Source organism: Sphingorhabdus rigui, from assembly GCF_014196595.1.
GTDB lineage: Bacteria > Pseudomonadota > Alphaproteobacteria > Sphingomonadales > Sphingomonadaceae > Sphingorhabdus_B > Sphingorhabdus_B rigui.
The window spans coordinates 374,845-605,530 of record NZ_JACIEA010000001.1; the positions used below are offsets into that span (position 1 = coordinate 374,845).

A 230,686-nucleotide genomic window follows, 5' to 3' on the forward strand; every position below is an offset into this window, starting at 1 on the left:
CGCACCACAGCAACAGCCATCTGCGCCGACGATCACCAGCATAGCGCCATCGTCTGGCACGACCGCTGGCGGTACGAGCGTTGTGATCACGGGAACAGACCTGACGGGTGCTACCGTGAACTTTGGTTCAACAGCAGCAACGTCGGTTGTCGTAAACAGCGCAACGCAAGTTACCGCGGTATCGCCAGCCGGTTCGGCGGGAGCCGCTGACGTTTCGGTGACCACGTCGGCGGGTACTGCAACATTGAGCAGTGCATTTACCTATGTCGCACCACAGCAACAGCCATCTGCGCCGACGATCACCAGCATAGCGCCATCGTCTGGCACGACCGCTGGCGGTACGAGCGTTGTGATCACGGGAACGGACCTGACGGGTGCTACCGTGAACTTTGGTTCAACAGCAGCAACGTCGGTTGTCGTAAACAGCGCAACACAAGTTACCGCGGTATCGCCAGCCGGTTCGGCGGGAGCGGTTGACGTTTCGGTGACCACTTCGGCAGGTACTGCAACATTGAGCAGTGCGTTTACCTATGTCGCACCACAACAACAGCAGGCGGCGCCGACAACGGCAAACCTCTCGGGCGTTGCTGTGGCATATAACACCGCGACCGCCATTGACTTGACCAGCTCGATCACGGGTTCGGCGACGGGCATTGCAGTGGCAACGGCCCCAGCACATGGCACGACCAGTGTTGCTGGCAACGTCGTCACCTACACGCCAACAGCGGGCTATTATGGTGCAGACAGCTTTACGTTTACCGCAACAGGTCCAGGCGGCACATCTGCACCTGCGACCGTGTCGTTGACCGTTGCAACGCCTGTAGCACCAGCAACCGCAGATCGTTCCGGCATTGCTGTTGCCTATGGCAGCACTGGCACTGCGGTTGACCTCTCAAGCTCCGTCTCCGGCATTGCATCGAGCATTGCAGTGGCAACGGCCCCTGCACATGGCACGACCAGCGTTACAGGTCTCGTCATCACCTACACACCAACAGCGGGCTATTATGGTGCAGACAGCTTTACGTTTACCGCAACAGGTCCAGGCGGCACATCTGCACCTGCGACCGTGTCGTTGACCGTTGCGACCCCGGCGGCACCTGTCGTTGCGGCCCGCTCGGGCGTGGCGGTAGCGTTCAACAGCAATGGCACTGCGGTTGACCTTTCAAGCTCAGTATCCGGCATTGCATCGAGCATTGCAGTGGCAACGGCCCCTGCACATGGCACGACCAGCGTTACAGGTCTCGTCATCACCTACACGCCAACAGCGGGCTATTATGGCGCAGACAGCTTTACGTTTACCGCAACAGGTCCGGGTGGCACATCTGCTCCTGCGACCGTGTCGTTGACCGTTGCGACCCCGGCGGCACCTGCCGTTGCGGCCCGCTCGGGCGTGGCGGTAGCGTTCAACAGCAATGGCACTGCGGTTGACCTTTCAAGCTCAGTATCCGGCATTGCATCGAGCATTGCAGTGGCAACGGCCCCTGCACATGGCACGACCAGTGTTGCTGGCAACGTCGTCACCTACACGCCAGCAGCGGGCTATTATGGTGCAGACAGCTTTACGTTTACCGCAACAGGTCCAGGCGGCACATCTGCCCCTGCAAGCGTTGCACTGACCGTTGCGACCCCAGCGGCACCTGTCGTTGCGGCCCGCTCGGGCGTGGCGGTAGCGTTCAACAGCCAAGGCACCCCGATTGATCTTTCGAGTTCAGTGTCGGGTGTTGCATCGAGCATCTCGATTGTTACCCCACCTGCACGCGGAACCACGCGGATCGCTGGCAACGTTGTGACCTACACACCTAATGCAGATACATTTGGTGCAGACAGCTTCGCCTATACTGCAACAGGTCCCGGCGGCACATCTGCACCTGCAACCGTGTCGTTGACCGTGGCGGGCTCTGCCCCGCGCGTACAACCACAAAGCGGCAGCACCAGCGATGGCCAGATGGTCAGCATTGAGTTGACCCGTGGCGCAGCCATTGGTCCGTTCACAGCAGCACAGGTCGTCAGCGTCAGCCCTGCGAATGCAGCGACGACCAGCATCACGTCAACGGGCGATGGTGCGGCCCGTCGTTACTTTGTCGAAGCCACACCTGCCGCCCGCTTTGGCGGAACGATCACCATCAACTACACACTGACCAACGCCTTTGGTGTTTCACCGGTGGGTGTGGTGACCTTGACTGTTGCAGCACGACCTGATCCGTCCAACGATCCCAAGGTCCGTGCTTTGACCGATGCGCAGGTGCAAGCCACACGCCAGTTCGGTCGCAGCCAGATCGCGAACTTCATGCGCCGCAACGAACAACTGCACAGCGGCCGTGCGCGGTTATCGCAGAACATCAGCGTCAACATTATCGATCCGACCCGCGAACGTCGTCCCGAAGACAGCATGGCCGCTGCGGCCATGCCAAAGCGTGACAGCGATAAGCCGGACGTAACCGAATCCCACTACGCAGCACCCGCCGCACCGGACGAGAAGCCAGCTGGCGTACTTGGTGCAATGTCGATGTGGGTCAGCGGTGCGATCGATATCGCAACGCGCGATGCCAGCAGCTTTGCACCAAAGCTGTCGGCTACCACGCAAGGCATTAGCGGCGGCGTAGACTTCCAGATCAGCAAGCGCACCGCGATTGGCTTTGGCGCAGGCTATGGCAATGTCAGCTCTCATATCAATGCCAAGACAGCCGAGCTTGATGCCACCAGCAACCTGGTTGCGGTCTATGGCAGCACCAAGCTGTTCGAGAACGGTTTTGTCGATGCGGTTGTTGGACGCGGGTTCCTGGACTACAAGACGCGCCGGCGCATCGATGACACGGAACTGACCGCGCTTGGCAGCCGGACTGGCACCATGAACCTGGCCGCCATCTCGTTCGGCTTCAACAAGCAGGTCGAAGACCTCGACTGGTCGTTCTACAGCAAGCTTGAATACATGGATGCAAAGCTTGCCGCCTATACCGAGACGAGCGGTGGATCACGCAATAACCTGCACCTGTCTGCACTGGACGACACATCGTACAGCGCAGGACTAGGGTTCCGTCTACAAAAGGCTTTTGCCACCGGCATCGGCATAGTCACGCCGCGCTTGCGCAGTGAGTTTGGTCGTGAATTTGGCAAGGCTAACGTGCAGTATGTCGACTATGCCGACATCGCTGGCACCACATCACGCGGCATTCAGGGACGCCTCAATGAACAAAATTTCTATCAGACCTCGATCGGCACGATGATCGACCTGAAGAGCGACTGGTCATTCGATCTGGAATATGCGCTGACGTACAACAGTGCGACATTGACCTCAGGCATCAAGGTGCAGTTGTCACGGCCTTTCTAAAACGCCGCACTCCACATAACATTATCCCGGCCCTGTATTGCAAAGACCCTCGGCTCACGAGCTGAGGTCGATGCGGTGCAGGGCCGGGTTGATTTTAGGGTATGTGTAAGTGTGAAGCAGACTCTGCCTCCGCCACAGATTGATTCATGTGCATCAGATGCGGTGAACCAAGGGTATAGCGCGCCTGCTGGATGCTATTTGTACGACCCGTTGCCTGAATAGTAATCAACTATAAAATAACATTTAACATCAATTCTAATGTGAATGTGACACAGATTTCACAATTGTGAGTTTGCATTACTCTATTTTGTTCTGCCATGCCGGTGCACAGCGGGGATTGGGGTATAATAGCCAAGCGGCATCATGCCCTCCCTGCATGACAAAGTTACAATGCATTCAGCGGGGAAAATATGCCATTGCGTTTCGTACAGGGGCCTTTCAGCCTTGTGATTTTAATTGCACTGGCCAGTTCAGGCTGTGCGCCTGTCCACATGCAGGGCGCGATGAAGAATGTTGGCCGAACCGCCGAAGCTGACAGCTTCGCTTCTGTCCGCAACAGCCCGCTGTCAGCCGCCGCCCATTATGCCACGGCTATGGGATTCCTAAGTGGGCCATCCGTCACGCGCGGCGACCTTGAAATGGCGTTAAGCGGTTTTCAAACCGCTGCCCGATTGGCGCCGGATCTTTGGGAGCCGCTCGCGGGGGCCGCATTAACATCATACCAGCTGGGCAATGTCCGCGAGGCGATGAACCAGATGGCGCAAGCGATTGAACGTCGCGGCGAAGCTGGGCCAATGGCTGTGCCCATGGCATTGCTGGCATATCGTGCGGGGGAACCGGAATTCGCCCGGGCTGCTTTGGAACGCGCAGACCGAACCGGTGACTTGGACATGGTTGGGTTAAACTTTCTGGATGCTGCGTTTGCAGGTACCGGCTGGCGTCCTGCGTCAACGTCTCCCTCGTCGTCCAGCGTTCCCATTATTCAGCAGGCTGACGCCGGTACGGGCAACGCAGCAGCCAGCGCTGCCGGTGACGACGGACCAGGCGTAGTCATCGAAGCTTATCTGATCCGAGAAACCCGCGGCTCATCGGGAAATCGTGGACTGAATCTGCTCGATGGGCTCTCTGTGCAGTTCGGCGGAACGTTACTCAATTACAGTTACGATTTGGCAGCGGACAGCGCTGATACGAAGACAGGCAACCTCAGTATCACCGCACCAGCCATCAATTATTCGCTTAATCTGGCGTCGAACAGCCAATCGCACGTCACGCTTGAAGCAAGCCCGGTTGTCCTTGCCCGCGAAGGCAAGAAGTCCAAATTTGCCGAAGGCGGATCCGTGCTAATCGTTCCCCTTTCGGACCGTAGCCAGCCAATCGAACGCGATGTCGGCGTAACATTGGAAGTCACACCACAGCGCATTGGTGCAACCGACGTCGATCTCGACGTCGTTTTGGAAATGTCGAACATTACAGGACAATCATCGGTGAATGTCGGGCGTGGGGCAAGCATCCTCGAGACGGACAAAACCCATGTCGAGGTGTCGGTCAAACTGCCTTATGGCAAGGCGATCGTGGTCGGATCGGGAGACTCGCTGAATCGGCGGAGCACGAACAGCCGTTCCATAACGCCGGTTGCGATACCGGGACTTTCGCGGCGGGGCCTGTCGGTTGACCGCCGTGAGGTGCTCGTCGTGCTTACAGCGCGTGCACCCAATAGCGATAACCGGGCGTCGCGTAGCCCTTCGGAATGGAGTCAAATATTGTTTGGCGCGACTTTGTCTTCGTCCAAGCAATACGGACGACGTCCCTCCGAAACGCCAGCGCCGTCGTTCCAAATGTTATTACCGTCCAAGTTAAATTGATACGTGATTGTAATGTCACCCGTTCGGTGCGCAAACAGACAATATCTGGACAAAAAAAGTGAATTAATGACGATTTGTCAGGGGAAATATTATGAAAAATAGAAAATTATTTAAAGTTCTTATGGGTTCTTTACTTATCGGATCTCCAGTAACCGCGTTTGCGCAGGACATTGGAGCGAACGCCAGTGCGTATGCCGATTATGAGGCCAGTGTCGACGACATGAATGCGTCTTATCAAAGCTATTTCGGGGTTACCAGTGCGACAGGCAGCGACGATGTGGTTTACAATATGTCGTTCAACAATGGTGGCAATCTCTACCAAGACAATGTGAACGTAGTTCCTAATCCAGTGAACTTCACCGGCAAGACTGCGGCGCAGAAAATCGGCTACGCAAGCGATTTATGTGCCTCACAAGTCGCGTATAATACGCTTAAGGCAAAAGGCGTTGCTTTGTCTGACGAACAGGAAGCCCGATATGAGCGCGTTCGGGACAAATTCTGTCTTTTGGTCAGCCGGGCGGCGAAGCTCCAGCAGCGGATTGAAAAGTTCAATGAAATTAAAGACAATGGAATAACCTTATTTCAACGCTACGCCCGGGCGACGCCGAGCTATGACGGGCATGACCGTACCATTCAAATGGGACTGCAGTTGCAATTTTACCCGTTCATCTCGGGTGTTTGCGGTTCACCAGACGGTGACCAGACAACGACGATCACGACAGAGCTAGATTATTGTAAAAAGAACATGAAGTCCGTTGCCTCCGGACTTGGCTCAAAGGGGCTCGACAAAAACAAGCTTGAAGAGCGCTTTGTCTATGCGTCATGGTTGCAATGGTCAGATGATGGTCGCCAACCACTCAACGTCGTCAAGCGGCTGCGTGAGATGAAGGGTTCAGATACCGGATCGTGCGGAAAAATTATCCCCATCAAAATCATTTATGGCGGGCATGTGACCGCGACGCTGTATCTTGGTGTTGACAGCATTGATGGCGATACGATCAAGCTCAAAGCCTGTGCAGTTTTCCATTATAGCGGCGACGACAAGACGGTTGGCTTGGGGACAATTTCGTTCACCGCGCCGTTCGGTTATCTTGGCCAGTTGGAAGCCATGCGCGACAAGGCCAAGGATAATGTCTCCGCCAAGGTTGAAAGCAAGATCGATGCACGGGTCAGCAACCTTTTGGGCGACAAGAGCAAAATGCAGAGCATGCTCTACACGATCGATAAAATGAAGACATTGATGGAAACGATTAAGCAGCAAGCTGCATAATCGGATTGCTGCTTCACGCGTTTGACGCCGCCATTGCACACATGGTGCCTCGGCGGCGTCAACGGGGCCAAATGTCCCCCCAATCCTTAAAGTGCGGGCTTATTTCGCCCGCGCGGCGATCCATTCATCGACCCGGCGTTCCAGAATGGACAAGGGTTGCGAACCCGACGCGATCAAAAGGTCGTGGAAACCCTTGATGTCGAATTTTGCGCCAAGCGCAGCCTCGGCCTTTTTGCGCTCCGCCATGATCTTGAGCATGCCGATTTTGTAGCCAGTGGCTTGCCCGGGCAATGTGATATAGCGGCGTACTTCGGAACGTGACCGTTCAATCGGCTGCCGTCCCGTCGTGTTCATATAGGTTACGGCTTGGTCCTCGGTCCAACCCAGCGCGTGGATGCCCGTGTCGGTGACGAGACGCGCTGCACGGAACAGCTCTGCATCGAGCCGCATGAAATCAGCCGCAATGTCCGGAAACGCATTCATTTCCTTGCACAATGCTTCGGCATATAGGCCCCAGCCTTCGCCGAACGCGACATAGCCAGTGACCGAACGAAATTTGGGCCCGCCTTGCTGCCGCACCTGAATGTCACCCTGGGTGTTGTGGCCGGGAACCGCTTCATGACACATGAGCGTGTACAGCGCCGCTGGATCGGGGGTCGTACCCACAAGATGCACATAGGTGCGGGCGGGGCGCTTGCCATCGGGGCTTGGTGCCGACGCGTGCGCGGCACCGCCGGCGACTTCGCTGAACGCAGGTTCGCGCACCACCTCAATGCCGAAAGCTGGCGTCATGCCGAAATAGGCGGGCAGCAGCGTGCGCGTTTTGGCGACAAAGGCATTTGCGGTGGCGAGATATTCGGCACGCGCGGCATCGTCAAAAGGCTTGGGCGGATATAGCTTGGCGCGTTCGGCATAAAAAGCGCTGCGGTCCTTGAACCCTGCCTTTTGTGCGAGGGCGTCTTGTTCTGCTTCAATGCGCGCCACTTCCTGAAGACCAATTTTGTGAATTTGGTCTGCGGTATAGTCCGTTGTCGTATTGAGCTTCAGTTCGTTGGCGTAATAGTCCGCACCGCCGGGAAGCGAAATGGCGCCAACGCGGCCGCTTGGCGCAGCTGGCAAGCTTGCCTTGCCCCATGCAATCACCCGGCCATAAGCAGGCTTCAGGTCAAGAATGGCCGCCCGCGCTTCGGCGAGCATGGCATCTGCATCGCCGCGCGAGATTTTGCCCGCGGTTACCAATGCTTCGGTCTTGGCCTGAACGTCTGCCCAAAGCGCCGAGTCGGGTCCGGCCGTGAATGGCGCGCCGCTGGTGAGCTTCTCGCTGCCGGAAATGACGGACTCGACCTGAAATTTCGGTGCGCGAATGCCAGCGCGTTCGCTCGCTTGCGTGCGCTCAATCGCCATGTCCAGCACCGCAGGCATGCCGCGCAAACGGGCGATGTAATTCTTGAGGTCCGTGACATCTGCGACCCCATGGGTGTTGACCAAAAAGTCTGCCAGCTGGCTGTGCACCGAATATAGACGCGAGTAGAAAGGCGGGCGGTAAATCCGGTTTGCTTCGCTCATGACAGCGCGGTCGGCTTCTAATGCCCAGATGTCGAAATTCACCTGTGCTTCGGGCGAAAGGTCGGCGCGGTTGAATGCCGCTTTCATGCGGGCGACGCTTGCCTGACGCCATTTAACCTGTTCTGCTGCCGCTTTGTCGCTGATATCATTCCAGCGGTCACCGCCGTCCTTGAGGCCAAGGCGCGTTGCCACTTGCGGCTGTTGCTTGAGATATTCGCTGAATTCCGCATCCAGAAATGCGGTTAGCCGCGCATCTTCGCTCGCCATACCGACCGACGTGGCGGGGGTTTGGGCATATACAGCAGTGGCTGGCAAAATCAGGTTGGCACAGACGGCTGCGACACCCATTTTCAAAATGCTTTTCATAAACTCTCCATCTATTTGCGGTGGACCGTATGCCTGTGCGCCAGTCATGTGAAGCGATTTTAATGGCACGAAACTATACCAGCGGTTAGTCGGCGCAGATGGATTCACATAACTGGCAGTTCTGGGTTGATCGCGGCGGGACATTTACCGATGTGATTGGCCGTTCGCCCGATGGCGCAATCGAAACCGTCAAGCTTTTGTCGGAAAACCCCGAACAGTATCGTGATGCCGCTATCGCTGCAGTTCGGATGATTACCGGCATATCCGATGGCCCGCTGCCGCCCGTTGAAATGCGGATTGGCACGACGGTCGCAACCAACGCGTTGCTTGAGCATAAGGGCGAGCCCACCTGCCTTGCCATTACGCGGGGTTTTGGCGACGCGCTGCGCATTGGGTATCAAGAGCGGCCCAAATTATTCGTGCGGCATATTGCGCTGCCCGAACCGTTGCATGGCAAAGTCATTGAGATTGACGAGCGGATCAATGCCAAGGGCGACGTGCTAACGCCGCTGGACGAAGATGCTGCGCGCACGGGCCTGCAAGCGGCGTATGATGCGGGATATCGCGCGCTCGCCATCGTCTTGATGCATGGATATTTGTATAGCCAGCATGAACAACGACTTGCGCAGATCGCGGCCGAAATCGGCTTTCCCCAAATTTCGGTTAGTCATGTCATTGCGCCCCTGATCAAACTGGTCGGGCGCGGCGATACGACGTTGGTCGATGCCTATTTGTCGCCTGTGTTGCGACAATATGTTGAGCAGTTGAAGGCTGATGCTGGCGGCAACATATCCGCATTGTTCATGCAATCCAATGGCGGCCTGACCAGCAGCGAAAGCTTCCGCGGCAAAGATGCTATCTTGTCTGGCCCCGCAGGCGGCATTGTCGGCATGGCGAAAACGGCGGCGCAGGCGGGCATTACCGATATCATCGGTTTTGACATGGGTGGCACGTCCACCGATGTGTCGCATTATGCCGGACATTATGAACGCGAAAGCGAAACAATGGTGGCAGGTGTGCGCATAAGAGCGCCGATGATGCGGATCCATACCGTTGCCGCGGGTGGTGGTTCAATCTGCATGTTTGACGGCGCGCGCTTTCAGGTTGGGCCACATTCGGCAGGCGCTGTCCCGGGTCCTGCCTGTTACCGGCGTGGTGGGCCGCTGACGGTGACGGATTGCAATGTCATGCTGGGCAAGATTGTCCCTGCGCATTTCCCGAACATATTTGGACCCGACGGCAACCAGCCGCTCGACGCCGACGTGGTGCGCGATAAATTTGAAGCGCTTGTTGTGGACGTTGCCGCCGCGACCGGAAAACAGATGTCCGCGGAGGAAATTGCCGAAGGTTTCGTGGCGATTGCGGTGGCGAACATGGCCAATGCGATCAAGAAAATCTCGATCGAACGCGGGCATGATGTCACGCGCTATACCTTGGCCTGCTTTGGCGGGGCAGGCGGGCAGCATGCCTGTCTGGTTGCGGATGCGCTTGGCATGGACCGGGTGATGATCCATCCGCTGGCGGGGGTACTGTCAGCTTATGGCATGGGCCTGGCGGATCGGCGGGCGATACGCGAGCGCACATTTGGCGGCGCGCTGGAACAGGCAACGCTTGGCCCGATTGTGCAAAGCCTTTCTGCCGAAGCGGAAGCGGAATTGCGCGCGCAGGGCGTTGATGGCGACATCCGCAGCGAAGCCACTGTGCACATTCGCTATGTGGGGACCGATAGCAGTATCGAGATAGCTTTTGGTGATGTGGCCGCGATGCAGGCGGCGTTTGAGGCACGGCACAGCAGCCAATTTGGTTTCGTCAGCGACAAAGCTTTGGTGGTCGAAATGGTTCGGGTGGAGGCCATTCATGCGAGTGCATTTGATGCCGATATCCACTTTGCGCGATCCGCCGGTTCCAATCTGCCAATCAGGAACGTCTCGTGCTTTATGGCCGGCGCGCATCATGATGCGCCATTATATGACCGCAGCGCTTTGTCCGCGGGATTTTCAGCAATGGGCCCAGCCATCATCATTGATCCGGTTTCGACGACGATTGTCGAGCCGGGCTGGAAGGTCGCGGTTGATGCCATCGGCAATTTGATGTTGTCGCGATCAACGGCGCGCACGGCGGGCGGCGTGGTCGGAACAGAAGTCGACCCCGTCCGCTTGGAAATCATGGGTGGCCTGTTCATGGCCATTGCCGAGGAAATGGGCGCGGCACTTCAACACAGCGCCTCATCAGTGAACATCCGCGAGCGGCTGGATTTTTCCTGTGCGCTGTTTGATGCCCGTGGGAATCTGGTTGCCAATGCGCCGCATATGCCCGTGCATTTGGGTTCAATGGGTGAAAGCGTGCGGACCATATTGTCACGGCGTGGCGATAAAGCCGATGGCCGTGGTATCTGCGCCGGAGATGTTTACGCATTGAACGCGCCCTATGACGGCGGCACCCATTTGCCCGACATAACCGTGATCATGCCCGTCTTTGTGGCAGACGATGATGGATCGCCCACCTATTTCGTTGCCGCACGTGGGCACCATGCGGATATTGGCGGGATTACCCCGGGCTCTATGCCACCCAACAGTCGGTCGGTGAACGAAGAAGGCGTTTTGATCGACAATATGCTGATCGTCGAAAGCGGTCAGTTCCGGGATATGGAGGTCCGCAATCTGCTGGCATCCGGCACATGGCCATCGCGCAATATTGAACAAAATATTGCGGATTTGAAAGCGCAAATTGCCGCCTGTACAAAGGGCGCATCAGAACTTGTGCGCATCAGTAATGATTATGGTGCCGATGTGGTGTGTGCCTATATGCATCATGTGCAGGACCATGCCGAAGAAGCGGTGCGGCGTTTGATCTTGCGCCTTTCCGATGGCCATTTCCGTTATGCGATGGACAATGATGCCGTGGTTGAAGTGCGGGTGTCGGTGGACCATCAGGCCCGCACGGCGACAATTGATTTCACCGGAACGTCGGCGCAATTGCCCGACAATTTCAACGCCCCTGTTTCCGTGGTGCGCGCCGCGGTGCTGTATGTTGTGCGCACGTTGATTGATGACAATATTCCGATGAACGAAGGATGCCTGAAGCCGATCACCATAATCGCACCCGAAGGCACATTGGTGCACCCGCATTATCCGGCTGCGGTGGTTGCAGGGAATGTTGAGACCAGCCAAGTTATTACCGACGCGGTGTTCGGCGCGCTTGGCGTGATGGCGGGCGCGCAGGGGACGATGAACAATTTCACGTTCGGCAATGCGACATATCAATATTATGAAACGATAGCTGGCGGCTCTGGTGCTGGGCCCGACTTTGACGGTGCCTCAGTCGTGCAGACGCATATGACCAACAGCCGTCTGACCGATCCCGAAATATTGGAAACGCGCTTTCCGGTTCTGCTTGAGGAATTCTCCGTACGCGCAGGTTCCGGTGGTCGCGGATCGCATCATGGGGGCGATGGCGCAGTGCGCCGCGTCCGTTTCCTTGAGCCAATGACGGCTGGCATATTGTCGAACCGACGCAAAGTGCCGCCTTTTGGTTTGGCGGGCGGTGAACATGGCATGCGCGGCATCAATCGCGTCCAGCGCGCCGATGGCAGTGTGGAAATTTTCGGGGCAACCGCGACCGTTGAAATGGATGTCGGCGATGTTTTTGAAATCGAAACGCCGGGCGGCGGTGGATATGGCAAGGCGCAGGCAAAGGGGGACATAGACTGATGTGGGTGTTGCTGGGGATCGCCGTCATTGTGATTGGCTTTATGCTGCGGTTCAACCCGTTGCTGGTCATTATCGCATCCGCAGCCGTAACGGGCATTGCGGCGGGCTTGGACGTGCACGCGATAATCTCGGCATTTGGCAAAGCCTTTAATGACGCGCGATATGTGTCCATTGTTTGGATTGTGTTGCCCGTCATTGGAATGCTTGAGGCATTCGGCCTTCAGGCGCGCGCGCGCGGGCTGATTTCTGGTCTGAAAGGCGCAACGACGGGGCGGCTATTGGCGGGCTATCTTTTGATGCGTCAGGCGACGGCGGCGGTGGGATTAACATCAGTCGCGGGTCATCCGCAAACCGTGCGCCCGCTGGTCGCGCCAATGGCAGAGGCGGCAGCTGAAAAGCAGGCAGGCACTTTGCACGACAAGCAACGGGAGGAAGTCAAAGCCTTCTCCGCCGCCACGGACAATATCGGCCTGTTTTTCGGCGAGGATATTTTCCTCGCCATCGGTTCGATATTGCTCATGAAGGGATTGCTCGAACAATATGGCATTATCTTGGAACCGTTCGAGCTTTCGGTCTGGGCGATCCCGACCGCGATTGCGGCGTTTGTGATACATGGCTTCAGGCTCTGGCTGCTTGACCGCCGTTTAAATGCCCAAGCCGCATCTGTGACCGCAAAGGACAAAGCGGCATGATTACGCTGACATGGGTCTATGTAATAGCCGGCGTCGCGTTTGCGGCGTTCGCGATGTTCAACCTCATCGACAAAGCCAATCCGCGGCGCTTTGGCAATGCCGCCTTTTGGGGGCTGATGGCCGTGAGCATGTGGGCAGGCGATCTGCTGGGTGATTTCGGCAATGGGCTGCTTGTGCTCGCTTTGGTGGCGATTGCTGGCTTCGGCGGGCTGGGCAAGACAAAGGCGGACGAAGTTCCGGAGGCGACCAAAAATCAGCGCGCGGCAAAATATGGTAACGGCCTGTTTGCAATCGCGCTGGTCATTCCCGCGACCGCGCTTGCGGGCACATTTCTATTCAAGCAGTTCCCCGCATATTTCGATGTAAAGCAAGTGACGCTGATCTCATTGGCTCTGGGCGTATTGCTTGCGCTTGCGGTGGGGCATGCGTGGTTACGGGCGGCGCCTGCATTGCCGCTGTCGCAGGGGCGGCGCTTGATGGATTCGGTCGGTTGGGCGGCGATATTGCCGCAAATGCTTGCAAGCCTTGGCGCCGTGTTCGCGTTGGCGGGCGTAGGCGATGTGGTGGGCGGAGTGATCCAGCAAGCCATTCCCGCAGGCAGTCTTGTCGGTGCGGTCATTGCGTTCGGTGTGGGGATGGCGTTGTTCACCATGATCATGGGCAATGCCTTTGCCGCATTTCCGGTGATGGTCGCGGCGATTGGTATGCCATTGCTTATCAAGCAATATCATGGCGACCCAGCGATCATCTGCGCCATTGGTATGCTGGCCGGATTTTGCGGGACGCTGATGACGCCGATGGCTGCAAACTTCAACTTGGTGCCGGCGGCTTTGCTGGAACTAAAAGACGAAAATGCGGTCGTCAAAATGCAAATCGCAACGGCTGTGCCGCTGCTGATTGTCAACATTGCACTCATTTATTTTCTGGCGTTCCGATGACCCATTTAACACCCGCAATCGCGTCACAATTTGCGCGCACCACGCTCAGCCATTTGGGGAAACCATATCCCTATAAAATGGATCTCGTACTGAACGGGCCTGAGGATGCGCGCGTCCCGTCTGCGTTCCACCCTATCTTCCACGGTAGCTTTGACTGGCACAGTTGCGTTCATGGCTGGTGGCAAATCATGCGCCTTGCGCGCTTGTTTCCGGATATGCCCGAAACGGCTGCCATTTACGCACGCGCCAACGAAATGCTGGTGCCTGAAAAAGTTGCGGGTGAGCGTGCCTTTCTTGACCGGCCAATGTCTGCAGGTTTTGAACGTCCTTATGGTTGGGCGTGGCTGCTGGCATTGCATGCGGAGCTCGAACGCCATGATGGCCCTTGGGCGAGGGCGCTGGAACCGCTTGCGTTTGCCTTTGCGGAGCGATTCCACGCGTTTCTGCCAAAGCTGACTTATCCCTTACGCGTTGGTACGCATTTCAACATTTCGTTTGCGCTGGTGCTCGCTGGTGAATGGGCCGAAGATCGCGATCCCGTCTTGTCAGACCTTATCGCGGCGAAAGCGAAAGGCTGGTTTTCGGGCGACCGAAATTGTCAGGCATGGGAACCGGGCGGTGACGAGTTTTTGTCATCCGCATTGACCGAAGCGCTGTTGATGAGCCGGGTCTTATCAAAGGCGGAGTTTCAGACATGGTTTGACGCGTTCCTCCCCGAAGCCGTTGTGGGCCGTCCAGAGAGCCTGTTTACCCCTGCCATTGTTTCGGACCGCAGCGACGGGAAGATCGCGCATCTCGACGGATTGAATTTAAGCCGCGCGTGGTGCTGGCGCGCGATTGTCGCGCGGCTGGGTCCGCAGCACCCCGTTTCGTCCGTGGCCGAACGAACCGCGCTTGAACATCTTGGTGCCAGCCTGCCGCATGTCACCGGTGACTATATGGGCGAACACTGGCTCGCGACATTTGCGCTGCTCGCTATTCAGCCGCGCGAGACATGATGAAGGCTACGCTGCTATCGGGCTGAAAATTTCAGTCCGATCCAGAATATCCGGGGCGTTCCAAGGTCTATCGACGTTCCCACTTTGCGGGTCACAACCTGTTCATTGAGGATATTTTCCACCCGGCCGGTCAATGCGATTTGCCGGGTGAGGGGGATTTGTGCAAAGCCGTCAAAGGTTAGTGCCGACGGCAAAATATTCGCCTCAAGATCATCTTCGAATTGTGCGCCGACATAACGGGCTGTTGCCGACAATATGGCGTCGGCGCTTGGTGTCCACCGCACGGTCGCATTTGCGGCATGTCGGGGGCTTTGTGCGGGGGTGAGCCCGTTGAGCCCGCTGGCGATGCCGGACGCGCGCACTTTGCTGTGGCTGAACGCGTAAGACCCGGCAACGCTGACGGCACCAAATTGCGCTTCGCTGCTAAGTTCGATGCCCTTGGCAATCACAGCATCGACATTGCCGCGCTGGCGCAGATTATTGCCAATGGTGACGTTGGCGATGGCGTCGTTGAGCCTGTTGTAGAATAATGTGGCACCAAGGGTCACGCCATTCGCGGGCCGGACATCAAACCCCGCCTCGACACCGCGCAGCTTTTCCACGTTCAGCGCTTCATTGGCGCGCGTTGCTACGGGGAAGACGGTGAACGGGCGGTAGAGTTCATTCAGCGTTGGCAAACGAAAGCCGGTATAAGCCGCGGCACGGAACGCGAGGCCATCGGTCGCCGTATATAATGCGCCAACGCGTGCGCTGGACTGCCAACTTGCGCGATCGGCAAAGACATCATCGCGCACGACGGTTCCGTTGGTGGCGCGCTCTGCAAAAAAGCCGTTGGTGATCGTCCAACGGTCTGCACGGATGCCGCCGGTCAGCGTCAGATCGCCAAGCGTCCAATCATTCTCGGCGAAAACACTAAATGTCGCACTATTGCCACCGGCGTTGCGCCGTGCGGTGATGAGGCCGGTGACGCCGCTGTAGACATCTTCAAACAGCTCGCCTTCTGATAGCCGCGCATCGACGCCCATGCGCAATTGATGATCGCCGCCAACGGGTGGCCTGACCTCAATTTTGCCGCCGACGCCCGTGGATGGCGTGTTTCTTTGGTCGAGCGTTTTGCGGAACGACGTTGCGCTGATCACGATGTTGGTAAAGTTGCGCGCCTGAATATAGGCGAGCGCGTCGACTTGCCAGCGGCCCTGCGACACGATGCGAATGCTCGCGTCCTGTCCTTCGGAGCTGCTGTCTGCGCCTGCAAAGCGCAAGGTGCGGTTGTCCTGAAACAGCAGTCCGCGGAACTGCAGCTCAACCCCGTCCGTCAAAGGCGCAACAGCGCGTAATCCGGTTGACCAGCTGTCGTAGGCGGCGCGGACGTCGGTGGGCTGGCGGGTGGCGCTTGGCGCGGTGTAAAACCCGTCGCCGCGATCCCGCCGACCCGATATGCTGACAAATCCGGCGCCGAGGTCAGCCGCAAGGCCAGCGGACAATTCGCTGGCGTTGCCGCTGCCGTAAAAGGCGGACAATGCGGCATCGGGCAGGTCGGTCCGGCCTGCGCTGTTCAGTTCGATGGTCCCTGCGACGGCCCCTGCACCAAAGGCACCATTACCGCCGCCGCGCGTGACGCGAATGGATGATAACCGTTCGGGGGTGATTGCGCTAAAGGGGATGTAGCCAAAAAACGGGTCGGCCTGAGGCACGCCATCAAGCAGCACCAGCGTGCGGCTTGACGCATTGCCGCCCAGCGCGCGCAAGGTGGCACCTTGCGCCGATGGATTGGCAGACCGGCTATCGGAACGCCGGAACTGTTGAAATCCGGCAACATCGGCGAGGATATTTTCAATCCGGCCAGACGCTTCGCTGGTTAAGCGCGCGCGGTCGATTTCCACTGAGCCATACGCGGGGTCACCCTTCGTCTGGTCGAGCCCTTTTCCGGTGACGATGATAAGGGGGTCCGCACTCTCCTGCGCATAAGCCGCAGGCGTGCCGATGACGAACGCCAGTAGCGAGGTTCGAGCCAATAGCGTGATCATGCAGGTTCCCAAAAAAATGAAGGATACGGATATTGCGGCGTTCTGACGCCCATATATGCACCGTCAGCAATTTTTGAACCATAATATACCAAGGTTGCATTAATGGTCCGACACGGGCATTGGCGGCGCACGTAATTAGGAGAAGAGCTATGCGTCAAATCGATCATTTCATTAGCGGCGGCGCGGGCGCCAGTGCATCGCGTTTTGGCGACATAATGGATCCAAACAATGGCGGCGTTCAGGCCCGCGTTGCATTGGGCGATGCCGCTGTGTTGGAACGCGCGGTGCAGGCAGCATTGGCCGCGCAACCTGCGTGGGCGATGACCAACCCGCAGCGCCGCGCACGCGTAATGTTCGAATTCAAACGCTTGGTTGAAGCCAATATGGATGATCTGGCGCATATGCTTTCGTCCGAACATGGCAAGGTCATTGCCGACAGCAAGGGCGATATTCAACGCGGGTTGGAAGTCATCGAATTTTGCTGCGGCATCCCGCATGTTATGAAGGGCGAATATAGCCAAGGCGCTGGCCCCGGCATTGACGTATATTCGATGCGTCAGCCTATCGGCGTTGGTGCAGGCATAACGCCGTTCAACTTCCCCGGCATGATCCCCTTGTGGATGTGTGGCCCCGCTATTGCGACGGGCAACGCGTTCATCATCAAACCAAGCGAGCGTGACCCAAGTGTTCCTGTGCGGTTGGCGGAACTGTTTATCGAGGCCGGCTTGCCCGAAGGCATTTGCCAGGTCGTGCATGGCGACAAGGAAATGGTCGACGCCATTCTTGACCACCCCGCCATCGGCGCGGTCAGCTTTGTCGGTTCGTCCGACATCGCGCATTATGTCTACAACCGCGGCGTTGCCAACGGCAAGCGTGTGCAGGCCATGGGCGGTGCGAAGAACCATGGCATCGTCATGCCCGACGCAGACCTTGACCAAGTCGTCAATGATTTGGCCGGCGCGGCCTTTGGTTCAGCCGGTGAACGCTGCATGGCGCTTCCTGTCGTGGTGCCTGTTGGTGACGACACGGCCGAGCGTTTGAAGGCGAAGCTCATTCCAGCGATACAAGCCCTACGTGTCGGCATCTCAACCGATGCCGAAGCGCATTATGGGCCTGTTGTAACCGAACAGCACAAGGCAAAGGTTGAGGGCTGGATCCAGACCTGCGTTGATGAAGGCGGCGAGCTGATTGTTGATGGACGCGGGTTCAAGCTTCAGGGACATGAAGAAGGTTACTTCATTGGACCAACCTTGTTCGACCATGTCACTACCGACATGGAAAGCTATAAGGAAGAAATCTTCGGCCCAGTGTTGCAGATTGTCCGCGCGGCCAACTTTGAAGAGGCCTTGGCGCTTCCGTCGAAGCACCAATATGGCAATGGCGTCGCGATCTTCACGCGCAATGGCCACGCCGCCCGTGAATTTGCGGCACGCGTCAATGTCGGCATGGTCGGCATCAACGTGCCGATCCCTGTTCCCGTTGCCTATCACAGCTTTGGCGGCTGGAAACGCTCTGCCTTTGGCGACACCAACCAGCACGGCATGGAAGGCGTGAAGTTCTGGACCAAGGTCAAGACCATCACCCAGCGTTGGCCCGATGGCTCGCCCGACGGTGGCAACGCGTTCGTCATTCCCACCATGGGGTAAATCACATGAAAATCGCATTTATCGGTCTGGGGAACATGGGTGGCGGCATGGCCGCAAACCTCGTTAAGGCGGGGCACGCGGTAAATGCGTTTGATCTGTCGGCCGACGCTTTGGCGCGCGCGCAGGAAAATGGCTGCGCCACATTTACGTCCGTGCGTGAGGCTGTCGATGGTGTTGACGCTGTCGTCTCGATGCTGCCCAATGGCAAAATCGTCGATAGCGTATTTGAAAATGATGTATTGGGCCATGCCCCTAAGGGCGCGATATTGCTCGATTGTTCGACGATTGATGTTGATACCGCGCGCAAGGTGACGGCGGATGCTGTCGCAGCCGGCTATGACATGGTCGATGCGCCGGTCTCCGGTGGCATTGCGGCGGCCAATGGGGGCACATTGACCTTCATGGTGGGTGGCACGGATACCGCCTTTGCGCGGGCAGAGCCGATCCTGTCGGCGATGGGCAAGGCGGTCATTCATGCTGGCGGATCAGGGGCTGGTCAGGCGGCAAAGATATGCAACAACATGCTGCTGGGCGCATCGATGATTGCGACGTGCGAAACTTTTGCCATGGCGGAAAAGCTCGGGCTCGACCTTCAAACCTTTTACGACATTTCGTCGAAAGCCTCTGGCCAAAACTGGTCGATGACAAGCTATTGTCCCGTTCCAGGCGTCGGGCCGACATCGCCTGCGGATAATGATTATCAGGGCGGATTTGCGACCGCACTGATGCTGAAGGACCTTAAGCTAGCCATGGAAGCTGCGCAGTCCGTCAACGCCGATGTGCCCATGGGCGCGCGGGCGGCCGAACTATACGCGCAATTTGATGCAGATGGAAAAGGTGGCCTCGACTTTTCAGCAATAATCAAAACACTAAGCTAAGGCCGACAATGATCTAAAAGATCTACTGCGACGCCAAGGCGGCCTTCTAGGGCAGAGTTCATGGTGAAGCGATCCCAAAGAGGGGCGGGGCGCTTTAGCGTGCGCGGAAGGCGGCCGTTTACTTCTAAATCAGACGCTGCCTGATTACTTTTCTCCCAAAACACCAAAATTATGCTCTATGCGCCGCTACCGCAATCGTGTCATGGGTTGCCCTACGGCAACGTTTCCGGTCCACAAATGGTCAATACATTTGCAGCCACCTATAAGCGCTTCATATCCATAGAAAGGGGAGGGTATGTTTTCTGAAATGCTAGAAAGCGCAATAGAAACGCTCTCCAAAGTGCTGGATCCCAACGGTCCTGCACAGGCCGCGACTGCGAGTAGCTTCACGCCAACGGATTTTAGCGTCCACTTCTTTTTGCAGTTAGCTATCATCATCCTAACCTGCCGGATCGTTGGCAAACTGGGCCAAAAATATCTTGGTCAACCCCAGGTTGTTGGCGAAATGATCGCGGGCGTGATCCTCGGGCCATCATTATTTGGCTATTTTTTCGCGGATGCACAGGCCGCGGTTTTCCCCGGACCGACTAAAAACGTGCTGTATTCGGGGGCACAACTTGGTGTCGGTTTGTACATGTTCTTGGTCGGCACAACGTTGCAACTGGACCATTTCAAATCCAAAGCAAAGAGCGCGATGAGTGTATCTTTCGCGGGTATTGCGGCCCCGTTTTTGATTGCAATATGGCTAACCCCATGGCTGCTTACTGTTCCGGGTCTATTTACACCGGGAATTTCGCAATCAAGCGCGACTTTGTTCATGGGCGCTTGCATCGCGCTGACCGCGTTCCCGATGTTAGCGCGCATCATTAACGAACGAGGGCTAGCGAAAACGTCGCTCGGCACATTGTCGCTTGCCGCCGGTGCCTTTGACGACGCTGTATCTTGGTGCGTGCTCGCAGTGGTTCTGGCAACCTTTGGCGCAGGCCCCGGCGTTGCCGTTCTCGCAATAGGTGGCGGGCTGCTTTACGCCACGTTTATCATCCTGTTTGGCCGCAAAATTTTCGCGCCGCTTGGGCGAATCGTCGAGCGCGAGGGCGAAATGAGCATGACTGTGCTTGGCATAACTATCGCTGCATTCTGTCTGTCCGCGTTCATCATGGACGGAGTTGGAATCCATGCAATTTTCGGCGGCTTCATTCTGGGGGTTGTTATGCCCCGCGGCCTTTTCGTTGAAGAGTTAAAGAAGAAGGTTGAGCCGCTTGCAGTCGTTCTATTGCTGCCGATGTTCTTTACCTATTCTGGGCTCAACACGCGCATGGATATGGTCAACACGGTTCCATTGCTGTTGATCGCACTGGTCATTCTGGCGGGATCAATCGTCGCCAAATTTGGTGCGTGCTATGTCGCTGCGCGGGTTGCGGGCGAAGACAATCGCACCGCATTGGGTATCGGCGCGTTGATGAACTCACGTGGTTTGATGGAGCTCATCATCATTAACATCGGTCTGCAAAAAGGCATAATCGGACCGACATTGTTTTCAATGCTGGTGCTTATGGCGATTGTCACCACGATGATGGCAAGCCCGTTGTTTGAATTGGTGTACGGCCGAAAAGCGCGTGAATCAGGCGAGCTCGGGGCACTCGAAAAAAAGGATGTGGCTCTGGCCGATTGAACCCCGGTTTGATTAGGGAAATTGCCTTTTTCAAGCAGGAGCGGGGCAATATCGGTTCAGATATTCGCCATGTGACGGCATGTGCTGGACCACAAACTGGATCGATTTTTCCATTTCGTCAATTTCGCGCCGCGTATTTGGTTCGCTCACCGCGTCTGCCATGGCGTTGTGCCCGCCCATCTTGATACCCTGTCCCATCATGACAGCGGCCCAGCTGGTTTCGGTAAATAGCTCGTCATCTTCGCGGAATATTTGGCCGTTTTGGCGGAACAGCTCGACCTTCTCGGTGAGGCTGTCGGGCACGGGCATGTTGCGGCAATAGTTCCAGAAGGGACTGTCGTCACGCGTTGTGCTGTTATAATGGAGGATAAGGAAATCGCGGATGCGGGCATATTCCTTGCCGGTCAGGCGATTGAACGCGTCTTCTTGCGCTTGCGTCACCCCATCGAGAGACAGCAACGCAATCAGCTTGTTAATCCCCGTATTCACAAGGTGAAGCGAGGTGGACTCTAGAGGCTCCATAAAGCCCGATGCCAGACCAAGCGCGACAACATTCTTGTTCCAAAACTTTTTACGCCGACCCGTTACAAAACGCAGGAAATTTGGTTCCGCACCGGGTTTTCCAGCGATGTTGTTGACCAGGATGCTATGTGCTTCGTCATCAGACATATATTCATTGCAATAGACATGGCCGTTGCCGTTGCGGTGCTGCAAGGGAACCTGCCATTGCCATCCTGCCGAATGGGCGGTTGCGCGGGTGTAGGGCAATGGGCCACTGCCATCTTCACGCAAGCATGGCAGCGCTACCGCGCGGTTGCAGGGCAGATAATTGGACCAATCGTCATATCCGGTTTTCAGCGCCTGTTCGATCAACAGGCCTCGGAAGCCGGAGCAATCGATGAACAGATCGCCCTTCAACACGTCGCCATTTTCCATGGTCACAGACGATACAAAACCGCTTTCATTGTCTAATGTGACATCAGAAATCTTGCCTTCACGACGGACAACGCCGCGCGTTTCTGCATAATTGCGCAAATATCGGGCGTAGCGTCCAGCGTCGATATGATAGGCGTAGTTAACGGGCGGCAAATCGTCGCGTTGATAATCTTCCGTTCGCGCAAAGCGCCCGAAATGCGCGGCCATTGTTTCGACGTTGAAAACCTGAATGGGGCGCTTGTCGCCTGCTTGCTGATATTTGTGCCACACATGGTGAAATGAAATGCCATCGACCTGATAGCCATAATTGCCAAAGGGGTGGATATAGCTGTCGCCAATCTTGCCCCAGTTGACGAACTGAATGCCCAGCTTGAAACTGCCTTGGACCATGGAGAGCAGGTCGCGCTCGTCGATTTCGAGCAAACGGTTAAAGTCCAGAAACGGAGGTATCGTCGCCTCGCCAACACCGACGGTTCCGATCTCTTCCGATTCGATCAGCGTAATCGCCACGGGACGACCCGCGCGAATACGGGACAGCGCAGCTGCGGCCATCCAGCCCGCGGTTCCGCCGCCCACGATGATGATATGATCGATTGCCATCCGACTTCTCCCTTAAACATCCTGCGTAGCTATATAGACGAGAACTGCAAATTGTGAACGTTCATTTTATCTCTTGTGAACGCTCTCAATTGTGGATATGTGTTATGATAAAGGGGGAGTTCATATCCTCCGAATCGACATCAGGGAGGATCATTTGGCACGCAAATCTTTATTCGGAGCATCGCGATCGCAGCGCCTTGCTGTATTGACGACGGCATCCAGTATTGCACTATGTGCAGCGCAGCCAGTTTTTGCACAAACGGCTGACCAGCCCGCTGAAGCTGCGGAAAGCGCTGAGGCTGAAGACGCGATCATCGTGAGCGGCTATAAAAAGTCTCTCGCAGACTCGCAGAGCATAAAGCGTGAAGCCGACACATTTGTTGATGTAATCACCTCCGAAGATATTGGCGCGCTTCCCGATCGTTCTGTTGCAGAAGCATTGCAGCGCGTCCCTGGCGTCAACATTTCGCGTTTTGAACAGCGCAATGACCCCGACCGCTTTTCGGTGGAAGGTTCAGGCGTTGTTATTCGCGGATTGCCCTATGTCCTGTCGAACCTGAATGGCCGCGAAATTTTTTCGGCCAATGGTGGCCGGGAATTGTCGTTCAATGACGTTTCGCCTGAATTGTTGGGCCGTGTCGAGGTTTTCAAAAACTCGACCTCCGACATGTTGGAAGGCAATATCTCTGGCTCCGTCAACCTTGTGACGCGCAAGCCGCTCGACAAACCGGGCTTTCATGTCGCTGGCTCGATTGAAGGCAATTATGGAGACATGGCGAAGAAATGGTCGCCGGGCTTTTCCATTCTGGGTTCAAATACATTTGAGACAGGCGCTGGTACCTTTGGCCTGCAGCTGGCGTATAGCCAATCTGAGCTGGCAACCCGCACCGACGCATCGCAAATTACCGATCCTTGCTATCGCGACCGTTCACTGACTGGCCCATGTATTCGTGTACGTCCAGTCGGATCTGGCGGTTTCGGCAGCGGCACGCCTTTGAACGCGTCCAACTTTCCGCCTGCAAATTCCGTTTTTGTACCAAAAGGTGCCGGCGTCCGCACAACCGACCTGAATCGTGACCGCAATTCATTTTCGGCGGTTGGTCAGTGGGAAAGCAATGATGGGCGTGCTGAGGTCACCGTGGAATATCTGCGCGCGTCGACCAATGCGACGTTAAATGAATATGCCGCTTTGGCTTTGGTGAATGACGACGCGCTGTTTCCTATACTCGCGCCGGGCACAACCGCAATCTATGACGATAATCAATTCGTCGCAGGTACGCTGACCCAATCCTCTGGCGGTGTTAGCGGGATCCCAACCGAATTGCTGCGTTTCCAACGTGAAGACACGGCAAAGACCGAAGATTTCTCGGCCCATATCAAGCTGAGCCCCACCGATCGTTTGCGCTTCAACTTTGAAGTACAGCACATTAAATCGGATCGTACCGAAGATGGCTTTATCTCGGCGATGCAGACCTATGCCGATTTGCGTATCGACAACCGTGGCAGCACGCCACTCGTCGAGTTTCTGCAACCCGGACTCGCTACATCGCCGTCGAGCTATTTCAATGACCCGAGCAAGACCTTTTACTGGTTCCTCATCGACAATCAGGTGAAGAATGAAGGTCAATTGACCAGCATGCGCGCCGATGCCGAATATGACGTTAGCGATGACGGCTTTTTCAAAAAAGCGCGCTTTGGCGCACGTTGGGGTGACCGTAACCGCGTAACCCGCAGCGCGAATTTCTCCAACTGGGGCAATTTGGGCGCGCCATGGACAGGACGTGGCGGTAACTGGAACTGCGGAGATTACCAGGCATTCGGCTGTGGCGGTGCATATGTTCGCGACTTCCCGAACTCGGCCAATTTGCGTAACCCATTTGGCGACAGCTTCCAGCGCGGTAATGCGCCGGTTCCGCTTGGGGATGGCTCTGCCTTCTTCTTCGGCGGCGACAATATGGTCGCTGATTATCTGAGCGGTGCCATCCGGACGCAGGCGAATGCGATTACCGCTTCCACCCTGACACCGAACGCATGGTTCCCGATTTCAGCGCGTTCAGGTAACTTGGCTGGTGGTCCATGGACAGCTGGTGAAATTTCGGACGTCGAAGAAAGCACGTCCGCTGCATATGCACGCGTTGATTTTGGCGCGGATCTTGGTGGCACAAAACTCAGCGGCAATATCGGCTTGCGCTATGTCAGTACCAAGGTGAGAAGTGGCGGTTCTTTCAGCCTGCCAACACCTGAGTTCTTCGACAATAACGGCAACCGTGATGGCATCGTCCAACTGGCAGAAGTGCAGGGCTCATGTGCCTTTATTCTCGCCAATAATATCACACCGGTACCTGGCTATTGCGGCTTGTCAGCCGCGCGCCAAGCGACCTATGCGTCGTTGTTTACAGGAGAGGTCATTTCCGACCCGCTGAACATCCGCTACACAAACTGGCTGCCCAACTTCAACGCAAAGCTTGATTTTGGCAACGGTGTCTTGGTGCGTGGTGCAATCTCCAAGGGTATTTCCCGGCCAGATCTGTCAGCGTTCACGTCAGGTGGCGGTGCATATGACAACACCAACAATCTGCGCGCCGGTGGGCTTTTGGCCACGGGTCCGTTGCTTGCCATCAACACGGGAAATCGATTCCTGCGCCCCGTTGAATCGGTGAACTATGACCTCTCTCTCGAGTGGTATTGGGCAGAAATCGGTTCGTTGACGGTATCCGGCTTTGTAAAGGATGTCAGCAATATCGTGAATAGCGGCGCCATAGTGCGTCCATTTGTCACGCCGAAGGGCGTCAACACCGATATTCTGTTCAACACACCGGTGAATAGCGATGGTGGAACATTGAAGGGCGTTGAAGTTGCTTATCAGCAAACTTACGATTTCCTGCCTGGCCTATTAAGCGGTTTGGGCGCCGGTCTGACATATACTTATGTTGATGCAGGCGATTTCAACAACGCTTCGCTTGGTTCTGAACAGAGCCCGCTTTCGGGCGGACTGCCATTGGCTGGGGTCTCGAAACATACGATCAATGCCGTCGGATTCTACGAAAAAGGTCCGTTGTCATTCCGCTTGGCGTATAACTGGCGGTCTGAATTTGTGCAGACACCGCGCGACGTCATCTTCCCGTTCTCGCCCATTTACGGCGAAGCAACAGGCCAGCTTGACGGATCAATCTTTGTTTCTGTGACCAAGCAATTGAAACTCGGCATTCAGGGCGTGAACTTGCTTGATGAAGTCACACAGACATCACAAGTCATCGATTTTGACGGCACCCGCGCAACGCGCTCGGCGTTCCGGAACGATCGACGCTTCACGTTCCTTGCTCGATTTGAGTTCTAATACGTAGCATCAGTGTTGCGGAAAAGCGGGCCTTGGTCATATGACTTGGGTCCGTTTTTCTTTCAGCCCGCGTTTCAGGAGAAAACTATGCCGCCCAAAATTGCCTTGCTCGGTGCTATGATCGGTTTGACGGCGTGCTGGACAACGGCGGCCACAGCACAGGCTTCAGAAAATAACTGGACGCTTGTGTGGGCCGACGAGTTTGATGGCAGCAAATTGGACCGCAAAAAATGGAAGCCCGAAAAATCGTGCTGGGGCGGCGGCAATCAGGAACGGCAATGCTACACCGATAGGCCCAAAAATATTAAGGTCGCCGATGGCAATCTGCATTTAATTGCGCATAAAGAGCCGTTTACGGGTCCCGATCTGCCGCCTGAATTTTCAAACAAGCCTTATCCACAAAAGACGCAGGAATATACCTCCGGCAAAATTCGAACGCTTGGCATTTCCAGCTGGAAATACGGAAAAGTCGAATTTCGCGCAAAGCCGCCCAAGGGCCAAGGCACCTGGCCTGCCGTATGGATGATGCCCGCCAACAGCGTCTACGGCGGCTGGCCACTTTCGGGCGAGATTGATATTTTGGAGGGTGTTAACCTCGGCGCCACTTGCGAAACATGCACGGGCGGTGTTGGTGAGAACCGGATGATCAGCGCGATCCATTTTGGCGATTACGCACCGAAAAACAAATTTCATGATACGCGCGTGGCGCTGCCGTCAAACGCTTTGCCTTCCGATGAATTTCACATCTGGACGCTCGAATGGGGCGAGGGCGTGATGCGTTTCTATCTCGATGGCCGGAAATATTGGGAACGGACCAGTGCGGATTGGGAAACAGCGTCGCCATTGGCGAAATCAAATCCCGTTGCGCCTTTTGACCAGCCCTTCTACATCATGGCTAACCTCGCCATTGGGGGTGGCCTGTCAGAGAAGAATAACGATAAAGGCGTTGCATCGGATGTAACACCTGCAGCGTTTTTGATCGACTGGATCCGCATCTACCAATGCAGCAGCGACAAGGAAAAAGGTCTGGCCTGCATGCAGGGCGGCAAAGAGAGTAAGTAAGTTATGGCGAGACGCCGCCAGGCCGTCACAATTAAACATGTCGCAGCCGATGCGGGGGTTTCCCTGCAAACGGTAAGCCGCGTCATCAATAATGAGCCTAACGTTCGGCCTGCCATGCAGGAACGGGTGCAGGCGTCCATTGATAAGCTTGGCTATGTCCCGTCCATCGCTGCGCAACGGATGAGCGGATCACGTTCGTACCTGATCCTTGCGATCAACGACCGGGAACGCACAATTGCCGATTGGCGGAACCGCCAAGGATCAGACTGGGTAGACCAAATGCTTTTCGGCGGCATGCTGAAATGTGCCGAACATGGATACCGGATGATCTTTGAACTGGTCGATACCCACAATGATCATGTCGAGCGTGAATTGGGCGCAGCCATTGCCGCGCTGCAGCCAGACGGCGTCATCCTGACCCCGCCGCACTCTGAAAATCCGCTCATCACCGGATTTCTTGCCAAACGCAAAATCCCTTTTGCCCGCATCGGATCGATCACATCGGGTCCGGGAATCGCGATGACGATGGATGACGAGGGCTCGGCCCGACGCGCAACCGAACATCTCATCGCGCTTGGCCATAGCAGGATCGGTTTCATTGCTGGCCCTCAGGAATATGATTTGTCCAACTGGCGTATCGACGGGTGGCGCGAGGCGATGGCCAGTGCCGGCCTTTCCTGCGATGCGTTATGCGTCCGAGGCGATTTTGGATATGATAGCGGTGTGCTGGCTGCAAACGCGCTGCTCGATTTGGAAAACCCGCCCACGGCGATCATCGGCAGCAACGACCAAATGACGCTTGCCGCGTTGGACGCGGCCAAGACGCGTGGCTTACACATTCCCGGCGATTTATCCCTTATCAGTTTCGACAATACGCCCGTTGTGCGTTTTACCGTGCCCGAACTCACTGCCGTTGATCAACCCATCGCCGCAACCTTTTCCAAGGCGGTGGAGCTATTGATTACCAATGGTGACGCGCTTGTGCCGCATCAACCGGTTGTTATTGAAGGCAGCCTTATTGCGCGCAGCAGCACCGCACCACCGTCTGCACATGGTCGCGCCTAAATCTACGGACAGCAGCCGGCAGTCGGCAACGTTCATGTATTTGTACGCGCTCGCCGTATCTGGCGGTGCCGTCGCCTATATGCCGTTTCTGACGATATTGCTGCCGCTGCGCGCGACCGACATCTCCGGCAATGACGCCCTTGGCATGTTGGCGATCGCGGCCTTTGTGGGCGCTGTAGCCGCAAGCGTGGCCAATATCGTCTTTGGATGGGCCAGCGACAAAAGCGGCGCACGACGCCCGTGGATATGCGCCGGATTAGCCTTATCAACGGCTTTGCTGCTCATCACTGCTTATGCCAAGAGCCCGGCGGCGATGATCGCCATCATCATATTCTGGCAAATCGGCCTGAACATGATGCTCGCGCCCTTAACCGCGTGGGCCGGTGACACCATTCCCGATTCCCAAAAGGGCTTCCTTGGCGGTCTATTGGCGTTAGCGCCCGGTATGGGCGCGCTTTCAGGTGCGTTTGTAACGATGAACGATGCTGTTCCATCGGAGCACCGTGAAATCATTATCGCGATGTTGGTGATAGCCATGGTCAGTCCGGTGCTGATTTTTGGCAGACCGATATCGATGCCGGGGCTGAACACCGCGCTGACGGATCAAACAACCGATGGGGAACAGAGCGCCGGAACACGGCACGCCGCCGTTAAAATGTGGATTGCGCGGTTATTGATCCAAATTGCGGAAGCGTCATTATTTGCGTTTCTGCTTTTATGGTTCCGCAGCGTCGATCCGGATTTCGGCGAAAATAATGCCGCGAATATCTTTGCGCTTGTTCTGGGTACGGCTGTGTTTTTAGCATTAGCTGTCGGCCGCTGGTCCGACCGTGCAAACCGCCCCATTTTGCCGCTCATATGTGGGGCAGCGGCAGCAGCGGCCGGACTGATCATCATGTCGGTTTCGTCATCTTTACCCGTCGCTATCGCCGGCTATGTGGTCTTTGGCTTGGCGAGCAGCCTTTTTCTGGCGTTGCACTCAAGCCAGACGTTGAGGGTGCTCCCCCGTCCACAAACGCGTGGACGGGATTTGGGCATTTTCAACCTGACGAACACCGTGCCATCGCTCATCATGCCATGGCTAACACTCGCGTTGGTACCCACTTATGGCTTTGGCAGCCTGTTTCTGTTGCTAGCGGGGCTGGCGGTCATTGCGTGCCTGTTATTGGCAACAATGCCGCGCCAGCACGCGCGCGATTAGGCAGGCTTGCGCGCGTAGATACCGAATGCCGCGATGATCGCATAGCAAAGCATCGGTAACGTGAACGCTATGGCGAGACTTCCCGTCACGTCAGCGATAATGCCCGTGAGCAGCGGAACAACAGCGCCGCCGACGATGGCGACGTTGATGATGCCCGAACCATCGGCAGCGCGTGACCCCAGCTTTTCACAGGCCAGCGTGAAGATCGTCGGGAACATGATCGCATTGGTCAGGCCCACGGCTAACAAAGAATAGCCAGCAACTTCGCCCGTGCTTTGTGTGGAAAAGATCAGCAGTGCAATTGCGGCAACCGATACAGATGCCAGCACCTTACCCGGGCTAAGCACACGCAGCACCGCAGAGCCGATGAACCTGCCGACCATGGCGCCGCCCCAATATAGGCCAATAAGCTTGCCAGCGTCCTGTTCGGGCAAAGCCATCACATGATCTTGCATCAAATAATTGACGATGAGCGAACCAATCGCGACTTCGGCGCCGACATATAGGAAAATGCACAAAGCACCGAAACCGAAACGAGGCCGCTTCAATAAGTCGAGGCCAGCCAAGCCCTCGCTCGCCTCATGCTTTTCGCCCTTCAGCGCATCGCGAAACAGCCATACCACTGCGGCAACAATCGCTAGCGCAATCGCAACACCCAAATAGCCGTTCACAATGGCTTGGCTCTCTGCAGTGCGATAGGCGTCAAGCTCCACTCCGGATAGTTGGTTAGCGGTTACCGTCGCAAGACTTCCGAGAATAAGGATAGAACCAACGATCGGGAAAACCGTGGTGCCAAGCGAATTGAATGCTTGCGCAAAGGTCAGGCGGCTATGCGCCGTGGCAGGTTTGCCAAGCATGGAGATCAAGGGGTTGGAAACCACTTGGACAATGACCACACCGCTTGCCAGCACAAACAATGCCAACAGGAATACGCCATAGGTCGCGGTCTGGCTCGCGGGAATGAACAACAGACAGCCAGCCATCATCGTCAAAAGGCCGGCAACCGCGCCGCGCATATATCCAATTTTCTTCACGAGCCGCGCGCCGGGAATGCCGATGACGGCATAAGCGGCAAAGAAACAGAACTGCACAAGCATCGCTTGCGTGTAATTGAGCGTAAACAGCTCTTTTAACTTCGGGATGATAACATCGTTGAGGCTGGTGATGCCGCCGAAGATGAAGAACAGCCCCATCACGAACAATTGCAATTGCGGTGCGTCGATATGAGTATCGCCATTATCTGCTGACGCAGATGCGCCGGGTGCCAATGCCATCTTCTCTCTCCCTTGTTTTTAGCGCGCTTTGCCGGGGCAGGACGCGCCTTTTTTTGTCGTTTCGATATGAACGTTGCGAATGGTCGCAACAAGGCCTTTCGCCGCCTGCATACGTATGGGGGAACCAACCGCGTCCAACTTCGCACCAGCTGCGGCAAAGCAACGCAGCGGAATGCGGGTTTGTGCGGGCGTTCCCGTTGGCAATGCGCGCATCGTGGTTTTTATATCAAGCGCAGCGCCACCAAAGGAAAGCATGACTGGCCCGGTCGCGGGCTGATCAATTCGCCAGTCGATAAGCAGCGACCAGTCTTCCTTCAACGGCTTGCTTAAGTCGACAGCAGGCCCGTTGACGACAAAGGCGCCATCGGCGTTCCAAGTGAACTGCCGCGCGTCTTCCTGCGCGGACATATCGACGGCCCGCGCGCTAATCGAGCCGTCCATCTGCAAATTCCAAGGTGCGGGCACTTTGCCACGGACGAAATATTGCGTGGCGATGGTCAGCGATGACAAATCGACGCGCGGGTCTTCGTTAACCGGAGCAAGCTTGTTCGATTGCGAGTAATCGAGGCCATAGCCCAGCGGGAAAAGCGGCACATCGATCGGTGACCGCGCATCTGCTGGCCAACTGAAAGGCAGGCGGCCCGTGAAGTCACGCAATGTCTTTCCGTTTGCGCCTGCGACCAACACATCGGCGACACCCCGCCCTTGCGTGCCCGGCAACCATGCAGCAACAAAAGCGTCGGCTTGGTTGATAAGCTTGCCCGTAAACATGGGCCGTCCAGATAGGAACAGGACCACAACAGGAATATTCTGCGCCTTCAATCGCGCGATCATGTCCTCTTCGGCAGGCTGGGGCCGGAATGCGAGGTTTGGCACATCGCCTTCAAACTCGGCATATGGTTTTTCACCCAGGACAATGATCGCCACATCGGGCTTCTTTTCAAACATGCCCGATGCCGAAATATTGGCCGTGCCGCCGCCTGCTTTAACCGCGTCCGAAATCGCACGGCCAATCGTCTGGCCATTGGTAAAATCGGCGGCAGTGGTATCCGTGCCTTGCCAGCTAATCGTCCAACCGCCGGCCTGCATCGCCATATTGTCCGCGCCGGAACCGGCGATCAGGACATTGCTACCATTACGAATGGGCAGAACGCCGCTATCATTCTTGAGCAGCACCAGTGATTTTGACACCGCCTCACGCGCAACATCAAGATGCTCTTGCGTGCCAACCAAAGATGTTTGCCCCCGCACAGTCGGCGCATCGCCCATGAGGCCAAGTTTGTATTTCACGCGCACGATTCGCCGCACCGCATCGTCCAACCGTGCGGTGGAGATCCTGCCATCCCGCGCCGCTGCCAGCGTCGATGCAAATAGCCCCTTCCAACTGTCAGGCGCCATGAACAGGTCCAGCCCGGCATTAACGGCCGCAGCGCAGTCGGTCGCAGAACAGCCCGCGACTTGGCCATGACCATTCCAATCGCCAACAACCAGCCCGGCAAAGCCCATCCGGTTTTTCAACACATCGGTCAGCAGAGAGGCATTGCCATGATGCTTCACTCCGTTCCAGCTTGAGAAGCTGGCCATAACGGTCAGTGCGCCTGCGTTGATAGATGCTGGATAGCCCTGCGCATGTTTTGCGACCAGTTCGGCTTCGCTGATCTGGGCATCGCCTTGGTCGCGGCCGTCCATGGTGCCGCCGTCCGCAAGGAAATGTTTGGCAGTTGCGGCAACATGCGTGGCGTCCAGCGGCGCACCGGCAACAAGATTGCCTTGCAAGCCTATGGTCATCGCACCGGCATAGGCCGCAATCAATGCAGGGTCGGAGGAATAGCCTTCATAGGTTCTGCCCCAGCGCAAATCTTGTGGTGCGGCGAGCGTTGGCGCAAAGGTCCATTCAATCCCGCTGCCTGAAATCTCTGCCGCCGTGGCTTTGCCAATGCGTTGGATAAGGTCGACGTCGCGAGCCGCGCCAAGTCCGATATTATGCGGAAAGATGGTTGCCTGCGGCAGGTTTGAATGCCCATGCACCGCATCGACGCCAAATAATATGGGTACACCAGCGCCTGATGTACGTGACGCATCGCGAAATGCACTAACCAGCTGCGCCCATTTTGCAGCGTTAGCGCGCTCGTCGCCATAAGGTCCGGAATTACCGCCCGCAAGGATCGAGCCAAGCGGATATGTCTTGAGATCCTCAGGCGTGATGGCGCTGATGTCAGCCTGAATTATTTGACCGACCTTCTGCTCCAACGTCATTTTTGAAAGCAACGCCGTTATCGCGTCTTCGGTTTTCGTATCGGTAATCGCCGCGGGACTTTGGGCCGTTGGCCAGTTGGCAACATTTGCAGTCGTCGCAGCAGAAGGCGCCGCCGGCTTCATAGTCTGTGGGTGCGTCACCGCTGAAACACATCCCGCCGACACGAAGGCCATCAGTGCCATCGATCCCCTTAACCGCATCAAACCAACTCCAAAACTTCGTTGTGAACGTTATCATAATTTGATGACAGCAACGGGGGGAGAAATCAAGCTTCATCACGATGCTGCGTAACCAAAAGCGGACAGTCCGCTTCAGGTCCAACTGACGACGTTCAAAGCGTACCAAGAAAATCCTGAAAGCCGTGATGTGTAACGGTCATCGCAAATCGCTGGAAGTGGACCGAAAGCGGCACGGTCGCTTTTGGACGCGCAGCAGAAGTTCTGTTTTGCGGCGGTCGATGAGCAAAGGCGTCCTCTTCCAGAAGACTAGCGCACCGCATTTGCCATCGCTCAATGGAAATATTCTCCCTTGTGCTCACGCCAAGTGTTCGGCAGAACTCCGATGAACGGGTGATCAAGAAGGATATGGGATGAGCGCTGTCGTCAAATGGTTTACGGCAGGGATAGTCGTTGTCGCTATGGTCGTTGTCGTAGCGTGGTTCACTTCACCCGATCTGCAGTTTAATCCGGCAAGCTTCGAGAAAGATCCGCTGGTTCAGCGTTTGGCTCCTCCCGAGGAAGCCACCACACTTGCCCAGTTTCGCAACGCTGAAGGCGAAATACGCACTGTGCTGGTGACGGGCTACAACAAAGAAACTGTCGTTGGCATCGACCTTAAAGAATTGGGAGCGCCCCAAACAGACGATCCATTCGAAGCGCTTTCAGGCGCAGATATTACTCCCGTGCTGTCCGATAACGCCGACAATGTCCCCACAATCTCGCTTCCAATCGCAAATCTACTTGCAGCGGGACCAACGGGCACACAACATATCGGAACAGGAACGAATTTTCCTGAGCACGCTGACGAAGCTAATAGCAGCTCTGTCTTTCAGTTTCCAAAGTTTGGCCCTGCAACAGCAGCAAGGACCCAGGTAATAGCCGTTGCCGGGGTTTTGCTTGACTATGAAGTAGAGATTTGTGTCCGCTTTGATCGAACATTACGCGCACCGAATGATTTTGACGTTGCTGTAAAAGGGCTCTTCCTTTGCGGTGATTTCACCAACCGAAATGCACTCATCAACCTAGCCGACCCAGACAACTTGAATTCCGGACGCGGCTTCAGTGACGCGAAAAGCGGACCCGATTTCTTTCCGACCGGGCCATTCCTTGTTATTCCAAAGGATTGGAAGGCGTTTGTAGCCAGCATACGCATGACGACAAATGTGAACGGTTCGCCTCGCCAAGACGCACGAGGCAATGAAATGACGCTTGATTTCAAACAGCTGGTCGACAAGGCCTTTAGAGACATGGCGAGACCGCGTTTTCTATATCGGGAAAATTATTGGAAGTTGGCACCGGAAGGCAGCATTCCGCCGACCATGACGCTGATGTCGGGAACCGCTGAGGGTACTATCTTCACACCGCCGTCCCGCGGCGATACGATAGATGGAGCGGTAGCCTATGCATTGCAAGGCGGACCATTTGGCAAGCAAACGTTTTTTGATGTGGTCCGCCAGACTTTTATTGCCAATGAGCTTGCCGATGGCCACTATCTCCAGCCGGGCGATGCGGTGCATCACGGATCTAACTATCTGGGCGACATCGTTGTTAAGATTTCCAAATGATTTCTGAGATAATTTTTGCGACTGCTATGTTCTCGGTGGCATAAAGACTATCTGCTCACGAGTGAAGAAAAACGCCACATTTAAGTCTGCTATCGGGCGCAGAACAGAACCGCTGGAAGTGGACCGGGAACGGACTGTCTGTTTTTGGGTAGAAATGCCAAAAATCGGCTAATTAGGATAGTCAGCAAACTCGCCTGTTGTCGCTAACGCGGATCTCGTTCGCTTCGCATAATGGCGCTTCCGAACCTCTCTGGTTGATCAACACACTCTGCAACTAGAAAGGCGATATCTCGCCGCATTAAACTTGATGCGCAAATACAATCGATTGCAATTATATGTTGCAATGCACCACCTCATTTCCTAGGAAAATGGCAATTGACCTTCAGAATCGGGAAATACGCACCTTGACCTCAGCATGGACGCATAAGCACGTGTCGCGTATCGCAGAGCAAAGCTTTGATACTGTCAATGTGGTAAATGGGCACGATGCTACCCCGCTTTTGCCGGGGATTGTGCTTTGGGATATGTGGCCCATCCAATGCCCAGACGGCAGCATTGCCGATATTGCTGGCGGGGCGGTGTGGATGGCCCTTGCTGCGCCAGACCGTTCAGACCCAGCGTTACGCCATTTTGAAGCGCGCATCAGGCTGCTGCACCTAAAAGAAGGGCAATGGCGTGATTTGGGGTGGGCGCTGCCTGACACAGATTATGCATTCGAACGGGAATGGGCCGGTACGGCCCTGCTCAAAAATGGAATTGTCTCATTATTCTTCACCGCAGCGGGTGTTGCCGGCAATCCGGGCGGCTATCAGCAGCGCCTGTTTGAAACCCACGGAACTTTGCAGGCCGATGGCCAGATTAGCAATTGGTCCCCCCTTCAGGAATCGGTGGCCAACAACGGGCTGCATTATCATATCGCCGATCAGCAAGAGGGCGAGCCTGGCAAGATTAAGGCTTTTCGCGACCCGGCCTATTTCTGCGACCCTGCAGATGGGCAGGAATATTTGCTGTTTACAGGATCCTTGGCAGGCCCCGCGTCCGAATATAACGGCGCGATCGGCATCGCCCGCCGATCGGATAATGGCGGCTGGGAACTTTTACCGCCCTTATTGCATGCAGATGGCGTCAATAATGAGTTGGAACGCGCCCATATGGTCTCGAAAGATGGCCTATATTATATTTTCTGGGTTACCCAGGCGGGCACATTCAATCCCGAAGGGCCAATTGGGCCAACCGGGCTTTACGGGATGGTGTCCGACAGTCTTTTTGGCGATTATGAACCGCTGAATGGCAGCGGCCTGGTCTTGGCCAATCCGCCCGAAGAACCCATGCAAAGCTATAGCTGGCATGTCACGGCAGAGCTTCTGGTTAGTAGCTTTGTCGATCATTGGGGACTGAAAGGTCGTAGCCTCGCAAACAACCCGCAGCTGGCGGCCGAGAGTTTCGGTGGAACGCCTGCCCCGTTCGTCACACTCATGCTCGATGGCAATCGCGCCGGTCTGCGCCGCGAATTGGCCCATGTTGGTTGATGGGCGGCGGATGTTAGGGGCGATCGAAGCCGGCGGAACCAAATTCGTTGCCGCGATTGGCCGTGGTCATGATGATATTGTGGCACAGGTGCAAATACCGACCACGACCCCTGACGAAACGCTTCAGCGCACAATTGACTGGTTTCGTGCCAATGGTGACATCGCAGGTCTTGGCCTTGCGTCCTTTGGACCGGTCGATCTCGATCCCGCGTCGCCGGAATGGGGATATATCACCAATACCCCTAAAGCAGGTTGGGGACAGACAAGTGTTGCCGCGCGTCTCGGTGATGCCTTGGGCTGCCCTGTGGGCCTTGATACCGATGTGAATGCCGCGGCTATCGGAGAGCATCTTTACGGCGCAGCACAAGGCTGCGACGTTGCCATTTACGTCACAATAGGAACAGGCATTGGCGGCGGCGCGGTGATTAACGGCAATACGGTAAAGGGCAGCCGCCATCCGGAAATGGGGCATATCCTGCCGCGTCGCCACCCGCAGGACATCGATTTTGCCGGCATCTGCCCAGCGCATGGGGATTGCTTAGAGGGGCTGGCGTCCGGCCCTGCGATTAAGGCCCGCTGGGGCGCGTCGCTCTCCGAATTGGCCCCTGACCATGTCGCCCATGACATCATTGCCGATTATCTCGCGCAACTTTGTCAGACCCAAATTGCGCTCTATTCTCCGCAGCGCATTATTTTGGGTGGCGGGGTGATGCAAACCGCAGGGCTTCTCGATAAGATAAGAGAACAGGCCACAAAGCGTGTGGGCAGCTATTTTGGCGTGGATGCTGGCGCGATCATCACGCCGCCGGGCCTTGGCACACGCTCCGGCATTGCGGGTGCCTTTGAACTTGCGAAAAGGGCTGTGAATGGCAAAAAATGATGCAGGCAGTGCCGTAGCAATCGTCATTGTCGGTGGCGGCACGGCCGGTTGGTTGACGGCGGCATTTTTGCAGAACCAGCTGCCGCACACATTGAACCGGCCCGTTGAGATCACGGTCATAGAGGCCGAAGATATTCCAACCGTCGGCGTCGGCGAAGCCACCATCCCGTCGATCCGCCAAACGCTGGCCGCATGCGGCATTGAAGAACATATCTTCCTCAAAACCTGCGGCGCGACATTCAAACATGGCATTGAGTTCATCAATTGGCGCGACGACCCCCAATTGTGCGGCGCCAATAACTATTTCCACCCCTTTGGCGACCAAATCATGGTCGCGGGCAAGGATGCGACGTGGCAATGGCTGCAACTACCCTTGGAACAACGCGCGCCTTATGCCGAACAATTTTCCGTGCAGGCCGAAATCGCGCGGCGCGGTCAGGCGCCGAAGAATTTCAGCGACAAGCCTTATGACGGCGCGCTGGCTTACGCTTATCATCTCGATGCCGGCAAGTTGGCGACATATCTAAAGACACACAGCAAGGCGCGCGGCGTTTGCCACAAAGTTCAAAAAGTCATCCAAATTGATCGGGATTTTGAAGACATCAGCGCATTACATCTCGACAATAAGGAGCGGATCGAAGCCGACCTGTTTGTTGATTGCACCGGCTTTGCGGCACGGTTGATCAATTCAGACCAACAGAACATTTTCAACAGCCTTTCCGACACCTTGTTCGTGGACCGCGCCATTGTGACGCGGGTGCCGAATGATAGCCTTGCCGACGTCATCGGTTACACAAAGTCTACGGCGCAAAGTGCGGGTTGGATCTGGGACATCGCGCTTCAGGATCGCCGCGGTGTGGGCCATGTCTACAGCTCGCGTTATATAGATGATGATGCTGCAAAGGCCGAGCTCGCCGCCTATGTGCAGCAACCGGTTGATATGTTGGAATCACGGCGGCTGGACATGCGGATCGGCTATCATGACCAACAATGGCGCGGCAATAGCGTTGCCATCGGGCTGTCGAGTGGCTTTCTGGAACCGCTGGAGTCGACCGGAATTTACCTTATTGAAATGGCTAATTGGGCCATGCTCGAATTTGTGCCGCGTTACCTGGGCGGATCACAGCCCCAATCCAGCTACAACCGGATTCTGCACAATCATTACAACAACATCGCTGACTTCCTGAAGATGCATTACTGTCTGTCCAACCGCCGGGACACGGCCTTTTGGCGCGACAATTGTGATCCTAAGACCATCCCACCGTCGCTTCAGGCCAATCTGGCGACTTGGAAAACAGCGGTCCCCAGCATCTATGATTTTCACAGCACGACCCAGTGCTTTTCCGCCACGAATTACAAATTCGTTCTCTATGGTATGGGATGGGGCAAAGCAGCGATACCGCCGTCTGAACCCAGCGCGCCAATACAGGCCATGATGGGTGAACTTGCCCAACGGCGGAGCAAGCTGCGTGATTTTGTGCTGCGCGATACAGTGGCCAACAGCAGCTATTTTGAAGCGCTACAAAAGCTTTAGTCCCTTACCCACTGCGGGGCCGGCGACATAACGCACGCGCACAAACAAAAACGGCGCCCGCACAAAGCAGGCGCCGTTTCCCATGTCTTCTTAATTAGAATTTGAAGCGGACATTCGCGGCCATGGTGCGCCCCTGAATGGAACGACCGATGGTTACCGTGTTCGGCGCGCCCGCGAAGAGCGATTCACGTCCGTCATTCGCAGATTCCGTGATACCCGCTTTGTCGAACAGGTTGTTCACGTTGAGCGAGAATTCCAGATTATCGGTCAGGTTCACCGCACCTGTCAGATGCACAACCGAATATCCCTTTTGGGTTAGCGTGTTCGCATCATTGGCAAAGCTGTCGCCTGTACCAATCCAGCTTGCCGAAAGGCGGACCTGATCCAAATTCACGCTGGGCGTTACGGCCCAGATCAAGCGGGCCTGACGCTGTGGCTGGTTCCCGATGAGTGCGCTGTTCGCTACACCTGCAGAATTGCGGGCGTCGGTGATTTCAGCATCGGTATAGGTCGCTGTCGCGTACAGATCGAATATGCCGTTCTTATAGAAAGCCTCGAGCTCAAGGCCCTTGGCGTCATATTTGCGGATCTGGCCGGTTGGTGGTGTGATCGTGATATTCGATTCCTCTGTCGTCGACAGGAACAATGTCCCGTAAACATCCAGCTTGCCGTTACCCAATTCGAGATCTTGCGCTTTAAAGCCGATTTCATACTGGTCGACCTTGTCGACATACGCGCCTTCTGCGCCAGCCAATAAGGCACCGCTTGTGTCGCGCACACCGAAATCCAAGGCGCGATCAAAGTTGAAGGATGCACCGCTGGATGCCCGGCCAAAGATCGAGAAGTTGTCGCCAAGCAGATAATTGGCACCCAACGACCATGCGAGGTTGTTCGCAGTGAGATCCGCCCGCGCATCGGCGACACCGGTGTTCAGCGAAACCGTTGCTTCAGACCCTGTGATCCGTCCATCGCCATTGACGTCAAACGGTGCACCTGCGCCGGATGTTCTGATGCCATTCTGGCGCATATTGTCATAACGAACGCTGGCATCGACGCTCAGATCGCCCGTTTTCACAGCCAACGCCGCAAAAGGCGAGCTGACTTGCGCCTCAAGATCATAATTACGGTTCGAACCGTCCCAACCAAAGGCTTGGTTAACGCCGGCAATGCCATTGATCGATCCAGGAACATTGATCAACGCAGCATCATTTTCGGTCGTCGTAACAAGGCGCGTCCAATGCCAGTCCTGCTTGAAATTTTGGTGCATGAAGAAATGCCCAACTGCGACATCAACGGTCGAACCGCCCATTTCAAAGGTCTTCGACAGACGGGCGTCATTTGCAAAGTTGCTCAGATCGTCGAGGTTGACGTCAAACACAGCTACTTCGGTTGCAAAGCCGTTGGGCAGATTTGACGATGTCACAGCCGTGCCTGCGCGTGGTCCGTTGAAATAGGTCGAACCCGCAAGCGAAGCCGCGTTCAAAGCGCCATAGCTAAAAAAGCCCAGAAACTGACCCGAGATATCCTGATAGCGCGACTTGGTCGACAATTCGATACCGCCACCAAGATCAAAATTGGTCTCAAGACCAATGGACTTCACTTTATGATGCAGACCGTCAGCGGTATCATAAGGCTCCAACTGGTTGCGTCCGTTTACGGCCAGACCATTGCGGGTCAGATTGCTGTAAAGGCTATGGTTGGCCGCGCTGAAATTGCCAAGGCTGGTGCCAACGACGCCGCTGGTCGCATCCCCCGTGCGCGAAACGAGCTGCGGGAAATAGGCCTGCTCTTTCTTGTCGATGACTTTACCCGTCAACCGGACATAGCCAGCGTCAAATTCTTTGGTCACGCTCAAGCGAATTTGGCCACCCGAAACAGGATCATATCCGGAGTTGCGATAGTCACCACCCTGTTGGAAGTGACCGCCGACGTGGAAATACAGGTCGTCTGCGATGTTCGCCCCATATTCGGCGTCAACACGATAATCGCTATGATCGAGGCCAATGCCGAAGCCAAGCGAGCCGCCGCCACTTTTGCCGGTCTTGCCGATCAGGTTGATGATACCGCCTGGGCCGTTGGTGGTGAGCGTCGAGGCCGTGCCGCCACGAACCGATTCCACGCGCGCCAAGGTCGTGTCTGACTTATAGAAACCATCGGCTGGCGCAAAAAGATGATCGCCAAACAGCAGGATGGGCAGGCCGTCTTCTTGAAGCGACAGGAATTTCGCGCCGCCGGTTGAGATCGGAATACCGCGCACGTTGATGTTGGAGTTACCACCACCCGACGAGCTCTCTGAACGGATACCCGGCAGCTGACGGAAAACTTCTGCAAGGTTGGTTGGATTGCTGTCTGCGATGGTATCAGCGCTCAAGGATGAAACGGAAATCGAGGTGTCGATTTTGTTTTGGCCCGCGGACGAAATCACGCCGGTGACAACAATGGCATCATTTTCTGCCGCGACTTCCTCGGGTTGCGCGGTTTGTGCATAGGCACTCGCGCTAAAAAAGGCTGTGGTAGCCACTGATGTCATCAAGACGCGATGGATCAACTTCATCTAAGATATCCTCCCTAATTTGCCATTCGTTCTGGCACAATTATTCACATTGTTCCTTATCGATATGCTTAAAAACAAACGATTGCAATAGCAAAATACAACCGATTGCAAAAATCACCAATGGATGAATTAATGTGAAAATATTCTTTATATTACAGAGTTTTATGTGATGTTGTGGAGAGAAGGAAAATCGCATCCTACGGGCGTCGCTGGATGCCCGTGGTTTTGAAATTAACCGCCGACCGTGCTGCCGCGAATCACAAGCTTTGTGGGCGTCAAGGTGGCGCGGACAGGATTGCCCGCAATCTTGTCGACAAGCGTATTGACCAAAATTTCGCCGCCCAATTTGATGTTCTGATCAATGGTGGTCAAGCCGGGAGAAATCATGGCCGCCTGTCCGATATTGTCATACCCCACAACAGCTACATCTTCGGGTACGCGAAGGCCTTTGGACTGCAAAGCATGGATTGCGGCAATGGCCAACACGTCGGATGCCGCAAAAACAGCATCAAAGCTTTCCGCACCTTCACATAAAGCCAGCATTTGACGATAGGCTTCATGCCCGTCAAAGGACGATCGTACATGCATCACGGAAGCGTCAGCGCCGTCACCCTTCCAAACGGACATCAAGCCATTGTACCGCAACTCGACCTCGGGAAGGTCTATGTCCCCCAGGAACACGACCCTGTGACGGCCGATATTCTTGAGATGCTCTCCGACAAGTCGTCCGCCCTCGAAATTATCGCTGCCGACCAGCGTATAATCGGCCGCCTCGATCATGCCGCCCCACACCACAACACGGTCGGCGGCATCACCCAAAGAACGCAATCTTTCAATGCGTCCGGCTTGGCCGATAACAATCAAGCCATCGGCTTTTCCGGACAATAATAAGCGCCGCTCGGCAATTTCCGACGGGCTGTTGGGCAGGTTGATGATGAGGTCATAATCAAATTTTGCCGCGGCCTGTGACACAGCAGCGATCATTTCCAGAAAGAATGGATCGGAGAGATTTTGTTGAGAACCCGGATAAACGGGGATCACGATACCCAATGTCTGGCTGGATTGCTTGCGCAGATTGCGCGCCCGGGCGTTGATCGCATAGCCGGTTTCATGCGCAAGCTTCAGGATATGGTCTTTGGTTTTACCATTGACCAACGGGCTGTCATTCAGCGCGCGGGAAACCGTGGAAATGTCAACGCCAGACAATTTCGCAAGGCCACTCATTGTCATCCGGCCCTGATTAGCCATCCGCTTCATTCACCCTTTTATCGTGCGAAAACTCGCTGAACCGCTCTTTTGCATCATGGCAAAGAACCCCTTCCTGCATCCTTACCCGCCAAAGGACTTTCTTTCAACCGGTGCCCGATTGCCTGCCTTGATGAACAATGTGGCCGCCGCCCCCATTATCATCAGTACGCCACCCAATAATAACACATTGCGCGGATCTCCACCGAGTAACGGGCGATAGATCAATGGCATTGTGAGCGACTGGATCAACATTGGTATCACGATGAACATGTTGAAAATGCCCATATAAATTCCGGTTCGATCCGCCGGAATGCAATCGGCCAGCATGACATAGGTATTGCCCATCATTCCGGCCCAGCCGATCCCGATACCGATCATCAGCACAAAAAGCGCCGCATGCGTATCAGCTCCCGGCAACAGCAACATGGCGATGCCCGATGCTGCCAAACACATGGCATGCGTCAGGCGCGCGCCCAATCGCGCAACAATGGGTATCAACAGCAATGCGCCCAAAAAGGCGATGAAATTATACAAAGCCCCGGCCTGCTGCGCGGTGAGCGTCGCGTCGCGAAAGGCGGCGCTGGTTGGATCGCTCGTGTCATAAATCGAACGGCCCACGGCAAAGCTGATATATTGCCAATACGCGAACATCGCATACCATTGGCACAACATAGCGACAGCCAATTGCCGCATCGGCTTTGGCATATCGCGGATAGCGTCCACGATTTCCATCATCGTTGCCTTCACCGTCATCGGCTTGGCATGGATGGCCGCTTTTTCCGCGTCGGTCAAAGGCAGCTCGGGCACACGCCAGAATGACCAAATAATCGTCGAAATAGACAGGATCGCGCCGATAATGAAAGCGATGCGGACAATGACCGGAATGCCGTTATCGTCGAGCACATCTTTGGCGACGAACGATGTCAGTAACGTGGGCGCAAGATAGGATAGCGTTTGCGCCAATCCGGTAAAGGCGCTTTGGGTCAGGAAACCCACGGCGCGTTGTTCCGGCGCTAATCGGTCGGCGACATAGGCCCGATAGGGTTCCATCGTAATATTATTGCCGGCATCCAATATCCAGAGCAGCGACGCCGCCATCCAGAGGGCCGCACTGTACGGCATCAGAAACAGGCAGATGCTGCACAGGATCGCACCAATGAGGAAATAGGGCGTCCGGCGGCCATAACGCGAGTTGGTCCGGTCACTCATCGCCCCAACAATGGGTTGAATGATAAGGCCCGTCATCGGCCCCGCGAGCCAAAGCAATGGCATCGTCGCCTCATCCGCCCCGAGGAAACCATATATTGGGCCCATATTGGCCTGTTGCAGACCGAAACTGAACTGCAGACCAAAAAAGCCAACGTTCATCTCGATGATTCTCAGGAGCGATAATCGCGGTTTGCCAGCGATTTGCATGTGATATCCTCCCCTAAATTCTGATCTATGGACAAGATATTTGCATAGTTTGCGAAGCCATGCAATCGTTTGCAGCATGTTTAAGTGGCTGCGAATTTTCCAATTTTCAGTTGGGAACAAACATAATGCTTCTGTGCGTGAATAAATGGATAGCTGTCGATTGGCAGTCTGGCCGCGTGGCCTTTGGCTACAAAATTTCAGGCCCCGGAGAACTCAGGGGCTTTTTCGTGAGATAGATGCCATATCAAGCGCCTCTCGCGTGAAGCCGCCCAAACCATCCGTCATAAGTTACGGAAATAAAGCGAGAAATATTACCCTAAGACGATAGTCTGTGATTACTGAAGATGTTGAGGACTTTCTGGTGCTGCTGGGGAGAATTGAACTCCCGACCTCGTCATTACCAAAGCAAGGGAAGACCGGCTGGAACATATAGAATTCTGACACTCAACCATCGTTGTCACAATATGATCGGCGAGCACAATACTCGTTGGCAACTCTTAACTGTTCCAGCGTAGACGGTGAAACTCTCTGCTTCGCAGCGCAGAGCTTCGCTTGAAACTTGTGTAAATTTGCATGGGCCTGTGCCCATTAACTGCTTTGCTGCAATGATGTGTGAGCCGAAGTGTTATACCCTTTTTATATCTTTCTGCGCGCCACGCAGCCATTTGATTTTAGCAGCAGCTTGGGAAATTGCGCTTGCACAACGGAGATGAGCGATTGGTCACAAGTAGCCACGATAGTGTTGGGCGATACTGACGCCAACTGGCGGACGTCGCTAGTCTGTTTAACATTACGCCCATTTTCCTGGGCGACCATAACATGGAACCGCAACTCAGGCGAATAATGGGGATCAATGGAGATACTTGTGCCTTTGTCTAAAACCAATATTGGCGCGTTCTGCGCTTTTAGGGAGTTGAGAAGGCGTCCATAACTTGCGCGCGGATAATCTAAATAAGGGTCGAGTATATTTATACGAAGGTGCACGGACTGCCCCATAGCTATTAAGAGCATTATTATCGGAGCGATGCGAATTATTAAGGCGCGGCGAGGAGAAACCGTGCCTGTTGCCACGTGAGTCTGCAAGTGGATGAGGCAAGCATGCACAGCGAGCGCTGCGGATATTGCAAGAAATGGATAGGCCGGAAGGTAATAGTGTTGGAGCTTCGTTGCAGTGATCGATACGATGAGAAGCATCCCGAGGGCGATGCACAGAGCATAGATCAACGCAAACCGTGTTCTGCGGTTTGCGATAGGAAGTGCAAATGGTGCAAGTAAAACTGACGTACCAAGGCTGAACCTGCCGTTGACGAATGTAGACACGAGATAATACCACGGTGGCCCTGAATGATTGTCTAACGCTTCACTGAAGCGGCCAGTAACGTCGTTAAAAATTGTCGCGTTCAGATACCCCGGTGCCACCTGTTCGCGCAGAAATAAGAAAGCGACCAGCGGCGCAAGTGCCAGTAGTCCGGCAACCAAATAACAAGGATGGGTAAACAAACGACGCCAACGTCTTGTTATCACGATGTATAAAAAAACACCCACAATTGGCGCGCCGCCGGCGACGCCCTTGGTCATCAAGGCAGCCGCTCCCAAAAATGCAGCAAGCAACACCCAGCTTATTGGCGCTCGTTGCCGGTGCAGGGCAAAGAATAATAGCATCAGGTAGCCAGTGGTAAAGAAGACGAGCAGTGCGTCATAATCGCCCGTCCGTGCGCCGTGTTCTCCAAAAAACCCACCGCTCATCGCAAGCACTAGCCCGCCAAATGTCGCTATCGCTACCGAGCCGGTAATTCTGCGGAGGAAGAGCATGACAAGAAGGATTGTTCCGAGCGAGCTTATGAGCGACGGTAACCGAGGCGCAAACTCCGTTGGACCCAGCAGCGCCATGGCACCCGTCATTAGCCAGACGAGTAGCGGCGGTTTGGTATTCCAGAGATCGGGTTCAAAATTATATGTTGTGACGAGACTAAGCCCACTTTGCCGCATCTCCATTGCATTGATGATTATTCGGCCTTCATCCCAAATAACAATTGGATGCGCCAGGCCGGCAAATAAAAGTAGAATCGTAAAATTTGCGATTACGGCCAATGCGAAGAATAGGTTCCCATTCACCGGCATGGAAGCGTTGCCCCGCAACGGCATTACGTTGGCTCTTTGTCGGTGCTGGAATAAAGGCTGATCTGACATAGTGTCATATCCGCCGTTGCCGAAAACGACGCTACGGGACAGCAGATAAAATAATACGGAGTAAACTGCCAATCCTAAAAGATGGGCAACAGGTTGATCTACGAAGCCGATGACACGGAGGGATGTCAGGACAAGGAGATTAGCCAAATAGGCGACACTAAAGACGCACAAATAAGCGATGATTTCGCGAAATGAGCGCTGGTTTTTGCAGGAGAAGGTCCAATAACGATTCAAGCTATAGGACATTACCATTCCAAAGCCGTAGCCAAGGGCGTTTGCAGCGTAATCATTGAAGCCCATGGCTAGGGCTGCAACGATGATAGTATAACCGATCGCCGTGTTTAAGAATCCAACCAAGCCAAATTTTAAAGCAGTCATTGTAGTGACAGTTAATTTGCAGTTAATGAATATTGAGCGCCAAAAGGAATTCGAACAAGCGCAGGCTCCAAGACCCTCAGCGCTCTAAGATATCCAGGGAAAAACATGCGGTAATTTTTGCTTATGTTGGTAAAACCTGCCGCAAGCAGTCGCCGCCGCATCTCCGTCGCGCTGATTAGCACGGCATTTTTGTCAAAGGGACAATTATTGACCGCGTGCACGGTGAGCGGATTCCAGGGATTATGCTCAAATAGTATAAAAATACCGTCTACGTTCAAGCGTTTGCGAATTTGAGAAAGCAGCGCAACTTGCTGTTCTGCAGGGATATGGTGAAACACACAGGAGGTGAATATCAAATCATAATTGCCAAGCTCATCTGGAATATGTTCGCCATCATAATTGCAAAAGTCTACTCGCGTGGATAATTCATTCCTACATAGATCTAGCGAACGCGGCGAAACATCCAGACAAGTGATATGGGCTTCTGGAAAATTCGTGCGTAGTGGTTTTAGCGAATTGCCGATGCCAGCGCCAAAATCCATGATGCGACGCACCTTCAATTGCCGCCTATCTGCTATCTTGCGTACATCTTCAATTTTGTATTTTGCAAAATATCCTACATCGTCACCGCTCAGGCGAACGGAGCGAGCATGTTGCGCTTTATATTCAGAAGCTACCGCATCGAATTCCACCTCACCCATTTACCATTCTCCTAATGCGTTGTTGGATTAGGTGAACGGGATTCTCTCGCTCAACCCCAATCTGGCAGGAGCGGACTTCTTGTATAATGAACAGAGGCCGATGCTTTGCTTCCATGTACATGCGACCAAGATATTCGCCAAAAATACCCAGCATTAGCAGCTGCAAACTTCCTAGAATTAACACTAGAGCTGCGATACTGGCCCAGCCGCCGACTGTCTGTCCGGTGAAATATGAAATAACCACCCACCCCAGCGTCAACAGACCAAACAATCCTGCTATCAAACCAAGATGTGCAGTTAGGCGTAAAGGAATGGTAGAAAAACTCGTCACCGCATCCACGGCAAAAGAAATCATTTTTTTGAGCGGGTAGTTGCTTTTTCCAGCATGGCGGGCGTCCCGTTCATAAGGAAAGGCGGCTTGCGCGAAGCCCACCCAGCTCACCATGCCCCTGATGAAACGATAGCGTTCCGGCATGGCATTAAGTTCTTCGACCACACGCCTGCTCATAAGTCTGAAATCGCCAGTGTCGCACGGTATTTGAATGTCAACTAGCTTCCCGAGTATGCGGTAAAAGATGTTCGCAGATGCGCGCTTGAGTACTGTTTCCCCGGCTCGGCTAAGTCGCTGACCGTATACGACATCATACCCTTCTTGCATTTTGCTGAGCATCGGACCCAATAATTCTGGCGGATCTTGCAAATCAGCATCCATTACCATGACTATATCTCCACGGCATATTTGCAATCCGGCGCTAAGCGCGAGTTGATGACCATAATTGCGTGCTAGATTAACCCCCACTACATGCTGAGAATTGCCTGCAATTCCTGCAATCATGGACCAAGTATGATCTTTCGATCCATCATTGACCAAAACAATTTCAAAACTGTTTGAAGCGAACTGCATACAAGCTGCTTCCACGCGCTCAACAAGGGTGGTTATATTTTCTTGTTCGTTAAAGCATGGAATAACAACCGAGACAGCGGGCGTATGTTTAATCTGATGTCGACCCAATGCACACACTCCTTTGCAGGAATACCTAACCGTGCCCGTTTAAAAATTTGTTAACGCTGTTTGATAATCGCATACCTTCCGTTAACTCTGCTAATTTTATACGTAATGTGTATCCGTCGCCCGATGGAAGGCCGTGATCAAGTAAGCAAGCCTGCTTGTATTCGTCTATCATCTGAAGCGGCTGTAACTAAACGGCAATCCGCTGAAGAAACTTGGACGGATTGTTGACTTTGACGTGTTACGTTCAGCCATGGAAAATGCGCTTCGCTTTTCGGATAGTATAAGGTCGCTCGTTCGTCCTATGTGCGGGTGGCGATTTTCAAGGCACTTAGCCGCGATCCCAGTTGAGCAAGCCCGATCAAATTCCTTTGAAGCCCCACAGCTGGCTACGTGTTGCACTCCCGTAAGAGGCGGATTAACTTTAGGGGATAAGCCATGGTGCTGCTGGGGAGGATTGAACTCCCGACCTCGTCATTACCAATGACGCGCTCTACCACTGAGCTACAGCAGCATACACCGAAGGTGCGGCCCTATGCGAAGGGACGGGGCAGTTGTCAAGCGGCTTGCGCCTTTGCGGGCGATTTGGCATCGGGTGCGTGAACAGGCAGGATGGATCGGAGAAGGCACTTGGCAAAAGACGCGCAAGACAAAGAGCGGATTAAGGCCGAACGGTTGCGCGAAGCCCTGCGTGCGAATCTGCGCCGTCGTAAAGCAAAGCCGCAAAACCAAGAACCGGACGCTCCGAAGGCATAACCGCCGAACGGCAGATCCGGGGCGATGGCTGCCGTGAAATAACTGCGATTGATAGCGACAAAAAAAGACCCGCTGTGAAGCGGGTCTAAAAGGAAAAGACCTCCTGTTTTTCAACGACGGAGCTCTCGGGTCGCGCTGGCATAATGCAGAAGTTTGGCAAAATCGGATTGGACGGAATCATCATCACCCCATAAAATTCCAACATTTGCGGCCAAAATGTTCTTGGTCAGCTTTATGAACGTAATCCTGCCGTTGCACCTTGCGCGCGACTCGTGAATAGCACCGCAATGTTTTACCGACTTGCACGCCCCTTTTTGTTTCAGGCAGATGCCGAAACCGCACACAATATGTCGCTTACGGCGCTGAAAATGCTGCCGATCCCGTCTATGGGAACGCAGGAGGCGGCTTTGCAGCAAAGCTTTGCCGGGCTGCGCTTTGCAAATCCCGTTGGCCTGGCGCCGGGCTATGACAAAAATGCCGAAGTACCCGTTGAGATCATGCGCCTTGGCTTTGGGTTTACCGAGGTCGGCACGTTAACGCCGTTGCCGCAGGCGGGTAACCCAAAACCGCGCTTGTTTCGGCTGGTCGAGGACGCAGCGGTCATCAACCGCATGGGTTTCAACAATGAAGGCCAAGCGGCGGCTATCGCGCGACTGCAGAATATTCCGGACACGGCATTGGCGGGGCCGCTGGGCATCAATATCGGCGCCAATAAAGACAGCGCTGACCGCATTGCCGATTATGTCATCGGTGTGCGCAATATGGAGCCTCTGGCCGATTATTTGACCGTCAACATCAGCTCACCCAATACGCCCGGGCTACGTGCGCTGCAGGACAAGGCTGCGCTGGATGATCTGTTGGCGCAGGTTATGGCGGCGCGGTCGCGGGCAACGCCGGTCTTCCTGAAAGTCGCGCCGGATCTGCAACCCGCCGACATTGACGATATTGTTCACGTCGCGATGGCGCGCGGTGTTGCGGCCTTGATCGTATCGAACACCACCATTTCGCGGCCAGACCTGCAATCGAAACATGCAGGCGAAACCGGTGGCCTGTCGGGCGCACCGTTGCGAGATCTTGCGCAACAACGCCTCATCGATTTTCGCACGGCGAGCGGTGGCAAGCTGGGCTTGATTGGTGTCGGCGGCATTGCCTCTGCCGAAGATGCCTATGCGCGCATCCGTGCGGGCGCATCTTTGGTGCAAATTTACAGTGCGCTTGTGTATCACGGCCCCGGACTGGCGCTTAATATCAACCGGCAATTGCTGAAACTTTTGCAGCGCGACGGGTTTGCCAATATCTCCGACGCCGTGGGGGCTGACGCGTAAATCCGGACTTGGCATTGCCGTGTAAACGGGGCTAGGTATCGAGCATGAAAAAATTGTCCTTCGCGATCAGCGCACTCGTCCTTGCCGCTCAACCGGTTTTTGCCGAAAATGTCGGCGTCACATCATCGGCCGACCCCCGTGTTACCGAAGCGGGGATGGAAATGTTGCGTCAGGGTGGTTCCGCTGCCGATGCGGCGATGGCCATGATGTTGGCGCTGACCGTCGTTGAACCGCAATCAAGCGGCATTGGTGGCGGCGGCTTCCTTTTGTATCAGGACAGCGCAAAGGGCGTATTGTCGACAATCAACGGGCGCGAGACGGCGCCAGCCGCGGCGACACCCGATCGTTTTGTCGGACCAGACGGTAAAGCGCTCGGCTTCCTTGAGGCCTTTCAGGGCGGACGTTCCGTGGGCGTTCCCGGCAATGTTCAGCTTATGGCGGAAACCCACCGCAAATGGGGCAAGCTGTCTTGGGCGAAGATTTTCAAGCCCGCCATCCGCCTTGCCGACAAAGGGTTCATCGTCAACAAGACGCTTGAATCACGGCTGAAGGGCATTCAGCCGCTTTGGTCTAACTTTGATGCTGCGCGTGCGATTTATTGGCGCAACGGCGCGCCCGTGACCGCAGGTATGACGCTTAAGAATCCTGAACTTGCCGCGACCATGAAGTTGCTGGCGAAAAAGGGACCCAATGCATTTTACACCGGCCCCATCGCCAACCAGATTGTAAGTGCGGTTACGACGAGCAAGCTTAGCCCCGGCGACATGACCATGACGGACCTTGCGCAATATCGCGCAAAGGAACAGCAAGCTGTTTGCGCGCCGTACCGCGTCTATGTGGTGTGCGGCATGGCCCCGCCTTCATCAGGCGCGACAACAGTGTTGCAAATATTGGGCACGTTGCAGCGGTTTGACTTGGCAGCATCCGGCAAAAACAGCCCCCAAAGCTGGCACCTGATTGGTCAGGCGATGCAGCTGGCCTATGCCGACCGCGAAAAATATCTGGCGGATGATGCGTTTGTAAATGTGCCGGTCGCAGGGCTTTTGAACCCCGAATATATAAAAGAGCGTTCCGCGCTCATTGACCCTGAAAAGGCGCGCACGGACTATCCGGCAGGGAACCCGCCCGGCGCGATGCCGCGCACGGCGGCCATTTCAAGCGAAGTTGCCGGTACAACGCATTTCACCGCAGTCGATCGCAGCGGCAATATCGCCAATATGACATCGACGATTGAGGGGCCGTTTGGCAGCCAGCTGGTCGCGGGCGGCTTTTTCTTGAACAACGAATTGACCGACTTCACCTTTTCACCCGAAAAGAATGGCGCGCCAGTGGCCAACCGCGTGATGGGCGGAAAACGGCCATTGTCGTCCATGTCCCCCACGATTGTGTTTGATCGTGATGGCCGGGCGGTTCTTGCATTGGGTTCAGCAGGCGGAAAACGCATCATCATGCATGTGACCAAGACGCTGATTGGCGTCATCGACTTTGGCCTTCCGCTTGATCAAGCGATTGCGCTGCCAAATATCTTTTTTGGCAGTGGCGGTCTTGAGGTTGAACAAAATACCATGCTTTCGGCGATGTCTGATGGGCTCAGCAAATTTGGACAACCGGTTCGCCCTGTCGATCTGGGTTCAAAAGTTAACGGCGCGCAGCTTGTCGGCAATAGCTGGACAGGGGCTTCCGATCCACGCAGCGAGGGGACATCGTCCACCATCGACGCCAAGGGTAAGGTGAAAGTAACCGTGCCGCGATTGGTTGATGAGGCACCGACCGAGGATGTCGGTTAACGCTAACGGCACGTTGCGCCTAACGCATTGGCGCGCTAGCGTAATTTTTTAGAGTCCCATAATGGACCGCAAGATGTTCCTTAGGAGAGAATAAGTGGCCGCCGAGCAGTTCGACGATTTTGACAGCTTTCCCAACCTCGTCACCATGTTTTTTGCGCGCGCGCGGTATCGCGGTGACGCACCATTTTTATGGGCAAAACATGATGGTACGTGGCAATCCTTAAGCTGGGCTGAGGTCGCGCGCCAGGTTGCTGGCTTTGCCAAATCGCTGCGCCAGCTTGGGTTGGAAAAGGGCGACCGGGTCATGCTCGTGTCGGAAAATCGGCCCGAATGGTGTATCGCCGATCTGGGCATCATGGCGGCTGGATGCGTGACCGTGCCGACCTACGTCACCAATACCGAACGCGACCATCAGCATATTCTCGATGACAGCGCCGCGCGCGCGGTGATTGTCTCGACCGCAAAGCTTGCCAAGACCCTGATGCCGGCGGCGCTGCGGTCGTCGCAAGCGGAATTCATTATCGCTATGGAGCCGCAGCCAGCGGTGCAGCATGGCCAGTTGTCGATGCACCAATGGTCCGACATGGTTCAGGGCAATGATGCCGATGTACGGGCTGCTGAGGCCGCTATGGCCGCAGTAACGCGCGACGATTTGGCGTGCATCATTTACACCAGCGGTACCGGCGGTGCGCCGCGTGGCGTGATGCAGCATCATGGCGCGATATTGCATAATGCCGACGGCGCCGCCGAAGTGCTGCGCGAAGATTTTGGGCTGGACGAAGAAGAAGTCTTCCTGTCATTTTTGCCGCTCTCGCATGCTTATGAGCATAGCGGTGGTCAGTTCCTGCCCATCGGCGTTGGCGCGCAAATCTATTATGCGGAAGGGCTGGAAAAGCTTGCATCCAATATTGAGGAAACACGGCCGACCGTGATGGTGGTCGTTCCCAGATTGTTTGAAGTCCTGCGCCAAAGAATGATCAAGGCCGTCGAGAAGCAGGGTAAGGTTCCAAGCTACTTGCTCGATAAAGCCCTGACCATCGGCGAACGGGACTATTCGGGGCGTAAGCGGCTTTCCGATGCGCCGATGCGGTTGATTTTATCGCGGACGATTAAGCCCAAAATCCAGGGGCGCTTTGGTGGCCGGATGAAGGCCATGGTATCGGGCGGTGCGCCGCTCAATCCCGACATTGGCGTGTTTTTCCAATCCTTGGGCATTACCTTGCTGCAAGGTTACGGGCAGACCGAGTCTGGCCCCGTCATCAGCTGCAACCGGCCCAAAGCGGGCATCAAGATGGATACCGTCGGTCCGCCGCTGAAGAACACAGAGGTCAAGATTGCCGAAGATGGCGAGATCCTTGTCCGTGGTCCCTTGGTGATGAAGGGCTATTGGCGGAACAAGGCGGAGACCGACCGGGTTATCAAGGATGGTTGGCTACACACCGGCGACATCGGGCACATCGATGATCGCGGACGCATCGCCATCACTGACCGGAAAAAGGACCTGATCGTCAACGACAAGGGCGACAACATCGCGCCGCAAAAGATTGAGGGCATGCTCACGCTTCAGCCTGAAATTTTGCAGGCGATGGTTTCAGGGGACAAGCGGCCTTACATCGTTGGCCTTATCGTTCCAGATCCCGAATGGGCGCTCGAATGGGCGCGTGCGCAAGATATGAAATATGATTTCAATGCCTTGCAGGCAAATCCTCAGTTTCGAACTGCGGTTCGCGCTGCGGTTGACCGCGTCAACGCCGATGTGTCGGTAACCGAAAAGGTCCGCCAGTTTGAATTTGCTGACGAGCCTTTCTCAATAGAAAATGGCGAAATGACACCGAGCATGAAAATTCGGCGCCATGTCATCCGCGAACGTTACGCCGCGCGCGTTAATGGCCTTTACAAGGACTGAAGCGTCGCGACATTGTGTCGGTTTGCTTATTTTGCGTCCAACCATGCACTCACCTCGGAACGGATCCGGGATTGGGTTTTGATGCGCGTTTCTATGGAACGGATTTTCATATGACTGCTCCCCGGTGGGGCGCTACATATTTTGCGCCCAAATAAGAAATTCGACATTGCCTTGCGGTCCTGTAATCGGGCTGGTGGTCAAACCGCGTATCGTCCAGTTTTTTTCGACCAACCACTGCTGTACCTCGTTGCAAACGCGTTCATGGACTTCAGGGTCCCGCACGACGCCGCCTTTGCCAACTTCTTCACGGCCAGCCTCAAATTGTGGTTTGATAAGGGCGATCAATTGCGCACCGCTTTTGGCAAAGGTCAAAGGCCGATCTAGCACTTTGGCGAGACCGATGAAGCTTGCGTCACAAACGATAAGGTCAACGGGTTCGGTGATATGCACGTCGGTCAATATGCGCGCGCTTGTCTGTTCATGAACCACGACGCGGGGGTCTTGCCGCAGTTTCCACGCGAGCTGGTTCGTGCCGCTATCGACGGCGAAAACGCGCGTTGCCCCTTGCGTCAGCATCACGTCGGTAAAGCCGCCCGTTGATGAACCCACATCAATGGCAACCATGCCGGTTACATCGATGGCAAATTCATGAAGGGCATGGGCAAGTTTAATGCCGCCGCGCGAGACCCACGGATGATCGCTGCCCTTCACACTGATTTCGGTATCTTCGGCGATTTGCTGCCCTGGCTTTAGTGCCTTGGCATCACCGATATAGACATGGCCCGCCATGACCAATGCCTGCGCGCGCGTCTTGCTTTCGGCAAGGCCGCGATCAACGATCAATTGGTCTAGTCGTGTTTTTTTGGTCGCCATGTCGCAACGCGCTAGCGGAGCAGATGCGATTTGGCCATAAGACAAAGTCATGCAGATCCGTAACCTGACCCTCATTGCAATGCTGCTGCTCGCATCCTGCGTTGCGCCGCCGCCGCCAGCGCCGCCGGCGGCACCCGTGCCGCCACCGGTCGCCACCACGCCTGCGCCAACGCCGCGTCTGTCGGCGGATTGGAATGACTGGCCTTTTTCTGCAGGCGATTGGGTGTATCGGCGCGATGATCGCGGATCAATTGCTGTATTTGGACCGACTGGCCAAAATGCAGTCGTCACCCTGCGCTGCGACCTGCAAAATCGGCGCATATATGTGTCACGTGTGGCGACGGCACCCGGGCAACGCATCGTCATTCGGACATCTTCGTCCATGAAGGAATTTGCGGCCAAGCCGACCGGCGGAATGCCCGTCTATCTGGCAAGTGAAATCATGCCGATGGACGGGATATTGGACGCGATGGCGTTTAGCCGCGGGCGGATATTATTGGAAACGGACGGACATCCGCCGATCATTTTGCCCGCATGGGCAGAGATTGCACGCATTGTCGAAGATTGCCGCAAATAGCCATTAGACGACGTCACATATCGCGGCGCGGAACCCCAATATTTGCCCGAAAAATAATTTATTACAAGACTTGTTTAAGCGACCCGTTTGATTCAACTTCGGTCCTGCGGAGGGCAAATATATGTTTGAAGCAAGCAATTTCCATTCAACGAAAGGAGGTGATCCGATGTCTCATGGTTCAGTTAAGAGGTCGGGGAATTCCGTTCGGGAGATCGGCCGCCGATGATATCGGCGATGCCGGTCACGGCATGAAAGCAACTTCCGGCAGCGGCACATCCGACCGCTGACCCATGTTTAAGGGCCGTTGGATCATTCCAGCGGCCCTTTTCTGTTTCGCAGTCTTGTCAGCGTGCAATATCTTTTTGTCGAACAGCAGTGGCAAACGGCGTTCGAATGCTTACATTCGAAAAAAGGTAAAAAGGGACAAGACATTATGCAGTTTCTGCGCGTCAGCTGGAAGATATTGGTCGGGTTGAAAGACCTGCTCGTGCTCGTTTTCCTGTTGTTCTTCTTCCTCGCGATATTCGCGCTTCTGAACGCCAGCCCCAATCCGGCGGTCGTGCGCGATGGTGCGTTGTTGCTGAAACTTGATGGTGTTATTTCCGAACAGCCTGCAGAAGTTGACCCGCTGACAGCGCTCACATCCTCGTCCATGCCAACCGGTGAAATTCGCCAACGCGATGTCGTTCGCGCGCTCAAGCTCGCGGAAAAAGATACGCGGGTGAAACTGGTCGTTGTCGACATGGAACGGTTCATGGGCGGCGGACAGGCGAGCCTTGCAGCAATCGGCAACAGCCTTGAGGCGGTGAAAAAGGCGGGCAAGCCTGTCTATGCCTTTGCCACGGCCTATACGGACGACAGCTATCAACTGGCGGCCCATGCCACGCAAATCTGGATGGACCCGCTGGGCGGCGCAATGATTACGGGACCCGGCGGATCACAGCCTTATTATAAAGGCTTGCTCGATCAGCTTGGGGTGAAGGCCAACATCTACCGCGTCGGAACGTTCAAGAGCGCCGTTGAACCCTATATGCGCACCGAGCAGTCCCCTGAATCCAAAATGGCGATCAAGGGGGTTTATGATGAAGTCTGGGGCCAGTGGAAAGCGGGCGTAGCAAAGGCGCGCCCTCAGGCGCAGCTGGACCGTATGTTGACCGACCCGGCCGGTGCGGTGGAGTCCGCCAAAGGTGATCTGGGGCAATTGGCGCTGTCTTCTCGTCTGGTCGACAAGCTTGGTGACCGTATCGCATTCGGGAAATTCATCGCCGGAAAGGTTGGCGCGGACGATAAGAAAACGACCGGTGGCTTTGCCCACACACCAATGGGCGCGTTACTTGCGAGCTACGGCCCCGCAACTGCGGGTGCACAGATTGGCGTTGTGACCATTGCGGGAACCATCGTTGATGGAGAGGGTGGTCCCGGAACCGCAGCGGGCGACACCGTCAGCGGTCTCATTTACGATGCGCTCGACAACAAGGATTTGAAAGCGTTGGTGGTCCGCGTGGATTCGCCGGGCGGTTCCGTCACCGCATCGGAAAAAATCCGTCTCGCCATTGAAGCGGCGAAGGCGAAAAAGATTCCGGTCATCGTTTCTATGGCGAATTTGGCCGCAAGCGGGGGTTATTGGATATCGCTTCCTGCCGATGTTATTTTTGCCGATCCTGCCACAATTACCGGATCCATTGGTATTTTCGGCGTCATTCCAAGCGCTGAGGCTGGCCTTGCGAAAATCGGCGTGAATGCGGACGGCGTGAAGACGACGCCATTGTCGGGCGAACCTGATATCTTGAATGGCTTTAGCCCCGAATTTGACCGCGTGGCCCAAAGCGCCATTGAGAACGGCTATCGCCAGTTCCTGACGCGCGTCGCAACGGCGCGCAAGAAAACGCCTGAACAAGTCGATGCTGTTGCGCAGGGGCGTGTATGGGCAGGTGGTACGGCCCGCCAGCTCGGCCTCGTCGACAGGACCGGTGGTATGCATGAGGCGCTTGCGGAAGCCGTAAAGCGTGCCGGATTGAAACCCGATGGATGGCATGCCGAATATATTGAACCACCAGCGAGCTTCGCAGGCACGTTGATCAGTGGCCTGATGCCAAAGCGGGCGCAGGCTGCAGCGCCGATGGACATTTTTGCGCAAGCATCGTGGCAGCAGCAGTTGCTGTTCCAACGGATTTCGGCAGATTTGAATATGCTGACGGGTGTGCGTGGCGCGCAGGCCAAGTGCCTTGAATGTGTGGATTTTGGCGCACCCGCGACGGCAAAGGCCGATACCGGCTGGTTCGCGATGTTGATGAAGGCCTTAAGCTAAAAATGTGTCATCCCGAACCCATGTTCGGGATGACAATTATCACTTGGGCTGTTTACGCCTTAACCGCACAAATAAGGCCGGACGAGCTTACGACGCCGAGTATTTCGGGGTCTTGCAGCGAACGTGTGCGCTTCAGAAAGTCCTCGACGGTAATCTTGCGCATGTCCTGACCGCGCAGCTTTTTAAGGCCGCTCAGCTTATTCAATTGCACCAGTGAAAGCCGGTCGACCATCCGGTCAGCCATGCATGCTGCAATCGGTTGGGAGAGACCGGCATCCATCAGCGCGGTTTTTACGCGTGTTTCAGGGGTGGCACATGCCGAGAGCGCTAGTGCAACCAATGTGACTAGCGCTGCCGGTTTCATATACCATGTTCCTTCGCCCGTTCGACGCATTCCATAATGATACGCTTGGCGTCATTTTCATCACCCCAGCCATTCAACTTGGCCCATTTGCCGGGCTCCAGATCTTTATAATGGGTGAAGAAATGTTCGATCTGTTGCAGCACGATTGGTGGCATATCCTTGTACGTCACAACGTCCGAATAATAAGGGAATGTCTTATTGACCGGCACGCAGAGCAATTTTTCGTCACCGCCAGCATCGTCTTCCATCATCAACACGCCAATCGGGCGGCATTTGACTACCGCACCGGCGACGATAGGCGAGCGCGCGACGACAAGTGCGTCCAACGGGTCGCCATCTTCACCCAGCGTATGTGGAACAAAGCCATAATTGGCGGGGTAACGCATGGGTGTGTGCAGGAAACGGTCTACGAAAAGAGCACCAGAAGCCTTGTCGAATTCATACTTTACAGGTTCACCGCCAATGGGAACCTCGATCAGCACGTTCAGGCTTTCAGGCACATTGTCGCCTGCTGGAATCAAATCAATACGCATGGGAGAATGCTTTCAAATTGTTATTAGTTGGTCCGCCGCGGACTGAGCAAACGATCGATCGCCGTTTCGCCCTTGCCCGTGGCTTCGAGGTGCGGATAGCGCAAGCCGCCTGAATAGGCGATGTCTATTTGCTCAAAACGTTTGTTGCGTTCCAATATAAGGCGGACGGGCTTTTCCCCACCCTTTGCAGCCTTGATTGCGGCACTCAGGCCGTCTTTGGAGTAAGCATAGCCGTTGACCGCAATGATTTTGGTGCCGTTGACAATATTGGCCTTAAAAGCAGGACCGTTCCATAATACCGACGTGACGCGGCCTTCTTTATCCAACGTCAGCCCCAGCGAGTGCGTGAGGTTGAAGTTGTTGCCTTCCTTCATCAATTCTTTGTCGAAGATGTTGGGCTCTTCTTTCCAGACAAGTTTGTACCCGCCCAATTCAAAACCGTTCAGCGGTGCGGGCTGACCCGGTTGGCGCAATTTGGTATCCAGAAACGTCGCCCAATCATAAGGCTGCACAGCATTCAGCGTGCGGACAATCTCATCAAAATTATAAGTGAGCACGCCCCAATCGGCGTTGCGCACGCCAAAGAAAGCCTTGGCGAAATCATCAAGTGATTTCTTACCCTTTGACAGCGTGCGGATGGTCATGTCCGCGTCGAGCCAGACCAAAGTGCCTTCATTATAATAATCTTCGCCGCGTGCCTGGCTCGCGAATGGCTTGGCTTTGCGTGCGCCAAAAATCGGATCATGCGTGGTATCTTCCACCGAACGCCATGTGCGGCCGGGCTGCTCTGCATAAAAGCCGGCATGTTTCGCCAATTCGCCAAGTACCATCTCTTTCGACTGCAGACCCGAGCGCGCGCCAAGCACCAGATCCCAAAAGCTGGTCTGCCCTTCATACACCCACAACAAATTGTCGCGCATTGGGGTGGAATAATCCGGCGTCCACATCGTATCAGGACGACGGAACTTGCCGTTCCAGCTGTGCGTGAATTCGTGCGGCAACAGGCCGCGTTCGGACATATTGTCATCCCATTCGATGAAATAGTCAGTCTCGCGCGTATTTTCAGAGCTGCGATGATGTTCAAGCCCAATTCCGCCGAGCTCTTCCGTCAGCCCGAGCAGAAATTCATAGCGATCAAAATGCTTTGAACCAAAAAGCAGGAGCGATTCATCCACCAATGCGCGATGTGCAGCGATGTGCTCTGGCTTCGCAGCCAAATATTTGGCGTCGTCGGCCCACACATTCAGCGTGACGTTATTGCCCAGATCCCATTTTTTGTAATTCGGCCCCGCGAACATCGGGCTGTCGACCAAGGTTTCAAAACTCGTCACGCCGTAATCAATGCGGTTGCCGGTAATCTTTGCGCCATCAAGCGCCGCCACGCCCGTCCAGCCTTCAGGCAGCGTAATCGACGGCTTTACCTGAATAGCGCGGGTAAAATGTCCCGCGGGGTACAGGGCCACCTGTTCCCATTGGATGTTCATCATATTGGGCGTGACGTTGATGCGGCCTTCGCTTTCGCGGACAGGCGCTGTGAATTGGAATTCTACATCGACGGACGATGTTTCGGCAGGCACATCGACATGAAAGGCGTAAACCTGAACCGGGTCGCGGGTCCAACGCAGCGTTTGCCCGCCTGCACGGATCATCAGCCCTGTCATTTCGGCCAGTGCACCCCGTGGGCCATGCTTGCCGGGCAGCCACTGCGGGTAAAGCAGGATGAGCGGCTTGCCTTTTTCTACAGGAATGACCTGACGCACTTGGAAAATAGCACGATCAATATCGGTTGCGTCCACAGACAAGATCATTGGCGCCGACAAGGGGCGGTCTTGCGGCTCGGGGATGTTCGAGACGATAGGCACTGGCTGCGGCGCACTGTTTTGCGCAGAGGCTGCAGAAACGAGACTGGCAGAAAGGGCGAATGCGGCGATAGCGCGCGACAACATGCGTGGATTCATGGGCCAGACTTTTGGCGAAAGCCGATTGGCGCGTCCAGCCCTATTCCACTAACAACAATTAGCCGCTAGGGCGCTTTAATATGGCAAAGATACAGACACCCCAAGCCGTTCGCGGTACTCAGGACATGTTCGGCGAGACAGAAGAACGTTTTGCGCATGTCGTCGCAACATTTGAACGCGTGCGCAGGCTTTATGGATTTAAGGGCCTGCAACTGCCCGTCATTGAGCCAACGGCGGTATTTTCGCGCAGCCTGGGTGAGGCGACGGATGTCGTATCCAAGGAAATGTACAGCTTCGAAGATCGCGGCGGGGATTCGATCACGCTGCGGCCCGAATTTACGGCGGGCATTGCGCGCGCATACCTTACCAATGGCTGGCAGCAATTTGCGCCGATGAAGCTGTCGGTGCACGGCCCATTGTTCCGTTACGAACGCCCGCAAAAGGGCCGCTATCGTCAATTTCACCAGATTGATGCCGAAATTATCGGTGCAGCAGAGCCTTCTGCCGATGTTGAACTGCTGGTGATGGCGGACCAATTGCTGAAGGAATTGGGCATAAACGACGGCGTGACGTTGCAGCTCAATACATTGGGCGACACGCCAAGCCGCGATGCGTGGCGCGCGGCATTGGTCGGATATTTCAACGATCATAAGGGTGCACTGTCCGAAGATAGCCTCGCGCGGCTGGAGAAAAATCCGTTGCGTATTCTGGATAGCAAAGACCCCAAAGATCGCCCGATTGCCGACGCAGCGCCGGTGATCGACGATTATCTATCGGGCGAGGCACAGGATTTCTTCGGCGCGGTCACCGCTGGCCTTGATGCCGCTGGCGTTGCATGGACACGCAATGCCGCGCTGGTGCGCGGGCTGGATTATTATCGCCACACCGCGTTTGAATTTGTGACCGACCGGCTGGGTGCGCAGGGCACCGTACTGGGCGGCGGACGCTATGATGGCTTGATCGAAAATCTCGGCGGACCAGCGACGCCAGCGGTTGGCTGGGCGGCGGGCATTGAGCGGTTGGGCATGTTGATTGATGCCGTGCCAACACAGCAGATCGAAGCCATGATTGTTTTGGAGAATGACGCGGGTCTTGGGCATGCCTTCGCGCTTTTGCGTCAGCTGCGCCAAGCCGGAATTTCGGCCGACATGATTGCAACTGGCTCACCGAAAAAGCGGTATGACAAGGCGGTCAAGCAAAGCCCCGCTGCGATCCTGCGCGTCAATGAGGATGGCTATTACGGGATGTCCGGTGAAGGCAACGATGACCGGCTTAAGAGCATTCTTCAGTCGCTCGCATGACCAAAATCTCCCCGCAACGTATCGCGCTTATTGAATCGCGCTTTTCCGAGCTTGAGGCGCGGATGGCTTCGGGGCAGTTGGAGGGCGATGCCTTTGTCACGGCGTCCAAGGAATATTCGGAGCTGGAACCGGTCGCCAAGGCGGCGGCCAATGTCCGGCGACTGCGCAAGGAAATCGAAACCTTGCAGCATATGTCGAAGGATTCCTCCGACCCCGACCTGCACGAGATGGCGATTGAGGAACTGGAGGATGTCAGCCACCAGTTGAGCGAAGCCGAAACCGCTTTGGCTATCTCGCTCTTGCCGAAAGATGCCGCCGATGACCGGCCGGCCATGCTCGAAATCCGGGCCGGCACGGGCGGTGATGAAGCTGCGTTGTTCGCCGGTGACCTGTACCGCATGTACGAACGCTATGCCGCGGGGCAGGGGTGGAAGATCGAACCTATCTCGATCAGCCCGTCCGATGTGGGCGGCTTCAAGGAAGTTGTTGCCGCGATCAAGGGCAATGGTGTTTTCGCCAAGCTAAAATATGAAAGCGGCGTCCACCGTGTGCAGCGCGTGCCTGTCACCGAAAGCGGCGGCCGCATTCACACCAGCGCAGCGACCGTCGCGGTACTGCCGGAGCCGACCGAGGTCGATATCCAGATCGAGGCGCGCGACCTGAAAATCGACGTGTACCGTGCGTCGGGTGCGGGCGGACAGCACGTCAACACCACGGACTCGGCCGTGCGCATTACCCATTTGCCAACCGGCATTGTGGTGACCTGCCAAGACGGGCGCAGCCAGCACAAGAACAAAGAACAAGCCATGCAAGTACTGCGCGCGCGGATGTATGAAAAAGAGCGCGAGGAAGCCCAAGGCGCCGAAGCCGAGGCCCGCAAGGCGATGGTTGGCTCAGGCGACCGTTCGGAACGCATCCGCACCTATAATTTCCCGCAAGGCCGCGTCACCGACCACCGGATCAACCTGACGCTGCATAAGCTTCCGGAGATATTGGAAGGCGGCGGCCTTGGTGAATTGGTTGCGGCGCTGATTGCCGAAGATCAGGCCGAGCGCATGGCGGGTCTTTCGGATTAAGTCGGTAACCTCTCTCCCGTCATCCTGAAACAAGTTCAGGATAACGGAATGGCGTTAAGTTGGTTCAGATTACCAACCGCCCATGGTCCAATTTCGGCAACACATAACGTGCAAACATGTCGCATTCGTTGATGTGCGGGTAACCCGACAAAATGAACGCTTCGATGCCGACGGCGCGATAGGCTTCGATTTTGGCGAGCACTTGGTCCGGGTCGCCAACGATCGCAGCGCCGCAGCCTGAACGTGCACGGCCAATTCCGGTCCACAGATTGTCTTCCAGATATCCGTCGTTCGCTTCCGATTGCGCGCGCAATTCGGCCTGATGCGCCACACCGAAGGTTTGCGTATCCAAGGATTTGTTGCGGATTGCGTCGCCTTGCTGCGCATCCAGCTTGGACAAGAGACGGTCCGCATAGGCCCTGGCTTCGGCTTCGGTTTCACGCACGATGACATGCGCGCGGAAGCCATATTTCAATGTCCGTCCAAATTTTGCCGCGCGCGCGGTCATGTCTTCGACAAGGTCCTTTGCGCCCTGAACCGTTTCCGGCCACATCAAATATACATCGCAACCTTCGGCAGCAGCGTCTTTAGCTGCGGGCGAGAGACCACCGAAGTACAAAGGCGGACATTTGCCGCTGACGGTCTTCATGCGTGGCGGGTCGAGATCGATTTTATAATGTTCGCCATCAATCGACAGATGCTCGCCGTTCAACAATGTCTTGAGGATCTGCATCGCTTCGACCGTCCGGCGATAGCGTGGTTCGCTGTCCATCTTATCACCCGGCAAGTCAGACGAGATGATGTTGATGTTCAACCGCCCACCCGAAATCTGGTCCAGCGTGGCAATCTGCCGCGCCAATTGCGGTGGCCAGCTTTCGCCAATACGCACCGCCATCAGCAACTTGATGCGTGTGGTCAGCGTCGCAATTGCGCTGGCAAAAGCAGTGGTATCCAACCCAAGCGTGTAGCCCGAGGGAAGCAATATATTGTCGAACCCGCCCTTTTCCGCGGCGAGCACGATATTGCGGCAATGCTCCCAACTCGACGCGAGCATGGGGTCGGATTGCCCAAGAAATTCGTAATCATCGTCGCATAATGCCGAGAACCAGCTGACTTCGATTGGATTTTTCATGGCAGGGGAACTCCTCGCGCAGCGACCAATACGCTATACCAGTCAGCGCGGGTCCATGTGATTTTGAAGGCATCGGCAGCCTCTATGATGCGTGCCGGGTTTTGCGAGCCGACAATCGGGATGGGGCGGGCAGGGTGCGCCATAATCCAGCTATAGGCCGCTGCCGTGCGCGAAACGCCATGCGCTGCTGCAACGTCGGATAGGGCCGCCGCTACATTTTGTTCACGCGTGTTGCCGGGATCGCCGATGCGACCGCCGCCAAGTGGTGACCATGCCAACACCGCCAAATCCATGGCGATGGCTTGATCAAGCTCGCCATTTTCGATGGTATCGATCCGCAACGGGGAAAGCTCCGGCTGTGTCGAGACAATCGGAACGCTGCTGAACTGTGCCAAGGTCGTTATTTGCGCCGTCGTGAAGTTCGACACACCAAAAGCGCGGATTTTTCCGTCTTTATGCGCGTCTTCAATTGTGCGTGCGATTTCTTGCGGGTGGGTGAGGATATCGGGACGGTGGATTTGCCACAGGTCGACATATTCAGTGCCCAAACGCGACAGGCTGTCGTCAATCGCCTTGGTCAGATATTCCGGGCTGCTGTCATATGGCGTCGGCGGGGTAATACCGCCCTTGGTGGCCAGCACCATGCGGTCGCGATATTCGGGTGCCTCTGCAAATACGCGGCCAAGCAGTTCCTCTGCCTTGCCAAAGCCTTGTTCCCCAAAGCCATAAATGTCCGCCGTATCGAAAAGGGTGATGCCGGCTTCGAACGCCGCATCAATGGCCGCGCGGGCTGCGGAGATTTCGAGACCCGCAAAGCGCCACATGCCCCAGGCAATCGATGAAATTTCAATGCCGCTCTTGCCCAAAAGGCGCGTGGACGGGGGTGTTGGAAGGGTCATGTATTTTTGCTCTTTTTTATGGAAGGTGAATAAGGAGGGGCAACCGACTCGCGGCTGATCAGTTCATGGGGAAGGCGGCGATGCTCAATGCCGCCCTCGCCAAATAATAGGTCCGCAGCGGTCGACGCGAGATCACGTACAGGCTGGCGCACGGTGGTTAAAGGCGGCCAAACAACGCGGGCAAGCGTGGTGTCATCGAACCCGGCGACAGACAATTGTTCTGGTACCTGAATGCCGCGGCGATGGGCGACGGCAAGGACACCTGAGGCCATGTCATCGTTCGATGCAAAGACCGCCGTAGGCGGATATTTAAGCGATAGAAATAGCTCGGTCGCCGCAACGCCGCTTTCAAAATCAAAATGGCCCTCGGCGATCAAGTCGGGATCCACCGATATGCCAACACGGCTAAGCGCGCGTTCATATCCTGCTTGACGTTCGGCACTGGCCATATGGTTCGCATGACCCTTGATAAAGGCAATCCGCCGGTGACCAATGTTGATGAGGTGCGTCGTCATGTCGTCGGCGGCCTGCATATCATCCATGAATACCGAGCTGGTAAGCGCATGGTTGGTGCCGGGCGAAATGCGCACGAAGGGAATGTTCATCGCTTCAAGGACGTTCAACACGGGGCCGCAATCGGTGACGGGTGAAGACAATATCGCGCCATCCACATGCGTTTGCCGGACCATACCGCGCACCTGCTCGCCCACATCGGGGTCGGATACATCGACGGGCTGGGCAATCAGGCGCATGCCTTCTTCATGGCAACGGTCCCAGCAGCCCTGCATGATCTGGTGCATATAATAGGGGCTGTGATTGTCATAAATCAGCGCAATCTGGCCCGACTTCGTGCCCGCCAATATGCGCGCTGCGATGCTGGGCGAAAAGCGCAGCTCCGCCATCGCGGCGTCGACCTTCGCTTTGGTTTCTGCGCTGACATAAGGGTGGTTGTTGAGGACGCGGCTGACGGTTTTGACGGCCACACCGGCAAGCTTTGCAACATCACGGATATTGGATCGGGTGTTCATGCCCTGAATTCCTGCGTGATCGCGCTGAACAGCGCTGCGTGCCCGCTGTCTTTGCGGGTGAATACGGGGGGCTGCCCATGCGGAGCCGCGATGTCATATGTCCCCTTGGCGTACACGTCGCCGGACCAAAGATGGACCCAATCCCCACCTGGCAAAGTCACGTTGCGGCTGCTTGCACCCTCTTCGACCACAGGGGCGACGATCATGTCCGCGCCATAGAGATATTGGTCCTGAATGTCGTAATAGGCCGCATCGTCATAGTGCAGGAACAACGGGCGCTGAAGCGGCAGGCCCGTGGCAACAGCCTCGTCGGACAAGGCGCGGACATATGGCGCAAGGCGGGCATGGACTTGGCTCATGCGGGCAAAATGGGTCAGTATTTCGGCGCTGCTATCGAGTTGCAGATTGTCTGCAGGGCGATTGCCCTCATGACTGCGCATGACGGGTGCAAAGGCCGCCAAGTCAATCCAACGGTGCATCAATTCTGCGGTCCGGACTACGCCATGCAGGCTGGTATACCCGCCGAGGTCGCTGTGGTGGTAAGCGTTGCCCAATAATCCGGACGACAATGCCGCTGTGATGACGGTGTTGATCCCGTCGTGGCGGGTGAAGTCGACGCATTGGTCGCCTGCCCACAATAATGGACAATGCGCCTGCACGCCCGAGAAACCTGCGCGCATGAAAAATGTCGCGTCATGCGTTTTGCCGCGCGATGCTATGGCGTCGGCATTCACCTTTGCCCAAAGCACGGGCCAGCGATTATGCGCCTCCATCGGGTCAGACCCGTCGAACAGGCGCACATCGGTCGGCAGATATTCGCCAAAATCCGCCATCCATCCCGAAAGCCCGAAGTCGAGCATTTCCTGACCGATGATGCGTTCGGCAAACCACGCTGCGGCGGCCGGGTTGCTGAAATCCACAACGCCTGCGTCAAATTCGCCGAAGTCGACGGCATAAGGCGCGTCGCTGTCCTGCCGCAGTGCGAGGAAGCTGGCGGCGCGGGCCTCTTGATACAGCGACCCATCCACCGCCAAATAGGGGTTCACATAGCCGAGAAAGCGAATGCCGCGTTCGGCAAGCGCCGCAATCTGTGCGGGCAAATCCGGATAGCGGGCAGCATTCCATTTCCAGTCCCAGAACAATCGCTTGCCAAAGCTGGTCTGACGAATACCGATCCAATCTTCGCACCACAGGCCGGTAATCGCGGCGCCCGATGCGGCAATTTTTTCGAACCGGTCAAAGGTGTCGGCACCATCCTTCAGCCCAATAATGGCACCGGAAATGGCCCAATCTGGCAGGGCAGGCTGGCGACCAAAGCGATCGGACATTTTGGTAACAAGCGCAGGAAGCGACGGCGCGTCAAAAAGCTCCAGATCGACATTTGCCGACCAACATTCGACCCCGACCCGGCCCGCGTCCGTCAGATCAAGCACCGAATAGGCCGCTGTTTCGAGGTGCACCGCATAACGCGCACTGCTTACCCATGTCGGCTGCGGATAGTTGGTGGTCCAATAGTCACCACCGGCCAAGCCATCGGCATCCATCGTCTGCGTAAGCGCGGTCGACTTATCGCGGCCAACCCCGGGTTCCGAGGTCCAGAACGGAAAGCGCCTGCCGTTGAGGCGCACATAGGACATTTGTTCGCCGCCGCCCCAAAAGGCCTCGGACATTGCGCACTGCATATCTATCCAAAGCCGGTTAAAGGCCGGATCTGTGCAGCGAAATGTGAGGATGGATTGCAGTGCCCGTTCCTCGAGCGCCAGCGTTGCGACGATGTCAGGCCGCTTTTCGTTCCAAAGCCGGATACAGCCATCGACTTGCGCGAAACAATCAAGCGCCAATCGTGTTTCAACGACATCGTCAATTCTGAAATTGCCGCGCACCATTTCCAAGTCAGGCCGCCCGGTACCGATGCTGATCGCAGGCGCGTCATTTCGGTGCGACAATATGCTGGCATCACCATGCAGCAGGTCAAAGCCTTCAGGATGCATGATGACTGTAAATGGCAACTTCTGTCCCTCTCGCGTTTTCGAGCCTGTGACTATGGCAGTATTGCAACAGTCATGGTTTAAATAATATGACCATATGACACCGCTAGACATATTGAGTCAATCTGGTAACAACCTGCCCATTGATTAGGTATATCCCAGAATAGCTTTTGTTGCTTGAGGAAACTCAAGTGATTTGGTTGAGAAGCGGATAGCCATTTTTAGGGAGGTACATGATGTTCAGTTCTGAATTTAAGAAAACGTCGTTTATTCGCGCTTCGTTGTTCGCAAGCGCCGCGATTATGGCAGGGGTCAGCCTGCCTGCGATGGCGCAGACCGCTCCAGCCGAAAATGAATCGGCCAATGCAGAAATCATCGTAACCGCGCAAAAACGTGAAGAGCGTTTGCAGGATATTCCGCTCGCTGTATCCGTTGTTGGCGGCGAGGCTATTGCCAATAATGGCGGCGTTACGCTTGAAAATGCGCAGTATCTTGTTCCAAGCTTGAACTTCCGCAAGGCGGGTACATCACTTAACCAGGCATTGTTCCTGCGCGGCGTTGGTACCATCAACTTTTCGATTGCTGCTGAACCATCGGTTGCTGCCGTTCTCGACGGCGTTGTCTTGAGCCGCGCTGGTGAAGGCTTCACCGATTTGTTTGACGTTGAGCGTATCGAAGTCCTGCGCGGACCGCAGGGTACATTGTTTGGAAAGAACGCATCGGCTGGTGTTGTCAGCATCGTAACGAAGCGCCCAACGGCAGAATTCGGCGCGACAGTTGAAGGTTCGTTCTTTACGAAGTCCGAATATCGCGGTCGTGCGACCGTTAACGTGCCGCTGAGCGCCAATGTGCGTTCGCGTTTCACCGGATTTTACGGAAGCTATGACGGCAACATCAACAATCTGACCACAGGTAACAAGGTCAATGGCTATGAACATTACAGTGTTCGTGGCGCGATTGAGGCCGACGTTAGCGAAAAGATCATGCTGACGCTGCGCGCCGATTACCGCAAAGCCAATGATGATTGCTGTGCGGAAATTATTGGCAATACGCCAACGAACGCGGCTGCGCTGGCGCTCGCTGGAACTGGCTTCGACGCCTCGGATTCACGCAACATTCGGCAGAACCTTGTTACCACGACTAAGGAAGAAAGCTGGGGCATTGCGCTGCAAGCTGATATCGAATTGGGTGAACATAGCTTGACGTCGATCACCAGCCTTCGCGGTTGGGATAATACCGAAATCCGCGATGGTGACTGGCTCGACCAGCCCTATGTTGGTTTGAACCAATTGCACGATAATGGACCGCAAACATCGAATACCTTTAGCCAGGAAATTCGCCTTGCTTCGCCGACTGGCGAATTCCTCGAATATGTCGTCGGGGCATATTATTCAAAGGCCGAATCTGACCGTACATTCACGCGCAACGTGATTACCTGTTCAGCATCGACTCTCGCTGCGGTTGTGCCTGGCCTCGTCCCTTGTTCGACAGCTGCAGGTGCTTCGACCATCACAACCCCTGCCGGAACCGCGGACTTTGGATCGACGTTTAAAAACATGTCGCTATTTGGTCAGGCTACGCTCAACCTTTCCGACAGCCTGCGTTTTATTGGTGGCTTGCGCTACACAAATGACGAATTGGATGTAAACCATATCCGCCGTACCTCGCTCGCAGGTCCAGGTGTGCAAGGAAACTTTGACGCTGGCGTTTACAATAATGGTCTCGTGGCAACCGCGCCCGCTACCGGCTTTGTTGCAGGCACGTCAAACGGCGTTCCCTTCACCACCAGCACCAGCAACAATAACCTTTCGGGTAAGGCGGCTGTTCAGGCGGACCTCACTGAAAACAATATGGCTTATGCGAGCTACACGCGTGGTTATAAGGGCCCTGCCTACAACATCTTCTATAACCTGACGACACCCGGCGCTGGTGTTATCGCACCAGAAACGGTCAACGCTTATGAAGTGGGTTTGAAAAATACCCTTTTCGACGGCGCCCTGATTCTTAACCTCGCGGCATATTATGCCAAGTATAACAACTATCAGGCAAACAGCCCAGACTTCGTAGCCGGTGTACGCACCACGCGCCTGACAAATGCAGGTTCGGTATCGACCCAAGGTTTCGAGGTTGATTTTGTTGCGACGCCATTGCGTAACTTCACGCTTTCGGGCGGCGTTGCTTACAACAAGGCGCAGGTTGAGAATTTCCGCTTGCCACCAGGTGCTGACGCATCGCAATTGGTTGCCAAGGGCACGCCTTTGGCGAACGCACCAAAGTGGAAAATGTCGTTTGGCGCACAATATAACATTGAAACGTCGGGCTTTGCGAATATCGAGTTGGCAAGCCAGATCTCAAGCCAGTCCGACCAGATTTACGAAGCGAGTGCGAACCCGGCTGTTCGCCTTGGCTCGACCGTAGATGGGTATGCGATTGTCGATGTGTCAGCAGCGTTGGTTGATCCTAACGATGGATGGCGGCTTGCGCTGCAGGTGAAGAACCTGTTCGATAAAAGCTTTGCTTCCTCGATCGTATCGGGTGGCCCTGGCGGCGCATATCGCTACATCATCCCCCGTGAGGCGGATCGGTATGTTGGCGTAACTGCAAAGATCAATTTCGGCGCGAAATAACCAAAAGCCCTTAAGGCGCACAAAAAAAGGCTGGAATCCGCAATGGGTTCCGGCCTTTTTTGTTTTCAAATTTCAGGAGAGAAAGCGAGGACGGGCGGTGCGAGACCAAAAGCAAACCACCCGTCCTCGCTGAGTGGGTTTTGAACGTGAGCGTATATGAACCCGTGTTACCATAGTTCGCTAAAAAGCCGAAAGTCAGACCAGTTGGGGCGGTTTTTGCGAACCGCCCCTTTTTCTTTGCGCGACATTGCGCCATAGCCAGTTCATGACCAACTGGCCCGATAGCATAGAAGCTGGCGAAACTGAGCAGCACGAACCACTTGTGCGCCGCGTGCTCGCGCCCAATGCCTCGCCTTACACCTATACAGGCACGCAAACCTGGTTGGTTGGCGCAGGGTCCGATGTTGCAATTATCGACCCGGGCCCAGTCGGCAGCGGGATGAGCATTGGCGATCCGGCTGATATCAATGGCGAGGGGCATGTCGAGGCGATCTTGCGCGCTGTTGCCGGCAAGCGTGTCGCCGCCATTATGTGCACGCACACCCATCGCGATCATTCGCCAGCGGCAGCGCCGTTAAAGGCCGCGACAGGCGCGCCAATCATCGGTTGTGCGCCGCTTGTCTTGCGCGACGATGGCCCGCGTTCCGATAGTGCTTTTGACCCGGATTATGCCCCTGACCGCATTCTTGCCGATGGAGAGCGTATTTCAGGCGACGGGTGGACTTTGGAAGCCGTCACGACCCCCGGCCACACGAGCAACCATATATGCTACGGACTGGTCGAGAGCGGGGCGTTGTTTACCGGCGACCATGTCATGAAATGGTCCACCAGTGTTGTCAGTCCGCCCGATGGCGATATGAGCGACTATCTGGCGTCCTTGCAAAAATTATATGAGCGTACGGATCGCATTTATTACCCTGCGCATGGGCCAGCGGTCGAAAACCCAAGGCAGCTTGTGCGCGGCATGATTGGTCATCGTCGCCAGCGGGAACGCCAGATTCTGAAATTGCTTGAGGCAGGCGAGGGGCACATTCCCGACATGGTCGCTGCGATGTATAAGGGTCTCGATCCGCGTTTGACGGGCGCTGCTGGCCGGTCAGTCTTGGCGCATCTCATCGATTTGCAAAATCAGGGCCGGGTCGCTGCCCAAGGCGATGGTTGGCATTTAATCCCGTAAAAAACACCGTAAAAGCGCCCGCCAGAACTTGTTTCGACCGGCCTTATCGACCACATAAGGCTTCACTCGAAGCGCAGATGACAATGCTGCAACGCAAAGGTAGGACAGAATGAACGCCCCTGTAGCCCGCGAAAATCTCCAAGGACTTGACCTGCTCGCTGAAATCCAGCGGCTGAAAAAAGAACGCAATGCTGTCATTCTCGCGCATTATTATCAAAAGCCGGAAATTCAGGACCTTGCCGATTTTGTGGGGGACTCGCTAGAACTCAGCAAGCGTGCGGCGGAAACCGACGCGGATGTTATCGCTTTTTGCGGCGTCAAGTTCATGGCCGAGACCGCCAAAATATTGAGCCCACAAAAGACCGTTATCTTGCCCGATATGGCGGCGGGCTGTTCATTGGAAGACGCGTGCCCCCCCGGCAAATTTAAGGCGTTCCGGGAAGCACATCCCGACCATATCGCGCTGACCTACATCAATTGTTCGGCGGAAGTGAAAGCGCTGTCCGATATCATCGTCACATCCTCAAGCGCCGAGACGATTTTGAGCCAAATTCCCCCCGAACAAAAAATCATTTTTGGACCTGACCGGCATTTGGGTGGCTATCTGAGCCGTAAGTTCAACCGCGACATGCTGTTGTGGCCGGGCGTGTGTATTGTGCATGAGGCGTTTTCGGAAACCGAGCTGCTGAAACTGAAAGCGCAGCATCCCGGCGTTCCTGTGGCAGCGCACCCCGAATGCCCGCCGCATATCATCGATCATGCCGATTATGTCGGCAGCACCAGCGGTATTTTGCAATATGCGCAGACGATAACCGGCGACACGCTCATCGTCGCAACCGAGCCGCACATCATTCACCAGATGGAAAAGGCGGAACCCACCAAAACCTTCATCGGTGCGCCGGGGGCTGACGGCAACTGCGCGTGCAATATCTGCCCTTATATGGCGCTCAACACGATGGAGAAGCTGTATCTCGCGCTGCGCGACCTTCAGCCGCAGATTCATCTCGACGAAACCGTGCGTTTGGCCGCCAAGAAGAGCCTGGACCGGATGCTTGAAATGGCAAGCGGGACCGTCGGTAAAGGCGACCTTGGCAGGGCCTAGCCCAGTCTGTGGAGAATTTGTGCACTATTCGCTGGATGCTAAAAAGCGCCTTCATCTGACGTTCAGCGAAAAGCGTAAATATACCCTCGCATTCACCGTTATATCGATATAATACAGCCACGCGATGCTTTTCCGGCGCTCCTCTTCTGACATTCCTTCGGATATTGACGGCCGTCTTGCGGCCTTCGATGAAAGCTATGCGCAGCGCTTTCCCGATGACCCACAGCCTTGGAATCCCGATGCCAAGCCAGCGTCGACACGGCGCCTTATCTTGGGCAAAACCCGCTGGTGGTGGTTTAGCCGAACTAGCGCGGCCATGCTTGGCCTGTTCATATTGTTGATATTGTGGCTTGCGATTACGGCGCCATTGTCAAAGTCGCTTCAGCCCATTGCACCGCCGCGCATTACGCTGCTGGCGTCCGATGGTACGCCAATCGCGCGGAACGGCGCTATCGTCGACAAACCGGTTGATGTTGGCACGCTGCCCCCGCATGTGGTGCAGGCGTTTTTGTCCATCGAAGATCGCCGATTTTATTCGCATTTTGGTATCGACCCTCGCGGCCTTGCGCGTGCGTTTTGGTCGAATGCGTTTGGCAGCGGAATGACGCAGGGCGGCAGCACCATTACGCAGCAGCTCGCGAAATTTACGTTTCTGACGCCGGAGCGCAGCCTGACGCGCAAGGCGCGCGAGATGCTCATCGCCTTCTGGTTGGAAGGGCGTTTGACGAAGGACGAAATTCTTGAGCGTTATTTGTCGAACGTCTATTTTGGCGACAATGTCTACGGCCTGCGCGCAGCGTCTTTACATTATTTCTACCGGCAACCCGAGCGCCTGACGCTCAGCCAGGCGGTGATGCTTGCCGGACTTGTACAGGCACCATCGCGGCTTGCCCCGACAAAGAACCCCGAACGCGCGGCGAAGCGGGCGCAATTGGTGCTGAATGCAATGGTCGCCAATAATGTCATTACGCGGGCCAAGGCCGACGCAACACCGGTCGCGCGGCTTGACGTTCGCGTTCGCGAAACGCTGCCCACCGGAACCTATTTTGCAGATTGGGCCATTCCCCAGGCACGGCTGATGACCGACAGCGGCTATGCCGACGTCAGGATTACCACGACATTGGATGCGCGATTGCAGAATATCGCCCGCAAGGTTGTCGCGCGATCCGCCGTTGGCAATGCCCAAATCGCGCTCGTTGCGATGCGCCCCAATGGCGAAGTCGTCGCCATGGTCGGTGGCCGAAGCTATAAGGACTCCGCGTTTAACCGCGCGACGCAGGCAAAACGGCAACCCGGTTCGACCTTCAAACTGTTTGTCTATCTGGCGGCGCTCCGGTCGGGGATGACGCCTGAATCGTTGATTGCCGATACGCCGATCAATGAAGGCGCGTATCGCCCCAAAAATTCGGGACAAAATTACCGCGGTGACATTACGCTGGAGCAGGCATTTGCCCAGTCAAGCAACGTGGCTGCGGTCCGTCTATATCAAAAAGTTGGCGGCGAAGCGGTGGCGCGCGCGGCAACGGATCTGGGCGTGCGCAGTCCGTTAACGATGGACCAGAGCATGGCGCTGGGCAGTTCGGGCCTGACGCTAATGGAGTTGACCGCTGCCTATGCTGGTGTGGCGGGGAACCAATGGCCCGTTGAACCGCACGCGATCAAACGCGAAGAACAAGGCTGGATCGAGTGGCTGTTTTACGGACCGCGTTCATTCAGCAGCCGTACGCACCGGATGTTGCTCGATTTGCTGGGTGCGACGGTCAATAAGGGAACCGGACGCGCGGCGCGGCTGTCGATCCCCGCTTATGGTAAAACGGGAACGAGCCAAGACAATCGCGATGCATTATTTGTCGGATTTGCCGGTAACCTCGTGGTCGGTGTCTGGATTGGCAATGATGACAATACCCCGCTCCGCGGCGTCAACGGCGGCGGTTTGCCGGCGCGCATCTGGCGCGATTTCATGGCGCAGTCGATCCGCAATGCGGCGCCTGCGGCAAGGCCTAAGCCGCGGCAGCAACCTGACCCCGAAGGTCCGATTGAGCCGTTGGATTTACCGGAGCTTAGCGAACTTCCAGTCGATGTTGGCAATGCCGAAGTCCGGATTGACCAAGGCCAAGGTGTGACCGTGAACGCCGAGGTCGGCGGTATGCCGGTGGAGGTCAAGCTTGACCGTGGCGGCGTGAATATTCAGCCTGCGCCGCCTGAAACCCGGCCAGCGCAAGGCCCGCGATGATGGTCGTCCGGTCCTTGTATTCACACATAAAAAAACTCGCGCTCGCACTGGCATGTGTTCTCGGCGCGATCGCCGCAACCCCGGTCTATGCAGATGCGAGTGATATTAGCGCTGCCGCACGCAGTGTTGTGCGCATCGTCGTTTTTAGCTCCGCAGAAGGCCAGCAGACCATTGTCAGCATTGGCTCTGGTGTGGTTGTTGACCGCAACAAGGTTATTACCAACGCCCATGTCGTGGAACAGGCGCGCTTCGACGACAGTGTAGAAATTGTCGTTGTACCCTCTGACGGGACACAAAGCTATCGCGCCAGGGTATCCGCCGTGGTCGCGCGCAAGGACCTTGCGCTTCTGCAGCTTTCTTCCGGCGCGTTGGTCCCAGCGAGCATATTTGCGGGCACGGTATCCGATGGCGCGGATGTCTTCGCAATTGGCTACCCGGCCAGCGTGGATGTCGCGCTTGAACAAAGCGAGGCCGACGTGCTGCGCCCTCAACCGCCCGTTAAAACGCGGGGGACCATTTCCTCAGGCCGGACATCGAAGTCCGTTGAATCGCTTTTGCACACCGCGCCTATTGCACCGGGCAATAGCGGCGGGCCAATTGTTGATGCATGCGGCCGCGTTGTTGGTATCAACAGCTTTGGCTCGGTCGCGAACGACGGCGGCGCCGAGTTTTACTTCGCCATTTCAACGCGCGAGCTTGCGGCATTTCTCGACAATCAAGGCGTGGCATTCCGGACGGTTCGTGGCGATTGCCGCTCGGTCGCGGAATTGACCCGCGCTGAGGCGGAGCTTGAAGCGGCGACTCGCGCCAAGGTTGAGAAAGAAGCACGCGTCGCCGCTGAATTGCAACGCAGCCGTGAAGGCAAAGTGCGCAGTGACGCCGAACACGCCGTGATATCGGCCCGCGAAAACCACATTGCGCTTGCGGTTTTGCTGCTGGTCTTAAGTGCCGTCGCCGGCGGCGCAGCGTGGCAATTTTCGGAGCGTGCGCAAAATGACCGTTTCAAGGCGGCTGCCGCTGCGGGCGCGATATTACTGGTTTCGGCCGTCGGTATTTTTGCAGCGCGCCCCTCTTTCGACGAAGTCGATGACAGGGTGCGTGCGGCCCTAACTGCCGATGCGCCGCACGACAACGCGGTCAAAGCGGCCGTGACGGAAGTGGCCAAAATATGCGTGCTGCAGCCCGAACGCAGCCGTATCACCATGTCTGATACCGCCGATGTTGATTTCACATGGCGGCCGGACGGATGCGTGAACGGCCGCACGCAATATGTGGAAAGCGGCGGGCGATGGGTCCGAAGCTTTGTGCCGAACAATGATGCACAGATTTCGGTGACGAGTTACGCCCCCGACACCAACATCTATCGTATTGAGCGTTTTCTGCCGGGTACAGATGCCATGCGGTCCGCCCGCGAAGCGCGCCAGCGTTATGACGTGAAGACATGTACGACGGACGCCAGTCAGCTGACCAATATCGACAATATGAATAAGGCGATTGCCGCACAATTGCCGCCCGCCCCGAACGAGATATTGCTGTTCACCTGCACTGACCGATGAATCGTGGATTGTGCACCGCGACATTCTGATTATGGTGGCCGCATGACCCGTTTGCTGCCGTTTTTGCTTTTGTTGCTGTCGGCTATACTTGCCGGTTGTTCGCAGGGCGTCGACAATGAACGTGTCCGTGTAGACGTGATTGAGGAGCGCCCCAAGCCGTTCAACGTGTCTGCTGTGCCATTGCCGCTCGCCTCTGCCTATCTGCGCAGTGCCACGGCGCAGGGGCTTGTTACCTTCGACGAAAAAGGCCGCGTTGCGCCGGGGTTGGCGAGCCGCTGGATCGTTAATGATGACGGTATGAGTTATATTTTCCGCCTGAACAAAGCGCGGTGGAACGATGGGCGTGAACTAAACTCGCAAGAGGTCGCGCAGCTTTTGACCCGGCGCATAAGTGAACTCAAAAAGGGCCGTATGGGGTCAGAGCTTGCCGTCATTGACCGCGTCGTCGCAATGACAGGCAAGGTCGTTGAAATCCGGCTGAAGGCCCCGATGCCTTATTTGCTTGAGCTGCTTGCTTTGCCCGAATTCGGATTGTTACGTCGCGGTGCCGGGTCCGGCCCGATGCAGGCCAAGAAATTGGGTCAGGCCATGCAGTTGCGGCGCAATGAAACCGATGCCGAGGGGGCGACGGTTCTTGGCCCCGCAACCGTTACGCTCCGCCGGGGCGAAGCTTCGCTGGTGCTCGCGCGTTATGTGCTTGGGCAGACCGATTTGATTGAGGGTGGCCGGTTTGAAACCTTCCCGTTGCTCGAAGCGGCAAAGATCAATGCCAATGAGATCCAGTTTGATGCTGTCCCGGGTTTGTTTGGATTGATGGTGGTGCAGGCTGGACCCTTTTTAGCGAACAAGGACAACCGGACCGCGATCGCGATGGCCATTGACCGGCCAAAGTTGCTCACAGCTTTCGACATTGTTGCATGGCGCGAAACGGTCACGCTGGTGCCCGAAAGCTTACCGAACCGCGCGGACATTGCTCGGCCCGATTGGGCGGCGCCATCCATGGACCAAAGGCGATCCATGGCGGCGGCAAGCATTGCAAACTGGAAGCGCGCGAACGGGGCCATCCGGCCTTTGCGGGTTGCCCTGCCACGAGGGTATGGCAGCCGCATATTTTTTGCGCGCCTGCGCGCTGATCTGGCGGCCGTGGGTGTCGATATTGAGCGGGTGACCGCCGATCGGCCACATGACCTGCGTTTGATTGACCTGACGGCGCAGCAATCCAGCCCTGCATGGTATCTGGACCAATTGTCCTGCAAATTTGCCGCGATCTGCAGCGCGCGGGCGGATGCAATTGTCGCAGAGGCGCGCATGACCAAGGACATGGCAATGCGCGCGCAATTATTGGGGCAGGCTGAGGCTGAAATGCAATCCACGGTTGGCTTTATTCCGATTGCCAATCCGCTGCGCTGGTCGGTCGTGCGGCCGGGGCTTTTGGGGCACTTTGCCAACGGACGGGGCTGGCACCTGTTGCAATATCTCGGGCGGGACCCAACATAGGTCCAAAGGAGTTATGCCAGTGCCGATTTCGCAGGAACAGTTTGCGCACATTGCCAAGGATCTGTCCGGAATGGGCAACGACCCACGGGCCGTTCGCATGCGCGTTGAGGCGCTCGAAAAGGTGCTTGAACGGGCCTTTCATATTCCCGGCACCAAAATTCCGGTCGGTTTAGACACCGTCATCGGTTTGGTGCCGGTCTTGGGCGATCTCGTGACCGCAGCCATGGGCGCTTATATCGTCTGGGAAGGCCGCAATCTGGGCATGTCGAAATGGCAGCTGCTGCGCATGAGCGCGAACATCGGCATTGATACCGCGATTGGCGCGGTACCATTTTTGGGCGATGCCTTTGACTTGGTGTGGCGGTCAAATACGAAAAACCTGAAGATCATCCGCAAGCATCTGGACAAACATCATCCGTCCACGCGGATCATCGAGCGTTAACGCCGCGCCAGATTTTGACGTGCGCCGTGCGTGATGCAACCCGGGTAAAGCTGGGGCATCGCCGTGGTTTGAATGTGCGGTCTAGGCAAATGCGTATTTCTTGAAGCCAGCCTTTCGGGCTGACCTTTACCGTCACCGAGTCCGCAGGCATGCCGTCGTTCAATTCGGCAAATCTCTCGGCGATCGTCGCTGCGGTCAATGGCGTTCCGCGTTCTGGCTCACGCGAAAGCCGCGCCATGTCGGGAAACTCAATCGCGTTGAACAGCAGCCGCGCCGCACCGAAATAAGCTTCCGGCGTTTTGGCGATGCAGCTGCCATGCTTGGCCCATTGGTGCTGCAGCAATTGCGGGGAAGGGCTCAGGCAGATGTTGTTGCCAATGGTCTGCCGTGGCAGCACGCCCACCGGCCGGCAGTATTGCGGATAATTTGCGCCCTTTGCTTCGGGCCAGAGGCCATGAAGAATGAAGCCGAAGTCGCCAATTGTGCCTGAACATTGGAACCGCATCGCCGGGTCGCGTTCCCGCCCGCGGCAAAATTCGGGGCTCCAGCTTAATGCCAGAATATAGCCCGCAATCGCGGTGCGCCGGACCTGATTAGGTGACGGAAGCTCCAATGCTGGGCGCGGCAGATAATGTGTGGGCTGGCACTGCCATGCTTGCGCCAGCGCCGGTGCTGGCGACAGGCACGCGGCCGCGCCTAAAAGGACAAGGCCGCTAAGCCTGCGCAAAATCCAGGCCGATATCCGCAGCGGGTGCGCTTTGCGTCAAGCGTCCAACCGAGATGTAGGTAACGCCGGTTTCCGCCTTGGCGCGAATGCTATCAAGCGTGACACCGCCCGACGCCTCAGTCGGCACGCGGCCCGCAATTAAGGCAACCGCCGTGCGCAGCGTATCTGCATCCATATTGTCGAGCAGCAAATGGCTCGCGCCCGCCGCAAGCCCGGGTTCGATCTGCGCGATGCTATCGACCTCTAATATGATGCGTTCGACGCCAGCTTCGCGTGCGCGGCGTACCGCCTCTGCCACGCCGCCTGCGACCGCTACATGATTGTCCTTGATCATCGCGGCATCCCACAATCCCATGCGGTGGTTCGTTGCCCCACCCATACGCGTGGCGTATTTTTCGAGCACGCGAAGCCCGGGAATGGTTTTGCGCGTGTCCAAAAGGGTGCAGCCCGTACCCGAAATCGCGTCGACATATTGCCGTGTTAGCGTGGCGATGCCCGAAAGATGTTGGACCGTATTCAGTGCGGACCGCTCCGCCGTCAGCATCGCGCGGGCATTACCCCGAAGGCGCATAAGGTCAGTTCCAGCGGCAACCTGCTGTCCTTCTTCGACCAGCAGGTCGATCTCCATCGCGGGATCGAGCGAACTGAAGAACGCAACGGCAATCGGCAGACCGGCGACGACAATTGCGTCACGGCTGTCCATCGTGCCTTCAAACCGGACATCTGCCGGGATTACGCTTTGCGATGTAACGTCGGTTCCGGTTGGCCCCAGATCTTCGGCCAACGTCGCGCGGACAAAGGCGTCGAGATCAAAATGGGGAAGATTAAAGGCCATGTCAGTGCAGTCCGGCGATTCTTATCGGATGGGGTTGCCCCCACCCATAAGTGCGTTCGAACCGGGCAGCAATGCCGTAATCAGTAGCCCATCAGGCTCATGACTTCCTTGCGGCTGGATTGGTCGTCAAGGAAGCAGCCGATAAGCTTTGACGTGACCATGCCAACGCCATGCACCTTCACACCGCGGCCCGTCATGCAACCATGTTGCGCCTCAATGACAACGGCTACGCCCTCTGGCTTCAGATGTTCCCAAATGCAGTTTGCGACTTCGGCGGTCAGGCGTTCTTGCACCTGAAGGCGTTGCGCAAAACCGTGGAGCACGCGCGCCAGCTTTGAAATGCCGACAACGCGATCCGTTGGCATATAGGCGATGGACGCCTTCCCAATGATCGGTGCCATATGGTGCTCACAATGGGACTGGAACGGGATATCCTTCAGCAGTACCAGCTCGTGATATCCGCCGACTTCCTGAAAGGTCCGCGACAGATGCGCCGCCGGGTCTTCCGCATAGCCTGCGCAATATTCGCGCCAAGCCCGTCCAACGCGTGCGGGTGTATCCAGCAAGCCTTCACGGGCTGGGTCATCGCCGGACCAACGGATTAACGTGCGAATGGCGTCTTGAACGTCGTCAGGAACGACAATTTTGCCGTTCTCACCAATTTCGTCTTCATAATGTATATGTGCGATGGGAAACACCTTTTCGGGCTGGGTCATCTTGGGTCTCCAGCGGTCTGAATTGCCCGCTCTTCTTATTCCCCAAAATAGGTCCGCCCGCCTTTAAAAACTATACGGCGAATAACCCATAGGCATTTCACCATGATGCGATATCATATTCATGCACGGCTATTGCTTCAAGCAGAGCCGCGCCGATAGCATTAGCCGATGGCTTGACCAGTCTTCGCCCAGTCCGCCAAAAAGCCTTCAATGCCCTTGTCTGTCAGGATATGTTTGAACAGGCCCTTGATGACCGCAGGTGGTGCAGTCATCACGTCAGCGCCGATCTTCGCCGCTTCAAGCACATGCACACCATGGCGCACACTGGCGACGAGGATTTCCGTGTCGAATGCGTAATTGTCGTAAATCAGGCGAATGTCACTGATCAGCTGCATGCCGTCAAAGCCGTTGTCATCATGACGACCGACGAAGGGCGACACAAATGTTGCACCGGCTTTGGCCGCAAGCAGCGCCTGATTTGCAGAGAAGCACAAGGTCACATTGACCATGGTCCCTTCGGATGTCAGCGCTTTGCAGGTTTTCAGACCATCAATCGTCAATGGCACCTTGATGCAGACATTGCTTGCGATCTTGCGGAGGATTTCCGCCTCTTTCATCATCGTTGGATGATCCAGCGCAACGACTTCGGCCGATACAGGTCCATCGGTCAGCGCGCAAATTTCGCGGGTGACTTCAATGAAATCGCGGCCCGATTTGGCAATCAGTGTAGGGTTGGTGGTGACGCCATCAAGCAAGCCAGTCGCTGCCAGATCTTTGATATCGGCAATGTCAGCGGTGTCGGCAAAAAATTTCATGGCACGTTATTCCTGATAGTAGATTCGGTATACTGCCTATTGGCAAAGTTAACGTGGAAATGACAGGCAATATTCCGTGCGGATTTGCCGTAATATATCACGCCAAAGGAACATGCTTTTGAATTGGCGGGGATAGGTGGGTGACGTCCCCCATTTGTCTGCCTATATCGACGGGATGAATCCGCCCACCAACCGTGTCCGTGTCGTCCTGTTGACGCAAGCGATTGGTCCGCTCGACTATCGGTTGCCTGCGGGTATGGAGGCGGGCCCCGGGTGCGTGGTGATGGTCCCGCTGGGGCCGCGTAAATTGCCGGGTGTTATCTGGGATGATGATGTTTTTGGCGATCAAGCAGTCGATGCCAGCAAACTTCGGCCGGTGTTGGAACTGCTCGACTGTCCGCCACTTGGGCACGGGCTGCGCCGCCTCGTCAACTGGGTCGCTGATTATTATCTGACCAGCCATGCCGCGGTGTTGCGTATGGTACTGGCGTCATCTGCGGCGTTTACGGTGTCTGGTACGATCATTGAATATCGCCGCACCGGCTTTGAACCCGCACGGCTGACCCCGCAACGCGCCGCCGCGCTGGACGCGTTGGAGGGTGCGCAAGGCCTTGTTCGTGAACTTGCGGCAGAAGCAGGGGTTAGCGATGCTGTCATCCGCGGGCTGATCAAGGCAGGGGCCTTTGAACCCGTTACGATCAGCGTGGATTCTCCGCTGCCTGAACCGCTCGCGGATTTCGGCGCGCCAAAATTGAATGACGCGCAAATGGTCGCGGCAGACGCAATGGTCACCGCCGTCCGTTCGGGCGGGTTTGATACCTTCGTCCTCGACGGCGTGACGGGATCTGGCAAAACCGAAACCTATTTTGAAGCGGTTGCTGAGGCTATTCGTCTGGGCAAGCAAGTTCTCGTCCTGCTCCCCGAAATCGCACTGACAGCGCCGTTTCTGGCCCGCTTTGAAGCCCGTTTCGGGGTGGAGCCTGCCGTATGGCATAGCAATTTGCGGTCAACGCAGCGCCGCCGTGTGTGGCGCGCGGTTGCGGACGGCAGTGCAAAGGTGCTTGTCGGGGCACGATCGGCTTTGTTCCTGCCCTTTGCCAATCTGCGGCTGATCATCGTCGACGAAGCGCATGAGAGCAGTTTCAAACAAGAAGATGGCGTGCGGTACCACGCCCGCGATGTTGCCGTGATGCGTGGCCGCTTTGAAGGCTTTCCGGTGGTGCTGGCGTCGGCCACGCCCGCGTTGGAATCGCGCCATATGGTCACGATTGGCCGCTATAAGGGGTTGGAAATCCCGTCCCGTTTCGGCGCGGCCAAAATGCCGGAGATCAAGGCGATTGACCTCACCTTGGACGCGCCCGAGCGTCAACATTGGATTGCACCCACATTGCTCAAGGCCTTGGAAGAGCGGGTGGAGCGCGGTGAGCAAAGCCTGCTGTTCCTTAACCGACGTGGCTTTGCGCCGCTCACCTTGTGCCGGACATGCGGCCACCGCTTCCAATGCCCCAATTGCACAAGCTGGATGGTCGAACACCGGCTGGTTCGCCGGCTTGCGTGCCACCATTGCGGCCATGTCATGCCGCCACCGGAGGAATGCCCTGAATGCGGTGAAAGCGACACGCTCGTCGCCTGTGGCCCCGGCGTTGAACGGATTTGTGACGAGGTTAATCGCCTGTTGCCCGATGCGCGCACCATCGTCGCGACATCGGACACATTATGGTCGCCGGAAAAAGCCGCCGAGTTCGTCTCGCGGGTTGAAAATAAGGCGGTCGATATCATCATTGGCACGCAGTTGGTGACCAAGGGATATCACTTTCCCGAGCTGACCTTGGTGGGCGTGATTGATGCCGACCTTGGTCTTGAAGGCGGCGACTTGCGCGCGGCCGAACGGACGTTTCAGCAAATCGCGCAGGCGGCTGGCCGGGCAGGGCGTGGCGAAAAGCCGGGTGAGGTTTTCATACAGACGCGTAATCCCAACCATCCCGTCATCGCCGCGTTGGTCGCAGGGGACCGCGACGCATTTTACGATGCGGAAACCGAGCAACGCAAATCCGCAGGCGCGCCGCCCTTCGGGCGTTTTGCGGCGATTATCATTTCATCAGAAGACGAACGCGAGGCTATTGAAGCCGCGCGCGCGGTCGGTGGTGCCGCGCCGCAGGTTGACGGCATGTATGTCTATGGCCCTGCGCCAGCGCCGCTCGCTATGCTGCGTGGCCGGTACCGCCAGCGGCTGTTGGTGCATGCACAACGTTCGGTCGAGGTGCAGACCATCATTCGCGAATGGCTGGGCAGCGTGCATTTTCCCCGGAGCGTTCGGGTCGGGGTGGATGTCGATCCGTATAGTTTCTTATAAATTCTGATGGTTGGATAATCCCGGGTCGAAAAACCGGATTTACCTGCGCGGCCTTATGATGCATCGTCCAAAAAAATTTTGGGGGAGAGACCAACATGCAGAAATTCTTATGCGCCATGCTGTTGAGCACGGCGTCGGCCACAGGTGCTTTTGCGCAAGACGCCAAGCCAGCATCGGACGCGACCATTGCCGCCCAGCGCAGCATGGCGGCCCAGCTTCCGGTGGACGATGGTCGTGACCTCGAATTTGCAGATCGCGGATTTATCGGAACGCTTGCAGACCCCATTATCACGAACAAAGATGGCAAGCCTGTCTGGAATTTGGGCGCTTATGACTGGATGGGCAATTCGGCATCACCGGACACGGTAAACCCCAGCCTGTGGCGGCACATGGGGCTTTTGCGCAAGCATGGCCTATATGCGGTGACCGACAATATGTGGCAAGTGCGCGGGTTTGATGTGTCCAACATGACCATCATCAAAGGGCAAACGGGTTGGATTATCATCGATCCGTTGACCAGCCGGGATACCGCCGCCGCGGCGCTGAAGCTGGTAAATGAAAAGCTGGGTACACGCCCTGTATCTGCCGTCATTTATAGCCATAGCCATGGCGACCATTTTGGCGGCGTGCGCGGCATCGTCAATGAAGCCGATGTTAAGGCGGGCAAAGTCACCATTATCGCGCCCGAACATTTTCTGGCTGAAACCGCGTCTGAAAATGTGATGGCCGGGCCAGCGATGGGACGGCGGGCGACATTCCAATTTGGCACCAACTTGGCACCGGGGCCGCAGGGTCAAATGGGCAGTGGCATCGGCAAAGGCATTGGCGGCGGTGACATTACGCTCATTTCGCCAACCATCGACATTCGCAAAACCGGCGAAGTGCGCGAAATTGACGGTGTGAATCTCGAATTTCAAATGGTGCCCGCGACAGAAGCGCCAGCCGAAATGAACGTTTATATCCCGGCAGCGCGCACATTTTTGGCGGCAGAAATAGCCACCTGCAGCCTGCACAATATTCTGACGCCGCGCGGTGCCAAGGTACGCGATGCGCTCAGCTGGTCCGGATTCCTGAACGAAGCCGTCAACCTGTACGGCGACCGAAGCGACACCATCATCTCAAGCCATTGCTGGCCACGCTTTGGACAGTCCGAGGTCAAAGGCTGGTTGTCGGGCCAACGCGATAACTATCGCTATTTGCACGACCAGACAGTCCGCATGATGAACAAGGGCATGACCCAAGTCGAAATTGCCGAAGCGTTGAAAGCGCCGCCAGCGATTGGCGACCAATGGTTCAACAAGGGCTATTACGGCACCTACAGCCACAATTCGAAGGCCGTGTATCAATATTATCTTGGCTGGTATGACGCCGTCCCTGCCAATCTTAACCCCCACCCGCCTGAAGTTCGCGCGGCGAAAATGGTGGCCGCAATGGGCGGGGCAAAGAAGCTGCTCGCAGCGGCCAAAAAGGCCATGAAGGCGGGGGACTATCGCTGGTCTTCGGACCTGTTGAACCAATTGGTTTTTGCCGATCCCAAAAATGTTGAGGGCCGCGCTTTGCTTGCCGACAGCTATGAACAGCAAGGCTATCAGGCGGAGTCCGCGATTTGGCGTAACATGTTTCTGACCGGTGCGGCCGAGCTACGGCGCGGCATGAAGGCGGGCGTAAGTACCCAAAGCATCGACATGATTTCAGCGATACCAACTGGCCTGTTGCTCGATTCTGTCGCAACCCGATTGGATCCGAAGATTATCGGTAATGCCGCACTGACGCTGAATTTTGTGATTTCGGACCGGAAAGAGACAGCAAAAGTCACCGTCGGCAATGCGGTGATGATCAGCGAAATGGGAACAGGCCATGCCGCGCCAGCCGTAACTATATCCGGACCGCGTCAATTGTTCCTGGCTCTGCTATTCCTGAAAATGCCGGCAGCGCAATTGCAAATGGCTGGGCTGAAGATCGAAGGCGACCGGTCGGTTGTCGACAAGCTTCAGGCGGCGCTTGACCCCATGCCGGGCGCATTCAACATCGCCGAACCTTAAAGGATTACATTTCCCCGCGTTCGCGGCGGATTGCGTACCATTTTTTGACGTTGGCGTTGTGCTCTTGCAGGGTGTCGGCAAACACATGGCCACCCTTGCCATCGGCGACGAAGAACAAGGCGCTCGTCGCTTGCGGGTTCAACACAGCGGCAATCGCCGCGCGTGAGGGATTGGCAATCGGGCCCTTTGGCAGACCCGTCATCGCATAAGTGTTATAGCCATTGACGTCGCCTATTTCGGATTTGCGGATGCGGCGGCCAAGCGGTTTGCCCTTGGTAATCGGGTAAATGATGGTCGGGTCAGCCTGAAGCATCATGCCCTTGCGCAGGCGGTTGGAATATACCCCGGCCACAATCCGCAGTTCGGATTTCAGCGCGGTTTCCTTTTCGACAATCGACGCCAGCGTCAACGCCTCAAGCCGCGTTTTGACGACCGTGTTGGGGCTACGTTCTGGCCAAAGTTCGTCCATTGTCTTTGTCATCGCGTCTTGCATGCGTTTGAGCACGGCCGCGCGCGGCTCGCCTACGCCAAAGGCATAGCTGTCGGGAAGCACGGAGCCTTCGGCCGGCATTGCGATAGTGCCGCTGAGGCGGTCATTCGCCATCAAGCGTTCGTAGACCATGATCGATGGCATCCCCTCAGGGATCGTGACCATCCGCTGGACAGTTTTTCCGCCGGTCAGGATGGACAATATCTCGGCATTCGAAGCCTGAGGCTGGATGATGAATTCGCCCGCCTTAATCGTGCTGGTGCCGCCAAAAATTCGCGCGCGGTTTACGAACGCATCGGCGGACTTGATGACGCCGTCTTTTTCAAGCTGCTGTGCGGCCAGCGTGATGCTGGAGCCGGGCGTGATAACGACGGTAACTTCGCGCTCCAGCGGACCGGGTGCGGTCCAGCCGTAGATGAAGTTACCCGCAATGATAGCAAGCAGCAGCGCCGCCGCTAATATCGCCCATCTGGCGAGGCGGCGCATATCGTTAGATCGCCTTCATGATCAAGCTGGCATTGGTCCCGCCAAAGCCAAAGCTGTTGTTCAGCACAGCTTTCACTTCACGCTTTTTGGCCACATGCGGCACCAAGTCGACGCCTTCAGTGCCTTCATCCGGATTGTCCAGATTGAGCGTTGGCGGAACGATTTGGTCGCGGAGCGCGAGGATGCAGAAAATGCTTTCGACCGCGCCAGCGCCGCCCAAAAGATGGCCGATGGCGGACTTGGTCGAGCTCATGGAGACGTTCGCAATCGCATCACCAAATAAACGCTTTACGGCACCCAGTTCGATGGTGTCGGCCATCGTCGATGTGCCATGCGCGTTGATATAATCAATATCGCTTGGCGTCATGCCCGCCTTTTTCAACGCCATTTGCATCGAACGATAGGCACCGTCGCCATCGGGATGTGGCGCGGTGACGTGATAGGCGTCGCCCGAAAGGCCATAGCCAACAACTTCGGCATAGATTTTAGCGCCGCGCGCCTTTGCGTGCTCATATTCTTCCAGAACGATAACGCCTGCGCCTTCACCCATAACAAAACCGTCACGGTCCTTGTCATAAGGGCGGCTTGCGGCTTCGGGACGGTCGTTAAAGCTCATGTTCAATGCACGCGCTTGCGCAAAGCCCGCAATGCCCAGTGGATTAATCGTGCCCTCTGCGCCGCCAGCCAACATAATGTCCGCATCATCATCACGGATCATGCGCGCGGCATCGCCAATGGAGTGCGCGCCGGTGGAACATGCGGTCACCACGGCGTGATTGGGGCCTTTCAGGCCATATTTAATGCTTACCTGACCAGAGATCAGGTTGATGAGCCGACCATGCACAAAATGCGGGCTGACGCGGCCGGGGCCTTTTTCCGCGAGCAGCAATGCTTCGCTTTCAATGCCGGGCAGACCGCCAATGCCGGATCCGATGGAGCAGCCAGCGCGTACCTTTTGTTCTTCGGTCAATTCGGTGAGACCGGCGTCTTCCAATGCCTGACCTGCGGCATCGATGCCGTAAATGATAAAGGGATCAACCTGCCGCTGAACCTTGTGGTCAACGCGCTTGTCGGGGTCAAAGCCCCATGCGTGGTCCTTTGGCTTAACCTCACAGGCAATATGACATTTATGGTCGCTGGCGTCAAAACGCGTAATCATGCCTGCGCCGGATTTGCCAGCAATCAGGTTGGACCATGTCGTTTCGACATCAGCCCCCAAAGGTGTGACCAGACCCAGTCCAGTGACCACGACACGACGCATTGCGTTATCTCCAAAATGCTAATCTTCGCAGCCCATTACCGCGAACAAGTGCCAAAATGCAAACGGCTTTCCGACGGTAGCGCTGTTGACGCCGGTCGGAAAGCCGTTGGAATTTATAACTGCCCGCGCAACATAGCGCGCGAGACGGTTCAGCCGTTGCTGTTGATGAAGTCGATCGCGTCCTTAACGGTAGCGATCTTTTCAGCCGCATCGTCAGGGATTTCAACGTTGAATTCTTCTTCGAACGCCATGACGAGTTCGACGATGTCGAGGCTGTCTGCGCCAAGATCGTCGATGAAGCTTGCAGCTTCCGTGACCTTGTCAGCTTCAACGCCGAGATGCTCAACTACAATTTTTTTGACCCGTTCTGCGGTATCGCTCATTTTTGTGCCCCTTATATTGTTGGGAGGATGAATTTCAGTAATCGCCCTAATGTCCAGATTGCCCGCTGGCAAGTGGCAAGCGACGGTTATGCGTCAAAGCATCGCCATGCCGCCATTTACATGGATTGTCTGGCCAGTGACATAGCCAGCCTCTCTCGACGCGAGATACGCCACTGCAGCGCCAATATCCGCGCCTTCACCCATGCGTCCCATTGGAATGCGCGCATTTAGCGCTTCCTTTTGCGCATCGGGTAAAGTTTCGGTCATCGCGGTCGCAATGAAGCCCGGTGCGACGCAGTTTGCGGTGACGTTGCGGCTTGCCAGTTCCTGCGCAATCGCCTTGGTCATGGCGGTGAGGCCGCCTTTCGATGCGGCATAATTGGCCTGTCCGGGGTTGCCCGTCGTGCCCACAACGCTGGTTATCGTGATGATACGGCCAAAGCGCGCTTTCATCATCGGTTTGGTCGCAGCGCGCATGAGGCGGAATGTCGCTTCGAGGTTGATGCGGATGACGTCATCCCATTCCTCATCCTTCATACGCATGGTCAAATTGTCGCGTGTCACGCCCGCATTGTTGACCAAAATGTCGATTTTGCCCAATTTTTCGAGCGCAGCGGGGACAAGCGCTTCAACGCTATCCTTGTCGCCAAGGTTGCATGGCACGGCGACATGATCGCCGCCCAATGATGCGCGAAACGCCTCCAGCTTTTCGACGTTGGAGCCAGAAACAGCCAGCTGCGCGCCTTGCGTCGCAAGCGCGTGGCAGATTGCGCTGCCAATGCCGCCCGATGCCCCGGTGACGAGTGCAGTCATGCCAGTAAGATCAAACATATTATTCTCCCTTGAACTCGGGTGCGCGTTTTTCGAGAAACGCGGTGATGGCTTCGTCATTATCCGCGGTGGCATGCGCAAGGCTTTGCATCGCGGCGGACATTTCGAGGATATTTTTCAGGTCCGCCGTCTGGCCTTCGCGCAACAGCCGCTTGGTCATGCGGACGGCATGTGGCGGGTTGGCGGCGATCTTGTCCGCCACCTTGCGCGCAGCAGCCATCAGATCGGCGTCGTCCACAACTTCGGACACGAGGCCGATGCGCAGCGCCTCTGCCGCGTCAATGGTTTCGCCCGTCAACGCAAGCTCGGTCGCTTTGGAGAAGCCGACGATGCGCGGCAAAAGCCATGCACCGCCGTCACCCGGCGTAATGCCCAAGCGCACAAAGCTTTCCGCGAATTTGGCTGACGCAGCCGCGATACGGATGTCGCACATCGTGGTCAGGTCAAGCCCTGCGCCAATGGCGGGGCCGTTGATGGCCGCAACAACGGGAACCTCAAGCGCCTGAAACATCAGCGGGAGCCGCTGAATACCATATTTATAGTTCCGCCGCGTTTCGGCTGGCAATCCGGCGCGCAGGCCGCCGCTGTCGGGGCGCATCTGTTTCAGGTCGCCGCCGGATGAAAATACCGTTCCCGCACCCGTTAGGATGACGCAGCGCACCGACATATCTTGGTCCGCAGCCATAAAGGCATCGCAAATTTGTTCAACGACGCCGACGTCCGATATCGGGTTGCGCTTTTCCGGCATGTTCATCGTGATGGTCAATATGCCGCCATCGCGCGACTGGAGAATTTGGTCCGTCATTATATCGCTTTCAACAAAGCTTCGATGTCATCCATGCTGATGACGCTCGTGGTGGTAATGTCTTCATGCGTGCTGCGCTTCACCATGGGTGATAGCACTTTGCCGCCGAACTCAACGAAATGGGTGACGCCCGTCTCTGCCATCGCGATTGCGGACTCACGCCAGCGCACGCGGCCGGTTACCTGCTGCACCAATTGCGCGGCGATGATGTCGGGCTCGGACACCGGCGCTGCCGTCACGTTGGCAAAAAGCGGGACCAACGGCGCATGAATGGTCGTCGTGCCAAGCGCGCTTTGCATTTCATCGGCGGCTGGTTGCATCAATGGGCAGTGAAAGGGTGCCGACACCGGCAACAATATGCCGCGTTTGATTCCATGGTCCTTGGCAAGTTCAATGGCACGGTCAATTGCGCCTTTATGCCCTGAAATCACCACCTGCGACGGGTCATTGTCATTTGCAACGGTGCAGGTTTCGCCCTGCGCCGCAGCCGCAGCCAATGCTTCCGCTTTCTCGATGTCTGCCCCAAGCAACGCAGCCATCGCGCCAATACCAACGGGGACAGCGGCCTGCATGGCGCGACCACGAAGCTTCAACAATGCCGCCGTCACGGATAATGGCAATGCGCCAGCGGCACACAGCGCGCTATATTCGCCCAAGGAATGGCCCGCGACGAAATTGCATTTCTCCGACAGGCGGACGCCGCCTTCGGTTTCGAGCACGCGCAACGTCGCAATGGCATTTGCCATAATCGCAGGCTGCGCATTTTCGGTCAGCGTAAGCTCGCTTTCGGGGCCATCACACATCAACCGGAACAGATGTTGGCCAAGCGCTTCGTCGACTTCCTGAAACACCGCGCGGGCGGTCGGGCTGGCGTCCGCGAGCGCTTTGCCCATGCCAACCGCCTGGCTGCCTTGTCCTGGAAATATAAATGCGCGCATATTCGCTCCCGTTAGTCCGTGTTTGTGCCAAATCGCCTATGGTGCGGCGCTGGATGTTGCAAGCCCGAACGGCACGATGCGGTTATCGGCGTCATGGCCGATGTCCGCGCGGCCAAGATAGGCGATGCCCGTCTTCGCGCACCAGCGCTTTGCAATATCTTCTGCACCTTCGCCAAATGGCCGGTCATTGTCGGGCACATCGCTGACCCGGCCAAGCCGCAATCCGGCGATGCCCGCCGATTGCAAATGGGTGCTGACATTGAAAAAGGCCCGGTCAAATCCATACAGATATTCGCTGACCTCCTCGACCATCAACACATGGCCATTCAGATCGGGCATCAAGGGCGTTCCGGCCATCATGGCCAGCGTCATCAGGTTGAACGCAGCATGTTTTTCCCCGGCCTGCACATGCGGCTCAAGCGCGTGCGGCGATTGGTGCACGATCCAGTCGAGCGCACGGGTTACGGCTGCTTCGCCGCCTGCGCGTCGTATGTCTGCGGGCATGGGGCCATGGCACACGCGGCCAATGCGCGCGCCATATAAAGCGCCGAGCAAATTGCCGGCATCGCTATAGCCCATGTACATCTTGTCAGCTGCTGCGGGCTTTAGAGCCGCGACGGCGTCTTCCGCGATCCGGCATGCGCCATATCCGCCGCGGACAAACCAGACCGCATCAAAGCTGGGGTCATTGGCAAGTTCCACAAAAGCGTTGCGCCGTTCGTCATCGGAACCCGCGAAATGCCCCGCCTCGGCAAAGCATTGATCGTGAAAGTAAAGTTCCGCGCTTGGATGTGATGTTGCGGCAAGCGCCGAAACGCGTGCAGCGTCTTCACGCGTAAAGGGCGTCGATGGCGCGCATATCCCGATTTTCATGAAAAACCTTCCATCCCCACACCGTAGCCCTGAGCCGTCAGCGCGCAAGCGCTGGCGAAAAGTCGAAGGGTGCTTCACCGCTGACATCCGCCCTTTGACCGGCGCAGCCGCGATGCGACTGCTGCGCAGGACTGCGGTTACCTTCGCTTGCCATTGCCAAATCCCTTCCTACCCAATAACCGACGCTTATGCACAAAAACAAATCCTATTTCTTCTGTGGCATTGGCGGTTCGGGCATGTTGCCCTTGGCGAATATCGTTCGCGATGCAGGCGCAACCGTCGTCGGGTCGGACCGCGCGCTGGATCAGGGCCGCTTGGGCGCCAAGTTTGAATGGCTTCAAAGCCTTGGCATCGACCTGTTTGCGCAGGACGGCAGCGGCCTTATCAGCGGTGACCAAATCCTGATTGCGTCTGCCGCTATTGAAGACAGCGTGCCTGATGTTGCCAAAGCGAATGCCTTGGGCTGCGCCCGCATGACGCGCGCCGAGCTGCTCGCGGATTTGTTCAACAATGCGCCGCGCAGCGTTGCCGTTGGCGGGACCAGCGGAAAGTCGACCGTCACGGGCATGATCGGCTGGATATTGACCGATGCAGGGCTGGACCCGACCATCATGAACGGCGCGGTAATGAAAAATTTCGTCGCCGATGACGCGCCTTTTGCCAGCGCACGCGTGGGGCAGGGGGACATTTTTGTTTCGGAGGTCGACGAAAGCGATGGCTCTATCGCCTTGTTCGCCCCCGAAGTCGCGGTGCTGAACAATGTCAGTCTCGACCATAAAAGCCTTGAAGAATTGCGCCAGCTGTTTGGTGACTTTGCCAAAAAAGCAAATACATGCGTGTGGAACGCCGATGACGCGGAGACTGTGGCGCTCATGGAACCCTTGGCGCTGGCAGGGGCCATCAGCTTCGGCTTTGCAGCGCAGGCTGATTTCCGCGCGACCGATATTGTGGACCTGCCGCTGGGCAGCCGTTTCACGCTCCACGCAATGGGCGATACCCATGACGTCGCGCTCATCGTCCCCGGCCGCCACAATATTGCCAACGCACTGGCCGCCATCGCCGCTGCAACCGCGCTCGGCGTAACCGTGGCGCAGGCTGTTCGCGCGATAGAGCGTTTCAACGGCCTCGCGCGCCGCTTCGACATTGTTGGCACCGCAAACGACATCACTGTCATCGACGATTTCGGCCACAACCCCGACAAGATCGCCGCAACGCTTGCAACACTCAAAGCCTTCCCGGGCCGGATCATCGCCTTCTTCCAGCCGCATGGCTACGGCCCGATCCGCGTGATGGGCGCTGAATTGGCGGGCGTTTTTGCCGACATGCTTGGCAAGGACGATCACCTCATCCTCTGCGATCCCGTCTATTTTGGTGGCACTGTCGACAAAAGCATCGGCAGCCAAAGCATCACCGACGCTGTCACTGCAGCCGGCCAAAATGCCGAATATATCCCGGCGCGCGAACATTGCGGCAACCGCATGGTTAATCTCGCGCAACCCGGCGACCGTATCGTCATCATGGGCGCGCGGGATGATACGTTGAGCGCGTTTGCGGCAGGTATTTTGGCGCGGCTTGGTGCCTAGCGATAACGCGACGTCGCTCCATTCCGGCGAATCGCTTGCTTTTCCCGTAAATCCCACCTAAGCGCGCCACTTCACTTGGGGTAACCCTTGTGGAATCGAAGAAGGCCGGAGGGGCGTATGCATGGTGCTGCGTCAGCGATCGGTAGGAACAAGGAAACGCCCATGCCAATGTACGAGCATGTATTTTTGGCGCGTCAGGACCTTTCACAGGCCCAGGTTGATGCGCTGGCAGAAGTTGCCACCAAGATTGTGGAAGACAATAAAGGTAAGGTCGTAAAGACTGAAACTTGGGGTCTTCGCACACTGACTTACAAAATTCAGAAAAACCGCAAAGCGCATTTCGTAATGCTCGACATCGACGCCAATGGCGACACCATCGCCGAGCTCGAGCGTCAGACACGTATGAACGAAGACATCATTCGTTACATGACTGTCCGCGTTGACGAGCATGAAAAGGGCCCATCGGTCATGATGCGCAAGAGCGACCGTCCAGAGCGCAGCGAGCGCGGTGGATTCGGTGGCGGCGACCGTGATCGCGGTGCCCCACGTCCAGATCGTGGCGACCGTCCCGATCGCGCACCCCGTGCAGAGCAGGAGGCTTAAATTATGGCACGTCCGTTTTTCCGTCGCCGCAAGTCCTGCCCATTTCAGGGTAAAGATGCGCCGAAAATTGATTATAAAGATGTACGCCTGCTTCAGGGTTACATTTCAGAGCGTGGCAAGATTGTCCCATCACGCATCACCGCCGTTTCGGCAAAGAAGCAGCGTGAGCTGGGCCAAGCTATCAAGCGCGCCCGTCACATCGGCCTTCTGCCGTACATCGTGAAGTAAGGAGCCGAAACATGGATATCATACTTCTCGAACGCGTTGAAAAGCTTGGTGCAATCGGTGACGTTGTCACTGTGAAGGACGGCTATGCCCGTAACTTCCTGTTGCCAAACAAAAAAGCGCTCCGTGCGAACGACGCAAACCGCAAGGTTTTCGAAGCCAACCGCGCGAAAATTGAAAGCGACAACGCAACCCGTCGTGAAGAAGCGCAAAAGGCTTCTGGCGGCGTCGAAGGCAAGCAGATCGTTCTGATCCGTGCGGCTTCGCAAACTGGCCAGCTTTATGGTTCGGTTTCGGTTAAGGATATCGTTGACGGTCTGGTCGCTCAGGACGCCAAGGTTACCAAGTCGATGATCGTTCTCGAACGCCCCATCAAAACGCTTGGCGTATTTGACGTTAAGGTTGTTCTGCACCCCGAAGTTTCGGTTACGGTTCAGGTCAATGTGGCCCGTTCGGACGACGAAGCTGAGCTGCAGAAGGACGGCGTCAACGTTCTCGACCAGATGTTCGAAGCAGAACAGGCCGAGATCGCTGCTGAAGTCATTGAAGCGCAGGTTGAAGCTGAAGTCGCTGCCGACGCTGCGGATGCAGCTGAAGCCGCTGCAAACGCAAAGCGCCGCGAAGAGCAAGCTGCTGCCAAGGCTGCTGCTGAAGCTGCCGGTGGTTTGTCGGCCGAGGCCGACGAAGCGTAAGCTTTCGCACCTAAAAAACAAAAAGCCGCCCCGTCGCAAGACTGGGCGGTTTTTTTGTGTCTGGCTTTGCAATGCCTATCCAGTGTCATTCCCGCGTAGGCGGGAATCCATGGTTTACTCGCTCCTCTTGAACCGACAAGTTAGACCATGGATCCCCAATCAAGTTGGAGATGACAAGTGCGTGGTAGCGGTGACGTGCCCACACCGTTAAAGCCAGTCCATGACCGCACCCATCATCATCACCGCCGAAATGGGCAAAGCGGATCAGGCGTGGGCCAATGGTTTGCGGCGCGCGCATTATCCTGCCGACCGCAACATGGTCGATGCGCATATTACGCTGTTCCATCATTTGCCCCCAAGCCATATTGCCGAGGTCAAAGCCCGCTTGGCGGCTCTTGCGGCGGAATGTCCTGCGCCGAAGGCCCGTTTAAGTGAACTTATGCAGCTGGGCGGCGGCGTGGCTTATCACGTTGAAAGCCCGGAACTCCTCTCGATTCGCGACGCATTGGCCGAAGCGTTTCGCGGCTTGCTGATTCCGCAGGACCAAGCGCGTCCGCGGCTGCACATCACCGTCCAGAACAAGGTCGAACCCGCAATTGCAAAAGCGCTCTACGATATGCTTTCCAGCAATTTTCAGCCGCGATTCTTGTCGATTTATGGCCTCGCTGCCTATTATTATCGCGGCGGCCCGTGGGAACAGATTGGCAGATGGGCATTTCGCGGCTGAATAACGTTTCGCAGCCCTTGACCCATGCAACCCCCACGCTTATAGCGCCGCGTGCTTCCCCGCAAACGCCGGGATTCACGCTTGGATGGCGAAGTAGCTCAGCTGGTTAGAGCGGTGGAATCATAATCCATAGGTCGGGGGTTCAAGTCCCTCCTTCGCTACCATCCTCCCACATATACGATTGGGCAGACGGCATCATGAGCTTGCCCGTCGCTAAGGCGCCAGCTAAGCTTGGGTTATGAAGGACTGCTCCCAATGCGTTGTGCGTAACCGTGCAATTTGCGCCGGCCTCGAACCCGATGAACTTGATGCGCTGGGCCAGCTTGGCCGAAAGCAACGTGTGGCAAAGGGACAGACGGTGCTTTGGGAAGGCGATGATTCGGTTGTCGTCGCCAACGTCATCGAAGGCGTCCTTAAAGTGTCCATGAGCATTTCGGATGGGCGCGAACAGATTGTCGGCCTTGTCTTCGCCTCAGATTTTATCGGCCGTCCCTTTGGTCAGCAAAGCCCCTACAGCGTCACCGCGCTGACAGATGCCGAATTATGCATTTTTTCCCGTTCCACTTTTGACAGCTTCGCGCGGCAGCATCCGGAACTGGAGCATAAGCTGCTGCGGCGTACGTTGACTGAACTTGATCGCGCCCATGAATGGATGTTGCTGTTGGGGAAAAAGACCGCAACGGAGCGCATTGCGACCTTGCTGCTCGAAATGTCTGCGCGACTTGGTGAGACGGGTTGTTCGGCGGACAACAACGCTTTGGATGCGTTTGAATTGCCGCTCGATCGTCAACAGATGGGCGATGTTCTTGGCTTGACCATTGAAACAGTCAGCCGGCAATTATCGTTGTTGAAAGCCGACGGTGTCATCAACTTGCCAGACCGCCGGACGGTGGCCATTCAAGACCGTGCGCGGCTTCAGGATCTTTCCGCTGCCGCATAAGGCGCTTTTTATAATCCGCCCGGCTGGCGCATATGGTGCCAGCGCCCGTCCCGCCGATTTCCTTGGCCAAGGTCCAGCGCAGGAAATATTGGTTTAACCCGGGGCTTTAGTCTTTGCCGTTATCCGCAGGGCCGCCGACAAGCACAAAATGCCGGTCGCAATAGCCGCAATCGACATAGCCTTTTTCATCAATCTGAAGCCAGACGCGGGGGTGACCCAATGCGGCAGGGATATCACCGCTGCCGTCGCAAGCAACGCGCGGTTCACGGACTCGGATCGTTTCAGGTTCGTTATTCATGGGCGGCGCGTAGCAAAAGCGCTGCGGGGCTGCAACGGGTCAGAAGTAATTGAGCGTGATCGACCAGTTTCCGGAATACACGCCGGGTGCTTGGTTTGCGCCAACATCAAGCGTGGCGCCGACCGGAAATGAAAAAACACCGTTCAACGCTGCAATCCGAAAACTTAACGGCGTAGTTGTCAAAACAGCCGTCGGCGTACTGCCGAGGACAAAATCGCGGACCTGCATAGGGGCGCCCGGACCAGTCAGCGAAATGCTGCTTGCGCCAAGCGAGATTTCGACGCGTTGCAGGAATGTCCCTTGGCCGGCAAACAATGCGGGCTTATGTCCGCCACCATTGATTAAGGTGACACCGCCTGTTTGTGTGCGCGTTCCTGTGGGTGTGACGGTGACCGTGCCGGCTGTTGTTCCCCGAACGATCGTTCCAAAATCGAGATTGTCGTCGATGACGAAGGATAAGGGACTGACAATGGTTATTTCACCGTTGCCGGGCATCGTTCCAGCATAAGCAGGTTGCGCCGCGATCATTGCAAAAGCAGCGAGCAGTAATGCCGTTGCTGTGCGTTGAAAAAATCGGTTGGTCCTGATCATGCTCAAGCCATTAACCCGAAAAAGTAAAAATATTCTGTAGATCCGCGAAACAATTCCCATGCCTGCATCGATTCATTGGTAATCCAACGTCGCAGTAAATGACCCAGAATATGTGCCCGCAGGCTGATGCGCGCCGACATGTAAGCGTGCAGCCACTGCAAATTGGAATATGCCGTCAGCCCGCACCACGCGGTAGTTGGGCGAATTTCCAATTTGCGCCAACGAAGCCTCTGGCCCGATCGCAAAAATGTCCACGGTCATTGCTGGACCTGGGCCAATCAAGCTGATCACCGTCGGGGAAATGCGAATACGCACGCGTTGGTCTTGCGCAGCTAGACCGGCAAATTGCGCTGCCTGATAATCGTTGCCAACGGGAACGATGCCATTGGTGGTGGTTCGCCTATTCGTCTCAGATATTGAAACCGTTCCTGCAACATTTGCAGGAATAATACGGCCAAAATTGAGATCCTCATTGTTAGTGAATGTCAATGGCGTGACGATGACAATCTGCGCCTCGCCGGTGGCAGGTGCGGCCCGTGTTGACGAAGGCATAGCCACAAGCATGGCAATTACCGCAAAAACACAGCAAAAATATGTGTGCTCGGTGTCTGACATGTCACAGATATACACAATAATGGTTAATTTAAACCTTCAGGATTTGGTTGATCATTAGCAGCAGTACATCTCCTTCTCTGTACCTGTCATTTCCCGTGATTGCTTAGAAGGGCGGCGTTCGCTATCGCATACATATGTCTGAACAAGCTATCTCCATCAAAAATCTTTCCAAAAAATATGCCGGCGGCAAACAGGCGCTGAGCGATGTCAGTTTTGACGTTGCTCAGGGATCTATTTTCGGCCTTCTGGGGCCGAATGGCGCGGGTAAATCCACGCTGATCAACATATTGGCCGGGTTGGTCATGAAAAGCTCCGGCTCCGCATCGATCTGGGGTTTTGATATCGATGCCAACCCACGCAATGCCAAGGCATCGATCGGTATTGTCCCGCAGGAAATCATGTTCGATCCGTTCTTTACACCGAAGGAAGCGCTTGAATTGCAGGCGGGTCTATATGGCGTGCCGAAGTCCAAGCGGCGGACGATGGAACTGCTGAAAGCTGTCCGGTTGGAGGACAAGGCTGATGCCTATGCCCGGACATTGTCGGGCGGCATGAAAAGACGCTTGCTGGTAGCCAAAGCCATGGTTCACGCACCGCCGGTTATCGTGCTCGACGAGCCCACGGCTGGTGTCGATATCGAGCTGCGTCAGCAATTGTGGGATTATGTGCTTGAACTGAACAAGCAGGGCGTGACCGTGGTATTGACCACCCACTATCTCGAAGAAGCAGAACAATTGTGTGATCGCATCGCTATCATCAACCATGGGCAACTGATCGCCAACAAGCCAACGCGCGAGCTGGTCGGCATGGCGCGGGAAAAGGCCGTTGTTCTGACGCTCGATCGCGATGTCACTGTCGCGCCGACCCATGACGCCTTTGAAAAATCCGAATTGGTGAATGAGCGCACAATCGAGATTACCTATAACAAGGACCGGATGAACGCGGGCGAAGTGTTGACGACCATTCAGGGACTCGGTCTTGGGATTGTGGACGTGACAACCAAGGAAGCGGACCTTGAAGACGTTTTCCTGCGTCTCACAAGCAGTGCATAAATGGACGTCGATGTCCTCATTATCGGATCGGGTGCGGCGGGATTAACCGCTGCGCTGCAGCTCGCAACAAGCCGAAAAGTCGCCGTATTGGCAAAGGGCGCGATATCCGATGGTGCGACAGCCTGGGCACAGGGGGGCATCGCCGCAGTGCTTGAGCCCGGCGACAATTTCGAAAGCCATATCGAAGATACAATGGTCGCGGGTGCCGGTCTGAACAACCGTGCGACCGTCGAATTTGTTGTCGAAAATGCGCCTGTGGCCATCGAACGGCTGGCGAAGCTGGGCGTGCCGTTTAATCTTGAGGGCAATGACTGGCACCTGACGCGTGAGGGCGGCCACAGCCACCGGCGCATTGTCCATGTCGATGACGCCACGGGATGGGCGGTGCAGCAGGCATTGGAAGCCGCCGCGAGAGCGCATCCCAATATCGTGCTGGTGCCCGATATGGTCGCCGTTGATTTGATCTCAGGCCGCCATCAGGAACGCTTTTCAACCTCAGGACGCGTCCATGGCGTCTATGCGCTCAACCGCAAGACGGGGCAGGTGGAAGCGTTCACTGCGCGGGCCACGATCTTGGCCAGTGGCGGCGCTGGACGCACCTATCTCTACTCCACGGCGCCACGCGGTGCGACAGGCGATGGCATTGCGATGGCGTGGCGCGCTGGCTGCCGCGTATCGAATATGGAATTCATGCAATTCCATCCGACCTGCCTGTACAATCTTGAGGTAAAAAACTTCCTGATTACCGAGGCGGTGCGCGGCGAAGGTGGCATCCTGAAAAACCCCAAAACAGGGCATCGCTATATGCCCGATTATGACGAACGCGCAGAGCTTGCGCCGCGCGATATCGTTGCGCGCGCCAATGATGCGGAGATTAAGCGCGACGGGTTGGAATATGTCCATTTGGATATCAGCCACAAGCCAGCAGATTTTGTGAAGGGGCATTTCCCGAACATTTATGAAAAGCTGATGGGGCTTGGCATCGACATCACGCGTGAGCCCATTCCTGTGGTGCCAGCACAGCATTATACCTGCGGCGGTGTTCTGGTTGACCTTGATGGCCGAACCGATGCGCCGGGGCTGTATGCGGCTGGCGAAGTGACGCAAAGCGGACTTCATGGTGCCAACCGCCTTGCGTCGAATTCGCTGCTGGAATGTTTCGTCTTTGGTGACGCCTGTGCGCGCCATATTGATGCCCATTGGGACAGCCTGCCGCCACCACCGCCCATCCGCGCGTGGGACGAAAGCCGTGTGACGGACAGCGACGAAGAAGTTGTCATTGCGCAATGCTGGCGCGAAATCCGGCAATTCATGTGGAACTTTGTAGGCATCGTCCGCACAACAAAGCGGCTGGAGCGCGCGCAGCACCGTATCGATCTGTTGCGCAGCGAAGTTGCCGATTATTACAGCCATTTCCGTGTGACGCCTGACCTGATTGAACTGCGCAACCTGGTTGAGGTCGCAGCGCTTATCATTCAGTCCGCTTTGTCACGGCATGAAAGCCGGGGGCTGCATTTCACGCTCGATTATCCCGAAACGCTAAAGGAGGCGGTTGATACCGTGTTGGTCCCATGAAAAAACTACTCCCGCTTTTTGCCTTGGTTGCGCTCTCGCCGGCATATGCCGCGACCCCCGAAGAAACCGCGCGGGAGGTACTGGCAAAGTCCCCGATCATCGACGGACATAATGATACGCCGCACCAGATTGCGGAACTGTTCGATCGGGATTTCTCGAAATTCAATCTCTCGGCGCTGCCTGCCGATGTTCTTGCCAAAACGCATACCGATATCCGCAATGCGCGCGCCGGTTTCCTCGGCGGTCAATTTTGGTCAGTATATGTTGATGCCGCACTGCCAAAGCATGAGGCGGTAACACGCACCATCGCTCAGATTGACGTCGTGCGGCAGATGATCGCGCGCTATCCGGAGAACTTTGCTTATGCATCGACCGCCGCTGAGGTGGAGCGCGCGATGAAGGCAGGCAAGATCGCGTCGATGATTGGCATGGAAGGTGGGCATTCCATCGGCGACTCGCTTGAGATCCTGCGCCAAACTTATGCGCTCGGCGCACGCTACATGACCATCACGCACAGCCTGACGACCGATTGGGCCGACAGCGCTACCGATGCGCCAAAGCATGACGGTCTTTCACCATTCGGTTTTGACGTGCTGGCGGAAATGAACCGGCTGGGGATGATTGCGGACATCAGCCATGTGTCAGAGGCAACGATGCATGACGTGTTGGATAAAACCACGGCGCCCGTGCTGTTCACGCACAGCAATGCCCGCGCCATCACACCGCATCCGCGTAACGTGCCGGACTCCGTGTTGAAGCGTTTGCCGCAAAATGGCGGCGTGGTCATGGTTACATTCGTCCCCGGATTCACCTCGCCCGAACGCCGCCAATGGGAGTTTGAACGGTCGGCTGTGGCAGGGCGTGCGAAAACCGAGTTTTCCGGCAACCCTGTCGGCGAGAAAGCCGCGGTAGACGCATGGATTGCGGCAAACCCACAGCCCAAAGCAACATTGGCCCAAGTCGCTGACCATATCGATCATATCCGCAAAGTGGCGGGCATTGACCATATCGGCATTGGTGGCGACTTTGGCGGTGTCGATGAACTGCCCGTGGGATTGGAAAACGTATCCACCTATCCCGCTTTGTTCGCGGAACTGGTACGTCGTGGTTATTCCAAAAGCGATCTCGCCAAAATCGCCCAAGGCAACGCCATACGCGTCATGCGCGGGGTCGAAAAGGCAGCAGGGAAATAGCTGCCGCGGCTTTGCGTGATAAAAAGTTACGCAAAACCTTCGGACAAATATCGCTCGGCTATTGCAGCGTGGAGGGCGGCTCCGCGGGCCATGACGCTGTCGTCTAGGACCATGCGGTTGGAATGCAGGCCGCAGCAGGACCGCCAGTCGTCGCCCTCATGTGACGCGCCCAAGAAGAACATGGCGCCGGGCACCTTCTCAAGGACATAGGCGAAGTCTTCGGCGCCCATGATCGGCGTGTCGAGCGTCAGCCAGCTTTCTGCGCCAAACATATCCTCAACCACGGCTTTACCGAATTGAACCGCACGGTCGTCGCAGACGGTAACAGGGAAGCCTTGTTCGATATGGACCTCCGCGCTGCAACCATGCGCCGCGGCGATGCCGGGGGCGAGACGATGCAGTTCCTCCGCCACGCGCGCGCGTGACTGCGGCGACAGTGTCCGGATAGTGCCCAAAAGATGCGCGGTTTCCGGAATGATGTTGTTGGTCGTGCCCGCTGCGATTTTGGCAATGGTAATGACCGCCGGGTTAAATACGGAAATCTTGCGCGTTACCATCGTCTGAATGGCCGATACGATTTCGCAGGCAACAGGAATGGGATCAACCGCGTCATGCGGCATCGATGCGTGGCCGCCCGCGCCCTTGACGGTAATATTCAGGATGTCAGACGACGCCAGCAACGGTCCGCTTCGGCCGCTAAACACACCGCGCGGGGCGTTGGGCATGATGTGCAAGGCAAAGGCGGCATCAGGCAGCGGATCAATCAAGCCGTCGTCGAGCATATAGCGCGCGCCATGATGGCCTTCTTCACCGGGCTGGAACATGAATTGCACCGTGCCGGCCAGCTGGTCGCGCTTGGCGCATAGCATCTTGGCCGCACCAACAAGCATCGCGACATGGGTATCATGCCCGCACGCATGCATCGCGCCTTCGGTCAGCGAGCTATATTCAAGGCCTGTATCTTCATGGAGCGGCAACGCGTCCATATCGCCACGTAGAAGCACCGTACGGCCATTGGCAGGGCCTTTCAGCGTCGCGATGAGCCCCGTGGTCGATGGCCCTTCACGCAGCTCCAGCGGCAGGCCAGCAAGCGCGGCCTTTATCTTCACAAGTGTCTTGGGGTTTTGCAGGCCAAGCTCAGGCTCGGCATGAATGGCGCGGCGCAGCGCGATCAGGTCGGGAAGGATGTCTTCGGCGTCGTCGCGCCAGTCAGTGCTGATTAAGTCCATAGCTTAACTAGCACCACCCTGGCGCGGCCGACAACTGCCTTATTTTTCCAGACGTACCGTCACATATTGTGTGGCAGCACCGCGACGTTTGACGCCCAGCAAGATCGCACCACGACCGGCTGCTTGGGCTTCCTTGAGGGCGGCCGCGAGACCGGCTGCTGTGCTTATTGGTTTGTAGTTTGCCGATACGATGACATCGCCACGACGCAGACCAACCTGCGCACCCGTGCCGGTGCCCGGAACGTCAATAACGACACCCTTTGTATCAGTGGTCAAGCCAAGAGCGCGCGCGATTTCGGCATCCAGCGGAATAACGCTGATGCCCATAGCATCACGCACGACCTTTGAATCTGCCGTGTCGCTTTGCTTGTCGAAATCCTTGTTTTCTTCAGGATTGAAACTTTGCGCCAGCTTCTCTTCGGGAGGACGTGTGCCAACGGTTGCGGTCAGCTTCAGCGGCTTGCCTTCACGTAAGATATCCAGCGGAATGCGGGTGCCAGGTTTGATATTGGCGACGATGAACGACAGCGTGGCTTCAGGCGACACATCGCGGTCATTGACGCGCAGAACGATGTCGCCTTCTTTCAGGCCAGCCTTATCGGCGGCTTCGCCAGCAACAACGCGGGCGACAAATTCGCCGCGGTTCTTGTCCAGACCAAGCGCGTCGGCGGTATCCTCATCGACGGGCCGAATGCTGATCCCCAAATAGCCGCGTTCCGGACGGACGCCCTTTTTCAGGGACTCCACAACAGGAATGGCTTCTTCTGCAGGAATGGCAAATCCGACACCGATATTTGCGCCGACTGGCGAGATCAGGCGGTTGTTGATGCCAACGACTTCGCCCTTGAGATTGAACAACGGACCACCCGAGTTGCCGGGGTTAATCGCGGTATCAGTTTGAATGAAGCGGTCATAGGCACCACCGGCGCCAATATTGCGCTGAAGCGCGGAGATGATGCCCGCGGTCACGGTGTTGCCAAGGCCAAGCGGGTTACCGATTGCAATGACCCAGTCACCCACACGGCTTTTCTTCGAATCTGCCATTTTGACAAACGGCAAATCGGTCGCACGGATTTTGAGCAACGCGATGTCTGACTGTGGATCACGGCCGACGATTTCGGCCTGATATTCTTTGCCGTCAAACAAGGTGACGGTCACGCGGTCAACGGCGTCGCCCGATGGACCACCCGCGACGACATGGTTGTTGGTCACAATGTAGCCATCGCTCGAGATCAAAAAGCCTGAGCCACCGCTCGCTTGGTCCTGCGTTACGGGCCGGCGTTCGCCGGTGAGCGGGTTAAAGCTGGTCGCGACTTGCACCTTTTGACGCGTGGCGATGTTGACCACCGCTGGCTGCAACTGTGCGGCCAAGTCTGCAAAGCTTGACGGTGCGCCGCCGGGCGCGAGGTTAACTTGTTCCGAAACAGCAAGGCCGGTTTGCGCGGTCACGGGATTGTTGTTGACCAAAGCTACGGCGGCACCTGTCATCAAAAGCGCGGTGGTAACTGCATAAGCGTAACGCACGGATATCATTCCTCTCGTATATTCAATTGGGCAGCAGGCCCGAAAGTCAGCCATTCGATGGCGTGGTAAAGCTTAACGCCAATTGAATGGATGCCATCCAATTGGTCAAAGTCATCCGTCGTTCGACTAACGCCCGGTACGGAATTTCTCAAGATAAGCATTCTGCGGCGACAAGATGATGTTGCTTGATCCTTCGCCATTCTGGAATGTCTGGCGATAGCTCTGCATGGCGCGGTAGAAGTCGTAGAAACCCGGATCCTTGCCATAGCTTATGGCGTAGATGCGTGCGGCTTCGGCTTCGGCATCAGCACGGATAATCTGTGCTTCTTTCTGGCCCTCGGCATCAATGGCAATCGCTTCCTGATTACGCGCGCTGCGCATCCGGTTATAGGCCGACTGCAGCGTTGCTGCGGGCAAATCGGCGCGCTTAATGCGGACATCAATGACTTCTGCGCCATATTTCTTGGCTTCACGGTTCAACGCCGTCTGGATATTCTCCATAACTTCGCCGCGCTCGGCGCTGAGCAACGCCGCAAAGGTGCGCTTGCCCAATTCGTTGCGAAGCGATGATCCCAAGATTGTCTTCAACTGGTCACGCAGGCGATCTTCGGTACGGATGGTCCGATACATGACATCGGGTTGCGTGACACGAAACCGGGCAAAAGCATCAACTTGCAGCCGCAGCTGGTCCGTGGAAAGCACTTCCTGCTGATCCATTTCGACGCTCAACACGCGCTTGTCGACAATCTGGATTTGTTCAACAAAAGGTATACGGAAGGTGAGGCCCGCGCGCGTTTCGCCAAATTGTTCGTTCGCACGATATTTGTTCACAACGCGGTCAACCTTGCCGTAGCTGCTGATAATCGCTTGTTGCGTCTCAGGGACGATGGTGACCGACATACTCAACAAAATGAGCGTACCGATCCCAATCAATGCCAGATAAATCGGGTTTCTGATGATATTCGTCATCATTGCTTTTTTCCTGTCACAACAACGGGTTCAGCCTTTTGCGCGGCCTTTTTCTGAAATTCAGGGAGCGGGAGGTACGGCGTCACGCCGCCGGTTTCGACAATCGTCTTGTCGACCTTGCCCAGCACTTGCTCCATCGTTTCGTAATATAGCCGCCTTTTGGTGACTTCGGGCGCTTCCTTATACTGCACGTAAATCTTGTCGAACTCGGCAGTTTCACCCAGAGCCAACTCGGTAACGCGGCTGGCATACGCGCGCGCATCGTTCAGATAGCTCTCGCGGCGTTGTTGCGCCGCGTTTACTTCGCGGAATGCGTCATTCACTTCCGCCGGAGGGTCTGACTGACGGATTGAAATGCTCTGCACCAACACACCGGCGCGATATTCGTCCAATATCTGCTGCATGCGGCGGCGCACTTCCAATTCGATTGCGCCACGACCCGGGCCAATGGCTTGGGTCAGATCAAAATTGGCAACGGCGGCACGCATGGCGCTTTCCGCGACTTCCTTGACCGTGCCTTCAGGGCTGTCGAGTTGAAACAGATACAGCGACGGCTTCTTGATCGACCAGCGGACGTCATAGGCCATATCGATGATACTCTGGTCTTTGGTCAGGACCAGATTTTCGCTGCTTGCCTTCGGCGAACCGATTGAGGTCGTCTGGATCTGCTTGGTATCGATTTTGGTGATATTCTCGATGGGCGAGGGCAGCGTAAAGCGAATGCCAGGCTGCACTGTGCGGGCATATTTGCCAAGCTGGGTTACAACGCCTTCTTGTTCAGGGCCAATCCGGTGAACCGTTGACCAAGCCAGCCAGAGCACCAGAAAGCCACCGACGATAAGCGGCCACCAGCTTTTGCCATCGGGCCGTTGCGGAATGCCACCAAAGCCACCGCCTTTGCGGCGCAGCAATTCTTCCAGTGACGGGCCACGGGTGCGCGATTGTTTCGCCGCGCCTTCCGGTGTCGGGTCCCACGGATTAACCGGATCAGGCTTTGATCGGCCGCCTTTTTCATTTGCATTACCGGATGTACCGGTGTCGTGGGAATCGTCTGAATCCCACGGTCCTTTGCCTTCTACCGCCAAAATATGTGACCCCTGTTCGTCAATTTTTTTGCTCATAAAGTCTATGTAGTAGCGGTTTTTCAGAAAAACAGTGTCAATCCCGCAATTCTGAATCTATTCGGCATGATATGCCAAATATTGAAGATTTTTCTCATATAATTTCTGCCGTTGCCGGCGCACGCGCAAGCGGTTTGAAAATCGCCGATGGCGCAGTTTCGCTTATGCTCGATGTGTCGGGATTAAACGCGGATGCGCGCACGCAAATGGAGGCCGATGTTCGCAGCGCCGTTGAACGCGCAGGGGCGACCTCGGTTCGGATCATGTTGACGGCGGAGCGGATTACGCCGCGCTTGATCGCTGTGGCCAGCGGCAAAGGTGGCGTGGGTAAATCAACGCTGTCGACGAACCTTGCCATCGCCATGGCGCGGGCCGGCCGATCGGTCGGGCTTGTCGATGCCGATATCTACGGCCCATCGCAACCACGGTTGATGGGTGTTGAGGGCGTGAAGCCAGAAGCCGAAGGCAAGAATATGATACCCGTAATGGGCGCTGGTGGCGTGCCTTTCCTGTCGATGGGCCAGTTGGTCAATCCGGGCCAGGCCATTGCGTGGCGTGGCCCGATGGCGGGCAATGCCCTGTCGCAGCTTGTCGATGCCAAATGGGGAGATGTGCGCGACATCGTGGTCGATATGCCGCCGGGCACCGGTGACATCCAATTGTCGATGATCCAAAAACACAAGCCGGTCGGTGCCGTTATCATTTCCACGCCGCAGGATTTGGCGTTGATTGACGCTACCCGCGCCATCAGCTTTTTTGACACCGCGAAAGTCCCGATCATTGGGCTCGTTGAAAATATGGCAGGCTATCTCTGTCCGCATTGCGGCGAAATGAGTGATCCTTTTGGTTCCGGCGGAGCGGAAGCCGCGGCAAAGGAACTGGGCATTCCGTTCTTGGGTCGCATTCCGCTCGATATCAAAATCCGCATGGCAAGCGATGCGGGCAATCCGCCGGCACTGGATGAAGGCCCCATTAGCGATGCGTATGCGGCGATTGCCCGGCAAGTGTCCGCATGGATGGATGCGCCACAGGCCGCGCCTGCATGACAGAAGACGCAGGGGCAAGCGAAGGCATTAGCCGCCGAAAGCTGCTCATTGGCGGCGGCGCTGGCGTCGGTTTGCTTGTGGCTTGGGGCCTGTGGCCGCGCCGCTATACGCCCAATTTACGGACAGTAGAGGGCGAGCATCTTTTCGGACCGTGGCTTAAAATAGCCGAGGACGGCAAAATCGTCGTCGGCGTTCCACAAAGCGAGTCTGGCCAAGGCGTGTATACGGCATTGGCACAGATCGTCGCCGGAGAGCTTGGCGCTGACTGGCGATCGGTGGCAGTCCAGCCAGTGCCGCCAAGTCCGATATTCGCAAACACATTATTGGCGCGTGAGTGGGCCCCGGCATTCATGCCCGAAAACCTCTCGCTCAACGCAGATGGCGGTCCCGTTGCCAGCAGCATTAACGAACTTGCGAGACGCGACGTCTTTGTGGTGACCGGCGGATCATCCTCCATAAGGCAGTTTGAACAGCCATGCCGTGAAGCTGGCGCAGCGGCCCGGGCGGTCTTGTGTCAGGCCGCGGCAGCGCGCTGGGACATTTCGTGGGAACAGTGCCAAACGGACCGCGGCTTTGTGGTCTTTGGAAAGAAACGCCTCGCATTCGCTGATCTTGTCATTGAAGCATCAGAGCTTGCGCCGCCATCGCCGATCCCGCTGAATTCATCGCCGCGCAACCGCCTTTCGGGCCGTGACGCGCCGCGGCTCGATCTGTCTGCCAAGGTCGATGGCAGCGCAAGCTTTGCGGGCGACATTCGTTTGCCCGATATGCTTTACGCGTCGGTCCGGGGCGGTCCTGCGGGCGACACCAGGCTGAAATCGGTCAACACAAAAGCGGCGCTGAAAATGCGCGGCGTGGTGCAAGTTGTGCGCACCAAAAGCTGGGTTGCCGCGGTGGCAAGCAACTGGTGGGCAGCGAACACCGCGCTCGATGCAATGAAGCCCGTCTTCGCGACAAAAGGCGGCCTGGCGGACAGCCAGAAAATCGGCCAGTCGCTGAACGACGCTATCGCCAAAGGCCCCGGCTTCCGTGCCTTCAAATCAGGCGACGTTGACGCGGCAATGGCGCCGGAGACGGCAACGCGCATTTTTAAAGCCGACTATTCGGTGGGTGCGGCGGTGCACGCCCCTATTGAAACACGTTCAGCGACGGCGGATTATCGCAATGGTCGTCTGCAATTATGGATCGCATCACAAGCGCCACAGGCCGCGCGCGTTGCTGCAGCAAATGCCATTGGCATCGATGTAAATGATGTCGTTCTCTACCCCGTCATGGCGGGCGGAAGTTTTGACCGCAATTTTGACAATGTGATCGCCGCGCAAGTTGCGGTCATTGCCAAGGAAGTGGGACGACCGGTGCAACTGGTCTGGTCGCGCCCCGAAGACTTCCTGCGGGATCATGTTCGCACACCGGCGCTGGGCCGTTTATCCGCCGCGATAAATGCCGAAGGCGCAGTGACCGCCATGAGCGTGCGGGTGGCGGCAGCATCCAGCATGCGTGAGCTTGCGAACCGTATCGATGGGCAAAGCGCCGACGCAGCGCGCAAGGCGTCTGCAGGCGAATTTGACGCGCTGGCGGTGCACGGTGCGGAGATACCATATGCCATTCCCAATCTGACGATTGACCATTTCCCCGTGCGCATGCCGGTACCAACCGGGCCGTGGCGGAGCCTTGCCAACAGCTACAACTGCTTCTTCGTCGAAGGTTTCATCGACGAGCTTGCCCAAAAAGCTGGCGTCGAGCCTTTGTCGTTTCGCATGCAAATGCTTGTCGGCCAAACGCGGCTTGCCCGATGCCTTACGGGCGTCGCCAACATGGCGGGATGGGACGGGGGCGGCTCGGGCAGCGGACGCGGCATTGCTTGCCACAGCATGCGCGGCAGCCACATTGCCGTTATCGTGACGGCGCGTACCAGCGAAACCGGCGTGCGTGTCGACCGTATTCATGCGATGGCGGATTGCGGGCGGCTCATTAATCCCGACCTCGCGCGCCAGCAGATTGAGGGCGGCATTGTGTTTGGATTGGCGCAAGCATTGGGTTCAACAACTGAATATCAGAACGGCATGCCAACTGCCCGCCGTCTGCGCGATGTGGACTTGCCGAAATTGGCCGATGTGCCGGAAATCACCGTTGAATTTGCGCGCAGCGATGCGGCGCCGGGCGGTGTAACAGAACTCGGGGTGCCACCAGTCGCCCCCGCACTTGCAAACGCATTATTCTCTGCAGCGGGAATACGTTTGCGTGAACTTCCATTGCTGTCCCGGGGACTATGATGACATTACCAATTGACCACCCACCCGTAGCGACGCCCAAAGTTGGCGTCCTGTTGGTGAATCTGGGCACGCCAGACGCACCGACGACGTCAGCGGTGAAGCGCTATTTGAAACAGTTTTTGTCGGATCGACGCGTTGTCGAAATTCCGCCTTTGCTGTGGCAGCCGATTTTGCGCGGCATCATTTTGAACACCCGTCCGCAAAAATCGGCGAAGGCATATGCCAAAGTTTGGACGGAAAAAGGATCGCCGCTCGCCTTTTTTACAGCCGGACAGGCGGAAGCTTTGCAGGCGCGCATGGAAGGGATCGCCGATGTGCGGTACGCCATGCGTTATGGCAATCCGTCCGTCGCTGACCAACTTGCCGCGATGAAAGCGGCGGGGTGCAACCGGATTTTTATTGCGCCATTATACCCGCAATATTCGGGGGCGACGACGGGTACTGTGCTTGATGAGGCATATGCTACGCTGACCGCTATGCGATGGCATCCGGCGATCCGGACGCTACCCGCTTATCATGATGATGCACGCTATATCGGCGCGTTGAAGTCGTCGATTGAAGCGTCGCTTGCGAAGTTGGATTTCGTACCCGACGCGCTTGTGATCAGTTTCCACGGAATGCCGGAACGGACGCTCCATTTGGGTGACCCTTATCATTGCCACTGCCAAAAGACCGCACGGCTTCTGTCGGAAGCCATGGGTCGCGCGCTTATTGTCAGTTTTCAATCCCGCTTTGGGCGGGCAAAATGGCTTGAACCCGCCACGGATAACACGCTGATGAAGCTTGCGCGCGAAGGGACGAAGAAAGTCGCGATTTTTGCGCCGGGCTTTTCGGTCGATTGCCTCGAAACGCTCGAAGAGCTGGCGATGCAGGGGCATGAGCAGTTCGAAGAAGCAGGCGGCACGCATTATGCCTATCTGCCGTGCTTGAACGACAGCGATGTCGGCATGGATATGCTTGAACAGATTATCGCGCAGGAACTCGCTGGCTGGATCTAATCGTTGGCACAGCGTGGCTGCGGCTTTTTTGTGCTAACGTTTACGGCAACTTGCACTTGCGCCCTTGTGCATTAATCATGGCGGAAATGGCGATGAGGAGAGCAATGCATGTCACGAATTGCGGTGGTTACGGGCGGCACCAGAGGTATTGGCGAAGCGATCTGTTTGAAGCTTCAGGAAAAAGGCCGGATGGTCATCGCCAACTATGGCGGCAATGACGCGGCCGCCAAGGCATTTTCCGAGCGTACCGGCATTGCGGTGCGGAAGTGGGACGTTGGCGATCACCAAAGCTGTCTAGCCGCCTGCGCCGCGATTGAGGCGGAGTTCGGGCCGATCGACATCATGGTCAACAACGCGGGCATCACCCGCGATGCTACGATGATGAAGATGACCTTTGAACAATGGGACGAAGTTATCCGTGTCGACCTGACCGGCTGTTTCAACATGGCCAAGGCGGTATTTGCGGGCATGCGCGAACGCAAATGGGGCCGCATCGTCAATATTGGCTCGGTCAACGGTCAGGGCGGCCAAATCGGGCAGGTGAATTACGCGGCCGCGAAATCAGGCATCCATGGTTTTACCAAATCGCTTGCTGCTGAAGGTGCGCGTTATGGCGTGACCGCCAATGCGATCGCGCCGGGCTATATCGGCACCGAAATGCTCTCGACCATCCCAGAAAATGTGATGGAAAAGATTGTCGCACAAATCCCCGTGGGCCGATTGGGTCAACCCGACGAAATCGCGCGCGGCGTCGAATTTTTGACGAGCGACAATGCAGGCTTCATCACCGGTTCGACTTTGTCGATCAACGGTGGTCAGCACATGTATTGATGGTCGTCGGCGGGTGAGCGACATTTATCATCCGCCCGTAAAGCGCAGCATGACGGTGGCGGGGCATCAAACCTCCATCAGTCTGGAACCGCTTTTCTGGGACGCGTTGAAACGGGTTGCCGAGCAGAGGGATTTGCCCGTCAATGCGTTGGTCGCGCAAATCGATGTGGAGCGTCTGGAATCAGGCACGCCGTGTGGGTTGGCGAGTGCGATTCGATTGTGGGTGATGGCGAACGCATAAAGGGTTCCGTCGCATCGACCTGTCCGGTCGGTTAAAGCCCCGCTTCGACGGCTATGCGGACGGCATCTGCCGCATTCGACGTCGACAGTTTCTTGAACATCAGCATGCGGTGCATTTGAACCGTTTTTTCGCTTAAGGACAATCGATAGGCAATCTGCTTTGTCCGGAAACCGCGGGCCATCTGCTGCAAAATCTCCCGCTGGCGGGGCGAAAGCCGGTCGACGATCTGTGCAGCCTGTTGTTGCCGCACCAGCCCAATGCTCTCCTCTTCGGGTAGAACTTCGATCTGGGACCCGACGAACAGCTCAAGATTCCCATCATTGTCGAACAATGGCGCGATCATCACCGCGTTGCGAAAGGGGGTGCCGTCTTTCCGGTAATTGATAAGCTCAGCCAGTGCAGGGTGCTTCCCATATACTGCGGAACGCAGTTTTTCGGTTTGGCCATTTTCGGTGTCCGGACCGCGCAAAAAGCGGCAGTTGCGACCGATAACTTCGTCTTCTGCATAGCCGGTCAGTGCACAAAAAGCCGCATTCACCGCAATCAGGGGATTGTCTGCCTTCGTGGGGTCGCTGACGACGGTTGCGATGGGGCTAAAGCGGATCGAATCCAAAACTGGATGACGCGTGGCTCGGCTTGGCTTCGGATTCAAATTCGTTTTCACTACGATGGGAGATGCCGCAAAAATATCAACGTGGCAACTGTTCCTTCAATGCGAAGTTCCGATTCGAATGGCGCTGTTTAGTCTGAGCCCACCCGCTCAACATCGGCACCGATCAGCTGAAGCTTTTCTTCTAGCCGCTCATAGCCCCTGTCGAGGTGGTACAGCCGGCTCACATGCGTTTCGCCCTCTGCCACTAGGCCAGCGATCACGAGGCTCATAGAGGCTCTCAAATCGGTTGCCATAACAGGCGCGCCCGTCATTTTCTTCACGCCGTGGACAATGGCCGTACGGCCCTTGGTTTCGATATGCGCGCCCATACGGTTGAGTTCGGGCACGTGCATGTACCGGTTCTCGAAAATCGTTTCGGTCAGAACACTTGCGCCATCTGCAACGCACAGCATGGCCATAAACTGCGCCTGCATATCGGTTGCAAAGCCGGGATATGGCGCGGTTGAAATCGTCAGCGGCTTTAATTTGCCATCGGAAGCGACGCGGATCCCGCCTGCCGTTTCTTCAACGGTGACGCCTGATTGGCGCAGCGCATCCAGCGTTGCATCCATTTCGCTCGCTTTTGCGCCGACAAGTTCAATATCGCCGCCGGTAATGGCTGCGGCGCAGGCATAGCTGCCAGCTTCGATTCGGTCGCTCATCACGCGGTATGTCGCGCCATGCAGACGGTCTTTGCCGTGAATGATGAGGTCGGAAGTACCGATGCCCTCAATCTGCGCGCCCATCGCGACAAGCAAGTTGCACAAATCGACGATTTCTGGCTCGCGCGCCGCATTGTGCAGAACACATGTGCCCTTCGCAAGGCTTGCCGCCATCAATGCATTTTCAGTCGCGCCCACGGACACCACGGGGAAGGTATAGGTCCCGCCGGGAATCCCTTTTTTGGCGACCGCCTTCACATATCCTGCGGCAACTTCAATTTCGACGCCAAAGGCTTCCAGCGCCTTCAGGTGAAGGTCGATTGGCCGGTTGCCAATGGCGCATCCGCCGGGCAACGACACGGTCGCCTCGCCCGCACGGGCAAGCATTGGGCCCAAAACCAGAATCGACGCGCGCATTTTGCGGACAAGATCATAGGGCGCGATGTTTGTGGTGATACGCGTCGCTTCGAGCGTCATCACGCGGCCGAAATCTTCGGGACGCGATCCGGCAACCGTTGTGGAAATACCGAACTGGTTCATCAAATGTTGAAAACCGTCAATGTCGGCCAAGCGCGGCAAATTGCGCAAGGTCAGCGGCTCGTCGGTCAGCAACGCGCAGGGTATCAGCGTCAATGCGCTGTTCTTCGCACCTGAAATGGGGATCTTCCCCTTGAGCGTATTGCCGCCGCGTACGATTATCTTATCCATCGCAGCGTATTTAGCGGGAATCGATTGCGGCGCAACTTAGGAATTGGAAGTCACAACGTCGTGAGCGCAATCTCAAGCTGACCAAGTCGTTCTTTGCCCCAATATATCTCGTCGCCGACAAAGAATGTCGGGACGCCAAATGCCCCGCGTTTGGCGGCATCTTCGGTATTCGCGATCAATTCCGCTTTCACAGACGGATCCTCGGCCTTTGCAAGCAATGCGGCACTGTCGAGGCCAGCTGCGTCTAGAACCGTCGCGACAATCTGTGCATCGCCCATGTCCGCGCCGTCTTCCCACATCGCCGCCATCACTGCGTTCACATAAGGCGCAAAGGAGCCGAGATGTTGGGCGGCAATCGCGCCACGCATCAGCTGCAGCGAATTGATGGGAAAGCGCGGGTTCATTTTGAACGGCAGCGCATGCGCTTTGACGAAACGGTCGAATTCCAGCATCTCATAATTGCGTTTTGCAGGCGTCTCCGCATAGCGCATAAGCGGCGCTTGGTTGTTCGTAAGTTTGAACAATCCCCCCAGCGAGATGGGGATATAGACCGCTTCAGCGCCCGTACGCGCGCAGATATCGGGCAGCATCTTGTGGGCGAGATAGCTGTTGGGGCCGCCGAAATCGAAAAGAAATTGGAAGCTTTTGGTCATCAAAAATTCTCCGTCCATGGCCGTAAATCCATCTCATGCGTCCACGCGCTTCGGTGTTGCTTGTGCAATGCCACATATTGCAGTGCAATCGCATCGGGCGACAACACACCGTCGGCCGCCTTGGCCGCTTCGAAATCGGGGTGAATGCCCCTGATAAAAGCTGTGTCGATGCCGCCATCAATGATGACATGCGCCACGTGAATATTCTTCGGCCCAAGTTCGCGCGCCATTGATTGCGCCAGCATGCGCAGCGCGCCTTTTGCGCCGGAAAAGGCTGAAAAGCCGCTTCCGCCGCGGATGCTTGCGGTCGCGCCGGTGAAAATGATTGTTCCCGACTGGCGCTCGACCATCCGTCGTGCCGCCTCACGTCCCATGAGGAAACCCGCAAAGGCCGCCATTTCCCAGACCTTGCGGTAAACCTGTGCGGTCATATCCAGAATTGAGAAGTTCACATTGGCCCCGATGTTGAACACGGCGACCTCAATTGGGCCCACATCGCGTTCAATCGCGTCGACCATTGCCACGACTTCTTCCTCAATGCGCGCGTCTGCGGGATAGGCGCGGGCAGCATAGCCCTCCGCATGAATGGATTTTACCAACGCTTCCAGCTGGTCCGCATTGCGGGCGCGTCGGTTGACACAAGCGGTGTAACCTTCGCGGGCAAAAGCCTTTGCAATCGCGCCGCCCGTTGCGTCACCTGCGCCAACGATCAATGCTGCTGCCATATTATTTCTCCTTGCATGATTGGATGGCTTGCCAGCCCGGAATTTGCAACCGATAGTCGGCCGATAAAGTCTTGGGAGAGAGAATAATGCGTTTGAAATATGGCCTGCTGTGCGCATTTGCACCGTTGCTATTGGCTGCGACCCCAGCGCAAACGACGGACGTCATCCTAACGGGCGGGTCGATACTCACCATGGCTGGCGATCAGCCCGAGTTTGTTGAGGCCATATTGCTGCGCAACGGCAAAATCGCCGCTCTTGGCACGCTCGCCTCGGTCAAAAAAGCTGCGGACAAAAAGGTTGAATTGCTGGACCTGAAAGGGCGCACCGTTCTGCCCGGCTTCATCGATGCGCACGGGCATATGGGCTATGTTGGGCAGAATGCCGCGATGGCGCAATTGCAACCACCGCCCGTTGGGACCGTTACATCGATCGCAGAGTTGCAGGACGCGCTGCGCCGATATCCACGCCCCGATGGCATGCCGCTGATTATCGGCAATGGCTATGACGACTCGCAACTGGCCGAGCGGCGCCATCCGACACTGGCGGATCTGGATGCGGTTTCCAGTACCGTGCCGATTTTGGTTCTGCATGTCAGCGGGCATTTTGCAGCGATGAATTCGGCGATGCTCAAGCTGGTTGGCTATACGCCAGAAACGCCCGATCCAATGGGCGGGGTGATCCGGCGTGAGGCCGATGGCAAAACCCCCAATGGCGTGCTGGAGGAAACGGCGCTGTATCCCGTGATGAAAGTGCTGACACCGCCCAGTATGGATGCCAGCATTGCGCCGCTGGTGACGGGTGCCAAAATCTATGCCGCCAACGGTATCACCACCGGGCAGGACGGACGGATCATGCCGGAAAGCTGGGCAGCGATGGAGGAAGCGGACAAGCGCGGGCTATTCCCGATTGACGTCGTGGCGCTGACATCTTTTGAACGTGACTGGTCCCCGGCGGTACGTGCGCGGATTGGCAAGCCTTATCCAGCGGGCGGGCATTTGCGCATTGGCGGCATTAAACTGACGCTCGATGGTTCGCCGCAGGGACGTACGGCGTGGTTGAAAGACCCGGTACCCATCCCGCCACATGGCCAGAAAGAAGGCTATGCCGGTTATCCGGCGATTGATCTGAAATTGTTCAACGCCAAACTGGCGGATGCCGCACAAAATGGCTGGCAGGTTTTTGTCCATGTCAACGGCGATGCCGCGGCGCAGGCCTTGATCGACGGGGTCCGGGATAATGGTCTGGCGGGCAAGCGCACCATCGCCATCCATAATCAAGTCGTCCAACTGGATCAGCTAAAAGATATGAAGGCGCTGGATATCCAGCCCAGCTTTTTTGCCAACCATACCTATTATTGGGGCGACTGGCACCGCGACGTAGCGCTTGGGCCCAAGCGCGCCGATTTTATCTCGCCACAGGCAACGGGATGGGCACTGGGGCTGCGCCCGACGGCGCATAATGATTCCCCGGTTGTGCCGCCCGACATGATGCGGCTGGTCTGGTCATCGGTGAACAGGCTGACGCAGAGCGGCGACATATTGGGACCAATGGAGCGGATATCGCCCTATCGCGCATTGCAACAAGTGACGATCAATGCCGCATGGCAAATCGGAGAGGACGGGAACAAAGGCAGCCTAGTGGCGGGTAAGCGCGCGGATCTTGTTGTTCTAGACGGAAACCCGCTGACCGTGGACGCGGCCAAAATATACAGCATCAAAGTGGTCGCGACGATTAAGGATGGCAAAACAATATATGGGTCGTTGGGTTCGCCGCGCGAACCATAGGTCCTGACCCTAGTCTTTTTCCAACGTACATTGCAGCGGGTGCTGATTTTTTTGGGCGAAGTCCATGACCTGAGTCACTTTGGTTTCAGCAACTTCATAGGTGAAGATGCCGCACACGCCGACGCCCTTTTGATGGACATGTAGCATCACGCGGGTGGCCTGATCTGTGTCCATCTGAAAAAATGCCTTCAGCACATGAACGACGAACTCCATCGGCGTATAATCGTCGTTGAGCAGCAGGACTTTATACAGGCTGGGCTTTTGCGTCTTTGGCCGTGTGCGCGTGGCAAGGCCGACGCCGGGTGTGCCCCCTGATTTGTCGTCGTCATCATGTGCCATGTGGATATGCATCACTCTAAAATAGGTCAGGGTAGGGTGCCTGTGCAACCCCTGTTCAATATCAATTTCCATCGGCTAAAAAGAAACCGCCCTTTCCGCAGGGGAAAGGACGGCTCTTTTATGATTGCGCTAGCGTGTCTCGGTTGCCCACCACCATAAGGAGGAGAGAGAGAAGGCAGCGGACGCGAAATGCACCAGCGCAATAACCTCGGAAAACTTATGCAGCTTTCTTGAAAAGCTCAGTCGTTGCCGCGATGCGGTTCGAAATCGGCTGGAACATTTCGTTTACCAGCTTGACCATCGCTTCGGTGTTCTTCGAACCCTGCGCTACTGCAGTGTCAAAGCCCTTGCGTGCAAGTTCACCCTGCAGCTTCACGAAATCGGTTGGCGATTTGACGGCAGTCAATTCTTTCACCGCAACCTGAGCGTCTTCGAAATTCTTCTTGGCGAATTCGATGTTGGTCTTGCCCATTTCCTGAGCGCCCTTGGCAACGATCTTGCCAGCTTCAACGATCGCTTCGACGTTCGCTTTGTTGAATTCAACGGCATCAGCCGCGAACTTCTTGCCTTTTTCAGTCGCTTCGCTTGCCTTTTCACGCACGTCAGCGAAAAACTCCGTCGCCTTTTCAGCGGTGGCTTTTACAGTGTCAGTCATATTCGTCACTCCTTGAGCAATCGGTTCAGATCCAACAGACACGGCTTTCTTGGCCGGTAAAGCAGCAGGTTTCGCAACCTTCTTCTTTGCAACGGTGCTTGGAGTAGCTTTCGCAGGCGCAGCGTTCGACGCCGTTGGTTCAACGGTTTCAGTCGAAGGCGTAGCTGCTAATTTGCGTACCATGGCGTGCACCATTTCTGTTGTGTTGCAGTGCACAATAAAGATTCGTGCACGCACTGTCAACAAAAATGTTGCACTGCACAATAAATTGAATTGGCGCGTTAATCCGCCAATGTCAGGCGTTCAAAACGCTCATAATGATGGTCAGCCGAACCAAATTGGCTTTCAATCATGGTAGCGCGCTTGAAGAAATGACCGATGGCCAGTTCCTGCGTGATGCCAATACCGCCATGCGTTTGAATGGCACTTTGGCCCACGAACTTCGCTGCGCGCGAAACCTTCGCCTTGCATGCCGATACCGCAGCCATACGTTCTGCCGCTGGCAAATCGAGCTTCAAGGTAGCCATTGTGGTCATGGATTTTGACTGTTCAACTTCCATGAACATATCGACCATGCGGTGCTGCAATACTTGGAAGCGCGAAATGGGCTGGCCAAATTGGTTACGCTGCCGCGCATATTCGAGCGTGCCCGAATGCAGCTTGGCAGTGACACCGCAGGCTTCTGCACAGACGGCAACCGTTGCTTCGTCAACAATGCGCTCGATTAGCGGAAGGCCAGCGCCCTCATCACCCAACAACGCGTCGCCGGGGATAGCAACATTTTCAAAATAGACTTCAGAAGCTTGGAAGCCGTCAACGGTGGGATAGTCGCGGCGCACGATACCAGCGGTATTTGCGTCAATCAGGAACAACGATACGCCATTGGCTTCGCTGCCTGAACCGCCGGTGCGGGCGGTGACCAGCAAATGCGTTGCCCAAGGGGCGGCGTAAACCACGCCCTTATGGCCGTTCAGCACATAGCCTGCGCCGTCTTTCTTCGCTGTCGTGCGAATGTTCGCAAGATTATAGCGACCCTGCGGCTCCGCGTAGGCAAATGCGATGATGACGTTGCCGCCAATGATTTCTGGAATGACGGCATCGGCAATCGCGCCGCCAACAGCCTTCAACGCACCACCGCCAAGAACGACGGTCTGCAGATAAGGTTCGATCGCAATGACCTTACCCAATTCTTCCATGATCAAAGCATTTTCGAGGTGGCCGCCGCCAAGTCCGCCATGTTCTTCGCTAAATGATGCGCCGAGCATGCCGAGATCTTGCGCCAGTGCCTTCCAGATGCCGGGGTCACGCCCGCTGCCGCTGGAGATCATCTTGTTGCGGCTGTCAAAGTCATATGTGTCCGCCAGAAAGCGGCTCAGGGTTTCGCGGATCATGTCCTGCGTTTCGGTGTAGCTGAAATCCATTATAATTATCCTGTCCAGTGGTCCGTCATGCTGAACTTGTTTCAGCATCTTAATGTCAACGTTGCGCATTAAGACCCTGAAACGCGTTCAGGGTGACGGCAAAATGTTAGATTAAATACCCAGCACCATCTTGGCGATGATGTTGCGCTGGATCTCGTTGGAGCCACCGTAAATCGTCGTCTTGCGGGTGTTGAAATAGGTCGGAGCAGCGCGATGCGCGTAATCCGGACCAATTGGATGTTCGTTGTCGCCTTCGCCAAATCCGCGGAAATAGGGCGCGCCATAATGGCCGACTGCTTCCAGAGCGAGTTCGGTAATCCGCTGCTGGATTTCAGAGCCCTTGATTTTCAACAGGCTGGATTCAGGGCCGGGGCCCTTGCCTGCCGCTTCGCCCGCAAGGCTACGCAGTTCGGTGAATTCCAACGCGGTCAGGTCGATTTCAAGTTCCGAAATCTTACGCTTGAAAAATGGGTTGGCGATCAATGGAAGGTCACCGTCCTGCTCTGTGCGTGCAATCGCTTTGATCTTTTCAACGCCACGCTTCGAACGGGCAACTGCGGCAATGCCGGTACGCTCATGCGCCAGCAAGAACTTGGCGCAAGTCCAGCCTTTGTTTTCTTCATAGACGCGGTTTTCAACGGGTACGCGGACGTCTTCCAACCACACTTCGTTGACTTCATGCTCGCCGCCCAAAGTGATGATTGGGCGAACGGTTACGCCGGGCGTCTTCATGTCGATGAGAAGGAAGCTAATGCCTTCCTGCGCCTTGGCATCGGAATCGGTACGGACGAGGAAGAAACCCCAGTCAGCATGTTGCGCCATCGTGGTCCATGTCTTTTGGCCGTTCACAACATAATGGTCGCCATCGCGGACCGCCTTTGTACGCAGCGAAGCAAGGTCAGAACCTGCGCCAGGTTCCGAATACCCTTGGCACCACCAATCGTCGCCGGACAAGATGCCGGGCAGGAAGCGGGCTTTTTGCTCTGGCGTGCCGAAGGTGTAGATGACGGGTCCGACCATCGATAGGCCAAATGGCATGGTGCCGACGCAATCCGCTGCGGCGAGTTCTTCGGACCAGATGAAGCGTTGCGTTGCGGTCCAGCCAGTGCCGCCATATTCGACAGGCCATGCTGGCGCGATCCAGCCTTTTTTCGCAAGAATGCGATGCCATGACAGAAAATCTTCTTTCGAAAGATCATGTCCTTCGTCTTGCACCGAACGGAGATTCTCGGGATAATTTTCGGCGATGAATGTGCGCACTTCCTTTTGGAAGGCGATTTCTTCGGGACTGAATTCCAATTGCATCACGATTCTCCTAAAAATAGCTGAATCAGAACTAGTGAACGTTTACGTAAACGTCAATTGAATCTCATCGCGCTTTTACATAGCTTCCCGGAGCGGATTCTAAGGCCTTCAATGCGCCTTGACCGGGTATGCGTGCACCCTGTGCAGGGACTTTATCGTCACCCTTGTCCAGCAGCCAAACAAGCCAATCGGGCCACCAGCTGCCCTTGGTTTCGGTGGCGCCGTCGATGAATTCTTCAAGCGAGCCTGCGGTGCCTTCGTTGGTCCAATATTGATATTTGTTTTGCGCCGGAGGGTTCACCACACCCGCAATATGTCCGCTGCCGGCCAACAGGAATTTGACAGGGCCGCTCAGGTGATCCTGAAGCTTCCAAACGCTTTCGGCAGGCGCGATATGGTCTTCACGTCCGGCCTGAATGTAGGAAGGTGTTTGCACGCGACGCAAATCAATCGGCGTACCCAGCGCAGATAGGCTGTCCGGTTCAACCAGACGGTTATCGCGATAGAGGTCCGCCAGATAGGCTTTGTGCCATTTTGCGGGAAGATTGGTGACATCGCCATTCCAGTGCAGCAGATCGAACGCGGGGTAATCTTCGCCCAGCAAATAATTTTTGACGACCGTCGACCAGATCAGATCCTTGCCGCGCAGCATGTTGAACGTCAGCGCAAGGAAGCGACCGTCCAAATAGCCATGCGGGGCGCTCAACATTTCGACCATTGCGATCTGGTTGTCGTCGATGAAATTCAGCAATTCGCCGCCCGTGCTGAAATCGACTTGCGCGGTAAAGAATGTCGCGCTTCGCACTTTGTCGGCACCGCCTGTTGCGGCGAGCACGGCAAGCGTCGCTGCCAAGGTCGTTCCTGCAACACAATATCCTATCGCATGCACATCTGGCACGCCAAGGCCGTCGCGAACCGTATCGATCGCATCTATCTGCGCCGCGATATAATCGTCCCAGATGATGTCCTTCATCGAACTGTCTGCAGATTTCCAGGACACGACAAAAACGGTGATGCCTTGGTCAACGCAATATTTGATGAAACTTTTTTCCGCTGTCAGATCGAGAATGTAGAAGCGGTTTATCCATGGCGGAAAAATAATCAGCGGCGTCGCCAACACGTCCGGGGTCGCTGGGTCATATTGGATCAGCTGATACAACGGCGTTTGATGGACGACTTTACCCGGCGTTGCCGCGATGTTTTCGCCCAGCTTAAAGGCATTAGAATCGCTGTGCGTCAGCTGACCGCGCTGCAAATCTGTCATCAGGTTCTGCATGCCCGCCATCAGGCTTGCGCCGTTGGTCTCCATCGCCCGTTGTAGTGCGACGGGGTTTGTGAAGGGCGAATTTGCGGGGCTCATCGCCTCGATCATGCTGCGCACGGCAAAGCCCATTTTGGCTTTGTCACTATCGGCGACGCCATCCAGTTGGTCAGCCGCGCCGAGCATATAGTCAGCCATCACCTGATATCCCTGACGCATCAGGTCGAAAACGGGGTGTTCCCATTCAGGTGCAGCAAAGCGGCGATCGGAGGGATCAATTTTGCTGCGACCGGCCTTGGCCAATGGCGCAAGTATCGTTCCCCACGCGTCCATCGCGGCGCGATATGCCTGCATTGGGTCAGCCGCAGAGGCTGCCGAACCCTCCAGCATTTTGGCGAATTGGTCGGGATCCATGAAGGGTGGGGATTTCGGTGAATCGGCCATATTCAATGCATAACAAATGTCAGAAAATTGTCGAAGATTGTTTTGTTGTGCGGCGCAGCATGGACATTAGGTAAAAAAGGGCGCAAAGGCGCGCAATAATGACGTTTGAAAATCTTCCCCCGCTTCTTGATGAAGCGCTCACCGCTCGTGGCTATACTGCTTTAACCCCTGTTCAATCTGCTGTCATGACAGCTGAGGCCGAAGGCCGCGACCTTGTCGTGTCGGCCCAGACTGGATCAGGCAAAACCGTTGCTTTTGGCTTGGCCATGGCACCGCAAATCCTTGATGGTGGACTGGTCAGCCTTGCGCGCGAACCCGCCGCACTCATCATCGCACCAACGCGCGAACTGGCCTTGCAGGTCAGCCGCGAACTCATGTGGCTATATGCCAAGGCTGGCGTTCGCATCGCGACCTGCGTTGGCGGTATGGATGCGTCGAAAGAACGCCGCACGTTGAATCAAGGCGCACAAATTGTCGTCGGAACACCTGGCCGTTTGCGCGATCACTTGGAGCGTGGCGCACTTGACCTGTCGGCATTGAAGGTCGCGATTCTCGACGAAGCTGACGAAATGCTCGACATGGGTTTCCGCGAGGAACTCGAAGAAATATTGAACGCGACGCCCGAAGGCCGCCGCACTTTGCTTTTCTCGGCCACGATGCCGAAGCCAATCGTGTCGCTGGCCAAGCGTTACCAACAAGACGCCCTGCGCATCTCAACCGTCGGTGAAGACCGCGGCCATGGTGATATCAGCTATCAGGTCGTCACGGTCGCTCCACCGGACATTGAGAACGCAGTTGTGAACCTGCTGCGTCTGCATGAGGCCGAAACCGCTATCCTGTTCTGTGCGACGCGCGAAAACGTGCGTCGCCTGCACGCCAGCTTGACCGAGCGCGGCTTCAATGTCGTTGCGCTGTCGGGTGAGCATTCGCAGTCCGAACGAAATCAGGCGCTTCAGGCGCTGCGTGACCGCCGTGCCCGTGTATGCGTTGCAACCGACGTTGCGGCACGCGGTATCGATTTGCCGAACCTGTCATTGGTGGTCCACGTCGAATTGCCGCGCGATGCCGAAGGGCTTCAGCACAGGTCGGGGCGCACCGGGCGTGCAGGTCGTAAGGGGACCGCAGTTCTCATTGTGCCTTATCAGCGCCGCAAGCGCGTGGAATCGATGTTGCGCGGCGCGAAGATTGAGGCAGACTGGATTAAAGTCCCGACTGCCGCAGATATCCGCGCCAAGGACCATGAACGTCTGCTCGAAACACTTTTGACACCCGTCGAAGTTGAAGATGAAGATCGTGCATTGGGTGCAAAGCTGCTCGAAACGATGTCGGCTGAAGACATCGCCGCTGCACTTGTTCGTGTGCATCGCGCCAAAATGCCGCAGGCAGAAGACATGCTGGATGACGGCACGCGCGAACGTCCGCGTGATGACCATCGCGCCGGATTTGATGATTCTGTTTGGTTCAAGCTCAACGTTGGCCGCCGCAACAACGCAGATCCAAAATGGATATTGCCGCTGTTGTGCCGCCGTGGCGGTGTGACCAAGAATGACATTGGTGCCATCCGGATTGCAGCGAACGAAACCCATGTGGGTATCGCTGCTGCCGCTGTTGCAAAATTTGCCAAAGCAATCGCGCAGCCGGGGCATGACGAAGACAATGATGTCGAGATCGTGCAAGCCAATGGCCCGCCACGTGAAGCTGCGCGTGAAAACAAGCGCATGGGTCGCGACGGAGGCCGCGATGGAGGTCGCGATGGTGGCCGCCCGCAACGTGCCCAATTGGGCGTCAATCCACGCGGAGATGGACCTCGCGGTGACGGCCCGCCACGCGGCGGTCCACGTGGTGGATCAAACCGTGACGGTGTACGTCCATTCCGCAATGATGGGCCACCACCATCAAAGCATGGCGTGCGGCACAAAGCGAAAGGCAATCGGCCGCGCTAATCCGCGGACCGAAAGCTTTTTCTGGAAATGCACGAAAACTTCGCGCATGAGGGCGGCTCTGTAATCAACTAATCGGAAACGGGAGCCAATGTCCGAAGAATTCTACCGCATCAAGCGTCTGCCACCTTATGTTATCGCCGAAGTTAATGCGATGCGTGCGGCGGCCCGTGGTGCGGGAGAGGACATTATCGATCTGGGCATGGGCAATCCTGATTTGCCCCCGCCGCCGCATGTCATCGAAAAATTGTGCGAAGTCGCGCAAAAGCCCGATGCCCATGGCTATTCGGCTTCCAGAGGTATTCCCGGGCTCCGTAAGGCGCAGGCCAATTATTACGCGCGTCGCTTTGGGGTGGATGTTGATCCTGAAACCGAAGTCGTGGTCACGATGGGTTCAAAAGAGGGCCTTGCAAGCCTTGCAACCGCTATCACTGCGCCGGGTGACGTCGTATTGGCGCCGAACCCGAGCTACCCGATCCACACGTTCGGTTTCATCATCGCTGGCGCGACCATTCGGTCCGTGCCCACGACACCTGATGAAAATTATTTCCGGTCGCTGGAGCGCGCAATGGCGTTCACAGTCCCGCGGCCGTCGATTTTGGTGGTCAACTATCCATCCAACCCCACCGCAGAAACCGTTGATCTGGCGTTTTACGAGCGGCTTGTTGCTTGGGCGAAAGAGAACGAGGTCTGGATATTGTCCGATCTTGCCTATTCAGAACTCTATTTTGACGGCAACCCGACCCCGTCCATTTTGCAAGTGAAGGGCGGCAAGGATGTTGCGGTTGAATTCACATCATTGTCCAAAACCTATTCGATGGCAGGATGGCGTATCGGCTTTGCGGTGGGCAATCGCGAACTGATCGCGGCGATGACGCGCGTTAAAAGCTACCTCGATTATGGTGCGTTTACGCCTATTCAGGCGGCGGCGTGCGCTGCATTAAATGGCCCACAAGACATTGTTGAACAAAATCGCCAGCTCTATCACAAGCGCCGCGATATCCTTGTGGAGGCATTTGGCCGCGCAGGGTGGGATATTCCCGCACCAAAGGCGTCGATGTTCGCATGGGCCCCCTTGCCACCTGCGCTTGCGCATCTGGGCAGCCTTGAGTTTTCCAAACAGTTGCTGACCGAAGCAAAGGTCGCGGTCGCGCCGGGCGTGGGATATGGCGAAGACGGCGAAGGCTATGTCCGTATCGCTATGGTTGAAAACGAGCATCGCCTGCGTCAGGCCGCACGGAACGTGAAACGGTATCTGCAATCGATGGGGGTCAACACCCCTGGCCAATCAAAGGCTATCTGACATGGCGCGGAGCGAGTTTGCTTTCCATCACCGTTTCCGCGTGCGCTGGTCAGAGACGGATGCGCAAGGCGTCGTCTTTAACGCGCGCTATCTGGATTATGCCGATGTTGCGGTCACCGAATATTGGCGCGAGGCGAAATTTCGCGATTATGCCGATGGCGCGCCTTTGGAGTTTCATGTCAAAAAGGCGACCGTCACTTGGTTTGCGCCGATTAAGCCGGACGAGCTTATTGAGGTTATGGCGCGCACGGTTGCGACTGGGCGGACCAGCATGACTCAAATCGTCGAAATTCATGGCATTACCGAAGATGGCTCAGACGATTTGCGTGCAACAGTTGACCTTGTCAGCGTGCATGTGGACCTCGATACGCATCGCCCCATTCCCTTGCCACATTGGGTGAAGGATGTTTTCCTGAACTTCGATCAACAGGCTGCGACCCCTGCGGCTGTAATGGCCGACGCGTAAGACGAGCTGGGCATGCGCACGAACGCCCGTTTGAGCTTTCTGGCCATCATTGCGGTTCCACTGCTATTGGTGAGCGGCTGCACGCCAGCGGGTACCGCAGACGAACGAAGCGAGAGCGCGGAAGCATTCCCGCGCGCCGAACGTCTGGTCTCCACAGCCGGCGATACCGAATTTTCGACTGAAGCCGCACGTGATGAAGCGGGAGAGGCGGAATTTGTGATGGATTGGGCCGGGATACAGCTTGGGACCACGGTCGCTGATATCGGGGCAGGCGAGGGCTATTACACCATCCGCCTTGCGGACCGCGTTGGACCAAAAGGGCGCGTGCTTGCGCAGGATATCAATCGGGATGCGCTTGACCGACTTGGTGACCGGGTCACGCGCGAACAGCTCGATAATGTTGCCATCAAGGAAGGCGCTCTGGACGATCCCCGGTTGCCAGAAAACAGCTTTGACCGCGTTTTCATGGTGCATATGTATCATGAAATAAGCGAGCCCTACGCGTTTCTATGGCGTATGCGGCCTGCGCTCGCCAAGGGCGGACAGGTCATTGTCGTAGACCGCGATCGTCCCACCGCCCAGCACGGTATTCCGCCAAAGCTGTTGTTCTGCGAATTTGATGCCGTGGGCTATCGTTTGACGGGCTTTACCGAGCAATTGAAACTGGGTGGATATATCGCCCGCTTTGAAGTCAGCGGGCAGCGGCCTGAGCCGTCAAAAATCAAGACATGCGCGTCGCGCTATCCGCAAAACTAGGCTGAATGTTTCGGCGCGCTTAATCGCCGTCAAAACCTATCAACGATGCGACCCGCACGCCTTGGGCGCGCAACTTGGCCGCGCCGCCAAGGTCCGGCAGGTCGACGATGAACAAAGCTTGTTCAACCCTGCCGCCGCCTTGCTGGATTAAGTCAACGCCAGCCAGTGCCGTGCCGCCAGTGGCAATCAAATCGTCGACCAGCAGCACTTTCTGGTCTGGCTGCACATGGCCCACATGCATTTCAATGCGGTCGGTGCCATATTCGAGCGTGTAATCCGTGCCGATTTTCTCGCCGGGAAGCTTGCCAGGTTTGCGCAGCATCAATTGGCCAAGGCCAAGCACATATGCCAGAGCAGACGCCACGATAAAGCCACGTGCCTCAATGCCCGCGACAAGCTGCGTATCGGGGTCCACCAGCGCTGCGAGCCGGTCAATGGTCATGCGATAGCCCTCTGCGTCGAGCAGCAGGCTAGACACGTCACGGAACATGATTCCCGGTTTTGGATAATCCGGAATGTTGCGAATCAGGGCGGCGAGATCGGCGTTGCTATTCATGCGTCATGACTGCCCGCAACCTGCAGACTTTTCAAAAGAAAAGGGCCGGAACATTTGTGTTTATTGATGCCGAACGCGCGGCCATAAAAAAGGGGCAGCCTATTGCTAGGCCGCCCCATTTTATATCCCGTAAGGGAAACCGAATTACTTCAGTTCGACGGTTCCGCCGGCTGCAAGGATCTTCGCCTTGATGTCTTCGGCTTCTGCCTTGTTTACGCCTTCCTTGATCGCCTTTGGCGCGGACTCAACAAGAGCCTTTGCTTCGGTCAGACCAAGGTTGGTGATCGCACGGACTTCCTTGATGACTGCAATCTTGTTGCCGCCGTCGCCGGTCAAGATAACGTCAAATTCAGTCTGCTCTTCAGCAGCTGGTGCAGCGGCACCAGCAGGTGCAGCAACAGCAACAGCAGCAGCGGCGCTAACGCCCCACTTTTCTTCCAAAGCCTTAGCAAGTTCAGCCGCTTCAAGAACGGTCAATGCCGAAAGTTGGTCTACGAGCTTTTCAATATCAGCCATTTAAATAACACTCCGATTTTCTGTCATATCTGTAGGGCCCGCCCAGCCGGTTAAAACCATGGGACGCAGCCGGTTTAATTCAAAAAAGTTATGCTGCCTTTTGGTCAGCATAGGCACCAAAAACGCGTGCCAATTTCGCAGCAGGTGCGGTCGACAGCTGTGCAAGCTTCGTTGCCGGTGCTTGGATAAGCCCGATAAGCGTGCCGCGCAGTTCGTCGAGCGATGGCAACGAAGCCAGCGCCTTTACACCGTTTACATCAAGGAACGTGTCACCCATCGCGCCGCCGACAATTTCAAGTTTGTCATTGGTCTTTGCGAACTCGACAGCAATCTTTGCAGCTGCAACCGGGTCCGACGATGTAGCGAGCGCTGTAGGGCCGGTAAGCAATTCAGCTACCGATCCATATTGCGTTCCTTCAAGAGCGATTTTGGCAAGACGGTTCTTGGCAACCTTATAGCTTGCGCCAGCATCCCGCATCTTCAAACGAAGGTCGGTCGATTGTGCAACCGTCAGCCCGAGATTACGGGTGACGACGACAACCGCCGCTTCATTGAAAGTGGCGTTCAGCGATGCAACTGTTTCGGTCTTTTCAGAACGGTTCATGCATTACTCCTTTTTCAGACTTCGCCGGCAAGCCGACAAAATCCAACACGAAAAGCGAAACACCCGGCTGGGCGATCCGCTGACTTCAGTCCGTGGGGAAGTTTCATGCCGAACTCACACGATCTAAAATCGGGAGCGGTGGCGAAGGATGGCAAAAGCCAGTCCTGAAATCTCTATCCCCGTCTAGGCTGGAAATTAAGAACGGCACATTCCGTTCACCAACTGTCTCGGACGGTTGCCGGTGGAGCCGTCGCCCCACCGAACGAGGCGGGCATTAGCAGGGTTGGGCGCAGAGTCAAGGGCGACCGCCGCTTTGATCGCTGTCCGCCGCGATCGCGTTTCAAAATCCTATGAAAGTCCGGACAATTTATCTTACTGGACAATCCTTGCCTCGCTGACTTAATCGAAACGCAATTCATCAGGTTAAAGGACACAATGATACATGCCCGACACGCGTGAAAAAACGGCGGCGCTGATTGGCGCATATTATGCTGCATTCAATGCCATGGATGTTGAAGGCATCTTGGCGTGCCTGAATGACAATGTGGCGCATGATATCAATCAAGGCGACCGTGAAACCGGCAAGCTCGCCTTTCGCGCCTTTCTTGGCCGCATGGACCATGCCTATAGTGAGCAGCTGCGTGACATTGCCATTATGACCAGCGAAGACGGCAGGCGCGCGGCTGCGGAATTCATCGTCGACGGCATTTACAAGGTGGCGGATGAAGGCTTTCCTGCCGCGCATGGCCAGAGCTACAGCTTGCCAGCCGGCGGTTTCTTTGAGGTCGCGGACGGAAAAATCACACGCGTTTCGGTCTATTATAATCTTGCCGACTGGATTGCCCAGGTTTCATGACCGTAGACGTCCGTTCCTTGACGGATCCCGAGGAGCGCTGGGCCGCCATTCCGGCGCTGTCTGATCTGCGGATCCGGGTTTTTCGCAGCTGGCCCTATCTGTATGACGGCAGTGCAGAGTATGAAGCCGCTTATATGGCCGAATTTGTGCGCGAACCGGGTTCGGTGCTTGTCGTTGCCCGGGATGGGGACTCAATCATCGGCGCGGCTACGGCGTCTCCATTGGAGGGGCAGAAGCCGGACATCCAGAACCCCTTCTGTGACCAAGGGCTGGATGTTGCGCAGATATTCTATTTCGGGGAATCCGTTCTGCTGCCGCAATATCAGGGGCAAGGCATTGGACACCGGTTTTTCAACGCGCGTGAAGACGCAGCGCGCGCTGCAGGGGCAAGGAAAACCGCCTTTTGCGCAGTGATCCGCCCTGACGATCATCCGATGCGGCCCGAAACGCCTCGCGATTTGCACCCGTTCTGGCGTGCCCGCGGCTATGCGCCGGTGCCCGGTTTGACCGGAACGCTTGAATGGCAGGATCTGGGCGATGATTTCGAAAGCGCGCATGTGATGCAATTTTGGATGCGTGACCTGTGACCGCGTCGGTTCGTATAGCGGCAGCCCAATATCCCATTGGGGAACCTGATAGCTTTGCGAGTTGGCAAGGCAAGGTCGGGCAGTGGGTGGGCGATGCCGCCGCGCAAGGCGCACAGATTTTGGTGTTTCCCGAATATGCGGCGATGGAATTGGCCGCAATCGACAGGTCAACAGCAAGCGATCTGCACGCCTCGTTGCGGGCAGTGGTTGCACTGGGGCCGAGAATTGACGCCCATTATGCTGATCTCGCCCGGCAATTTGGCGTCGTTCTGCTCGGCGGAACCCGACCCTTTGGCCAAGAAGATGGGCAGGTTGTAAACAGGGCGACCCTGTATATGCCGGACGGGCAAACGGCGTATCAGGACAAGATCATGATGACCCGGTTCGAACGTGAATCCTGGGACATTAAGGGCGGAAAAAGCCTGCGGGTTTTTCGGACATCTTTGGGAATGCTGGGCATTTCCACCTGCTATGACATCGAATTTCCGATGATCGCGCGGGCGCAGGCAAAAGCGGGCGCACAGGCTATTCTCTGCCCGTCGTGCACCGACAGCTTGCAAGGCTATCACCGCGTTCGGATTGGGGCACAGGCGCGGGCATTGGAAAACCAGATTTTTGTGGCGCAGGCACCGACCGTTGGCATGGCCCCATGGTCGCCGGCGCTGGACGAAAATTATGGTGCGGCAGGGCTGTTCGTTCCGCCTGATGGCGATAGTCCCGATGACGGCGTTGTGGCGATTGGGACCGAAGGGCAGGGGGCGTGGGTCATGGCAGACGCTGATCTTGCGCGCGTGAACCGCTGGCGCACCGAAGGGGCCGTTCGTCCCTTTGCGCATTGGCCCGAACAATATTGCGGCGCAATTGCCAGCGATCTGCCGGTAGAAGTTGTGCCGCTGGATTAACTGTTCGCAAAAACGGGCGGAGCGGTTAGGGGGACTTCTATGCCACAAAACGCCGCCTTACCACGCCTGCACCTTCTGCTCGCGATCGCAGTGATGGCGGTGTGGGGTACGAATTTCGTTGTCATCAAATTGGCGCTTACCCATTTGCCGCCTTTGTGGCTTGCGACGCTGCGTTTTACGTGCGCATTTCTGCCCGCGGCATTTTTCCTAAAACGGCCTGCCGTGCCTTTGTCCAATCTGGCGGCGTACGGCGTCCTGATCGGGGCCGGGCAGTTCGGCCTGCTGTTTTTGGCGATGAAAGGCGATATCACGCCGGGCCTCGCCTCACTGGTCGTCCAGATCCAGGTCTTCTTTACCATTGCCCTATCCATGCGCCTGACGGGGGAGAGGGTACGCAGTTTCCAATGGGCTGCACTGGCGTTAGCGACAAGCGGGCTGGCCGTCATTCTGACCCATTCGGACGGCAGTGCGACGCCATTGGGATTGATGCTCGTCGTAACGGCTGCCTTTTGCTGGTCGAGTGGCAATATGGTCTCGCGCGCGGCGGGTAAGGTCGACATGCTTGCTTATGTGGTCTGGGCCAGCATCTTTGCCGTGCCGCCACTGTTGACCCTCGCCTTGTTATTTGAAGGCCCGTCGGCCTTGATTGCGGGCGTGCATGCAGCAACAGCGACGACCTGGGCGGCGGTGGTCTGGCAAGCGGTTGGCAACACGATGTTCGGCTATGGGATTTGGGGATGGCTTTTGGCGCGGCATCCGGCGGCAACTGTTGCACCTATGGCGTTGCTGGTGCCGATATTCGGGATGGGGGCGTCGGCTTTGTTCTTGCACGAGCCATTACAGAGCTGGAAATTGCTTGCCGCCGCGCTGGTCATGGGCGGGTTGGCGTTAAGCCTTTTATGGCCAAGATTTTTTCAGCCTATTTCGAAAATCGAATAGACCGGACCCGCGGCGGTTTGTTCGCCGGTACCGACGGCGATGACATTATTCAGCCAGCTATAGCGGCTATCCCCACATTCGAATTTTGCGATGATTGCCAGTGAATATTCGTGGCGCTCCAGCAATGCGCCTTTGCGAAACCGGGACATTGCTTCGGCTTCGGCCAAAAAGCGACCCTGATAATTGAGGTAAACCATCGCCCCGTCGTCGGTTTGCAGCGTTAGGCGGACGTCGATTACCATCACGCCATCTTCACGGTTGACGACCCAATCATTTCCGCCCGGCAGCACCGTGCCGTTCAGCCGCTCGCCAGCAAAGTGGCCGCCGGTGACGGGGGCAATGCGGCGCAGGCCGGCGGGGGTTTGGCCGATGCTGATCATCCCTGCGAAATCAACGGTCAGCGTCATGGTGATGAGGTGGCGGTGCGGTAAATTGTTCATTGCACAGTTGCTACCATGACGGCAGGATGGCGCAAGAGTTATCAGGGAGAGCGTTTTGGACAACATAATTGCGCGCCGTCCAGGCCCATCGGTTCAGGAAGTGTTCGACGGCGATCGTAATCCAGCGCCTGCGGTCATGCGCGTGGAATCACCCGCCATTGGGCAAAGCAGTGATGATGTTTCTATTGCGCGTTACTTCGCCAAAGACTGGCATGATCGCGAGGTCGAGCAGGTTTGGCGCAAGACATGGCAACTGGCGTGCAGGCTGGAGCATATCCCGAATATTGGCGACCATGTGGTCTACGACATCGTGCATGACTCGCTCATCGTCGTGCGAACAGGCCCGGACGAGATTAAAGCCTATATCAATTCATGCCTGCATCGCGGCACGATGCTCCGCACCGAAGGCGGGTGCGTTAAGCAGTTTCGTTGTCCCTTCCACGGCTGGACTTGGAAGCTGGATGGCGCATTATCTGTCATTCCCGGCCAATGGGATTTCCTGCATGTTGATAAGGACAAGATGAACCTTCCCGAGGCGCGCGTTGGCACATGGGGCGGCTTTGTTTTCATTAATTTTGATGCTGATGCCGAACCTCTTGAAACCTATCTCGAAAATCTGCCCGAGCATTTTGCGTCCTTCAATCTGGAAGACCGCTATGTCGCGGCGCATGTTGCCAAGATTATGCCATGCAACTGGAAATTGGCGATGGAGGCTTTTGTCGAGGCATATCATGTGCCGTTCGCGCATGGACAGGTGCTGAGCTATTATGGGGACAGCAACACCCAATATGACGTGTGGCCCGGTGTGCGCCATGTCAGCCGGATGATCAGCGTGCAGGGCGTCGCCAGCCCATCGAAGCCCGCAACCACGCCAGAGCAAACCATCGAGGAAATGCGCCGTGACGTGCCCTTTTTTGCAGGCAAGCCCATTGAAGTGGGCGAGGGTGAAACCGCGCGCGGCAAGCTGGCCGAACGTGCGCGGGAGAAGATTTCACGTTCAATTGGCCGCGACATGTCCGCCCTATCGGATTCAGAGTCGCTCGACCTGATCGAATATATGCTTTTCCCCAATATGGTGCCGTGGGGCGGGCAGGCGTTGCCCATCACCTACCGCTTCCGCCCGAATGGCGACGATCCCGAAAGCTCGATCATGGAAATCATGTTCCTGTTTTCCAAAGCCCCCGACGGATCGCATCCGGAACCGGCAAAAATGACGATGCTGGGGCTGGATCAGAAATGGGCCGACGCACCGGAGCTTGGTTCGGCCGCGATGGTAGCGGATCAGGATACCGACAATCTGAAGCGGATCCAAAAAGGTCTGCGCGCGTCGAAGAAACCGGGCGTGACATTGGCCCGCTATCAGGAAAGCCGCATACGCCATTACCACGAAACGCTGGATGCATATATGGCGCGGTAGCGCATTTGAACAAACAGGCATGTTCCGTTAATGGCTCAGCCTTGGGGGAGCATTCATGCCATTAGCATTCACCGTTTACGACTGGGGCATATTGCTTGCCTATGTCGCATTGCTGGCTTTTGCGGGCTATCGGGCGACACGGCGGACGAAAACGGCGGATGACTATTTTCTCGCCGGGCATCATGCGCCGGTTTGGCTGGTTGCGGTGTCCGTTCTGTCGACGATGCAGTCAGCGGCAACATTTCTCGGCGCCCCCGATAACAGCTATCGCGGTGATTATAGCTATCTCACAAGCAACTTTGCCGCGATCATCGCTGCCTTTATCGTCGCACGTTTCCTGATACCGCGTTTCTACGCAATCGGTGCGGCCACGGTGTATGAATTGCTGGAGGCCGGTTTCGACGCGACCGCAAGGCGCGCGGCGGCGGGGATGTATCTCGTCGGCCGGATCTTGGCGAGCGGCGCACGGCTGTATCTTGCCGCTATTGCGGTTTCGATGATCATCTTCCTTGATGTTGAGCCGCAACATATCGTTATCGCCTCGGCGGTCCTCGTCGTGTTCGGTGTTGTGTTCACACTGTTCGGCGGCTTGAATGCCGTTATCTGGAGCGACTTGGTGCAGGTCGTGCTCTACCTTGGTGGCGCGGTGCTGGTGCTTATCTTTTTGCTGGTGAAAATCCCGGCACCTGCTCCGGAAATTTGGCACGCGCTTCAATCTGCACCCGACGGAATGGACAAGCTGCGTTTGTTTGACTGGTCGTTCGACTTTACCAAGCCGTTTACCGTTTGGGCGATCCTGACCGGGCTCGTGCTGCTCAATATCGGCAATGCCGGGCTCGATCAGGACACGACGCAGCGCTTTTTGGCATGCGAAAATGCACAATCGGGCAAGCGCGCTTTGTATGCGAGCATGTGGGCGGCAATCCCTGTGGTGGCTTTATTCATGGCGATAGGATCGCTGCTCCACATTTTCTACAACCGCCCCGACCTGATGGGCGTGAGCGTTGGCGCCACTAACGCGTTCGCAGGCGAAAAAATCACGGTCTTCATGTCGTTCATTCTGTCTGAAATCCCACCCGGCTTGCGCGGGCTGGTCACCGTGGGCGTCATCGCGGCGGCGGCGATCAATTCCGGACTGATTTCGATGTCGGCGGTGGTTGTAAACGATTTTTATCGGCCTTGGCTGGAACGGCGTTGCGCACCATCCAACGAGCAGCATTATGTCAACGCCGGCCGCGCGGCGATGATATTGCTCGCCTGTGCGCTGTTTGCGATGTCGATATTATGTTTCTATTGGCAGCATTACAGCGACACGCCTTTGCTCGAATTTGTGCTTGGCGTCATGGTCTTTGCCTATTCGGGCTTGCTGGGCGTCTATGGTACCGTGGTGTTTACGAAGCGTGGGGCGACATGGTCGGTGATTGCCGCTCTGCTGGCTGGCTTTGTCACGATCCTGCTGCAACAGCATTATGTCGTGGATAGCCTTGGGTTGCCTGCGGCGTGGAAGGCGCTGGCCTTCCCTTGGCAGCTATGTATTGGAACGGCGGTCGCCTTTTTGGTTTGCCTAGCAGGCAAAGAAAAAGGGCCGGAGGTTTCCCTCCAGCCCTTTTGATATTCGTTTGATGTCGTGGCTTAAGCGCCAGCGACGTCCGCCAGATTGATCTTGAGGCCTGGGCCCATTGACGAGCTGACCGCAACGCGGCGGACATATTTGCCCTTTGATCCGCTTGGCTTGTTCTTGATGACGGCGTCAATCAACGCGTCGAAGTTCTTGCGCAGGTCAGCGTCGGAGAAGCTCTTCTTGCCGATGCCGCTGTGGATGATGCCCTGCTTTTCAACGCGGAACTCAACCTGACCGGCCTTTGCAGCCTTTACAGCTTCAGCAACGTCCATGGTGACTGTGCCGAGCTTCGGGTTTGGCATCAGGCCCTTTGGACCCAAGGTCTTACCCAAGCGGCCAACGATGCCCATCATGTCCGGCGTTGCGATAACGCGGTCATAATCAAGGTTACCGGCCAACATGTCTTCCATCAGATCTTCGGCGCCGACTTTGTCTGCACCAGCAGCGGTTGCTGCAGTAGCCTTGTCGCCACGTGCGAAGACGGCGACCTTCATTTCCTTGCCGGTACCGGCTGGAAGCGAAACCATGCCGCGAACCATTTGGTCAGCATGACGTGGGTCAACGCCCAGGTTCATTGCAACTTCGATGGTTTCGTCAAACTTGGCAGTTGCCAATTCCTTGATCAACTTCAGCGCTTCATCAACGCCGTAGAGCTTGTCGGCATCCAAATGCGCGAGCGATTTTGCTTTTTTGGTCAGCTTGGCCATCGGATCAGCCCTCCACTACTTCGAGGCCCATGGCGGTAGCCGAGCCTGCGATGATTTTTACTGCTGCGTCCATGTCGTTCGCATTGAGGTCGGCCATCTTGATGGTTGCGACTTCTTCCAGCTGCGCACGTGTGATTGTACCAGCAGTGATCTTGCCTGGTTCTTTCGAACCCGACTTGAGGCCAAGAACCTTCTTGATGAGGTAGGTCGCTGGTGGCGACTTCATCGCAAAGGTGAAGCTCTTGTCTGCGAACACGGTGATCTTCGTTGGAATCGGGGTGCCCTTTTCCATGTCAGCGGTCGCAGCGTTGAACTGCTTGCAGAATTCCATGATGTTTACGCCGCGCTGACCCAATGCTGGGCCGATTGGCGGGGATGGGGTGGCCGAACCTGCAGGAACCTGCAGGCCGATATAGCCGTCAATTTTCTTTGCCATGAATGGCGTCCTTTCATTCTATCGCCGTTCAGCCCTAAAAGGGCGGAAACAGGTCAAATTAAGTGGTCCAACAGACATCAGATGATGTCCTCCCACACGGAATCACGTCGCTATTGCGCCGGGAAGCGGTGCCACTATCCGCAATGCAGGCATAATGCAAGCCTTTGCGCGGTTATGCCGGCGGTGTGAGCCGCAGCAGACCTTCCTGAACGACGGATGCGACCAATGTGCCATCCTCGCTATAAATCCAGCCATGATTGATGCCGCGGCTGCCCCCGGTCCAGTCGCTATTCATGACATACACGAACCACTGGTCGACCTGAACATCGTTATGGAACCACATGGCATGGTCCAAGCTGGTGGAAAAAAGGCCGGGCGTCACCCAATGCAGTCCATGCGGGAGCATCGCGGATGACAGCAGCCCCATATCGGACGCAAATGACAGTAGCGCGCGGTGCATCAACTGGTCGCCCTCAATCGGCGCACGCAAGCGGAACCATTGATAATGGCTGGTTGCCTTGGCATCTGCGGCGGGCCGAAAGCTGCGGAGTTCAAACGGCCGCGGATGCGCCATGCGCTCAAGCATATTGTCCGGTATATCGGGATTCCGCGCCATGGCCTCCGAATAATCCCAGCATTTTTCGGGTGGCAGTATGTCAGGCATCGGTACTTGATGTGAAAAGCCTGCCTCTGGCTTTTGGAAAGACGCGGTCAGGTTGAAAATAACCTTGCCTTCCTGCCGGACGACAACGCGCCGGTTGGAAAATGCGCGGCCATCAAAATCACGGTGAACACGAAAATGCAGCGGCAGGGCTTCGCTGCCACCGCGCAAGAAATAGGCATGCAGCGAATGGACTTGTTTGTCGGGGTCCACGGTACGCGCCGCGGCCATCATGGCTTGCGCGATAATCTGCCCGCCGAAAATGCGATCGCGCGATGCACGAGAGAATGCCGGAAAGGTGAATTCGTCGGGTTCGTCTGCGGCGGAAAAGTCGAACAGGCGGACAAGGCCACGAACCAGCTTTTCAGCAGGTATCGCGCTGTGCGCCGCGTTCGCCTTTTCAATGCGTGCCTGTATCTGTTCGGGCGACAATGCAGACGTCATAGGGAAGAAAGATGGCCAGCGAAGGCCATCACTTCATTAATTCGACTTCTTCGAAATCCAGTTCGACGGGTGTCGCGCGGCCAAAGATGCTGACCGATACCTTCACGCGGTTCTTGTCGAAGTCGAGTTCTTCGACCGCACCGTTGAAGCTTGCGAATGGACCGCCAAGTACCTTGACCTGATCGCCGATTTCGTAGTCGACCGAAACGCGCTTCTTCGGCGCAGCTTCCATTTCCTGTTTCGTGTTCAAAATGCGCGCTGCTTCGGCTTCGCTAATTGGTTGCGGCTTGTTACCCGCGCCCAGAAAGCCCGTTACCTTGGCTGTGTTCTTGACCAAGTGATAAACGTCGTCGTTCATGTTCAACTTGGCAAGGACATAACCCGGGAAGAACTTACGTTCGGCCTTGATCTTCTTGCCACGGCGCACTTCAGTGACTTGCTCGGTCGGAACCTCGACAGCTTCCACGAGCTGCGAGAGGCCAATACGCTCTGCTTCAGCAAGGATCTGGTCGCGGACCTTGTTTTCAAAACCCGAATAAGCGTGAATGATGTACCAGCGTGCCATAATATCTCTTCTTTTCCCCAAAACTCTTTCGAGTGACTGCGGCTTAGCCTTCGGCTAGCGCAAGCAGTCCCTTTACGATTGCGGCGAATACCGCGTCGACGCCCAAAAAGAAGACGGCCAAGATGATCGTCAAGATCAATACCATGATCGCGGTTTGCACGGTTTCTTGCCTCGACGGCCATACTACCTTGCCGATTTCGGTCCGTACCTGACGGATGAACTCACCGGGGTTTGTCTTTGCCATATACTGTCTTCCTGTTCGATCCCGAGGATAGCCGCCAGCGCTCCGACCGGCGGGTCGAGAGCGATATAGGTTCCGATTTCGGAAAGACTAGGCCTTTAGCGATGGATTCGGTGCGAGGCAAGTGGCTTTGGGAATGCACCCATCGCCCGCATCCGTTCTGAACGGCCTTGAACTGCTGCCGTTTTTGGCTATCCCTCGACGCTTCATCACATCAAGGAATTTGTCTACATGCCATCCGGTCTTGCCGCCTTACTCGACGACATTGCGACAATTGCCAAGGTTGCTGCTGCATCTGTGGACGATGTCGCCGCTGCCGCCGGTAAAGCAGGCAGCAAGGCCGCAGGTGTCGTCATCGACGATACGGCGGTTACCCCGCAATATGTGACAGGGTTCACCCCCGACCGCGAATTGCCGATAATCTGGCGCATTGCCAAGGGCTCATTTTTTAACAAGCTGGTCATTATTTTGCCGGTTGCGTTGCTGCTGAGCCTGTTCCTTCCATGGGCCATTACGCCGATCCTCATGTTAGGCGGCGCGTATCTATGTTTCGAAGGCGCCGAAAAAGTTTGGGAAAAACTAGTTCCGCATGAGGAAGAGAGTTTGGTCGAAGAACTCGCTGAATTGACCAGCGCCGAGCATGAGCAAAATATGGTGAAGGGCGCGGTGCGTACGGATTTTATCCTATCGGCAGAAATCATGGCGATTGCGCTGAACGAAGTGAAAAGCCTTGCTGCAACGTCGATCTGGCTTGAGGCTGGCGTTCTGGCCTTTGTTGCGATTGCCATCACGATTGCGGTGTACGGCGTGGTTGGGTTGATTGTGAAAATGGACGACATCGGCCTGCACATGGCGCAGCGTGAAAATGGCGGGTCGCAGGCCATTGGCCGCGGTCTGGTGAAGGGGATGCCAAAGCTGCTCGCCGCCTTATCAACCATCGGCACCGCGGCGATGCTGTGGGTCGGCGGACAGATTATTGTCCACGGCTTTGGCATCCACCCCGCGGAGTTTTTCGGCCTGCATGAAGGCGCATTGGCTTGGATTGCGGATGCCGCATTATGCGGTGTCGTCGGGCTCGCCATTGGCGCCGTGATCGTCTTGGCCCATCACATGATCCCCAAGCGCAAGGCGCATTGAAGGCCGCGGATGCAGTCTATCCACATACAGCGCCTTATCGCCTTGCCCTATTTTGGTTTGGGCGGCTGGTGCTTGTTTGCACCCAATATGGTCGAACGGATGACAATCAATCCGGCGTATCAACATTTAAGCGCGACCAGTGCGCTCCTTATCGGTTGTTTCGGCGCACAAGCCGTTTTGGGCGGCCTGTTCATTTGGTTTAGCCGGTTCACGCGCGCATCGTTTCTGACCTATGCCGTCGCGCTGCTGCCCTTCTTCGGCTTCAACTATTATTTTGTTTATGAATTGCCCATTTTAAACCGCTGGATGGCATTGGACTTCGGATCGAATGCCGCGATGTTTATTTTGAGTATCTGGGGCTGGCGGATGAAGAACCGCGAAGAGGCCAAATTATAGGCGGAACCAATAAAATGGCAGGAGTTGGGGGACTCGAACCCACGACCCTCGGTTTTGGAGACCGATGCTCTACCAACTGAGCTAAACTCCTGCACTCCGCTTTTCAGCGAAGAATTGGGCCCTTAACGCCGATATGCGAACGGGGCAAGCCTGCTTTCGCAAACCCGCCCCGTTCTTGCGTGATATTGTTGGAAGTTAGAACTTGAACGCGGCTTCGACGCCCCAGACGCGTGGTTCGTTGACGAAGCCAGTCAGGTTGTTGAAGTCAATGCCGCCAACTGCCGAAATATCCTTCGTGATGTTGCGGACAAACGCCGAGACATCATAGGCATCGGTCTTGTATCCAACGCGCAGGCCACCTTCGAGCATGCGCTTGTCCTGAAATTCAACCGATTCATATAAGAAGAAGTTGATCTTCGAACGATATGCCCAGTCGGTGAAGGCATAGACTTCACCGTCGCCTACAGGCACGCCGTAACGTGCTGTCCAATTGGCAATCCACTTGGGGCTTTGTGGCAGGCTGTTGCCGTCGATGTTGACGATAGCCGCCGAGAACGGGGCTGCCGCAACCACGATTGGGTCAAGCGGTGTGCACAACGAGACGTTCGGGAACGTATCGACACGCGTTGCGCCACAGGCTGCAGTGGTCAGGCCTGCATCACGGATGCTGGTGTTGTTGTAGCTCAGGCCAGCGGTCAGCAGCAATTGCGGTACAGGCTTGAACTCGATGTCCGCTTCAAAGCCATAGCCGCGCACCTTGTCGGCATTGATGAGACGGTTGGCATTCACGCCGCCGCCAACTGCCGTCAGCTGCGCATCCTGCAGTTCATAATAGAAGCCATTGATGTTGAAACGGGCACGTCCGTCGAGCAGCGTCGATTTGATACCGCTTTCATAGGATGTGATTGTTTCCGACTTGCCGACAGTTACGCCGCTTTCCAGCGGTGTCGATGTTGCTGGCGGGAACAGGATGCGGCCCTGTATCGATGGCGCGCGATAGCCACGGGCAACGCGTGCATATAGGTTCACATCATCCGTTGCGGCATAGGTTCCGCTGAGATCCCATGTCAGATTGTTGTCGCTGACATCGCGGCGCACCGTGCCAAGCGGGTTTTGCAGGAAGCCGGGGAACTGTGTGTCCTTGCTGCGCACGGCAACGAAGTCACGCGTGTCATCATTGTAACGCAGGCCGCCAGTCACGCTCAACTGATCGGTCAACTGATAGGTTGCCGAACCGAACAGGCCATAGGCTTTGCTCTTTTGCGCTTGCGAAACGATAATGTTCACGCCGTCCACTGCGTTATTCGGGTCACCCATGGTCGAGTAGTTTTCCGAAACAATGTCCAGATTTTCATTAAAGTAGAACACACCCGCCTGATAGCTCAACGGGCCGTCGTTGTTGCTGGCGACGCGGAATTCTTGCGTGAACTGCTTTAGGGTTGGCACGCTGTCGCGGGTTTCGGCAGTGAACGGAATCTCGCCCGGGCCATACAGATTGCGTGGCAAGAAATTGGCGCCAAAGCCGCCGTCAACGTCGCCAACCGAGGTCGCGTCGCCAGTCCAATAGCTGGTGACCGAAATGAACGATACTGCGCCAGCATCATAGGTCATACGCGCAGTCATATTCTGTGTGTCGACGCGCTGTTCGTTCTTACCGTCGGTCGATACGCGATAGCGGTCGAAGTTTGTGTTAAGACCTTCCTGACCGCGCGTGAACACGTTGGCGCGGAACAAGCGGGCGGTGCCGTCAAGCGACCGGAACTGGCCGGTCAACAAAATGTCGAAGTCATCGCTTGGCTTGACGAGGAACTGAACGCGTGCGGCATATTCCTTATAACCTTCGAACGCATCCTTGGTTGTGTTGCTTGGGATGACATTGTCGACATAATCGTCTTGACGCTGGTACATGCCCGATACGCGGACGCTGACTTTTTCACCCAATGGGCCGCCAAAGCCACCTTCGACGTTGACCGCATTAAAACGGCCATAGGAAATCTTGCCATAGCCGCCAGCCACATCGCTTGGCTTTACGCTGTCAAACTTCACGATACCGGCAGTGGTGTTGCGGCCGAACAGCGTGCCTTGCGGTCCACGCAGAACTTCGACGCGCTCCATATCAAAGATTGGAAAGCCCTTCAGGATCGGGTTTTCGAGTACAACATCATCATAGATCAAGCTGACGGGCTGTGATGCGTTGAAGTCAAAGTCGGTGTTGCCAAGGCCGCGAATGTAAAAACGCGGGAAGGTGCGGCCAAAAGACGATTCAACCAGCAAGCTTGGCACGCGGCCTGAAATGCCACGGATATCGACGCCGCCAGCGGTAATCGCGCCCAGCTGGTCACCGCTTACGGCGGTTACCGACAAAGGCACATCCTGAAGATTTTCTTCACGACGCTGCGCGGTAACAACGATTTCGCCCAAGGCGGCGCTGTTTTGCGCAGCCTCGTCCTGCGCAAAGGCGGCGGGTGCGATGAAAAGACTGGTAGTGGCAACCGCAATTGCGACGCTTGATGCCATGATGGAGCGAACAGAGCGCATAGGATTCTCCCGAGTTGATGGACGAAAGAGCGGGTGCAATAACCACGCTCTTGATTCGAGCCCGTCCCCTTACGGGTAGCTGTCAGAGAATCAACAAAGCTTTGCAGAAAAGCTGCAATTTTAGGCGCACTGTGGCTGTTCAGCACCAAATATCAGAAGCTCATCTCGTCATACACGCGTGAGATGTCACCGGCCCATTCGCCGTGATATTTGTCGAGCAATTGTTCGGCAACGGTTTTGCCGCTGGCAACGATCTCGCGCAGCGGGTCCAGATAGCCGGTTTCATTGTCGCCACTGGCATTCAGTCGGTTGCGCGCGGCAAGCCCGGATGACGAGATATCAAGAATGCAGCCAGCGAGATCAAGGAGCTTGCCGCCACCGGGTATCGCTGCGTTCAGGCCCTGTGCTGGCACTGCACTGCGCAGGGCTTCGCGTTCTTCCATCGTCCAGTGCTTTACTTCGTCCCAGGCGGCATCAAGTGCGCCCTGATCGTACAGCAATCCGACCCAGAATGCGGGCAGCGCACAGATGCGGTTCCATGGGCCACCATCCGCGCCGCGCATTTCCAAGAAGCTTTTCAACCGCACTTCGGGGAAGGCGGTCGACATATGGTCTTCCCAATCGGAAACCGTCGGCTTTTCGCCCGGCAGCACCGAAAGTTCGCCCTTCAAAAAGTCGCGGAAATCGAGCCCCGATGCGTCGATATATTTGCCGTCACGGTAGACGAAATACATCGGCACCTTCAGCATATAGTCGACATATTGTTCATATCCGAAGTTTTCATCGAATACGAACGGCAGCATGCCTGTGCGCTGCGGATCGGTGTCGGACCAGATGTGGCTGCGGTAAGAAAGAAAGCCATTTGGCTTGCCTTCCAAGAAGGGCGAGTTTGCGAACAACGCGGTCGCCAGCGGCTGAAGCGCGAGCGAGGTGCGGAACTTGTGGGCCATGTCGGCTTCGCTTGAATAATCAAGATTGACCTGAATCGTGCAGGTGCGCAGCATCATGTCGAGGCCCATGCTGCCCACACGCGGCATATGGCGCAGCATGATGTCGTAGCGACCTTTGGGCATGATCGGCAATTCAGCCCGCGTCTTGTCGGGCCAAAGCCCAAGGCCCAAGAAGCTGGTGTTGGTCTTGTCACCAATGGCTTTCACTTGCTTCAAATGCCGCCCGGTTTCCGCGCAGGTCTGATGCAGGTTTTCAAGCGGGGCGCCCGACAGTTCCAACTGGCCTGCGGGTTCAAGGCTGACGGCGCCATCGGTGCCGCTCATGGCGATGACCTTGCCGTTTTCGTAAACAGGTTCCCAGCCAAATTCGGTCATGGCCATCAACAGGTCGCGGATGCCGCCTGGCTCGTCATAAGAGGGCGCATGATGATCCGTGCGGTTATAGACGAATTTTTCATGTTCGGTGCCAATGCGCCAGCGGTCCTTAGGCTTTTCGCCCTTGGCAATCGCGGCGATGAGTTGATCGCGCGTTTCGATGACGGGATCTTCGCGGTCCGAAACAGTTTTTGTGCTCATGCGCGCGGTTTAGAAATGTAGCGGCTATATTGCCAGAAAATTCCGTCAGCACGGTTACGGGGCGTCGGTAAAGGCGCAACGCGGTGCGCGTGCAGCATCACAGGGGACTAAGCCGCCCAATCGCCATTTTTGGACATCCACACAGAAATCGCTGCAACAGCGGCGGTATCTGCGCGCAAGATACGCGGGCCCAGCGACACCGGCCGCGCACAAGGATGCGCCCGGATTGCGGCATTCTCACTATCGGTAAATCCGCCTTCGGGTCCAATCAGAACAGCGCCAGGGCCGGGACGGGTCGCGTCGGAAAAAGGCTCGCCGCCGCGCTCATCGCAGAAATATAGCGTTCGGTCGGCTGGCCATTTCGCAAGCAGTGCGTCGATGCGCGCAAGCGGGTCAATCACGGGTAAGGCGGTCCGCTCGCATTGTTCTGCAGCCTCAATCATATGCGCGCGCAGCCGGTCTTCTTTTACCTTGTCGACAACACAGCGTGCCGTAAGCACAGGCACAAATCGCGCAACGCCAAGCTCGCAGGCTTTTTCGGCGATCCAGTCAAACCGGTCTTTTTTGATGAGCGCCTGGCAAATCCAAAGGTCGGGGGTGAATTCGCGGTCGTGCAGTTTGGCGTCCACGGTCAAAACAAGGTCGCGTTTGTGCGTTTCGGTGACGGTCGCCAGATATTCGCCCGAAACATCATCGAACAATTTAACAGGTGCGCCCTCTTTCAAGCGCATCACGCCGATCAGATAATGGGCGCTGTTGCCGCTGATGTTTAAAGTCGCGCCCTCGGCCAACGGCTGTTCGACAAACAGCCGCGGCGTTGATTTTGGGGGCCAGGCGGGTGTTGCGGGCATGGTGTGTGCATAAACACAAAACGCCGCGCCGTCATCTGCCAACTTCCAGATGACGAACGGGATAAATTTTGGCAGGGCATTCCGATGACCACGCAACTTGTGCCCGACAGCGAATATACCGGCATTATGAAACTGCTCCCGGCAAAGCTGCGGGGCTTTGCGTTGCTGGCGCGTTTTGACCGGCCGATCGGCTGGTGGTTGCTATTCTGGCCATGCGTGTTTGGCTTGGGGCTATCGGGCGGGCTGATTGCGCGTTGGGACTTGGCGCTGTGGATGTTGCTCGGTTCTGTGGCGATGCGCGGCGCGGGTTGTGTCTATAATGATATCATTGATCGTGACTTGGATGCGCAGGTTGCCCGCACGGCAAATCGCCCGCTGGCCAGCGGGTTGATCTCACGCAAAGCGGCATGGGCGTGGCTGATGCTACTGGCGCTGGTCGGACTGACCGTTTTGCTGCAGCTGAACTGGAATGCGCAGCTTTTGGCGTTGGGAAGCCTACTGCTGGTCGCGGCATATCCATTTATGAAACGCATCACATGGTGGCCCCAGCTTTGGCTTGGGCTGGTGTTCAGCTGGGGCGCTTTGGTGGGTTGGGTTGCCATTGCGGGTCAGGCCGATGTCGCAATGTTCTGGCTGTACGCAGGCACGATATTCTGGGTTGTGGGCTATGACACGATCTATGCCATGCAGGACCGCGAAGATGACGCGCTGGTGGGGATTAAGTCGAGCGCCTTGCGCTTGGGTGGCAGCGTGCGGGCAGGGGTGGCTACATTTTATCTGCTTGCGCTTTCCGGCTGGGGCATGGCGATATGGAGCGTTCGGCCGGAACAGCAGGCATTGATTGCGCTTTTGCCTGCTGCCCTTCATTTGGTCATGCAAGTGGCTTCATTACAGGCCGATGGCAGCAATGCCCTTGGCCATTTCAGGTCGAACCGCATGACGGGGTTACTCGCGGCGCTCGCATTTTTGGTCGTGGGTGCGGCCGGACAATATTAGGGGGAGAAGAATATGGAACATCGTCGCATTGGCAAAAGTGCCGTTTACGTCTCAGACATCTGCATGGGGACGATGACATTCGGGTCGCAAACCGATGAAGCGGCGGCGCACCGCATACTCGACCGCTGTCTGGACGCGGGCATTAACTTTTTCGATACCGCCGAAGGCTATCCGGTGCCGCCCGACATCAAATGGGTTGGCCGGACAGAAGACATTGTTGGCCGCTGGATGAAGGGCAAAAACCGCGACGCCATCATCATGGCAACGAAGGTTTCGGGCCCAAGCCACACATGGTTCAAATCGCCAAAGCGCGGCGGGATGACGGCGCTCGACCGTCACAACATCGTCACCGCGGTTGAAGAAAGCCTGCGCCGTCTGCAGACCGATTATATCGATTTGTACCAAACCCACTGGCCAGACCATGGCACCGGCTATGACGAAACGATGGAAACACTCGACGAGCTGGTGCGCGCCGGAAAAGTCCGCGTTCTGGGGTGCTCGAATGAAACAAGCTACGGCCTTATGAAGTCGCTCGCGACATCGGAGCGGTTGGGCACGGCACGCTATCACAGCATCCAGAACAACTTTTCCATCAATAACCGCCGGTTCGAAGATGAACTGAAGCAAGTCTGCCGTCAGGAAGGCGTATCACTGCTCCCCTATTCGCCATTGGGCGGCGGCGTCTTGTCGGGCAAATATCTGGACGGCGCACGACCCGAAGGCGCACGTTTCTCGCGCTATCTGGAAATGACTGGCGCACGTCAGGCCGAAATGGCGCAGCGATTTGCCGGACCACGCGCGTTGGAAAGCACGATGCGGATTGTGGAGATCGCCAAGGAAGCCGGCATGTCACCGGTGACGCTGGCGACCGCATGGTCAAAGCAACATGACTTTGTCGCGTCCACAATTGTGGGTGTCAGCACGGAAGATCAGCTGGACGATATTTTCGCCGCGATTGACCTGAAACTCAGCGCCGAAGTGATGACCGCCATTCACAAGGTAACGAAAGAAATTTTGTACCCGATGGGGTGATTTCACGCGCTGGCGTCAGCCCAAAATCTCCGCCTGTGCGTAGCCCAAAGCTTCGCCCAATGCCTGCAAACGGCGCTGGACGCTGTTGGACTGAAGCCGCACGGCGGAGCCGGTGAGGTGCAGGCGCAGCGTTGTGCCGTCGCCGTCAATGCGGCTGTCGGCCAGCGCGCCGCCGGTGCCGCCATCAAGCCGGTGGGCCAGACGGATGGCGAGGCCCCAGATCACCGCTTGCGCGAGCGCGCCGGGTGTGGCCAGTGCCGTGAGCATTTCGGGCAAGGTCCGCTTTCCGGCATGCACCGTCCACAGCGCCGCCGCTATCACCGCGCGGTCACTTGCGTTCACGCCGGGCCAGCTGCCGTCCAATGCCAGATCGAGCGCGTGGTCCGCGCGATATTCGGGATTTACGTTCCACACGCTGTCGGACAGCAAACAGGCGGCCCGGCACAGCCGCGCATCATTGGGGCTTTGTCCGGCGAACACCGGCGCAATCCATTGCGCCAACGCGTCCCCATGAAATGGAAACCGGCCAAGCCGTTCGCCTTCAAAACGCGCGGCGGCGATCAGCGGGTCGTCTTGGCGCTCGGCGGGGGTAAGCTGTTCAAACAACAATCCCTCACGCAGGCCATAGATGCTGGTGACGAGCTTGCTTGGTTTCAGCAGGCCCGATATGCCCGCGAGCAACGCATTCGCCCCCGGCAGCGCAGAAATACGGCCTGTGGCAACGACATTGGAGCGGGTTAACGCGTCCTTGTCGTTCACCATCGCCATCATCATTTCGGGCGCGTCGGCGGGCATTTCATAATTGGACAGGATGGTCAGCGGATATCCGCTGTGGTGCATGTGCAGCCGTGCGAATGTCCGCCACGATCCGCCGATCATATAAAATGGCAGGCCGGTTTCGATGGGGAAACCCGCTTTGCCCATCGCTTTGGCAATATCATCGCGCAGCATTTGCGTAATCTGCTTGGTTGTTTTGCCCTTCAATATGTCATGCCGCAATGTGCCCAGCGGCAGGGACACGCGCGTGCCCAGTTTGCCGTCGGATATGCGAATAAGCTCAAGGCTGCCACCGCCAAGATCGCCGACATAGCCATTGGCATGTGGGTTATCGCTTAATATGCCGAACCCGGCCGCGGTTGCTTCGGCATCGCCATCGAGCACCTCCACATGAATGCCGAGCGCCGCTGCTTTTTCGACCAGTTCATGGCCATTTTTGGCTTCGCGTGTTGCGGCGGTGGCGACCACGCGCATCGTGTCGACCTTCATCGCTCTCGCCAGCGTTTCAAAGCGCGCCAAGGCGGCCAAAGCCTTTTTCATTGTGGCTTTATCGATGATGCCATCGCCAGCGAGACACGCGCCAAGTTTTACGCGGCTTTTTTCATTGTAAATCGGCAGCGGCGCACGTGGCAGACCCGCATAAACGACCAGTCGTACTGTGTTGGAGCCAATATCAATGACGGCCTGACGCACCGCCTTCATCTTTGTCGGATGAGGCGCAGCGTTGGAACCTTCTTGTCATCTGCAAGCGCGCCTCCGCGTCCCGATAATGACGCGTTGGTCATAAAATAATGGTGCAAATTGAAAGGCATGGTTCCTGCTTTGACTCGCTCATATCGGCCGTCTGACCGCAGCATCCAGCTTTGCTGGTTGTCGAGCAGGTTTGCAACCATAACCTGATCCAGAATCTGGTCATGCACGGTCGGGTTTTCGATCGGCAGCATATATTCGACGCGGCGGTCGAAATTGCGCGACATCCAGTCCGCCGACGAGATGAACACTTTGGCGTCGGGATTGGGAAGGTCCGCGCCATTGCCCATCGCCCAAATGCGGCTGTGCTCCAAGAAACGGCCAACGACAGACTTTACGCGGATGCGCGACGACATGCCCTTCACCCCGGGCCGCAGACAACAAATGCCGCGCACGATTAGGTCAATCTCGACGCCCGCTTCGCTGGCTTCGTACAATTTGTCGATCACGGCCTTGTCGACCAACGAGTTCAGCTTTGCCCAGACAGCGCCCGACCGGCCTGCCGCAACATGCGCGATTTCATCATCGATCAGCGACATGATTTTTTCGCGCAGGCCAAGCGGGCTCATCGTCAAAAGCTTGAGCTCTGTCGGCGGGATATAGCCGGTGATATAATTGAAGATCTGCCCCGCATCATGTCCGACGCGCGGGTCGGCGGTGAAGAAGCTGATGTCGGTATAGACCTTCGCGGTGATGGGGTGGTAATTGCCGGTGCCCAAATGGCAATAGGTCCGAAATCCATCCGCCTCGCGCCGCACGACCAGCGAAATTTTGGCGTGGGTTTTCATATCGACAAAGCCGTAGACAACCTGAACACCGGAATTTTCAAGCTGCGAAGCCCAGTGCAAATTCTGCTCTTCGTCAAACCGCGCCTTTAGTTCGACGATAGCGGTGACGGATTTGCTGGCATCGGCGGCTTCACACAAAGCGCGGATGACCGCGGACTGCTTTCCTGCACGATACAATGTCTGCTTGATCGCAACCACATCCGGATCAGCCGCCGCTTGCTGCAAAAATGCGAGCACTGCGTCAAAGCTTTCATAGGGGTGATGAACGACGATGTCTTTTTGGCGGATCGCGGCAAAGCAGTCGCCATCATGTTCCAAAATGCGTTCGGGAAAGCGCGGCGAATATGGCGGGAATTTCAACGTTGGCCGATCTTCGTCCACCAATTGCCCAAGGTCGCCGATGCCCAAAAAACCAACGGTTTCGACGACGATGGACGCGCCAGCGCCAAGCTCTGACCGGATTAAGGTCGCCAATTCCGCGGGCAGCCCTTTTTCCAGCTTTAGCCGGATAATCCGGCCACGACGGCGGCGTTTGATGGCGCTGCGGAAATAGCGCACAAGATCTTCGGCCTCTTCCTCAACCTCGATATCGCTGTCACGGATAACGCGGAAGGCACCGGCTGCGACAAGCAAATAATCCGGAAACATCTGCCCGACAAAATGCTTAATCAACGCCTCAATCGTCACAAAGCGCGTGCCGGGGCCAGGCAACCGGATGAAGCGCGCCAGCGATTGCGGGATCATCACCAACTGGCGCACGACTTCGCCATCATTTTTCCGGCGCATGTCGAAAATCAGGCTGATACCCTGATTGGGGATGAACGGAAACGGGTGGGCGGGATCAAGCGCTTGCGGCGTTAGAACCGGAAGAATCTGTTCCTGAAAATATGTGCCGACCGCAGCTTGAAGATTTTTGCCAAGGGCGGACGGTTCAACGACCTTAATGCCCTCTGCCGATAGCTCGCGCATCAATTTGCGCCACAGCTTTTGCTGCTGGATCATGAGGCGGTCGGCGGCGGCAACGGTGGCGGTCAGCTGTTCAGACGGGGTGCGGCCGTCGATCGACAGTTCTTCAATTTTCCGTTGTTGTTGGCCGCGCAATCCCGCCACGCGGACCATGAAAAATTCGTCAAGGTTGGTGCCGGAAATCGACAAAAAGCGCAGCCGTTCAAGCAGCGGATGTGCTGGATTCGCCGCTTCTTCCAGCACGCGTTCGTTGAATTTTAGCCAAGATAATTCGCGGTTAAAATAGCGGGCATCAGCAGGCGTTTTCAGGGGCTTCACTGTGCTTGAACCGGGCGCGGGCTTCACGAAAAACGATCCTTTTTAAATATCTATCGCGGCGAATTGCCATGAAAACATGACATATTTACGGCACCGATTTCCGCGGTTGCACATGCTGTAACAGCATTGTCGCCAAATTGTCATCGTCCATATGCCGCCGAGTCACAACCCCCGCCTAATGCGCGACATAATGTTTAACATTGTTTGACGGTTATTGGGGGCAAATATATGCAAAGTCGGTTCATAAATTCGCGCGCTTTCGTTCGTAGCGCCATGCTGTGCAGCGCTGCGGTGCTCGCAATTTTCCCAGTTGCAGCCATGGCGCAGGCCGCGCCAGCGGCAGATGCAGCGGATGGTGACGCGATTGTCGTCACAGGTTCACGACCAATTGCGGAATCAGAAGCGGCCGCTTTGCAGGTGCAGAAAAATTCAGACTCCTTAGTGAGCGTTGTGTCTTCTGACGCGGCGGGCCGTCTTCCTGACCAGAACATCGCACAGGCGACGGGCCGTCTTCCCGGTGTCGCGGTTGAACGTGACCAAGGACAGGCCCGTTATATCAGCATCCGCGGCGCGCCGAACTATTGGACCACATTGTCGTTCGACGGCATCAATGTCGTCAGCCCTGAAGGCCGTGACGCGCGGTTTGACTCCATTCCTTCCGCCATCGCGGCGCAAATCATCGTGTCCAAGGCTGTCACGCCAGACATGCCGGGCGAAACCGTGTCGGGTAACGTCAATGTCATCACGCGTTCAGCGTTCGATTATGACGGGTTCCATTTTGCGGGCAAGGCTGGGTATGGCATTGCCGAGCTTGGCAACCGCCCGCAATATGAAGGTTCGGCCGTCGTTTCGACGCGTGTCCCCGCTGGTGAAGGTGAAATCGGCGTACTGGTGTCGGGCAGCTATTATCAGCGCGCAATGATAACGGACAATTTCGAGACGGATTACGAACGGGTGTCGCAGGATCAGCGGCCAGATTCGCTCAACCGGTTCTGGGCACAGGAAACGGAAAACAAGCTGTATCGTTTGACACGCCGCAACTGGTCGCTCTCGGGCCGACTGGATTGGAAGCCGAATGCCGACAATAGCATTTCGCTGCGTTCAATTTACACCACCTTCACCGACGACGAAATGCGGGACAATTTCCGCTTCGACCTTGATGACCGTCAGGGTGACTTGGTGGCCAATACCGCCGCGTGCGGAACGGCGGTAAACCCAACGCCAACCACGACGGGCTATGCGGATGTCTGCATTGGAAATACACCGTTCCAAGGCACAATTTATGGCATCGACATTCGCCAGCGCTCAACACTTCGTGCGTTTGAACAGTCGATTTTTACCAACACCATCGAAGGTACGCATGAATTTGGTGATGGCTGGAAACTCAACTGGCTTGGCAATTATACAGAATCCAAGGACGACCGTTCTGTTATCGGCGAAACAACCTGGGATAGCCCAAGCACACGTAACCTGCGTCCAACGGTTGCATATGACTTCACGGACCCGAGCCTTGCCCGTTTGCGGTTATTCACCACGGTCCAGCTGAGCAGCCCAACGCGTTATGAGGCGGGTACGCCCGTTACCGACATTGACAGCTTTACCAAGCCGCTGGCGTCGATGAATATACTCGACGCTGTGGACACCACAAAGGCCTATACCGCGAAGTTCGTTGTTTCGCGCGAAACCGAATTTTTGGGCGGAGACGCAGTGTTGAAGGCTGGCTTCCAGTTTGATCAGCGCACCAAAACCGTTGATGAAAGCAGCATGGCGCTCAATAACGCAACGCAATTTGCGACCATCGGAATATCGACAAGCTATAATGGTTTCAGCCTTGATACACCCTTCAAGGGCAAGATACCGATGGGATATACCTTCCGCTATTTCGACGCGGATAAAATGCGCGCGGCAAGCGACGCTGCACGCACCAATTTTACCTTCACGCCCGCGCTCGGAAATATCTACGACGTTCAGGAAGAGGTTATGGCCGGCTACCTGATGGGCACAGTACGCTATGACTGGGGTTCAGCCGTGGGTGGTGCGCGTATTGAACGTGTGAAAAATCGCGGCACTGCGGTTGCGACGGTTGGTACGGTCACTGGGCCTGTAACCGCTGAAAATAGCGGAACGCTGGTATTCCCCAGCATGCATCTCAATTTCGACGTCGATACCGACAAGAAACTGCGCATTGGCTTCACCAGCGGCGCTGCACGTGCGGATTATGATCAGCTGCGTCCCAATGTTGTGATTGATGACAGCAACCAGCGCATCTCGGGCGGTAACCCCGGTGTTAAGCCAGAGCGTTCTTATGGCGTCGATGCGTATTATGAATATTATGTCCAACCACAGGGCTATTTCATGATCGGTGCCTTCTACAAAAAGGTAGAGGATGTATTGTACACGTCGCGCAGCACATTTGGTTCAAATGCGCTCGACAGCAACGGTGTTGATCGTTCGGGTTACGCGTTCAGCGGGATTACCAACGGAGGTTCAGGCAGCGTACGCGGTGTGGAAGCGGCTGCGCAGTTCCAGTTGGATCCTTATGTGAGCGACCTTGGCTTGCCCGATTGGATGGGTGGCTTTGGCATCACCGCCAACGCCACGTACAATGACAGCGAAGTGACGAAACCCGCCATATTGGATGCGGCAGGTGTCACCATCTCGCCCGAGCGGAAGGTGCCACTGCCCGGGACTTCAGAGGTCGTATATAATGTCGGCGCATATTATGAGAAATATGGTCTGTCGCTGCGTTTGCAGTACCAAAACCGGACCGCTTGGGCAGATGGTTTTGCCGACAATCTCGATAGCGCAGGCGATACATATTGGGCAGAAGATGACGAGCTCGATTTTTCGGCACGCTATGAAATTTCCAATGGTATCGAAATCTATTTTGATGCTGCAAACTTGTTGAACAATCCTGGCCGTCGCTATTCCGACCCGTCGAATATCCTGAATGCGCAGGGCGTTTCGACCCCGTTCACCAACCGGTATACGATTGAATGGGAAAGTTTCGGTCGCCGTTACTCAGGTGGTATTCGCGTAAACTTCTAATGCGCGATTTCCGCGTCTTATCGGTCCTCCTCCTCGCCGGTTGCGCTTCGCCGCAGCCGGCGATGAGCCCGCTTTCGACGGCATCGGTCAGCGCAAGGCTGGAAACGCAGCCCGTTGCGAGCGTAGACGATGCGGCCGATGATCCGGCAATTTGGCGGAATGCGGCGTATCCAGCCCAAAGCCTGATTGTCGGCACCGATAAGCGCGCGGGCATTCATGTCTATGATTTGCAAGGCCGTCAGGTTAGTTTTACGCCGTCGCCACGCCTCAACAATGTCGACCTGCGCGATGTCGGAGGCAGCATTGGTGTGCTCGTCGCCGCCAGCGACCGTCAGGACCTTGCGCAGGCACAGATGGCGATGTTCCGGCTGGATACCGATACCAAAGGCTTGGTCCCGCTGGGTTCGATAGCGGTCGGTGCGGGCGAAGCCTATGGCATGTGTCTGTGGCAGCGCGCCAGTGACAAGGCGCTGTTCGGATTTGTCGTTCTGAAAGATGGTCGCATCGACCAAATCGCGATTGACACCAACGGCGCTGTCCCGACCGGAAAGCGTGTCCGCAGTCTGAAGCTTGGCACGCAGTCCGAGGGCTGTGTGGTCGATGACCGAACCGGGATATTGTACGTTGCCGAAGAAGATGTCGGCCTATGGCAATTTGATGCGTCGCCAGACGGCTCCACGATACCCACCGCAATCGCCAAAGCCGATGGCAACGAAATCGTCATGGATGCCGAAGGCGTTGCGCTGGCTCCATCTGGCAGTGATGGCGGCTATGTCGTCGTTTCGAGCCAAGGCGATAATGCTTATGCTCTCTATAAACTTCCCGAAGCAAAATATGTCGGCCGCTTTCGCATTAACGACGGTAAAGTTGACGGCGTCCAAGAAACCGACGGCATCGAGCTGATGCTGGGTGATTTTGGATCTGATTTTCCCAGCGGGCTTTTGGTTGTTCAGGATGGCGACAATCGCCCGGCCACGCAGAATTTCAAGCTGGTCAGTTGGGCAGATGTCGTCGCTGCTTTTGGGTGGGCAAAACACTAGGTTGCAATAGTCGTCTGTCGGGTTAATTGCGGGCTATGGCAAAAATCTGGTTTGACGACGCACTTGATCTCAATTCGCTCACTGAAAATGGTGACGATTGCATGCCCGGCTATGTTGGCATCCGGTTCATCGATTATGGCGACGACTGGATCAAGGCCAGCATGCCCGTCAATGAACGCACCAAGCAACCTTATGGCCGGCTGCATGGCGGCGCTTCGGTTGTGCTTGCCGAAACGGTTGGATCGGTCGGCGCGGCGATGACTGTGGACCGCAGCAAATTTGCGACCGTGGGCATGGAAATCAACGCCAACCATATTCGTCCGGCAAAAGACGGTCTGGTTTTTGCAACGGGAAAGGCCGAATCCATCGGCCGGACAACACAAATCTGGTCGATCCGTATTGAGGACGAGGCCGGAAAGCTGGTGTGCATTTCGCGGATAACGATGGCCGTCATTTCCACCGAACGCGCCTAAAATATTGCGTTTCGGGCCGTTAACGTCCACGGGTGAAAGATAGATGACACCGTTAGACAGAATTTGGGGTGCAGGCGAATGTCGCTTCGATATGTAAGAGAATTTAAGGGCTTTGCCGGGGTCAGGATTGAAGCGGACGATATCGGTTCAGCCGATGAACCCTCCATCGTCCTGCTGCACGGCTTTGGACAAACACGTAAGGTCTGGGAAGATGTGGCGGTTGGTCTTGAACAGGCTGGACGGCATGTCATCAATGTTGACCTGCGCGGTCATGGCGGCAGCGATTGGCCGTCCGATGGCCGTTATGACATTGACGCCTTTGTAGACGATTTACGCGCGGTTCTGGGGCAGATGCGGACGCGACCTGTGGTGGTGGCGGCAACGCACAGCGCATGGATTGCAACGATGGCGCTTGCCGAGGACGCCGCGATGTTGGCGTCGGGGCTGATCCTGTTGGATCCGCCTGCGCATACAGATGCCCAAGCGGTAAAGGTTTCGGCAGAGGCGCTGTCCGCGGCCTTGGGGCAGGGGCTTGCGCCATCCGAATATGACAGCAAAATTTTTGCGTCATTCGGCACGGACGGTGTGGATGCGCGGCTCGCGCAAGCGGCGCCGCAGATCAATATTCCTGTCTTGGTGGTGCGCGGCGCGCTTGGCGCGTCGGACGGCGTTGATACGCAAACGGGCTTTTCCGCCACTTTTCCCAATGTCGAAGCGATTGATGTCGACGGCGGCGGGCTTCTGATCGTGGCGGAACGAACCGAAGCGTTCAACGGCTTGCTGATCGATTTTCTGGAGCGCAAGCAACCGCGCTTCATTCCCGAATATCGCTCCGGTTCCGATGCGCGCACATTGCGCGATGCAATGGGCTGCTTTGCAACGGGCGTGACCATCATCACCGCCCATGCGCCCGACGGACGGCCCGTTGGCCTGACGGCGAACAGCTTCACCAGCGTGTCGCTGGATCCGCCATTGCTGCTCGTGTGTATCGCCAACAATTCGGGCAGTGCAGAAGTTCTGCGCGGGATTGATGATTTCGCGGTCAACGTATTACAGATTGGCCAGCAGCCGGTGTCCAACCTGTTCGCGGGAAAAAGCGAAGATCGGTTCTCCGGAACGCGGTGGGAAGTCGGCGAATATGGCGCGCCTATTTTGCCCAGCTCGCTCGGTATCTTTGAATGCAAACGGCATATGCTGCACGAGGCGGGGGACCATTTCATCCTTGTCGGTCGCGTCGAAAAAGCCAGCTTTGAACCGCGCCGCGATCCTTTATTATATTTCCGCGGCAAATACCGGCGTCTGCACTTCACATAACACCTGCTCGCATTGACTCGTGACGAGTGATGTCGTAAATTGGTTTCAAATGTAACCAGTTTCGCAGGAGCAGTAGCATGGCCGATTTGTTCGAAAATCCGTTGGGTTTGGATGGGTTCGAATTCATCGAATTTTCCGCACCGGAAAAAGGCCTGCTGGAACCCGTCTTCGAACGCATGGGTTTTACGCGCATTGCGCGGCACCGGTCAAAGGATGTCGATCTATGGCGTCAGGGTGAAATCAACCTGATCGCCAATTATGAGCCCAAAAGCCCGGCGGCCTATTTTGCGGCGGAACATGGCCCATCAGCGTGCGGCATGGCGTTTCGCGTGAAAAATGCGCGGGTTGCTTATGACGAAGCGATTGCCCGCGGCGCGGAGCCCGTTGAGACGCGTACGGGCCCAATGGAGCTTCGGCTGCCCGCCATTCGCGGGATTGGCGGGGCGATGATTTACCTCGTTGATCGCTATGGTGACGCGTTGTCGATTTACGATATCGATTTTGATTATCTGCCCGGTGTGGATCGCAACCCGGTGGGCGCTGGCTTCAAGATTATCGATCACCTGACGCACAATGTCTATGGCGGACGCATGGCGCATTGGGGCAGCTTTTATGAGCGCGTCTTCAATTTCCGTGAAATCCGCTATTTCGATATCAAGGGCGAATATACCGGCCTCACCAGCCGCGCGATGACCGCGCCCGATGGCAAAATCCGCATTCCGTTGAACGAAGAAGGCAAAGCAGGCGGCGGGCAGATTGAGGAATATCTGCGTGCGTATAATGGCGAAGGCATTCAACATATCGCCTTTTCCTGTGATGACCTGCCGGCGTGCTGGGACCGGTTGAAGGCGCTGGGCACGCCATTCGCGCCGCCACCGCCCAAGGCCTATTATGACATGCTGGAGGAGCGCTTGCCCGGCCACGGCGAGCCCGTCGACGAATTGCAATCACGCGGCATCTTGCTCGATGGTTCGACCGAAGATGGTGACCCGCGTCTGCTGCTTCAGATATTCTCGCAGACGATGATTGGCCCTGTGTTCTTTGAATTTATCCAACGCAAAAAAGACGAAGGCTTTGGCGAAGGGAACTTCACCGCCTTGTTCAAAAGCATTGAGCGCGACCAGATTGAACGCGGCGCGCTGACGGTTGAAGGCGCCGCGATATGACCGCGCCAATCGCGCTTCGCCGCATTCACCATGTGGCCTATCGGTGCAAGGACGCGAAGGCGACGGCGGATTGGTATGCGCGCGTTTTGGGCATGGAATTCACCACGGCCTTTGCCGAGGATCATGTTCCGTCCACGGGGGAATATGACCCTTATATGCACATCTTCCTCGATTGCGGCGGCGGCAATGTCATCGCCTTTTTCGAACTGCCGAACCAACCCGACATGGGCAAGGACCCCAATACCCCGGCATGGGTCCAGCATATCGCGTTTGAAGTCAGCGACCTTGACGCCCTGCTTGCGGCAAAAGCGCATATCGAGGCGCAGGGCATTGATGTGGTCGGGCCGACATTTCACGGGATTTTCCGGTCGATCTATTTCTTTGATCCGAACGGCCACCGGCTGGAGCTTGCGTGCAACATCGGTACGCCGGAACAATATGCCGAATTAAAACGCGTCGCGCCGTTGATGCTTGCCGAATGGAGCGAAACCAAAAAAGCCCCGCGCCATGCCGATTGGCTGCACATTGATCCGGACAAGCAAGCTTAGGCATTAAGCGCCCGCGCAATTGGACGTTGCGTCCCATTCACTGCTGGAAAATGGTGCCCGGAAGAGGACTCGAACCTCCACGCCGTTGCCAGCGCCAGCACCTGAAGCTGGTGCGTCTACCAATTCCGCCATCCGGGCACAGGGTAGGGGGCGCGCTTAGCGGCATTTGAAGGGCTGTGTCAATGCAAAGGCGGGGGATGTGGCATAATATTTGCGGGCATAATGCAGCTGCATTTGCCGATTGGGCCGTGGCGAAAAGAAGCTTGGCACTTTCCTGATAGCGCACGCGTGAAATATCTGACAATTACGATGCTCGATAAAAGGCTGCAGAGGGTAGGTCATGATGAAACGGATGTTTTTGGGTGCGGTGACGGCGCTTGCTTTGACCTCCGCTACAGGCGCGCAACAGTCGCCATTGCCTTACGGTAGCCCAGTCACCCTTGCGCAGGCAAAAACGATTGTGGCCGCCGCCGAACAGTCCGCACGGTCACGCAATTTCACTATGGCCTTCGCCATCGTCGAACCAAGCGGCGAGCTTGTGCTGTTCCACAAGATGGACGGCACACAATATGGGTCCGATCTGGTCGCCCGCGAAAAAGCGCGCACCGCGGCGCGATTCAAACGGAGCACGAAAGCCTTTTTTGATTCCATCGCAGGCGGACGCAACGCTGTGCTGAGCCTGCCGGGCGTGGTTGCCATTGAAGGTGGCACCCCGATTGTCATCAACGGCCGGATTGTCGGCGCGATTGGCGTCAGCGGCGGAACTTCCGAGCAGGATGGCGAAGTCGCCGCTGCGGCCTTGATCGGGTTGGAATAATCCACCGATAGGTCCCATTGCGCATTCCGCTGAGGAATAGGCGCTGAACGTTCGCTCCGCGGCGTTTCCTTTTACGCGGTCACCTTTGCGTCTGAAATCCAAGGTCGAGCAACAGGGCTTGGAAAACGCCCTCTCAATGTGACCGTAAAGAAAGTTTCGGCCATGCCGGGCAACCTATCCGCTTCAAACAACAGGAACAGGCCGGATCGTGCCGGTCGCGGTCTCTCCAAATTTGCAAAGCTGCCGAAGGTATAGTGCAGATATAAAACCAAATTTTCAACAATAGCAAATATAAATAGTTAACAAAAATATATTAATTCAAGTGGCAACATGAAATTCAGCCAAAAAACCAGTATATCTGCTGCCTTATAGGTAATACGCACTGCGATGTTATCGCCATTTTGGCAGTATGTACACTAGTTATTCGTATAATACTACCATTTTAGCTGTAATAGATTGTCGAAAATGCCTAAAAAATTCGCTGAATCAAGTTTTTTCACTTCACACGCAAATCGTAAAAACCGCCAATTTGGCATCAATTTATCCGGCGGGGCTTCCTTGGCTGCTCTGGCGGCGGGATTGGCTTTGGGGGGTGGTGTACTGCTGGCTCCGTCCGCTTACGCTTTAACGGGTATAGTTGCGACGGGCAGCGGCCCCGGCGCGTTGACGGTTTCGGCACCTGCGCCTGTAACGGAAACCAATGGAGATGGCATTCAAGCCACCAACAATTCACCCGGTACCAGTTTGACGATTACCGCCACCGATGTGTCCGGTAGCGAAGACGGCATCGACGCGCGCAACAACGGCACAGGCACCTTGTCAGTGACATCGACGGGGAACGTGACCGCGGTACGCAATGGTATATTCGCCCAGAACTTTGGCACGTATCTGAGCGTCGCTGGCACTTCGGTTTCCGGCAATGCTGGTGTCGTTGCGACCAACGCCGGTACTGGGTCGCTCTCGGTGTCCATGACCGGTACAGTGACTGGTACCGACGGTCGGGGCATCGCGGCCAGAAACCAGGGCCCCGGGTTCAATCTGCGAATCAATGTTGCGGGTGTCACGGGTACTACAGATGGTATCTACGCAGACAACGCTGGCAGAGGCGAGCTGCGGGTGACCTCCACCGGATCGGTTGCCGGCACAAGCCGCTATGGCGTATTTGCCCGCAACTCCAATGCTGGTACCAATCTTACGGTCCGGACGACATCGGTGTCGGGCGGGATAAGTGGCATTTTTGCCCAAAACAGCGGCACAGGCGCTTTTGCCTTGGCATCGACGGGGGACGTGACCGGGGGAAATACTGGTATATTGGGAAGCAACTCTGGCACATATATGACCGTCACTGGTACGTCGGCTTCAGGCGGCATAGGTGTCGATTTACAAAATGACGGCACGGGAACGCTCACGTTATCCATGACCGGGAACGTTACCGGTACCTCCGGCAATGGCGTAGTCGCCACAAACCAGGTCACCGGATCGGATATGGGCATCAACCTTGCGGGTGTCACGGGCGCGAACCACGGTATCTACGCCCGCAACCTTGGCACCGGCACAATGTCGGTGACCGCCACCGGAACGGTTACCGGAACAATCGGCAATGGCGTCGCTGCGTATAACTATGGCACCAACCTTAGTCTCGCCACTGCATCGGTGTCGGGCGCTAGACACGGTATCAATGCCGTCCAATATGGCACCGGCGCATTGCGGATTACCTCAACGGGGACAGTAACGGGATCTCAATTCAACGGGATCAGTGCCACCAACACCGGCGTTGCAACGGACGAAATCCGTATTACCACAGCGAGCGTGAGCGGCGTTACCGAGGGTATTTTTGCGCAGAATCTTGGTAGTGGCAGCCTATTTGTGACGTCAACCGGCGTCGTATCCGGCACAATCGGGATCAGCGCGTCCAACTTCTCCAGCTTAGCAGGCGAATTGGGAATTTCAGCAGCGCAGGTAGATGGCCAAATTGATGGTATTTCTGCCTATCATGCCGGGACCGGCGAGTTGACGATAAGAACGACGGGGCCGGTAACGGGGCAAAGCCGATTTGGTATCACTGCGCAAAACACGGTCAACGCAACGGGTAACCTCAATATTTTTGCAGCAGACGTAACTGGTTTATTGAATGGTATTTCCGCCATTAATAACGGCAGTGGTGGGATATTCATCACATCCAGCGGGCTGGTGACTGGACAAGCCGGTATCGGCATACAGGCCAACAATGGCGTCAATTCAATCGAAGACCTCTCGATCACTGCAGATCGCGTAATTGGCGGCGCTACCGGTATCGATGCGCGTAATTATGGCACTGGTATGATTACGGTTACGGCGACCGGCAACGTAACGGGCGGTGGTGACGGTATTTTGGCCTTGAACGCATCGGGCAGTGAACTTGTGATCTCTGTCGCTGGCGTAACCGGTGGTACCCAGGCCGGTATCAACGCGCGGAATTATGGAACCGGCACGGTGTCGATTGCCTCAAGCGGCGACATATCCGGTGGTACAGACGGTATCTTTGCGCGGAATTCTATCGCAGGGGCTGGCCTTGGGATCAATGCTGTTAACGTTAGCGGCGGCGATACCGGCATTGATGCGCGTAATGACGGTACAGGTTCGGTGGTAATAACGACGACCGGCGACGTGTCGGGTGGTGTTTATGGTATTTCTGCCGTCAATGGTGTCAACGGCTACAGCCTCCAAATTTCTGTAAACAATGTCTCTGGCGGCACCCAGAGCGGCATTCACGCCATCAACAATGGTACAGGACTATTGGAGATTACGGCGACGGGTAGTGTATCCAGCACCGATTCTGATGGTATTTTTGCTAGAAACAATAATAATGGTATTTACTTTAATGTCTCTGTAGACGACGTAACCGGTGGACACGACGGTATCAACGTACTCAATTATGGTGTTGAAACGCTGTCTATTAGCTCGACCGGATCCATATCTGGAGGCCGTTACGGAATTAAGGCCACTAACGATCCATCTGGCATTGATATCAACATCTCTGTCGTCGACGTAACTGGCGGCGCTACTGGCATTGATGTAAACAACCAAGGCATCGGCGGCATCTCGATAATCTCAACCGGGACGGTTACTGGATCTGGAGGCCGCGGGATCAGTGCCACCAACACCAACCTCGCATCAAGCGATACCACTATCACTACCGCAAGCGTGAGCGGCCTTACCGAAGGTATTTATGCGCAGAATTTTGGTAGTGGCAGTCTATCCGTGACCTCAACGGGCGTCGTATCCGGCACAATCGGGATCAACGCGTCCAACTTCTCCAACTTATCTGGCTATTTGGCAATTTCAGCAGCGCAGGTAGATGGCCGAATTGATGGTATTTCTGCATATCATGCCGGGTTCCGCGGGCTGACGATAACAGCGACGGGGCCGGTAACGGGGCTAAGCGGGTTTGGTATCTCTGCGCAAAACACTGTCAACTCAAGGAACAACCTCAATATCAATGTGGCGGACGTAACGGGTGGATTGCATGGTATTTCCACCACTAATAACGGCAGTGGTGGGTTGGTCATTACATCCTACGGGCTGGTGAATGGACAAGCCGGCATCGGTATCCAGGCGCTCAACGCCGCCAACGCATTGGCTGGCCTTGGGATCAATGCTGTTAACGTTAGCGGCGGTGATACCGGCATTGATGCGCGTAATGACGGTACAGGTTCGCTGCAAATAGTGACGACCGGCGACGTGTCGGGTGGTGGTTATGGTATTTCTGCCGTCAACAATATCAACGGCACCAACCTCCAAATCTCTGTGGCCAATGTCTCTGGCGGCACCCTGAGCGGCATTCACGCCATCAACTATGGTGGCGGGGCATTGAATATTGCGGCGACGGGTACTGTATCCAGCACCGATGCCGACGGTATTTTTGTTAGAAACTATAATAATGGTTCGGACCTTACTATCTCTGTAGCCGACGTTATCGGTGGCAATAACGGTATCGATGCGCATAATCGGGGCTATGGTGCGCTGTCCATTACCTCCACAGGTTCGATATCTGGCGATCAATACGGAATTGTTGCCCGCAGTGAATCATATGGCACTGATTTCACCATCACGGCCTTGAACGTAACCGGCGGTTATACTGGCATTAGTCTATCCCACCTAGGCACGGGCGCGTTATCGGTAACGACAACCGGCGCTGTAACTGGCGCAGGCCATAATGGCATCGAAGCTATCAACGCCCTTACGGGTACGAGCGTTACGGTCGCAGCTGCCGACGTCACTGGCAGCTATTCCGGTATTGTTGCCTTTAACCAAGGTATCGGCGCGTTGTCGGTGACGTCGACCGGGGTTGTGACCGGCATCACGGGATACGGGATTACAGCAACCAATAATGGTACAAACCTTAGCATCGCCGTCGCTGATGTGACGGGTAACGCGGACGGCATCCACGCCGTTAACTTTGGCACGGGCGGGTTGTCGGTGACGTCGACGGGTGCAGTGACAGCAGCCCTTGGACGCGGCATTTCTGCGGTCAATTATTTGAACGCTACGGGTAACCTCACCATCTTGTCCAATGTGGTGACAGGCGGCTCTGACGGTATCTTTGCGGACAATAATGGTACGGGCGCGATGTCCATCACGTCAACCGGGACGGTAACCGCAACAACCGGCAGTGGGATATATGTCTCTAACGGTATGTACTCCACTGGCGGTCTAAGCATTTCGACAGCCCAAGTTTCTGGCGGCGGTAACGGCATTATCGCCCAAAATTTGGGTAGAGGTGCGCTATCCATTGCCTCGACAGGTCCTGTTACAGGAACCAATGGCCTTGGCATCAGCGCGATCAACGATACCAATTCAACTGCGGGCCTTACGATGTCGGTTACGGACGTCACCGGAACAATTGGTATCTTCGCCCGAAACCTTGGCGCTGGCGCGATGTCGGTGACGTCAACAGGCGTGGTTACCGGCACAAGCGGCTATGGCATTACTGCCCGCAGCGCTGGTACCAACATGACCGTTTCTGCGGCTACGGTCACAGGCGAAACTGGTATCCAGGCAAGCAATAGCGGCACTGGCTCGCTCTCGCTGAGCGTGACGGGACCCGTCACCGGAACCGTCGATAGGGGTATATCGGTAAAAAACGCCACCACGGGGAGAAATCTGACTGTCAATGTGGCTGACGTCACAGGTGTTTTGGATGGCATCGTCGCAACCAACGATGGTCGCGGCGCAATGTCGGTGACCTCCACCGGAACGGTGTCCGGAACAAGCCGTTATGGCCTGTTGGCCCGTAACTCGGGCACGAGCCTTTCGATCTCCACAGCATCGGTGTCGGGCGGATTAGACGGCATTTTAGCGGAAAATAATGGTACCGGCGCACTTTCCTTGACATCGACAGGGAACGTGACCGGCGCGCGCAATGGTCTATTTGCCCGCAACTATGGCACCAACATGACCATCGCCGCTGCGTCGGTTTCAGGCGGCACGGGTATCAACGTACGCAATGACGGCACTGGCTCGCTCTCGGTGACCTCGACCGGGACAGTGACGGGCACCGTCGGTCGGGGCATAACCGCCTTAAACCAGAACACTGGTTTGAATCTGGACGTCAATGTTGCTGGCGTCACGGGCGCTACGGATGGTATCTACGCCGGCAACCTTGGCTCCGGCGCATTGTCGGTGACCTCCACCGGAACGGTTGCCGGAACAGCCGGCATTGGTCTCTTCGCCCGCAACTTTGGTACCAACCTTTCGGTCTCCACCGGATCGGTGTCGGGTGGGGCAGATGGTATTTTGGCGAGAAACTTCGGTACAGGCGCACTTTCGATAACATCTTCGGGGAATGTGACCGGGGTCAACTTCGGCATACGGGCCCGCAATTATTCGGGTACCGGCCTGACCGTCTCCGCCGCTTCGGCTTCCGGCGGCACTGGTATCAACCTGCGCAACTACGGTACGGGTTCGCTCTCGGTGACCACGACCGGGTCAGTAACTGGCACCACCGGCAGGGGGATACTCGCGGTAAACCAGAACACTGGGTTGAATCTGACTGTCAATGCGGCTGCCGTCACAGGTGCCACAGACGGCATCTTCGCCTTCAACTATGGCGCGGGCGCAACGTCGGTCACCGCGACCGGAACGGTTACCGGAACAATCGACAATGGCGTTTATGCCGCCAATAATGGCACGGACCTTACGATCACGACAGCAACGGTGTCGGGTCGTGCAAGTGGCATTGTGGCAGTAAACGACGGTACCGGTGCGCTTTCGATTACATCTTCGGGCAATGTGACCGGGACTGCCTATTATGGTGTCTACGCCCGTAACTTTGGTACCGACCTGACCATTGCTGCGGCTTCGGTTTCAGGCAACACGGGTATCGATGCTAAAAACTATGGCACTGGATCGTTCTCGGTGACCACGACCGGAGCCGTGACGGGCACCGGCGCTAGGGGCATAACTGCCATTAACTACAGCAGCGGATTGGACCTGAGCGTCAATGTTGCCGGTGTGACCGGCGCCACTGATGGCGTCTTTGCCCGCAACCGTGGCAGTGGCGCATTGTCGGTGACCGCAACCGGAACCATTGCCGGCACAAGCGGCGTTGGCCTTGTCGCCCAGAACTATGACGGCACGAGCCTGACAATCTCCACGCGATCGGTGTCGGGCGATGTAACGGGCATTTCTGCACGAAATGATGGCACCGGTGCTTTGTCTTTGACAGCGACGGGGAACGTGACCGGTGTAGGCGGTGCGGGCATAGAAGCCGATAACGATGGCACGGACCTGACTGTTTCCGCCACTTCGGTGACGGGTGGTTCCAACGGTATTGTGACCCGAAACTTCGGTACTGGTTCGCTCTCGTTGACCGCAACGGGGCCAGTTACCGGCACCACCGATAGGGGTATATTTGCGGTAAACGAAAGCAGCGGGACGGATCTGGACATCGTCACAGGTGCGGTTGCCGGAGGTATTGACGGCATTTACGCCCGAAACCGTGGCAGTGGTGCGTTGTCGGTGACGTCGACCGGAAACGTAATTGGTACAGATTTTTACGGTATAAATGTCCGAAATTATGCCTCTGGCTCAGACATGACTGTCACCGCGACATCGGTGCAGGGCCAAGCCACCGGTATATTGGCGGTGCATGGCGGCACAGGCGATCTCACGGTGACGTCGACGGGTCTTGTGACGGCAACAAGTACGGCGGGTATTCTTGCCATCAACGGCGCGTTGGGTGATAATCTATCCGTTTCGACCGCATCTGTTTTGAGCGGCGGGGACGGGATTAACGCCACCAATAATGGCACAGGCGCGCTGTCGGTGACCGCGACCGGCACCGTAACGGCGACCGGTGGCTACGGCGTGTATGCCGTTAACAATGGCACTGACCTTACGATCACCACTGCATCGGTCTCAGGCGGCACATTTGGTATCGTTGCAATAAACAGCGGCACCGGCACCTTATCGGTCACAACATCGGGTGCGATTAGTGGTGGAACTGGCGCAGCTATTCTGACGGCTTCAGGCTCTGGTGGTGCAGTCGCGATTACGCTGCTTTCGACGTCCAGTGTCAGTGCCACCTCTGGTGTGGCTATTATCGACGGCGATGGCGACGCGGTTGTCACGATCAACGCTGGCGCTGTTGTGAACGGCAGCATCCAATTGGGCGACGGTAACGACACCGTCAACGTCGCGGCCGGCACGTCACGGGATGGCGTGACTGCGTTTGACGGTGGTTCAGGTTCCTTCGTCGATACACTCAATATCAATGCTGGTTGGGGCGGCGCGTTACGTGGTTGGGAATTCATGAATGTGAACACCGCTGGTGGCGATATTGCCATCACCGGTGCGATTTCTGGCACAGGTGTGTTGACCAAGACCGGCACGGGTGTGATGACCCTGACGGGCGTTAACACCTTCACGGGCGGCACGACCATCACGTCGGGTACCCTGATCGGTAATACGCAAAGCTTTGGCACGGGTGCTATCGTCAACAACGCATCGCTTGTGCTGAATCAGACCACCAATGCAAGCTTTGCCACGCTGATCTCCGGCACAGGTTCGCTGACCAAATCCGGCGCGGGCTCACTGACCCTGACGGGTGTTAACAGCTTCAGTGGTGGCACGACCATTTCGGCGGGCACCCTGATTGGTAATACGCAAAGCTTTGGCACTGGTCCTATCGTCAACAACGCTTCGCTTGTCTTCGATCAAGTCGCTGCGGGCAGCTTTGCCGGTGCGATCTCGGGTACAGGTTCGCTGATCAAGTCCGGCGCAGGTGCACTGACCCTGACCGGCGTTAACAGCTTTACCGGTGGCACGACTATCTCGTCGGGTAGCCTAATTGGTAACAGCCAAAGCCTTGGCCGTGGCGCCATCGTCAACAACGGATCGTTGGTGTTCAATCAAGCCACTGCGGGCAACTTTGCCGGTACGATCTCGGGCGTAGGTTCGCTGACCAAATCTGGTGGTGGTGCGCTGACCCTGTCTGGTATCAACAGCTTTACCGGTGGCACGACCATCTCGGCGGGCAGCCTGATTGGTAATACGCAAAGCCTTGGCCGTGGCGGTATCGTGAACAACGCGTCGCTTGTCTTTGATCAAGCCGCTGCGGGCAGCTTTGCCTCGGTGATCTCGGGTAGAGGTTCGCTGACCAAGACAGGTAGCGGTGCGCTCACGCTGACGGGTGTTAACAGCTTTAGTGGTGGCACGACCATCTCGGCGGGTAGCCTGATCGGTAACACGCAAAGCTTTGGCACTGGCGATATCGTCAACAACGCATCTTTGGTGCTTGATCAGACAACCGACGCAAGCTTTGCTGCTGCGATATCGGGCACTGGCTCGCTGACCAAGTCTGGCGCTGGTGCGCTGACCCTGACGGCCATCAACAGCTTCAGTGGCGGGACAATGATCTCGGCGGGTAGCCTGATTGGTAACATACAAAGCTTTGGTACCGGCGATATCGTCAACGATGCATCTTTGGTGCTGGATCAGACAACCGACGCAAGCTTTGCGTCGGTGATGTCGGGCACAGGTTCACTGACCAAGTCCGGTAGCGGTGCACTGACCCTGACGGGCGTCAACAGCTTCAGTGGCGGCACGACCATCGCGTCGGGCAGGCTGATCGGTAACACGCAAAGCCGTGGCACTGGCGCGATCGTGAACAACGCATCGCTTGTGTTCGACCAAGCCGATGCGGGCAGCTTTGCTGCTGCGATATCGGGCACTGGTTCGCTGACCAAGTCTGGCGCTGGTGCACTGACCCTGACGGGTGAGAGCAGCTTCACAGGCACAACAACGGTAACGGCGGGCCGCCTCAATGTAAGGGGGTCGCTGGCAAAATCTGCACTGACGTTGCAAAACGGCACGTCATTAGGCGGTAACGGCACTGTTGGGTCGTTGGTGGCACAATCGGGTTCGACGGTATCACCGGGTAACTCGATTGGTACGCTTGCCGTGAGCGGCAACCTGACATTAGCTGCAGGTTCGCTGCTGGCGATCGAAGCATCGCCGTCGGGTGCAGATATGGTGACGGTCACAGGAACCGCAAATCTTGCAGGTAACCTGACCATTACGCCGTCCACGGGCCAATATACGTTCTTCCAGCGCTTTGCACTGGTATCTGCGAACACGGTCACCGGGACTTTTGCAAACAGTAGCGTGGGCGACTTTGGTCCGAAGTTCCTGCCAAAGCTGATTTACGATGCGACTTCGGTTGCGCTGCGGCTTGATCCCAAGTCTCTTGTTGATGTGAGTGGCGGAACGTTGCGCGGCAACGCTCTGGGCTTTGCTACCGCTTTTGATACCGCCGTTTTTGCCGGTTATAATCCTGAGCGGTTTGTGAACCTGTACACGCAAGGTGCGGACCTGGCTGGAGCACTTGGCCAGTTCACAGGCGAGCGGTACAGCGCCGAACGTCAATCGACGATGCAGGGCACACATGTGGCGCGCGATGCGGCATTTGCAGCACTGAACGATGACATCGTTTATGCTGTGGATACGGTGTCTGAATCCAAATATGCCGGCGACACGTTGACCACGATCTGGATGCGTGCCGCAGGTACTTGGGGCACAGTCAAAGGTGATGGCACAGGCAGTCGGTACAAAACCGATCAAACGGGTCTTTTGGCAGGCATTGATATCAACAGTGGCGGCTTCAAGCTTGGAAGCATGTTCAGCCAGACCAATACAGATGTAAATCTCTATTCTTTCGGGCAATCGAACATCGAAAGTTTGGGCGCTACCGTCTATGCAGGATATCGGCGTGATACATCCGGCTTTGCTATCGGCTTTGGTGGTGGCTTTGCCAGCAACACGGCTGTGGGCAGCCGTGCGATTACGGTGCCAACCTTTGCGCAGGCACTGGTCGGCAAAACAAAAAGCACATCGCTGCAATATTTTGCCGAGGCCTCTTATGATTTTGTGGGCGCCGCCAATAGCCGCATTGAACCCTTTGCGCGGATTGCACGGGTAGAGTTGGACAGCAAAGCCTTTGCTGAAACCGGTGGCAGCGCCGCTGTGCATGGTGACAAGCAAAGCAACAGCCTCACAATGGCCGGGGCTGGTGTCCGCGGTGCGCATGCAAGTGCCAATATGACGTTGACTACATCTATTGGCTGGCAACGGACCATTGGCGATCTGTCAGCGCCGACCAATTTGGAGCTCACGTTGATCGACACATCATATGAAGTGCACAGCGCAGCGTTTGATCGCAACGCTGTGACCTTGGACACGCAAGCCAGCTTCCGCTTGTCGTCACATTTGATGTTTGGTATTGGATACAATGCATTAGGAGGCAAAAACAGCCGCAGTCATGGTGCGCGTGCAACAATAAGGTATGCATTTTGACAAAGACTAGTCCTAAGGTTGAAACCCCTGCCGCGGCGCAGGAAGATGTAACCACGTTCAGCCAGTCGGATGGTCTTGTCCGGCATCTGGCTGCGCAACGCGCATCGTTGATGTTCTCGTCCTATCAATCGGGACTGCTGTATATGCTCGGGCATACCGCCACTGGCGGCGGGCATTTGCACCAGTCTGCGATGGACAAGCCGATGGGGATTTGGGTTGAGGATGAAAATGCCTTTACCTTGTCCGCTGGCTATCAAATCATGCGGTTCAAAAACGGGTTGGAGCCTGAGCAACGGGTCAATGTTCAATTTGATGCCTGCTATGTCGCCCGCGAAACCCATTTTACGGGCGAGCTCGATGCGCATGACATTGGCATTGGCCGCGATGGGCAGCCCATATTTGTCAATACGCGCTATAACTGCTTGGCGACGACCGATCCGCGGCACAGCTTTCGTGAACTGTGGCGGCCATCCTTTATCTCGGCTTTGGTCGACGAAGATCGCTGTCACTTGAACGGACTGGCGATGGATAATGGCGAGCCTGCGTATGTGACTGCTGTGAGCCGTTCAGACACGATCGATGGGTGGCGTGACCGGCGGCATGATGGCGGTGTGATCATCGATGTGCGCAAGAACAAGGTCATTTGCGAAGGGCTTTCCATGCCGCACTCCCCGCGGCTGCACAATGGTGAGCTGTGGGTGCTGAACTCTGGCACGGGCGAACTTGGCGTTGTGGAAGGCGCAGCGAAGGGCAAGGGCAAGTTTGTGCCACGGGTGTTCTGCCCTGGCTTTGCCCGCGGCCTCACCATACGCAATGGCTTTGCCTATATCGGCCTGTCCAAGCCGCGCTACAAACGCTTTGAAGGGCTGGCGCTGGATCAGAAGTTGAAAGACGCCGACAGCGAGCCATGGTGCGGCATCCAGATCATCGATCTGGCCAAAGGAACCTGCGCTGAATGGTTCCGCATTGATGGCGCGGTCAAAGAGATTTTTGACGTCGCGGTTATCACCGGCCATGCCTGCCCCATGTCCATCGGCCCCAACGCACCCGAAATCATCAAGTTCGTCACCCACGCCGCCTGAACGGGCGGTTTGGGGGGCAGCTGCCTATAACAGAGCAGATCGCGGTTGTCGGCATTGGCCAGCAACCGCTTGTTCATTGGATGATGCCGCAAGCGCCAAAGGCGGACAGTGGCTAAAGCCGCTTGGAACAGCCTAGATGTTCTGATGCTATCCGTGACCGCGTAATAGCTTGGCCCATGTGCGCCCCGGTGTGGAACAATAACCCTATTCAGGCGCTTTATCTGCTAGAGTTTGATCAGGTAACGGCATGATGATAGCCCTCACCAATGTTTTGAAAGTTGGCTATAATGCGTAAAAGATGGATTTTGTTGGCTGCCGCGGGGCTTGCCGGTGTCGGTGCGATCACTTGGAGTGCTATGGCAAGTAATGTCGAAACGCCTGATTACGCGGTATCCAGCAAAAGCGGCAACCTAGAGATCCGCGAATATGGCCCGACAATTGTTGCAGAAGCAACGGTGGAAGGGGAACGGGATGCAGCGATACAGCGCGGCTTCCGGATTATTGCGGATTATATTTTTGGCAACAATCTATCGTCGACAAAAGTCGCGATGACTGCGCCGGTGATGCAGCAGCCCAGCGAAAAGATCGCCATGACCGCACCAGTTATTCAGCAGGCGTCAGGCAAATCGTGGAATGTGCGTTTTGTGATGCCTTCAGAATATACGATGGAAACGCTGCCTAAGCCCGTCAATTCCAAAGTCGCGTTGATTGAAGTGCCAGCAATGCGTTTTGCGGTGATCCGCTTTTCGGGTTTCGCGGGTCAGGGTTCACTCGACGCGCACGAAGCTGAGCTACGGGCATTCATGGCTGAGCGCGGCCTAACTGCCACCAGTGCGCCCCAATACGCATTTTACAATGCGCCTTGGACACTTCCGTTCATGCGCCGGAATGAGGTTATGATCGAAGTTACCGGTAAATGAAGATCACTCATTCATTTGAAGAACAGTGATGGTGTCAGCGATACGGTTCTGCATTGCTAACGACAACACCCTCTTTCAAATGCAGTTCCCGAGAACGACCGTCGTCATAAAGACCGAAAGTAGCATCGGCATTTTGCTGAATTTCAAGTAGCGTTAAACCGGCACCGATGGCGTGCACTGTGCCAGGAGTGACGGGAGCAGGTCGGTATTGCCTATGCTGCTCTGTTTAGCGTCATGCAGCGTTGGTTAATTCGACACAGCTTATGGCGCGTTGGCCGCTGTGGCGGTCCAGTTGGATGACAATGTCGATCATGGACCGCGCGTACTCCATCGTTTCGAGGCGACCAAGGCCAAGCCCGGCCTGCATACACATGAAGGCAATTTGTTCGAACGCACCTTGGGGTGAATTGGCGTGCACCGTACTGATGGAACCGGGGTGGCCGGTATTGATCGCCCGCAAAAACGTGACTGTTTCGCCGCCACGCAATTCGCCCACGATCAACCGGTCCGGCCGCATACGCAGCGATGCGCGCATAAGATCGTCCACCGTCACGCGTGCCTCACCTTGATCGCTGGCCACAGCGACCAAGCCAAGCGCATTGTCGCTGCTCAGGCGGATTTCAGGTGTATCCTCAATGGCAATGACGCGCTCATGTTGCGGAATTTCCTTTAACAACGCGTTGAGCAATGTCGTCTTACCGGACGACGTTCCGCCAGAAATGAGGATCGTTTTGCGCGCCGCAACGGCCGCACGGAAAAAGCCAAGATAATCTTGTTTCTGCAAAAGCGCCGCAAGCATGGGGCTATCATCCGCGGCATTACGCGCCGATGGCAGCGCGCTTTGTTCAAAATAGCTTTCCAGCATCATGTCTTGCAACCGGTGTTTGCGGATCGCGAGCGCAACCTCGCCGCGCGTTGCCGGCGGCAACACCATCTGCACGCGGGCACCGCCCGGCAATATGGCGGCGAGCAACGGACTTTCCCGGCTAACCCCTTGGTGGTTGATGCGCGCGATCTGGTGCGCAAGGCGTTCCAGCAACTGGCTGTCAATTTGTGGTGCGTCGTGGCGCTCCATCTGCGCCAATCCAAGCCGCTCAACCCATATTTCATGCGGCCGGTTCACCAATATTTCGGTCACATCATCGCAGGCCAGCCATTCGCGAAATGGCGCTAAATAACTGTTGAGATAGACATTTTCGGCATCGCCAGCCACGGGCGCTGAATGGCTCATTGCGCATCGCCGTCGGTGCCCGAAAAATCGAGGTCGCGGGCGATGAAGATACGGATGGCTGTCCCTTGCGCAACTTTTACCGTCGGCGGAATGTTGATGTCCCGCTGCAAGGCAATACCGGCAACGCTTTTGGCATCATCGGCGGTGCGGACGATGACATCATTGCCACCCTGCTGCAAAAGCCCAAGGCCGGATTGCACAACGGACAACAATATCGCCGAACCAAAGCGCTTTAGGAAGTGGCTATCCACTTTACCCCCTAAGCCCGCACGGCCAAGCGGGTCGGTGACGGGCGAGCCTAGCGACACGGTTACGCCATCGGGGCGGGTCAGCCGTGTCCAGACGATGAACGCGCATGATTGCCCCGCGGCGAGGCCCGAGCGATATTGCCCGATCAGGCGGCTTCCGCTTGGGATGAGCACCCGTCGGCCGTCAAAGCCCATGACGTCGCGGCTAACCACGGCACGCACATATCCGGGCAGATCTGAGTTTATCGCCGTTTCAAGGACGCCCGCGATAATGGCGCCCTGCGGTACCGTATAGCTGCTGTTGGCGATACGCACCGCGCGGGCAGGGGCATTTTCGCCCGCTGCAACGCGGTCAGAAAACCTGTCTTCCGCGCTCAAGTCGTCATTTTTGGCACCTGCCAGACCCGGCGTGGGCGGGACCATGGCGACGCCGCCTTTTGTGGTATCCACGACGATGCCCGGCGCTTGAAAGCGGTTCGGACCAACCGCTACGGGGCCAACGATGCCTAGCGCTGCCCCATTTGGGGTATTCACGGGCGGCGGGACAAGCACGGGCGGCGGCAATTCCGGTGGGCCCGGACGCAACGTTGGTTGCGGCACAAGACCGCCGGGTGGCACAACTGCAGTTGCGGTGCGGGCGGCGGCCTGTGCCGCTACTTGGTCTGCTTTATTCCGGCTGTTGGCCAAGCTGCTAAAGGTTAAAATGGCAAGCAAGCCAATGCCCACAACGCCCAATTTCATGCCCGGGGATAGGCCATTTGGCATGGCCACCGGCGACAAAATCCGTTGGCCGTTTGCTTCCAACGGTTTCAGTCGATCAATATGCGGCAACACTCGCCACATGGTTCGGCGTAGCGCCTAGCGAACTACCCAGCATCGCGCCCAACATTGGTCGGTTTGACGGCGCTAATTTGGGCTTCATGCAATAACTGCCAACGGCATCCTAGAGTTATCCTGCGTGCTTGCTGGAAATTCAATGATGCCATGAAGTGGGCAAATATCGGCCCGTACGTCATTGAAAGTAATGGTAGACGCTGAGGGGTTCGAACCCACGACCCGCTGATTAAGAGTCAGCTGCTCTACCAACTGAGCTAAGCGTCCCCATTTCGGGCTGGCCAGATGCGCAGGCCCGTTTGGAGCGCCGCCTTTGATGGGTTTCGTGGCCTTTGTCAAGCATGACAAAGCGACTTATTGGAATTGTCCACGCTTTGCGCCTGGGTGACGCTCGATCGACATCATGATTCCGACGCACAGCATCATGGTGAGCATCGATGAACCCCCGTGGCTGACAAAAGGCAGGGGGATGCCCGCGACCGGCGCGAGGCCCACAACCATCAGAAGGTTGATCATGATATAGAAGAAAATGGTGCAGGTCAGGCCGGCGGCCACGAGCTGCCCGTACCGCGTCTTGCTCTGCATCGCGACGCTCAGGCCCCAGCGCATAAGCAGATAGTACATGAACAGAATGAAAAAGCCGCCGACGATGCCCCATTCTTCCGCCATTGTGGCAAAGACGAAATCGGTATGTCCTTCCGGCAGATAATCGAGATGGCTTTGGGTGCCGTTACCAAAGCCTTTGCCGAATATGCCGCCTGATCCGATCGCGATTTTCGACTGGGTGATATGATAGCCAGCACCAAGCGGATCATTTTCCGGGTTGAGGAAAATCAGAACGCGATCTTGCTGATATGCCTTTAATCCAAAGAAAAACACCAATGGCGCAAGAACGGCGACGCCGACACCGGCGCTGATGAAATATATGAGTGGCAGGCCAGCCATGAAGCCAACGACACCCAGCCCAAAGGCATAGGCAATGGCGGCGTCAAAATCAGGCTGAATGATCACCAATATGCTTGGCAGCAACAGGATAGCGCCCAGCGGCCAAATGGCGTCAAATCCGTAGATACGGTTCGGTGGAAGCCGGTCGAAAAACCATGCGGCGGCAAGAACCATCACGGGCTTCATCAGCTCGGATGGCTGAAGCGTGATGATGCCAAGGTTAATCCAGCGTTGGCTGCCGCCGCCCACAAAGCCCATAAGCTGCACCACGACAAGCAGGAAAAGCAGCAACAGATACAAGGGAAAAGTCATCGACTTCCAGAATTCAAGCTTCATCCGCGACATCGCGATGGCCATGGCCAGCAGGACCACGAACCGGACGACATGCTTTCCAGCCCATGGTTCAAAATGACCACCTGCTGCGGAATAAAGCACCGTCGCGCCAAAGCCGACCAAAGCCGCCAATATGAAAATCACGCGCCACGGCAGCGCTGCGATCGGGGTGGGGACTATGCCGTTCATGTCGTCGGATCCAGCGGCGGGGGTGCCGCCGGTTGACCTTGGAAGGCCGCATATTTGGACGCCATACGCTGTTCGATATTGCCACCCCAGCCAGCTTCGAGCGCTTCCAACGAAGCCATCGCTTTTTCCCGGTCATACAGGAACGTCAGAACGTCTTTCGCGATTGGTGCTGCGGCGCGCGCGCCGCCCATGCCATGTTCAATGACGACCGACGCGCCATAGCGTGGGTTATCGACGGGCGCGAAGCAAACGAACAGGCCATGGTCGCGATATTTCCACGCGCCCGATTGCCCGCGCTGCGATCCTGCAATGCGGCGCACTTGCGCGGTGCCGGTTTTCCCGGCCATCGCGATACCCGGAATGTCCAGCCGGCTGCGTACCGCGGTGCCATCGCCGTTGACGACGCGGTTCATGCCTTCGCGCACAACGGCCAAATGTTCTTCGGGGAAGCTGAGCCTGCCCGGCGCTGGGCGTTTTTTGAGGATGATTTCAGGTTGAATGTTCAGACCCGATGCGATGCGCGCCGCCATTATGGCCAATTGGAATGGGCTAACCGAAACATAGCCCTGACCAATGGTCGCATTCAGCGTGTCAGACTCGCTCCACTTTTGGTCATATTTACGCATTTTCCATGCGCTATCGGGAATGGTGCCATATCGTTGCGACGGAAAGGGAAGGGGGAACTCCTGCCCCAGACCAAGCGCCTTTGAAAATGGTGCAATCGCGTCATAGCCAATGCGGCGGCCCATCGCATAAAAATAGGTGTTGCAGCTTTTCATCAGCGCGTTGGCCATGTTCATCGGACCGTGACGCCCGAGGCATTTGAAGACGCGGTTACCCAGCCGGTATCCCCCGCCACACACAACGGTTTCTTCGGGATCGATGCCATGATGCAGCATCGCAAGTGCCGCCGCTGGTTTCACTGTCGACCCCGGTGGATACAGCCCCTGCAATGCTTTGTTGAGCATCGGAATATGGTCATCCGAATTCAGCATTTTCCATTCGACGCGGCCAATGCCATCGGAAAAGCTGTTGGGATCATAACATGGCATGGACGCCATCGTCAGTATGTCGCCCGTCAGGCAATCGAATATCACCACGGAACCGGACTCCAGCCCAAGTCGGCGGGCGGCATAATTGTGCAGGTCGATATCGATGGTCAGTTGAACGGGTTTTCCCGGTATGTCAGGCCTGGTGGCCAAGTCGCGGACGATCTTGCCGCGGGCGGTAACCTCGGTGCGCTTTGCGCCGGGTTCGCCCTGCAAGCGGTCCTCGAGCGTCTTTTCGAGGCCATCCTTGCCGACCTTGAAACCCGGGGTAATCAGCAGCGGGTTTTTGTTCTTCTGATATTCTTCGGCCGATACCGTGCCCACATAGCCGATGAGATGGCCGACCGCCGCGCCGCTTGGGTAAAAGCGCGAATAACCCTGCCGCGGGCTGACCCCGGGCAGGTCGGGCAAGCGGACGCTGACCGCGGCGAAGCGTTCATAATCGAGCCCGTCGGCAACCTGAACCGGCTGAAAGCCCTGCGCCATTTTCAACTCGCGATGAATGCGGTCGACATCGTCGGTCGACAAGGCCAGCAGCTCCGCCAGCGTCTTGACGGTCTGTTCTTTATTGACGAGCCGGTCGGGGATGATGTCGACACGAAAATCGGCGCGATTGGTTGCGATGGGTTTGCCATAGCGGTCAACGAACCAACCGCGACGTGGCGGGATGATGGTGAGGTTGACCCGATTACTTTCGGCCAGCAGCTTATATTTTTCGTTATCGGCCACGGCGATATAGGACATACGCGCTGCCACTGTCAGGCCGATTGCTGCCTGCACGCCCCCCACAAAAGCGGCACGGCGGGTGAACGTGAAATCAAGCTGTCCTGATGTAACCTGTTTTTCGACCTTCATGTTGCCAATCGCCAGCTGTCGAGACGCGCGCATATTCGCACGGCCAGCGGATATAGCAATATGGACAATATGATCTGCGGAATCAAAACAGCGGGACCAGGCGCGGCGTGCGCCATGCCCGCAATCCACAATCCACCCAACAGCACAGCCGCGATAACAATAGCCGCAATAAGCCAATCCTGAATATGATCGCGCCAGATAGCCCGCGCATCGATAATCTCGATGAAAAGCATAGCGAGCGACCATAGCAATCCCGCGCTGCCAAAGGGCTGGCCGCTGAATAAATCGTCCATCAAACCAAATGGCACGCCGGACCAAACGGGCAGAAGCCCGGGACGCATCAGACGCCAGCTTAAGAACATCAACAGTCCGAGTGGCGGCAGCAGCGGTTCTTCGGTAAATATCGGCAACGCCGTAATCATCGACGCAATAGCGACCGACGTAATGGGAATGGCCAGCATCTTGAGCAGCGATTGTTCGCGGTCAAAACGGGATTCATATTCCCGTGCCGGACGGGTTGGCAGGCGAATGGTCGTCACCGGAATTTTCATTCCGCAACTTCCTTGGTTTCACCGTCAGGCGCCACCGCCTGCTGGGCTGCGCGTGCTTCACCCTGATATGGTCGTATCACCACGGCATAGGGCGTGTTGCCCGGGTCGGCATAGGGTATCGCCAACGCACCATCGCTGGTTTTTTTGATAACGCGCGCGAAAGGAATATTGGGCGGATACAGCCCGCCATTGCCCGAGGTGACGATGATATCGCCGACCTTGAACGGGCTTTCGCCCAAGTTCAACGGCTTGATCAGCACCGTGCCATTGCCAAGCCCTGCCGAAAAGGCGGGCAGGCCATCGCTGACGCGCATGACAGGGACCAGGTTTTCAGCGTCGGTGACGAGAAGAATACGTGCCGTTGTCGGGCCGGTTTCGATAACGCGGCCAATCAATCCGGAAGGACCGCGCACAGGTTGCGCGCGCTCCACGCCAAAGTTGCGGCCGATGGACAATGTCGCCACGCGCCGTGTGCTGGATGCGGTGGAGCTGATGAGGCGGCCAACGGCGACTTGGCTTTCGCTGTCTTCGGACAATTTCAGCAATCCGCGCAACCGCGCGTTTTCGACGCGCAAGGCTTGCGCCTCGATCAGCTTTTTCCGGTTGGCCTCTGCTTGCTTTTGAAGCGCGGCATTTTGGGAACCTGCGTTGATATAAGCAGCCACGGTCGCATTCATGTTCTGCGTCGATCGCCGGACATTGCTGAACACACGCGCAACCGGCGCTGTTATTTCTGCCCCTGCAGCCCGAAGCGCGGAAAAGCCGGCAGGATCCGCCACCGATATTGCCAGCAACAAGGCAGCCACCATCGTTCCTGCAATCGCGACGACATAGGTCACGAACAGGCCATATTGCGCCTTTCGGGAAAATCCGGGGCGCCGGTGTTTGGGCGGCGCCATGCTGAGACCTATATCAGGCGGTCAGCAAGACGCCACGGAAGATGGGGTCTTCCATCGCCCGGCCTGTACCGATTGCAACGCAGGTCAACGGGTCTTCAGCGACCGTGACCGGCAGTCCGGTTTCATCACGCAGATATTCGTCGAGGCCAGCCATCAACGCGCCGCCACCTGTTAGAACAATCCCTTGATCGACGATGTCCGCAGCCAGTTCTGGCGCGGTATTTTCAAGCGCGATGCGCACACCTTCAAGGATGGTGCCAATAGGTTCCGACAAAGCTTCGGCAATCTGGGCCTGGTTGATCGTAATTTCCTTTGGCACGCCGTTTACAAGATCGCGGCCCTTGATATGCAATGTCTGGCCAACGCCATCGGCTGGCGGACGTGCGGTACCGAAATCCTTCTTGATCCGCTCGGCCGTCGCTTCACCGATCAACAGGTTATGGTGTCGTCGGACATATGAAACAATCGACTCGTCCATCTTGTCACCTCCGGTACGAACCGAGGTGGTGTAGGCAAGGCCGCGCAGCGACAGGACGGCAACTTCGGTGGTGCCACCGCCGATGTCGACAACCATCGAACCGATAGGCTCAGTCACAGGCATATCAGCGCCGATGGCTGCAGCCATGGGCTCTTCAATCAGGAACACTTCGGACGCACCCGCGTTGGATGCAGCATCGCGAATCGCGCGGCGCTCGACCGATGTCGAACCCGACGGAACGCAGATGACGATTTCGGGGTAGCTGAACATGCGGCGCTTGCCGTGCACTTTGTGGATGAAGTGCTTGATCATCTGTTCCGCCACATCGATGTCGGCAATAACGCCATCACGTAAGGGGCGAATGGCTTCAATGCTGTCGGGGGTCTTGCCCATCATCAGCTTTGCATCGTCGCCAACGGCCTTTACGCGCTTGATACCGTTTATGGTTTCAATCGCGACCACCGAAGGCTCGTTCAGGACAATCCCTTGACCGCGTACGTAGACAACCGTGTTTGCGGTGCCGAGGTCGATTGCCATGTCTTGTGATGCGAAACGGAAAAACTTGCCAAATACCATTTAATTTCCACCCAGTCCGTTTTGGAGAGACTCCTTTGGAGCGCGTCCAAATAATCGCGCGGTCCTAGCGGAATTTGCTGTTTTTAAAAACAGATATTTGGCTGGAGTGCGAACGATTAAGGAGTCGCTTGGGCTGTGCGCTTGGGCTAGGAACCTGCATATGTCAATAAGAAGACTCCCTGAAAACCTGGTCAACCGCATAGCCGCCGGTGAAGTGGTGGAAAGACCAGCCAGCGCGTTAAAAGAGCTGGTCGAAAACGCCATCGATTCGGGCGCCCGTAATATTTCGGTGCGGCTGGGTGCGGGCGGCATCGACTTGGTCGAAGTCACCGATGATGGCTGCGGCATGTCGCCTGCCGACATGGCGTTGGCATTGGAACGCCACGCGACGTCGAAACTACCTGATGAAGATATCGAAATGGTTTCGACTTTGGGTTTCCGGGGGGAGGCTTTGCCATCCATCGCCAGCGTGTCCAAAATGACGCTGGAAAGTAGGCCAGCTGGCGCCGAAGGCTGGACGCGGACGGTGGACCATGGCGTGGTGACAGGTGAGGGGCCTGCCGCACTGCCGCATGGCACACGCGTTCGCGTTGAAAATCTGTTTGGCAATGTGCCTGCCCGCCGCAAATTCCTGCGCAGTGCGCGTGCCGAATATGCCGCCGCGCTCGACGCCATTAAGCGGCTGGCGATGGCGCGGCCGGACATTGGCTTTACCGTTGAACATGACGGCCGGCGCGTGCTGGCGGTGCAACCCACCAGCGCGCGGTCCGAACGCGTCGCCGCGCTGACCAGCGGGGAGCTTATCGACAATAGCGTTGCACTTGATTTTGAACGCGAAGGCGTGCGCCTTGGCGGGGTAGCGAGCCTGCCCACCTATAATCGCGGCGTTGCCGACCACCAGTTCCTGTTCGTCAATGGCCGTCCGGTAAAGGACCGCCTGCTGATTGGCGCTGTGCGCGGCGCTTATGCCGAAATGCTGGCGCGGGACCGGCATGCGGTGGTGGCGCTGTTCATTGATCTGCCGCCGACGCAGGTCGACGTAAACGTCCATCCGGCAAAGACCGAAGTCCGCTTTCGCGAACCAGCGTTGATCCGCGGCATGATCATATCGGGGCTGCGCCATGCGCTGGACCAGTCCGGTTTCCGCGCGGTGCAACGACCATCGGCGGACGCGCTTGCCGCATGGCAGCAGGAACCGATCCAGACCGCGCAAGGCGATATTTTTGCGAAACCTGCTGCCGCGATAGGATCTGGCTATCAGGGGCAATATGGCCAGCGTCCGACTTATCCGTCGGCATATGAAAACCGCAGCAGCTTTGCCGATTTGGGCGCGATCCCGGGCGAAGACCTTGCGCCTTTATGGGGCAGGGCCGCCGTCGCCCACGAACCCGTGCCCGAACGCGCCAGCCACCCGCTTGGCGTCGCGCGCGGGCAAGTGGCCAACACCTATATCGTTGCCGAGGCCGAAGACGGCCTTGTCATCGTTGACCAACATGCCGCGCATGAACGGCTCGTGCTCGAACGGATGCGCAAGGCGATGGTGGCGGCAGGCGGCGCGGTGCCGTCGCAAGCGTTGTTGCTGCCGCAAGTCGTTGAACTCGATGAACCCGCCTGCGACCGGCTGGAGGCGCGGGCCGATGAACTGTCCGCATTTGGACTAGACCTCGAACGCTTTGGCCCCGCTGCCATGCTCGTGCGCGCCACGCCAGCGGTGTTGGGTGATGGCGATGCCAAGGGATTGCTGGAAGATCTGGCCGACGACCTTGCCGCTTATGATGAAGCCTTGTCGCTAAAAGAACGCATCGACCATGTCGCCGCAACGATGGCCTGCCACGGCTCCGTCCGCGCTGGCCGTGTGCTGTCAGTTACGGAAATGAACGCCCTGCTCCGCGAAATGGAAGTCACCCCGCACAGCGGGCAGTGCAACCACGGCCGGCCAACTTGGGTGAAGCTGGCGTTGGGTGATGTGGAAAAGCTGTTCGGCCGGAAGTGACCGAACAGCTCTCATATTCAATGCCCTAAAGAGAGCTTGGCGAACAATGTGAAGCCCATGGGGTTGCTGCCATAGGCTCCGTCCAAGGCATTCGGCTTGGCATATGCCGACACTGTGCCGCCCAAGGCAAGGTTCAGTGGGCCGGTCAGCGGTAGGCGATAGGCGTAGCCTGCCTGCAACTTGCTCACCCGAAAGGGAACTTCATGCAGCGGATCGTCGTGATCCGGAAAAAGCTCGTCATTTTTCACATTTTCAAAACGGCCAAAGACCGTGTGGTGGTCGTCAATGTCCCAATTTGCTTCAAGCAGATAGGCGGTCAGCGTTGGTCCGGGATCACGGTTTTTGGCAGAGAAAGCAGCCGTTGCCGTCAGGCCCTTACCATTGGCATAATGCGCGCTTGCGGTTGTGCGATGCTCGTTTTCATCGGGGTGGATCGTGAATTCCGGCTGCTTCAAAAAGCCATGGCTGACTTGCAATGCCCATTGCGGCGAAGGGTTGAATGTCGCGCGGACCGACCAACTGTCGAAACGTGGCTTTTCGATATCCCAGCGATCCTCATCGGGCTCGCGCCCCGTGAACACCGAACCCTCCAATTGAAACTGCCGCGTCGAAATACCTGCTGTGGCCACGCCATAAGTGATGTGGCTGCTGTCGAACCAATGGTGGGTGATCGGCGCCTCAGGATTCAGCTTGGCCGAGCCGCGGTGCATGAAGGCGCTTGGCCCCAAAGCCGGTTCGCCGACAGGGCCACCGTAGAGGAACAGGCTGGCGTCCTGCGCAATGTCGACGTCGATCCGGGCAGCGAGCTCCATAAACAGATCATGCGGATGCTGCCGGTCGACCAATGGCTCGCCACCTGCCGTTTCGCCGGTCGCAAACAGATTGGGATAGCCACGATTGGCCATTAAAGGCTCAGCGCTCAACATGGACTTGAACTGGAAACGGCCGCCCTCAAATTGGCGTTCGGCGGTCAGCATAGCCATCGACTGCACATATGTCTTGTCGTCGCCACGTGGTCCCGACTGGTCGGTGGTGACGCCCCAGGCATAGCCATGCGCCATGACCATCCAGTCCTTTACGACGGGCAAATGAAGGCCGTGCATACCGCCTTCGTTGCCCGGCAAGCGCGATGTGCCTGAGCCTTCGGCAGGATTGTCGGAGGTGGCGGCAGGCATCTCCGCCATGTCATGGCCCATCTTTGCATGGTCCATCTGGTTGTGATCCTGCGCAACGGCAGGGGTTGCGTGAAGGGCAAGCGCGCACACGCCCACCCATAAAATCGGCATTTTCATATAATTATCCCTGTAGATTGAATGACAATAAAGGTCGTTCAAATCTCAGCTTCGCGGCGGGGGTATTGTTGGCCTTGCGATCGTGCCCAAAAGTTCATGGAGCAGGGCGCTTTGCCGAACACACGGCAGTGACGCCAACTGAAATACCGCAAAGCCAGGGGAAACAGGCGCAATACAGCCGATGCAGCCATGGAGCTGCACAGCTTTGCCACGCTCCTCGGCATCATCGTCTTGTGTACCCATCGGCATACCGTGACAATCGGCCGGCATTGCTTCAGACGCTGCCACCGGCGTGACCGGCACCGCAAGTGCGGGCAGGGCCAAACCAAACAGGAATATCGCAAGGAAGAGGTTGCGGAACATAGGCAGTCGGTTAGCCCATTTATCTTCAACCGTCATCCTGAACTTGTTTCAGGATCTTAATTTTACTTAACGGTGTGGACGTGAAACCACACGCTCTTTAGACATTAAATCGAAACAGCATGATATCCCCGTCTTTGACGAGATATTCCTTGCCTTCCGAACGCCACTTGCCTGCTTCTTTCGCGCCGGCTTCGCCGTTGAATTGGACATAGTCATCAAAGGCCATGGTTTCGGCGCGGATGAAGCCTTTTTCAAAGTCGCTGTGAATGGCGCCCGCGGCGTTAGGGGCGGTATCGCCTTGGTGGATAGTCCACGCGCGCGCTTCTTTCGGGCCGACGGTGAAAAAGGTGATGAGGTGAAGCAGTTCATATCCAGCGCGGATAACGCGGGCGAGGCCGGTTTCGGTCAGACCAAGGTCTTCCAGAAACACTTCGCGGTCTTCGGCGGGCATGGTGGAGATTTCCGCTTCGATCGCGGCGGAGACAACAACGGCTTCTGCGCCTTCGGCCTTTGCCTTTTCAAACACGCGTGCCGACAATGCATTGCCGTTCGCTGCGCTCGCCTCTTCGACATTGCACACATATAATACGGGCTTTGCGGTCAAAAGCTGCGCCATCTGGAAATGCCGTTCTTCTTCGGCATCGTCGCGCTTGGTCAGGCGCGCTGGCTTGCCTTCGCGCAGCAGGTCCAGCGCACGGCTTAATACCACCGCACTGATCTTGGCTTCCTTGTCGCCCTGCGTGCCCTTTTTGATCAGGTTCGGAACGCGTTTTTCAAGGCTTTCCAAATCGGACAGCATCAATTCGGTTTCGACGGTCTCGGCGTCTGAAATCGGATCAATCTTGTTATCGACATGCTGGATGTCGTCATCTTCAAAGCAGCGTAGCACATGCACAATGGCATCGACTTCGCGGATGTTGCCCAAAAATTGGTTGCCAAGGCCTTCGCCTTTTGACGCGCCGCGCACAAGGCCGGCGATGTCGACAAAGCCCAGCTGGGTTTCGATAATCTTTTGGCTGCCGCCGATTTTGGCGATTGTTTGCAAGCGCGGGTCAGGGACGGCTACGTTACCGATATTGGGTTCAATCGTGCAGAACGGATAGTTCGCCGCTTGCGCTGCTGCCGTTTCGGTCAGTGCATTGAACAGGGTGGACTTGCCCACATTGGGAAGGCCCACAATACCGCATTTGAAACCCATAATTTCCTCGTCACAAAATGAATGAAGCGGCCCTAGGCGACGTTCGGCAGCAAGTCCATCCAATGCGATGGCGCAAATATCGTTAAACGGCTTAGTCCTGCTGCAAACGCATGGCGACATCGTTCATGAAGCGGACGTCATCGCCCTTGGCCAGCCAATCGGCTTCGGCCGATACAGCGCCCAATAGATCCGCCAAATCGTCGATTTCGCTTTTGTGGAAATTGCCGAGCACATAGCCCGTCACGCGGTCGTTATTGCCGGGATGGCCAATGCCAAGGCGGACACGGCGAAAATCGGCGCCAATATGGTCGGTTATTGAACGGATGCCATTATGGCCAGCCGCGCCGCCGCCAAATTTGATCTTCACCTTGAACGGCGCGAGGTCGAGCTCGTCGTAAAAGACCGTGACGTCTTTGGGTTCAAGCTTATAGAAATCCATCGCTGCGCGCACGCTGCGGCCGCTTTCGTTCATGAACGTCGCGGGTTTGAGAAGAATGATTTTTTCGGATCCGAGCCGAAGTTCCTGCACCCAGCCCAAAAATTTCTTGGCGGGTAATGGCAGGTCGTGAATTTCGGCCAGCGCATCAATCGCCATGAAGCCGATATTGTGCCGGTGCATCGCATAGGTGGCGCCTGGATTACCGAGACCTACCCATAATTGCATCGCGCTTGTCCCTTGGGGGAATATCCGGGGCGGGCCGAAACCCAGCCCCGGAGATGAATTTAAGCTTCGCCTTCGGCTTATGCGCCCTTTGCGGTGCGCAGGAAGTCAACATGAATCGGGCGATCGCTGACAGGATGAAATGCAACATCCTTTGGAACTGTAAGCTGTTTTTTGCCACCAAGTTCGATCTCGACAACGCTGTCCGAAAAATGGCCAGTCATCAAAAGTTTGACGAGAGCCTTTTCCTCAACATGGATGAGTTCGGGTTCTTGCTTGTTGCCGTAAATGACGGCGGGCACTCGGTTTTGACGACGCAATTCGCGGGAGGCTCCCTTGCCGGCCGCATTGCGAGTCTCTGCCGACAATGTCAGCTGATCGCTCATGTTTATTCTCCAAAAAAAGTTACCTTGCCGCCACGCCTCCAGGGATGACCATGCACGGCAAGCGCGCGCCTATATGCAGCTTATGCCAGAAAAGCAAGCTTCGTGCGGAATCAGAGCAACGCTTTGTAGAGGCTGAACATGCTTGTCGCGATCAGGACGATGCTGACGGCGAACAACAACATGCGTGGCTGGATTCGTTTGGCAACCATCGCGCCGAACGGAGCCGCCAGTAATCCGCCAAGCAACAGACCGCCGGTGACAACCGTAAACGCCTCTAGTCCAATCGTCAGGATGAAGGTCATCGACACGGCAACCGTCAGGAAAAACTCCGCTGTATTGACGGTGCCAATGGTTTTGCGGGGATCAGCGCCTTGGATCAGCAAGTTGGACGTAACGACCGGGCCCCAGCCACCGCCACCCGATGCATCCAGAAAGCCGCCCACAAGACCAAGCGGCATCGTCACCTTGGGATCGCGGGGCTTGTGCTCATGGGTGAAGTCCCATGCCTTATACAGCAGGTAAAAGCCGATGAGCGTTAGATACCCCATGACAAACGGGCGCGCTGCCTCTGTATGGATATTCGCCAAAAGATACGCGCCGGTGCAGCCGCCAATCACGCCCGGAATAGCGATGCGGGCAAACAGCTTCCAATCGACATTTTTGTGCAACACATGGCTGATGCCCGATGCGCCGGTCGTAAACATTTCGACAAAATGCACGCCAGCAGATGCGCGGGCAGGGGCAACGCCCATGACGCTGACCAACAATGTGCTGCAAATGACGCCAAACGCCATTCCAAGCGCGCCATCGACCAACTGCGCGGCAAAGCCGACCGCGACATAAGGCACGACGGCAGACCAATCGATATTGGCAATATAGTCAATCATCCAAGTCTCGCCTTTTGCGCTGGAACAACGAATGCATAATCGGGAGTCCGTTCTTTGGCCACCGCTTTGTATCTCACGAATTTGTTTGGAGCGCCCAAGAATGTGTTTAGCGCGGTGAGTGGATTATTCCGCAGCTTGTGCGAATGCCTCAGCATCAACATTATCGCACAGATTGATCCCGTCCAACAGGTCCGCGGTCTTGTCGCGTACCTGAAGCATGAGTGCCCGGGTGCGGCAATTTTCTTCCTCGACGCAATTCTTGCATGTCTCATGCGCATAACGGCTGGCACAGGGGACCAAAGCCAAAGAACCGCGCATGATGCGGATGAGGTCGCCATAGCTGATGTCGATGGGGGCCACGCCCAGCCAATATCCGCCGTCCTTGCCGCGTTGTGATGCGACCAGCCCCGAACGTGTCAGTTCGGATAAAATCACGGTCAGGAATTTGGGTGGAATCTTTTGTGCCTCGGCAATATCGGCGAGCTGCACAGGCCCTTTGCCGAAATGGTCCGCAAGATGCTGCATGGCGCGTATCGCGTAGCGGGTTTTTTGGGACAGCATTATTTGCTTTTGCGCCGGATGGCCTGTTTTTTCAACCCAGCAAGTAGACAAAGTAGCAATAGTTTGAATTTCGTGCCGAAATTCTGGTCGGTCGGCTTTCAAATGCAGTTGCATTGCAAAAGGTGTCGGCATAGCGTGTTATGGTAAACGAGGCTCAGGGGTGAGCCAAAATAACCGGGGGATAATATGAAACACTCAAAAACCGCGATTCTGTTGTTGGCGACGTGCCTGACCACGCCTGCCTTTGCGCAGGATGCATCGCCGCCAACCGCTGCTGAAACCGTGGATAATGGCGCCGCGATCATCGTAACGGGTTCGCGCATCAAGCAGGATCCGGCCAAGAGCGCGCTGCCGTTGCAGATTATCAGCACCGACGATCTGACACGCGAAGGCATTAATAGCCCTGAACAGCTCATCTCTTACCTGTCGACCAACGGTAATGGTGCGGACAACCTTGCGTCCAATGCGGACGTAACATCGGGTGCGCAGCGCGGCACCAACGGCCTGTCCGCAGCCAACTTGCGCGGTCAGGGTTCGGCATCGACATTGGTGCTGCTCAATGGACGCCGCGTCGCAGCGCACGGCCTGACGGGTTCAGCTGTTGATGTGAACCAAATTCCGATGGCCGCGCTTGAGCGCGTTGAAGTCCTAAAAGACGGCGCGTCGGCTATTTACGGAACCGACGCCATTGGCGGTGTTATCAACTTCATCACCAAAACAAACTTCCAGGGTCTCGCGTTCAATACTTTCACGGACATGGCCGAAGCCGGCGGTGGCGCTATTTATCGTCTGTCGTCGACGGGTGGTTATGGCGATCTGAACGAAGACGGCTTTAACCTTTTGGCCACCGTTAGCAGAAGCGTCAGTAAAGCCCTGAATGGTTCGGATCGCAGCTTTGTTAACGGCAACCAGCCCAATCGCGGCCTTTCCGTCGACACACGTGGAACGCCAATTGCGACAGCGTTCGCCACAGGTTCAAATGCGCTGTTTGCGCCAACCGGTTCGCTTTTAAGCGGTGTTACCTTGCTTGAGGCTGGGGCAACTGTTCCGGCCACGGGTGGTATCAACATCCTCGATCTTCCCGGCGGCGCAGGTTGCGCATCCATGGATGGTGGCATGGCATATGATGACCAATTGTGGGCAAACACCTCGGCACGTTTTGCCTGTGCTTGGGATACCGGCCGCGCCGCTGTTCTTCAGCAGCCATTGACCACGCTGACTTATTATGGACGCGCAACGGCGAAACTTGGCGACCATCAATTTTACGCTGAAATCACTGGTTCAGACGCCGATTCATCGAAGCGTTTTTCGAACAACCAATATTCCGGCAACGCCACAACCTTGCCGTTATATTACCCGCTGAATGCGACGACATCGGCGACGTATAATGATGTGTACAACAAGCTGGTCGCCGTTTTCCCGCAAATCGCCCCCAATTACGGCAAGCCGATTTCGTATCGCTGGCGTTGTACGTCATGCGGTGTGCGTGAATATGAAACCAACACCAAAACATTGCGCGCAGGTTTGGGCGCCGAAGGTCCATTGTGGGATGGCTGGGATTATCGCGCTGGCGGTTCATACGCGCGCAGCCAATCGACGTCGGTATTGGGTACTGGCTACCATTATCGTGGAACCTTCGCCTCGGCAGCAGCAGCGGCTGCATCGGGTGTGACGGGCGCCGTATCTGGCGGCATTGATCCACGTGCACCAACCGCGCCCGGCGCAACGCAGCCTGGCATCGTTGGCCTGCTGAACAGCGGTATCCTGAACCCGTTTTCATTGACGCAATCTGATGCGGCACTTGCTGGACTGAAAGCCATTTCTGCCGAAGGCGTGACGCTGTACGGCGGTAAATATGAAGTGAAGCAACTCGATGGTTCGATTTCCGGATCGCTGTTTGATTTGCCCGGTGGTACCGTTCAGGTCGCGCTTGGCGTGGATTATCGCCGCGAAACATACAGCTTCAACGGTTCGCCAGCTGCCGTCACCGGAACGCCAGACATTTTCAACGTGGCCTTCGACAATAATAATGCGCTGACACCAAAGAATCGCACGGTTAAGGCGGCTTATGCTGAAGTTCTCGTGCCGGTTTTTGAAGCGCTTGAAGTAACCGGTGCCGTCCGTCTTGACGATTATAGCGGCTTTGGTTCGACGGTTAATCCGAAGATTTCGGCAAAGTACCGCCCGCTTGATTGGCTGATGTTCCGTGGGTCGTTCAATACGGGCTTCCGCGTTCCTGCGTTCAACCAGATTTTCAACGGCGTCACGCAATCGCCAAATCCTGGCAACACTTTGGTGGATCCAACCACCTGCGCAACGGGTGCGGTCAGCACGCTTCCGGGCTGTTCAGCGATTACGCCAGAGACGCTTTCGGGCGGGAATCTCAACCTTGGACCAGAAACATCGCAGCAGCACAGCATTGGCGTTGTTTTGCAACCATCGAGCCATTTCAGTGCCTCGTTCGATTACTGGTCGATTGCAGTTGACGATACCATTGGTGCCCTGACGTTGCGTCAGTTGCTCGATAACATCAGCTACTTCCCTGATCGGGTGACCCGCACGAACAACATCATCACGCTCATCGACCTGCGCGCCGACAATATCGGGTCGCGCCGGACAGAAGGTCTTGAAGTTGCGCTGCGTGGGGGCGTGGATGTCTTGGGCGGCGTAATAAACGCTGGTCTGGACGGAACCTATCTGCTGAAAAAGCGTGAGAAGTTTCTGCCGTCGGCACCGTTCGGATCAAGCCTAATTGGTCAGTTCACCTTTGCAGGCGATTTGGGTCTCAAGTGGAAGCACAGCGCCTTTGTTTCGTTCACAAAGGATGACTTCACCTTCAACTTCTCGCAAATCTATCGCGACGGTTACAAGAACCAAGCATTGCCCGGTATTGCCAATGGCACTGTCGTTCGCCCGGATTTCAACCCGATGGTGAAATCCTATGTCACGTATAACACGTCGGTGAGCTTTGACCTTCTGAAGCAATATCGCCTGACCGCAGGCGTCCGGAACGTGTTCGACACTGATCCGCCATTTGCGATTACGTATGACAGCAACACCGGTGCCGGCTCCAGCTGGGAACCACGCGTTGCTGACCCACGTGGACGGTCGTTCACATTGTCGATCGAAGCGAAGTTCTAAGCAAAGGAACGCCGGGTATGGATATCAATGCAACTCGGCGGCAGATTATGGCGGGGCTGGCGGCAATGCTGTCGGCCCCACCGCTTTTGGCGGCTTCGCCTGAAGCAAAAGGCGCGCGTAAGCCATCGCGTTTGCGCGTCGGCGATACCGTCGGGCTTATTGAACCGGCGTCTGCCAGTGACGAGCCGTTCCAGATCCAGTTGGTTGAAGAAGCCATCACCGCAATGGGGCTGAAGCCCAAACGGGCGCCGCATGTACTGAACCGCTACGGCTATCTTGCCGGGCAGGACAAGGACCGCGCGGCAGACATTAATGCGATGTTTGCGGACAAGGACGTGAAGGCGATATTTGCCGTGCGCGGCGGATGGGGCAGCGCACGGCTTCTGCCCTATCTCGATTGGAACATCATTCGCGCCAATCCCAAGCTGCTGACAGGCTTTAGCGACATCACCGCCCTCCACATGGCGATTGCGGCAAAGGGCGGTTTTGTGACCTTGCACGGGCCAAATGCGGGCAGCGCATGGGGCAAGTCATCATGGGACATATACCGCGAAATTGCCTTTGATGCGGGCACGCCCTTATTTGTTAATCCAGAGGGCGACGAGGACCGGCTGACGCAGCGTCGCTGGCGCACACGCGTTTTGGGCACGGGCAGGGGCAAGGCGCAGGGGAAGCTGCTTGGCGGCAATCTCACCGTACTGACCGCGCTTGCCGGAACGCCGTATTTGCCCGATTTTTCTGGTGCCATCTTGTTCCTCGAAGATGTGGAAGAGGCGGAATATCGCATCGACCGCATGCTCACCCAATTGGGGCAGGCGGGCGTGCTTAAAAACTTGAAAGGCGTTGTCTTTGGTCAATGCACCGACTGCGTCAACAAGGGCACCAGCTACGGGGCGTTTACGTTGAATGATGTCCTCACCCAGCATTTGGGTGGCTTGGGCATTCCTGCGTATCAGGGGGCGTGGTTCGGGCATATCACCGACCAATTCACCTTGCCCGTTGGCGGCATGGCGGAAATTGACGCCGATGCCGGAACGCTGCGCTTGCTGGAGCCTGTCGTCGTTTAATTCAAAATTTGGGATATGACCAAAGCAAACGCATTGTTCGCCATGTGCAGGATGATGTTCGTGCGCAGCGATCCTGTGCGGTGGTAGAGATAACCAAAAGCGATGCTCAGCGACATCAATCCGGGGATGGCATAAAGCTGCATATGCACGACCGCGAACAGGAATGATGACAGCAGGATTGCCGCCCAAAAAGGCACATATTTCGCAACCGCATTCTGCAGCATGCCCCGGAACAGCAATTCTTCGACAATGGGCGCAGCAACCGCGATGGCAAAAAATATCGCGGCAATATTCACCGGCGTGCGCGGAATGGAGGCGAGGATTTTGGCCATTTCCTCCTGCATTTCGACACCGGGGATGACATAGGTCGCGTAAATATAATTGAACGCCATGGCCGCCATAATCACAACGACCGCAAGCGTCGTTGCCTGACGCAGCGGGATTTTGCCAAAACTGTTCAGCCCCAATATCGCCATCCGCCCTTGCTTGCGCAGATACAGCCACATCAGGAACAATTGGACAATCGCCGCGGCAACAAGGCCGAAGATAATGACGACAGGCATTGCATTGCTCGTTCCCGTCGCGGCCATGATGAGGCCCGTACACACCGCCTGCAGCACAAAATAGAGCAGGATAAACCCGGCGGTGGGCCAAAGACCCGGATAGTACGGGCTTTCCAGTGACCCGGCATGAGCGCCATCCGTGCGTTGCGTATTGTCCATTGCGATCCCGCCAAACGTTGAGGGCCCGAACGCATATCGTCAGGCCCTTACGCTTGTGACATATCAAAACTTAATAGGCTACCCGCGTTGCGTTCAGGCCATAAGCAGGCAGCAGATTTTGAACGCTGGTCGGGCCAGCCAAATGCCCTGCGCCAACCGCCATGAATGTTACGCCGGGCTTTGCCATGCGCGCCGAAATCCATTTCGCCCAATTGGCATTCCGCTTCGTCAGCAGGGCGTCGTACAAGGTGCGGCTGGTCAGGCCCTCGTTCATGAGTTGGCCAAGGCTTTCGGTTTCGGCCGATGCCCACATGTCGACCATCTTGTCCATGCTGGTTCCCATATCATCAATCTGCTTTGCGGTTTCAACAAGAAACGCGACCTGTTCGGATTCGGGCAGGGTATCAAACACGCCCAATTGGAACGCCATCGTTTCCAAACCGGAAATTGGCTTTTTGGCGGCATTGGCTGCGGCCGTTAGCTGTTTTTCGACGCCGCTATTGGGATCAAATCCGGATCTTTGCATCGCGATCAGGGACAGCGTTACCGCGGCTGCCCATGGATCGAACGGGTCAAGTGCCGCGGCGGGAAGGCCAAGCTTGCCCACTGCTGTTTCATAAACAGCGCGGTCCGCATCGTTCATTTTGGAACGCAATGTCTTGCCCTGTTGGTCCATCGCCAATTTGCCAAAAAGCGCTTGGCTTTCCGCTGCGGACGGTTCGACCAGTTCAAGGATGAGCTGATCCGATGTGTCAAAAGCGGCTTTGACGCCTTCGTCAAACCAACCAAGGCCTGGTTTCAAAATATGGATGGAACCGAACAGATAGACTGTGGTGTCTTCGTCCTTCACCACCCATAAAGCGGGGTCGACATCCTTGGTGGTAACGGCAGGAATTTTGACGGGGTCAAGCGCCTCGATTTTGGCGGGGGCCTCGGTTGGCGTGGTCTGCGCTGCGGCTGGCATTGCCCAGGCCAGCGCACATGTTGCTGTCGCGGCAAGCACGGACTTTAAACGTAAACGCATAGATATTCTCCTTTAAGTCGCTGTCGCAACAACTGTATGTAAATATCTCCAATATCAGCGATATTTCTTCCACGACCAGACAATGAGGGCAATGAAAGCCGTCATAAAATAAAGCGCGACACCATTGGGAGATGGCAAAATGCCACCCCGCCACAGCAACCACCAAACGGGCGCAACGAACCAGAAAGCGTAAATCGCGATCAGTGCGCCAGCGCGATAGGCAGCTTCCTCTTGTTCATCGACAACATGCTTGTGCCAGTAAAAGGTAATGGCAGGCAGGACGACGCCAATCGCACCCGCCAGAATGACCGCCAGCACGGGCGAAATCGGACCGCTTGCAAATAGGCTGGGTTCGTTTGCGGTGCCGATATTGTCGGTTAGAGCCAGCGCAAGGCCAATGATCCCGCCAAAGATACCGCAACCCCAAATGATGCGATTGTTCAACCTCTCACGGCGCGGCCGGCGTTCACCGCTTTGCTTTGTTTGCTGAAACAACTTCCAGATTAAAAAAGCGAGCAGCAGAATGACCGCAGCAAAGAGGTCCAATATCGAAACATCGAGCGTGGTGAGCGGACCGTCGCCTTGAGCATCGCGTTGCGAGAGATATCCCGAAATCGCGCCTGAGATCATGATAATTCCGATGCCTGAAAACATCATCCACATTCTGCGGCGTCCATTGTTGTTCGCCATGTCATCAGCGTCAGTCATTGTGCGCTCCTTCAAATTCGTCATCGAAAATCTCCTCGATCGGCAATGCAAATAGCCGAGAAATCTTGAACGCCAGCGGCAGCGACGGGTCATATTTCCCTGTCTCGATGGCATTGACCGCTTGGCGCGATACATCGAGATGCTCGCCCAAATCGGCTTGGCTCCAGCTCCGCATCGCGCGGAGAACTTTCAGCTGATTTTTCATGTCAGGTTATGATGTCTTTGTGTCATGGAAACCTTACTATTGCGATTCGCGCAATATGTCAACAACACCTTACATAATGCTATGCGTCACTGACAAAACGGCGCGCGGGCTTTTCAGAACCTTGATTTAGCCGCCTATCTCCGCCAAGGGCTGGCCATGTCCGACATCGCACCACTTAGTTTTCAGGACCTGATCCTCACCCTCCATGATTATTGGGGCAAGCAAGGCTGCGCGATATTGCAGCCTTATGATATGGAAATGGGTGCCGGTACCTTCCACACCGCGACCACTTTGCGCGCGCTTGGCCCTGATCCGTGGAATGCCGCATTTGTGCAGCCGTCGCGCCGCCCGACCGATGGGCGCTATGGCGAAAACCCCAACCGGCTCGGCGCCTATTATCAGTATCAGGTGATTTTGAAACCAAGCCCGCCGGACCTTCAGGAACTGTATCTGGGCTCGCTCAAGGCCATTGGCATTGATCCGTTGTTGCACGACATCCGCTTTGTCGAAGACGACTGGGAAAGCCCGACGCTGGGTGCATGGGGCCTTGGCTGGGAAGTCTGGTGTGACGGCATGGAGGTCACGCAGTTCACCTATTTCCAACAAATGGGCGGGTTTGATTGCAAGCCGGTCTCGGGCGAGTTGACCTATGGTCTGGAACGTCTGGCGATGTACATCCAGAACAAGGATAGCATTTTCGACCTCGCGTATAACAATGCCACCGCGGATCGCCCGGCGATTACCTATGGCGATGTTTTCCGCGAAAACGAGCGGCAGATGAGCACCTATCATTTTGAGGTTGCCGACACCGACATGCTGTTCGATGCCTTTAAAAAGGCGACTGCGGAGTGCGAAAACTGCCTCGAGCGCAGCCTACCCATTCCCGCTTATGAACAGGCGATCAAGGCCAGCCACATCTTCAACATACTTCAGGCGCGCGGCGTGATTTCCGTGCAAGAACGCGCCAGCTATATGGGCCGCGTCCGCGACCTCGCCAAAGGCAGCTGCCAGGCATGGATGGAAAAGAACGGATGGACGGCATGATGGCGTCCACACAAAATCCTCCCCGAACCGGGGAGGGGGACCGCGCGAAGCGGGGTGGAGGGGGGGCTCAGCCCTTGCAACGCCCTGTCGTTTACAGCGCGCGCAAACTCCGCCGTGAAATGACTCTCCCTGAAGTCCTCCTTTGGGAACAATTGCGTGCTGGTAAGTTGGGCATGAAATTTCGTCGCCAACACCCAATCGGGCCGTACATCGCTGATTTTTATAGCGTGTCGGCAAAATTGGTTGTCGAGATTGATGGTGAGGCACATGACCGCGGGAACCATCCCCAGCGTGATGCGCTCCGCGACGCCGCCATGCAGGCTGCTGGTTTTAAGGTTCTTCGGATTGCTGCCGTTGATGTGCTGAAGGATTTGGACACTGTGCTACAAACCATTTGCGCTTGGACTGATAGCCCCCTCCACCGTGCAAGCACGGTCCCCCTCCCCGCAGGCGGGGAGGATTTAGCATGACCGATTTTCTGCTGGAACTTCGTTCTGAAGAAATCCCTGCGCGGATGCAGGTGAAGGCCAAGGAAGATTTGGCGCGCTTGTTCAACGACGCGCTGGCCAAGGCGGGGCTGGCTGCGGCTTCGGTTGAAACCTTTGCCACGCCGCGCCGCTTGGCGTTGATTGCGACGGGGTTACCGCTGGCGACAGACGCGGTTTCCGAAGAAACCAAAGGCCCAAAAGTCGGCGCGCCGCCGCAGGCGATGGAGGGTTTCCTTCGCAAAACCGGCCTTACAGAAGACCAGCTGATAGAACGCGATGGCGTGTATTTCGCGGTCGTAGAAAAGGCAGGGCGTCAGACCGCTGATGTTCTGGCTGAGGCGATTCCTGCGATTATTCGTGCGTTCCCGTGGCCAAAGTCACAACGCTGGGGCGCGGGGTCGGCTTCGACGGAAAGTCTGCGCTGGGTCCGCCCATTGCAAGGCATCGTCGCGATACTGGGCGATGATGTCGTGCCATGCGAAATCGAAGGCATCGTCAGCGGCACGGCGACGATGGGACATCGGTTCCACCACAGCGGCCCTGTCACTATTGGTAACGCAGGCGACTATGCTGAAAAGCTCCGCAATGCCCATGTCCTCGTCCATTTCTCCGAACGCTGCGCGCTCATTCGCGACGGCGCAAAGGCGGCTGCGGCCGCCGCAGGGCTGACGTTGGTTGAGGATGAAGGCCTGGTCGTCGAAAATGCCGGGCTGACCGAATGGCCCGTGCCCATGCTTGGCCGTTTCGACCCCGCGTTTTTGGAAGTGCCGCAAGAAGTCATTCAGCTGACCGCGCGTGTGAACCAGAAATATTTTGTCTGTCACGACAGCGCGGGCAAGCTTGCCAACGCCTTTGTCTGCACGGCCAACATTGATGCGCATGACGGCGGCGCAGCGATTGTTGCGGGCAATGAAAAGGTGCTCGCCGCGCGCTTGTCCGATGCCAAATTCTTCTGGGAACAGGACCTGAAGGTTGCGTTGGACGATCAGGCCACGAAGCTTGCGCAGATCACGTTCCACGAAAAATTGGGCAGCGTCGCCGACAAGGTCGAACGCGTTGCCAAGCTGGCGCGCTGGTTGGTCGAAGAAGGCATTGTCAAATCCTCCCCGGAACGGGGAGGTGGCGCTCGCGAAGCGAGTGACGGAGGGGGGGCTTCGCCTTCTACGTCACGTGATGCCGCCAACCCCCTCCACCATCCTTCGGATGGTCCCCCTCCCCGTGCCGGGGAGGAATTAGCGGACCAAGCCGAACGCGCGGCGCGGCTGTGCAAGGCTGACCTCGTCACCGGCATGGTCGGTGAATTTCCCGAATTGCAGGGCCTTATGGGCGGTTACTACGCCCGCGCACAGGGCGAAGCGGATGCTGTCGCCGACGCGGTCCGCGACCATTACAAGCCAGTCGGGCAGGGCGACGATGTGCCCACCGCGCCGGTCACTGTGGCGGTGAGCTTGGCAGATAAGCTTGATACGCTTGTCGGTTTCTTTACGGTCGGCGAAAAACCCACGGGCTCGAAAGATCCGTTTGCGCTTCGTCGTGCTGCTCTTTCCGTCATCCGTCTCATTACAGAAAATAACTATCGTCTCTCGTTGAAGAGAATGTTTGGGTTGGCATACGCGTTCCCTGCTTTAATTAAACCGTGGCCTGGAAGCAGCCCTAACGATGAGCTCCTGAACTTCTTCGCCGACCGCCTCAAAGTCCAACAACGCGAAGCGGGTGTACGGCACGATTTGATTGATGCGGTGTTTAGCCTTGGCGGTGAGGATGATCTTGTCCGGCTGCTCGCGCGGGTGAACGCATTGCAGGCATATATCACGACAGCCGAAGGCGCGAATTTGTTGGCGGCGTATAAGCGCGCGGCGAACATATTGAAGGCAGCGGACGGTGTTGACGCCGCTGCACCCGCTCCGGCGGATTTGGTTGCTGAAGAGCGTGCGCTCCTCACCGCGCTCGACACCGCTGCACCCAATGCCGCGGCCGCCGTCGATGCCGAAGATTTCGAAGGCGCAATGGCGGCGCTTGCCAGCCTGCGCGCGCCCATCGATGCATTTTTTGACGGCGTGATGGTGAACGACGAAGACCCCGCTAAACGGGCGTTTCGTTTGGGCTTGCTGGCAAGGTTCCGCGATGCGGTTCACCGGGTTGCGGATTTTGCGAAAATAGAAGGCTGACGGTTTCTCCCCGGGAATGCTGACAGACAATAAGGACTTAGCATGACCCAATATGTATTTCGTTTCGGTGGTGGTGTTTCGGACGGCGATGAAACCGTTCGCGGCAACAAAAATATCCTTGGCGGCAAGGGTGCGAACCTTGACGGCATGGCGTCGATTGGATTGCCTGTCCCCCCCGGCTTTACGATCACGACCGAGATGTGCACGGCCTATTACGCCAATGGCCAAAGCTTCCCCGACAGCGTGCGTGCAGAGGTTGCGGGCGGCCTTGCGCATATTGAACAGGTCACCGGCAAAGCCTTTGGCGATGCGGCCAATCCGTTGCTCGTGTCCGTCCGCTCTGGCGCGCGTGTGTCGATGCCCGGGATGATGGATACCGTTTTAAATCTGGGACTTAACGACCAAACTGTAGAAGGTTTGGCAACATCCTCTGGCGATGCCCGCTTTGCGTGGGACAGCTATCGCCGCTTCATTCAGATGTATGCCGATGTGGTGTTGGAACTGGATCATGGCGCATTTGAAGAAGCGCTTGAAATCGCCAAGGAAGACCAAGGCTATTATCTCGATACCGAGCTTTCGGCCGATGATCTGAAGGCGTTGGTGGCCGAATATAAGCGGCTGGTTCAGGCCGAATGGGGCAAGCCATTTCCGCAAGATGTGCATGACCAGTTGTGGGGCGCCGTTGGCGCTGTATTTGGTTCATGGGAATCCGACCGGGCAAAGGTCTATCGCCGCCTGAACAATATCCCCGGTGACTGGGGCACTGCGGTCAATGTGCAGGCGATGGTGTTCGGCAACATGGGCGAAACGTCCGCCACCGGCGTCGCCTTCACCCGCGATCCCGCAACGGGCGAGAATGCGTATTATGGCGAATATCTGATCAATGCCCAAGGCGAAGATGTTGTCGCGGGTATCCGTACCCCGCAATATCTGACCAAGGCGGCACGCGAGCGCGCGGGTGCCAAGCCCTTGTCGATGGAAGAAGCCATGCCCGCGGTATATGCCGAACTGGCGCGCGTGTTCGACATCCTCGAAACGCATTATCGCGATATGCAGGATATCGAATTCACCGTTGAGCGTGAAAAATTGTGGATGCTGCAAACCCGCTCGGGCAAGCGCACGGCGAAGGCCGCGTTGAAAATCGCGGTTGATATGGCCGACGCTGGCCTCATCACCACGGACGAGGCTGTCCTGCGCGTGGACCCGATGGCGCTGGACCAATTGCTGCACCCGACGCTGGATCCCGATGCCGTGCGCGATGTGCTGACCTCTGGCCTGCCAGCTTCGCCCGGCGCAGCTTCGGGCAAAATCGTGTTTGACGCGGACACCGCCGACAAATGGAAAGAGCGCGGCGAGTCCGTCATTTTGGTGCGCGTTGAAACCAGTCCTGAAGACATTCACGGCATGCACGCCGCAACCGGCATACTGACCGCACGTGGCGGCATGACGAGCCATGCGGCGGTTGTCGCACGCGGCATGGGCCGTCCTTGCGTATCGGGGGCTGGCAGCCTTCAGATCGACGCAGCGGCCAAAACGCTGCGCATTGCCGGACGGACGCTGCATGAAGGCGATATCATCACGCTTGATGGTTCCACCGGCGAAGTGATGGCGGGGGAAGTCCCGACGTTGCAGCCTGAGCTGGTGGGTGATTTCGGCACGTTGATGGTCTGGGCCGATGCCGGCCGCCGGATGAAAGTCCGCGCCAATGCCGAAACGCCATTGGATGCGCAAACGGCGCGCGATTTTGGCGCAGAAGGCATTGGCCTGTGCCGTACCGAGCATATGTTTTTTGATGCTGCACGCATTACCGCTGTGCGCCAGATGATCCTGGCGGACGATGAAAAGGGCCGCCGCGTTGCGCTCGACAAATTGCTGCCCGAACAGCGTAAGGACTTTACTGCCATTTTCGAAGTGATGGCTGGCCTTCCCGTCACCATCCGCTTGCTCGACCCGCCATTGCATGAATTCCTGCCACATCAGGAAAGCGAATTTGCCGAGGTTGCTGCGGCTGCCGGTGTCGGTGTGGAAGTGTTGAAACAACGCGCGGCGGAACTGCACGAATTCAACCCGATGCTTGGCCATCGCGGGTGCCGCTTGGGCGTGACCTATCCTGAGATATACGAGATGCAGGCGCGCGCGATATTTGAAGCGGCCTGTTCATTGGCCGTTGCACCGGTTCCTGAAATCATGATCCCGCTGGTTGGCACGCGCCGCGAGCTTGAGCTGATGAAGGATGTTGTCGACAAGGCTGCCGAAGCTGTCTTTGCCGAACAGGGCAAGCGCATCGAATATCTGGTCGGCACGATGATCGAACTGCCGCGCGCCGCATTGATGGCCGATGAAATCGCTGAAGTCGGCAGCTTCTTCAGCTTTGGCACGAACGACCTGACGCAGACCACATTGGGCGTCAGCCGCGATGATGCCGCACGGTTCCTGACGCATTATGTCGACAAGGGCATTTACGCCCGCGACCCGTTTGTCAGCTTGGATGTTGAAGGCGTTGGCCAGCTGATCGAAATTGCCGCCAACAAAGGCCGCGCGACGCGTCCTGAAATCAAGCTTGGCATTTGCGGCGAACATGGCGGCGATCCGGCGTCGATTGCCTTTTGTGAAAAGGTCGGCCTCGATTATGTCAGCGCCTCCCCCTATCGCGTGCCTATCGCGCGACTGGCGGCAGCGCAGGCGGCGCTTGCCAGAAAGTAATCTTTTGTTCTAACCTTCGTTCGAGGGAGAGCATTATGAAAACATGGCACCGATTTGCGGCATGTATCGCATTGGGCTTAGTTGGCGGCGCGGCCTTTGCTGTGCATCAGGTTCGCGGCGATTACGCAGATAAGCAGGTCCACAACGGCCAATGGAGCGCGAATACCGATCAGGGAACCGCATCAGCCTCGGCTTTGACGCGCGCGAAGGTTGCACTGAACGGTCTTCTGGCATTGCCGGCCAAAGAGGCGATGTATTTTATCACCCGCACCGACAGCGAAGGGCGCCCTTTGGAAGGTCGCTGCACATATACTGTCACAGGCGGCGAGCTCGATGCGCGCTGGTGGAGCGTAACGCTTTACAAAGGCGAAGGCTGGCTTGTGAAAAATGCCGCGAACCGCTGGTCCGTCGCTGGCAATGCGCCAGCCCGTGACGCGCAAGGCAACTGGTCATTCACCGTTTCGCCAAATCCGACCGAAGGTGTCTGGCTGCCCACAGGACGGACGCCGCATTTTGATCTGACCTTGCGCACTTATCATCCGCGCGGCGCGTTGTTGAACGATCCCGCAAACGCGAAACTTCCCACCGTTACCAGAGAGGCATGCGCATGATACGCAACTGGATGTTCCCTATCATCGCCGGACTGCTGGTGTCCGCGTTCGCATGGCAAGGCGTTTTGTTCGCGACCCCCTATGCGCTGATGTCAAAAGCGATGGATGTTATCGGCGCGCGCGCGCCGGCAAACAGCTTTGCATTTGGCGCACTGGCAAACGCGGACAATCAACCGATTGTCCGGCCAAGTCCTGACCTTGTCTATTCGTCCTGCGTTTTTGATGTTTCAAAGGGGCCCGTGCTGGTCGATGTGGCGTCGGTACCGGGTCATTATTGGTCGGTGAGCATATTTGACGCCCGTACCGATGTCGCCGCTGTCCGCAGCGACCGTGATACGGGTGGAAAGCGTGCCCGTCTTGCATTGATCAAAACCGGGCAGACTGCGCCACAGGGTTATGAGCCGGTAAGGTTGCAATATGATCGTGGCATTGCCTTGATCCGGATATTGCTCTCCAGCCCGGCCGAATATCCGGTTGTGGATGCCATCCGCAGAAAATCGACCTGCAAGCAGCTTTAAGGTTCAAATTAGCTATTGCACAACGGAAGGCACCACCCTAATAGCCGCCTTCCAGTGCACCCGTAGCTCAGCTGGATAGAGCATCAGACTACGAATCTGAGGGCCGGGCGTTCGAATCGCTCCGGGTGCACCACTTTTCTTCTCTCTGAATACAGAGACGCCTCACAATGACCGCAAAATCCAAATCTGCCATCGTCCTCTTGTCCGGTGGCCTCGATTCAATGGTTGTTGCCGGCTTGGCGCGTGAGGCGGGCTATGACCTTATCGCGCTGACCATCGATTATAACCAGCGTCACAGGATTGAGCTTGATAGTGCAGCGACCATCGCCGCGCATTTGGGGGCGATTGAACATATCGTCCTGCCGTTGGATCTGACACGCTTTGGCGGCTCCGCGCTGACCGCGGACATTGCTGTTCCCAAAGAGGGCGTTGAAGAAAACGCCATCCCCATCACTTATGTGCCTGCGCGCAACACGATATTCCTTTCCTTATGCCTTGGCCTTGCCGAAGCACGCGGCGCGCGGGATTTGTGGATTGGCGTCAATGCGCTCGATTATTCGGGCTATCCCGATTGCCGCCCGGAATTCATCCGCGCCTTTGAAGGCATGGCCAATTTGGCCACAAAGGCGGGTGTTGAGGGCGATCATTTCAGCGTCCACACGCCGTTGCTGCACATGAGCAAGGCGGATATCGCCACGCAAGCGGCGCGGCTTGGCCTTGATGCGGGCATGAGCTGGTCCTGTTACGATCCTACGCCCGATAACAAAGCCTGTGGCCGCTGTGACAGTTGCCGTTTGCGGGCCAAGGGCTTTGCTGATGCGGGATTGCCCGACCCCACCGTTTACGCATGAGCTACGCGGTTAAAGAGATTTTCCTGACGCTTCAGGGCGAAGGCGTCCATGCGGGTCGCCGTGCGGTGTTTCTGCGTTTTGCCGGATGCAATTTGTGGACGGGCCGCGAAGAAGATCGCAGTTCAGCCATTTGCCAATTTTGCGATACCGATTTTGTCGGCATGAATGGCGAAAATGGCGGGCGTTATGACGCGGCTGACCTTGCGGCAAAAGTTGCGGCTTTGTGGGGTGAGGGCACGCAATCGCGCTATGTCGTGATAACCGGCGGCGAACCCATGTTGCAGGTCGATGATGCGATTATCGACGCATTGCATGCGCACGGGTTTCAGATCGCCATTGAAAGCAACGGCACTATCGCGGTCCATCCGGGCATTGATTGGGTCTGCATCAGCCCCAAGGCAGGATCCGACGTGGTCCAACATCATGGCGATGAACTGAAACTCGTCTGGCCGCAATTGGCGAGTGATGTGGACCGCATGGAGGAATGGCAATTTGCCCATTTCCTCATCCAGCCCATGGATAAAGGCGACGCGGTGTTGAACGCGGCGAGCGTCGAGGAAGCGACACGCTTCGTCATGAACCGCCCAAAATGGCGCTTATCCTTGCAAAATCACAAGATTTTAGGGCTGCCATAGCGCTTGGTAAATATGCTTGAAACCTGTTCCCAAAGATGACAGTCTCATGACGGGAAGAGGAGAGCAGGAAAATGGCAAAAGCCGAACAAGCGCAAATGCGCAGTTATAAAAGCTATGCAAAACGTATGTCCGACCATGTCGCCTTTGCGCTGGTGGTCTACACATTGGCACTGATATTTTTGGTGACGCCCACCATTGAATCGCGTGGCACGTCGATTTTCCCTTATTTTGTCTTGGTCCTCTTTGTGGCTGCAGTCATTCCGCCATGCCGCAATATGGAGCGTCGCTGGCAGGCGCTGGATGCCGTTGCGTACGATAGTGAGGGTCTGCACACGCATTATGTCGCGGACCGGTTGAAGCTTTGGGCTGCTGCTGTGGCCATTCCGGCAATTTTGGCGGTTTTGTTCACGGTATTTTGAAAGCCGCTTGATTGACGCTGTAACGGCCCGCGCCTAAGCGGGAATCATGCTTAAACCTCAAGAAGCGCTTGATCGCGCGCACAATCTCGTTTCCCAAGCCATTAAAGCCGGCGCCGATGCCGCCGATGCCGTATATGTGTGTGACGCATCTACGGACGTTCAGGTGCGGCTGGGCCAGTTAGAGGATGTGGCCCGATCCGAAGGCGAAGACATTGGCTTGCGGGTTTTTGTCGGCCAGCGGTCGGCAACGATTTCATCGTCCAACATGAACCCCGATATTCTGGCCGGCCTAGTTGCGCGCGCGATCGACATGGCGAAAGAAGCACCCGAAGACCAATATGCGGGCCTTGCGCCGCACGACCGGCTGCTCACGGGCGCAATTCCGGACTTCGACGGCGATGATGGCCAAGACCCCGATCCTGCACAGCTTCGCGCAGCAGCGCTTGAATGCGAAGATGCCGCACGCGCCGTTCCCGGCGTCACCAACAGCGAAGGCGCTGGCGCAAGTGCGTCGCGCTCGATCTTTGCGCTGGCCACCAGCCATGGCTTTGCAGGCGTGAAATCGGGATCAGGCTATGGCATATCGGCCAGCGTGCTATCGGGCGATGGCGATGCCAAGGAACGCGATTATGACTGGCGCTCGGCCCGGCATCTTGCCGATCTCGCCAGCCCCGCCAGCGTCGGCACGCGTGCCGGTGAACGCGCCGTCAAGCGGTTGAACCCCGGCACCATCAAAAGCGGACAGATGCCCGTGGTCTTTGACCCGCGCGTTGGCAGTTCTTTTGTCGGGCATTTGCTGGGTGGGATTAGCGGCTCGGCCATTGCCCGCAAAACAAGCTTCCTGCTGGAATCGCTCGGCGCGCAATTGTTCGACAGCGGCATATCAATCATCGACAATCCGCATGTGCCGCGCGGGCTTGGGTCGCGCGCCTTTGATGGCGAAGGCCTGCCCACCGCGCGCCGTGCGATCATTGAAAAGGGCGTTTTGACCGGCTGGTTGATGGAAAGCGCATCGGCGCGGCAATTGGGATTGGAACCCACCGGCCATGCGAGCCGCGGTGTGAGCGGAGCCCCCGGCGTCAGCCCATCGAACGTGCATTTGGAAGGCGGCAGTGTCAGCGTTGCCGAACTGATCGCGGACATCAAACATGGCGTTTACGTGCATGAACTGGCTGGGCAGGGCGTTAATCCTGTGACGGGCGATTATAGCCGCGGTGCCGCCGGTTTCCTGATCATCAATGGCGAAATTGCCGGACCCGTGAGCGAATTTACCATTGCCGGCAATTTGAAGGATATGTTTGCCGCGATGACCGCCGCGAACGATCTGGAATGGATCCGCAGCATTAATGTGCCCACCTTGCGGATCGACGGCATGATGATCGCAGGTGCCTGAACGCCAGCTTGATAGAGACGCCGTCATCGCAGCCACGCAGGAAGCTGCGGCATTGGCGTTTGCCAGCTGGCGCGACGGCGCAGTGCCCGATGCCAAGGTGTGGGAAAAGAGCCGCGACAATTTCGTGAGCGAAATCGACATGGCCGTCGACGCGTTGCTGGCCACGCGTTTGCAAGCGATTTTGCCCGAGGCGGCATGGTTGTCCGAAGAGACGCTGGATGACCCAAAGCGGCTGGATGCGCGGCTGTTGTGGCTGGTCGACCCCATTGACGGCACCCGCGATTATGTGCGCGGACGCAGCGGATGGTGCGTGTCGGTTGCCTTGGTGGCCGATGGCATTCCGATCTTTGCGGTGATGGCCGCTCCGGCTGAAGACAAAATCTGGGTCGCTGCACGGGGCGAAGGCGTGACGTGCAACAATGCGCCGCTGTCGGGCAGCACGCGATTGGATTTCACCGGATCACGCGTGCCCGCCGACGAATTGCCACGGCTGGATGTGGACCTTGTGACGGTGACCAAGCCCAACAGCATCGCAATGCGGATGACGATGGTCGCCTGTGACCGCGCCGATTTGGTCGCAACGCTGCGCTGGGGCAATGAATGGGACATCGCCGCTGCGCATCTCGTCGCGCAGGAAGCGGGCGCAGTCGTGACCGATGCGCTTGGCGGACCGATTTTATATAATAAGCGCAAGCCGTTGGATTTCGGCCTGATCTGCTGCGCGCCGGGGATACATGCGGCTGCGGTGGAGCGCTTGTCGGGGCGCGCGGCGCGGTTGTTAGCTGCGTCCTGACTTTGGGCAGATGGCGCGTTGAGACCACTTCAGCGCCACGAATCCTTCGGCGCTAAACCCTCGCCCGCGTCCACAAAGCGTCGCGGTCCATATCACGCGGGTTGTTCGCAACAGCATCGACAAATGCCTTGCGCACCCAGCGAAACTTTTCAGGCCGGCTGGTGAAAATCCTTTGGTCCCACGCGTGGCTATCGGCGGCGCGGACTTTGCGCGCGATTTCGCCATAAATCCCTGCGGCGGATAGCACGGCCCAGCGTGCGCGCAGCGGCAGATGCGCCGCGCCGACACGTGCCGACGCTTCATATTGCTCGGCCTCGTCCGCCAGCCAACGGCCCATCAGCGCCAGTTTTTTGCGGTTATGCGGCTTCATATGCTCACCCGGCCCGATATCGAGCATCGCCAGCCAATCATCGGGCAAATAGCAACGTCCGGCGGCGTCATCTTCCGCAATATCCCGCGCAATGTTGGCGAGTTGAAAGGCGAGGCCAAGGTCGCAGGCGCGGTCGAGCGTGGCGTCATCATCCGCCGGAACGCCCATCACCACGGCCATCATCACGCCCACGGCGCCCGCAACATGGTAGCAATATTGGTACAGGTCGCTTTCGCGGCGGGGGTGCCAGTCGGCGGCATCCAGCGCGAAGCCTTCGATCACATCCTCTGCCATGCGCGCTGTAATGCCACATTCCCGCGCGACAACGCCCAGGCAGTCAAACGCAGGCTCACCTGAGGGCATGCCCGCCAGCGCTGTTGCGGTGAGCGTGCGAATGGCGGCAAGGCTTTCCTGAGGGTCGGTGACCGCCGCCATCGCGCCGCCATGGTCTTGACCATCGGCCATATCATCGCATTTGCGGCACCACGCATACAACAGCCAAACCCGCTCCCGCGTTATGCGGTCAAACAACCGGCTGGCGAAACGGAAGGACTTTGAACCCCGCGATATGCTGTCCTGCGCAAATTGAACAAGGGCAGGGCGATCAAATTCAGCCACGGCAAAAATCTGTGCAAGGGCTGATATGGGCGTGGTTCACAAATCGTCTGCTTTCATCTGAAAGATGGTCTTGTGCGGCACATAGGCGGCCATTTTGTCCAGCAAGCCGTCCAGCGTGTCATCAACGATCATGATTCCCGCATGTTGCGGCCGGATAAAGCCGACATCGATCATATTCTGGTTGAACGCGATAAGCTGATCATAAAAACCCGCAATGTTCAAAACGCCGACGGGTTTTTGATGATAGCCAAGCTGTGACCAGCTGATCGCTTCCCACAATTCGTCCATCGTCCCGACACCGCCGGGAATGGTGATGAAGCCGTCGGACAGCTCGGTAAAGCGCGCCTTGCGTTCGTGCATACCCGAAACGACATGCAGTTCGGTGCAGCCCTTGTGCGCGACTTCAGCGCCGACCAGTGCTTCGGGGATGATGCCAATCACTTCGCCGCCTGCCGCAAGCGCGCTGTCGGCCACCGCCCCCATCAGCCCCAACCGGCCGCCGCCATAGACAACGCCAATGCCGCGTTCCGCCAGCATCTTTCCGACGCTGCGTGCAGCTTCGATATAAATGGGGTTATCGGGCGTTGCCGAACCGCAATAGACCGCGAGCCGTTTCACTTATGTGCATCCTCCAGCATTAATGCAGCCGTTGCCTTTGCGCTGCCGACAACGCCGGGAATGCCAGCGCCGGGGTGCGTACCTGCGCCAACGAAATACAGATTATGTATCGCATCATCGCGGTTGTGCGCACGCATATAGGCCGACTGCCACAAAACGGGTTCAAGGCTGAACGCGCTGCCCAAATGCGCCGAAAGGTCGCGGCCGAAATCGGCCGGTGTGTAATGGAACTGCGTCATGATCCGGCTGCGGATGTCGGGGATCAGGCGGCGTTCAAGCTCATCCAAAATCCGTTCCTTCAACGCTTCACCCACATCGCCATCCCAATCGAGCGGTGCTTTGCCCATATGCGCAACAGGCGCGAGGACATAAAATGTCGAGCAACCTTCGGGCGCAAGGCTTGGGTCCGTGACGGTTGGATGGTGCAGATATAGCGAGAAATCCTGCGGCAGGACGCCGTTTTTGTAAATGTCGTCCAGCAGGCCTTTGTAGCGTGGGCCAAACAGGATCATATGGTGCGGAATGCCCGGCCATGTGCCCTTAATGCCAAGGTGCAGAACAAAAAGCGATGGTGACCAGCTTTTGCACCGCAGCGATTTGGTTGCGCGTTCGCCGCGTTTGTTGCTGGTCAACAAATCCTTGTAGGTGTGCATCAGGTCGCCATTGGACGCCGCCATGTCGCAGTCCATACGCCAGCCTGATTTGGTACGCACGCCAATGACCTTGTCACCGCGTGTTTCGATTTCTTCGACGGGATCACCCAGGCGGATCGTTCCGCCGAGCCGCTCAAAATGCGTTACCATTGCGGCGACAAGCCGGTTGGTGCCGCCCTTGGCAAACCAGACCCCACCCTCTTTTTCGATGGTGTGGATGAGCGCGTAGATCGCGCTGGTGCTCATCGGGTTTCCGCCCACGAGCAATGTGTGGAATGACAAAGCTTCGCGCAGCTTTTCGTCTTTCACATAAGACGAAACGATCGAATAAACCGAGCGCCATGCCTGATATTTCATCAAAGCTGGCGCCGCCTTGATCATCGATGCGAAGTCGAGGAACGCGACGGAACCGAGTTTTTGGTAGCCCTCTTTGAACACACCCTTCGAATATTCGAGGAACTTGCGATAGCCCTCAACATCGTCGGGGTTCAGCTTTTCGATTTCGGCTTTCAGGCCGGGTGCGTCATTTGAATAATCGAAGTTCGTGCCATCGGGCCAGTTCAACCGGTAGAACGGGAACACGGGCATCAATTCCACGTCGTCCGACATTTTATGGCCGGACAGCGACCATAATTCTTCCAGACATGGCGGGTCGGTGATGACCGTTGGCCCACCGTCAAAGGTAAAGCCGTCCTTTTCCCAATAATAGCCGCGGCCGCCGGGCTTATCGCGCGCTTCGATAATCGTCGTGGAGATGCCTGCAGATTGAAGCCGCATTGCAAGCGCAAGGCCGCCAAATCCGGCACCAATAATCGCTGCTGTCTTCGTCATTTCTTCTTGCTCCGGATTGCGGTGATGGCTTTCCCTATGGGAATGGGCGGCTTGCCAATCAGGATGCGCGCCTTATCACTATTGCTGCTATTCCCAGCATAAAAGCGTTCAATCAATCCGGGTTTTAGCCTGTAGAAACGTTCTAATATTTTATATCGGTCGCGGCCTTCGGCGCCGCGGAACAGCATCCGGTTGAGTATCCGGAAAAATCTGCCCTTGTTCCAATGGTCCTGCGCACGCTGGCGCAGAACAAGATTGAGCTTGTCGCCGTCAAGATCGGGCTGCTCTGCAATGAAAATGGCGTTGCGCACGGCGTCGGGCAGTGAATAGCTGGTCACCGGCTGAAAAAATGCACCGCGCGCGCCGGCCTTTGCCGTGCGGCCACTGCCGCTTGCCCAATAGCTTTCCAGATCGCCGCCCATCACGACGGGCAGGACGCCATTTTCTTCGCGCAGGACGCGCTCGACTTTCCAGCCTTGTTCATCCGCATAAGCCGCAATCCGTTGACGCAGGATGCGGGGGTCCAAATCGGGCTTGTCGCTGTAATAGGTGTCTTCGATAAACAGCTTGTCCATCCCAAAGGGCAGGACATAGACAAAGCGATAGCCATCATGCTGGTCCACCGTGGCGTCCATGACGATGGGTTTTGTAAGATTGTGGGGCTCCGACAATTGCATCAGCTGGCCGGTAAATTTCTGCCAGCCGCAATCGAGATGGTTCAGGTCGCCCGCGCCCCGCGCGTCAATCACGCCGCCGGCGTTAATACGCTGCGCGCCGTCGAGAACCACAAGCCTAGGCGAGACCGCCTTTACTTCACGGCCAAGCATCAAGGATGATGCCGGCAGGTTCTTGCGCAGCACCCAGTCGAGCCGTTCGGACTCAATCGTGTAATAAATATTGTCGAGCGTGCGGCTGTGTGCGGGGAATTTGACGTCATAACCCGACCAGCCATAGGTCACCAATGGCGCAGTCAGCCAACGATGCTCGGGCAATATGTCGCTCGCAAAAAAGCTCCAAATATGGTTGCCGCCAAAGCTGTCGCCTTGTTCAATCAGGACGATTTTCAATTCGGGCCGCATTTTTGCAAGGGCGAGCGCGATGAGCCCGCCTGCAAGACCGCCGCCGACAATAGCCAAATCGCATTTGATATTTTCGCGTATCACCATCCGGCCCTAGCGCAGCCATTTTACAAGGGGAAGGCTTCTGCCAAGGTAATGCACAGCTTTATGTGCAGCGACTGGGCCGCGCACCGACGTCGGCATCATTTTCCTATATGCTAAGGGTATCAAAAACGCGTACGTACGTCGTCAAATGGGAGAAATTATCATGCGGAAGAAATGGCTTTTGGCTGTCCTTGGCGGGCTGGTCGTTGCGGGCGGTGCGGCATATCTAAAACGTGACGCACTGGCGATGGCGCTGATCGCGCTGGCTGCCGACAGTGCGATGTCGCGCAATGTCATGGCGGAATTGCCCGCAAATGCCCTGCATGTCGGATTTTGCGGCACGGGTTCGCCCCTGCCAAACCGTGACCGCGCTGCCGCGTGTACCGTTGTGATCGCCGGTGGCCGGTTGTTCATATTCGACATGGGTGAAGGCTCGGGCAAAACCCTATCCCTCATGGGGATGCCGCTCGATAAGATTGAAGGCGTGTGGCTGACGCATTTACACAGCGACCATTTCGAAGGCCTTGGCCCCTTCACGCTGCAGCGTTGGGCAGGGACGAGCGCGAAAACACCGCTGCCTGTGTCTGGCCCTGAAGGCGTCACCGAAATCACCGATGGGCTGAATGCGGCGTACCGGATTGATTCAACCTACCGCATTGCCCACCATGGCACCGCCGTCGTGCCGCCATCGGGTTTTGGCATGACGGGCAAGGCGATCCAGCCGGGCGTGGTCTATGATGCCAATGACGTGCGCATTACCGCGTTTGCGGTAGACCATGATCCGATCAAGCCCGCCTTTGGCTATCGCGTCGATTATAAGGGCCGCAGCGTCACGATATCGGGTGACACTGCGTTCACGCCTGCGCTTGCCAAAGCAGCCAAGGGTTCGGATTTGTACGTCAGCGAACTGCTGTCCCCGCGCATGGTCGATATCCTCGCCAGCAGCGCGCAAAAGGCGGGCATGATAAACCGGGCCAAAATCTTCGATGATATCCAGAATTACCATATCAGCCCCGAACAAGCCGCCGATGTGGCAAAGGCGTCCGGCGCGGGCATGTTGGCATTCACGCATATCGTCCCGTCGGTGCCGAAGCCTTTCGAATTCGCGCTGATTGGTGATGCCGCCAGCCGGTATAAGGGGCCAATTAAGGTCATGCATGATGGCGACTTAATCAGCATTTCCGGTCCCGGCGATTTCGAAACGCGCAATTTGCTAAACCGATAGCATAAGGGCTAAAGGCGGCAGATGAGCTCATGGCTAATCTTGCTTTTATCAACACTGGCGATGACGGCGATTGTTGGCGTTCGCTATCTGGTCGTCAGCGGTGCTTTTGCATGGGCGACGAAATTGCGCGAGCCGGGCCTTTATCGGGGCCTTGACCAACAAATCCGCCGCGAAATCGGCTGGAGCCTCGCCAGTGCCGCGATTTATGGCATTCCTGCAGGTGTCGTCGCTTGGGGATGGGATAATCTCGGCTGGACGTTGATTTACCGCGATGCCGGCGATTACCCTTTTTGGTATCTGCCGCTGTCGGTGTTCCTATATCTGTTTGCGCACGACACATGGTTCTATTGGACACACCGGCTGATGCACCGCCCGTTTTGGTTCAAGGCCGCGCACGCTGTCCATCATGAAAGCCGCCCGCCGACCGCATGGGCGGCCATGTCCTTCCATCCGTGGGAGGCATTGTCGGGCGCGTTCGTTATACCGTTTTTGGTATTCGTCATTCCCATTCATGTTGCGTCTTTGGGCGTCGTGCTATCGGTGATGACAATCATGGGCGTTACCAACCATATGGGCTGGGAATGTTTCCCGAAATTCATCGTCAACGGCACATTAGGGCAGTGGCTGATAACAGCGACGCATCATCAAAAACATCACGACGCATATCGGGGGAATTATGGGCTATATTTCAGGTTTTGGGATAAAATGTGCGGCACTGACCTTGGTCTCGGCCATTGGGATCGCAACCTTAAGCGGCGCAGTTGAAGCCGCGCCCGCAACCGCGACGATTGATATAAACATCTCCGGCTTGCGCAGTATGAAGGGCAATGTGCTTGTCTGCGTGACCGCCAATCCGCGCTTCTTCCCCGATTGCGGCAAGGATCCAAAAGGTTTGAAGACCAGTATATCCGCGCGCGATGCCGCAAATGTATCTTTTACGGGTATCGCAAAGGGCACATATGCGGTCGCGTTGGTGCATGATGAAAATGCCAACAACAAAATGGATATGGCCATTTTCTTGCCCAAAGAAGGCTTTGGCTTTTCCCGCAATCCGGTGATTGTCGCGGGCCCGCCCAAGTTTAAGGCCGCAGCGTTTGAGGTTGATACCGCCGCCGTCACCCAGCGGGTAAAGATGAAATATATGCTGTAACGGCCCGGTCGTGCGCTGCGGCGGAACTTTCTGACATGCCTTAACGAGTTGGAAATCATGTGCGGGTCATAATGGGCTTCTCTGCAAATAGGGCACCCAATATGATTCCGTCGCACGACCAGTTTACCTCCAGTTCCCCGCAACCTGCGTCCGCAACCGCCGCCGATGCGCCGCGCGCACGCACGCGTGAGGCGCGCTTGAGCTGGATTGGATCGAAGCTGGCGCAACTGATCGACGTTGAAGCCGCCCAGCTTGATGCCCTGCACCACCGTATCTGGATGCGGATATTGCAAAGCGGCCTTGAACCCGCCGCACCGCGCAATGAAACCGATCAGCTGGCGATCCACATCCTTGCGGTCGCAACATTGGCCGACGATGTCGCGTCGAAAGACGGGCCACAGGCCGCAATGGCCGCCGTCATGCAAGCGAGCGGCAAAACCCTTGAACCGGGGCTTGCGGAAAAATTCCTACACCTTGCAAATTCGCCCATATTCTGGAGGGCGCTGCAATCGGATGTTGCTGCGGCTTAGCGCGCTAAATTGCAGTTGCCCGGCATCACTTCTTAAACGGGTCGCTGAATTTTGCGTCGGTGGTCAGGCTGCCGTCGTTTAGTGTGAGCAGGAATGCCACTAAAGCGGCCTTTTCATTCGCCGTGAGGTTCAACCGCAACGGTGCTCCGCCTGGTGTTTTTAGCCTATTGTCCAATGCCGGACCATTTTGGATACCGCTGTTGTAATGCTCTATCACTTGCTCAAGTGTCGAAAATCTTCCGTCGTGCATGAACGCTCTCGATAGTCCAACATTCTTCAGCGACGGTGATTTGAATATGACCGTTTCGTTTGCGTCCAACCCATTGCTGAGCGAATTGGCGGCCAATCCAAATGTTGGCGGTTGATGACACGCCGCACAACCGGCCCCGCCTTGACCCGGGCCAGTCATAAACAATTGATGCCCCAATTCCTCTGATGCCGAAAATCCGGGCAACGGCGCATTGAGGTTCCGGTTCTGTGCGGTGGCACTAAACACCTGCGCATATGCTGTGTCCCAACGGCTGGCGGAGGAAATCATCGATCGGGCGAACTGGGCCAATGCCTGCTGAATTCTCGCCTCGGTGATCGCGGCATTGCCGAAGGCGAGCGTGAACAGGTCCGGATAATAGGTTGATGCCGCCAACTTGGTGAGCAAGGCGTTTATCCCGCCATGCGCGCTGTCAAAGCCCATTTCGATGGGGTGGGTAATGGGCTGGGTGACTTGCAATTCCAACGAGGCCGCCCGTTTGTCCCAGAACATGGTGCCAGGGCGATAATATTTGATGTTGCCCAGCCGCATGGCGTGGGCGCTGGTAAAAGCTGTGCCCGAAAAGCCGGTGCTAAATCGTCTAGGGTCATCAAATCCATTGGCCTGTTGATGGCAGGACGCACATGCCGTCGTATCGTTTACGCTCAATCTTTTGTCGTAAAACAGCACCCGGCCAAGCGTTGCCACCCAGTCGCTCACCGGATTGTTGTTCGGTGTGTTGTCCAATGGCGCGACGGTGGCATCGTAATAAGCGGGTAAGACGGGGTTTGCGTAATTGTCGAGCCTGCTGACATCGATGGTTGTGAAGTCAACTATCCCAGATACCGGCGGCGGGGGCGGCGGAGTAGTGGGCGTTACCGCGACCGTGACAGGAGGCGTTGCCCCACTGGTGGTCGTATCCCCGCCACAGCCAGTCAGCACTAGGCTGATCGGAAAAACGATCCCCAAAGCGGTTGGAATAATCTTTCGCATATCTCAACCCTTTGTATATTTTAAAGAACGTAGAACACCGAGCCGTATCAGCGTCAATGCTTGTTTGTATTTGATTTTATGAACAATGTTTGAACAATAATGACGTTGGCGGATTACCCGCACCATTTTGTCGTGCATCATTGCCGTCGCGATATTCATCCTGCTGGACTGATACGCTTCGCGCGCCTATTACGTCCTCATCCCCGGGGAGTCGTGTGACTGAGAGGGATGGGTAACGCCATCCGACCCGCTGAACCTGATCCGGCTGATACCGGTGTAGGGAGGGTCCGCTGTTCATGGCGTCTCCTCCCCCAAATGGAGTGAGAGACATGGCAGACATCCCCGCACGCACCGAAATTGGCGTCACCACTGGCCCGATCCGTGGATCGAAGAAAATCTATGTCGGTGACCGCAAAGTGGCCATGCGCGAAATCTATCTTGAGCCATCATCGGGCGAACCGCCGGTGCGCGTCTATGACAGCAGCGGGCCATATACCGACAGCGACGCCCGCATCGACATCAGCATGGGCCTGCCCGAAATCCGCAGCAGCTGGATCCGTGCGCGCGGCGATGTGGAGGACGTGCTGCAACGCGAAGTCCGCCCCGAAGACAATGGTCAGCTTGGCCCCGACCGCAGCGGCGGCGTCGCGCCATTCCCCAATGTCCGCAAACATGTGCTGCGCGCAAAGCCCGGCATGAATGTAAGCCAGATGCATTATGCCCGCCGCGGCATCATCACGCCCGAAATGGAATATGTTGCCGAGCGTGAGAATCTGGGCCGTGCGCGCCTGGCCGAATATATCCGCGACGGCGAAAGCTTTGGCGCAAGCATCCCCGATTACGTCACCCCCGAATTTGTCCGCGAAGAAATCGCCCGTGGCCGCGCGATCATTCCCAACAATATCAACCACCCCGAATCCGAACCGATGGCGATTGGCCGCAATTTCCTGGTTAAGATCAACGCCAATATCGGCAACAGCGCGGTCGCGTCTGACGTCGCGACGGAAGTCGACAAGATGGTCTGGTCCATCCGCTGGGGCGCGGACACCGTTATGGACCTGTCGACCGGCCGCAACATTCACGACACCCGCGAATGGATCATCCGCAATTCGCCCGTTCCCATCGGCACCGTGCCGATTTATCAGGCGCTGGAAAAGGTCGGCGGCGTTGCCGAAGACCTGACATGGGAAATCTTCCGCGATACCCTCATCGAGCAAGCCGAACAGGGCGTCGATTATTTCACCATCCACGCGGGCGTGCGGCTTCCCTACGTTCCACTCGCGGCAAAGCGCATGACCGGTATCGTGTCACGCGGCGGTTCCATCATGGCGAAATGGTGCCTCGCGCATCACAAGGAAAGCTTCCTCTACGAACATTTCGACGACATTACCGAAATTATGAAGGCCTATGACATTGCCTATTCGTTGGGCGATGGCCTGCGCCCCGGATCGATTGCCGACGCCAATGACGAAGCGCAATTTGCCGAGCTCTATACGCTGGGCGAGCTGACCCATCGCGCGTGGAAATCGGACGTGCAGGTAATGATCGAAGGCCCCGGCCATGTGCCGATGCACAAGATTAAAGAGAATATGACCAAGCAGTTGGAGGTGTGCGGCGAAGCGCCGTTCTACACACTTGGACCGCTCACCACCGACATCGCGCCGGGTTATGACCATATCACCAGCGGCATTGGCGCGGCGATGATCGGTTGGTACGGCACGGCGATGCTCTGCTACGTCACGCCAAAGGAGCATTTGGGCCTGCCCGACCGTGACGATGTGAAGGTTGGCGTTGTGACCTATAAGCTTGCGGCACATGCCGCTGACCTTGCAAAGGGCCACCCCGCCGCGCAAGTCCGCGACGATGCGCTCAGCAAGGCACGCTTCGAATTCCGCTGGCGCGACCAATTCAACCTCAGCCTCGATCCCGACACGGCGGAGCAATATCACGACCAAACGCTGCCCGCCGAAGGCGCAAAATCAGCGCATTTCTGTTCCATGTGCGGACCAAAATTCTGCTCAATGAAGATCAGCCAAGAAGTGCGGGAGTTTGCGCGGTTGCAGAACCAGCCCGCCGAAGCGTTCATCGCGACGGAAGAGGCAGAGGCCGGCATGGCGCAAATGAGCAAGGTCTATGACGAAACCGGCCGCGAGCTTTATATGGGCGCTGGCGATCGGGAGCATGATTAAGGTTTAATCGGCGCGGCTAACCGCCAATCGCTTCCTCGATCCACACACGTGCATCGGGGAAGCTGCGCTCTACCTCTGGCAAGTCGTTGACGCACAGAAACTTGATCGCGTCACGCTCCGCCCCGCGCAGATAGCCACTGACATCGTCGGCGGTCCATTGGCCATGCGCGCCGACGGCAATATGCAGATAATCGCGCGTGTCCAATATCGCGGCGCTGCCATCGGCAAGGCAGGCATGGTTATGCAGGCTTTGCGGCAGGAACTGCGCGGTGTCGCGAAAGCGATAGCTGGCGTTGTGCGCAAATTCGGCCGCGTAGGTCACACATAAATCCGCCATCACCGAACGCTGCATCGGGTGCACGACATGCGCGCTTTCGAACACATGGTCGGCGCTATAGCCAATCATCTGCGCGGCGTTAATCTGGTTAAAATGGTTCAGCAGGCTGGCCTCATCCCGGCTCGCGCCACAGGCCGCCAGATCGCTATGGTCGGTCCATTTGCCGCGCAGCACGGGGCCATCGCCGGCAAAGAAATCCGACGGCGTAACCGGCGCGGTCAGGAAGACGTCATCATTGAAATATAAGAAATGTTCGGCCAGCCCGGGGATGCGCCACAACATGGTTTCAATCGACAGCGAATTGAACGTCGGCAACGCATCATGGGCCCCGTCAAAGATGTCGCGATGGTCAACGATGCTGATCTTCGCCGCAAATTCGGTCGGCAGTTGCGTGATTTGCGGAATTTGATTGTCGGTGACGATCCATATCCGCCGCACCCACGGCGCATTGTTGGCGATGGAACGCACGCAGTAATTTAGCTCGTCACTGCAGACCCAGCGATGGGGGTTGGTGCCATTATCGTGGAGCGGCGCACGCGCAAAAGCATCCGCCTCCGCCTTGGCCTCTGCCAAATAGAAATCCCGTTGTGCCTTATGCGCGGGGTCCGCCCCGTCGACCCACGTAATGACTGCATCGACCTCTATCATTCACCCACACGTCACGCCCAAGTTTGTGCCGCTTTAGGTTTATGCAGCGGTTTTGGGAAATGTAAAATCTTTGGGGGATGGGGAGGGGCGTGATGACGGTCACGGTCATGTGCGTTTGGCCGTTGTAGCAACGGATTGTGACATTCTATGTCCAAGTGAACAGTATCGATAAAATTAACGAATAATTACCGTAATTTATTAAACATTTTTTCATTAAAAATAATGATGTTCAAAATGATAAAATAAGGAGAGCGCAATTGTCTATTATTCGTCGTTCTCTTGGAATTTTTATTGCGCCGATCATGCTTCCTGATGCTGCCGACGCCATGTGTGCGGAGACCGGCGCCCGAAGCGAGGACAACCCGGCCGCGCGCTATATGGGCGCTGGTGATCGGGCAGCATGATTAAAAGGCCGCCAAAAGTTGGAATGAAGGTAAAATTTCCATTTTTGAACACCAATTTATTACATGAAATCGATTTTGTATTGGGGGATTAGATTTGGGAAAAGTGCCGCATCAAGTATTCACGCCAAAGTCATTTGAAGTAAATAACTCAATGTATGTGCGTAGGGCTGAGCTGGAAACTCGCCTTATTGACGCGTTTCCCTCAAACAAGTTCATTGTAATCCATGGTGAGAGTGGGAACGGAAAGACTTGGCTGTTTAAAAAAGTTTTTGCTGACGCAGACGTCTTTTACGAGGTAGTTAACTTGGGAAATGCGTCGGGTGCGGATAGCCTCGACAAAGCATTCTTAGTGAAACTTGGAGAATGGGGTTCAAAACAGAAAATTTCTGAGGGCACTGCTTCCAGTGCAGGCGCCAGGCCGATGGGAGTGGGTGTTGATCACCGTCTCGATACTTCAACTTCATACGCGGCAAAAAGCCCGTTTCATCATCTTGTTGAAGAAGTAAGACGTAGAGCCGGAAACGATCACAGGTGCGCGATTATTTTCGATAATTTTGAGGCAATAGTCGATAATTCTAAATTAATTCAAGAACTGGCTGGCATCATACTGAATGCCGATGATGAGTCATTTGCAAAGTACGATGTGCAGCTAGTGATAGTCGGCACGCCCACAAACCTAAAACAAACTATCGTACAGCTGTCCAAATCGGCACCCGTCGCAAATAGACTCGTTGAAATTCCAGAGGTTGCAAGAATGTCGTCCGACGAAGCTGCGCAGTTAATGGAACAGGGCTTTGTGAATGAGCTAGGATTGGTTTTTGATCATGATGTAGATAAAGAATCAGTATTCAATGAAATTGCTTGGAATACAGACCGGATTGCCCAGCACATTCAAGAGCTTTGTCTTTTGATTGCCCAGGAAGCCAATCGGAACGATAGTAAAATCTCCAAATCTGTATTTGATAAAGCGACCGAGACGTGGGTGAATGATACGCTGTCAGCTGATATTGCTACGATACATGGCTCTATGAATGCGCGAGACACACGGATAGGGCGAAAGAATCAAGCACTCTATGCGCTTGGCCAGTGTAAACTCGAGGACTTTAAGTATACTGACATTGAAGCCATTTTAAGAAAGCACTTCGATGTTGGAGGCGCCACATTGAATATTGCGCAAATCTTATCTGGATTTGCGGACGAAACAAATCCAATAATTACACGTAATCCGCAAGCTGATGCTTGGAGATTTGTTTCTCCCAAGTATAGGATGGCTATTAGGGCGCTGTTAAAAAAGGAATCGGACGGTCGAATATCATTGCAGATGTAGTTCAGGCAGAATTTCAATTGCGGTGACACGTACGATATACGCTAATTATTGACTGCGCCTCGCCGGGGACCGTTTCAAGCCTTCCGCAAAGCCCAACGTAATTTGAACCTGCCACCCTAATTTTAGCTGCGCATTTAATTCACACAGCCATAAACGTCGGCAGATCCAGAGTAGTCCGTGTTAAACATTTGGAAACAGGATAATATTAAGTTTTTTTTGATCTATCGGAGATGTCTCATGCGAGTTTCAGTCGTTTTTAAATTGGCGAGCTGTCTTGTTGCGTTATTTGCTCCGTCGGTCATAAATGCTGCAAAGATTGAGACCAAAGAGTATGATGGCATAAATTTTGTTATTATATCTGGAGAGATTTCTCTCGACGACGACAAAAGGTTCAATCGTATAGCGGCCGTTTTTGATGACGCTGTGGTGCTGCTCGACAGTAATGGCGGAGCCACCATTTCTGCGTTGAAAATCGGCGAGTCTATTAGACTAAAAGGCTATTCTACCTATGTAAGCGATTCCAACACTTGCGTTTCCGCGTGTGCTTTGATCTGGCTCGCCGGCTCGCCGCGTATGTTAGATGAAGGTGCAAGCGTTGGGTTTCACGCAACCTATACAGATACTGATGGTAGGAAGTTAGAGTCAGGCTATGGGAATGCTTTGGTAGGGCGCTATCTTACACTGCTCAACTTGCCAGAGAAAACCGTTCTCTTTGCGACATCGGCATCTCCTGAAAATTTGAACTCGCTAACAGCCCGCAACTATTCGGGCCTCGGTATCGATGTCAAAGTTATAAAGGCGACGCCAGAATCTGACCCCGTTATAGAATCAGTTCCCCCGCCCGTTGTTAGAACGGTTTCGACGCCTCCTCCCGCTAAGCTTGCGAGTCCACAAGTGTCACTTTGGAAAAATGTGGGCCTATGGACCATTCGCGTGGACCACACTTTGAACGAGGGTTGCTTTGCATTATCGGACTATGGAAAATATGGTTTCCGCGTCGGATTCGAACAGGCGGACACTTTAGTGAGTTATGCGTTGCTCGCGGGAACTGAGTGGAAATCGCTCAAGGAGAATGAGAAATATCAGCTTTCTCTAACATTCGACGGAGAAACACCTTGGACTGGTAATGCTACAGGGATCAAACTAGGCAACATAGTTGGACTGAGGATGAATATATCGGACGACAAATTCTGGCAGGAATTCGTTAAATCTCAGTCTTTGCGTGTTGATTATGACGGTTCCTTTCTTGTGAATTTGAGAATTAAAGGAAGTAAGAACGCATTCGACGAGATTATTAAATGTCAAAAGAGTCAGATTATTTCCCGGCGCAAAACAGACCCATTTGATAAGTAATACAGAGAGCTGTCGCAAAATTCCGGAATTACCGTGACACTCACCATATACCCCAAATATTGACCGCGCCGCGCCGGGGGCACGCAATGGCTTGCCCCCGTTTTGCTCCCCAAAAAAACAACTTTCCTACATGGTCCGCTTTATGTTTCTGTTGCGGACATGACAGATGCATCGCCGCCCGATCCAAACCCCGCCCCAAACGCCGCCCCAAACCCTGACGCTGGTTCCGATGCGGATTTTGACGATCTGTTGGCCTTTGCCCCTGTGCCGATGCAGCGCCGCCGTGCCGATGGGTGGAGCGCGGATCGGCAGCGGCGTTTTATCACCGCTTTGTCGGTCATGGGGGCGGTTGGCCCGGCGGCGCGGGCGGTGGGCATGGGGCGGGCTTCGGCCTATCGCTTGCGCGAACGGGCAGGGGCGGCTGGCTTTGCCGAGGCGTGGGACATTGCGATTGCCTGTGGCGCGGACCTGCAATTTCACACCGCGCTGGATCAGGCGATTAACGGCGTCACCACGGTGCGCGTGATGCGCGGCGGGACGGTTGAGGTTGTGAATGCGCCCGACCGCAAGGTTTTGAACGCGGCGTTATTGTCCAAGACCCGCCTGTCTGCGGCGCTTTCGGCGCAGGCGCAGGCGGTTAAAGCGACAAGGGAGACATAAAAAATGCGTGGCGTGGTGGCTTTTGTCGCTTTTGGCGTGCGCCATATTGCGATGGCTTTATATACCAAGGCCATGGATTTTCGGCATCATGGCCATCAACCCCATAAGGATTTACATATCATGCGGCGCATTTCCTCGCTTCTCATCCTCGCTGCCGCTGCGGTCACCCCCGCCGCCGCCTTTGCCCAGCCTGCGCCAGTGGATATCGCCGCCGCGCGCGCCGCATTGACGGGGACATGGTCGGGGAAGTTGGAATATCTGGATTACACCGCCAACAAATGGTTCGGCATTCCGGTCAGCACGCAGATTGAGGATCAGGGCGACGGCGCGACCATCATCCGAAAGTCCGACTTTGACGATGGGCCAAAGGTCGGGAATGTGCGGATTACCACGATCGAGCTGTTCGATCCGGCGGCAGCTACGGTGACCGCGGGGACATTTCGCAAGGGCCGCAGCGTCGATATATTTACCTATGCGGTGCGATTTGACGGCACGCCCGCCGATGCAACGCATTGGACGATGGTTGAAGAGGCGCTGGGGAAGGATGATGACCGCCCCGCAATGCTGCGCCTGACGACCACGCGCGATGGCGACAGCATCGAAACGATAAAGCAGATTGATTTTCAGGATGATGACAAGGCCGAATGGATCACGCGCAACCGGACGCGGCTTTCGCGGATTGGTGGTTGAGGAATGGCTGGCATAACCCCCGATCCGCGTTATGTTGCGCGCGACCTAATCATCACCCACAGAGGTTGAACCATCATGACGAAGCCCAAAAATCCCAGCTGGTTTGACATTTCTATGGATGCCTTCGCGCTTGCGGCGGAATCCAACATGGTGATTGCGGCGCGCTTGGGCAGTCTGGCGCTTGGCGGGCCAAATGCGGTGCGCGAGGCGGAGCGGATGGTGAGCGAAAAGGTCGCGGCCAACATGACGCTTGGCGCGGACCTGATGACCGGCAAGCACGGGCTTACCCCCGAAAGCATGGTCAGCGGCAGTATTGACCATTATGCCAAGCATGTGGCCGCGAACCGCAAACGGCTTTTGGGCTAAAGCGGGCGGCTGAACACCGGCGAAAATGGCGGGAAAGCAGGGGAAAAGCGGGATTCGACCTTGTTATTTGCTAATAGCGTAAATTAGGCGTATAACCCCAACACGCTATCGTCGACCGCGACGGAATTTGAGGCGCGTATCTGATGAAATAAGCGGAGCGTGCAACGTTTTTCCCAACACGACTTGGCTACCCACTTGGCGCTGTTGCCCGGTGGTCACCTGTTTCGTGAAAGGAACATATTATGCCTACTGGCACCGTAAAATTCTTCAATGCCGATAAAGGCTATGGCTTTATTGCACCCGATGGTGGTGGCGATGACAGCTTCGTGCACATCTCGGCTGTTCAAGCTGCTGGCATGCACTCGCTCGACAAAGAGCAGCGCGTAAATTTCGAAGTCGAAATTGGCCGCAACGGTAAAGCTTCGGCTGTAAATCTTTCAGCTGCTGATTAATCAGCGCTAAGGTTTGAAAAAAGGGCTGCCGAAAGGCGGCCCTTTTTTTGTGCGCGGCGATTGGCGGCCAATTCAGCACCGCTTGGATCATCAGCGTTTCCGGACAAACTCCGCCCGCAGCACGAGGCCCTTGATGCCGTCAAACCGGCAGTCGATCTCTTGTGAGTCACCAGTCAAGCGGATGGATTTGATAAGCGTTCCGCGCTTCAATGTCTGGCCCGCACCCTTTACGGTCAGGTCCTTGATCAACGTGACCTGGTCGCCGTCGGCCAGAATATTGCCAACCGCGTCACGGACCTCAACTGCGCCGTCCTGTTCGGATTTGGCATTGGCTTCCGCCGCGCTGATCCATTCGCCAGATGCCTCGTCGTAGACATATTCGTCGCCAGTTCCGTCCGTCATCATTCAATCCCCGTTTTGATATTGTCACGCCATAGCGCCAATTACGCGCGCGCGAAAGCCAGTTGCAATTTGCAACGATGTCAGTAAGATTTTTCGCGATAGAGTGGAGAGTCATATGGCGCAGGCTGAAACGGTTGTAGATGTATTGATTGTAGGCGCTGGTTTATCCGGCATTGGTGCGGCGGCGCATCTGACCATGCAATGCCCCAATAAAAGCTATGCCATTGTCGAACAGCGCGCTGACATGGGCGGCACGTGGGATCTCTTCCGTTACCCCGGCATCCGGTCGGACTCGGACATGCATACCTTGGGATACCGCTTCAAACCGTGGCTGCATGAAAAAACAATCGCTGACGGCCCATCTATTCACGAATATGTGCACGAAACGGCTGATGAATATGGCATCGCGCCGCATATCCATTTTGGGCACAAGGTGGTCTCGGCAAATTGGTCGAGCCCCGATGCGCGCTGGCATGTAACCGCCAAGGCTGTGGACGGTGGCGAGGAACGGCGCTTTGCCGCGCGCTTCCTGTTCATGTGCGCCGGTTATTATGACTATGATCAGGGCTATAAGCCCGATTTCCCGGGCGAAGCTGACTTTGGTGGTCAGATCGTCCACCCGCAGCATTGGCCCGAGGGGCTGGACTATAGCGGTAAGAAGGTAACGGTTATCGGTTCGGGCGCCACCGCGGTGACCATTGTGCCGGTGATGGCGCAGCAAGGCGCGCAGGTGACGATGCTACAGCGTTCGCCGACCTATATGGTCTCGCGTCCTGCGATTGACCCCTTCTCCAAATTTGTTCGCAAAATCATGCCGGAAAAGCTGGCTTATGCGCTGACGCGCTGGCGCAACATTAACATGCAGCGGTTCACTTATTGGTATGCCCGCCGCAATCCAGCGAAGCTCGGCGAAAAGCTGGTCAACATGGCACGCGAAGCGCTGCCGGCCTCAGTGGATGTCGATACGCATTTCGTGCCGAAATATGGCCCATGGGAACAGCGCCTGTGTCTGATTCCCGATAGCGACATGTTCACCGCTATCAGCGAGGGCAAGGCGGAGGTCGTGACGGACCATATCGACCATTTCACCAAGACGGGTATTCAGCTGAAGTCCGGCAAGCATATTGAATCCGATATCGTGATCACTGCGACCGGTCTGAACCTTGTCACTATGGGCAAGACAGCCATCAGCGTGGACGGTGAAGCCGTCAATTTTGGCGAGCATTTCAATTATAAGGGCGTGATGTTCAACGACATTCCGAACTTCGCCAGCGTCTTTGGCTACATCAACGCATCATGGACGCTAAAGACCGATATCGTTGCCGATTATGTCTGCCGCTTGTTGTGGAAAATGGATGACAAAAACGCGCTGGTTGCAACCCCGCATCTTGATGATCCGGATATGCCCAAGTTGCCATTTGTGACGGACTTTAGCTCAGGTTATTTTGCACGCAGTTTTGACAAGCTGCCCAAGAACGGGGACCGCCATCCATGGCGCGTGCTGCAAGATTACGCCGCTGAAAAGAAAATCCTGACCCAAGATCCTGTGGACGACGGTGTCATGGTCTTTTCGGCACCGCATTTCGCAGCCTCCCATAACGAGAATGCGGAAACGCTGATCGCAGCCGAGTAACACCCGAAGGTGGGGCCTATATCAGCCCTCCCTATTGCGAACCGTCGCGGCAACGCGGCGGGTTTCAATGGTGGCCTCTGGCGCGATGATATGTGTGCGGTTGCGAACCACCCAAATAAGTAACGCGAGCCCGGCCAGTGCAGCAAAGGCAACCGCCATCAGCGCGTAGCTGGTGTAGCGTTTCATATCTTGCGTGTGCCCGACAATTTCGGGCGCTTTGTCGGTGGTCGTGACATCCCAATATTCGATCATTGGCTTGTTGCGGTACCGGACCACGCGCACTTCCGACGTAACCCATATTTTGCCATGCTGAGCAGCGAACGTCAGATAGGCCCCGGACCCTTGATGCTGTTGAATGGCCGGAGCCAGTCGTGGCGCATTCTTCAAAAGTTGCGACATTTCGGCAAACTGCACGCGGCTATCGTCAATGAAGCCCGGGGCGACATATTTTTCGGCCGCCTTTTGGTCTCCGCGCCGCACAGCCTCATAAGAAGGCTTAACAACTGCGGTGATTTCCTCGGGCACCGGCGGACGTGCGTTGGTTGAGCGGTTACATGCCGATAAGCCGAATGCTGCGATCGACATAATGAACAAAAGAAAAATACGTGACATTTCTGAATTATCTCCCGTTCCCCGCCTATTGCCGCTATCGCAGCCATTATGCGTTATGACGATCTGATCCAACCTGACAACGGCCAACCGGCCACACCAATCCACATAGTCGATAAAAATGGCTTTGTGTCATGGCTTGCTGCGCAACCTGACCCTGTCCGCACGGCTGTAAAAGCACAGAAGTTTGAAGGTAGCGTAAACGACAGTGCGATACTTCCCGGCGATAAGCCCGGGGAATGGGCTGTCGTCGCCGGTGTGGCTGATGCTTCCGCGCTTGGCGTTTGGAACCTGGCCAAGCTATCGGACATTCTGCCCGAGGGGAGCTATCGCTTGTTGGATGCCGACGCTGGTGACGCGATGCTTGGGTGGATGCTTGGTCAGTATCGCTACCATGAATATCTCAGCGAGCCGAAAGTAACCGGCGCGCGCGTACTGCTCGTGCGTGAACCCGGCAAGATCCATAATATCGTGCTTCAGGCGCGCGCCACGGCGCTGGTGCGCGATCTGGTCAACCGTCCGGCGGGTGACCTTGGTCCCGATGCGCTTGAGGCTGAGGCTAAGCGCATCGCCAAGGCGCATAAGGCAGATGTGACAGTGACAGCAGGCGAAGCGTTGGAAGCGGGCTTCCCGCTCATCCATGCTGTCGGCAAAGCAGCGGCGCGCGAACATGCCCCGCGGCTGATTGAGGTGGAATGGGGCGACCCACGCCACCCACGCATCGCGATTGTGGGCAAAGGCATAACGTTCGACAGCGGTGGTCTTGATATCAAACCGGCGAGCGGCATGCGCCTGATGAAAAAGGATATGGGCGGCGCTGCCCATGCGCTTGCGCTGGCCGAGCTTATCATGGCTGCGCATTTGCCGGTACGCTTGCATATGCTCGTCGCTGCTGCTGAAAACAGCATATCGGGCAATGCTATGCGGCCCGGCGATATCATTAAAAGCCGCAAGGGCATTACGGTTGAAATCGACAACACCGATGCGGAAGGGCGCCTTGTGCTTGCCGACGCGTTGACCAAAGCGGTTGAGGATACGCCCGAACTTATCGTCGATTTCGCGACGCTGACCGGCGCAGCGCGCGTTGCCTTGGGTCCTGATTTGCCGGCAATGTTCAGCAATGATGATGCCGCAGCCGACGCGTTAATCGCAGCGTCAAAGGCGCAGGCTGACCCGCTGTGGCGGATGCCATTATGGGCACCTTATATGGAGCTTTTGGATAGCGATATCGCGGACATGACAAACAGCGGCGGGGCTTTTGCCGGCGCAGTAACGGCGGCGCTCTTTATGCAGAAATTCGTTCCTGATGATGTGCCTTGGGTGCATCTGGACACCTTTGCATGGCGACCAACGAATAAGCCTGGCAGGCCAAAGGGCGGCGAAGCCCTTGGATTACGCGCCGTCTTCGGCTATCTGGCGGACAAATATCCGGCACGTTAGGGTGCCGAACATGTTACATTTTTGGGGGCGTAAGTAGTTGGCAGACGGACACATGGGGGCGGGGAAGCGGCCCATCTATACATTGAGTGGTCACAGCCTTGTCGGAGACAAGCGCACAACGCCCATTCGCGGGGATCTTGCCGACATCAGTCTGGCCGGAAAACTGTTCGCGCCGCATTACGCCGTGCCGATGCTGCGCACGGGCATTGCGCCCGTGACCGAAATTCATGCTGAGGCGCACGCCACATCGATGCCCGTCAGCGCGTTAATGCATGGTGAGGAGTTCGCCGTGCTTGATGTCGCAGGCGAATGGGCGTGGGGATATTGCCTGCACGACAATTATCTGGGTTATGTCCGTTTTGCCGAGCTTGGCGATGATTTTGACGCCACGCATATCGTCAGCGCGCCTGCGACATTGCTGGTTTCTGCACCATCGACAAAGGCGCAGGTGCTGGCGCGCTACCCCATGGGTGCGCAGTTGCTTTGCGGCAGCCCAAGCGAATGCGGCAACTATCTGGCCTGCGAAAACGGTTTTGTGCCATTGGCCCATTTGTCCGAAATCGGACGCGTTGCTGCATCACCCGCAGATTTGGCAGAACAGCTGATCGGCACGCCCTACAGCTGGGGTGGACGCAGCGGCGACGCCATTGATTGCTCGGGCCTTGTGCAGTTGGTGTTCGGAATGAAGGGGCATATGCCCCCACGCGATGCCGATATGCAGCAGGCAGAATTTGGCGAAGAACTGGCCGACGGCGATGCGTTGCAGCGCGGCGATCTGGTGTTCTTCCCCGGCCATGTTGGTATCATGGCCGATGCCGAAAACATCATCCACGCCAATGGCACCGCGATGGCGGTCAGCGTTGAACCACTGGCAGATGCTGCAGCACGCTTTGCCGAGCATGATGCGGCGATTGTTGCGCGTAAGCGGGTAAGATGACCATTACTTTGGTCTTGGCCCGAACCGTAGCCCTGAGCAGCAGTTGCGCAGCAACTGCGTCTGTCGAAGGGTGCTTCAAGGTTTGCGCTGCCGCCGATACCCACCCTTCGACGGGCGCGGTCGCTGCGCGCCCGCTGCTCAGGGCTACGGTCTTATTTGAGCGGGTGATGTGAGATGACAAAGAGTATCTTCATCGACGGCGCATCAGGCACCACCGGCCTTGAAATCGCGGACCGGCTCGCTGGCCGCGCGGAATTTACGCTCATCACGCTTGATGATGACAAACGCAAAGACCCCGCTGCAAAACGTGAGGCATTGAACGACGCCGACTTTGTCATTCTGTGCTTGCCCGACGATGCCGCAAAAGAGGCGGTGGCAATGACGACGTCGAGCCACACGCGGATCATCGACGCATCGACTGCGCATCGTGTGAACCCAAACTGGGCCTATGGCTTCCCCGAATATCGCACTGGCCAGCATGAACGCATTGCCAATGCGCGCCTTGTTAGCAACCCCGGTTGCTACCCCACCGGCTTTTTGGGGCTGGTCGCACCCTTGGTCGCTGCCGGATTGATCCCCGCAGACTGGCCCTACAGCGTCAACGCGGTGTCGGGCTATTCGGGCGGCGGCAAAGCATTGATTGAACGGTTCGAAGGCGGCGACGGCGCAGACATCGGCTTTCGCACCTATGGCCTTGATCTGAACCACAAGCATGTCGCCGAAATGCAGCAACATGCAGGGCTCGGCTTAGCCCCGATATTCTCACCCGCCGTAGTGCGCGCGTTCCGTGGCATGGTGGTCGAAATACCGCTGCCCATCTCGGTTATGCCCGGCAGCGATGACCCTGACGAAATGCGCGCGGCCTTGTCGCTACATTATGCCAAATCGCCCGTCGTGAAAGTGCACGAAGATGCGCCGCCAGCCGAACTGCTGATCCGCGCCGACCAAGCACCTTCCGACAGGCTTGACCTCTACGTCCTCGGCTCACCTGACGGCGCCCAAGTCCGGTTGCTGGCGATGCTCGACAATCTCGGCAAAGGCGCAAGCGGGGCGGCTGTTCAGAACCTAAACATCATGGCCGGATTGGACGAGACGATTGGGTTGCGGTTGTAAGCGCGACAATTGGATAGAAAACGGCGTCACCCTGAACTTGTTTCAGGGTCTTAATTCGACAACGTGCAAAAAGTAAGATGCTGAAACGCGTTCAGCATGACGTGCTAGCGACCTCAATAAGGCGGCTGATGCCATCCCTTGGGGCTGCTCGTAAATATTTCGCAGCCGTCTTCGGTGATGCCGATGCTGTGTTCGAACTGTGCGCTCAATGAACGGTCGCGCGTGACGGCCGTCCAGCCATCGTCGAGGACTTTGCCGGCGGCCTTGCCGATGTTGATCATTGGTTCGATGGTGAAGATCATGCCGGGACGGAGCTCTGGCCCAGTGCCGGGGCGGCCGACATGGACGATTTCAGGGGCATCGTGGAATAATTGGCCAAGGCCATGGCCGCAGAAATCGCGCACGACGCCATAGCGGTGCTTTTCGGCGTGGGTCTGGATCGCGTGGCCAATGTCGCCGACGCGGTTGCCGGGCTTGGCGGCTTCAATGCCGAGCATCAGGCATTCATAGGTCACGTCGACCAAGCGTTTTGCCTTTACCGGCACGTCGCCGACGAGGAACATGCGGCTGGTGTCGCCATGCCAGCCATTTAATTGCGGCGTGACGTCGATGTTGACGATGTCGCCGTCCTTTAGCTTCTTGTCCGACGGAATGCCGTGGCAAATGACATGGTTGATCGAAATGCAGCAGCTGTGCGTGTAACCGCGATAGCCCAAGGTTGCGGGCACGGCGCCGCCGCGTATCGTCATCTCGCGGACGATATCGTCCAGTTCTTCGGTGCTGACCCCCGGCACGACATGCGGCACCAATGCATCAAGGATTTCGGCGGCCAAGCGGCCAGCCTTGCGCATGCCTTCAAAGCCTTCGGCCCCGTGCAATTTGATGACCCCATCGCGGGCCTGCATCGCCTCTTCGGGCGTAACGCGTACATATTGTTCCATGCGGGCGATATAAGGCAATAATCCGCACTTTGCGAGGGGGTGAATTATGCTATCGCGTGCTTATGACAGATTCCCGCATATATACCGCAGCGCTTGTAATCATCGGCGACGAGATCCTCTCTGGCCGAACACAGGACAAAAACGTTAGCCAGATTGCGCTTTGGCTCAATATTCAAGGCATTCGCTTACGCGAAGTGCGCGTGGTGGCCGATGACATGGATGCCATTATAGAGGCGGTGAACCTCTTGCGGGCACGCAATGACTATCTGTTCACCACCGGCGGCATTGGCCCAACGCATGATGACATCACGGTTGACGCGATCGCAGCTGCGCTCGGCGTCGATGTTGTTATTCATCCAGAGGCAAGTGCCGTCCTGCATGCATATTATGAAACACGTGGCGGCATTAACCCGGGCCGCCTGCGCATGGCGCGTGTGCCCGATGGCGCTGACCTTATTCCCAACAAGATGTCGGGCGCGCCCGGCATTCGCCACGGCAACATCTTCATCATGGCTGGCGTGCCGCATATCACTGCCGGAATGTTGGATGCCCTGACGGGTACATTGGAGGGTGGCGCGCCCTTGTTGTCACAACAAATCGGTTGCTGGGTGGCCGAAAGCGAAGTTGCCAAATTGTTGGGTGATACCGAAAAG

Annotated in this window: 190 protein-coding genes, 6 tRNA genes, 1 pseudogene and 1 riboswitch (1 of these 198 cut by a window edge); of the genes and pseudogenes, 106 read left to right on the forward strand and 91 right to left on the reverse strand. The window is 56.4% G+C overall.

The window, feature by feature from the left end:
• The 3 genes from GGR91_RS01865 to GGR91_RS01875 all read left to right on the forward strand — a co-directional run.
• Positions 1 to 3,328 (forward strand): Ig-like domain-containing protein (locus GGR91_RS01865; protein WP_183939496.1); only part of this gene is annotated, 3,328 nt, incomplete at its 5' end.
• A 410-nt stretch (positions 3,329 to 3,738) separates the two neighbouring features.
• Positions 3,739 to 5,190: a hypothetical protein gene (locus tag GGR91_RS01870; RefSeq protein ID WP_183939498.1), complete on the forward strand. Its 1,452-nt coding sequence runs from the start codon at positions 3,739 to 3,741 to the stop codon at positions 5,188 to 5,190.
• Positions 5,191 to 5,281: 91 nt separating this feature from the next.
• Positions 5,282 to 6,460, forward strand: coding sequence for a hypothetical protein (locus GGR91_RS01875; protein ID WP_183939500.1), 1,179 nt, complete (start codon positions 5,282 to 5,284; stop codon positions 6,458 to 6,460).
• A 99-nt stretch (positions 6,461 to 6,559) separates the two neighbouring features.
• On the opposite strand, the gene GGR91_RS01880 is transcribed toward GGR91_RS01875, so the two are convergent.
• Positions 6,560 to 8,392 (reverse strand): DUF885 domain-containing protein, encoded by a 1,833-nt coding sequence (locus tag GGR91_RS01880; protein WP_246337009.1) that lies wholly within the window; start codon positions 8,390 to 8,392, stop codon positions 6,560 to 6,562.
• A 98-nt stretch (positions 8,393 to 8,490) separates the two neighbouring features.
• On the opposite strand from GGR91_RS01880, the gene GGR91_RS01885 reads away from it, so the two are divergent.
• The 4 genes from GGR91_RS01885 to GGR91_RS01900 are packed head-to-tail and all read left to right on the forward strand — an operon-like array spanning position 8,491 to position 14,730.
• The gene (locus tag GGR91_RS01885; protein WP_183939502.1) at positions 8,491 to 12,102 is read left to right on the forward strand and encodes a hydantoinase B/oxoprolinase family protein; all 3,612 of its coding nucleotides are present in this window, start codon (positions 8,491 to 8,493) and stop codon (positions 12,100 to 12,102) included.
• Positions 12,102 to 12,794 carry a DUF969 domain-containing protein gene (locus tag GGR91_RS01890; protein ID WP_183939504.1) on the forward strand — a complete coding sequence of 231 codons (693 nt, stop codon included), beginning with the start codon at positions 12,102 to 12,104 and terminating at the stop codon, positions 12,792 to 12,794. The genes GGR91_RS01885 and GGR91_RS01890 overlap by 1 nt, the downstream gene beginning before the upstream one ends.
• On the forward strand, positions 12,791 to 13,732 hold the full coding sequence (locus tag GGR91_RS01895) for a DUF979 domain-containing protein (RefSeq protein WP_183939507.1): 942 nt from the start codon (positions 12,791 to 12,793) through the stop codon (positions 13,730 to 13,732). Before GGR91_RS01890 ends, GGR91_RS01895 begins: the two co-directional genes overlap by 4 nt.
• The gene (locus tag GGR91_RS01900; RefSeq protein ID WP_183939509.1) at positions 13,729 to 14,730 is read left to right on the forward strand and encodes a DUF2891 domain-containing protein; all 1,002 of its coding nucleotides are present in this window, start codon (positions 13,729 to 13,731) and stop codon (positions 14,728 to 14,730) included. The genes GGR91_RS01895 and GGR91_RS01900 overlap by 4 nt, the downstream gene beginning before the upstream one ends.
• 14 nt (positions 14,731 to 14,744) lie before the next feature.
• Here the strand turns inward: GGR91_RS01900 and GGR91_RS01905 are convergent, their stop codons facing one another.
• Positions 14,745 to 16,757 (reverse strand): TonB-dependent receptor plug domain-containing protein, encoded by a 2,013-nt coding sequence (locus GGR91_RS01905; RefSeq protein ID WP_183939511.1) that lies wholly within the window; start codon positions 16,755 to 16,757, stop codon positions 14,745 to 14,747.
• A gap of 149 nt (positions 16,758 to 16,906) precedes the next feature.
• Between GGR91_RS01905 and GGR91_RS01910 the strand changes: the two genes are divergently transcribed.
• The 3 genes from GGR91_RS01910 to GGR91_RS01920 all read left to right on the forward strand — a co-directional run bounded on the left by GGR91_RS01910 (position 16,907) and on the right by GGR91_RS01920 (position 20,953).
• The gene (locus tag GGR91_RS01910) at positions 16,907 to 18,403 is read left to right on the forward strand and encodes a CoA-acylating methylmalonate-semialdehyde dehydrogenase (protein ID WP_183939513.1); all 1,497 of its coding nucleotides are present in this window, start codon (positions 16,907 to 16,909) and stop codon (positions 18,401 to 18,403) included.
• A gap of 5 nt (positions 18,404 to 18,408) precedes the next feature.
• On the forward strand, positions 18,409 to 19,281 hold the full coding sequence (mmsB, locus tag GGR91_RS01915; RefSeq protein ID WP_246337010.1) for a 3-hydroxyisobutyrate dehydrogenase: 873 nt from the start codon (positions 18,409 to 18,411) through the stop codon (positions 19,279 to 19,281).
• A 295-nt stretch (positions 19,282 to 19,576) separates the two neighbouring features.
• Complete coding sequence (locus GGR91_RS01920; RefSeq protein WP_183939517.1) at positions 19,577 to 20,953, forward strand: cation:proton antiporter; 1,377 nt, start codon at positions 19,577 to 19,579, stop codon at positions 20,951 to 20,953.
• A 30-nt stretch (positions 20,954 to 20,983) separates the two neighbouring features.
• Here the strand turns inward: GGR91_RS01920 and GGR91_RS01925 are convergent, their stop codons facing one another.
• Complete coding sequence (locus tag GGR91_RS01925; protein WP_183939519.1) at positions 20,984 to 22,489, reverse strand: tryptophan halogenase family protein; 1,506 nt, start codon at positions 22,487 to 22,489, stop codon at positions 20,984 to 20,986.
• A gap of 154 nt (positions 22,490 to 22,643) precedes the next feature.
• Between GGR91_RS01925 and GGR91_RS01930 the strand changes: the two genes are divergently transcribed.
• The 4 genes from GGR91_RS01930 (at position 22,644) to GGR91_RS01945 (ending at position 29,154) form a co-directional block, all read left to right on the forward strand.
• Positions 22,644 to 25,826: a TonB-dependent receptor gene (locus tag GGR91_RS01930; protein ID WP_246337011.1), complete on the forward strand. Its 3,183-nt coding sequence runs from the start codon at positions 22,644 to 22,646 to the stop codon at positions 25,824 to 25,826.
• Between the two features lie 87 nt (positions 25,827 to 25,913).
• Entirely contained in the window at positions 25,914 to 26,888 is a 975-nt protein-coding gene (locus GGR91_RS01935; protein ID WP_183939523.1) for a glycoside hydrolase family 16 protein, read from the forward strand.
• A gap of 3 nt (positions 26,889 to 26,891) precedes the next feature.
• Positions 26,892 to 27,953, forward strand: a complete 1,062-nt coding sequence (locus GGR91_RS01940) for a LacI family DNA-binding transcriptional regulator (protein ID WP_183939525.1) — start codon at positions 26,892 to 26,894, stop codon at positions 27,951 to 27,953.
• On the forward strand, positions 27,907 to 29,154 hold the full coding sequence (locus GGR91_RS01945) for an MFS transporter (RefSeq protein ID WP_246337012.1): 1,248 nt from the start codon (positions 27,907 to 27,909) through the stop codon (positions 29,152 to 29,154). Before GGR91_RS01940 ends, GGR91_RS01945 begins: the two co-directional genes overlap by 47 nt.
• Here GGR91_RS01945 and GGR91_RS01950 read toward each other — a convergent pair.
• On the reverse strand, positions 29,151 to 30,428 hold the full coding sequence (locus GGR91_RS01950; protein WP_183939527.1) for a sugar MFS transporter: 1,278 nt from the start codon (positions 30,426 to 30,428) through the stop codon (positions 29,151 to 29,153). The two genes, GGR91_RS01945 and GGR91_RS01950, sit on opposite strands and share 4 nt — an antisense overlap.
• An 18-nt stretch (positions 30,429 to 30,446) precedes the next feature.
• Positions 30,447 to 32,867: a glycoside hydrolase family 3 protein gene (locus GGR91_RS01955; RefSeq protein ID WP_246337013.1), complete on the reverse strand. Its 2,421-nt coding sequence runs from the start codon at positions 32,865 to 32,867 to the stop codon at positions 30,447 to 30,449.
• Between the two features lie 407 nt (positions 32,868 to 33,274).
• On the opposite strand from GGR91_RS01955, the gene GGR91_RS01960 reads away from it, so the two are divergent.
• From GGR91_RS01960 to GGR91_RS01975, 4 genes are all read left to right on the forward strand, one after another.
• Positions 33,275 to 34,468: a fumarylacetoacetate hydrolase family protein gene (locus tag GGR91_RS01960; RefSeq protein ID WP_221204197.1), complete on the forward strand. Its 1,194-nt coding sequence runs from the start codon at positions 33,275 to 33,277 to the stop codon at positions 34,466 to 34,468.
• A 431-nt stretch (positions 34,469 to 34,899) separates the two neighbouring features.
• The gene (locus GGR91_RS01965; RefSeq protein WP_322788757.1) at positions 34,900 to 35,997 is read left to right on the forward strand and encodes a glycoside hydrolase family 68 protein; all 1,098 of its coding nucleotides are present in this window, start codon (positions 34,900 to 34,902) and stop codon (positions 35,995 to 35,997) included.
• A gap of 10 nt (positions 35,998 to 36,007) precedes the next feature.
• The gene (locus GGR91_RS01970) at positions 36,008 to 36,877 is read left to right on the forward strand and encodes an ROK family protein (protein ID WP_246337014.1); all 870 of its coding nucleotides are present in this window, start codon (positions 36,008 to 36,010) and stop codon (positions 36,875 to 36,877) included.
• Entirely contained in the window at positions 36,864 to 38,411 is a 1,548-nt protein-coding gene (locus tag GGR91_RS01975) for a tryptophan halogenase family protein (RefSeq protein ID WP_183939535.1), read from the forward strand. The genes GGR91_RS01970 and GGR91_RS01975 overlap by 14 nt, the downstream gene beginning before the upstream one ends.
• Positions 38,412 to 38,505: 94 nt before the next feature.
• On the opposite strand, the gene GGR91_RS01980 is transcribed toward GGR91_RS01975, so the two are convergent.
• The 7 genes from GGR91_RS01980 to GGR91_RS02010 form a co-directional block, all read right to left on the reverse strand.
• Positions 38,506 to 40,941 (reverse strand): TonB-dependent receptor domain-containing protein, encoded by a 2,436-nt coding sequence (locus GGR91_RS01980; RefSeq protein ID WP_246337015.1) that lies wholly within the window; start codon positions 40,939 to 40,941, stop codon positions 38,506 to 38,508.
• 255 nt (positions 40,942 to 41,196) lie between these two features.
• Positions 41,197 to 42,222, reverse strand: a complete 1,026-nt coding sequence (locus tag GGR91_RS01985) for a LacI family DNA-binding transcriptional regulator (RefSeq protein ID WP_246337016.1) — start codon at positions 42,220 to 42,222, stop codon at positions 41,197 to 41,199.
• Positions 42,223 to 42,294: 72 nt separating this feature from the next.
• A complete protein-coding gene (locus GGR91_RS01990; protein ID WP_183939540.1) occupies positions 42,295 to 43,629 on the reverse strand; it encodes an MFS transporter in 1,335 nt (444 codons plus the stop codon).
• Between the two features lie 636 nt (positions 43,630 to 44,265).
• Positions 44,266 to 46,197, reverse strand: coding sequence for a GtrA family protein (locus GGR91_RS01995; RefSeq protein WP_183939542.1), 1,932 nt, complete (start codon positions 46,195 to 46,197; stop codon positions 44,266 to 44,268).
• 11 nt (positions 46,198 to 46,208) lie between these two features.
• Positions 46,209 to 46,898 (reverse strand): class I SAM-dependent methyltransferase, encoded by a 690-nt coding sequence (locus GGR91_RS02000; RefSeq protein ID WP_183939545.1) that lies wholly within the window; start codon positions 46,896 to 46,898, stop codon positions 46,209 to 46,211.
• Complete coding sequence (locus GGR91_RS02005; protein WP_183939547.1) at positions 46,891 to 47,910, reverse strand: glycosyltransferase; 1,020 nt, start codon at positions 47,908 to 47,910, stop codon at positions 46,891 to 46,893. Before GGR91_RS02005 ends, GGR91_RS02000 begins: the two co-directional genes overlap by 8 nt.
• 436 nt (positions 47,911 to 48,346) lie before the next feature.
• A tRNA-Thr gene (locus tag GGR91_RS02010) sits at positions 48,347 to 48,421 on the reverse strand.
• Between the two features lie 529 nt (positions 48,422 to 48,950).
• Here GGR91_RS02010 and GGR91_RS02015 point away from each other — a divergent pair.
• From GGR91_RS02015 to GGR91_RS02025, 3 genes are all read left to right on the forward strand, one after another.
• Entirely contained in the window at positions 48,951 to 49,988 is a 1,038-nt protein-coding gene (locus GGR91_RS02015) for a quinone-dependent dihydroorotate dehydrogenase (RefSeq protein ID WP_183941510.1), read from the forward strand.
• 44 nt (positions 49,989 to 50,032) lie between these two features.
• Complete coding sequence (gene ggt / locus GGR91_RS02020; protein WP_183939549.1) at positions 50,033 to 51,775, forward strand: gamma-glutamyltransferase; 1,743 nt, start codon at positions 50,033 to 50,035, stop codon at positions 51,773 to 51,775.
• 145 nt (positions 51,776 to 51,920) lie between these two features.
• The gene (locus tag GGR91_RS02025; protein WP_183941511.1) at positions 51,921 to 53,681 is read left to right on the forward strand and encodes an AMP-dependent synthetase/ligase; all 1,761 of its coding nucleotides are present in this window, start codon (positions 51,921 to 51,923) and stop codon (positions 53,679 to 53,681) included.
• Positions 53,682 to 53,813: 132 nt separating this feature from the next.
• On the opposite strand, the gene GGR91_RS02030 is transcribed toward GGR91_RS02025, so the two are convergent.
• Positions 53,814 to 54,554, reverse strand: coding sequence for a TlyA family RNA methyltransferase (locus GGR91_RS02030; protein ID WP_183939551.1), 741 nt, complete (start codon positions 54,552 to 54,554; stop codon positions 53,814 to 53,816).
• A gap of 49 nt (positions 54,555 to 54,603) precedes the next feature.
• On the opposite strand from GGR91_RS02030, the gene GGR91_RS02035 reads away from it, so the two are divergent.
• Together GGR91_RS02035 and sppA are read left to right on the forward strand one after the other, a co-directional pair.
• On the forward strand, positions 54,604 to 55,131 hold the full coding sequence (locus GGR91_RS02035; RefSeq protein WP_183939553.1) for a hypothetical protein: 528 nt from the start codon (positions 54,604 to 54,606) through the stop codon (positions 55,129 to 55,131).
• Positions 55,132 to 55,564: 433 nt separating this feature from the next.
• Positions 55,565 to 57,439 carry a signal peptide peptidase SppA gene (sppA, locus tag GGR91_RS02040; protein WP_183939555.1) on the forward strand — a complete coding sequence of 625 codons (1,875 nt, stop codon included), beginning with the start codon at positions 55,565 to 55,567 and terminating at the stop codon, positions 57,437 to 57,439.
• A 52-nt stretch (positions 57,440 to 57,491) separates the two neighbouring features.
• On the opposite strand, the gene GGR91_RS02045 is transcribed toward sppA, so the two are convergent.
• The 3 genes from GGR91_RS02045 to GGR91_RS02055 are packed head-to-tail and all read right to left on the reverse strand — an operon-like array spanning position 57,492 to position 60,282.
• Positions 57,492 to 57,803, reverse strand: a complete 312-nt coding sequence (locus GGR91_RS02045; RefSeq protein WP_183939558.1) for a hypothetical protein — start codon at positions 57,801 to 57,803, stop codon at positions 57,492 to 57,494.
• Positions 57,800 to 58,336 (reverse strand): inorganic diphosphatase, encoded by a 537-nt coding sequence (gene ppa, locus GGR91_RS02050; RefSeq protein WP_183939561.1) that lies wholly within the window; start codon positions 58,334 to 58,336, stop codon positions 57,800 to 57,802. The genes GGR91_RS02045 and ppa overlap by 4 nt, the downstream gene beginning before the upstream one ends.
• A 23-nt stretch (positions 58,337 to 58,359) precedes the next feature.
• Positions 58,360 to 60,282, reverse strand: coding sequence for a M61 family metallopeptidase (locus GGR91_RS02055; protein ID WP_246337017.1), 1,923 nt, complete (start codon positions 60,280 to 60,282; stop codon positions 58,360 to 58,362).
• 92 nt (positions 60,283 to 60,374) lie between these two features.
• On the opposite strand from GGR91_RS02055, the gene hisS reads away from it, so the two are divergent.
• Together hisS and prfA are read left to right on the forward strand one after the other, a co-directional pair.
• Entirely contained in the window at positions 60,375 to 61,595 is a 1,221-nt protein-coding gene (gene hisS, locus GGR91_RS02060; RefSeq protein ID WP_183939566.1) for a histidine--tRNA ligase, read from the forward strand.
• Positions 61,592 to 62,671: a peptide chain release factor 1 gene (prfA, locus tag GGR91_RS02065; protein ID WP_183939569.1), complete on the forward strand. Its 1,080-nt coding sequence runs from the start codon at positions 61,592 to 61,594 to the stop codon at positions 62,669 to 62,671. Before hisS ends, prfA begins: the two co-directional genes overlap by 4 nt.
• 64 nt (positions 62,672 to 62,735) lie before the next feature.
• Here the strand turns inward: prfA and GGR91_RS02070 are convergent, their stop codons facing one another.
• The 4 genes from GGR91_RS02070 to GGR91_RS02085 are packed head-to-tail and all read right to left on the reverse strand — an operon-like array spanning position 62,736 to position 67,775.
• The gene (locus tag GGR91_RS02070) at positions 62,736 to 63,803 is read right to left on the reverse strand and encodes an LLM class flavin-dependent oxidoreductase (RefSeq protein ID WP_183939572.1); all 1,068 of its coding nucleotides are present in this window, start codon (positions 63,801 to 63,803) and stop codon (positions 62,736 to 62,738) included.
• Entirely contained in the window at positions 63,800 to 64,702 is a 903-nt protein-coding gene (locus tag GGR91_RS02075) for an aldo/keto reductase (RefSeq protein ID WP_246337018.1), read from the reverse strand. The genes GGR91_RS02070 and GGR91_RS02075 overlap by 4 nt, the downstream gene beginning before the upstream one ends.
• Positions 64,699 to 65,730: a LacI family DNA-binding transcriptional regulator gene (locus tag GGR91_RS02080; protein WP_183939575.1), complete on the reverse strand. Its 1,032-nt coding sequence runs from the start codon at positions 65,728 to 65,730 to the stop codon at positions 64,699 to 64,701. Before GGR91_RS02080 ends, GGR91_RS02075 begins: the two co-directional genes overlap by 4 nt.
• Entirely contained in the window at positions 65,727 to 67,775 is a 2,049-nt protein-coding gene (locus GGR91_RS02085; RefSeq protein WP_322788782.1) for an alpha-glucosidase, read from the reverse strand. Before GGR91_RS02085 ends, GGR91_RS02080 begins: the two co-directional genes overlap by 4 nt.
• A 176-nt stretch (positions 67,776 to 67,951) precedes the next feature.
• Between GGR91_RS02085 and GGR91_RS02090 the strand changes: the two genes are divergently transcribed.
• The 7 genes from GGR91_RS02090 (at position 67,952) to GGR91_RS02120 (ending at position 78,352) form a co-directional block, all read left to right on the forward strand.
• Positions 67,952 to 70,345: a TonB-dependent receptor gene (locus GGR91_RS02090; RefSeq protein ID WP_246337019.1), complete on the forward strand. Its 2,394-nt coding sequence runs from the start codon at positions 67,952 to 67,954 to the stop codon at positions 70,343 to 70,345.
• 265 nt (positions 70,346 to 70,610) lie between these two features.
• On the forward strand, positions 70,611 to 71,522 hold the full coding sequence (locus GGR91_RS02095; RefSeq protein WP_183939580.1) for an MBL fold metallo-hydrolase: 912 nt from the start codon (positions 70,611 to 70,613) through the stop codon (positions 71,520 to 71,522).
• Between the two features lie 109 nt (positions 71,523 to 71,631).
• Positions 71,632 to 72,624, forward strand: a complete 993-nt coding sequence (gene nadA, locus GGR91_RS02100) for a quinolinate synthase NadA (RefSeq protein WP_183939583.1) — start codon at positions 71,632 to 71,634, stop codon at positions 72,622 to 72,624.
• Positions 72,625 to 72,748: 124 nt separating this feature from the next.
• The gene (locus GGR91_RS02105) at positions 72,749 to 74,857 is read left to right on the forward strand and encodes a transglycosylase domain-containing protein (RefSeq protein ID WP_183939586.1); all 2,109 of its coding nucleotides are present in this window, start codon (positions 72,749 to 72,751) and stop codon (positions 74,855 to 74,857) included.
• Positions 74,858 to 74,871: 14 nt separating this feature from the next.
• Positions 74,872 to 76,413: a S1C family serine protease gene (locus GGR91_RS02110; protein WP_221204198.1), complete on the forward strand. Its 1,542-nt coding sequence runs from the start codon at positions 74,872 to 74,874 to the stop codon at positions 76,411 to 76,413.
• A 42-nt stretch (positions 76,414 to 76,455) separates the two neighbouring features.
• Complete coding sequence (locus tag GGR91_RS02115; protein ID WP_183939592.1) at positions 76,456 to 77,910, forward strand: ABC transporter substrate-binding protein; 1,455 nt, start codon at positions 76,456 to 76,458, stop codon at positions 77,908 to 77,910.
• A 19-nt stretch (positions 77,911 to 77,929) separates the two neighbouring features.
• Positions 77,930 to 78,352: a DUF4112 domain-containing protein gene (locus GGR91_RS02120; RefSeq protein ID WP_344672464.1), complete on the forward strand. Its 423-nt coding sequence runs from the start codon at positions 77,930 to 77,932 to the stop codon at positions 78,350 to 78,352.
• Here GGR91_RS02120 and GGR91_RS02125 read toward each other — a convergent pair.
• From GGR91_RS02125 to fsa, 4 genes are all read right to left on the reverse strand, one after another.
• Positions 78,339 to 79,079 (reverse strand): ribonuclease T2 family protein, encoded by a 741-nt coding sequence (locus GGR91_RS02125; protein WP_183939597.1) that lies wholly within the window; start codon positions 79,077 to 79,079, stop codon positions 78,339 to 78,341. The two genes, GGR91_RS02120 and GGR91_RS02125, sit on opposite strands and share 14 nt — an antisense overlap.
• Entirely contained in the window at positions 79,066 to 79,914 is an 849-nt protein-coding gene (gene nadC / locus GGR91_RS02130) for a carboxylating nicotinate-nucleotide diphosphorylase (RefSeq protein WP_183939600.1), read from the reverse strand. Before nadC ends, GGR91_RS02125 begins: the two co-directional genes overlap by 14 nt.
• Before the next feature lie 80 nt (positions 79,915 to 79,994).
• The gene (folE, locus tag GGR91_RS02135; RefSeq protein ID WP_183939603.1) at positions 79,995 to 80,630 is read right to left on the reverse strand and encodes a GTP cyclohydrolase I FolE; all 636 of its coding nucleotides are present in this window, start codon (positions 80,628 to 80,630) and stop codon (positions 79,995 to 79,997) included.
• 161 nt (positions 80,631 to 80,791) lie between these two features.
• Positions 80,792 to 81,445 (reverse strand): fructose-6-phosphate aldolase, encoded by a 654-nt coding sequence (gene fsa / locus GGR91_RS02140; protein WP_183939605.1) that lies wholly within the window; start codon positions 81,443 to 81,445, stop codon positions 80,792 to 80,794.
• Between the two features lie 175 nt (positions 81,446 to 81,620).
• Here fsa and GGR91_RS02145 point away from each other — a divergent pair, with 175 nt between their 5' ends.
• Together GGR91_RS02145 and GGR91_RS02150 are read left to right on the forward strand one after the other, a co-directional pair.
• On the forward strand, positions 81,621 to 83,798 hold the full coding sequence (locus tag GGR91_RS02145) for a primosomal protein N' (RefSeq protein ID WP_183941514.1): 2,178 nt from the start codon (positions 81,621 to 81,623) through the stop codon (positions 83,796 to 83,798).
• Between the two features lie 95 nt (positions 83,799 to 83,893).
• Entirely contained in the window at positions 83,894 to 85,840 is a 1,947-nt protein-coding gene (locus GGR91_RS02150) for an alkyl/aryl-sulfatase (RefSeq protein ID WP_183939608.1), read from the forward strand.
• Between the two features lie 4 nt (positions 85,841 to 85,844).
• Here the strand turns inward: GGR91_RS02150 and mltG are convergent, their stop codons facing one another.
• The 7 genes from mltG to GGR91_RS02185 form a co-directional block, all read right to left on the reverse strand.
• Positions 85,845 to 86,816 (reverse strand): endolytic transglycosylase MltG, encoded by a 972-nt coding sequence (mltG, locus tag GGR91_RS02155; protein ID WP_183939611.1) that lies wholly within the window; start codon positions 86,814 to 86,816, stop codon positions 85,845 to 85,847.
• 4 nt (positions 86,817 to 86,820) lie between these two features.
• Positions 86,821 to 88,077, reverse strand: a complete 1,257-nt coding sequence (gene fabF, locus GGR91_RS02160; RefSeq protein ID WP_183939614.1) for a beta-ketoacyl-ACP synthase II — start codon at positions 88,075 to 88,077, stop codon at positions 86,821 to 86,823.
• Between the two features lie 149 nt (positions 88,078 to 88,226).
• On the reverse strand, positions 88,227 to 88,460 hold the full coding sequence (locus GGR91_RS02165) for an acyl carrier protein (RefSeq protein ID WP_125229739.1): 234 nt from the start codon (positions 88,458 to 88,460) through the stop codon (positions 88,227 to 88,229).
• Positions 88,461 to 88,553: 93 nt separating this feature from the next.
• A complete protein-coding gene (fabG, locus tag GGR91_RS02170) occupies positions 88,554 to 89,291 on the reverse strand; it encodes a 3-oxoacyl-[acyl-carrier-protein] reductase (RefSeq protein WP_183939616.1) in 738 nt (245 codons plus the stop codon).
• Position 89,292: 1 nt separating this feature from the next.
• Positions 89,293 to 90,096, reverse strand: a complete 804-nt coding sequence (locus GGR91_RS02175; RefSeq protein ID WP_183939618.1) for a crotonase/enoyl-CoA hydratase family protein — start codon at positions 90,094 to 90,096, stop codon at positions 89,293 to 89,295.
• Positions 90,096 to 91,034, reverse strand: a complete 939-nt coding sequence (gene fabD, locus GGR91_RS02180) for an ACP S-malonyltransferase (RefSeq protein ID WP_183939620.1) — start codon at positions 91,032 to 91,034, stop codon at positions 90,096 to 90,098. The genes GGR91_RS02175 and fabD overlap by 1 nt, the downstream gene beginning before the upstream one ends.
• Positions 91,035 to 91,070: 36 nt before the next feature.
• Positions 91,071 to 91,907, reverse strand: coding sequence for an LD-carboxypeptidase (locus GGR91_RS02185; protein WP_183939622.1), 837 nt, complete (start codon positions 91,905 to 91,907; stop codon positions 91,071 to 91,073).
• A gap of 188 nt (positions 91,908 to 92,095) precedes the next feature.
• Here GGR91_RS02185 and GGR91_RS02190 point away from each other — a divergent pair, with 188 nt between their 5' ends.
• From GGR91_RS02190 to GGR91_RS02220, 7 genes are all read left to right on the forward strand, one after another.
• A complete protein-coding gene (locus GGR91_RS02190; RefSeq protein WP_183939624.1) occupies positions 92,096 to 93,490 on the forward strand; it encodes a glutamate ligase domain-containing protein in 1,395 nt (464 codons plus the stop codon).
• A 162-nt stretch (positions 93,491 to 93,652) separates the two neighbouring features.
• Complete coding sequence (gene rpsF / locus GGR91_RS02195; protein WP_183939626.1) at positions 93,653 to 94,093, forward strand: 30S ribosomal protein S6; 441 nt, start codon at positions 93,653 to 93,655, stop codon at positions 94,091 to 94,093.
• Between the two features lie 3 nt (positions 94,094 to 94,096).
• Positions 94,097 to 94,321 carry a 30S ribosomal protein S18 gene (gene rpsR / locus GGR91_RS02200; RefSeq protein ID WP_143774744.1) on the forward strand — a complete coding sequence of 75 codons (225 nt, stop codon included), beginning with the start codon at positions 94,097 to 94,099 and terminating at the stop codon, positions 94,319 to 94,321.
• Between the two features lie 11 nt (positions 94,322 to 94,332).
• The gene (gene rplI / locus GGR91_RS02205; RefSeq protein ID WP_183939628.1) at positions 94,333 to 95,010 is read left to right on the forward strand and encodes a 50S ribosomal protein L9; all 678 of its coding nucleotides are present in this window, start codon (positions 94,333 to 94,335) and stop codon (positions 95,008 to 95,010) included.
• Between the two features lie 220 nt (positions 95,011 to 95,230).
• Positions 95,231 to 95,737 (forward strand): 2'-5' RNA ligase family protein, encoded by a 507-nt coding sequence (locus GGR91_RS02210; RefSeq protein WP_183939630.1) that lies wholly within the window; start codon positions 95,231 to 95,233, stop codon positions 95,735 to 95,737.
• Positions 95,738 to 95,824: 87 nt separating this feature from the next.
• Positions 95,825 to 95,901 (forward strand) — tRNA-Met (locus tag GGR91_RS02215).
• Positions 95,902 to 95,975: 74 nt separating this feature from the next.
• Positions 95,976 to 96,677: a Crp/Fnr family transcriptional regulator gene (locus GGR91_RS02220; protein ID WP_183939632.1), complete on the forward strand. Its 702-nt coding sequence runs from the start codon at positions 95,976 to 95,978 to the stop codon at positions 96,675 to 96,677.
• Positions 96,678 to 96,783: 106 nt separating this feature from the next.
• Here GGR91_RS02220 and GGR91_RS02225 read toward each other — a convergent pair whose 3' ends face one another.
• The 3 genes from GGR91_RS02225 to GGR91_RS02235 form a co-directional block, all read right to left on the reverse strand.
• Positions 96,784 to 96,975 carry a zinc-finger domain-containing protein gene (locus GGR91_RS02225; RefSeq protein ID WP_183939634.1) on the reverse strand — a complete coding sequence of 64 codons (192 nt, stop codon included), beginning with the start codon at positions 96,973 to 96,975 and terminating at the stop codon, positions 96,784 to 96,786.
• A gap of 39 nt (positions 96,976 to 97,014) precedes the next feature.
• The gene (locus GGR91_RS02230) at positions 97,015 to 97,566 is read right to left on the reverse strand and encodes a DUF4402 domain-containing protein (protein ID WP_183939636.1); all 552 of its coding nucleotides are present in this window, start codon (positions 97,564 to 97,566) and stop codon (positions 97,015 to 97,017) included.
• Positions 97,567 to 97,638: 72 nt separating this feature from the next.
• Positions 97,639 to 98,118 carry a DUF4402 domain-containing protein gene (locus GGR91_RS02235; protein ID WP_183939638.1) on the reverse strand — a complete coding sequence of 160 codons (480 nt, stop codon included), beginning with the start codon at positions 98,116 to 98,118 and terminating at the stop codon, positions 97,639 to 97,641.
• Positions 98,119 to 98,315: 197 nt separating this feature from the next.
• Between GGR91_RS02235 and GGR91_RS02240 the strand changes: the two genes are divergently transcribed.
• The 3 genes from GGR91_RS02240 to GGR91_RS02250 are packed head-to-tail and all read left to right on the forward strand — an operon-like array spanning position 98,316 to position 102,001.
• Complete coding sequence (locus GGR91_RS02240; RefSeq protein ID WP_183939640.1) at positions 98,316 to 99,233, forward strand: ABC transporter ATP-binding protein; 918 nt, start codon at positions 98,316 to 98,318, stop codon at positions 99,231 to 99,233.
• Positions 99,234 to 100,808, forward strand: a complete 1,575-nt coding sequence (gene nadB, locus GGR91_RS02245) for an L-aspartate oxidase (protein WP_183939642.1) — start codon at positions 99,234 to 99,236, stop codon at positions 100,806 to 100,808. It begins immediately after the preceding gene.
• On the forward strand, positions 100,805 to 102,001 hold the full coding sequence (locus GGR91_RS02250; RefSeq protein WP_183939644.1) for a dipeptidase: 1,197 nt from the start codon (positions 100,805 to 100,807) through the stop codon (positions 101,999 to 102,001). Before nadB ends, GGR91_RS02250 begins: the two co-directional genes overlap by 4 nt.
• 26 nt (positions 102,002 to 102,027) lie before the next feature.
• Here GGR91_RS02250 and GGR91_RS02255 read toward each other — a convergent pair whose 3' ends face one another.
• From GGR91_RS02255 to hflK, 4 genes are all read right to left on the reverse strand, one after another.
• Positions 102,028 to 103,230: a M20 metallopeptidase family protein gene (locus GGR91_RS02255; RefSeq protein ID WP_183939646.1), complete on the reverse strand. Its 1,203-nt coding sequence runs from the start codon at positions 103,228 to 103,230 to the stop codon at positions 102,028 to 102,030.
• A 39-nt stretch (positions 103,231 to 103,269) separates the two neighbouring features.
• A complete protein-coding gene (locus GGR91_RS02260) occupies positions 103,270 to 104,763 on the reverse strand; it encodes a Do family serine endopeptidase (RefSeq protein WP_221204199.1) in 1,494 nt (497 codons plus the stop codon).
• Positions 104,764 to 104,880: 117 nt separating this feature from the next.
• Positions 104,881 to 105,723, reverse strand: a complete 843-nt coding sequence (gene hflC / locus GGR91_RS02265) for a protease modulator HflC (RefSeq protein ID WP_183941515.1) — start codon at positions 105,721 to 105,723, stop codon at positions 104,881 to 104,883.
• Positions 105,723 to 106,844 carry a protease modulator HflK gene (hflK, locus tag GGR91_RS02270; protein ID WP_183939650.1) on the reverse strand — a complete coding sequence of 374 codons (1,122 nt, stop codon included), beginning with the start codon at positions 106,842 to 106,844 and terminating at the stop codon, positions 105,723 to 105,725. The genes hflC and hflK overlap by 1 nt, the downstream gene beginning before the upstream one ends.
• Before the next feature lie 71 nt (positions 106,845 to 106,915).
• Between hflK and GGR91_RS02275 the strand changes: the two genes are divergently transcribed.
• The 5 genes from GGR91_RS02275 to GGR91_RS11595 all read left to right on the forward strand — a co-directional run bounded on the left by GGR91_RS02275 (position 106,916) and on the right by GGR91_RS11595 (position 112,233).
• Positions 106,916 to 107,890, forward strand: a complete 975-nt coding sequence (locus GGR91_RS02275; RefSeq protein WP_183939652.1) for an Mrp/NBP35 family ATP-binding protein — start codon at positions 106,916 to 106,918, stop codon at positions 107,888 to 107,890.
• Positions 107,887 to 110,163, forward strand: a complete 2,277-nt coding sequence (locus GGR91_RS02280; RefSeq protein WP_183939654.1) for a xanthine dehydrogenase family protein molybdopterin-binding subunit — start codon at positions 107,887 to 107,889, stop codon at positions 110,161 to 110,163. Before GGR91_RS02275 ends, GGR91_RS02280 begins: the two co-directional genes overlap by 4 nt.
• On the forward strand, positions 110,163 to 111,161 hold the full coding sequence (gene hemH / locus GGR91_RS02285) for a ferrochelatase (RefSeq protein ID WP_183941516.1): 999 nt from the start codon (positions 110,163 to 110,165) through the stop codon (positions 111,159 to 111,161). Before GGR91_RS02280 ends, hemH begins: the two co-directional genes overlap by 1 nt.
• Before the next feature lie 108 nt (positions 111,162 to 111,269).
• Positions 111,270 to 111,992, forward strand: a complete 723-nt coding sequence (gene phbB / locus GGR91_RS02290) for an acetoacetyl-CoA reductase (RefSeq protein WP_183939656.1) — start codon at positions 111,270 to 111,272, stop codon at positions 111,990 to 111,992.
• A 13-nt stretch (positions 111,993 to 112,005) separates the two neighbouring features.
• Positions 112,006 to 112,233 carry a ribbon-helix-helix domain-containing protein gene (locus tag GGR91_RS11595; RefSeq protein WP_183939658.1) on the forward strand — a complete coding sequence of 76 codons (228 nt, stop codon included), beginning with the start codon at positions 112,006 to 112,008 and terminating at the stop codon, positions 112,231 to 112,233.
• 31 nt (positions 112,234 to 112,264) lie between these two features.
• Here GGR91_RS11595 and GGR91_RS02300 read toward each other — a convergent pair whose 3' ends face one another.
• The 4 genes from GGR91_RS02300 to GGR91_RS02315 form a co-directional block, all read right to left on the reverse strand.
• Positions 112,265 to 112,846, reverse strand: coding sequence for a LuxR C-terminal-related transcriptional regulator (locus tag GGR91_RS02300; protein ID WP_183939660.1), 582 nt, complete (start codon positions 112,844 to 112,846; stop codon positions 112,265 to 112,267).
• Between the two features lie 128 nt (positions 112,847 to 112,974).
• Positions 112,975 to 114,255, reverse strand: a complete 1,281-nt coding sequence (gene murA / locus GGR91_RS02305) for a UDP-N-acetylglucosamine 1-carboxyvinyltransferase (protein WP_183939662.1) — start codon at positions 114,253 to 114,255, stop codon at positions 112,975 to 112,977.
• Between the two features lie 50 nt (positions 114,256 to 114,305).
• Positions 114,306 to 114,926, reverse strand: a complete 621-nt coding sequence (locus GGR91_RS02310) for a 2-hydroxychromene-2-carboxylate isomerase (RefSeq protein ID WP_246337020.1) — start codon at positions 114,924 to 114,926, stop codon at positions 114,306 to 114,308.
• A complete protein-coding gene (locus GGR91_RS02315) occupies positions 114,908 to 115,633 on the reverse strand; it encodes an SDR family NAD(P)-dependent oxidoreductase (protein WP_183939664.1) in 726 nt (241 codons plus the stop codon). The genes GGR91_RS02310 and GGR91_RS02315 overlap by 19 nt, the downstream gene beginning before the upstream one ends.
• 86 nt (positions 115,634 to 115,719) lie before the next feature.
• Between GGR91_RS02315 and GGR91_RS02320 the strand changes: the two genes are divergently transcribed.
• Positions 115,720 to 117,417, forward strand: coding sequence for an amidohydrolase (locus GGR91_RS02320; protein WP_183939666.1), 1,698 nt, complete (start codon positions 115,720 to 115,722; stop codon positions 117,415 to 117,417).
• Positions 117,418 to 117,426: 9 nt separating this feature from the next.
• Here the strand turns inward: GGR91_RS02320 and clpS are convergent, their stop codons facing one another.
• The 5 genes from clpS to GGR91_RS02345 all read right to left on the reverse strand — a co-directional run bounded on the left by clpS (position 117,427) and on the right by GGR91_RS02345 (position 122,842).
• The gene (clpS, locus tag GGR91_RS02325) at positions 117,427 to 117,756 is read right to left on the reverse strand and encodes an ATP-dependent Clp protease adapter ClpS (protein WP_322788758.1); all 330 of its coding nucleotides are present in this window, start codon (positions 117,754 to 117,756) and stop codon (positions 117,427 to 117,429) included.
• A gap of 217 nt (positions 117,757 to 117,973) precedes the next feature.
• Positions 117,974 to 118,411, reverse strand: coding sequence for a phasin family protein (locus GGR91_RS02330; RefSeq protein ID WP_183939668.1), 438 nt, complete (start codon positions 118,409 to 118,411; stop codon positions 117,974 to 117,976).
• A gap of 281 nt (positions 118,412 to 118,692) precedes the next feature.
• On the reverse strand, positions 118,693 to 119,832 hold the full coding sequence (locus GGR91_RS02335; protein ID WP_183939670.1) for an acyl-CoA dehydrogenase family protein: 1,140 nt from the start codon (positions 119,830 to 119,832) through the stop codon (positions 118,693 to 118,695).
• Positions 119,833 to 119,943: 111 nt separating this feature from the next.
• Complete coding sequence (locus GGR91_RS02340; protein ID WP_183939672.1) at positions 119,944 to 121,137, reverse strand: acyl-CoA dehydrogenase family protein; 1,194 nt, start codon at positions 121,135 to 121,137, stop codon at positions 119,944 to 119,946.
• Positions 121,138 to 121,201: 64 nt separating this feature from the next.
• Positions 121,202 to 122,842 (reverse strand): PHA/PHB synthase family protein, encoded by a 1,641-nt coding sequence (locus tag GGR91_RS02345; RefSeq protein WP_183939675.1) that lies wholly within the window; start codon positions 122,840 to 122,842, stop codon positions 121,202 to 121,204.
• A gap of 98 nt (positions 122,843 to 122,940) precedes the next feature.
• On the opposite strand from GGR91_RS02345, the gene GGR91_RS02350 reads away from it, so the two are divergent.
• From GGR91_RS02350 to GGR91_RS02365, 4 genes are all read left to right on the forward strand, one after another.
• Positions 122,941 to 124,785, forward strand: a complete 1,845-nt coding sequence (locus GGR91_RS02350) for a DEAD/DEAH box helicase (RefSeq protein ID WP_183939677.1) — start codon at positions 122,941 to 122,943, stop codon at positions 124,783 to 124,785.
• Positions 124,786 to 124,873: 88 nt separating this feature from the next.
• Positions 124,874 to 126,085 carry an LL-diaminopimelate aminotransferase gene (locus GGR91_RS02355; RefSeq protein ID WP_183939679.1) on the forward strand — a complete coding sequence of 404 codons (1,212 nt, stop codon included), beginning with the start codon at positions 124,874 to 124,876 and terminating at the stop codon, positions 126,083 to 126,085.
• A gap of 1 nt (position 126,086) precedes the next feature.
• Positions 126,087 to 126,551, forward strand: coding sequence for an acyl-CoA thioesterase (locus GGR91_RS02360; RefSeq protein WP_183939681.1), 465 nt, complete (start codon positions 126,087 to 126,089; stop codon positions 126,549 to 126,551).
• Between the two features lie 12 nt (positions 126,552 to 126,563).
• Complete coding sequence (locus tag GGR91_RS02365) at positions 126,564 to 127,307, forward strand: class I SAM-dependent methyltransferase (protein WP_183939683.1); 744 nt, start codon at positions 126,564 to 126,566, stop codon at positions 127,305 to 127,307.
• A gap of 19 nt (positions 127,308 to 127,326) precedes the next feature.
• Here GGR91_RS02365 and GGR91_RS02370 read toward each other — a convergent pair whose 3' ends face one another.
• From GGR91_RS02370 to rplJ, 3 genes are all read right to left on the reverse strand, one after another.
• Positions 127,327 to 127,863: an adenine phosphoribosyltransferase gene (locus GGR91_RS02370; RefSeq protein ID WP_183939685.1), complete on the reverse strand. Its 537-nt coding sequence runs from the start codon at positions 127,861 to 127,863 to the stop codon at positions 127,327 to 127,329.
• Between the two features lie 144 nt (positions 127,864 to 128,007).
• Positions 128,008 to 128,379, reverse strand: a complete 372-nt coding sequence (rplL, locus tag GGR91_RS02375) for a 50S ribosomal protein L7/L12 (protein ID WP_183939687.1) — start codon at positions 128,377 to 128,379, stop codon at positions 128,008 to 128,010.
• A gap of 88 nt (positions 128,380 to 128,467) precedes the next feature.
• Positions 128,468 to 128,983, reverse strand: coding sequence for a 50S ribosomal protein L10 (gene rplJ / locus GGR91_RS02380; RefSeq protein ID WP_183939690.1), 516 nt, complete (start codon positions 128,981 to 128,983; stop codon positions 128,468 to 128,470).
• Between the two features lie 442 nt (positions 128,984 to 129,425).
• Between rplJ and GGR91_RS02385 the strand changes: the two genes are divergently transcribed.
• The 4 genes from GGR91_RS02385 to GGR91_RS02400 are packed head-to-tail and all read left to right on the forward strand — an operon-like array spanning position 129,426 to position 132,267.
• Positions 129,426 to 129,839, forward strand: a complete 414-nt coding sequence (locus tag GGR91_RS02385) for a ketosteroid isomerase-related protein (protein ID WP_183939692.1) — start codon at positions 129,426 to 129,428, stop codon at positions 129,837 to 129,839.
• Positions 129,836 to 130,426: a GNAT family N-acetyltransferase gene (locus GGR91_RS02390; RefSeq protein ID WP_183939694.1), complete on the forward strand. Its 591-nt coding sequence runs from the start codon at positions 129,836 to 129,838 to the stop codon at positions 130,424 to 130,426. Before GGR91_RS02385 ends, GGR91_RS02390 begins: the two co-directional genes overlap by 4 nt.
• Positions 130,423 to 131,328 (forward strand): carbon-nitrogen hydrolase family protein, encoded by a 906-nt coding sequence (locus GGR91_RS02395; RefSeq protein ID WP_183939696.1) that lies wholly within the window; start codon positions 130,423 to 130,425, stop codon positions 131,326 to 131,328. Before GGR91_RS02390 ends, GGR91_RS02395 begins: the two co-directional genes overlap by 4 nt.
• Before the next feature lie 39 nt (positions 131,329 to 131,367).
• Positions 131,368 to 132,267, forward strand: coding sequence for an EamA family transporter (locus GGR91_RS02400; protein WP_183939698.1), 900 nt, complete (start codon positions 131,368 to 131,370; stop codon positions 132,265 to 132,267).
• Here GGR91_RS02400 and GGR91_RS02405 read toward each other — a convergent pair.
• Positions 132,243 to 132,707, reverse strand: a complete 465-nt coding sequence (locus GGR91_RS02405; protein WP_183939700.1) for a DUF3237 domain-containing protein — start codon at positions 132,705 to 132,707, stop codon at positions 132,243 to 132,245. The genes GGR91_RS02400 and GGR91_RS02405 overlap by 25 nt on opposite strands.
• Before the next feature lie 55 nt (positions 132,708 to 132,762).
• Between GGR91_RS02405 and GGR91_RS02410 the strand changes: the two genes are divergently transcribed.
• Positions 132,763 to 134,124: an aromatic ring-hydroxylating oxygenase subunit alpha gene (locus GGR91_RS02410; RefSeq protein ID WP_183939702.1), complete on the forward strand. Its 1,362-nt coding sequence runs from the start codon at positions 132,763 to 132,765 to the stop codon at positions 134,122 to 134,124.
• Between the two features lie 55 nt (positions 134,125 to 134,179).
• Positions 134,180 to 135,736, forward strand: a complete 1,557-nt coding sequence (locus tag GGR91_RS02415; RefSeq protein ID WP_183939704.1) for a sodium:solute symporter — start codon at positions 134,180 to 134,182, stop codon at positions 135,734 to 135,736.
• A gap of 20 nt (positions 135,737 to 135,756) precedes the next feature.
• Here GGR91_RS02415 and rplA read toward each other — a convergent pair whose 3' ends face one another.
• From rplA to secE, 5 genes are all read right to left on the reverse strand, one after another.
• Positions 135,757 to 136,452, reverse strand: a complete 696-nt coding sequence (gene rplA, locus GGR91_RS02420; RefSeq protein WP_183939706.1) for a 50S ribosomal protein L1 — start codon at positions 136,450 to 136,452, stop codon at positions 135,757 to 135,759.
• A gap of 4 nt (positions 136,453 to 136,456) precedes the next feature.
• Positions 136,457 to 136,888, reverse strand: a complete 432-nt coding sequence (gene rplK / locus GGR91_RS02425) for a 50S ribosomal protein L11 (protein WP_183939708.1) — start codon at positions 136,886 to 136,888, stop codon at positions 136,457 to 136,459.
• 172 nt (positions 136,889 to 137,060) lie between these two features.
• The gene (locus GGR91_RS02430; protein ID WP_183939710.1) at positions 137,061 to 137,993 is read right to left on the reverse strand and encodes an acyl-CoA thioesterase; all 933 of its coding nucleotides are present in this window, start codon (positions 137,991 to 137,993) and stop codon (positions 137,061 to 137,063) included.
• A 28-nt stretch (positions 137,994 to 138,021) separates the two neighbouring features.
• Positions 138,022 to 138,558 (reverse strand): transcription termination/antitermination protein NusG, encoded by a 537-nt coding sequence (gene nusG, locus GGR91_RS02435; RefSeq protein WP_183939713.1) that lies wholly within the window; start codon positions 138,556 to 138,558, stop codon positions 138,022 to 138,024.
• Positions 138,559 to 138,601: 43 nt separating this feature from the next.
• Complete coding sequence (secE, locus tag GGR91_RS02440) at positions 138,602 to 138,802, reverse strand: preprotein translocase subunit SecE (RefSeq protein WP_183939715.1); 201 nt, start codon at positions 138,800 to 138,802, stop codon at positions 138,602 to 138,604.
• Positions 138,803 to 139,030: 228 nt separating this feature from the next.
• Between secE and GGR91_RS02445 the strand changes: the two genes are divergently transcribed.
• A complete protein-coding gene (locus GGR91_RS02445) occupies positions 139,031 to 139,936 on the forward strand; it encodes a DUF808 domain-containing protein (RefSeq protein ID WP_183939717.1) in 906 nt (301 codons plus the stop codon).
• Between the two features lie 9 nt (positions 139,937 to 139,945).
• Positions 139,946 to 140,332: a hypothetical protein gene (locus GGR91_RS02450; protein ID WP_183939719.1), complete on the forward strand. Its 387-nt coding sequence runs from the start codon at positions 139,946 to 139,948 to the stop codon at positions 140,330 to 140,332.
• A 15-nt stretch (positions 140,333 to 140,347) separates the two neighbouring features.
• On the opposite strand, the gene GGR91_RS02455 is transcribed toward GGR91_RS02450, so the two are convergent.
• The 4 genes from GGR91_RS02455 to GGR91_RS02470 all read right to left on the reverse strand — a co-directional run bounded on the left by GGR91_RS02455 (position 140,348) and on the right by GGR91_RS02470 (position 145,247).
• A tRNA-Trp gene (locus GGR91_RS02455) sits at positions 140,348 to 140,423 on the reverse strand.
• 104 nt (positions 140,424 to 140,527) lie between these two features.
• Positions 140,528 to 142,870: a TonB-dependent receptor gene (locus GGR91_RS02460; RefSeq protein WP_183939721.1), complete on the reverse strand. Its 2,343-nt coding sequence runs from the start codon at positions 142,868 to 142,870 to the stop codon at positions 140,528 to 140,530.
• Positions 142,871 to 143,022: 152 nt separating this feature from the next.
• Positions 143,023 to 144,396, reverse strand: a complete 1,374-nt coding sequence (locus GGR91_RS02465; protein ID WP_183939723.1) for a glutamate--cysteine ligase — start codon at positions 144,394 to 144,396, stop codon at positions 143,023 to 143,025.
• Between the two features lie 107 nt (positions 144,397 to 144,503).
• Positions 144,504 to 145,247 (reverse strand): 16S rRNA (uracil(1498)-N(3))-methyltransferase, encoded by a 744-nt coding sequence (locus GGR91_RS02470; protein ID WP_183939726.1) that lies wholly within the window; start codon positions 145,245 to 145,247, stop codon positions 144,504 to 144,506.
• An 84-nt stretch (positions 145,248 to 145,331) separates the two neighbouring features.
• Here GGR91_RS02470 and ubiA point away from each other — a divergent pair, with 84 nt between their 5' ends.
• The gene (ubiA, locus tag GGR91_RS02475) at positions 145,332 to 146,243 is read left to right on the forward strand and encodes a 4-hydroxybenzoate octaprenyltransferase (RefSeq protein ID WP_183939728.1); all 912 of its coding nucleotides are present in this window, start codon (positions 145,332 to 145,334) and stop codon (positions 146,241 to 146,243) included.
• A 12-nt stretch (positions 146,244 to 146,255) separates the two neighbouring features.
• The gene (locus GGR91_RS02480; RefSeq protein ID WP_183939730.1) at positions 146,256 to 147,275 is read left to right on the forward strand and encodes an aldo/keto reductase; all 1,020 of its coding nucleotides are present in this window, start codon (positions 146,256 to 146,258) and stop codon (positions 147,273 to 147,275) included.
• Between the two features lie 15 nt (positions 147,276 to 147,290).
• Here GGR91_RS02480 and GGR91_RS02485 read toward each other — a convergent pair whose 3' ends face one another.
• Positions 147,291 to 148,745: a Ppx/GppA phosphatase family protein gene (locus GGR91_RS02485; protein ID WP_183939732.1), complete on the reverse strand. Its 1,455-nt coding sequence runs from the start codon at positions 148,743 to 148,745 to the stop codon at positions 147,291 to 147,293.
• A 5-nt stretch (positions 148,746 to 148,750) separates the two neighbouring features.
• Positions 148,751 to 150,901, reverse strand: a complete 2,151-nt coding sequence (locus tag GGR91_RS02490; protein WP_183939734.1) for an RNA degradosome polyphosphate kinase — start codon at positions 150,899 to 150,901, stop codon at positions 148,751 to 148,753.
• Positions 150,902 to 151,102: 201 nt separating this feature from the next.
• Between GGR91_RS02490 and GGR91_RS02495 the strand changes: the two genes are divergently transcribed.
• The 6 genes from GGR91_RS02495 to GGR91_RS02520 all read left to right on the forward strand — a co-directional run bounded on the left by GGR91_RS02495 (position 151,103) and on the right by GGR91_RS02520 (position 158,463).
• A complete protein-coding gene (locus tag GGR91_RS02495) occupies positions 151,103 to 153,922 on the forward strand; it encodes a TonB-dependent receptor (RefSeq protein ID WP_183939736.1) in 2,820 nt (939 codons plus the stop codon).
• Entirely contained in the window at positions 153,922 to 154,962 is a 1,041-nt protein-coding gene (locus tag GGR91_RS02500) for a phytase (protein ID WP_183939738.1), read from the forward strand. The genes GGR91_RS02495 and GGR91_RS02500 overlap by 1 nt, the downstream gene beginning before the upstream one ends.
• A gap of 35 nt (positions 154,963 to 154,997) precedes the next feature.
• Positions 154,998 to 155,435 (forward strand): hotdog fold thioesterase, encoded by a 438-nt coding sequence (locus GGR91_RS02505; RefSeq protein ID WP_183939740.1) that lies wholly within the window; start codon positions 154,998 to 155,000, stop codon positions 155,433 to 155,435.
• A 78-nt stretch (positions 155,436 to 155,513) separates the two neighbouring features.
• A complete protein-coding gene (locus tag GGR91_RS02510) occupies positions 155,514 to 156,749 on the forward strand; it encodes an alpha/beta fold hydrolase (RefSeq protein ID WP_183939742.1) in 1,236 nt (411 codons plus the stop codon).
• 77 nt (positions 156,750 to 156,826) lie between these two features.
• Complete coding sequence (hppD, locus tag GGR91_RS02515) at positions 156,827 to 157,915, forward strand: 4-hydroxyphenylpyruvate dioxygenase (protein ID WP_183939744.1); 1,089 nt, start codon at positions 156,827 to 156,829, stop codon at positions 157,913 to 157,915.
• Positions 157,912 to 158,463 (forward strand): VOC family protein, encoded by a 552-nt coding sequence (locus tag GGR91_RS02520; RefSeq protein WP_183939746.1) that lies wholly within the window; start codon positions 157,912 to 157,914, stop codon positions 158,461 to 158,463. Before hppD ends, GGR91_RS02520 begins: the two co-directional genes overlap by 4 nt.
• Before the next feature lie 51 nt (positions 158,464 to 158,514).
• Here GGR91_RS02520 and GGR91_RS02525 read toward each other — a convergent pair.
• A tRNA-Leu gene (locus GGR91_RS02525) sits at positions 158,515 to 158,601 on the reverse strand.
• Between the two features lie 202 nt (positions 158,602 to 158,803).
• Between GGR91_RS02525 and GGR91_RS02530 the strand changes: the two genes are divergently transcribed.
• The 4 genes from GGR91_RS02530 to GGR91_RS02545 all read left to right on the forward strand — a co-directional run bounded on the left by GGR91_RS02530 (position 158,804) and on the right by GGR91_RS02545 (position 172,115).
• On the forward strand, positions 158,804 to 159,280 hold the full coding sequence (locus tag GGR91_RS02530; RefSeq protein ID WP_183939748.1) for a GlcG/HbpS family heme-binding protein: 477 nt from the start codon (positions 158,804 to 158,806) through the stop codon (positions 159,278 to 159,280).
• A 558-nt stretch (positions 159,281 to 159,838) separates the two neighbouring features.
• A complete protein-coding gene (locus tag GGR91_RS02535; RefSeq protein WP_183939750.1) occupies positions 159,839 to 170,113 on the forward strand; it encodes an autotransporter-associated beta strand repeat-containing protein in 10,275 nt (3,424 codons plus the stop codon).
• Positions 170,110 to 171,195 carry a TIGR03032 family protein gene (locus GGR91_RS02540; RefSeq protein WP_221204201.1) on the forward strand — a complete coding sequence of 362 codons (1,086 nt, stop codon included), beginning with the start codon at positions 170,110 to 170,112 and terminating at the stop codon, positions 171,193 to 171,195. The genes GGR91_RS02535 and GGR91_RS02540 overlap by 4 nt, the downstream gene beginning before the upstream one ends.
• Before the next feature lie 287 nt (positions 171,196 to 171,482).
• Positions 171,483 to 172,115: an SOUL family heme-binding protein gene (locus GGR91_RS02545; protein WP_183939752.1), complete on the forward strand. Its 633-nt coding sequence runs from the start codon at positions 171,483 to 171,485 to the stop codon at positions 172,113 to 172,115.
• A gap of 232 nt (positions 172,116 to 172,347) precedes the next feature.
• On the opposite strand, the gene virB11 is transcribed toward GGR91_RS02545, so the two are convergent.
• The 8 genes from virB11 to GGR91_RS02585 all read right to left on the reverse strand — a co-directional run bounded on the left by virB11 (position 172,348) and on the right by GGR91_RS02585 (position 180,303).
• Positions 172,348 to 173,346, reverse strand: coding sequence for a P-type DNA transfer ATPase VirB11 (virB11, locus tag GGR91_RS02550; protein ID WP_183939754.1), 999 nt, complete (start codon positions 173,344 to 173,346; stop codon positions 172,348 to 172,350).
• A complete protein-coding gene (gene virB10, locus GGR91_RS02555; protein WP_183939757.1) occupies positions 173,343 to 174,437 on the reverse strand; it encodes a type IV secretion system protein VirB10 in 1,095 nt (364 codons plus the stop codon). The genes virB11 and virB10 overlap by 4 nt, the downstream gene beginning before the upstream one ends.
• 182 nt (positions 174,438 to 174,619) lie before the next feature.
• Positions 174,620 to 174,695, reverse strand: a tRNA-Lys gene (locus GGR91_RS02560).
• An 87-nt stretch (positions 174,696 to 174,782) separates the two neighbouring features.
• Positions 174,783 to 175,895, reverse strand: a complete 1,113-nt coding sequence (gene rodA / locus GGR91_RS02565; protein ID WP_183939759.1) for a rod shape-determining protein RodA — start codon at positions 175,893 to 175,895, stop codon at positions 174,783 to 174,785.
• Complete coding sequence (gene mrdA, locus GGR91_RS02570) at positions 175,892 to 177,799, reverse strand: penicillin-binding protein 2 (protein WP_183939761.1); 1,908 nt, start codon at positions 177,797 to 177,799, stop codon at positions 175,892 to 175,894. The genes rodA and mrdA overlap by 4 nt, the downstream gene beginning before the upstream one ends.
• Positions 177,796 to 178,350: a rod shape-determining protein MreD gene (gene mreD / locus GGR91_RS02575; RefSeq protein WP_183939762.1), complete on the reverse strand. Its 555-nt coding sequence runs from the start codon at positions 178,348 to 178,350 to the stop codon at positions 177,796 to 177,798. Before mreD ends, mrdA begins: the two co-directional genes overlap by 4 nt.
• Positions 178,347 to 179,249, reverse strand: coding sequence for a rod shape-determining protein MreC (mreC, locus tag GGR91_RS02580; protein ID WP_183939764.1), 903 nt, complete (start codon positions 179,247 to 179,249; stop codon positions 178,347 to 178,349). The genes mreD and mreC overlap by 4 nt, the downstream gene beginning before the upstream one ends.
• A 13-nt stretch (positions 179,250 to 179,262) precedes the next feature.
• On the reverse strand, positions 179,263 to 180,303 hold the full coding sequence (locus tag GGR91_RS02585) for a rod shape-determining protein (RefSeq protein ID WP_183939767.1): 1,041 nt from the start codon (positions 180,301 to 180,303) through the stop codon (positions 179,263 to 179,265).
• Between the two features lie 160 nt (positions 180,304 to 180,463).
• On the opposite strand from GGR91_RS02585, the gene mutL reads away from it, so the two are divergent.
• Positions 180,464 to 182,296, forward strand: coding sequence for a DNA mismatch repair endonuclease MutL (gene mutL / locus GGR91_RS02590; RefSeq protein ID WP_183939769.1), 1,833 nt, complete (start codon positions 180,464 to 180,466; stop codon positions 182,294 to 182,296).
• Positions 182,297 to 182,313: 17 nt separating this feature from the next.
• Here the strand turns inward: mutL and GGR91_RS02595 are convergent, their stop codons facing one another.
• The 7 genes and pseudogenes from GGR91_RS02595 to GGR91_RS02625 form a co-directional block, all read right to left on the reverse strand.
• Positions 182,314 to 183,588 (reverse strand): hypothetical protein, encoded by a 1,275-nt coding sequence (locus GGR91_RS02595; protein ID WP_183939771.1) that lies wholly within the window; start codon positions 183,586 to 183,588, stop codon positions 182,314 to 182,316.
• 45 nt (positions 183,589 to 183,633) lie between these two features.
• The gene (locus GGR91_RS02600; RefSeq protein WP_183939773.1) at positions 183,634 to 183,987 is read right to left on the reverse strand and encodes a hypothetical protein; all 354 of its coding nucleotides are present in this window, start codon (positions 183,985 to 183,987) and stop codon (positions 183,634 to 183,636) included.
• A gap of 61 nt (positions 183,988 to 184,048) precedes the next feature.
• Complete coding sequence (gene ychF, locus GGR91_RS02605) at positions 184,049 to 185,149, reverse strand: redox-regulated ATPase YchF (RefSeq protein WP_183939775.1); 1,101 nt, start codon at positions 185,147 to 185,149, stop codon at positions 184,049 to 184,051.
• Between the two features lie 91 nt (positions 185,150 to 185,240).
• Complete coding sequence (gene pth, locus GGR91_RS02610; RefSeq protein WP_183939777.1) at positions 185,241 to 185,813, reverse strand: aminoacyl-tRNA hydrolase; 573 nt, start codon at positions 185,811 to 185,813, stop codon at positions 185,241 to 185,243.
• 80 nt (positions 185,814 to 185,893) lie between these two features.
• Positions 185,894 to 186,196: pseudogene (gene rplY / locus GGR91_RS02615) on the reverse strand (50S ribosomal protein L25); the annotation flags it as partial.
• Between the two features lie 110 nt (positions 186,197 to 186,306).
• Entirely contained in the window at positions 186,307 to 187,083 is a 777-nt protein-coding gene (locus tag GGR91_RS02620) for a sulfite exporter TauE/SafE family protein (RefSeq protein WP_183939782.1), read from the reverse strand.
• A gap of 123 nt (positions 187,084 to 187,206) precedes the next feature.
• A complete protein-coding gene (locus GGR91_RS02625) occupies positions 187,207 to 187,644 on the reverse strand; it encodes an RrF2 family transcriptional regulator (protein WP_183939784.1) in 438 nt (145 codons plus the stop codon).
• A 186-nt stretch (positions 187,645 to 187,830) separates the two neighbouring features.
• On the opposite strand from GGR91_RS02625, the gene GGR91_RS02630 reads away from it, so the two are divergent.
• Together GGR91_RS02630 and GGR91_RS02635 are read left to right on the forward strand one after the other, a co-directional pair.
• A complete protein-coding gene (locus tag GGR91_RS02630) occupies positions 187,831 to 190,785 on the forward strand; it encodes a TonB-dependent receptor domain-containing protein (RefSeq protein WP_183939786.1) in 2,955 nt (984 codons plus the stop codon).
• Between the two features lie 17 nt (positions 190,786 to 190,802).
• A complete protein-coding gene (locus GGR91_RS02635) occupies positions 190,803 to 191,852 on the forward strand; it encodes a S66 peptidase family protein (protein WP_183939788.1) in 1,050 nt (349 codons plus the stop codon).
• Here the strand turns inward: GGR91_RS02635 and GGR91_RS02640 are convergent.
• From GGR91_RS02640 to GGR91_RS02655, 4 genes are all read right to left on the reverse strand, one after another.
• A complete protein-coding gene (locus GGR91_RS02640) occupies positions 191,849 to 192,574 on the reverse strand; it encodes a CPBP family intramembrane glutamic endopeptidase (protein WP_183939790.1) in 726 nt (241 codons plus the stop codon). The two genes, GGR91_RS02635 and GGR91_RS02640, sit on opposite strands and share 4 nt — an antisense overlap.
• Before the next feature lie 70 nt (positions 192,575 to 192,644).
• Positions 192,645 to 193,598 carry a TraB/GumN family protein gene (locus GGR91_RS02645; RefSeq protein ID WP_183939792.1) on the reverse strand — a complete coding sequence of 318 codons (954 nt, stop codon included), beginning with the start codon at positions 193,596 to 193,598 and terminating at the stop codon, positions 192,645 to 192,647.
• A gap of 54 nt (positions 193,599 to 193,652) precedes the next feature.
• On the reverse strand, positions 193,653 to 194,306 hold the full coding sequence (locus tag GGR91_RS02650) for a hypothetical protein (RefSeq protein WP_183939794.1): 654 nt from the start codon (positions 194,304 to 194,306) through the stop codon (positions 193,653 to 193,655).
• Positions 194,299 to 194,511, reverse strand: a complete 213-nt coding sequence (locus GGR91_RS02655) for a helix-turn-helix transcriptional regulator (RefSeq protein ID WP_183939796.1) — start codon at positions 194,509 to 194,511, stop codon at positions 194,299 to 194,301. The genes GGR91_RS02650 and GGR91_RS02655 overlap by 8 nt, the downstream gene beginning before the upstream one ends.
• Positions 194,512 to 194,667: 156 nt before the next feature.
• Between GGR91_RS02655 and GGR91_RS02660 the strand changes: the two genes are divergently transcribed.
• From GGR91_RS02660 to GGR91_RS02715, 12 genes are all read left to right on the forward strand, one after another.
• Positions 194,668 to 195,555, forward strand: coding sequence for a glycine--tRNA ligase subunit alpha (locus GGR91_RS02660; RefSeq protein WP_183939798.1), 888 nt, complete (start codon positions 194,668 to 194,670; stop codon positions 195,553 to 195,555).
• Positions 195,555 to 196,025, forward strand: coding sequence for an endonuclease domain-containing protein (locus tag GGR91_RS02665; protein WP_183941520.1), 471 nt, complete (start codon positions 195,555 to 195,557; stop codon positions 196,023 to 196,025). Before GGR91_RS02660 ends, GGR91_RS02665 begins: the two co-directional genes overlap by 1 nt.
• The gene (gene glyS, locus GGR91_RS02670; protein WP_183939800.1) at positions 196,022 to 198,211 is read left to right on the forward strand and encodes a glycine--tRNA ligase subunit beta; all 2,190 of its coding nucleotides are present in this window, start codon (positions 196,022 to 196,024) and stop codon (positions 198,209 to 198,211) included. Before GGR91_RS02665 ends, glyS begins: the two co-directional genes overlap by 4 nt.
• Positions 198,212 to 198,253: 42 nt before the next feature.
• A complete protein-coding gene (gene ppdK, locus GGR91_RS02675; protein WP_183939802.1) occupies positions 198,254 to 200,914 on the forward strand; it encodes a pyruvate, phosphate dikinase in 2,661 nt (886 codons plus the stop codon).
• Between the two features lie 35 nt (positions 200,915 to 200,949).
• Positions 200,950 to 201,525 carry a DUF1214 domain-containing protein gene (locus GGR91_RS02680; protein WP_183939804.1) on the forward strand — a complete coding sequence of 192 codons (576 nt, stop codon included), beginning with the start codon at positions 200,950 to 200,952 and terminating at the stop codon, positions 201,523 to 201,525.
• Positions 201,516 to 202,043 (forward strand): DUF1254 domain-containing protein, encoded by a 528-nt coding sequence (locus GGR91_RS02685; RefSeq protein ID WP_183939806.1) that lies wholly within the window; start codon positions 201,516 to 201,518, stop codon positions 202,041 to 202,043. The genes GGR91_RS02680 and GGR91_RS02685 overlap by 10 nt, the downstream gene beginning before the upstream one ends.
• A 56-nt stretch (positions 202,044 to 202,099) precedes the next feature.
• A tRNA-Arg gene (locus GGR91_RS02690) sits at positions 202,100 to 202,176 on the forward strand.
• A gap of 34 nt (positions 202,177 to 202,210) precedes the next feature.
• Positions 202,211 to 202,894, forward strand: a complete 684-nt coding sequence (gene queC, locus GGR91_RS02695; protein ID WP_183939808.1) for a 7-cyano-7-deazaguanine synthase QueC — start codon at positions 202,211 to 202,213, stop codon at positions 202,892 to 202,894.
• The gene (gene queE, locus GGR91_RS02700; RefSeq protein ID WP_183939810.1) at positions 202,891 to 203,529 is read left to right on the forward strand and encodes a 7-carboxy-7-deazaguanine synthase; all 639 of its coding nucleotides are present in this window, start codon (positions 202,891 to 202,893) and stop codon (positions 203,527 to 203,529) included. The genes queC and queE overlap by 4 nt, the downstream gene beginning before the upstream one ends.
• Before the next feature lie 71 nt (positions 203,530 to 203,600).
• On the forward strand, positions 203,601 to 203,948 hold the full coding sequence (locus GGR91_RS02705; protein WP_183939812.1) for a hypothetical protein: 348 nt from the start codon (positions 203,601 to 203,603) through the stop codon (positions 203,946 to 203,948).
• Between the two features lie 46 nt (positions 203,949 to 203,994).
• Positions 203,995 to 205,341, forward strand: a complete 1,347-nt coding sequence (locus GGR91_RS02710) for a TldD/PmbA family protein (RefSeq protein ID WP_183939814.1) — start codon at positions 203,995 to 203,997, stop codon at positions 205,339 to 205,341.
• Positions 205,334 to 206,134, forward strand: coding sequence for an inositol monophosphatase family protein (locus GGR91_RS02715; RefSeq protein ID WP_183939816.1), 801 nt, complete (start codon positions 205,334 to 205,336; stop codon positions 206,132 to 206,134). The genes GGR91_RS02710 and GGR91_RS02715 overlap by 8 nt, the downstream gene beginning before the upstream one ends.
• A gap of 52 nt (positions 206,135 to 206,186) precedes the next feature.
• Here the strand turns inward: GGR91_RS02715 and GGR91_RS02720 are convergent, their stop codons facing one another.
• The 4 genes from GGR91_RS02720 to crtY are packed head-to-tail and all read right to left on the reverse strand — an operon-like array spanning position 206,187 to position 210,390.
• Positions 206,187 to 207,131, reverse strand: coding sequence for a phytoene/squalene synthase family protein (locus GGR91_RS02720; RefSeq protein WP_407698399.1), 945 nt, complete (start codon positions 207,129 to 207,131; stop codon positions 206,187 to 206,189).
• 27 nt (positions 207,132 to 207,158) lie between these two features.
• Positions 207,159 to 207,740, reverse strand: a complete 582-nt coding sequence (locus GGR91_RS02725; protein WP_183939820.1) for a TIGR00730 family Rossman fold protein — start codon at positions 207,738 to 207,740, stop codon at positions 207,159 to 207,161.
• Complete coding sequence (locus tag GGR91_RS02730; protein WP_183939822.1) at positions 207,737 to 209,224, reverse strand: phytoene desaturase; 1,488 nt, start codon at positions 209,222 to 209,224, stop codon at positions 207,737 to 207,739. The genes GGR91_RS02725 and GGR91_RS02730 overlap by 4 nt, the downstream gene beginning before the upstream one ends.
• On the reverse strand, positions 209,221 to 210,390 hold the full coding sequence (gene crtY, locus GGR91_RS02735) for a lycopene beta-cyclase CrtY (protein WP_221204202.1): 1,170 nt from the start codon (positions 210,388 to 210,390) through the stop codon (positions 209,221 to 209,223). Before crtY ends, GGR91_RS02730 begins: the two co-directional genes overlap by 4 nt.
• Positions 210,391 to 210,550: 160 nt before the next feature.
• Between crtY and GGR91_RS02740 the strand changes: the two genes are divergently transcribed.
• The 4 genes from GGR91_RS02740 to GGR91_RS02755 all read left to right on the forward strand — a co-directional run bounded on the left by GGR91_RS02740 (position 210,551) and on the right by GGR91_RS02755 (position 213,292).
• Complete coding sequence (locus tag GGR91_RS02740) at positions 210,551 to 211,612, forward strand: MBL fold metallo-hydrolase (RefSeq protein WP_183939824.1); 1,062 nt, start codon at positions 210,551 to 210,553, stop codon at positions 211,610 to 211,612.
• A 21-nt stretch (positions 211,613 to 211,633) separates the two neighbouring features.
• Entirely contained in the window at positions 211,634 to 212,377 is a 744-nt protein-coding gene (locus GGR91_RS02745) for a sterol desaturase family protein (protein WP_183939825.1), read from the forward strand.
• The gene (locus GGR91_RS02750) at positions 212,334 to 212,762 is read left to right on the forward strand and encodes a DUF2141 domain-containing protein (RefSeq protein WP_246337024.1); all 429 of its coding nucleotides are present in this window, start codon (positions 212,334 to 212,336) and stop codon (positions 212,760 to 212,762) included. Before GGR91_RS02745 ends, GGR91_RS02750 begins: the two co-directional genes overlap by 44 nt.
• Before the next feature lie 101 nt (positions 212,763 to 212,863).
• The gene (locus GGR91_RS02755) at positions 212,864 to 213,292 is read left to right on the forward strand and encodes a hypothetical protein (RefSeq protein ID WP_183939829.1); all 429 of its coding nucleotides are present in this window, start codon (positions 212,864 to 212,866) and stop codon (positions 213,290 to 213,292) included.
• Positions 213,293 to 213,317: 25 nt separating this feature from the next.
• Here the strand turns inward: GGR91_RS02755 and GGR91_RS02760 are convergent, their stop codons facing one another.
• Positions 213,318 to 214,532 (reverse strand): cytochrome-c peroxidase, encoded by a 1,215-nt coding sequence (locus GGR91_RS02760; protein ID WP_183939831.1) that lies wholly within the window; start codon positions 214,530 to 214,532, stop codon positions 213,318 to 213,320.
• 194 nt (positions 214,533 to 214,726) lie between these two features.
• Positions 214,727 to 214,832: riboswitch (TPP riboswitch) on the forward strand.
• A 29-nt stretch (positions 214,833 to 214,861) separates the two neighbouring features.
• Here GGR91_RS02760 and thiC point away from each other — a divergent pair.
• Entirely contained in the window at positions 214,862 to 216,721 is a 1,860-nt protein-coding gene (thiC, locus tag GGR91_RS02765) for a phosphomethylpyrimidine synthase ThiC (RefSeq protein ID WP_183939833.1), read from the forward strand.
• A 16-nt stretch (positions 216,722 to 216,737) separates the two neighbouring features.
• Here the strand turns inward: thiC and GGR91_RS02770 are convergent, their stop codons facing one another.
• Positions 216,738 to 217,706 (reverse strand): Stealth CR1 domain-containing protein, encoded by a 969-nt coding sequence (locus tag GGR91_RS02770; protein WP_221204203.1) that lies wholly within the window; start codon positions 217,704 to 217,706, stop codon positions 216,738 to 216,740.
• A 257-nt stretch (positions 217,707 to 217,963) separates the two neighbouring features.
• Here GGR91_RS02770 and GGR91_RS02775 point away from each other — a divergent pair, with 257 nt between their 5' ends.
• The 7 genes from GGR91_RS02775 to GGR91_RS02805 all read left to right on the forward strand — a co-directional run bounded on the left by GGR91_RS02775 (position 217,964) and on the right by GGR91_RS02805 (position 222,958).
• Entirely contained in the window at positions 217,964 to 218,110 is a 147-nt protein-coding gene (locus GGR91_RS02775; RefSeq protein WP_183939835.1) for a hypothetical protein, read from the forward strand.
• A gap of 103 nt (positions 218,111 to 218,213) precedes the next feature.
• Positions 218,214 to 219,437, forward strand: coding sequence for an ATP-binding protein (locus GGR91_RS02780; protein WP_322788783.1), 1,224 nt, complete (start codon positions 218,214 to 218,216; stop codon positions 219,435 to 219,437).
• A gap of 237 nt (positions 219,438 to 219,674) precedes the next feature.
• Positions 219,675 to 220,790: a COG3904 family protein gene (locus tag GGR91_RS02785; RefSeq protein ID WP_183939839.1), complete on the forward strand. Its 1,116-nt coding sequence runs from the start codon at positions 219,675 to 219,677 to the stop codon at positions 220,788 to 220,790.
• Positions 220,791 to 220,949: 159 nt separating this feature from the next.
• On the forward strand, positions 220,950 to 221,450 hold the full coding sequence (locus GGR91_RS02790; protein ID WP_183939841.1) for a hypothetical protein: 501 nt from the start codon (positions 220,950 to 220,952) through the stop codon (positions 221,448 to 221,450).
• A 3-nt stretch (positions 221,451 to 221,453) separates the two neighbouring features.
• Complete coding sequence (locus GGR91_RS02795) at positions 221,454 to 222,140, forward strand: hypothetical protein (protein WP_183939843.1); 687 nt, start codon at positions 221,454 to 221,456, stop codon at positions 222,138 to 222,140.
• 75 nt (positions 222,141 to 222,215) lie between these two features.
• Entirely contained in the window at positions 222,216 to 222,506 is a 291-nt protein-coding gene (locus tag GGR91_RS02800) for a hypothetical protein (protein ID WP_183939845.1), read from the forward strand.
• 242 nt (positions 222,507 to 222,748) lie between these two features.
• Positions 222,749 to 222,958, forward strand: coding sequence for a cold-shock protein (locus GGR91_RS02805; RefSeq protein WP_183939847.1), 210 nt, complete (start codon positions 222,749 to 222,751; stop codon positions 222,956 to 222,958).
• 90 nt (positions 222,959 to 223,048) lie between these two features.
• On the opposite strand, the gene GGR91_RS02810 is transcribed toward GGR91_RS02805, so the two are convergent.
• Positions 223,049 to 223,360, reverse strand: a complete 312-nt coding sequence (locus GGR91_RS02810; protein WP_183941523.1) for an alkylphosphonate utilization protein — start codon at positions 223,358 to 223,360, stop codon at positions 223,049 to 223,051.
• Positions 223,361 to 223,475: 115 nt separating this feature from the next.
• On the opposite strand from GGR91_RS02810, the gene GGR91_RS02815 reads away from it, so the two are divergent.
• Positions 223,476 to 224,993, forward strand: a complete 1,518-nt coding sequence (locus GGR91_RS02815) for a flavin-containing monooxygenase (RefSeq protein ID WP_183939849.1) — start codon at positions 223,476 to 223,478, stop codon at positions 224,991 to 224,993.
• A 21-nt stretch (positions 224,994 to 225,014) separates the two neighbouring features.
• Here GGR91_RS02815 and GGR91_RS02820 read toward each other — a convergent pair whose 3' ends face one another.
• Entirely contained in the window at positions 225,015 to 225,605 is a 591-nt protein-coding gene (locus GGR91_RS02820; RefSeq protein WP_183939851.1) for a hypothetical protein, read from the reverse strand.
• 45 nt (positions 225,606 to 225,650) lie between these two features.
• On the opposite strand from GGR91_RS02820, the gene GGR91_RS02825 reads away from it, so the two are divergent.
• From GGR91_RS02825 to argC, 3 genes are all read left to right on the forward strand, one after another.
• Positions 225,651 to 227,042, forward strand: coding sequence for a leucyl aminopeptidase family protein (locus tag GGR91_RS02825; RefSeq protein ID WP_183941524.1), 1,392 nt, complete (start codon positions 225,651 to 225,653; stop codon positions 227,040 to 227,042).
• Positions 227,043 to 227,094: 52 nt separating this feature from the next.
• Positions 227,095 to 227,979: a C40 family peptidase gene (locus tag GGR91_RS02830; protein ID WP_183939853.1), complete on the forward strand. Its 885-nt coding sequence runs from the start codon at positions 227,095 to 227,097 to the stop codon at positions 227,977 to 227,979.
• A 174-nt stretch (positions 227,980 to 228,153) separates the two neighbouring features.
• The gene (gene argC / locus GGR91_RS02835; protein ID WP_183939855.1) at positions 228,154 to 229,092 is read left to right on the forward strand and encodes an N-acetyl-gamma-glutamyl-phosphate reductase; all 939 of its coding nucleotides are present in this window, start codon (positions 228,154 to 228,156) and stop codon (positions 229,090 to 229,092) included.
• Between the two features lie 113 nt (positions 229,093 to 229,205).
• On the opposite strand, the gene map is transcribed toward argC, so the two are convergent.
• Positions 229,206 to 230,033, reverse strand: coding sequence for a type I methionyl aminopeptidase (map, locus tag GGR91_RS02840; protein ID WP_183939857.1), 828 nt, complete (start codon positions 230,031 to 230,033; stop codon positions 229,206 to 229,208).
• Between the two features lie 62 nt (positions 230,034 to 230,095).
• Here map and GGR91_RS02845 point away from each other — a divergent pair, with 62 nt between their 5' ends.
• Positions 230,096 to 230,686: the 5' portion of a competence/damage-inducible protein A gene (locus GGR91_RS02845; RefSeq protein WP_183939859.1), read on the forward strand. Its footprint extends 168 nt past the window's final position; the window shows 591 of its 759 coding nt (coding positions 1-591); its start codon is at positions 230,096 to 230,098; the stop codon falls past the right edge of the window.

What these genes read in the sequence shown, in the direction of transcription:
- GGR91_RS01870 (WP_183939498.1), top strand. Translation starts at nt 3,739, where the DNA reads ATGCCATTGCGTTTCGTACAGGGGCCTTTCAGCCTTGTGATTTTAATT.
- GGR91_RS01875 (WP_183939500.1), top strand. Translation starts at nt 5,282, where the DNA reads ATGAAAAATAGAAAATTATTTAAAGTTCTTATGGGTTCTTTACTTATC.
- GGR91_RS01880 (WP_246337009.1), bottom strand. Translation starts at nt 8,392, where the DNA reads ATGAAAAGCATTTTGAAAATGGGTGTCGCAGCCGTCTGTGCCAACCTG.
- GGR91_RS01885 (WP_183939502.1), top strand. Translation starts at nt 8,491, where the DNA reads ATGGATTCACATAACTGGCAGTTCTGGGTTGATCGCGGCGGGACATTT.
- GGR91_RS01890 (WP_183939504.1), top strand. Translation starts at nt 12,102, where the DNA reads ATGTGGGTGTTGCTGGGGATCGCCGTCATTGTGATTGGCTTTATGCTG.
- GGR91_RS01895 (WP_183939507.1), top strand. Translation starts at nt 12,791, where the DNA reads ATGATTACGCTGACATGGGTCTATGTAATAGCCGGCGTCGCGTTTGCG.
- GGR91_RS01900 (WP_183939509.1), top strand. Translation starts at nt 13,729, where the DNA reads ATGACCCATTTAACACCCGCAATCGCGTCACAATTTGCGCGCACCACG.
- GGR91_RS01905 (WP_183939511.1), bottom strand. Translation starts at nt 16,757, where the DNA reads ATGATCACGCTATTGGCTCGAACCTCGCTACTGGCGTTCGTCATCGGC.
- GGR91_RS01910 (WP_183939513.1), top strand. Translation starts at nt 16,907, where the DNA reads ATGCGTCAAATCGATCATTTCATTAGCGGCGGCGCGGGCGCCAGTGCA.
- mmsB (WP_246337010.1), top strand. Translation starts at nt 18,409, where the DNA reads ATGAAAATCGCATTTATCGGTCTGGGGAACATGGGTGGCGGCATGGCC.
- GGR91_RS01920 (WP_183939517.1), top strand. Translation starts at nt 19,577, where the DNA reads ATGTTTTCTGAAATGCTAGAAAGCGCAATAGAAACGCTCTCCAAAGTG.
- GGR91_RS01925 (WP_183939519.1), bottom strand. Translation starts at nt 22,489, where the DNA reads ATGGCAATCGATCATATCATCATCGTGGGCGGCGGAACCGCGGGCTGG.
- GGR91_RS01935 (WP_183939523.1), top strand. Translation starts at nt 25,914, where the DNA reads ATGCCGCCCAAAATTGCCTTGCTCGGTGCTATGATCGGTTTGACGGCG.
- GGR91_RS01940 (WP_183939525.1), top strand. Translation starts at nt 26,892, where the DNA reads ATGGCGAGACGCCGCCAGGCCGTCACAATTAAACATGTCGCAGCCGAT.
- GGR91_RS01950 (WP_183939527.1), bottom strand. Translation starts at nt 30,428, where the DNA reads ATGGCATTGGCACCCGGCGCATCTGCGTCAGCAGATAATGGCGATACT.
- GGR91_RS01955 (WP_246337013.1), bottom strand. Translation starts at nt 32,867, where the DNA reads ATGGCACTGATGGCCTTCGTGTCGGCGGGATGTGTTTCAGCGGTGACG.
- GGR91_RS01960 (WP_221204197.1), top strand. Translation starts at nt 33,275, where the DNA reads ATGAGCGCTGTCGTCAAATGGTTTACGGCAGGGATAGTCGTTGTCGCT.
- GGR91_RS01970 (WP_246337014.1), top strand. Translation starts at nt 36,008, where the DNA reads ATGTTAGGGGCGATCGAAGCCGGCGGAACCAAATTCGTTGCCGCGATT.
- GGR91_RS01975 (WP_183939535.1), top strand. Translation starts at nt 36,864, where the DNA reads ATGGCAAAAAATGATGCAGGCAGTGCCGTAGCAATCGTCATTGTCGGT.
- GGR91_RS01980 (WP_246337015.1), bottom strand. Translation starts at nt 40,941, where the DNA reads ATGACATCAGTGGCTACCACAGCCTTTTTTAGCGCGAGTGCCTATGCA.
- GGR91_RS01985 (WP_246337016.1), bottom strand. Translation starts at nt 42,222, where the DNA reads ATGAAGCGGATGGCTAATCAGGGCCGGATGACAATGAGTGGCCTTGCG.
- GGR91_RS01990 (WP_183939540.1), bottom strand. Translation starts at nt 43,629, where the DNA reads ATGCAAATCGCTGGCAAACCGCGATTATCGCTCCTGAGAATCATCGAG.
- GGR91_RS01995 (WP_183939542.1), bottom strand. Translation starts at nt 46,197, where the DNA reads ATGACTGCTTTAAAATTTGGCTTGGTTGGATTCTTAAACACGGCGATC.
- GGR91_RS02000 (WP_183939545.1), bottom strand. Translation starts at nt 46,898, where the DNA reads ATGGGTGAGGTGGAATTCGATGCGGTAGCTTCTGAATATAAAGCGCAA.
- GGR91_RS02015 (WP_183941510.1), top strand. Translation starts at nt 48,951, where the DNA reads ATGTTTTACCGACTTGCACGCCCCTTTTTGTTTCAGGCAGATGCCGAA.
- ggt (WP_183939549.1), top strand. Translation starts at nt 50,033, where the DNA reads ATGAAAAAATTGTCCTTCGCGATCAGCGCACTCGTCCTTGCCGCTCAA.
- GGR91_RS02025 (WP_183941511.1), top strand. Translation starts at nt 51,921, where the DNA reads ATGTTTTTTGCGCGCGCGCGGTATCGCGGTGACGCACCATTTTTATGG.
- GGR91_RS02030 (WP_183939551.1), bottom strand. Translation starts at nt 54,554, where the DNA reads ATGGCGACCAAAAAAACACGACTAGACCAATTGATCGTTGATCGCGGC.
- GGR91_RS02035 (WP_183939553.1), top strand. Translation starts at nt 54,604, where the DNA reads ATGCAGATCCGTAACCTGACCCTCATTGCAATGCTGCTGCTCGCATCC.
- sppA (WP_183939555.1), top strand. Translation starts at nt 55,565, where the DNA reads ATGCAGTTTCTGCGCGTCAGCTGGAAGATATTGGTCGGGTTGAAAGAC.
- GGR91_RS02045 (WP_183939558.1), bottom strand. Translation starts at nt 57,803, where the DNA reads ATGAAACCGGCAGCGCTAGTCACATTGGTTGCACTAGCGCTCTCGGCA.
- ppa (WP_183939561.1), bottom strand. Translation starts at nt 58,336, where the DNA reads ATGCGTATTGATTTGATTCCAGCAGGCGACAATGTGCCTGAAAGCCTG.
- GGR91_RS02055 (WP_246337017.1), bottom strand. Translation starts at nt 60,282, where the DNA reads ATGTTGTCGCGCGCTATCGCCGCATTCGCCCTTTCTGCCAGTCTCGTT.
- hisS (WP_183939566.1), top strand. Translation starts at nt 60,375, where the DNA reads ATGGCAAAGATACAGACACCCCAAGCCGTTCGCGGTACTCAGGACATG.
- prfA (WP_183939569.1), top strand. Translation starts at nt 61,592, where the DNA reads ATGACCAAAATCTCCCCGCAACGTATCGCGCTTATTGAATCGCGCTTT.
- GGR91_RS02070 (WP_183939572.1), bottom strand. Translation starts at nt 63,803, where the DNA reads ATGAAAAATCCAATCGAAGTCAGCTGGTTCTCGGCATTATGCGACGAT.
- GGR91_RS02075 (WP_246337018.1), bottom strand. Translation starts at nt 64,702, where the DNA reads ATGACCCTTCCAACACCCCCGTCCACGCGCCTTTTGGGCAAGAGCGGC.
- GGR91_RS02080 (WP_183939575.1), bottom strand. Translation starts at nt 65,730, where the DNA reads ATGAACACCCGATCCAATATCCGTGATGTTGCAAAGCTTGCCGGTGTG.
- GGR91_RS02090 (WP_246337019.1), top strand. Translation starts at nt 67,952, where the DNA reads ATGATGTTCAGTTCTGAATTTAAGAAAACGTCGTTTATTCGCGCTTCG.
- GGR91_RS02095 (WP_183939580.1), top strand. Translation starts at nt 70,611, where the DNA reads ATGACCAACTGGCCCGATAGCATAGAAGCTGGCGAAACTGAGCAGCAC.
- nadA (WP_183939583.1), top strand. Translation starts at nt 71,632, where the DNA reads ATGAACGCCCCTGTAGCCCGCGAAAATCTCCAAGGACTTGACCTGCTC.
- GGR91_RS02105 (WP_183939586.1), top strand. Translation starts at nt 72,749, where the DNA reads ATGCTTTTCCGGCGCTCCTCTTCTGACATTCCTTCGGATATTGACGGC.
- GGR91_RS02115 (WP_183939592.1), top strand. Translation starts at nt 76,456, where the DNA reads ATGACCCGTTTGCTGCCGTTTTTGCTTTTGTTGCTGTCGGCTATACTT.
- nadC (WP_183939600.1), bottom strand. Translation starts at nt 79,914, where the DNA reads ATGGCCTTTAATCTTCCCCATTTTGATCTCGACGCCTTTGTCCGCGCG.
- folE (WP_183939603.1), bottom strand. Translation starts at nt 80,630, where the DNA reads ATGACCCAGCCCGAAAAGGTGTTTCCCATCGCACATATACATTATGAA.
- fsa (WP_183939605.1), bottom strand. Translation starts at nt 81,445, where the DNA reads ATGAAATTTTTTGCCGACACCGCTGACATTGCCGATATCAAAGATCTG.
- GGR91_RS02145 (WP_183941514.1), top strand. Translation starts at nt 81,621, where the DNA reads ATGAATCCGCCCACCAACCGTGTCCGTGTCGTCCTGTTGACGCAAGCG.
- GGR91_RS02150 (WP_183939608.1), top strand. Translation starts at nt 83,894, where the DNA reads ATGCAGAAATTCTTATGCGCCATGCTGTTGAGCACGGCGTCGGCCACA.
- mltG (WP_183939611.1), bottom strand. Translation starts at nt 86,816, where the DNA reads ATGCGCCGCCTCGCCAGATGGGCGATATTAGCGGCGGCGCTGCTGCTT.
- fabF (WP_183939614.1), bottom strand. Translation starts at nt 88,077, where the DNA reads ATGCGTCGTGTCGTGGTCACTGGACTGGGTCTGGTCACACCTTTGGGG.
- GGR91_RS02165 (WP_125229739.1), bottom strand. Translation starts at nt 88,460, where the DNA reads ATGAGCGATACCGCAGAACGGGTCAAAAAAATTGTAGTTGAGCATCTC.
- fabG (WP_183939616.1), bottom strand. Translation starts at nt 89,291, where the DNA reads ATGTTTGATCTTACTGGCATGACTGCACTCGTCACCGGGGCATCGGGC.
- GGR91_RS02175 (WP_183939618.1), bottom strand. Translation starts at nt 90,096, where the DNA reads ATGACGGACCAAATTCTCCAGTCGCGCGATGGCGGCATATTGACCATC.
- fabD (WP_183939620.1), bottom strand. Translation starts at nt 91,034, where the DNA reads ATGCGCGCATTTATATTTCCAGGACAAGGCAGCCAGGCGGTTGGCATG.
- GGR91_RS02185 (WP_183939622.1), bottom strand. Translation starts at nt 91,907, where the DNA reads ATGAAAATCGGGATATGCGCGCCATCGACGCCCTTTACGCGTGAAGAC.
- GGR91_RS02190 (WP_183939624.1), top strand. Translation starts at nt 92,096, where the DNA reads ATGCACAAAAACAAATCCTATTTCTTCTGTGGCATTGGCGGTTCGGGC.
- rpsF (WP_183939626.1), top strand. Translation starts at nt 93,653, where the DNA reads ATGCCAATGTACGAGCATGTATTTTTGGCGCGTCAGGACCTTTCACAG.
- rpsR (WP_143774744.1), top strand. Translation starts at nt 94,097, where the DNA reads ATGGCACGTCCGTTTTTCCGTCGCCGCAAGTCCTGCCCATTTCAGGGT.
- rplI (WP_183939628.1), top strand. Translation starts at nt 94,333, where the DNA reads ATGGATATCATACTTCTCGAACGCGTTGAAAAGCTTGGTGCAATCGGT.
- GGR91_RS02210 (WP_183939630.1), top strand. Translation starts at nt 95,231, where the DNA reads ATGACCGCACCCATCATCATCACCGCCGAAATGGGCAAAGCGGATCAG.
- GGR91_RS02220 (WP_183939632.1), top strand. Translation starts at nt 95,976, where the DNA reads ATGAAGGACTGCTCCCAATGCGTTGTGCGTAACCGTGCAATTTGCGCC.
- GGR91_RS02225 (WP_183939634.1), bottom strand. Translation starts at nt 96,975, where the DNA reads ATGAATAACGAACCTGAAACGATCCGAGTCCGTGAACCGCGCGTTGCT.
- GGR91_RS02230 (WP_183939636.1), bottom strand. Translation starts at nt 97,566, where the DNA reads ATGATCAGGACCAACCGATTTTTTCAACGCACAGCAACGGCATTACTG.
- GGR91_RS02235 (WP_183939638.1), bottom strand. Translation starts at nt 98,118, where the DNA reads ATGCCTTCGTCAACACGGGCCGCACCTGCCACCGGCGAGGCGCAGATT.
- GGR91_RS02240 (WP_183939640.1), top strand. Translation starts at nt 98,316, where the DNA reads ATGTCTGAACAAGCTATCTCCATCAAAAATCTTTCCAAAAAATATGCC.
- nadB (WP_183939642.1), top strand. Translation starts at nt 99,234, where the DNA reads ATGGACGTCGATGTCCTCATTATCGGATCGGGTGCGGCGGGATTAACC.
- GGR91_RS02250 (WP_183939644.1), top strand. Translation starts at nt 100,805, where the DNA reads ATGAAAAAACTACTCCCGCTTTTTGCCTTGGTTGCGCTCTCGCCGGCA.
- GGR91_RS02255 (WP_183939646.1), bottom strand. Translation starts at nt 103,230, where the DNA reads ATGGACTTAATCAGCACTGACTGGCGCGACGACGCCGAAGACATCCTT.
- GGR91_RS02260 (WP_221204199.1), bottom strand. Translation starts at nt 104,763, where the DNA reads ATGATATCCGTGCGTTACGCTTATGCAGTTACCACCGCGCTTTTGATG.
- hflC (WP_183941515.1), bottom strand. Translation starts at nt 105,723, where the DNA reads ATGACGAATATCATCAGAAACCCGATTTATCTGGCATTGATTGGGATC.
- hflK (WP_183939650.1), bottom strand. Translation starts at nt 106,844, where the DNA reads ATGAGCAAAAAAATTGACGAACAGGGGTCACATATTTTGGCGGTAGAA.
- GGR91_RS02275 (WP_183939652.1), top strand. Translation starts at nt 106,916, where the DNA reads ATGCCAAATATTGAAGATTTTTCTCATATAATTTCTGCCGTTGCCGGC.
- GGR91_RS02280 (WP_183939654.1), top strand. Translation starts at nt 107,887, where the DNA reads ATGACAGAAGACGCAGGGGCAAGCGAAGGCATTAGCCGCCGAAAGCTG.
- hemH (WP_183941516.1), top strand. Translation starts at nt 110,163, where the DNA reads ATGACATTACCAATTGACCACCCACCCGTAGCGACGCCCAAAGTTGGC.
- phbB (WP_183939656.1), top strand. Translation starts at nt 111,270, where the DNA reads ATGTCACGAATTGCGGTGGTTACGGGCGGCACCAGAGGTATTGGCGAA.
- murA (WP_183939662.1), bottom strand. Translation starts at nt 114,255, where the DNA reads ATGGATAAGATAATCGTACGCGGCGGCAATACGCTCAAGGGGAAGATC.
- GGR91_RS02310 (WP_246337020.1), bottom strand. Translation starts at nt 114,926, where the DNA reads ATGGACGGAGAATTTTTGATGACCAAAAGCTTCCAATTTCTTTTCGAT.
- GGR91_RS02315 (WP_183939664.1), bottom strand. Translation starts at nt 115,633, where the DNA reads ATGGCAGCAGCATTGATCGTTGGCGCAGGTGACGCAACGGGCGGCGCG.
- GGR91_RS02320 (WP_183939666.1), top strand. Translation starts at nt 115,720, where the DNA reads ATGCGTTTGAAATATGGCCTGCTGTGCGCATTTGCACCGTTGCTATTG.
- clpS (WP_322788758.1), bottom strand. Translation starts at nt 117,756, where the DNA reads ATGGCACATGATGACGACGACAAATCAGGGGGCACACCCGGCGTCGGC.
- GGR91_RS02330 (WP_183939668.1), bottom strand. Translation starts at nt 118,411, where the DNA reads ATGACTGACACTGTAAAAGCCACCGCTGAAAAGGCGACGGAGTTTTTC.
- GGR91_RS02335 (WP_183939670.1), bottom strand. Translation starts at nt 119,832, where the DNA reads ATGGATTTCAGCTACACCGAAACGCAGGACATGATCCGCGAAACCCTG.
- GGR91_RS02340 (WP_183939672.1), bottom strand. Translation starts at nt 121,137, where the DNA reads ATGCAATTGGAATTCAGTCCCGAAGAAATCGCCTTCCAAAAGGAAGTG.
- GGR91_RS02345 (WP_183939675.1), bottom strand. Translation starts at nt 122,842, where the DNA reads ATGGCCGATTCACCGAAATCCCCACCCTTCATGGATCCCGACCAATTC.
- GGR91_RS02350 (WP_183939677.1), top strand. Translation starts at nt 122,941, where the DNA reads ATGACGTTTGAAAATCTTCCCCCGCTTCTTGATGAAGCGCTCACCGCT.
- GGR91_RS02355 (WP_183939679.1), top strand. Translation starts at nt 124,874, where the DNA reads ATGTCCGAAGAATTCTACCGCATCAAGCGTCTGCCACCTTATGTTATC.
- GGR91_RS02360 (WP_183939681.1), top strand. Translation starts at nt 126,087, where the DNA reads ATGGCGCGGAGCGAGTTTGCTTTCCATCACCGTTTCCGCGTGCGCTGG.
- GGR91_RS02365 (WP_183939683.1), top strand. Translation starts at nt 126,564, where the DNA reads ATGCGCACGAACGCCCGTTTGAGCTTTCTGGCCATCATTGCGGTTCCA.
- GGR91_RS02370 (WP_183939685.1), bottom strand. Translation starts at nt 127,863, where the DNA reads ATGAATAGCAACGCCGATCTCGCCGCCCTGATTCGCAACATTCCGGAT.
- rplL (WP_183939687.1), bottom strand. Translation starts at nt 128,379, where the DNA reads ATGGCTGATATTGAAAAGCTCGTAGACCAACTTTCGGCATTGACCGTT.
- rplJ (WP_183939690.1), bottom strand. Translation starts at nt 128,983, where the DNA reads ATGAACCGTTCTGAAAAGACCGAAACAGTTGCATCGCTGAACGCCACT.
- GGR91_RS02385 (WP_183939692.1), top strand. Translation starts at nt 129,426, where the DNA reads ATGCCCGACACGCGTGAAAAAACGGCGGCGCTGATTGGCGCATATTAT.
- GGR91_RS02390 (WP_183939694.1), top strand. Translation starts at nt 129,836, where the DNA reads ATGACCGTAGACGTCCGTTCCTTGACGGATCCCGAGGAGCGCTGGGCC.
- GGR91_RS02400 (WP_183939698.1), top strand. Translation starts at nt 131,368, where the DNA reads ATGCCACAAAACGCCGCCTTACCACGCCTGCACCTTCTGCTCGCGATC.
- GGR91_RS02405 (WP_183939700.1), bottom strand. Translation starts at nt 132,707, where the DNA reads ATGAACAATTTACCGCACCGCCACCTCATCACCATGACGCTGACCGTT.
- GGR91_RS02415 (WP_183939704.1), top strand. Translation starts at nt 134,180, where the DNA reads ATGCCATTAGCATTCACCGTTTACGACTGGGGCATATTGCTTGCCTAT.
- rplA (WP_183939706.1), bottom strand. Translation starts at nt 136,452, where the DNA reads ATGGCCAAGCTGACCAAAAAAGCAAAATCGCTCGCGCATTTGGATGCC.
- rplK (WP_183939708.1), bottom strand. Translation starts at nt 136,888, where the DNA reads ATGGCAAAGAAAATTGACGGCTATATCGGCCTGCAGGTTCCTGCAGGT.
- GGR91_RS02430 (WP_183939710.1), bottom strand. Translation starts at nt 137,993, where the DNA reads ATGACGTCTGCATTGTCGCCCGAACAGATACAGGCACGCATTGAAAAG.
- nusG (WP_183939713.1), bottom strand. Translation starts at nt 138,558, where the DNA reads ATGGCACGCTGGTACATCATTCACGCTTATTCGGGTTTTGAAAACAAG.
- secE (WP_183939715.1), bottom strand. Translation starts at nt 138,802, where the DNA reads ATGGCAAAGACAAACCCCGGTGAGTTCATCCGTCAGGTACGGACCGAA.
- GGR91_RS02445 (WP_183939717.1), top strand. Translation starts at nt 139,031, where the DNA reads ATGCCATCCGGTCTTGCCGCCTTACTCGACGACATTGCGACAATTGCC.
- GGR91_RS02450 (WP_183939719.1), top strand. Translation starts at nt 139,946, where the DNA reads ATGCAGTCTATCCACATACAGCGCCTTATCGCCTTGCCCTATTTTGGT.
- GGR91_RS02460 (WP_183939721.1), bottom strand. Translation starts at nt 142,870, where the DNA reads ATGCGCTCTGTTCGCTCCATCATGGCATCAAGCGTCGCAATTGCGGTT.
- GGR91_RS02465 (WP_183939723.1), bottom strand. Translation starts at nt 144,396, where the DNA reads ATGAGCACAAAAACTGTTTCGGACCGCGAAGATCCCGTCATCGAAACG.
- GGR91_RS02470 (WP_183939726.1), bottom strand. Translation starts at nt 145,247, where the DNA reads ATGCCCGCAACACCCGCCTGGCCCCCAAAATCAACGCCGCGGCTGTTT.
- ubiA (WP_183939728.1), top strand. Translation starts at nt 145,332, where the DNA reads ATGACCACGCAACTTGTGCCCGACAGCGAATATACCGGCATTATGAAA.
- GGR91_RS02480 (WP_183939730.1), top strand. Translation starts at nt 146,256, where the DNA reads ATGGAACATCGTCGCATTGGCAAAAGTGCCGTTTACGTCTCAGACATC.
- GGR91_RS02495 (WP_183939736.1), top strand. Translation starts at nt 151,103, where the DNA reads ATGCAAAGTCGGTTCATAAATTCGCGCGCTTTCGTTCGTAGCGCCATG.
- GGR91_RS02500 (WP_183939738.1), top strand. Translation starts at nt 153,922, where the DNA reads ATGCGCGATTTCCGCGTCTTATCGGTCCTCCTCCTCGCCGGTTGCGCT.
- GGR91_RS02505 (WP_183939740.1), top strand. Translation starts at nt 154,998, where the DNA reads ATGGCAAAAATCTGGTTTGACGACGCACTTGATCTCAATTCGCTCACT.
- GGR91_RS02510 (WP_183939742.1), top strand. Translation starts at nt 155,514, where the DNA reads ATGTCGCTTCGATATGTAAGAGAATTTAAGGGCTTTGCCGGGGTCAGG.
- hppD (WP_183939744.1), top strand. Translation starts at nt 156,827, where the DNA reads ATGGCCGATTTGTTCGAAAATCCGTTGGGTTTGGATGGGTTCGAATTC.
- GGR91_RS02520 (WP_183939746.1), top strand. Translation starts at nt 157,912, where the DNA reads ATGACCGCGCCAATCGCGCTTCGCCGCATTCACCATGTGGCCTATCGG.
- GGR91_RS02530 (WP_183939748.1), top strand. Translation starts at nt 158,804, where the DNA reads ATGATGAAACGGATGTTTTTGGGTGCGGTGACGGCGCTTGCTTTGACC.
- GGR91_RS02545 (WP_183939752.1), top strand. Translation starts at nt 171,483, where the DNA reads ATGCGTAAAAGATGGATTTTGTTGGCTGCCGCGGGGCTTGCCGGTGTC.
- virB11 (WP_183939754.1), bottom strand. Translation starts at nt 173,346, where the DNA reads ATGAGCCATTCAGCGCCCGTGGCTGGCGATGCCGAAAATGTCTATCTC.
- virB10 (WP_183939757.1), bottom strand. Translation starts at nt 174,437, where the DNA reads ATGTGGCGAGTGTTGCCGCATATTGATCGACTGAAACCGTTGGAAGCA.
- rodA (WP_183939759.1), bottom strand. Translation starts at nt 175,895, where the DNA reads ATGAACGGCATAGTCCCCACCCCGATCGCAGCGCTGCCGTGGCGCGTG.
- mrdA (WP_183939761.1), bottom strand. Translation starts at nt 177,799, where the DNA reads ATGAAGGTCGAAAAACAGGTTACATCAGGACAGCTTGATTTCACGTTC.
- mreD (WP_183939762.1), bottom strand. Translation starts at nt 178,350, where the DNA reads ATGAAAATTCCGGTGACGACCATTCGCCTGCCAACCCGTCCGGCACGG.
- mreC (WP_183939764.1), bottom strand. Translation starts at nt 179,249, where the DNA reads ATGGCGCCGCCCAAACACCGGCGCCCCGGATTTTCCCGAAAGGCGCAA.
- GGR91_RS02585 (WP_183939767.1), bottom strand. Translation starts at nt 180,303, where the DNA reads ATGGTATTTGGCAAGTTTTTCCGTTTCGCATCACAAGACATGGCAATC.
- mutL (WP_183939769.1), top strand. Translation starts at nt 180,464, where the DNA reads ATGTCAATAAGAAGACTCCCTGAAAACCTGGTCAACCGCATAGCCGCC.
- GGR91_RS02595 (WP_183939771.1), bottom strand. Translation starts at nt 183,588, where the DNA reads ATGAAAATGCCGATTTTATGGGTGGGCGTGTGCGCGCTTGCCCTTCAC.
- GGR91_RS02600 (WP_183939773.1), bottom strand. Translation starts at nt 183,987, where the DNA reads ATGACGGTTGAAGATAAATGGGCTAACCGACTGCCTATGTTCCGCAAC.
- ychF (WP_183939775.1), bottom strand. Translation starts at nt 185,149, where the DNA reads ATGGGTTTCAAATGCGGTATTGTGGGCCTTCCCAATGTGGGCAAGTCC.
- pth (WP_183939777.1), bottom strand. Translation starts at nt 185,813, where the DNA reads ATGCAATTATGGGTAGGTCTCGGTAATCCAGGCGCCACCTATGCGATG.
- GGR91_RS02620 (WP_183939782.1), bottom strand. Translation starts at nt 187,083, where the DNA reads ATGATTGACTATATTGCCAATATCGATTGGTCTGCCGTCGTGCCTTAT.
- GGR91_RS02625 (WP_183939784.1), bottom strand. Translation starts at nt 187,644, where the DNA reads ATGCTGTCCCAAAAAACCCGCTACGCGATACGCGCCATGCAGCATCTT.
- GGR91_RS02630 (WP_183939786.1), top strand. Translation starts at nt 187,831, where the DNA reads ATGAAACACTCAAAAACCGCGATTCTGTTGTTGGCGACGTGCCTGACC.
- GGR91_RS02635 (WP_183939788.1), top strand. Translation starts at nt 190,803, where the DNA reads ATGGATATCAATGCAACTCGGCGGCAGATTATGGCGGGGCTGGCGGCA.
- GGR91_RS02640 (WP_183939790.1), bottom strand. Translation starts at nt 192,574, where the DNA reads ATGGACAATACGCAACGCACGGATGGCGCTCATGCCGGGTCACTGGAA.
- GGR91_RS02645 (WP_183939792.1), bottom strand. Translation starts at nt 193,598, where the DNA reads ATGCGTTTACGTTTAAAGTCCGTGCTTGCCGCGACAGCAACATGTGCG.
- GGR91_RS02650 (WP_183939794.1), bottom strand. Translation starts at nt 194,306, where the DNA reads ATGACTGACGCTGATGACATGGCGAACAACAATGGACGCCGCAGAATG.
- GGR91_RS02655 (WP_183939796.1), bottom strand. Translation starts at nt 194,511, where the DNA reads ATGAAAAATCAGCTGAAAGTTCTCCGCGCGATGCGGAGCTGGAGCCAA.
- GGR91_RS02660 (WP_183939798.1), top strand. Translation starts at nt 194,668, where the DNA reads ATGTCCGACATCGCACCACTTAGTTTTCAGGACCTGATCCTCACCCTC.
- GGR91_RS02665 (WP_183941520.1), top strand. Translation starts at nt 195,555, where the DNA reads ATGGCGTCCACACAAAATCCTCCCCGAACCGGGGAGGGGGACCGCGCG.
- glyS (WP_183939800.1), top strand. Translation starts at nt 196,022, where the DNA reads ATGACCGATTTTCTGCTGGAACTTCGTTCTGAAGAAATCCCTGCGCGG.
- ppdK (WP_183939802.1), top strand. Translation starts at nt 198,254, where the DNA reads ATGACCCAATATGTATTTCGTTTCGGTGGTGGTGTTTCGGACGGCGAT.
- GGR91_RS02680 (WP_183939804.1), top strand. Translation starts at nt 200,950, where the DNA reads ATGAAAACATGGCACCGATTTGCGGCATGTATCGCATTGGGCTTAGTT.
- GGR91_RS02685 (WP_183939806.1), top strand. Translation starts at nt 201,516, where the DNA reads ATGCGCATGATACGCAACTGGATGTTCCCTATCATCGCCGGACTGCTG.
- queC (WP_183939808.1), top strand. Translation starts at nt 202,211, where the DNA reads ATGACCGCAAAATCCAAATCTGCCATCGTCCTCTTGTCCGGTGGCCTC.
- queE (WP_183939810.1), top strand. Translation starts at nt 202,891, where the DNA reads ATGAGCTACGCGGTTAAAGAGATTTTCCTGACGCTTCAGGGCGAAGGC.
- GGR91_RS02705 (WP_183939812.1), top strand. Translation starts at nt 203,601, where the DNA reads ATGGCAAAAGCCGAACAAGCGCAAATGCGCAGTTATAAAAGCTATGCA.
- GGR91_RS02710 (WP_183939814.1), top strand. Translation starts at nt 203,995, where the DNA reads ATGCTTAAACCTCAAGAAGCGCTTGATCGCGCGCACAATCTCGTTTCC.
- GGR91_RS02730 (WP_183939822.1), bottom strand. Translation starts at nt 209,224, where the DNA reads ATGACGAAGACAGCAGCGATTATTGGTGCCGGATTTGGCGGCCTTGCG.
- crtY (WP_221204202.1), bottom strand. Translation starts at nt 210,390, where the DNA reads ATGGTGATACGCGAAAATATCAAATGCGATTTGGCTATTGTCGGCGGC.
- GGR91_RS02740 (WP_183939824.1), top strand. Translation starts at nt 210,551, where the DNA reads ATGCGGAAGAAATGGCTTTTGGCTGTCCTTGGCGGGCTGGTCGTTGCG.
- GGR91_RS02745 (WP_183939825.1), top strand. Translation starts at nt 211,634, where the DNA reads ATGAGCTCATGGCTAATCTTGCTTTTATCAACACTGGCGATGACGGCG.
- GGR91_RS02755 (WP_183939829.1), top strand. Translation starts at nt 212,864, where the DNA reads ATGATTCCGTCGCACGACCAGTTTACCTCCAGTTCCCCGCAACCTGCG.
- GGR91_RS02760 (WP_183939831.1), bottom strand. Translation starts at nt 214,532, where the DNA reads ATGCGAAAGATTATTCCAACCGCTTTGGGGATCGTTTTTCCGATCAGC.
- thiC (WP_183939833.1), top strand. Translation starts at nt 214,862, where the DNA reads ATGGCAGACATCCCCGCACGCACCGAAATTGGCGTCACCACTGGCCCG.
- GGR91_RS02770 (WP_221204203.1), bottom strand. Translation starts at nt 217,706, where the DNA reads ATGATAGAGGTCGATGCAGTCATTACGTGGGTCGACGGGGCGGACCCC.
- GGR91_RS02785 (WP_183939839.1), top strand. Translation starts at nt 219,675, where the DNA reads ATGCGAGTTTCAGTCGTTTTTAAATTGGCGAGCTGTCTTGTTGCGTTA.
- GGR91_RS02790 (WP_183939841.1), top strand. Translation starts at nt 220,950, where the DNA reads ATGACAGATGCATCGCCGCCCGATCCAAACCCCGCCCCAAACGCCGCC.
- GGR91_RS02795 (WP_183939843.1), top strand. Translation starts at nt 221,454, where the DNA reads ATGCGTGGCGTGGTGGCTTTTGTCGCTTTTGGCGTGCGCCATATTGCG.
- GGR91_RS02800 (WP_183939845.1), top strand. Translation starts at nt 222,216, where the DNA reads ATGACGAAGCCCAAAAATCCCAGCTGGTTTGACATTTCTATGGATGCC.
- GGR91_RS02805 (WP_183939847.1), top strand. Translation starts at nt 222,749, where the DNA reads ATGCCTACTGGCACCGTAAAATTCTTCAATGCCGATAAAGGCTATGGC.
- GGR91_RS02810 (WP_183941523.1), bottom strand. Translation starts at nt 223,360, where the DNA reads ATGACGGACGGAACTGGCGACGAATATGTCTACGACGAGGCATCTGGC.
- GGR91_RS02815 (WP_183939849.1), top strand. Translation starts at nt 223,476, where the DNA reads ATGGCGCAGGCTGAAACGGTTGTAGATGTATTGATTGTAGGCGCTGGT.
- GGR91_RS02820 (WP_183939851.1), bottom strand. Translation starts at nt 225,605, where the DNA reads ATGTCACGTATTTTTCTTTTGTTCATTATGTCGATCGCAGCATTCGGC.
- GGR91_RS02830 (WP_183939853.1), top strand. Translation starts at nt 227,095, where the DNA reads ATGGGGGCGGGGAAGCGGCCCATCTATACATTGAGTGGTCACAGCCTT.
- argC (WP_183939855.1), top strand. Translation starts at nt 228,154, where the DNA reads ATGACAAAGAGTATCTTCATCGACGGCGCATCAGGCACCACCGGCCTT.
- map (WP_183939857.1), bottom strand. Translation starts at nt 230,033, where the DNA reads ATGGAACAATATGTACGCGTTACGCCCGAAGAGGCGATGCAGGCCCGC.